The sequence below is a fragment of the Janthinobacterium sp. SUN120 genome (genome assembly GCF_030397735.1).
Taxonomy (GTDB): domain Bacteria; phylum Pseudomonadota; class Gammaproteobacteria; order Burkholderiales; family Burkholderiaceae_D; genus Janthinobacterium; species Janthinobacterium kumbetense.
In genome coordinates, this window is record NZ_JAPUBW010000001.1 from 1 (window position 1) to 230,686 (window position 230,686).

The following is a 230,686-nucleotide window of genomic DNA, read 5'->3' on the forward strand; positions in this document are numbered from 1 at the left end:
TATCACGCCGAGCTACTTGAACGTATTAGCGTTAGGAAAGCGACACAGCTTGCCCCACCTGAGATTATTGATTGCAGGCGGCGAAGCAATGTCGATGGAACTTGCCGGTCGATGGGATTCGGATTGCGTGCTCATGAACGCCTATGGGCCAACCGAGGCAACGGTGACTGCGACAACGTTCCGCCTGCACGACCTGCCTTCAAACGGGTCGGGCTCCTTGCGCTATATTCCGATTGGACGATCAACCGGCGACACGCAAATTTACGTACTCGACACGCGATTGCAGCCTGTGCCACCGGGTGTCATCGGAGAGATTTATATCGGTGGTGCCAGTGTGGCGCGCGGTTATCTAAACCTACCGGCTTTGACAGCTGAGCGGTTTTTACAAGATCCGTTTCGATCGAAACAGGGTAGCCGCTTGTACAAGACTGGTGACTTGGGACGCTGGCTGGTGTGCGGCAACGTGGAGTTCCTTGGGCGCAACGATCATCAGGTGAAGATTCGTGGCTTCCGAATTGAATTGGGCGAGGTCGAGAATGCATTGCGGACGCATGAAGATGTGAAGGATGCCGTTGTCATTGCGCGTGAAGCGCCCGAGGGCGGAAAGCGCCTCCTAGCCTACGTGGTGAGCAATGGAGCAGCATTGGAGCAAACCTTGGACGTTCGCAACCAATTAACTGCGCAACTGCGCCAGCACCTAATGTGCAATTTACCAGATTACATGGTGCCGCAAGCTGTCATGGTTCTCGACCAGTTTCCACTCACTCTCAATGGAAAGATCGACCAAAAGGCGTTGCCGGAATATGATCAGGCAGCGCTGGAACGGGAATATGTTGAAGCACGGACGGCAGTTGAGCGTGCGCTGTGCGAAAGCTGGCAGGAGGTGTTGCGCATACCACGGGTCGGCATCACTGACAATTTTTTCCAGTTGGGTGGGCACTCCCTGCTGGCGATCCAGCTGATGTCTACCGTCCGGCGGCGTCTGGACGTAGAGATGCCGTTAAGGTCTCTCTTTATTGCGCCCGATCCGGAGTCTTTTGCTCGCGCTATAGCCAATCAGGCAACGGTTATACCTTTCCAAAATTTGGTCAGCATTCGTTCGGGGAGCACAGCAAATACCCCTCCCCTCTTTCTGTTGCATTCTGGCGAGGGTGAAATCGCGTATGCAATCAAACTGGCTCAATCGTTGCATGGCGACCTGCCCGTGTATGGGTTGGCCGCGATTGGGTTCCTCGATGGCGAGGAGGTTATGTCCAGCGTGTCCACGATGGCATCGATGCAAATGAAGGCAATCCGGCACATCCAACCCGAGGGACCATACCGCCTTGCCGGCTGGTCGGCCGGCGGGACAATTGCCTATGAAATTGCTCGACAATTACTGGATGACGGGGAGGAAGTCGATTTTCTTGGCTTGATCGACACGACGAGCAATTACGGTGGTGGATCTTTATCTACAGGATATGTGGACGTGGATGATGCTGCTTTTTGGCTAGCCAACCTTTGCGAGCTTCCTAAAGGGGTTGCTACCCAATTGCAGGCACTGGCGTCATGCGGGGACTTAGCACTCATGTTCGACGTGTGCCGACGTGAAGACCTCATCCCTCCACAGCTTGATTTTGCGGCATTCCGGCGTCATCTCGCTGTCAGAGCATCGATTGCCCGTGCTTTGTATGCATACAAACTGGTTCCGATACCAATTAACATCTCCTTGTTTTGCGCGGTGGATGAGATGCGGTCCGAACCCGATTTGGGCTGGAAGCAGGTGATGGGTGGCAGGGTTAGCATAACTTCGATAGGCGGTGGACACTATACAATCATGGATGAGCCGAATATCAAGGCACTCGGCGAGGCGATCTCGGCCAAGCTGCGTCTTTAAGGTTACCTCTAAAAACCCTCCGCTGGCCGGCCTACCTGGGTAAAAGGGTTCTAATGGAATGGACGCCCTCTTTCAAACGGCATCGAGGTGCCCAAATAGGGGGGTATCCCCCCTTAAACGAAAGGAGCGTCCACTATGAAGATTACTAATGCTGGGATTGATTTGGCAAAGAACGTTTTTCAGGGTAAGCATTCAGCCGTCCCATCTATGAATACCCCTAACGCCTCGCCATACTCCGATTTTTTATGGAGATTAGGATGAATTCAGATTTACGCAGGGCCTTATGGAAAGTGCGGGTGTAGCAATGGCGTGACAGTGGTTTGTAGTGGTTTAATGTACCCGGACACTGATTTAGGCGAGAATGCTCGCCATGGAGAGGTGTTTGATGAGCAAGCAAAGACGTACGTTTTCCCCTGAGTTCAAACAGCAGGCAGCATGCTTGGTGCTGGATCAAGGATACAGCCACGTGGAGGCAAGCCGGTCGGTCGGCATCGGCGAATCGGTGCTGCGCCGCTGGGTGCAGCAGCTGCAGTTGGAGCGGCAAGGCATCACGCCGCAGAGCAAGGCAATGACGCCAGATCAGCAGCGAATACAGGAACTCGAAGCACGTATTGAGCGTCTCGAGCGGGAGAAGTCCATTTTAAAAAAGGCTACCGCGCTCTTGATGTCGGAAGGGATAGAACGTACGAGGTAATCGATCAGATTTGTGGTGACGAATCAATCGAGTTGATCTGCGCGGTGTTCGACGTAGCGCGGTCATGCCTGTATGCGCATCGGGAGCGCGCCCGGAACATTGATGTTGAGCGCATGGCATTGCGTGGCCGTGTGCACGAGCTGTTCGTCGAGAGTCGCAGTTTGGCGGGAAGCCGCAGCATCATGGGCATGATGCGCGAGGAAGGCACGGCAATTGGCCGCTTCAAAGTCAGTCGTTTGATGGAAGAGCTAGGGCTGGTCTGCAAACAGCCTGGCAGCCATGCCTATAAGCAGGCTACGGTGGAACGGGTCGATATTCCGAACCACCTCAACCGTGAATTCACAGTGGAGGCGCCAAATCAGGTCTGGTGCGGGGACATCACCTATGTCTGGGCGCAAGGCCGATGGTATTACCTGGCTGTGGTGTTGGACTTATTTGCTCGCCGAGCGGTGGGCTGGGCATTCTCGCTACGACCCGATGCCGACCTTGTTGTGCAAGCGCTGGAAATGGCTTACGAGCAGCGAGGTCGACCGCAGAGGCTGCTGTTTCATTCGGATCAAGGTAGCCAGTACGCCAGTCGAAAATTCCGTCAGCGCTTGTGGCGCTATCGGATACGACAGAGTATGAGCCGTCGGGGAAATTGTTGGGATAACTCCCCGATGGAACGGCTGTTCCGCAGCTTCAAAACTGAATGGCTGCCGTCAACTGGTTACATGACGGCACAGGAAGCACAACGGGACATCAGCCACTACCTGATGCACCGGTATAACTGGATACGACCACATCAGTTCAATCAGGGACTGGCACCGGCCGTCGCCGAAGAAAAACTTAACGTAGTGTCCGGGATGGGTTGACCACTACAATTATGACGAAGCGGGGGGCATACTAGAACGCCCAACTAGGAGTGTGTGATCTAGGGCGATCGACTGAAATATATTGTCTAGGTAATTTATTTTGTGGGTGTTATGACGAAGTACTGCCTGGATTGAGAGGCATGTTGGCGCCAACTGCCTTGACGCGTACCGCCATCCTGGCAGGCTTGCTCAATATCGGCGACCAACTCCTGGCGCTGCGGCAACGCAATCATGCGTCCTCGCCGTCGGTCCACAGCGCTTCGTACTTTCGGGACAGCACCAGCAGCGCCGCCGTCTCGGCCAATGCCTTCTCCTTGCGGCGCAAATCCCTTTCCAGTTCCCGGATGCGCTTTTTGTCCGTCGCGCGTTCGGTCGCGCCAGCTCGGTTCTGTCCAGGCGACAAGGCCGTGTGGACTTCAGTGCGCCAGCGTTCCAGCTGTTCCACCAGCAATCCCTTGCGACGGCAGTACGCCGCCAATTCTGCCGCGTTCAGAGGCGCCGCCTCCAGCACCACCGCAAACTTGTCGGCGGAACTCCATTGCTCGGGATTTTGCCCATCGCCGGGCACCGCGCGACCTTGCTCGCGTGCCTGCTTGCGCCACAGGTACAGCGTGGCCTCCGGTACTCCGGTTAGCTGAGCCACTGCTGCCACAGGCTTGTTATGCGGCGCGCTCATTTGGCTGAGCGGGTGCTCTTTCTTCTCATTGGTGTATTTCGTCATCGTCAAATCCATCGCCCCAGGGCTGATTAGAACTCCAAATGCTGGAGACGACAACTATTTTGACAGAGGGGGCTTGCGCCACAGGTACAGCGTGGCTTCCGGCGCGCCGGTGAGTTGTGCCACTTCGGGCGCGGGCTTGTTATGCGGCGCGCTCATCTGGCTGAGAGCGTACTCTTTCTTCTCGTTCGTGTATTTCGTCATTGTCAAATCCATCACCCCAGGGTTGATTAGAACTCCAATTGCTGGAGGCGACAACTATTTTGATCGAGAGGGCTCGCGGCACAATTCAGGAACGGGAGAGCCTCCTTCGGCTGGCTTGAGGATGACGATGATCTAGCTATAGGTAAAACGGGATGCCTTCATTCAGCACCTTCAAAAATCTGAGCTTGGAAAATTCTATTTTTAAACGCGGTCGTATTTTTGGGGATTGCTGTCATTAAATTCGTTTGCCTACTCGAATTTAATGGCTTGCTATTTAATTTTACTGAGAAAAGAAATTTCATTCCATAAAACTTCAAAAGCTGACTATTCATGCACGAAGATTGCTGTGTAAATAGATAAGAATTTCGTTTTTGTTCTGAAATTTTATGTGGAACTTGGATTTTTTATATTTCCCATCACCGAATGATTTTTTCAACGGCCTGCCAGTGTCCCAGATTAAAAATCCGTTGAGTGAGTGTGCCGAGAATCACACCGATACAGCGTCACCCATGCTCGACAGGACTGGCTGTGTTGTATTCCTTGTTTCTGCGCACTTTCGTCACATCTTATCGTCAATGAAATTAAAAATTATAACATTAAGGAAATACTGATCAATTCGCTTTTCGGCTAGGTCTTGCGCGCTGAACTGCAGCACGACGAGTCGAACAGGTGCATTTTCGGTCGACTTGAGGGGATGCTTCACGCGTTTCTGCAATCAGGACGGACTACGGAATTCAATGATCGTAAAGCAACTGCTGGCCAACCGACGCCAGGTTGGCGAAAGCGAACGACGTGAACAGCTACGCATGTCACGTCGTCAAACTCGGCAAGGACAAGGCCGCACTGAGTCAGCTTCTTTTTGGCGGTGTATTCAAGGGCGGAAAAGCACCTTTGTATGTCGATGGCATGTGAAAGGGGACTGCTATTGCTATAGGTTAGCGAACCGCCGGGAGCCGTGCCCATTGAGTAAATCAGTTCTTCCCTAGAGGAATGGTAGCGAGTGAAAGAATGTTTAGCAAGCAAAAGAATGAATGCTTAGTATCAAATCTGCATGGGTGGATAATTCGGCCGCATCGTGCATCAGGGCGGCCAGGCGCAAGGGGGGCGGCACCAGTTCGGCGACGATCAGGCTGTGCTGGGCGACCGAGTAGAACACTTGCGTCTGTCCATTGAAGCGGCACTGGTAAGCGAGGCCGTGGGCGATGTCTTCGATGGCGACCTTGTCGATATGCGGGCGCAAGGGATAAAAACGGTTGCCTGAATAAGTGGATACGTAGTCGGTAGTAATCATTTCTGGATCAGCTCGCCTGCTTTGCACGGATGATCCATCCTACACCGGATGGCCGCCGCTTGCCTTCCGCCTGTCCTGCCTCCTCCCGACCGAGCCTATGCATCTTGGCAAATCCTTTAATTTATTTCATATCATTCATTGATATTTCTCAAATACACTGTGGAAATCTTGTTTGAATGAAACTTAAGGGGGGCAGGGCAATGACGGCGATACCTTCGGCAAGACCTTCGTATATCTATCAGGGCGGTTCGGTGATGATGCACTCGCCGCTGCAATTGAAACAGTCGGAAATGTACGGTTATTTCGTCCGGGGCGACCTGGCGAAGCTGCAGGCGACCGTGAATACCACCCTGAACCAGGTGGCGGGCAGCAAGATGACACTGAAAGCCCTGTCGCCGTATGTGATGCTGACGTTTACGCGCGTCAACCATGCGGATTCCGCCAACCCCGTTGACCAGGCCAAGGGCTGGATCACGGAAGTCGATATCGTCACCTGGATCATGGTCGGCCAGATGGACGCCGCCGGCAAGCTCGCGCATATCTACTGGTATCCGTGCCATATCTTCGTCGATGACGCCATGGCCCTGATCAACGGGCGCGAACTGTTCGGCTATCCGAAATACCTGTGCGACTACGAGATCCCCGCCGCCGGCAGCGAGCCGCTGCGCTGCTCCGTGGCCGCCAAGGGTTTCCAGCATTTTTCGCCGGAAACAAAACTGGCCCTGCATCCATTGCTGGAGGTTAATGCCACCGTGCAGATGGGGCAGCACAAGCCCATCAACAGTTTCCTGGAACTCATCGAGCAGGCGTTCCAGATTTTCCTGTCCATCCCCGATTTCTTTGACATGGATCAGGCCGGCTGGGCCGATGTTTTGTCGCTGCTGCGCAATCCCCGCATCGACCAGATTTTCCTCAAGCAATTCCCCGACAGTGCGGGCGTGAAAGCCGTGTATCAGGCCCTGGTGGCCGCGCCGGCCGAGATCAACCGCCTGCACGGTGCGCGCCTGCTTGGCTACGAATACGAATGCACGCTGCACGCCTTCGACAGCTTCCCGCTGGACCAGACCCTGGGCCTGAAACTGGGGCCGCAGGCGGCGATCTTGCCGTTCCAGGTGAATTTCGACTTCACGGCCATGCCGGGCGAGGAACTGGTCGACAATTCCCGCATCGCGCCGGAAAAGATCGCCATCCTCGGCGGCGGCGTGGCGGCCATGACCACGGCGTACTATCTGACGAACCAGCCGGGCTGGCAAAACCGGCACGCCATCACCGTGTACCAGCTGGGCTGGCGCCTGGGCGGCAAGGGCGCCAGCGGACGCAATGCGCAAGCGGGCCAGCGCATCGAGGAACACGGCCTGCACATCTGGTTCGGCTTTTACGCGAACGCCTTCAAGATGATCAAGGAAGCGTATGCAAGCCTGGACCGTCCGCCCGGCGCGCCGCTGGCCACCTGGCGCGACGCTTTCAAGCAGCACGATTACGTGGCCCTGTCGGAAGACGTCAAGGGCAAGTGGCGCAACTGGTCCATCGTCTTTCCCACCTTGCCGGGCGAGCCGGGCGAGGGCGGCGAAGACATCACCCTGTGGCAGATGGCCGTCGCCATGGTGGGCTGGATCGAGCAGTGGATACGCCAGATCCGGCAAGTGGCGGACGCCGATGCGCGCATCGTGCGCGCCAGCGCATCGCAAGGCGAGGGCGTGTGGCCGGGCTGGCTGCGCCGCCTGGCCGATGAAGTGGTGGGGCAGGCCGATGAACTGGGGCTGGACGTGGGCCTGTCCGTGGGCGCGCTGGCGGCACTGGTGGCCGACCTGGCGCCGGACTCCACGCGCCATGACCAGGCCCGCCACCAGCTGCTGGCCAGCACCCTGAACGGCATCCGTGCCTGGCTGCGCCTGCGCTACCGGGCCCTGATCGATGGCGACGATGAATTGCGCCGCCTGTTCATTTGCCTGGACCTGGGCATCACGGTCATGAAGGGCATGTTCCAGGATGGCGTGTTCAAGAACGGCTTCGACGTCATCAACGATATCGACTTGCGCGACTGGCTGCGCAAGCATGGCGGCGACGAGCAGTTCAGCGTCAACTCGGCGCCCGTGCGCGGCTTCTATGACCTGGTGTTCGCCTACGAGGGCGGCGATTTTGCGAAACCGAACATCGAGGCTGGGACGCTGTTGCGGGCGATGGCGCGCATCGGCCTGGCCTACAAGGGCGGCATCATGTTCAAGATGCAGGCCGGCATGGGCGACACGATCTTCACGCCGCTGTACCAAGTGTTGAAAAAAAGGGGCGTGGAATTCAAGTTCTTCCAGCGTGTGGAAGAACTGGTGCCGGGCGCGGGCGACATCGACAGCATCCGCATCACCGAGCAGGTGCAATTGAAGGACCCCGCCGCCGGCTATGCGCCGCTGGTCGACGTGAAAGGCCTGGCGTGCTGGCCCAGCGCGCCCGATTATGCGCAGATCGAAGCGGCGCAGGCGGCGCTGCTGCAGGAGAAAGAGGTCAACCTGGAATCGTACTGGAGCGACTGGCCGCAGCAGTACCGGCAAGCGTTCGGCCGCGCGCTGCCCGCCACGGTATTGAAGAAGGGCGTCGATTTCGACAAGGTGGTGTTCGGCATTTCCATCGGCTCGCTGCCCGCCTTGTGCCCGCAACTGCTGGCGCAAAGCCCGGCCCTGCAACTGGCGGCCGACAAGGTGAAAACCGTGGCCACGCAAGCCTACCAGGTGTGGCTCAACAAGGACTTGCGTCAGATGGGCTGGACCACGCAACCGAAGGGCCAGCAGCCCGTGCTGTCGGCCTTCACGGAGCCGTACGACACGTGGGCGCCGATGGATCAATTGTTGGCGCACGAGGATTGGCCGGCGGGACTGGCGCCGAAAAACGTCTCGTACTTTTGCAGCGCCTTCCCCGTCGACAGCTATCCGCCCGTCACCGATACGGATTTCCCGGCCCGCTGCGCGGCCAGGGCGAAGCAGGGTGCGCTGCACCAGCTGGAGCACGAGATCGGCGCCCTGTGGCCGGAGGCGGGCGGGCCGGGCGCGTTTCCATGGCAATGGCTGGTCGACGCCAAGGCGGCCACGGGCGCGGCCCGTTTCGACAGCCAGTACTGGCGCGCCAACGTCGACCCGTCCGAGCGCTATGTGATGTCGGTGGTGAACAGCACGCAGTACCGGCTGGCCGCCGACCAGTCAGGCTTTTCCAATTTGTTCCTCACGGGCGACTGGATCAAGACGGGCATCAACGCGGGCTGCGTGGAAGCGGCCGTGATGGCGGGCATGCAGACGTCGCGCGCCATGACGGGGTATCCGGCCGTGATCCAGGGCGAGACGGATTTTTAGTTATTTCGCTATGATGGCGTTTCATTGTTCCCTGCGCGAGCGAATCATGCAACGCCTGCTGCTGTTGTTTCTGATCTGTATCAACCTGCACGCGGTCGCCGCGCCGCCCGGCGCGATCGTGCTGTGGCCCGGCGCGCCGCCCGGTGGCGCGGCGCCGGGCCCGCAGCGCGACAGCGCCAAGGGATCCATCACGCAGGTCGAACAACCGTATCTGATCGCCCACCGCCCGGCGCAGCCGAACGGCATCGCCATGCTCCTGGTCAGCGGCGGCGGCTATGCGCATATCGAGGCGGGCAAGGAGAGCGGCCCCACCGCCCGCTGGCTGCAGGCGCAAGGTATCACGGCGTTTGAACTCGTGTACCGCCTGCCGCAGGAGGGCGGAGGCGTCAGCGCGCCGTTCCAGGATGGCCAGCGCGCCATGCGCGTGATCCGTGCGCGCGCGGCCGAGTGGGGCATCGACCCGGCGCGCATCGGCATGCTGGGATTTTCTGCCGGCGCGCACCTGACCGGCATGACGGCCGTGCAGGCCGACGCGGCCCGCTACGCGCCCGTCGATGCGGTCGATGCCGTCTCTGCGCGCCCCGACTTTGCCGTGCTGCTGTACCCCGTGCTGACCATGCAAGCGCCATTCGACACGACGCATGCGAAAAAGCAGTTGCTGGGACGTCGCCCCGCGCAGGCGGCGCGCGACGCGCTGTCGGTGGAATTGCACGTCGATGCGCGCACGCCGCCCATGTTCATTGCGCAGGCGCTCGATGACCCGATTGCGCCGCCCGAGAACAGCCGGCTGATGGCGGCCGCCCTGCGCCGCGCGGGCGTGCCCGTCGAAGTGCATTTGTTCCAGCACGGCGGCCATGGCTGGGGCCTGGGCAAGCCGGGCAGCGAGCCGGCCGCATGGCCACGGCTGTTGCTGGCGTGGCTGCAAGCGCACGGCTGGATGGCTCAGCCGGCGGGCTGAGTTTCCAGGTCGCGCCGCGCCACGCTCAGCGCCTCCTGCAACTGCGGCAGGAACTGTTCCACGTTATCGAGCTGGCCGTTCGAGGCCAGGGTTTCCATCTGGTGGCACAGGCCGTGCAGGGTGGGGCGGCTCAGGTAGCCGGCGCTGCCCTTCAGGGCGTGGAAGGCGGCGGCGGCGGCGCTGGCGTTGCCATCGCGCACGGCGTGGCAAGCCAGGTCCAGGCGCCGCGGCGCTTCCGTCAGGAACGCTTGCGCGATGCGCTGCAAATGCTGCGGCGACAGGCCGGCCAGCGGCAAAATGTGCACGGGCGCCGTCATGGGGTCGGCCGGCGTCTCCGCCTGCGCCGTGTTGGCCTCGTCCAGGCCGAACTGGCGCGCCAGGCTGTCGTCCTCGATGGGCGCGGCAGGCGGCAGCGCGTGGCCGCGCGCCAGCAGCAGGTCGATGAGGGCGTCGATTTTCTCGAACAGCAGCGCTTCGTCGACGGGCTTGCTGAGGAAGTCGTCCATGCCGGCGGCCAGATAGCGTTGCCGGTCATGTTCGCTGGCGTTGGCCGTCAGCGCGAGGATGGGGATCTGCGCGTCGGGAATGGGGAATTCGGCGTTGCCGCCGTCGCGGATCAGGCGCGCCGCCTGTTCGCCATCCATCAGCGGCATGCGGCCATCCATCAGCACGCAATCGTAGGCGCCCGCACCCAGTGCGCGCAGCGCCTGCTCGCCGTTTTCCACGATGGTGACCTCATGCCCCATGCTTTCGAGCAGGGTGCCGATGATGATCTGGTTGGTGCGCACGTCTTCGGCGCACAGGATGCGCAGGCGGCAGGCGTGGCGCGCGTGGCGTGGCGGCCGGCGCGCGTCGGCCGCCGGCGCGCTGCCTGGTGTCAGCGGCAAGGTGAAATGGAAGCGCGAGCCGATGCCGATGCGGCTTTCCACGCCGATCGTGCCGTTCATCAGTTCGACCAGCTCCTTGCAGATGGCCAGGCCCAGGCCCGTGCCGCCGTAGCGCCGCGTGGTGGAGTGGTCGGCTTGCTCGAATTTCTGGAACAGGCGCGGCAAGGTGTCCGCGTCGATGCCGGGGCCCGTGTCGCTGATGATGAATTCGATCTCGCTGCGGCCGTCGCGGCGCGGCGGCGTGCGGGCGCGCCTCACTTCCAGCAGCACTTCGCCATTCGCCGTGAATTTCAGCGCATTGCCCAGCAGGTTGATGAGGATTTGCCGCAGGCGCGTGGGGTCGGCGCGCACGTAGCGCGGCAAGTCCAGCGCCAGTTCGCGGCGCAGCAGCAGGCTCTTGGCGTCGGCCTGGCCCTGCACGATGCCGGCAGCGTCGCCGATCAGCGCCAGCAAGTCGAAGTCCACGGTTTCCAGGGTCAGCTTGCCGGCGTCGATCTTCGAGAAATCGAGGATGTCATTGAGAATGGTCAACAGCGACACGCCATTGTGCAAGCCGATGCGCAGGTATTCCTGCGTGCGGCCTTTGACGGACTGGTCGCGCAGGGCGAATTTCAGCATGCCGATCACGCCGGCCAGCGGCGTGCGGATGTCGTGGCTCATGGCGGATAGAAAATCGATGCGGTGGCGGCTGACCACTTCCGCGTGCTCCTTGGCTTTCAGCAGGGCGTCGTTGCTGAGGGTGAGCGCCAGGGTGCGCTCCTGCACCCGCTGTTCCAGGTTGTTGCGCAGCAGGCGGATCTGGTCGGCCAGGGCAAAGGCCAGCAGCAAGCCGTCGAGCGTGCCGCCGAGCAGGGTCACCAGCTGGGCGTTGGCCACCATGGCCGGCATCAGGCCCAGGTTGGCCGGCAGGATCAGGAAGCCGGGCAGCATCAGGGCGACGAAGGCCAGCACGAAGAAGCGCGCCGGCTGGTAACCGCGGCACCAGACGACGATGCCGCAGACGAGCGCCAGCAGCATCCAGATGCTGATGACGATGGTGGCCAGCGTGTGCGCATACGACAGGGCGAAGAAGCAGCTGGGCAGCAGCAGCAGGGGCAGTACCAGGTTGACCTTGCTGATGCGGTGCAGCAGGGGCGAGTAATCGCGCAGGCGCAGGAAATGCGTGTAGAACAGGGTGCTGAAGACGGGCAGCAGGAAAAACGGCACGTAATGCAGCTGCAGCAGGCGCCAGTCGAACAGGTCGGCAAAGACGTGGAAGGTCATGGCCCAGGCCAGGCCATAGGTCAGCACGTACAGCGCGTAATAGGCCGAGGCTTTTTCCAGGGTGATGGAAAAGATGAAGAAATTGAACAGGCCCAGCGCCAGCAGGGCGCCGATGGACGCCACCATCAGGAAGTTTTCCTTGCCCACCAGCTTGCGGTAATCCTGCTGCGTCTGCACGCCGAACAGCGGCGCGCGCGCGTAATAGGGACTGGAAAAGCGGATCAGGATGTCATACGTGGCGCCGGGCGCCAGTTGCACGTTCCTGCCGTAGTGCAACAAATACTCGTGCGGACGCTGGTAGCCCGTCAGCAAGGTCTGCGGCGCCGCCTGCAGTCCGGGGCCATACACGTACACGTCGACCAGGTCGATCAGGGTGTCGTTCGGGTCGATGACCCAGGCCGTTTCGCCGCTGTCGTTGCGCACCTGCGCGTGCAGCCAGTAGGCGCCGCCGAACAGGTCCACCTGGCTGGCCGGGCGCTGGTGCGCCAGCCAGGCGGGCAGGGCGGCCGCATCGGCGGGCGCGGCGTCATTTCCGGCGAGAAACAGTTGTCCACCGTTGCCCAGGTGCTGGATGCCTTGCTTGCTCAGGGGCAAGGGCGCCGCCTGCGCCCCACCCGCCAGGCCCAGCAGGCCGATCAGCAGGCCGAACAGGAGCGGCCAGCCGCATAGCCAGGCGCAGACGCGGGAGCTGGAAGCGCGGTGGCGGGAAAGGGGCGGGTGGGCTGGCATCGATGGGTTTGGTGATGGTCGCGCGGGAAGCGGCGGCAACGCCGTTTGCTGTGGAGTGCCCATTTTAATCGACTCTTGCTGGCATACGGGCAATTTCATGTCCTGTTGGCATGACGCCCGCTCCGGTATCATGGCGCCTTTGCCCGCGAGATATTCATGCTCAGTCCCGACCAGTTCCTGGCCTTCCTGGCCGCCGCCGTCCTCATTACCGCCAGTCCCGGCCCCGACAACCTGATGGTGCTGGGCGTGGGCATGTCGCGCGGGCGCCGCCAGGGCATGGCGTTCGGCCTGGGCTGCGCCCTTGGCTGCCTCACGCACACCGTGCTGGCGACCATCGGCGTATCGGCCCTGCTGGCCGCCTCGCCCACGGCATTTACCGCGCTGAAAGTGGCCGGCGGGCTATACCTGGTGTGGCTGGGCATCGGCGCCTTGCGCAGCCGCGGCGGCGCCAAAGTCGATGGCGCGGCGGCCTTGCCGGACGAATCGCTGCTGCGCCTGTTCGGCAAGGGCTTGTTTGCCAACAGTATCAATCCGAAAGTCGTGCTGTTTTTCCTGTCGTTCCTGCCGCAGTTCATCGTCGCGGGCCAGGGCAATGCCAGCTGGCAGACGGCGCAGCTGGGCCTCGTCTTCACGGCGCAGGCTTGCGTGCTGTTCGGCCTGCTCGGCTATTTTTCCGGCGCCGTCGGACACTGGCTGAACCGCCGCCCGCGCGCCGGCCTGTGGCTCGACCGCGTGGCCGGCACCATCTTCATCGGCCTGGGCTTGCGCCTGATCCTGGCGCGTTGAACTCTTGCCTGGCGGTAATGCGAAACGCCAGTTCCATCTGATCCTGCACGGCCATGGCGCCGCCCAGGACGGCGAAGGGCACGATGCCGAAGTCGCTCTGTTTCAAGAGCAGGCTGCCGCTGGCCTGCAGTTGGCGGCCATCGGCCGATTCCTCAATCCGCACCGGCAGCTGCAGCGTGCGCGTCACGCCATGCAGGGTGATGTCCGCCTCGAGCACTTCCTTGTCGCCCGTGCGGCGCGCCTCGATGTTTACCCACGGATAGCGTTCCGCCTCGAGCACGCGCACCAGCATGTTGTGGCGCGTGCCGGCAATGGCGTCGGCCGACGGCGTCGTCGTCAAGCCGGCCGCCTGGCGCAGGCCGGCTTCATCCACACTCATCTCGTCGAGCCGGAAGCGAAACTGCGCGCGTCCCGGCGCGGGCGCCACCACGCCCTGCAGGCTGCGGCTGGCCACCACGTGGTCATGCCCGAGCCGCGCCAGCGCGCCGCCGCGGCGCACGGTGATGGTCAGCAGGGATTCCTGCGGGGCGATGTGCAAGATGCGCACGCCCGGCTGTTGCCAGGGCGGCGCCTGCATGGCTGGCGTCGCTACCGGCGCGGCCGGGAGCGAGGCGGGCGGCGGCGGGGTGAACGGGCTGCAGGCCGCGAGCAGGGCGCAGGCGCAGGCCAGCAGCAGGCGGCGAGGGGCGTGGGGCATCAATGAGGACTCCTGGCAAAGGGATGGCGGTGGCGCAGGGCGCGATGGGGCGATAGTAAGCGATCCGGGCACCGGTGCGATAGCCGCGACGCATGCGCGGCCGTTTTGCAAGACCAATTCCTTCCGCCGCATGCCCTGTCTTGCAGGGAAATGGACGTGAATGCCGCGGAATTGGTATTAACAGCAGGCGCCAGAAAATGAATGTGCGGCGGTGAAAAATCGAATGGTGGGATTGCCACGCATGCCGGGAAAAGGCGTATTCGAATTAATGCTGTTAATTAGCATTAATAGTTTCTTTTGAAAAACAAACTACGCGTTTGATAGTTTCGCATGATTATGCAAATGATAATTTAAATATAATGTCGAGCTAATCAGTATGCGGTAAAAATAGAATGTCGGCGTGACTACACGATGAATTCGATGAATGTGTTGTGAAATATCAACGAGATAATTTAATTTCATTGTTGGAAACAAAAAAACCACTGTTGTCGTACGCTTGAAGTGTTACTTGTTCATATAATCATGACAAATAAATGTCATTTTTATATTTGTCTGCATCTTGCAGCGGTACATTTCTTAGCGAACAACATGATCAAAACACACCAGGAAACGGCAGGCCGTTCCGGCCGCCACGCAGCTTTTTCGTCCGCCGGGCGCTATCTGGGGATGCTGGCCGCGCTTGTCGGCCGCGCCCGCCTGCCTCATCTTTCCAAGTGTCATGTTGCGCCGCTGGCGCTCGCTTCCCTGCTGCTGGGCGCCGCCGCGCCCGCCGCCGCACAGGTGCTGTGGGAGGATTACCGCGGCATCGAGCGGGTGCCGGCCAATCCGCCCGCGCCCAATTACAACAACGGTTTCAACGCGGGCAGCACGGGCCGGCTCGCCAGCCTGGCGGCACTGGCCGCCAATCCCGCCGCCAACGCGGCGCGCACGGGGACGTCGGCGCAGCTGGACTGGGCCAATGGCACCACCGCCAATCCCGGGCAGTTATGCAACTTCGATACGCAGCAAACGTCGGCCGCCTGCCGGGCCTGGATCATGGGCCGCGTGATGTACACGCTGGTGGTATTTCCCCAGGCGGGCAATTACAAATTCAGCGTCGCGCACGATGACGATGTGAAGGTGGATTTCTCGACCCAATATTCGACCAATTACCGCAATACCGTGTACAACGTGGCCGTGGGCAGCGTGGCCGAATATTCGAATAATGAAACGGATTTCCAGAATTTGGCCGGCAATTTCAATAGCGCCACGCCCGGCGGCTGTTATCTGGCCCGCGTCCTGTGGAATAACGTGGGCGGCATCAATTATTTGCACATGCGCTGGACGCGTCCTGACAATGTGACGGAAATTATTCCCGCTGCGCAATTGCGCGATCCCGGCCTGGCCAGTTCCTATGCCGACTGTACCAATAGCAAGACGGACCTGGCCGTCAGCAAGGTGGGACCGGCGCAGTTTTCCGTCGGCAAGCCCCTGAGCTACACCATGAAGGTGTGGAACCGCGGCCCGGCCCTCAGCACGGGGGCCACCTTCAGCGACGTGCTGCCGGCCAGCCTGAGCAATGTCAGCTGGACCTGCGCCGCCAGCGGCAGCGCTTCCTGCGGCACGAAAACCTCGGGTTCGGGCAGCAACAACGTGAGCATTACCATGGGCAACCTGCCCGTGAATGGCGCCGTCAGCGACCCTACCGCGGGTGCCTATCTGACGGTGACGGTCACGGCCACGCCGGGCGACGCCGCCAGCATCGTGAATACGGCCAATGTGACCGTTTCGCCCAACGAAACGGATAGCGATCTGAGCAACAACAGCAGCAGCACCACGGCCACGGTCAGGACGAATACCTTGACGGTGCTCAAGGTGCTGGCGCCGGTCGGCGACAGCGGCCTGTTCATCATGAATGCCAACGGCACGGCCGGCGTGCAGGGCGGCAACGGCGCCACGGCCAGCGCCGTGGTGCGCGTGGGCAACCTCGTCACGTTTGCGGAAACCGCGGGCACGGCCACCGTGCTGGCCCAGTACCAGAGCAGCTACAGCTGCGTGCGCACGGATACGGCCGCCGTCATTTCCAGCGGCGCGGCCAACGCGGGCAACTTCACCATGCCCGAGGCGCCCGTCACCTGTACCATCAGCAACCGCCGCCTGCAGGCGGACATGCAAGCCGTCACGACGGTGCCGGCCGGTCCCTACAATGCCGGTTCGCCCGTGACGGTGACGGGCGTGTGCACGAACAACGGCCCCGACAGCGCGGCCGCGCCCACCTGCGTGATGAGCGGCTTGCCCGCCGGCGCCACGGCCAGCTGCAGCGCGCCCGTGTCGCCGTTCATTCCCGGCTCGCGCATCAATTGCAGTTCCACTTTTAACCTGCCCGCCAGCGGCAGCCTGACGATCACCACCACGGCCGGCGCGAGCACGCTGGACCCGATTCCCGCGAACAACGTCGACAGCGACAGCCTGGGCATCGTCAGCCCGCTCGTGCGCGTGCAAAAAAGCGTCGACAAGACCAGCGCCTTCATCGGTGACACGGTGCAGTGGACCTTGACGGCGAACAATACCGGCACGGGCGCCACCACGGCCATCCTGACCCTGACCGATACCTTGCCGGCCAACCTGGCCGGCATCGTCGTCACGCCCACGGCGCCGGCCACCTGCGCGCCGCTGGCCGGCAATACGCTCACTTGCACGGTGCCGGCCGGCCTGGCGCCGGGCGCCAGCGCCCTGGTCAGCCTCACTGGCGTGCCGACGGCGGCGGGCAGTTTCATCAACAGCGTGGCGCCGTCCGGCGGCAATGGCGCCAGCTGCGCCACGGCGGGCGCCTGCCAGACCACCACCGTGGTCAGCAAGGCGCTGGTGGACGTCACCACCACCCTGAACGGCTTTCCCGGCTCGACGAATGCGGGCGATGCCATCAGCGGCACGGTTACCTACCGCAACATGGGACCGGGCGCGGCGGAAAACGTCACATACACGCTGCAATTGCCGCCTGGCTTGACGGGCGTGTCCGTCGGCGGCGTGACGGGTGTGTACAACGCGGGCACGGGTTTCATCGTCCTGTCGGGCCTGCCGCCGAACCTGGCGGCCGGGCAGGGCGTCACCTTCAATCTCAGCTATACGCAGCCGCCCACGAACACCTCGTTTGTCACCAGCGTGGTCGCAACCACCTCCGTCGAAGTGGCCAACGACTTGCCGAATACGGCCACCGTGATGGTGCCGGGGCCGAACGTGCGCGTCACCAAGGTGGCCGACAAGCTGACGGCCAACGTGGGTGAAAACATCACGTGGACGATTACGGCCAGCAATACGGGCAATATCGCCAACCAGGGCGTCGTGAGCCTGGCCGATCTGCTGCCGCCCAACCTGGTGGTGACGAACGTGGTGGCGGCGCCCGGGGTGACCTGCCCGCCGCTGGCGGCCTGGGTGGCGTCGAGCACCCAGACGTGCACCATCGCCGCCGGCCAGCTGGCGGCCCTGAACGGCAGCCGTAGCGTCAGCATCACGGCGCATGCGACGGCGGGCGGCAGCCTGGCCAACCGCATCATGCCGGCCGGCCCCGATAATCCATCCTGCGCCACGGCGGAAAATTGCAGTACGGTCACTGCGATCACCAGCCCCAAGGTGGCGGTGACGAAAACCGTCGACCACGCCAGCATCAATATCGGCGCCACCCTGACCTGGAGCGTCACGGCGACCAATAGCGGCGATGGCGTGAGCACCGCGCCCATCACCCTGACCGACACCTTGCCGGCCAACCTGACGGGCGTGAACGTGGCGCTGGTCGGCAGCGCCACCTGCGCCGCGCCGGTGGGCAATATCCTCACGTGCACGGTACCGGCCGGCCTGGCCGCGAATGGCGGCGTGGCCGGTTTCACCGTCACGGCCCAGCCTGCTGCAGCGGGCACCTACAACAACAGCGTCGTGCCGTCCGGCGCCGACAACCCGGCCTGCGCCACGCCTGCCGCCTGCGCCACCACCAGCACGGTGACCAGCCCCAGCGTGGCCGTGACGAAAGGCGTCGACAGGACCACCGTCAACCTCGGCGACACCATCACGTGGACCCTGAAAGCCATCAACAGCGGCAGCGGCCCCACGAATGGCCCGATCACCCTGACCGATACTTTGCCCGCCAATGTGGGCGCGCTGCAGATCCTGCCCGTGGCGCCCGCCAGTTGCGGCGTGCCCGCCGGCACCACGCTGACGTGCACGGTGCCGCCTGGCCTGGCCAGCGGCATGCAGGCAACGGTGACCATCAAGGCCGTGGCGAATGCGGCCGGCACGGTGGCCAACAGCCTCGTGCCGGGCGGCGTCGACAATCCCGCCTGCGCCACTCCGGGCGATTGCCAGACCACCACCACCGTCACCAGGCCGAACGTGGCCGTGAAGAAAACCGTCGACAAGGCCAGCGTCAACGTGGGCGACACGCTCACGTGGACCTTGACGGTGAGCAATAGCGGCACGGGCGCCAGCACGGGCGCCGTCACCTTGGCCGACACCTTGCCGGCAGGGCTGTCGAACGTCGTCGTCAGCCCGCAGGCGCCCGCCACCTGCGCGCCCGTGGCGGGCCAGAACCTCGCATGCAGCGTGCCGGCCGGCCTGGCCCCCGGCGCCTCGGCGAAAATCGTCGTCAGCGCCACGGTCACCGTGGCTGGCGCCGCCGTCAACAACGTGCTGCCATCGGGTCCCGATACTCCCGCCTGCGTGCTGCCCGGCGATTGCGGCACCACCACCACGGTGGTCAAGCTGCTCGTCGACGTCACCACCACCCTGAATAATTTCCCGCCGAATACCCTGGCGGGCGACATGATTTCCGGCACCGTCACCTACGCCAACGTGGGACCGGGCCCGGCCGAAGGCGTCACGTACACCCTGCAACTGACGCCCGGCTTGAGCAATGTCACCCTGACGGGCGCCGTGGGCAGCTACAATTCCGCCACGGGCGTCGTCACCCTCAGCGGCTTGCCCGCGGGCCTGGCGAATGGCCAGAGCACCAGTTTCAATGTCAGCTACACGCAGCCGGCCGACAACCTGTCGATGGTGACGTCGAGCATCGCCACCACCTCGGTGGAAGTGCCGAACCACTTGCCGAACACGGCCACGGCAACCGTGCCCGGCCCCATCATCCGCGTGACGAAACTGGCCGACAAGACGACGGCCAACGTGGGCGAGACGATCACCTGGACCATCACGGCCACGAACACGGGCAGCCTGGCCAACCTGGGCGTGCTGACCCTGACCGATATCCTGCCCGCCAACGTGGCGGTGCTGTCCGTCACGCCGGGCGCGGGCGTCAGCTGTCCGCCGCTGGCCAGCTGGCTGGCCAACAGCGCGCAAGCGTGTACCGTCGCGCCAGGCCAGCTGGCCGCCGTGAATGGCAGCCGCAGCATCACCATCACGGCCAGGGGCACGGCCGGAGGCAGCCTGGGCAATAAAGTGCTGCCGAGCGGGCCAGACAATCCCGCCTGCGCCCAGGCCGCTTCGTGCCAGACGACGACCACCATCCTCAGCCCGCAAGTGGCCGTGCGTAAAACCGTCGACAAGAGCAATATCAACGTGGGCGAGGCGCTGACGTGGACGATAGCCGTGGCCAATACGGGCACGGGCGCGACCATGGGCATCGTCACCCTGACGGACACCTTGCCGGCCAACCTGACCCTGTGGCAAGTGTTGCCCGCGTCGCCCGCCACGTGCGCGGTGCCGAACGGCAACCAGCTCGTGTGTTCCATTCCCGCCGGCATGGCGGCGGGCGCCACGCTCAATATCGTCGTCAAGGGCGTGGCCAATGCGGCCGGCGCCTATGTCAATACGGTGGTGCCGAGCGGTCTTGATAATCCCGTCTGCCCGCAGCCCGGCGATTGCAGCACCACCAGCACGGCCGTGAAACTGCTGGTCGACGTGACCACCACCCTGAACGGCTTTCCTGGCAGCACGCATGCGGGCGACACGATTGCCGGCACCGTCAATTTCAGCAATATCGGCCCCGGCCCGGCCGAAGGCGTGACGTACAGCCTGCAACTGGCGCCCGGCCTGGCCGGCGTCAACCTCGGCGGCGTGACGGGCAGCTACAACGGCGGCTCCGGCCTGGTGACCTTCAGCGGCGTGCCCGCCACCCTGGCGGCAGGGCAGGGCTTCAGCTTCCAGCTCAGCTACATCCAGCCGGCCAGCAACCTGTCGACCGTGGTCAGCCGCATCGCCACGACGTCGACGGAAGTGCCGAACGACCAGCCCAACGTGGCCACCGTCACCATGCCTGGCTCTATCATTCGCGTCAGCAAGACGGCCAACAAGGCCGTGGCGAATGTCGGCGAGGAAATTATCTGGACGATTACGGCCAGCAACACGGGCAGCCTCGCCAACCAGGGCGCCGTGATCCTGACGGACTTGCTGCCAGCCAATATCGTCGTGACGAATGTTTCGCCCGACAGCGGCGTCACCTGTCCGCCGCTGGCCAGCTGGGTGGCCAACAGCAGCCAGAGCTGCAGCGTGGCCATCGGCCAGTTGGCGGCCGGCAACGGCCAGCGCCAGATCGTGCTGACCGGCAAGGCCAGCGCGGGCGGCAACCTGGCCAACCAGGTCATGCCGAGCGGTCCGGACAATCCAGCCTGCTTCCAGGCCAACAGCTGCCAGACGCAGACCACCATCACCAGCCCCAGCCTCGCGCTGAGCAAGAGCGTCGACAAGCTGGCCCTGAATATCGGCGACAGCCTGACGTGGACGGTCACGCTGGCCAATAGCGGCACGGGGGCCAGCACGGCCGTCGTCACCCTCACCGACACCTTGCCGGCCGGCCTGGCGAATATCGTCGTCACGCCCGCCGCGCCCGTCACCTGCGCGCCGCTGGCCGGCAATGTGCTCACGTGCAGCGTGCCGGCCGGCCTGGCCGCCGGCGGCAATGCCACGCTGCAAGTGACGGCGCGGGCCGCCGCCGCTGGCAGCCTGGTGAATGGCGTCAGCGCCAGCGGCACGGATAACCCCGTCTGCCTGCAGGCGGGCGATTGCAGCACCACCAGCACCGTCAGTTCGCCGCTGCTGCACGCCAGCAAGACGGTCGACAAGACGGCGGCCAACGTGGGCGATACCCTGACGTGGACCTTGACCTTGCGCAATACCGGCACGGGACCGAGCACGGCCATCGCCACCCTGGCCGATACCCTGCCTGCGGGCCTGGCGAACGTGCTGGTGACGCCGGTGACGCCCGTCACCTGCGCCGCACCGGCGGGCAATGTCGTCAACTGCAGCGTGCCGGCCGGCCTGGCCGCCGGCAGCGCCGCCACCGTCAAGCTGAGCGCCACGGCGACCCTGTCGGGCAGCCTCGTCAATGCGCTGCTGCCGGGCGGGCCGGACAATCCCGTCTGCGCCGTGCCCGGCGATTGCCAGACCACCACGGTGGTGTCGAAACTGCTGGTCGACGTGACCACCACCCTGAACGGTTTTCCCGCCAGCAGCAACGCGGGCGACGCCATCCGCGGCGTGGTGACGTTTGCCAACGTGGGGCCGGGCGTAGCGGAAACGGTGACTTACAGCCTGCAACTGGAAGCGGGCTTGAGCGGCGTCTCGCTCAGCCCCGTCAGCGGCGCGCCCGGCATCAGCGGCGTCTACAACAGCGCCACGGGCTTGTACGTGCTGAGCGGCTTGCCGGCCACCCTGATCGCGGGGCAGAGCGCCAGTTTCAACCTGTTCTACACCCAGCCAGCCAGCAACAGCTCGCGCATCACCAGCGTGGTGGGGACCAGTTCCACGGAAATCGTCAACGACTTGCCGAATACGGCGACGACGAACTTGCCCGGTCCCGTGATTCGCGCCAGCAAGACGGTCGACAAGGTGAACGCGGCCGTCGGTGATATCCTGACCTGGAGCATCACGGCCACGAACACGGGCAACTTGCCGAATCAAAACGCCGTCGTCATCGCCGACGTGCTGCCCGCCAATATCGTCGTGCTCGGCGTGACGCCCGATGGGGGCGTGAGCTGTCCGCCAGCCGCCAGCTGGACGGCAGGCAGCGTGCAGTCATGCACGATTGCGGCAGGTCAATTGGCAGCCGGCAATGGCAGCCGCAAGGTCGTCATCACGGGACGCGGCACTGCGGGCGGCAGCCTGTCGAACCGCGTCGTGCCCAGCGGCGGCGACAACCCTGCCTGCGATACGGCCAGCGCCTGCCAAGCCACGACGACCCTCGTCGCGCCGCAAGTGACGGTGCGCAAGAGCGTCGACAAGAGCAGTGTCAGCGTGGGCGACTTGCTGACCTGGACCATCACCGCCAGCAATGGCGGCACGGGCGCGACCAAGTCCGCCATCGTGCTGACCGACAACCTGCCAGCGGGCGTCAGCGGCGTGCAAGTGCTGTCCACGCAACTGGCCACCTGCGCGCCCGTGGCAGGCAATATCGTCACGTGCAGCGTGACGGCCGGCCTGGCGCCGGGCGGACAGGCGCAAGTGGTGCTGCGCGCCACGGCCAGCGCGGCCGGCGTGCTGCAGAACACGGTCTTGCCAAGCGGCCCGGACAATCCTGTCTGCGCGCAGGCGGCGGACTGCACCACCACCACCACGGCCATCAAGCTGCTGGTCGACGTGACCACCACCCTGAACGGTTTCCCCGGCACCACCAGCGCCGGCGACCAGATCAACGGCATCGTCAGCTACAGCAATGTGGGTCCCGGCACGGCCGAGAACGTGACGTACAGCCTGAAACTGGCACAAGGCCTGATGGGCGTGACCCTGAACGGCGCGGCCGGCAGCTATGACGCCGTCAGCGGCATGCTGACGGTGACGGGCTTGCCCGCCAGCCTGGCGGCCAACGAACTGCACAGCTTTGGCCTGTCGTATATCCAGCCGGCCAGCAATGTGTCGACCATCGTCAGCATCATCGCTACCAGCTCGACGGAGGTGCAGTACGACTTGCCGAACACGGCCACGGTGACCATGCCTGGTCCCGTGATTCGCGTCAGCAAGACGGCCCACGTCGGCAATGCCAACGTGGGCGACAGCATCATCTGGACCATTACCGCCATCAACAGCGGCGGCGTGGCCAACCTGGGCGTGGTGACCCTGGCGGACATCCTGCCGCCGAACCTGACGGTGCTGGCGGTCAACGCCGATGCGGGCGTGACGTGCCCGCCGCTGGCGAACTGGGTGGCGAACAGCGTGCAAAGCTGCAGCATTGCTGCTGGTCAATTGGCTATCGGCAATGGCACGCGCAGCGTGCGCGTGACGGCCACGGGCACGCTGGAAGGCGTGCTGTCGAACCGCGTCATGCCGAGCGGACCCGACAACCCGGCTTGCGCGCAGGCGAACAGCTGCGAATCGAGCGTCGTGCTGACGGGACCCAAGGTAGCGGTGCGGAAAAGCGTCAACCGCGCCAGCGCCAATGTGGGCGATACCGTCGTGTGGACCATCACGGCCAGCAATACGGGCACCGGCCCCACGCGCGCCGTCATGACCCTGGTCGACACCTTGCCGGCCGGCCTGGCGAATGTGGTGCTCACGCCCGTGCGCACCACTTGCGCGCCCGTGGCGGGCAATGTGCTCACTTGCAGCGTGCCTGCCGGCCTGATCGGCAATGGCGGCGAAGCCAGCGTGGAAGTGTCGGCGACCGTCACCCAGGCGGGCGCGGCGCTCAACCGCGTCGTGCCGTCCGGGCCCGATGCGCCGCTGTGCTTGTCTCCGGCCGATTGCCAGACCACCACCAACGTCACCAGCCCCAGCGTGATGGTCAAGAAAGTGGCGGACAAGGCCAATGCCAGCATCGGCGACACCATCAGCTGGACCATCACGGCCACCAACAGCGGCAGCGGCGCCACCACGGCGGCCATCACCTTGACGGATGACCTGGCCGCCAGCCTGGCGGAGATCGTTGTCACGCCTGCCGCACCGACCACGTGCGCGCCGCTGGCGGCGAATAAACTCGTCTGCATGGTGCCGGCCGGCCTGGCGCCGAATGCCGTGGCCGCCGTCACGGTGAGCGCGAAAGTGGCGGCCAGCGGCACCCTGAGCAATACCATCGTGCCGACAGGTCCCGACTTGCCGCGTTGCGCGCAGGCATCCGATTGCACGGCCGTCACGGAAGTGGCGAATCCCGCCATCGGCGCGGCGCTGGGCGTGGGCAAGGTGACCCAGCTGTCGGCCAAGGTCTTCAACGTGCCGTACACGGTGGTGATCCGCAACGTGGGCAAGGGCGCGGCGCAGAATGTGCAGGCGCTCGACAGCCTGCGCGCCGCCTTCCCCGAACCGGTCGCGTGCCGCATCGTCGCGCCGCCTGCCGCGCCCGCCATTGGCGGCAGCCGGCAGCTGGCCGTCAATCCGGGCTTTACGGGCGGTTGCGGCGGCAGCGACTTGCGTTTGCTCAATGGTGATGCGGCCTTGGGCGAGGGCGAGTTGAGCGTCATTACTTTCACCGTGGAAATCACGGTGCAGGAGACGACCTTGCCGCAGTACAACAACAGCGTGTTTGCCAGCGCGCTGGGCGGCAATGTCGCCAACGGAGGCGGCGCCATCAGTGTGCCGCCCGCCCCGGCGGCAGGCGTGATCGCCGCCAACCCCACGTACACGCCGCCCGTGGGCAGCCTCGTGTTCGATGCGTCCAACAATGGCGGCAGCCATGCGGGCGCCGCGGCGACGGCGGCGGAGGTGGCCGCGCTGGCGGACAAGGTCGATCCTAACCGCAACGGCAATGCGTCGGATACCGTGGGCGGCGTCGCCTTCACGGGCGAAGACACGCCCACGCCCGTGGTCTTGCTGCGGCAAGTGGTCGATGTCATCAAGGCCGTGTCGGCGCAGCAGCAGGTCGATGCCAGCAAGTTCGAGATCAGCTACACGGTGCAGGTGGCCAACCGCTATCCTGCCGGCTACCCGACCTCGACCATGGTGCAGGTGGCGGAAAACCTGAAGGCCGTCTTCCCCACGGCCACCAGCGTCACCTTCAAGCCGGGCAGCCTGGCCGTCACGGCGCGGCCCGCCGGCGCCACGGCTTGCGTGGCGAATGCCGACTTCAACGGCGTCACCGTGTTTGGCTTGCTGAGCGGCCAGGGCGACTTGCAGCCGCAGGAAAGCTGCAACATCGTCTTCACGGTGCTGGTCGACTTCGGCAGCGTGGCGGCGATTCCCACCGTGCCGCAATTGAACCAGGTGTATGCGAGCACCATGCTGGGCACGGATGGAAGCGGGCGCAACATCGGCCACAGCTACAGCGCCGCCGGCGGGATCAGCACGCCGGTGGCGCCGGCCAGCGTGCTGGCCCTGGCCAGTTCGGCCGACACCTTGCTGCTGCCGGCCACGCCAGGCGCCACGCCGCCCAGCTTTACGCCCGTCGTGTTCAACACGAAGGACAAGCCGATGTTGTTGATCAGCAAGAGCGTCAACAAGGCGCAAGCCGAGATCGGCGACAGCCTGCAATACACGATCGAGGTGAAGAACACGGGCCTGGCGACGGCGTTCGGCGTCAGCGTGCTCGATAAACTGCCGGCCGGCTTCCGCTACATCGACGGCACCACCACGCGCAACAATGTGCTGCAGCCCGATCCTTCCGGCAAGCCTGGTCCCCAGCTGAGCTTCAAGCTGGAATCGCTGGCCCCGAACGCCAGCGCCAGCTTCCGCTACCGCCTGCGCGTGGGCGTCGGTTCGCTGCAGGGCGACGGCATCAACCGCGCCCAGGCAACGACCACCAACGGCCCGCCCTCGAACGAGGCGCGCGCGAAAGTGAAAGTGACGGGCGGCGTGTTCACGACGGATGCCTGTATCGCCGGCAAGGTGTTTGTGGACTGCAACAACAACCACGTGCAGGATGGCGAGGAACTGGGCATCCCGGGCGTGCGGCTGTACATGGAGGATGGCACGAACTTCACCACGGACGTGGAAGGCAAGTACAGCTATTGCGGCATCACGCCGAACAGCCACGTGATCAAGGTCGATGGTTCGACCCTGCCGCGCGCCAGCCGCATGATGGAAGCGTCGAACCGCAACCTGGGCGATCCGCACAGCCTGTTCCTCGATACCAAGAACGGCGAGCTGCTGCGCGCCGACTTCATCGAAGGTTCGTGCTCGAATCCCGTGCTCGAGCAAGTCAAGGCGCGCCGCGCGCAGGGCGAGGTGCGCAGTGTGGAAAGGGAGGGCGGCAAGGGAGGGGGCTTGAGCTTCAGCAGCCAGCCGGCCGCCGCGCCGGCCCAGGCAACGGACAGCGCCAACCAGCCTGTCGTCGCACCGCGCGTACCCGCCGCCGCGCCAGCCGCAGGAGGCAGCCATGCGCAATAAGCTCCTGTCACCTTACTTGCCGCTTGCCAATGCTGCTAAAGAGAAACAAGCCATGAAGAGAACTCTCCCCGCGCCCCGGCGCATGGCGGCCGCGCTGGCCCTGCTGGCCTTGCCGGCGGCCAGCCTGGCGCAACTGCCCTTGCCGGACCATGCGGCAAGCTCCGCCGTGGCGGCGCCATCCTTCCTTGCCGGCAAGGTGGGCGCCACCGATTACGCCATCAACCGGGGCGTGGCGCGCATCGCCGTCGAGACGGACGGAAACGGCGTGCCGGCCGATGGCCAGAGCCCCGTCAAGGTGACGGTGAGCCTGTTTGACGAGCAGGGCCAGCCCCTGGCGGGCAAGGCTTTGCTGACCATCGAAGCCAGCGGCGGGCGCATCCTGCTGCCCGGCGCCCGCACCGATGAACTGGGTCCGGAACGGCGCGACGCCGACAAGGTCACGCCCGGCACGCAGCTGGCGGTGGAAAACGGCGTGGCGACGTTCAGCCTGCTGGCTCCCGCCACGCCGCAGGACGTGCTGCTGCGCGTGTCGGCCGGCAGTGTGGCGGCGCAGGGCACGATCAGTTTCTTGCCGGAATTGCGCGACATGCTGGCCGTGGGCTTGATCGACGGCATCATCAGCAAGCGCAGCCTGTCGAGCAGCGACATTGCGCCGTCGCGCTTCAATGACGGTTTCGAGCGCGACATCCAGCGCTGGAGCCGGGCGTTCAACAATGGCAAGGCCAACGTGGCGGGCCGGGCGGCGATGTTTTTGAAGGGAACTATCCGAGGCGACGCCTTGCTGACGGCCGCCTACGATTCGGACAAGGATACGCGCGCGCGCCTCTTGCGCGATGTCAATCCGGAAGAGTTCTATCCCGTGTACGGTGACAGTTCCGTGCGCAATTTCGACGCCCGCTCCAGCGACCGTTTATATGTGCGCATCGACCGGCAAAAAAGCTATGTGCTGTACGGCGACTTTGCCACGGGAGACGGCTTCAGCCAGATGACGGGCGGCGGCGCCGTGGCGAACTTGCAGCAGAGAAAACTGGGCCAGTACAACCGCACGGCCACGGGCGGCCGCGGCCATTATGAACAGGATGGCATCGTCGCGAATGCGTTTGCCATCAACGATAGCCTGAAGCAGGTGGTCGAGGAATACCGGGCGAACGGCACCTCGGGGCCGTTCGCCGTGCGCAACAACAACGCCATCGAAAACTCGGAAAAGATCGAGATCGTGGTGCGCGACAAGAATCAGAACGGCAATATCGTGCAGGCGACGCCGCTGCGCCGCTTCGAGGATTACAGCTTCGAGCCGTTCAGCGGGCGCATCCTGTTCAAGCAGGCGATTCCCGCGCTGACGCCGAATGGCGACCCGCAATCGATACGCATCAGCTACGAGGTGGACCAGGGCGGCGAGAAATTCTGGACCGTGGGCGTGGATGGGCAAGTGCAGCTGGGCAAGATGGTCTCGCTCGGCGGCTCGGCCGTGGAAGACAGGAATCCCTTGTCGCCGTACAAATTGCATAGTGTCAACGCGGGTGTACGCCTCGGCGAGCACAGCCTGCTGGTGGTCGAGGTGGCGCGCACCACGTCCACCAGCTACAGCGTGGGCGGCAGCATCTACACGACGCCGTCGGGCCAGGCGGGCGAGTTGCGCGATGAAGTCAGCGGCAATGCGGCGCGGATCGAGTTGCAGCACAAGGATGACAAGCTGGAAGCGAAAGCGTTCTGGAACCGTTCCGACCAGGATTTCAACAACACGGCGGCCGGCATCACGGGCGGGCGGGGCGAGGCGGGCCTGAAAGCGGGCTACAAGCTCAGTCCCGCCGTCACCGTGTATGGCGAGGCCATCCGCAGCGACGAGCGCAGCACGGATGCCCGCCGCGATGCGCAGCGCCTGGGCGTGGCGTGGAATGCCAGCGAGCGCTGGCTGCTCGATGTGTCCGTGCAGCACATGAAGGAGAGCGGCGGCATGCCGTCGACGGCCGGCATCGCGCCGAACACGTCGCCGCTGGGCACGGGCTTGAATCCCACGGGCGGCTTCTTCGGCAACGGCACGGCGAACACGGCCATCGACCCCGTCACGGGCGGCAGCATCACCACGTTTGCGCCGATCAATCCCGGCGTGGGCGCGGGCGCGACGGTGCCGCTGGATGCCACCACCGTGCGCCTGGGCGCGCAATACAAGGCCACGGACCGCTGGACCCTGAATGGCGACGTGGAAAAAAGCATAGCCGACGCGGACCAGCACCGCTACGGCCTGGGTGCGCAATACCAGCTGGCCGAACGCAGCCGGCTGTATGCGCGCTATGAAAACCAGACGGGGCTGGCGTCCGCGTATTCGCTCAATCCGGCCGACCGCAGCACCAGCTTTGTCGCCGGCGCGGATACGGGCTACATGCCGGGCGGCACCGTGTTCGGCGAGTACCGCATGCGCGACGCCATGGATTACAGCCTCAGCAACCAGCGCGACTTGCAGCTGGCATCCGGCTTGCGCAACACGTGGAACCTGGGCGAAGGGCTGGCGGCGAACACGAATGTGGAATACCTGAAAGTCATGAACGGCCAGCAACAGCAAGCCGTGGCCGTGGCGGCAGGCTTCGACTATGCGGTCAATCCCCTGTGGCGCGGCTCCGTCAAGCTCGAGTACCGGCGCCTGTTCGACAGCGACATCGCGCCGGGCAACCAGCGCCAGGATCAATGGCTCAATACTATCGCCTGGGCGCGCAAGCTGAGCCGCGACTGGACTTTGCTTGCACGCAACTATCTGCTGTACACGCGCAACAACGACGACGCCAGCGGCGCGCCCGTGGGCAATGTGCTGCAGGACCGGGCGCAACTGGGCTTTGCGTGGCGTCCCGTCGACGACAACCGTTTCAACGGCCTGGCCCGCTATGAGTACAAGACGGTGCGCGACCAGTCGCAGATCGATGGCGACAATTACCGCGCGCATATCGTTTCCACGCACCTCGATTACCACCCCAGCCGTCCCTGGTGGTTCACGGGCAGGGTTGCCGCCAAGCACAATAACGACAAGAACCTGCCCGCCGGGCAAGAGAAGTACACGGCGTGGCTGTTTTCCGGGCGCACCGTGTACGACATCAGCAAGAACTGGGACATCGGCGTGCTGGCGGCCGTGATGGGCAGCCCGCAAGGGGGCAGCCGCCAGTGGGCCAACGGCGTCGAAGTGGGCTATCTGCTGGCGCAAAACCTGTGGCTGTCGGCCGGCCACAACTGGTCGGGCTTTTCCGACCGCGACCTGACGGGCGCCGACTACACGGCCCGCGGCCCCTATTTGCGCCTGCGCTTCAAATTCGATGAAAACTTGTTCAAAGGCAAAGACGCCACCATCAACCGTACCCTGGCCCGGCCATGAAAGCTACCATGACTTCCTCACTGATACCGACGATGACACCGATGATGACCACGACGATGAAACTGCTGCCGCTGGCCGGCCTGCTGGCCATGGGCCTGGCCCAGGCGGCTACGCCGACCCTGCCGGCGGCGCCGCTGGCCATGCCCCAGCTGCGCATCAGCGACCAGGCCGTCTCTGCCGACCAGCAGGCGTACCGGCTGCTGCAGGAGCGCATCAAGAAGCTCAACGACGGCGGCGTGCGCGTGGGCGACTATTACCTGTCCAAGGCGCAATGCTGGCTGGACGTATCGTTCCACGAATACACGCGCAACGACCGCTCGGCCTTTCCCCTGCAGGCGCTGCAGGAATCGGCGAAGATTGTTGCCGCGCTGGAAGACGGCAGCACGCCCAATCCCGGCGATGCGACACCGCTGGTGAACGACGCCACGCGCTTGCGCGACGACCTGTGGGCCGGCTTCGGCAAGTTGCGCGCCTCGCCCGGCTTCGCCTGTGCGGCGCAAAAGGTGGCGTGCGGCGAAGTGGAACTGGCGCATGCGGGCAACGAATACAAGCAGCAGGGCTGGCGCCACGCGAACCCGTACGTGCAACTGGCCGAGGATGCGCAGGCGGCCGCCCAGTCCGCCGCGGCATCCTGTCCTGCCGACCAGCCGAAGCGGGTAACGCCGTCGGACATCTTGCCGCCGCGTATCGAGCATGAACGCATCACCCTGGACATGGACGCCCTGTTCCGCTTCGACAAGGCGGGCGCGGCCGACGTGCTGCCGCAGGGCATCGAGAAAATCCGCGACCTGGCGGCGCGCCTGAAGCAGGGCTATGTGCAGATCGATACGCTGTCCGTGACAGGACACACGGACCGCCTGGGTTCGGACAGCTATAACCAGGCCTTGTCCGAGCGGCGCGCCTTGACGGTGAAACAGTTGCTGCGTGAACAGGGCATCGCCAATGTCATCAGCGCGTATGGCAAGGGCAAGGCGGAACCCGTCGCCGCCTGCGAGAAGGTGGCGCCGGGCGCGGCCCTGATCGCCTGTCTGCAGCCGAACCGCCGCGTGGAGATCGAGTTGACGGGTATCAAGAGTTCCGCAAAGGAGGGCGGCGCACCTTAGCGCTACGTCATAAGGCGGTCATATGCCGCTGTTATGATGCTTTTGTTGGCACACAGCATGCGGTGCGCAAATCACTACGTTCCGGGAGCGATAGGATGCAGGCATGACTCAACAGCTTAGCCGGTGAGCTCAACCATCGGCACCAGACAGGCCGGCGCAGCGTGAAATTGCTGCGATGGCAAGGCATGCAGGGTGAAAGCGGGAAAATGAAGAGGCTTTAATGAAGTCCTAAGCCTGTTTAAGTGAAGGGCTGGCATAGTGGATACATGGCGCACGGAAACCCCGGGCGCAAGGTTGCCGGACACCTCAATGACCGGCACGATTTCCACTTTTTCATGTGTTTTCCGTTTTATCCCTGCGCTCTGAAACAGCGTTTCAACCGGCTGCCGCGACTTGCGAAGCCGGTTTTTTTTGCCCGGATTTTCGTGCAGGGCCGGAAAATGCCCGGCGCCGCCATACTGCGGCGCCGGGCGCGGGCGCTTAACCCGTTTGCTTGGCCAGCCATGTGTCGACGGCCGGCAGGCGCTCGGTGCGCACCTTGATGCGGTACTTGATGCCGGCCACGGAACTGTCGGCGTCGCCGCGCGCGCTGGCCGGCAGGTTGGCCTGCGCATACGCTTCCAGCTTGGCGATCATTTCCGGCTGCGCCGAGCCGGCGGCCAGGCGCGGGAAGTAGCGGCTGCGCGAACTGGCGTCGATGCGCGCATTGACTTGCTCCAGGTGGGCCAGCGCGAAGTCGAAGGCCAGTTCCGGATGCCTGCGCGACACGCGCGAAATCATGGCCGGGCTGTTGGTCACGCTAGGTTCATCCGTCAGCGCCAGCGCCAGCGCGCGCTGCGCCAGGGCCGCGTCGTCGGTCGAGGCCAGCAAGTCGTACAGCTGGTTCTTGACCAGCGGCGTCTTTTCCTGCTGCGCCCTGGCGTGCAGCTGTTCCCAGGTGGCGGCGTCCGCATGCTGTGCCACGACGCCCAGGATGGTGCGGCGCAGCGGCGCGGGCATGGCGGACGGATCCTGCTCGCTGGCCGCGTAGCGGCGGCGCGCTTCCGCGATCACGCCGGGCTCTCCCATGTCGCCGAGGATGGCAATCAGGCGGCCGCGCAGGGTCGCCACGCTCGATGCTTCTCCCGCGCGCGCTTCCCAGCCCGTCTGCGCCATCATCGGCGCCAGGCGCGCCATGGCAAAGCGGGCGAAAGCCTGCTGGCGCGCCGTGTCGCCCGCATACTGTTCATACAGGCCGTTCAGCGAGCCGGCCACGCGACCCAGCACTTGCGGGTCGGCCGACAGGGGCGTGGCCTTCACCAGTTCCAGGAAAGCGGCCGGGTCTTGCAAGCCCGCCATGCCCAGCGACTGGCTGTCCGCTAGCAAGCCCAGCTGGTCGATCGGCGCCAGGCGCGCGAAGCTGCCCGCCAGCGCGTGCGTGCCGGCCGGCGCGTACAGGGTGCGGTAGTAGCCGCTCTGGCCCGCGTTCACCAGCAGGGCGCCGCAACCGGGCACGTTCAGGGTGGCCTTGCCATTCTTGACCAGCACGCGGGCCAGCTTGCCGTTGCCGACCGTCGACGCGATGACGGGCACTTTCCACGACAGCGGTTTCTTGTCCGGCTGGTCCTTGGAAAATTCCGTCTGCGTCAGGGTCACGCGCGTATTGCCCTTCCTGCACACGGCGTCGCCCACGGTGATCATGGGCACGCCCGGCTGCAGGGTGAAATCATGGGCGATGGCGCTGACAGGCTTGCCCGCGGCCGCGTCGACTTCGCGCCACAGGTCGTCGGATACCGTATTGCCATACGCATGCTTGCGCATGTAGCTGCGCACGGCCGTGCGCCACGTGTCGGCGCCCACGTACGCTTCGAGCATGCTGATCACGGCCTTGCCCTTCTGGTAGGTGATGCCGTCGAAGGCCTGGCTGGCCTGTTCCACGGTGGCGATGCGCTGCACCACCGGATGCGTGGTGCGCAGCGCATCCTGGCTCATGGCCGATTCGCGCCCGCCCACCTTGGACAGGGTCGTGTTCCATTCCGGGTGCAAACGCTCCGTGGTGCGGCTTTCCATCCACGAGGCAAAGCCTTCGTTGAGCCACAGGTCGTCCCACCAGCGCATGGTGACCAGGTCGCCGAACCACTGGTGCGCCATTTCATGCGACAGGGTGGTGTAGATGTTTTCCTTGTCCGACTGGGTCGAGATGGCCGGGTCGAGCAGCAAGCCGTATTCGAAGGTGAACACGGCGCCCCAGTTTTCCATGGCGCCGAAGAACTGGCTGCGGCCCGGCGCGGCGATGTTGTCGAGCTTGGGCAGCGGGTAGCGCACGCCGAAATAATCGTTGTATTCGCGCAGCAGGGCGGCCGACTCGTCGAGCGCGAAGCGGCTTTGCGCCAGCGCGCCCTTCTTCGTGATGACGCCCAGTTCCGTGCCGTCGGCCATCTTTGTCGCCCGCTCGAAGTCGCCCAGGCCGAAGAACAGCAAATACGTCGACATGCGCGGCGTGGTGGCGAAATACACGTGTTTCATGCCATTGCCCAGTTCTTCGCTGCTGGCGATCGGCATGTTGCCGACGGCCATCTGGCTGCTCGGGACGACCACGTCCAGCGCGAAGGTGGCCTTGTAGTCCGGTTCATCCCACGACGGCAGCATGCTGCGCGCGTCCGAATTCTCGAACTGCGTGTACAGCGCGCGCTGGCGTCCTTGCGGCGTGTCGTAGTCGAGCGAGAACAGTCCCGTGGCCTGCGTGCCGATCTTGCCGGTGTAGTCGATGCGCAACAGGTACTCGCCCTTGGCCAGCGGCTCGGCGAAATGCACGGTGGCCGTCTGCTTGTCCGCGTCGATATCGATCTTGCGCGTCACCTGCTTGCTGCCGCCCGCGCCTTCGATTGCGGCGGCGGAAAACGCCAGGTTCAGGGCATTGAAAGTGATGCTGGCCGTCGGCGTGTCGACGGCCACCTTGATGGCGGCTGCGCCCTTGAAGGTGGAGGCGGCGGCGTCCGGCGTGATCGACAGGATGTAGTGCAGGGGCGTGACGCCGCGCGGCAGCTGCGTGGTGGTGCCAGGGGAGTGGCTGGTCGAGGCGTATTTGGCGGCCGGTGCGGCGTGGCCCGGGGTAAAGGCGGCGACGGCGGCCAGGGCCAGGACGGCGGCGGCCAGTTGGCTGCGGCGGAAACGCGGAGTCGGTGTGCGATGCATGGTATGCCCTTCGTTCATGGGTAAAACGCCCGCCGGCCGGGTAGGCTGCGAGCGTTGATGGCGGTTGGGGGACATCGCTGGAACTGGAAGCCAGCGTTCCCGTACAGCAATCTAAGTGGAAACGGGGGCAAAGTCAACGCGCCGGGAGCGCCGCACCATCACGGTGCGCTGGTATGATGGGCGCCTGACCGCCTTGCCACAGGCCGGTGCCGCACCTGATTGTCAACCACCCTAACGAGACGAGACTTGCACATGAAACTGTATATCAGCCCCCGCACGCCGAATCCACGCCGTGTCACCATGTTCATCGCCGAAAAAGGCATCGCCGGCATCGAGGAAGTGGCGCTCGACCTGATGGCGGGCCAGCACCGCGATCCCGCCTTCCTGGCGAAAAACCCGCTGGGCCGCGTGCCCGTGCTGGAATTGGCAGACGGGCGCGTGCTGACCGAGACGCGCGCCATCTGCACTTACCTGGAAGGCTTGCAGCCGCAGCCGAACCTGATGGGCGAAGGTTTCGAGGAGCGCGCGTTCATCGAAATGGCCGACCGTCGCGTGGAACTGCATTTGTTCAGCGCCGCCGCCAACTGGGTGCGCCACGGCCATCCGGCCCTGGTGGCGCTGGAAAACCCGCAGTTTCCCGATTTCGCCACGGCGCAGGCGGGCAAGCTGCGCGAGATGGCGCAATGGCTGGACCAGGTGCTGGCGCAGCAGCCGTACATCGCCGGCGAGCGCTTCACCATTGCCGACATCACGGCCTTCTGCGCGCTGGAGTTTGCGCGCGGCCTGATGAAATACCGCCCCGGCGCGGAAGGTTTGCAGCACCTGCAGGCCTACCGCGACCGCATCGCCGAACGCCCCAGCGCGCAGGCGAAGTAAGCACCAAAAGCAGAACGCCTGCGCCGGAATCCGGTGCAGGCGTTCTGTCTTGCGGGGGGCCATCAGGCCGGGTTTACTTCGACTTCCTTACTTCAGCTGCTCCAGCAGGAAGGTGTAGGTCAGCGCCCACATCAGCGCCTGCTGGTCGTTATTGGCGGCGCCCGCATGGCCGCCTTCCGTGTTTTCCCAGTACAGCACGTCGTGGCCTTGCTCTTCCATCTTGGCCACCATCTTGCGCGCATGGCCAGGGTGGACCCGGTCGTCGCGCGTCGAGGTGGTAAACAGCACGCGCGGATATTTCTTGTCCTTGAAGACGTTCTGGTACGGCGAGTACTTGCTGATGTACGCCCATTGTTCCGGCACGTCCGGGTCGCCATACTCTCCCATCCACGAGGCGCCCGCCAGCATCTTGTTATAGCGGCGCATGTCGAGCAGCGGCACCTGGCTGACGACGGCGTTGAACAGGTCGGGACGCTGCACCAGCACGGCGCCCGTCAGCAGGCCGCCATTGCTGCCGCCCATGATGCCCAGGCGGCGCGGACTGGTGATCTTGCGCTGGATCAAATCCTGCGCCACCGAGATGAAATCGTCATACGCGCGCTGGCGGTTTTCCTTCAGCGCCGCCTGGTGCCAGCGGGGGCCGAATTCGCCGCCGCCGCGGATATTCGCCAGCACATACACGCCGCCTTTTTCCAGCCACGCCACGCCCGTGGTGCCGCTGTAGCTCGGTTTTAGCGACACTTCGAAGCCGCCGTAGCCATACAGCACGGTGGGGTTGCTGCCGTCGAATTTCGTCTTCTTGCCCATGATGGCGAAATACGGCACCTTCGTGCCATCCTTCGACGTCGATTCGAACTGCTCCACCTTGTACGGCGCCGCGTCGTAGTAGGCGGGCAGCGACTTGATCTTTGTGCGCTTGTCGCTTTGCGCCGTGGCCAGGTACAGGGTGGTGGGGTTGAGGAAGTCGGTCACCGTCAGGAAGTACTGGTCCGAGTCGACGGGATCGAGCGCGCTGACGGCCAGGGTGCCCAGCTTGGGCGCATCGACGGCGCGGCGCTGCCACTTGCCGTTCACGTGGCGCAGTTCCGTCAGGCGGTTCTTGACCTTGTCCAGGGTAGTGACGAGGATGGCCGATTTCGTCGCCGTGACATTGTCCAGCGAAGACGTGGCCGTGGGCGCGTACAGCACTTCCAGCACCTGCTTGCCCTGCATGAAGGACTTGAAGTCGGTCGCCAGCAATGAGCCTTGCGCATAGGTCTTGCCATTGACTTTCCAGTCCGAGCGCAGGGTGATGACCAGCTGGTCGCGCACGGTGAAGGCCGTCGCGTCGTCCGGTTTCGGCACTTTCTTCAGCTCGGCGCCGTCGCGCAGGAACATTTCGCCGCTGTAGAAATCGATTTGCCGCTCGATGAACTGGTGTTCGTGGCCGGGCGTGAAATCCTTGTAGGCGCCCGCGCTCAGGTCGTCGGCTTTGGCTTCATACAGCGTTTGCGCCTGCGCCAGCGGCGTGCCGCGCTGCCACTCTTTGATGATGCGCGGGTAGCCGGAGCTGGTCATCGAGCCGGGGCCGAAATCCGTGGAGACGAACAGGGTGTCCTGGTCGATCCAGCTGGCGCTGCCCTTCGCTTCGGGCAGGGTGAAGCCGCCCTCGACGAAGGCGCGCTTGGCCACGTCGTATTCGCGCACCACCTTGGCGTCGCCGCCGCCGCGCGACAGGGAAATGAGGCAGCGTTCGCCCTTCGGATACAGGCAGGAAGCGCCGCCCCAGACCCAGTTTTCACTCTCGCCGGCGGCCAGCTGGTCGAGGTCGATCACGGTTTCCCACGCGGGTTCGGCCTGCTGGTACTGCGCCAGCGTGGTACGGCGCCAGATGCCGCGCACGTGCTGGGCGTCGCGCCAGAAGTTGTAGTAATACTCGCCTTCCTTGCTGACGTAGGGAATGCGTTCCTTGGAATTGAGGATGGTTTTCAGGCGCGCCTGCAGGGCGGAAAAGCCGGGCTGGGCTTCCAGCTCCTTGGTGGTGACGGCATTGTGCTGCTTGACCCAGGCCAGCGGCTTGTCGCCGAGGACGTCTTCCAGCCACAGGTGGGGATCGGTGTTGGCGGCGGCGGGCGCGGGGGCTTGTGCATGGGCAATGCCCGCTGCGGCCAGGCCGAGCAGCATGCTGCTGGCGAGAATGCGATATGACGACATGTAGGGTTCCTGGTTGGTCCGATGGAGGCCGCGTTGCAGGCAAAACGGCACATCCATGGTGCCATGGATTGCTGTAAGGAACCAGTGTCTATGGGCGACTACTTAAAAAATAGCATGCTTTTCCAATATTGTTTGCTGGAATGGACGCAGGCCGCAGAATCTGCGGCGTGTCGTGCCTTTCAGCATATGCCAGGCCCGATCAGCGAGGTCAAGGTGAGCTGCGTCTGTTCAACATCGCCGCCGTCGCAGTGATAGATCCACAATGCCTCGTTGTCGCGGCTGTCGATGAACAGGATGCGCGTGTTTTCCTCGCCGATGGCCAGGCAATCCGCCAGTTCGGCAAGGCTGAACGGTGCTGCCTGCTTCGCCCCCATTCCCGCCGCTTGCGCCAGGGCCTGGGCAAAGCCGGCCAGTTGCCTGACTGCCAGGTCCCTGGTTCCATCCACATCGACGTCCTGGCACAGCGCGTCCAGGCTGTACAGCGTGAAGGGCTCTTCGTCCTTGAAAATCGCCACGCCGGGTAGTGACTTTGCGCTGCGGAGGTGCGCGAGATAGGCCTGGGGCACGATTACTTGTTCCCTGGCCAGCAATTTTTCCAGCTGCTTGCCGTTTTTCTTCGCGACCCTGGCGGCCCTGGGCGCGGCCGTCTCGCTAGCCTGTGCCGTCCAGGCGACCGGATTGAACTGGAACATCCTTGAGCATGCGGGACAGTGCAGGAACATGAACGTCATTTTCTTGCCGATGGCCGTGTTTAAGAACGCAGCATCGGGGGCATCCATGGCGCTGCTGTCGAAGCTGCGCCCGCAGTCGCCGTCGTAGGGGCAAGTAATCTCGGTCATGGCGTAGCGTGTTTAGGCATTGAAGTATTTCTCCATCCGTAAAGCGATTGCTTCTTTTTCTTCGGGAAAAGAGGCGCCGGGATTTTTCTTCCAATAGGCAAGGCCCTCGTTCAGTGCCCACAGGGCTTTTTCCTGCTGGCCCGCCATCAGATAAAAATCGCAGGCCCTGGCATGCGCGTCTTGCGCTTCGACCAGGCTCAGGGCGGCATTTTCCCAATTGGACAGGCGCTCAAGCCAGGGCAGGGCAAATGCTTGCAGATTATGCCGCAGGCAGTGCATGACTGTCGCACTCTGGGCCGGATCGACGAGCTGGTGATGCGCTTCGCCGTCCACGTTCGCGCATTGCCAGTTCGGGATACTGCAGTCCGCCACGGCGCCAATGATGGGATTGGCAGGTTCATGACCGTAGCGCGCCTAGTGCCATGAGGTGTAGGATCTGGATGAAACCTGATAGTGGCTCCAGAATGCCACACAGACATGCTCTTCGTTATGGCGGTTGGCCTGGAAATGGATGGTCTGGACGAATTCGTTCCGCGCGCGCTTGAAGGTCAGCTGGCCTGGCGAGAACTTGAAGCCCGCTGCCGTCAGCGGTTCCAGCAAGAACGCTTCAATATTGGCGATGATCAGCGCTTTTGGCTTCATTCCGTTTCCTGGCATTCGTCGGTTGCGCCGCCTTGCTGTCAACATGCTGTCCAAACGGCGCTGCCATGTTGCCATAGATCAGCGCCAGCGCACCTTGCGGCGGGCAATCGTGCGAGGGGAAAACCTGCCGCTATTTTTCCTGCGCGCTTCCGGGGGCTGTGTGCTGGCCAGGCAGCCTGGCCACTACCTTGATCTCGAACTGGAAACCATACAGCCACGTCACGCCAACGGCCGTGACGGTGGGGTGGGGAGCTTCGCCCCAGTAACCGGCTTGCACGATATCCCAGATGCGCTGGAAGTTGGCCTGCGGGTCGACGATAAAGATGGTCACGTCCTGCACGTCGTCGAACGAGCAGCCGGCCGCTTGCAAGATGGCATTCAGGTTGTCGAAGGCGCGCCGGACCTGGGCTTCGAGCCCGGATTCGGGCGAACCGTCTTCGCGGCTGCCGACCTGTCCCGACACGAACAGCAGGCCGTTGGCGCGCACGGCGGGCGAATAGCGGTTCTGCTCATACAGGGCTTGGCGGCCCGGAGGGAATACGACGTCGCGTTTCATCAGCTTTCCTTTGTCGATGCAGCGAAGTTGCTGCCTGGAGAACACTTTATCTGCTGCCAGCCTGCTGATAAAGCGGCCAGAATCGCCTGCACTGTTTGTATAATCCAAACAATCGGGTGGCGGAGGTGTGGATGGACAAGTTGGATACGATGCGGGCATTCGTGCGGGTGGTCGAGACGGGCAGTTTTACGCGGGCGGCCGCGACCTTGCATATGAGCCGCACCACGGTGACGCAGCTGGTGCAGCAGCTCGAGGCGCGGCTGCGCCTGAAGTTGCTGAACCGCACCACGCGCAAAGTCAATGTGACGGCCGATGGCGCCGTCTACTACGAGCGCATCGTGCAGGTGCTCGACACCCTGGAAGAAATCGAAACGAGCTTGCCGCATGCCGCTGCCTTGCCGCGTGGCCAGTTGCGCGTGGACGTGCCCAGTCCGCTCGCCGCTTTGCTGCTGGTGCCGGCGCTGCCCGGGTTTCATGCGCGGTATCCCGATATTGTGCTCGACATGGGCGCCAGCGACCGCATGGTCGACGTGATCGGCGACAATGTCGATTGCGTGATACGTGGCGGTGACATCACCGACCAGTCGCTGATGGCGCGCAAGCTCGCCGACTTGCCGCTGGGCGTGTATGCGGCGCCTGCCTACCTGCAACGGGTGGGCACGCCCTTGCATCCGCTGGACTTGCAGGACAGCGCGCACCGCATCGTGCGCTTTCGCTGGGGACGCAGCGGCAACGGCTTTCCGTACGTGATGCACCGCGAGGGCAAGAGCGTGAAGATCCATGGCCAGTACGTGCTGTCGATCGACGATGGCAATGCCTACCTGGCGGCCGGGGTGGCGGGGCTGGGCGTGCTGTGGCTGCCCGAGTATATGGCGCAGCCGCACGTGGCCAGGGGCGAGCTGCTGCCGCTGTTCCCCGCATGGACGGTCGACGCCATGCCGCTCCATCTCGCCTATCCGCCGAACCGCCATGTCAGCAAGAAACTGCGCGTCTTCATCGACTGGGTCGCCGAACTGATGGCCCGGCATTCCGCCCCCGCTGTCACCGTCACGGCAACTGATTGACCCACACGGGCGCCGACCAGACGATATTGCCGTCGTCCTGCGTCAGCCGCGCGTAATAGAAATGGGGGCCGGGCGCGGGCGTGAGGGTGAGTTCGGCCTGGTCCGATACCTGTGTGACGGAGCCATTGCTTCCCGGCACGCCGTGGAAGATGGCGACGGCGGCCGCTTGCCGCCCGGCGCTGTTGCTGAAGCTGATGGCCAGGTGCAAGGGACCGTGGTTGTCGAAGCGCTCGCCCATCAGCTTGCCGTTGGCCGTGAACAGCAGTTGCGCGTGCTTGTCCATGGTGGCAAACACGCGGCGCGCGCGCAGCGCTTCGAGGAAGCCGTCGCGTGACACGGGCGTGCCAGCGGCCGGGCTGGCCACCAGCACGGCCGTGCGGTTGCCGTAAGCCGCTCCCCAGTTGGCGCAGTGGTTGTCCTGGTTGCTGCTGAAGGCCACGTGATAGCCGGCCGCCAGGGCTCGGTTGCAGGCCGCCTCGTAATTGCTGCGCCGCGTTTCCGTTTCCTCGTCGTTGGTGGAAAAAGCGGACGTGTTCATGACTTCGCACAACACCATGGCCGCGTCGCCATCCGGCGTGTAGCCCAGCGGCTGCCCATCGACGAGAAACTGTCCCGCATAGGCTGGGTGGTTGAACTGCCCGATCCAGCCCCGTTCGCGCATCAGCGCGTACAGGCCAGCGTAATCGCTTTTCGGCGTTTCCACGTCGGCCAGCAGCTCGCCCAGGGCATTCCTTTCCCAGCCCAGCAGCTGGTCGCTATTGAAGATGTTCAGGTGGCCGCCCTTGTTGATGACGCCCCATTCCATGCCGTACAGGGCCAGGAAGCCGGGATGGGCGGCCGTATACGCGGCCGCTTCGGCCAGTCCCGTCTGGTACAGGGCTGTCGCTTCGGCCGGGATGGCAGCGGCGTTGGTGCCATCGGAACCGTCATACATATGGTTGTGCTCGGATGTCAGCAGGGCGTCGAGTCCATGTTGCTGCGCATACTTGTAGGCATCGATGGGGCCGAAGGGCGCCGTTTGCGGTTCCTGCGCGCCATGACAGGCATCGAGCGCCGCGCCGCCGTCGCTGTGGCGCGTCTGGCTGTGCAGGTTGGCGTAGACGATGCGGTACGCTAGCTGGCCATCCAGGCTGGGCAGTTGCTGCAAGCCCGCCTGGAAGGCGGGTACCCTGGGCGGCGCGCCGGCCCCCCGCTGCACCTGGATGTGCCATTGCTGTTCCACCTGCGCTTCCTGCGGCGTGCCGGCATCGGCCACGGCCAGCAGGCGCAGTTCATACAAACCGTCCGGGACCGGCACGCGCCGTGCGCGCGCATCGGCGTCGGCGCGGCCATCCCAGGGCAAGGCGACGCTCTTGCCGCCGGCCCCCACCTGTTCCGTGCCCGACCAGCGCCGCAGCACGGCGCCTTGCGGCCCTGGGCCGGACAAGGTCAAGGTCCAGCGCACCGCATGCGCGCGCCCCGCGTCGGGATAGGCGAGGCGGACCAGAAAGGTGCGTGCCTGCGTTGTCCGTGCCCCGGGCGCGGCGCGGAAGGGCGCGACGACAGTGGCATCGAGTTCGCTGTGTTCCTTCGGATCTTGCGCGGCGGCACTGTTGCTCCACGTTATGAGCAACACGCCAGCACACGCGCAAGCGAGCCACGGCGGCCAAGGCGGCCGCCAGCGGCGCAGTGTCTTGAGCATCGTGGCCTCCCGCAACTGCTTCAGATGGTAAGTTAGACAAGAGTTGCCACGTGCCGGTTCCCGCATGCACCAGCAAGTGGCGTGCTTGCACCGTGATTGGCCATGATCTGGCGCAAAGCCAGTGCAAATGGCGCCGCGTACCCCTGCAAAAGCTGGCACGGCGCTTGCTACACAAGAGATACGGATCAACGGCGATCCCCTGAATAAACGCACAACGGTCCAACGACGGACCACATGGACAACGGCGTCCGCCCAGGCTGATTTTTCTCATCGGCGGGGCGGGCGCCGTTTTGTTTTATCAACGGGATACTTCGGGAACCATCATGGTCAGCCAAAAAGCAACGCGCATTGCGCTCTTCTCCCTCGCCACGCCGCCCATGCGCGCATTCCACCTGACGTGGATGGCATTTTTCGTGTGTTTCTTCGCCTGGTTCGCCTGCGCACCCCTGATGCCTGTCATCAAGGGCGAGTTCGGCCTTTCCTTGGCGCAAGTGGCAAATATCAATATCGCGGCCGTCGCCATCACCATCCTCGTGCGCCTGATCGTGGGGCCATTGTGCGACCGCTACGGCCCGCGCAAGACCTACACGGGTTTGCTGCTGCTGGGCGCCATACCCGTGCTGGGCGTGGCCGCGTCGCAAAGCTATGAAAGCTTTCTGTTCTTCCGCCTGGGCATCGGCGCCGTCGGCGCCAGCTTTGTCATTACGCAATATCACACCTCCGTGATGTTTGCGCCCCGCGTGGTGGGCACGGCGAATGCGGCCGCCGCCGGCTGGGGCAATGCGGGCGGCGGCGCGGCGCAGGCGCTGATGCCCTTGCTGCTGGGCGCCGTGCTGATGCTGGGCGTGTCCGAATCGCTGGGCTGGCGCATCGCGCTGCTGGTGCCGGGCGTGCTGATGCTGGTGATGGCTGCCCTCTACTGGTGCTATACGCAGGATTGCCCGGAAGGCAATTACGCGGACTTGCGCGCCGCTGGCGTGGCTATTGAGGGTGGAAAGGCCGGACATGCTCCGGCCGGTGGCTGGGACAGCTTCAAGGCCGCCAGCGCCAACTACCGCGTGTGGCTGCTGTTCGTCACCTACGGCGCCTGCTTCGGCATCGAAATCTTCATCCACAACATCGCCGCCGTGTACTACGTTGATCATTTCGGCCTGTCCTTGAAATCGGCGGGACTGGCCGCCGGCAGCTTCGGCTTGCTGGCCCTGTTTGCCCGCGCTTTGGGCGGCTGGATGTCGGATAAATTGGCCCTGCGCGGCAATTTGAACAGCCGCGTGACCCTGCTGTTCATACTGATGATAGGCGAAGGCGTGGGCTTGCTGTGGTTTGCCAAGGTCGACAGCGTCACGTATGCCGTCATCGCCATGCTGGTCTTCGGCCTGTTCACCCACATGGCGTGCGGCGCGACCTATGCGCTGGTGCCCTTCATCGACAGCCGCGCGCTGGGCGGCGTGGCCGGCATCATCGGCGCGGGCGGCAACGTGGGCGCCGTGGCGGCCGGTTTCCTGATGAAGGGCACGGGCGATATCCGCCAGACCTTGATCATCCTCAGCGCGCTGGTGGTGATCTCGGCCCTGTGCGCCATCGCCGTGCGCTTTACCCGCGAAGCGGCCGAACCGAACATGGCCGCGGCCTGAGGAGACAGCAATGAACCACCCCTTGAACATCGTCGTCCTTGGCCATGGCATGGTCGGGCATAAATTCCTCGAACGCCTGGCCTTGGAAAACGCGCCGCACCTGCACGTCACCGTGTTGTGCGAAGAGCCACGCCCCGCCTACGACAGGGTGCACCTGTCCGAATTTTTCAGCGGCAAATCGGCCGACGACCTGTCGCTGGTGGCGCCCGGCTTCTTCGACAAGGGCAACGTCGTCCTGAAGCTCAATGCGCGGGCCGTGTCCATCGACCGCGCCGCGAAAACCGTCACGGCCAGCACGGGCGAAGTCTTGATCTACGACAAACTCGTGTTCGCCACCGGTTCGACGCCGTTCGTGCCGCCGCTGCCGGGCAAGGAGCGCGACGGCTGCTTCGTCTACCGCACCATCGAAGACCTGGAAGCCATGCTGGCCTGGGGCGGAAAGTCAAAAACGGGCGTGGTGATCGGCGGCGGGCTCTTGGGCCTCGAATGCGCGAAAGCCCTGCGCGATCTGAAGCTGGACACCCACGTGGTGGAATTCGCGCCGCGCCTGATGGCCGTGCAGGTCGATGAAGGCGGCGCGCGCGTCCTGCGCCGCAAGATCGAGGAACTGGGCGTGACCGTGCACACGCAAAAGAATACCTTGGCCATCGTCGACGGCGAAGCGGCCACGCACCGCATGCAGTTCGCCGACGGCAGCCACCTGGAAGCGGACATGATCGTCTTCTCGGCCGGCATCCGCCCCCGCGACGAGCTGGCGCGCGCCTGCGGCCTGGACGTGGGGCCACGCGGCGGCATCGCCATCGACGACAGCTGCGTTACCTCCGACCCGGATATCTATGCGATCGGCGAATGCGCGCTGTGGGGCGGCCTGGTGTTCGGCCTGGTGGCGCCCGGCTATGAAATGGCGCGCATCGCGGCGCGCCATGTGCTGCAGGAGGAAGAAGGAGAAGCGGGCGAAGCATCGTTCAAGGGCGCCGACATGAGCACCAAGCTCAAATTGATGGGCGTGGACGTCGCCAGCCTGGGCGACCCGCACGGCAATGCGCCGGGCAGCCGCTCCTACCAGTTCATGGACGAGCGCAAGCAGATCTACAAGAAAATCGTCGTCTCCGATTGCGGCAAATACCTGCTGGGCGGCGTGATGGTGGGCGACGCCAGCGAATACGGCACCTTGCTGCAGATGATGCTCAACAAGATAGAGCTGCCGGCATCCCCCGAATTCCTGATCCTGCCGCAGGCGGACGGCCAGCAAAAGGTCGGCCTGGGCGTGGACGCCTTGCCCGAATCGGCGCAGATCTGCTCGTGCAACGACGTGTCGAAGGGCGCGCTGTGCGCGGCCGTCGCCGGGGGCGCCACCACCATCGGCGCTTTGAAAAGCTGCACGAAAGCGGGGACGGCTTGCGGCGGCTGCGTGCCGCTCGTGACGCAGATCATGAAGGCGGAAATGCAAAAGCAGGGTCTGGCAGTCAACAACCACGTGTGCGAACACTTTGCGTACTCGCGCCAGGAGCTGCACCACTTGGTGCGCGTGGGCAAGATCCGCAGCTTCGGCGCGCTCCTGGGCGCGCATGGCCAGGGTTTGGGGTGCGACGTGTGCAAGCCCGTGGCGGCGAATATCCTCGCCTCTTGCTGGAACGATTTCGTGCTCTCTCCCGTGCACGCCAGCTTGCAGGACAGTAACGATTATTTCCTTGGCAATATCCAGAAGGATGGCACGTATTCCGTCGTACCGCGCATGCCGGGCGGCGAAGTGACGGCCGACGGCTTGATCGCCGTGGGCATGGTGGCGAAAAAATACGGTCTCTACACGAAAATCACGGGTGGCCAGCGGGTCGACCTGTTCGGCGCACGCGTCGACCAGTTGCCTGCCATCTGGGAAGAGCTGATCGCGGCCGGCTTCGAGTCGGGCCACGCCTACGGCAAATCCTTGCGCACGGTCAAATCGTGCGTCGGCTCCACCTGGTGCCGCTACGGCGTGGCCGACAGCGTGGGCTTTGCCATCCAGCTGGAAAACCGCTACAAGGGCTTGCGCACGCCGCACAAGATCAAGTTCGGCGTTTCCGGCTGCACGCGCGAATGCGCCGAGGCGCAAGGCAAAGATATCGGCCTGATCGCCACGGAAAAGGGCTGGAATCTGTACGTGTGCGGCAATGGCGGCATGAAACCGCGCCATGCGGAATTGCTGGCGTCCGATCTCGACGAAGCCACCCTGGTGCGCTACGTCGACCGCTTCCTGATGTTTTACGTGCGCACGGCCGACCGCCTGCAGCGCACCAGCGTGTGGCGCGACAACCTGGAAGGGGGCCTCGATTATCTGAAGTCCGTCGTCGTGGCCGACCGCCTGGGCATCGCCCACGAACTGGAGGCGGACATGCAGCACGTGGTCGACACCTATGCGTGCGAATGGAAAGCGGCCGTCACGGACCCCGCCGTGCGCCAGCGTTTCCGCCATTTCGTCAACAGCGAAAAGAACGATGAAAACGTGGTGTTCGTCGAAGCGCGGGGCCAGATCCGGCCCGCCACGCTTGACGAACGCCGCGGCACCGTGATCCCCATCCTTGCCGTGGAGGCTTGAGCCATGAATGCGATGAATGAACTTTCCGGCGCCACCGCCGACAACTGGGTGGCCATCTGCCCCTTGACCGACATCGTGCCCGACACTGGCGTGTGCGCCTTGCTCAATGGGCGCCACGTGGCCGTGTTCCGCGTCGGCGATGCCGCGCCGCGCGTGTACGCCATCGACAATATCGACCCGAACGCGGGCGCTTCCGTGCTGTCGCGGGGCCTCGTGGGCAGTATCGGCGAGCGCGTCGTCGTCGCCTCGCCCATCTACAAGCAGCATTTCGACCTGGCCAGCGGCGAGTGCATCGAAGCGCCGGAACACTCGGTCGCCGCCTGGCCGGCGCGCGTGTTTGCGGACATGGTGTGGGTGGCCCTGTGAATCCGCCAGTCAGGGCCACTGCGCGTCCCTCGCTGGTCGTCGTCGGCAACGGCATGGCCGGCATGCGCACGGTCGAGGAACTCTTGAAACTCGCGCCGGACCTGTACGACATCACCGTGTTCGGCGCCGAACCGCACGGCAATTACAACCGCATTCTGCTCTCGCCCGTGCTGGCCGGCGAAAAGTCGGTGGACGACATCATGCTGCATACGCGCGACTGGTATGCGCACAACGGCATCACCCTGCACGCGGGCGACCCCGTCGTGCGCATCGACCGCCAGGCGCGCACCGTGCAGTCGCTGTCCGGCATCACGGTTGCGTATGACCGCCTGCTGCTGGCCACCGGTTCCACGCCCTTCATCGTGCCCGTGCCGGGCCACGCGCTGCCCGGCGTGATCGGCTTTCGCGATATCAGCGACGTCGACACCATGCTGCAGGCGGCGCGCCAGCACCGCCACGCGGTGGTCATCGGCGGCGGCTTGCTGGGGCTGGAAGCGGCCAACGGCTTGCAGCGCCAGGGCATGGACGTCACGGTGGTGCACATGAGCGGCGCCCTGATGAACCAGCAGCTGGACGCGCCCGCCTCGATGCTGCTGAAAACGGCGCTGGAAGCGCGCGGCCTGCGTTTCCTGATGCAGGCGCAAACATCCTCCATCCTGGGCAGCACCCGCGTGGAAGGCGTGCAGTTTGCGGACGGCAGCAGCATTCCCGCCGACCTGGTGGTGATGACGGCCGGCGTGCGCCCTAACATCGCGCTGGCGCAGGCGGCCGGCCTGCACTGCGAACGGGCCATCGTCGTCGACGACTGCCTACAAAGCTATGACCCGCGCGTGTACGCCGTGGGCGAATGCGTGCAGCACCGGCGCGCCACCTTCGGCCTGGTGGCGCCCATCTGGGAGCAGGCGCGCGTGTGCGGCGCGCACCTGGCCGGCGCGGGCCACCGCCGCTACGTGCAGCAGGCCAGCGCCACCAAATTGAAAGTGACGGGCATCGACCTGTATTCGGCCGGCGACATCATCGGCGGCGAAGGCAGCGAAGACCTGGTGCTGCGCGATCCGCGCCGCGGCGTCTACAAGCGCCTGGTGGTGCAGGGCAGCCGCCTGGCCGGCGCCGTGCTGTATGGCGACGTGCAGGACGGTCCCTGGTATTTCGACCTGATCCAGCAGCGCCGCGACATCAGCAAGCTGCGCGCCCATTTATTGTTTGGCCAGGCGCTGTGCGCCCTGGCCGCCTGACAGCGACCAACAGGATACTTTCATGACTAGCTGCACGCCCGTGAAAACCACTTGCCCGTACTGCGGCGTCGGCTGCGGCGTGGAAGCGACACGCCTGCCCGACGGCGCCATCCGCATCGCCGGCGATACGGCCCACCCGGCCAACCAGGGCCGCCTGTGCGTGAAAGGCTCGGCGCTGGGCGACACCCTGGACCTGGAGAACCGTTTGCTGCAGCCGCAGGTGCGCGTCGACGGCGTGCTGCAGCGCGCCTCCTGGGACGCCGCGCTGGACCAGGTGGCCGGCGGCCTGCGCGCCATCATCGCCGAGCACGGCCCCGACGCGGTGGCCCTGTATGTCTCGGGCCAGCTGCTGACGGAAGATTATTATGTTGCCAATAAATTCATGAAGGGCTATGTGGGCAGCGCGAATATCGACACCAATTCGCGCCTGTGCATGTCGTCGGCCGTGGCGGGCCACAAGCGCGCGTTCGGCGAGGATATCGTACCGGGCTGCTATGACGACCTGGAACTGGCCGACATGGTGGTGCTGGTGGGCTCGAACACGGCCTGGTGCCACCCGATCCTGTTCCAGCGCATCGCCCGCATCCGCGAAACCCGGCCGCACATGAAACTGGTGGTGATCGACCCGCGCCGCACGGCCACCTGCGAGCTGGCCGACTTGCACCTGCCCGTGAAACCGGGCACCGACGTGTGGCTGTTCAACGGCTTGCTGTGCTATCTGGCGCGGGAAGGTGCGATCGACGACGCTTTCGTCACGCAGCACAGTGCGGGCCTCGACGACGCGCTGGCGGCCGCCCACGTGGATTGCGGCGACCCCTTGCAGGTGGCGGCCATCTGCAAGGTCGACCCGCACGCCTTGCTGGCGTTTTACCAGGCGTTTGCCACCACGCGCAAGGTCGTCACCGCGTTTTCCCAGGGCGTGAACCAGTCATCGAGCGGCACGGACAAGGTCAACAGCATCATCAACTGCCATCTGGCGACGGGACGCATCGGCCAGCCCGGCATGGGGCCGTTTTCCCTCACGGGCCAGCCGAACGCCATGGGCGGGCGCGAAGTGGGCGGCCTAGCCAACATGCTGGCCGCGCACCTGGAGCTGGACAAGCCGCTGCACCGCGAGGCCGTACAAACCTTCTGGGACTCGCCGCGCATGGCAAGCAAGCCTGGCCTGAAGGCCGTGGAACTGTTCCACGCGATCGAGGCGGGTAAAGTGAAAGCCGTGTGGATCATCGCCACCAATCCGCTGGTCAGCATGCCGGACGCGGACCAGGTGCGCCGCGCGCTGGCCAAGTGCGAACTGGTGGTGGTGTCGGACATCAGCGCAGGCTCGGATACGAACGTCCATGCCGACGTGCTGCTGCCAGCCCTGGGCTGGGGCGAAAAGGATGGCACGGTGACCAATTCGGAGCGCCGCATCTCGCGCCAGCGGGCGTTTCTGCCGGCGCCCGGCGAAGCGCGCGCCGACTGGGACGTGCTGTGTGACGTGGCGCGGCGCATGGGCCATGCCGGCTTCGATTTCGCGTCGCCGCAGGCCATTTTCGACGAACACGCGCGCCTGTCCGCCTTCCGCAACGCGGGAGAAACGGCGCGCCTGTTCAACCTGGGCCACCTGGCCGGCCTGGATGCGGCGCGCTATGACGCCCTGGCGCCGCAGCAGTGGCCGCAGGGCCAGGCGCGCCTGTTCGGCGACGGCCGTTTCGCGCATGCGGACGGGCGCGCGCGTTTCGTGCCCACGGTGCCGCGCGCGCCGCGTAACATGCCCGACGAAGACTATCCGCTCATCCTGAACACGGGCCGGGTGCGCGACCAGTGGCATACGATGACGCGCACGGGCAAGGCAGCGAAACTGTCGGGGCATATCGCCGAAGCCTTCATCGACCTCCACCCGCAGGATGCGCTGCTGTACAGCGTGCGCGAAGGCGAACTGGCGCGCGTCTCCAGCGCCTGGGGCGCGATGGTGGCGCGCGTCGTGCATGGCGGCGGCATCGCGCGCGGCCAGGTCTTCGTGCCCATCCACTGGAGCGACGCGAATGCGTCCGACGCGCGCGTGGGCGCCGTCGTCAATCCCGTCGTCGATCCCGTCTCGGGCGAACCGGAATTCAAGCACACGCCCGTGCGCATCGAGCAATTCCGCGTGCACTGGCATGCGTTTGTCCTGAGCCGCACGCCCTTGAACCTGGGCGGCGTGGCGCACTGGACGCGCATCCAGGGCGAGCAATTCCTGCGCTACGAACTGGCCGGCCGCCAGCGCATCGACGACCTGGGCGCCTGGGCGCGCGCGCTGCTGGGCGTGACGGACGAGAATGCCGACTGGCTCGATTATGCGGATGCCAGCGCGGGCGTGTACCGCGCCGTGCACCTGGACGAGGGGCGCATCGCGCAATGCGTGTATGTCTCGCCGCGGCCCGACCTGCCGTCGCGCAGCTGGCTGGCTGGCCTGTTTGCGCACGCGCAGCTCGATGCGGCCGACCGCGCCGGCGTGCTGCTGGGCCAGCCCATCGGCAAGGGCATGGACGCCGGTCCCACCGTGTGTTCGTGCTTTGGCGTGGGGCGCAACACCATATGCGCGGCCATCGTGGAACAGAAGCTGACGACGACGGCGCAGGTGACGGCCTGCGTCAAGGCGGGCGGCAATTGCGGCTCCTGCGTACCGGAGATACGACAGTTGCTGCTTGAGGCGCGCAGCGCGGCCTGAAAATCTGTCCTTTCCGGCACGGCTTTGTTATATTGCCAGCTCTATAACAGAGAGGCAGTGTGATGACAGCAGTACAACACCCGACGGTCTGGCTGACGGGCTTGAGCGGCGCCGGCAAGACCAGTATCGCCCTGTCGCTGGCGCAGGCGCTGAAGGCGCAGGGCCGCGCCGTGACGGTGCTCGACGGCGACCAGCTGCGCCATGGCTTGAACCGCGATCTGGGTTTTACGCCCGAAGACCGGCATGAAAACATCCGCCGCGTGGCCGAAGTGGCGCGCCTGATGAACGGCGCGGACCTGACCGTCATCGCCGCCTTCATTTCCCCCAGCCGCGCCGACCGGGCCATGGCCGCCGCCATCATCGGCACGGCGCATTTCATCGAAGTCCACGTCAGCACCCCGCTGGCCGTGTGCGAGGCGCGCGACGTCAAGGGCCTGTACGCGAAGGCGCGCGCGGGGCAGATCGCCGAATTCACGGGCGTGTCCGCCCCCTATGAAGCGCCGCTGGCGGCCGCGCTGACCCTCGATACGGGCGCCCTGGCGCTGGAAGAGTCGGTCGGGCGTCTGTGCCGGCATTTGCAGCAGCGGCCGTGACGACCTGGCGCAAATGGCTGCGCCGGCACTTGCCCGCCAGCCTGAAGGCGCGCATGAGCGTGGTCGTCTTTCTGCTCGTGCTGGGCGCGGTCGCCTCGCTGGCGCTGGCCACCCTGGCCGTGGCCGAGCGCGGCATGCGCGACGTGACGGGGCGCCAGCAGTACGTATCGCTGTCCAGCGCCGCCGTCTTCATCGATGAAGAACTCGACGCGAAGCGCAATGTGCTGCGCGCGATGGCGGACAGCCTGGCAGCCGGCGGCGCGCACGACGGCGCCAGCCTGCAGCGCTTCCTGGCCGCGCAAACGGTGCTGGGCAAGGAGTTTTATTCGGCCGGCGTGGTCGGCACCGACGGTGTTGTCCTGGCCAGCGTGAGTCCCTTCAAGCCGCAGGCGGGGCTGAACGTCAAGGGGCGTCCATACTTCGAACAGACGCTGGCGACGCGGCGCTCGGTGATTTCCGCGCCGCTCAACGGCAGCATTTCCGGCATGCCCATCGTCGTGGTGACCCAGCCCGTGTTCGACGCGCAGGGCGGCGTGCGCTATGTGCTGGCGGCCAGCGTGAACCTGCGCCAGCCCGATTTCCTGGGCCGTCTCGGCGCGCTCAAGCCGGGTCCGGGCGGCTACCTGTACATCATGACCAGCGCAGGCGTGATCGTCGAGCATCCCGACAAGTCGCGCATCATGCAGCATATCGAAGCGCATGGCCCCATCAGCGTCCCGACGCGGCGCGCCATGCAGGGTTTCGAGGGCTGGCTGACGGGCACCACCTCGCAAGGCGTCGATGCCCTGTTTGCCTACCACCGCATCGCCTCGACGGACTGGATACTGGCTTCCGTCTATCCCATGAGCGACGCGTTCGCGCCGCTGCACGCCATCCGCAGCAAGATCCTGCTGGCCGCTGTGCTGCTGGCAGCGCTGGCGGGCCTGGCCGGCTGGCGCGTGGTGCTGCGCCTATTGCAGCCTTTGGCGCGCTTGCGCCACCAAGTGCATGAGATCCGCCGTCATCGCCTGGGCATCGATGTGCTGCAAATCGAGCGGCGCGACGAGATCGGCGACTTGAGCCGCGACTTTTACTCGCTGGTGGCCGAGCGCGAAATCGCCGAGGCGCAGACGCGCGGCAGCGAGCGGCGCCTGAAGCTGCTGACTGACCATGTGCCCGTGGTGATCGTCTATATCGACCGCGAGCATCGTTACCAGTTCATCAACGCCACGTTTGAAAAATGGTTCGGCAGGTCGCAGCGGGAAAGCCTGATGCAGTCGATCCGCGACGTGCTCGGCGAAGAGGCGTATCAATTGCGCGAAGCCTACCTGCGGCGCGCCTTCGCGGGCGAGGAGGTCGAATATGAATTTACCATCGGCGGCGAAGGGGAGGCCGGCCCGCGCGCCTTCCAGACCAGTTACGTGCCGGACGTGGGCGAGAGCGGCGCGGTGGAAGGCGTGTATGGCCTGATCCACGAAATCACCAAGACCAAGGCGGTGCACACGGCGCTGCAGTCTGCCGCCGCCACAGATACCCTGACGGGCATCGCCAACCGGCGCCGCTTCGACGAGCAGCTGGCGCAAAGCATGCAGCGCACGCGGGCCGCGCGCGCGCCGATGGCGCTGGCCTATCTCGATATCGACCGTTTCAAGGCCATCAACGACAGCCTGGGACACAAGGCGGGTGACGAAGTGCTGAAGGAATTCGCCGCGCGCCTGGTGCGCAGCGTGCGCGCCAGCGATCTGGTGGCGCGCCTGGCCGGCGATGAATTCGTGATCATTCTCGAAGGCGTGAACGGCGCGGCCGAAGTGCGCCAGGTCGGCGCCAAGATCATCGACGCCATCCGCCAGCCCTTCGCGCTGGCCAGCGGCCTGCTGCCGGTGACGACCAGCATCGGCATCGCCATCTTCCGCGAAGGCGCGCTGACGCCGGCGCAGTTGCTGGACCTGGCCGACCAGGCCCTGTATGCCGCCAAGGGGCAGGGCCGCGACGGCGTGGCGCTGCTCGAGGCGGCGCCGTAGGTTTTACTTACAGGGTGGCGCTCCAGTGGTCGAGCTGCTGCGTGGTGGCCGTCACGCCGCCGCAGACGATGACGAGCACCTTGCGGTAGGGCGCCAGTTCCGGCGCCTTGCCGTAGACGGCCGCCAGCGCCGCGCCGCAGGCCGGTTCCACCACCAGGCGCTGGTCGGTGATGAAGCGCTGGCAGGCGTCGACGGCGGCCCGGTCCGACACCACCACGCTGTGCAGCGGGCGCGTCTGGCTGATGGCAAACGCCTGCGCGCAGACCTGGCGCGCGGCCAGCGACGTGGCGATGCTGCTCACGGCCGGCAGGGCCACGTGTTCGCGCGCGGCCACGGCCGCCGCCAGCGAGGCCGCGCCTTGCGTTTCCACGGCCACCAGGGCCACGTCATCCCAGCCATTGCGCTGCAAGCCTTCGGCCACGCCGGCCAGCAAGCCGCCGCCGCCCACCGACAGCACCACGGCGTCCGGCTTCAGGCCCGCGCGGGCCACTTCATCGATCATGCTGGCGTGGCCCTGCCACAGCAGCGGGTCGTCGAATGGATGCAAAAAGGCGTCTTGCGGCGTGAGCATCGACTGCGCCAGCGCATTCGCTTCCTGCCACGCGGCGCCGTGCACGATGACTTCGGCGCCTTCCTGCGCGATCAGGGCCCTGGCCCGTTCGCTGGTCGTTTCCGGCACGACGACGATGACGGGGATGCCCAGCTGGCGTCCCGCATAGGCGACGGCGATGCCGGCATTGCCGCCGGAAGAGGAGATGAAACGGCTGGCGCCGCGCCGCGCGTATTCTTCGCAGGCGAGGCCGATGCCGCGGATCTTGAAGGAGCCGGGCGGCTGCAAGGCTTCGAGCTTGAGCCAGATGGCGCGTTCGCTGTGCAGGCTCAGGGCGCGCGAGTTGAGCAAGGGAGTTTCGATGTGCAGGGCCATGCGGGTTCCTGGTAAACGGTCAGGCCAGCATCATAGCCGAAGCGCCCGCGCCACCGCGTCACCCTTGCTGATACATGACTGCTGCTAGTTCAGCGGGGCGTTCTTGAGCTGGTGCGTGCGCGCCACTTCCTTCATCGCTTCGAGCAGGTCGTCGCGCAGCTGGCGCGGCAACTTGCCGAAGAATTCCTCGTCGTTCTGGTCGGCCATCCCGGCCAGCACGGGCACCAGCGCCTCGCCTTCCGTGGTCAGTTCGATCGAATGCTGGCGGCGGTCGGCCAGCAGGATCGATTTGCTGACCATGCCCTTGCTTTCCAGGCGGTCGATCAGTTTCGATACGGCGCCCTTGCTCATGCCGGACACTTGCGCCAGCACCGTGGGCGAGGTGCAGCCCAGGCGGAACATTTCGCGCAGCACCACCCATTCGGAGACCGTCACGCCATTGGCCTCGGCTTTTTTCTGGAAGCTGTGGGAAACGTGGTTGGAGACGAAACGCAGCCAGTAACCGAGATGGGCTTCCAGCTCGCTGACGGGGACGCTGTTGGGATGGGCGGCTTGCGGCATGGCGGCCGTTTCAAAATTATGGCTCATTTCTTTTCCTTCACTGGGCGGCGTTGCCGGCATGGTTAAGGCCTTCACGCTTGCTGTCGAGTGGTTTGTTTGGGAATAATCATCGTGCTTGAGGTATTTCTAACACTGTTTTCACAGGAAATCACTTACCGGCAAAGAGTTTTTCCTTTTTTCTTGCTCTGGATAGATAAAAAACAATATCAAGCGAATAATCGTATTGCCAGAGAGGAAGATTAAAAAAATAACTCATGTTGCATCAATGGTAACAGGATTTTTGCCGAATTGATAAATATTTCATATCATTCCGTGTGCTTGCCCACATACGACGTATTGCCCACGCGACAGTGCGAGGTTTTGATGCAGAAATGCGGCCCGCTCAGGCCAGCACCACCTTCACGCCCGCTTCGCGCAGTACTTCGGCAAAGCGGGGGGGCGGCGGCGCATCCGTAAACAGGATATCGACTTGCGCCAGGTCGGCCAGCCGCACCAGCGCCTTGCGGCCGAATTTGTGCTGGTCGGCCACCAGCCACACTTCGCGCGACTGCTCGATGATGGCTTGCGCCACCTTCACTTCGCGCGCGTCGAAGTCGCGCAGGCTGCCATCCTCGTCGATGCTGGAAATGCCGATGATGCCGATGTCGACCTTGAACTGGCGGATGAAATCGATGGTGGCTTCGCCGACGATGCCGCGGTCGCGCCCGCGCACCACGCCGCCGGCCACGATGACTTCGCAGGCGGCGTTGTCGGCCAGGATGGCGGCCACGTTCAGGTTGTTCGTCACCACGTGCAAGCCCGTGTGCCGGCCCAGCGCGCGCGCCACTTCCTCGGTCGTCGTGCCGATATTGATCAGGAGCGAGCAGCCGTGCGGCACTTGCGCGGCGACGGCGGCGGCGATGCGCCGCTTGGCCTCGCTGTTGAACACTTGCCGCTGGCTGTAATCGATGTTTTCCACGGACGAGGGCAAGCCGACCCCGCCGTGGTAGCGGGCCAGCAGGCGCGCTTCTTCCATCTGCTTGACGTCGCGGCGCACGGTTTGCGGCGTCACGCCCAATTGCTGGGCCAGCTCTTCGACGGACATGGTGACCTTCTGGCGCACCACTTCGAGCAGGCGGCGCTGGCGGGGATTCAAAATCATGGGCTTGTCTCTTTAAAAATCAAAAACGAACAGAAACGAACAAATAGTGATCAAAATATGTTGCTATGAGTTCGCATTCTGGCGTATCTTATTCATATTGCATGCGTATTACTAGATGGTGATCTTAACGACAGTCGCCGGCGATGCCTAGTCTTTCCTCGCCGCCCTTTCCCCGACAGACACGGAGTCCCGATGGCCGCAGCACAGCAAGGTATGGAGACAGCGATGGCATACGACGTGCTGGTGGTGGGCGGCGGCATCAATGGCGCCGGCATCGCGCGCGACGCGGCCGGGCGGGGCCTGTCCGTGCTGCTGTGCGAAAAGGACGACCTGGCCGCGCACACCTCGTCCGCCTCCACCAAGCTGATACACGGCGGCCTGCGCTACCTCGAATACTATGAATTCGGCCTCGTGCGCAAGGCGCTGATCGAGCGCGAAGTGCTGCTGCGCTCGGCGCCGCACATCATGTGGCCGCTGCGCTTCGTCATGCCGCACGCCAAGGGCCAGCGCCCGGCCTGGCTGATACGCGCCGGCCTGTTTCTCTATGACATGCTGGCGAAGCGGGAAATCCTGCCCGCTTCCAGCGGCATCGACTTGACCCGTCACGCGGCCGGCACACCGTTGAAACCCGAGTTCAAGCGGGGCTTCGTGTATTCCGACGGCTGGGTCGACGATGCGCGCCTGGTGGTCTTGAACGCCATCGACGCGGCGGACAAGGGCGCGCAGGTGCTGACGCAGACGCGCTGCATGGCCCTGTCACGCGACGGTGCGCGCGGGGACGCTGCCTGGCTGGCCACCTTGCAGCACGCCAGCGGGCGGCAGAGCACGGTGCGCGCGCGCAGCATCGTCAACGCGGCCGGGCCGTGGACGGCCGAGTTCCTGCAGCAGGCCGCGCCCGGTGGACAGGGCCGGCATTTGCGCCTGATCAAGGGGAGCCATATCGTCGTCAAGCGCCTGTTCGAGCATGATCATGCCTACATCTTCCAGCATCCGGACGGGCGCATCGTGTTTGCCATTCCGTATGAGCACGATTTCACCCTGATCGGCACTACCGACCTAGACTATCACGGCGACACCGGCAAGGTGGAAATCGATGACGAGGAAATTCGTTACTTATGCGAGCTTTCCAGTTACTATTTCAGCAAGCCAATCTCGCCGGCCGACGTGGTCTGGACGTATGCGGGCGTGCGCCCGCTGGTGGAAGACGCGGCGGCCGACGCCAAGGCCGTCACGCGCGATTACCGCTTCGAGCTGGACCAGGAAGGTGCGCCGCTGCTCAGCGTTTTCGGCGGCAAGATCACCACCTTCCGCAAGCTGGCCGAGGAAGCCATGGACATGCTGGCACCCTTGCTGGGCAATACGCTGCCGGCCTGGACAGCCAGCGCCTGCCTGCCCGGCGGCGACGTGTTCGGCAGCACGCCGCAGAACCGGTCCGTGCGCGAGTTCGGCCAGTTCGTGCAAGGCTTGCAGCGCGAGTACGCGTGGCTGCCGGCGGCGCTGGTGGCGCGCTATGCACGCGCCTACGGCACGCGCATCCACGCGCTGCTCGCCGGGCGCAGGGACGTGGCGGCCATGGGCGAGGAAATCGCCGCCGGCCTGTACGCGGCGGAGGTCGATTATGTGCGGCGCCATGAATGGGCCGTCAGCGCGGCCGACATCCTGTGGCGGCGCTCCAAGCTGGGCCTGCACCTGCCGCGCGACACAGCGGACACGCTCGACGCCTGGCTGTTGCAGCATCCTTTGTCATAAGCAGCACCTTTTGCCGTAAGCCGCAGCCGTAAGCAGCACACGTTGGCGACCGCGCCCCGCAGAGGGTGCGGCGAAGAATAAGAAACCATCACTGGAGGAGAAGCGCGTGCAACTGGTACTGGACAAGATCAGCAGGAAGCAGGGGGCTGACGACTTTTTATATCCGATGTCGCTGGCATTGGTGCCGGGCGCCATCAACGTCTTGCTGGGCACCACGCGTGCCGGCAAGACGACCCTGATGCGCGTGATGGCGGGCCTGGACAAGCCCAGCGGGGGCACCGTCACGGCCGATGGCGTCGACGTGACGGGCGTGCCCGTCAGCAAACGCAACCTGGCCATGGTGTACCAGCAATTCATCAACTATCCGGCCTTCACCGTCTACGACAATATCGCTTCGCCTTTGCGCTTGCGCAAGGAACCCGAGGAACAGATCCGCACGAAAGTGCTCGCGCTGGCCGAGCGCCTGCACATCACGCCGTATCTGCAGCGCACGCCCGGAGAATTGTCCGGCGGCCAGCAGCAGCGCACGGCGCTGGGGCGCGCGCTGATCAAGGATGCGTCGCTGCTGCTGCTCGACGAACCGCTCGTCAACCTCGACTATAAATTGCGCGAGGAATTGCGCCGCGAATTGACGGAACTGTTTTCCGGCGGCAGCACGACGGTCGTGTACGCCACCACGGAACCGCTGGAAGCGCTGCAGCTGGGCGGCCACGTGGCCGTGCTGCACGAGGGCCGCCTGCTGCAGCAGGGACCGACCCTGGACGTGTTCAACGCCCCCAATTCCATCGATGTGGCGCGCACCTTCAGCGATCCGCCCATCAACCTGATCCCCGCGCGCGTGGATGCGCACGGCGTGGCGCAGGCGGCCGACGGCCTGGCCATCCACTTGAGCGGCGCGCAGCGCGCCCGCCTGGGCGACAGCACGGAGGTGATCCTCGGCGTGCGCGCGCACAGCCTGCATCTGTCGCCCCAGTCCGATGGCGACGTGCCCATCGCGGCGCAGGTGGACCTGGCGGAAATCAGCGGCTCGGAAACCTATGTGCATGCGCGCCGCGGCGAGCTGGCCCTGGTGGCGCAGCTGGGCGGCGTGCACAACCTGGAGATCGGCAGCGCCTGCACCGTGTATTGCCAGCCGCACGCCTTGCTGATCTTCGCGCAAGACGGCGGGCTGCTGTTTGCTCCAGAACAAGGAGGAGCTTGACATGGCGCGCATCGAACTGGTCGACCTGGCCCACGCCTATAAACCGAACCCGACGGCGCCAAGCGACTATGCGCTGCGGCCCATGAGCATGGAGTGGCATGACGGCGGCGCGTATGCCTTGCTGGGGCCGTCCGGCTGCGGCAAGACGACCTTGCTCAATATCATCTCCGGCCTCGTGAAACCGTCGCATGGCAAGGTGCTGTTCGACGGCAAGGATGTGACGCAGCTGCCGACCGAGGCGCGGAATATCGCGCAAGTGTTCCAGTTTCCCGTCATCTACGACACCATGACCGTGCACGACAATCTGGCGTTTCCGCTGCGTAATCGCGGCTGGAAAGAAAGCGAGGTGAAAAAGCGCGTGCAGCAAGTGGCGCAGATGCTGGAATTGACGGGCGACTTGAAACTGCGCGCCAGCGGCTTGTCCGTAGACGCCAAGCAAAAGATTTCGCTAGGGCGCGGTCTCGTGCGCCCGGACGTGGCGGCCGTGCTGTTCGACGAACCGCTGACGGTGATCGATCCGCACCTGAAATGGCTGCTGCGCCGAAAACTCAAGGAAATCCACCACGAACTGAAGTTATCCTTGATCTACGTCACGCACGACCAGGTGGAAGCCTTGACCTTTGCCGACCAGGTGGTCGTCATGACGCAAGGCGAAGTGGTACAGACGGGCAGCGCGCAAGCGCTGTTCGAGGAGCCGGAACACACGTTTGTCGGCTATTTCATCGGCAATCCGGGCATGAACTTGCTCGATTGCACCCTGGACGATGGCGGCTTGCGCGTGGCGGGACAGGTGCTGGCCGTGTCCGCCGCCGCGCGCGCGGCGCTGTCGGGGGCGCAAGGGAAAATCACGGTGGGCGTGCGGCCCGAATTCGTCGAGTGCGTCAAGGCGTATCCGGGAGAAGAGGGGGGCGACCATTGCCTCGACGCCACGGTGACAGCCGTGCGCAACATGGGTACGCATTACCTGGCGGAATTCCAGCTGGGCGGAGCGACGGTGGCGGCCAAGCTGCGCGCCATCGACGCGGTGGCCGGGAATGCCGTGCGGCTGCGCTTCCCGCCGCAACGTACCTTGTTCTATGTCAACGATAAGCGGGTGGCCTGATGATACATAACGGTAAAACCGATAACAACCGCCGCGCCTGGCTTTTGATCTTGCCCGTGCTGCTGTGCGTGGCCTTTTCCGCCATCCTGCCGCTGATGACGGTGGTCAACTATTCCGTGCAGGATATTCTGAGTCCCACGCAAAAAGTGTTCGTGGGCACGGAGTGGTTCCGCATGGTCATGCTGGACGGCGACTTGCACAGCGCCTTGCTGCGCCAGCTGCTGTTTTCCGGCTCCGTGCTGGCGATCCAGATTCCGCTGGGCATTTTGATCGCCCTGTGCATGCCGGCCGATGGCTGGAAGGCGTCGCTGGCGCTGGTGCTGATCGCGCTGCCCTTGCTGATTCCCTGGAACGTGGTGGGCACCATCTGGCAAATCTTCGGTCGCGGCGACATCGGCCTGATGGGCTACAGCCTGAACCAGCTGGGCTTTGACTACAATTACAACGGCAATTCGCTCGACGCGTGGCTGACGGTGATGGTGATGGATATCTGGCACTGGACGCCGCTGGTGGTGCTGCTGTGCTATGCGGGCTTGCGCGCCATTCCCGACGCGTATTACCAGGCGGCGCGCATCGACGGCGCTTCGCGCCTGGCCGTGTTCCGCTACATCCAGCTGCCGAAACTGCGCAATGTGCTGATGATCGCCGTGTTGCTGCGCTTCATGGACAGTTTCATGATCTACACGGAACCGTTCGTGCTGACGGGCGGCGGTCCCGGCAATGCGACCACCTTTTTGTCGCAATACCTGACGCAGAAGGCCGTGGGCCAGTTCGACCTGGGGCCGGCGTCCGCGTTTTCCCTGATCTATTTCCTCATCATCCTGCTGTTCTGCTTTGTGCTGTACACGTGGATGCAGAGAGTCGGCACGGGAGACCAGAAATGATGCACAAGAAAATGAGCAGCGCCATCCTGACCGTCTTCCTGCTGGGCTCCTTGCTGCCCATCTACTGGATGCTCAATATGTCGCTCAAGACCAACGAGGAAATCGTCGGCGTGCTGAGCCTGTGGCCCCAGCAATTGACGTTTGCCAACTACCACACGATTTTTACGGACCGTTCCTGGTACAGCGGCTATATCAATTCCATGATTTACGTGGCCTTGAACATGGTGATGTCCGTCACGGTGGCCCTGCCGGCCGCGTATGCGTTCTCGCGCTACAACTTCGTGGGCGACAAGCATCTGTTCTTCTGGCTCTTGACCAACCGCATGACGCCGCCCGCCGTCTTCCTCGTGCCGTTCTTCCAGCTGTATTCGACGGTGGGGCTGATGGATACGCATCTGGCCGTGGCGCTGGCGCACATGGTCTTCAACGTGCCGCTGGCCGTGTGGATTTTGGAAGGCTTCATGTCCGGCGTGCCGAAGGAAATCGACGAGACGGCGTATATCGACGGCTACAGCTTTCCCCGCTTCTTCATCCGCATCTTCTTGCCGATGATCAAGTCTGGCGTGGGCGTGACGGCGTTCTTCTGTTTTATGTTCAGCTGGGTGGAACTGTTATTGGCGCGCACCTTGACGTCCGTCAATGCCAAGCCCATCGCCGCCACCATGACGCGCACCGTGTCGGCGGCGGGCATGGACTGGGGCGTGCTGGCGGCGGCGGGCGTGCTGACCATCGTGCCCGGCGCGCTGGTGATCTGGTTCGTGCGGCATTACATAGCCAAGGGTTTTGCGATGGGGAGGGTGTGACATGGAAAATACCGATAGCACAGCCAGCCTGTTCGGCTGGATGGCGTGGACGCCAGAAGTGGCCATCTTCTTCATTTGCATCGGCTTGATGCTGGCCGGCATGACGGTGTGGCAAATCCGTTCGCCCAGCATCGAACGAAAAGGTTTCCTGCCGATGCCGACCACGCGCGGCGACCGTTTGTTCATCGGGCTGTTGACGGCCGCGTATGTCAATCTGGCGTGGGCGGGGTTCACGGAAATGCAGCAGGCCATCGGGGCTGGCATCAGTTTTGTAGTGTTGTTGGTGGTAATGCGTTGGGGATAAGTCGTAGATGAGAATACCGGCCCGCCACCGCAGGCCGGATGACAACTAAAAAGGAGATTCACGATGAAATTGAAGTTCACGGTCTTCGCGGCTGCGGCCATGCTCGTGTCGAATGCGGCCCTGGCGGACGCCAAGCAGGCGCAAACCTGGATCGACAAGGAATTCCAGCCATCCAGCCTGAGCAAGCAGCAACAGCTTGCTGAAATGAAATGGTTCATCGATGCGGCGGCCAAGCTGAAAGCCAAGGGCATCAAGGAAATTTCCGTGGTCTCGGAAACCATCGACACCCACGTCTACGAATCGAAGACCCTGGCCAAGGCTTTCGAGGAAATCACGGGCATCAAGGTGCGCCACGACATCATCCAGGAAGGCGACGTGGTGGAAAAGCTGCAAACGTCCATGCAGTCCGGCAAGAGCATCTATGACGGCTGGATTTCCGATTCCGACCTGATCGGCACGCACTACCGCTATGGCGCCGTGGAACCCCTGTCCGACTACATGGCGGCCAAGGGCAAGGAATTCACGAATCCCGGCCTGGACTTGAAGGATTTTATCGGCATCAGCTTTACGACGGCGCCGGATGGCAAGGTGTACCAGTTGCCCGACCAGCAATTCGCCAACCTGTACTGGTTCCGCGCCGACTGGTTCGCGCGCAAGGATTTGCAAGCCAAGTTCAAGGCCAAGTATGGCTACGAGCTGGGCGTGCCGCAAAACTGGTCCGCGTATGAAGACATCGCCGATTTCTTCACGAATGACGTGAAGGAATTGGACGGCAAGAAAGTCTATGGCCACATGGATTACGGCAAGAAAGACCCTTCGCTGGGCTGGCGCTTCACGGATGCGTGGCTGTCGATGGCTGGCGCGGCCGACAAGGGTATTCCGAACGGCATGCCGGTCGACGAGTGGGGTATCAAGGTGGCGGCCGACAAGTGCACGCCCGTGGGCGCGTCGATGTCGCGCGGCGGCGCCACCAATTCGCCGGCGGCCGTGTTTGCGCTGACGAAATACATCGACTGGATGAAGAAATACGCGCCGCCGCAAGCGAACGGCATGAATTTCTCGGAATCGGGCCCCGTGCCGGCGCAGGGTGAAATCGCCCAGCAAATCTTCTGGTACACGGCGTTTACGGCCGGCATGACGAAACCGGGCTTGCCGGTGGTGAACAAGGACGGCACGCCGAAATGGCGCATGGCGCCGTCGCCGCACGGCCCGTACTGGAAAGAGGGCATGCAGAACGGCTACCAGGACGTCGGTTCCTGGTTCCTGTTCAAGTCCACGCCGGACGACCGCAAGGCCGCCGCCTGGCTGTACGCGCAATTCGTCACCTCGAAAACCGTGTCGCTGAAGAAATCCATCGTCGGCCTGACGTTTATTCGCGATTCCGACATCCGCCACGATTATTTTACGAAGCACGCGAACGAGTACGGCGGCTTGATCGAGTTCTACCGCAGCCCCGCCCGCGTGGCGTGGACGCCGACCGGCAACAACGTGCCCGACTATCCGAAGCTGGCGCAGCTGTGGTGGAAGAACGTGGCCACGGCGATTACGGCGGAAAAAACGCCGCAAGCCGCCATGGATAACCTGGCCGAGGAAATGGACCAGGTCATGGCGCGATTGCAGCGGGCCGGGATGAAGGCGTGCGCACCCAAGCTCAATCCGAAGGTTGATCCGAACCAGTATCTGTCGGACCAGCATGCCCCATGGAAAAAGCTGGCGAATGAAAAGCCGAAGGGTGAAACGATTGCCTACGATAAATTATTGCAGGCTTGGAAAGAAGGCAAGGTAAGGTAGTCGTGTAAGCTTCTGCCGGGGCTGTCCCGAGGGCACGGAGCGAATCGGCTCCGTGCCTGTTTTTACCCGATTTTCGCACCACCAGACAATGACCAAATACATACTTGCTTTAGATCAGGGCACCACCAGTTCGCGCGCCATCCTGTTCGACCATGCGGGCCGGCCGCACGCCAGCGCGCAGCGCGAGTTTCGCCAGATTTTTCCCCAGCCGGGCTGGGTCGAGCATGACGCGAACGACATCTGGGCCTCGCAAGAGGCCGTGCTGCAGCAGGTGTTGCGCGACAGCGGCGTGGCCGCATCCGACGTGGCCGCCATCGGCGTGACCAACCAGCGCGAAACGACGGTGCTGTGGGACCGCGCCACGGGCGCGCCCGTCGCCAACGCCATCGTCTGGCAAGACCGCAGAAACGCCGCTTACTGCGAGCAACTGGTCGAGCAGGGCAAGGCGGACGTGATCCAGCGCAAGACGGGACTCGTGCTGGACGCCTACTTTTCCGCCACCAAGTTGAAATGGCTGCTCGACAACGTTCCCGGCGCCCGCGCGCGCGCTGAACGGGGAGAGCTGGCCTTCGGCACCGTCGACAGCTGGCTGATCTACAAGATGAGCGGCGCCCACTTGACGGACACGAGCAATGCGGCGCGCACCATGCTGTTCAATATCCATACCTTGCAGTGGGACACGGACTTGCTGGCGCTGCTGGACATTCCCGCCTCCCTGCTACCCGACGTCGTGCCATCGAGCGGCGTGGCGGCGCACACGCATGCCAACTTGCTGGGCGTGTCCGTGCCTATCGCCGGCATCGCTGGCGACCAGCAGGCCGCCACGTTCGGCCAGGCGTGTTTGAAACCGGGCATGGCGAAGAATACCTACGGCACGGGTTGCTTCATGCTGATGAACGTGGGCAAGCGCCCCTTGCCTTCGAAAAATCGGTTGTTGACGACGGTGGGCTGGAGCCTGGGCCCAGGATCGGATAGAACTGACTATTTGCTCGAAGGCAGCGCCTTTATCGCGGGCGCGGCCGTGCAATGGATGCGCGACGGCATCGGCATCATCCGCGACTCGTCCGAAGTGGAAGCCTTGGCCACCAGCGTGCCCGATTCGGGCGGCCTCGTCTTCGTGCCCGCGTTCGCGGGCCTGGGCGCGCCATACTGGGACCCGTATGCGCGCGGCACCCTGATCGGCATCACGCGCGGCACGGGCAAGGCGCACATCGCGCGCGCGGCGCTCGAAGGCGTGGCGTACCAGAACGTGGATGTGCTGTCCGCCATGCAGGACGATGCGGGCATCGCGCTATCCGAGCTGCGTGTGGACGGCGGCGCGGCCCGCAACGACATGCTGATGCAGTTCCAGGCCGACATCTTGAATGTGCCCGTGGTGCGTCCTGTAGTGACGGAAACGACGGCCCTGGGCGCCGCCTACCTGGCGGGCCTGGCCGTGGGTTTCTGGGACTCGCAGGAAGAAATCGCCGCCCAGTGGCAGGTGGGACGCCGCTTCGAACCGGCCATGGCGGCCGACGAGCGCCTGACGCGGCTGCACAAGTGGCAGCGCGCCGTGGAACGGTCGCGCGACTGGAGCGAGTGAAAACTCGTGCTCAGTGGCGCATGAAATACACGGTATAGCCCACCGTTTCGCGCGGCACCGAATACAGGTCGCGCAGCTCGAAATAGGACGCATGCACGTTGGCGCTGACGGCGATGCCGCTGCGCTCCAAAGCCAGGCGGAAGCGGGGCACGTGGAAATATTGCGTGGCCACCATGGCCGTGCTCCAGCCGTGCTCGCGCATTAGCGTAGCCGTATTGCGTGCCGTGGCCTCCGTGGTCCAGCCTTGATTATCCTCAATGATGGCGCTGGCTGGCACGCCGCGCGACTGCAGGTAGCGGGCCATCGATGCTGCTTCATCAAAACCTTCCTTGCCCGTTGCCCCGCTGACGAGGATGCGGGGCGCCCGGTGTGCCTGGAATTGCTGGAGCGCCACGTCGAGCCGTGCCTGCAGGCGGGGGCTGGGCGTGCCGTCAGGCAGGATCGTATTGCCGGGCACGACGATCACGTCGGCGGGCGCCAGCTTGTCGTTGAGTCCGGCCAGCACCAGGGCGGCGGTGGCCAGCAGGAAAGTGATCAGCGCCAGCAGGGCGGTCCATCGTATTGTTCGCATCGCTATGCATCCAGCAGGTTTTTCGTGAGCGCGACTGTAGCAGATGGCGGATGACTTGCGCGTTCTCAAGCCGGCGCAGGGGGATATTCGTCTATGCTAAGCTTGGTTATATGGCAACCCTGTGTGCCACCCCTCTGCATTGGAGAACCGCATGACAGCCGTATCCAGCATCCTGATCGCCATGGCCTTCGCCGCGCAGGCGGGCCAGTCCGACCCGTCGAACCAGTATGACCGCTCCGGGTCCGCCGGGCGCGGCGACGATATCCAGCTCGTTTGCTATGGCGAGGCGGAAAAGATCACCATGGAAAACCGTTCCGGCATGGAGTGGGACAACGACAGGCACAAGTATGTGCAGAAATCCACGCTGGAGACGGGCAAGAGCAATTTCGATACGGCCGTGAATGTTTCCATTCACGGCAGCGCGGCGCAAATCCGCTTGCCGAAGCAGCTGATTCCACCGATTCATGCCGACAGCAACGATGGCTGGTGGGACGTGATGGATCTGGTCGTCGGTCACGATGAAATCCGCGGTCGTTTCCAGCTGAACGCCTTGAATCGTCCTACCCTCGTGATCAACCGCCGCAGCGGCGTGATCACGGTCGATGGCTTGATCAAGTTCAGCGGCCGCTGCGACGCCGATGACGGGCACCGGCGCTTTTGATCTCCGTACTTAGGCGGCGCTGGCCGCTTTCCGCGCGCGCTGGTTCGACAGATAAATATTGTCCTTTTCCAGCGGCTTGCCTTCGCGCACGGCAGCGAGCCAGTCCTGTGTGCTGACGACGGCGGCGAAATTCGAGTGGAACACGGCGCTGAACACGCGGTGGATTTCCTCGGCGCTGGCCGTGCCGCCCGCGTTGCTGTAGGGCAGGGTGCCCGTGGCGTCCTGCAGGAATTCGACTTGCAAGCCGTCGTGGGCGGCGTGGAAGATCGTGGCGGCGTCGCAATTGTGCGTCATGTAGCCGACCACCGTCAGGGTGTCGATGCCGTGGCTGCCCAGCCAGGCCTGCAAGTCCGTGCCCGCGAAGGCGCTGCCCGTGACCTTGTTGATGCGGTGGTCGGCGGCAAAGGCGGCCACTTGCGGATGCAGCTGCCAGCCGTCGCTGCCCTTGGCAAAGATGGGAGAGGCTTCCGGCGCATCGTGCTGGACGACGATGACGGGCACGCCGGCGGCGCGCGCGGCAGCCATGGCCGTGACGATATTGGGCAGGGAAATATCGACGGATGGATATTCGATGGGCATGTCGCCCGTAAAGTATTCATTTTGCACGTCGATGACGAGCAGGGCGCGGCGCGGGGTGGTGGAAGCGTGGGTGGACATGGTTTCTCCTGGAACGGTTGAAAGAGGATGGACTTCCTCGATAGCGCCATTTTCAAGCCGCGCGCCGCAAATAAAAAGTGGCCCGAAGGCCTATGTGCGATAAAATCGGGCCATGCCTACCGTTCCTGCACCTTCCTCCCCCTTGAGCGTGGCCGTGATCGCCTTCGACGGCATGACGCCCTTCCACTTGTCCGTGCCTTGCCTCGTGTTTGGCGCCCAGACGGACGAGACCGACTTGCCGCCTTTCCACGTGCGCGTGTGCGCCGCCGATCCCGTGCCCTTGCGCACGGCGGCCGGCTTCGGCATCACGCCCGAGTTCGGTCTGGAAGGGCTGGAAGGGGCCGATATCGTCATCATGCCGGCCTGGCACGACGATTGCCGCGATGCGCCGCCGCCCCTGGTCGCGGCGTTGCAGGTCGCCAGCCGGCGCGGCGCGCGCATGGTGGGGCTGTGCCTGGGCGCGTTTCCCCTGGCGCAGGCGGGCTTGTTGGATGGCAAGAGCGCAGCCACGCACTGGGGCATGGCGGAGCGGCTGGCAGCCCGCTATCCCAGAGTCAGGGTGGACCGGGAAGTGCTGTACGTGGACGATGGCGGCGTGCTGACGTCGGCCGGCGTGGCGGCCGGCCTCGATTGCTGCCTGTATCTGCTGCGCCAGCTGGCGGGCGCCGAGGTGGCCAACCGGGTGGCGCGCCGGCTGCTGGTGGCGCCGCACCGCCAGGGCGGGCAGGCGCAATTCATCGAGCGCCCGCTGCCCGTGTCCGGCAGCGAAGGGCGCTTTGCCGAGGTGCTGGCTTGCGTGACGGCCAATCTGGGCATACCCCACAGCATCGACGCGCTGGCCGAACGGGCCGCCATGAGCCGGCGCAACTTCACGCGCCATTTCCGCCAGGCGACGGGCACGTCGTTCAAGCAGTGGCTGCTGAACCAGCGTCTTGCGCATGCGCAAGGCTTGCTGGAAAAGAGCGGGGCCTCGATCGACGTCGTGGCGCAGGAGGCCGGCTTCGGCACGGCCCTGTCCTTGCGCCAGCACTTTCGGGCGAACCTGCAGACGTCGCCTTCGGCGTACCGCAAGCTGTTCCGGCAGCAGCTAGGCCAGCTCGCTTGACCAGAGCAGCGCCGGGTCCCGGCTGTCCTGCGGCAGCATTGCGCTGACGGCGATTTGCCGCGCGATGAAGGCGGCCGGCTCGAAGGCATGGCGCTCCTGGAAGGACACGGTTTCCGCGCTCATCAGTTCCGAATAGGTTTGCATCAAGGTCGAGGCGCAGCGGTAATTGCCTTGCTCAAGATACGTGTCGATGGCGGCCAGCAGCATGGGGTAATCCGCATTGTCCTTGCTGCCGCCGAAGTTGAACGACAGCTGTCCGCAGGCACGCCAGATGGGGTCGATTTCCCCTTCCGGCACCGGCTGCGTGCGCAGCCATTGCAAGGCTTTCAAGGGCGGGCCGCCGAACGAGGGGGGCGAAATGATGGCCTGGATCGCCACCTTGACGGCCTCATCGATTCTTCCCGCGCGCACATACTGGCCGTGCAGCAGCGCCAGCGCATCCGTGTATTCGGGCAGGAGGGCGAGCGCCGCTTCCAGCAGCGCGATGGCCGCGTCCGGGTTGCGCTGGGCAATCAATTCCTTGGCTGCCAGAAAGGCGGCGCGTGGCGAAGCGGGGTCGTCGTCCAGCGTGGGCAGCGCCACGTAGCCGTCTTCGTCTTCGTCTTCCGCGTCGCCGGCTGCCGCATGGGCGCGCAGGAAAGCGGCCAGGCTGGAAAAATTCGGCTGCAAGCGCCATTCGTCATGCCACGTTTCGACGACGATCGGTTCGGATGCTTCGCGGCCGATGGGCCAGTACAGGCCGAACGTGTCGCCATTGCCCAGCGCGCCTTCGAAGAAGGGATTGAAGCCGAGCGGCGGGTAGGGTGCGCTGTGTTGCCAGTCTTGTTCCACCGAGATGTGGGCGAGTTGTGCAGGTAGTAGCATGGAAGTGGCAGAGGAAAAAACGCCAGTGTAGAGCAAGCGGGCGCCACTGGCACGCACAGTCGGAGCGTGTGGCGGCACGCCAGGCCTGGGGCATTGCCGTGCTGATAATCGCCGTGCTGATAAAATAATTGCTTCTTCGCCCAGGCCGGCACCCCATGTCCAGCACCCCCCATCCTGCCATCGACCTCAGCTTTCGTAGCTACGCGGAAATCGGCGCGCCGAACCGGCATGACTTCGTGCAGCTGGTGCTGCCCCTGCACGGCCAGTTGCTGCTGGATATCGACGGCAAGCAGGGCAAGGTGGATGCGCAGCAGGGCGTGGTGATCCCGGCCAATACCTGGCACGCGCAGCATAGCCGGGTTGCCAACCACTCGATCATTCTCGACGTGGATGCGGCGGCCGTGGAGCAGGGCAGCTGGGGCCGCCTGCTGGAGCGGCCGTATGCGGCGCTGGGGCCGGGTGCCCGCAAGCTGATCGAATACCTGGGCATCATGGCCGGGCAGCAGGCGCTGACGCCGGCCGTCATCCAGGGCTGGACACCGCTGCTGCTGGATACCTTGCTGCAGACCGCGCCGCAGGCCCGCTCGCGGCTGGCCGCGCTGCTGGCGCGCGTGCAGGCCGAGCCTGGCTTGCCCTGGTCGACGGCATCGATGGCGCGCTTTGCCAACCTCAGCGTCAGTCGCCTGCATGCACTGTTCCGCGAAGAAATGGATACCAGTCCGCATGCCTGGCTACAGCAGCAGCGGATAGGGCGGGCCTGCGACTTGCTCACCGCCAGCGACGCCAGCATTGCCGAGATCGCGCTGGCGGCCGGCTTTTCCGAGCAGAGCGCGCTGACGCGGGCCATGCGCGACAGCATCGACGCCACGCCAGCCGCTTACCGGCGACAACGTCGCGAGAACCGGTCAAAAACGCAGTAGATTACGCCAAGAACGGGCGCGCCGCAGCGGCCACAATCTCCTTTTCGGGAGATTGAATATGTTGCAAAAGAATAAGACCCGCCTGGGCATGCTGGCCGGTATCGCTGCGGGCGCGCTGTGGGGCCTGGTGTTCCTGGCGCCGGCGCTGCTGCCCGCGTTCCAGCCGCTGGAATTGTCGGTGGGCCGCTACCTGGCCTACGGCCTGATCGCGGCCGTGCTGGTCGCGCCGTCGTGGCGGCGCCTGCTGCGCAGCCTGGGCTGGCGCGAATGGCGGGGCTTGATCTGGCTCAGCCTGACCGGCAACATCATCTATTACGTGCTGCTGGCCAGCGCCGTGCAGACGGGCGGGGTGGCCATGACGTCGATGGTGATCGGCCTGCTGCCGCTGGTCGTCACCGTGGTCGGCAGCCGCGACCACGATGCCGTGCCGCTGCGCAAGCTGCTCCCTTCGTTGCTGCTCAGCGGTGCCGGCTTGTTGTGCATCAGCTGGCAGTCGCTCGCGCATCCCGGCCATGCATCGCTGCTGGGACTGTTGTGCGCGCTGGCGGCGTTGCTGTCGTGGACGGTGTATGCCGTCGGCAACAGCCGCTGGCTGGGGCGCTTGCGCGCGGTGTCGGCGCAGGAGTGGAATCTGCTGACGGGCGTGGTGACGGGCGCCGCTGCATTGCTGCTGGCGATTCCCGTCGCGCTTGCGGCACCGGCCGCGCATGGCGGCACCGCATGGCTGCAGTTCGCCGGCCTCGTCACGGGTGTGGCGCTGCTGTGTTCAGTCGTCGGCAACGGCTTGTGGAATTACGCCAGCCGCGTGCTGCCGCTGACCTTGATGGGGCAGATGATCGTCTTTGAATTCCTGTTTGCCCTGTTGTACGGCTATGCGTGGGAGCGGCGCTGGCCCACCGCGGCGGAATCTGCGGCGACGGCGCTGCTGCTGGCGGGCGTGCTGGCTTGCGCGGTGGCGCACCGGCCGCAGCGGGCGGCCAGCGCGGCGACGGCCCGGGCGGCATAAGGCGCGGCGCTGGCCAGGCCCTTCAGTCGCGTTCCGGCACCGGCACGTTGAAGCCGTTCAAGGTGGTCGATACCAGTGCGTACAGGCCCACGAGGTAGATCAGCTCGTTGATGCCATGCTGGCCGAAGGTGGCCAGCGCCAGGCGGTACAGCGGCTCCGGCAGCGTGCCGCCACGGCTGAGCGCGTAGGCCAGGTCGTAGGCCACGCTTTCCTGCTTGTCCAGGTCGAGCGGCTTGACGTCCGCTACCAGCGTGGCGAGGCGCTCGGCAGGCATGCCTTCGCGCTCCGCGACGGCGATGTGGGCGTAGATTTCATAGGCGGCGTTGTAGCGCGCGCCGACCACCAGGATGGCAATCTGGCGCACCTTGTCGGGCAGCGTGGCGTTGGCCGTCATGGCCAGGGTCAGGTTCCAGATCGCCTTGCCGATGGCCGGTTCGTGCAGCCATGGATTCCACGGCCCCATCAGGGCACCATCTTCGCGCACGGCGATGAAATCGTTGAAATTGCTGGTGATGCCTTTGCGCATATCGTCGTACAGCGGCTGTTGTTCTTGTGTCAGGTCTTTCGGAGCGATCAGGGGCAGGCGCATGGAAACTCCTTGCAGGGTAGGTGGGCGGTGGGCGGCGGGAGCCAGCAGCCAGTATAGCCATCTGGCTGGCGGCTGCCTTACGCTGTCGCACACGTGCGCGGCCTGCGCCTACCTGCGCGGCTCGTGGATGCGGAACTTCTTGACGATGCCCGCCTGGTCGAACATGACGGCCACTTCGCGCGTGCCTTTTTCGCCCAGCAGGGGGATCAGCCGCGTCACGCTGGGCGTTTTCAGCTGGTTCTTGTAGACCCAGACTTCATAGCCGGGATCGAAGCTGACGACGGTGGCGTTGCCCAGGGCCGCGTCGAGGTCGAGGCGGGTGGTCTTGCCGACCTTGATGTTTTGATAGATGGCGCCATTGTCCGGCGCACGGTTGACCTTGTATTCACTGGCGGTGCACATGGCCACGGCCAAGCCCGCGAGGCAGGAAGCTGCCAGTTTTATCAATGTGTTCATATGGACTCCCAGTGTGCATCACTGCTTCCAATCTCAGAGGGGACGGGCGTGATGTCAGGAGGGAGTGTGCTTGTGTCGCCGCGAATGTGCTACAAGATTATACAAAGGTGCAAAATTTGATGCTGTCGGTACCGGCAGGCGGTACCTTCAGCGATTTTGCAGCACGTCGGTCGACAGCGCCAGGGTTTCCTTGATTTCTTCCATCACCACATAGCTCTTCGATTGCGCGGCGCCCGGCAACTGCAGCAGCATGTCGCCCAGCAACTTGCGGTACTCGGCCATTTCATGGATGCGCGCCTTGATCAGGTAATCGAAGTCGCCCGACACCAGGTGGCATTCCTGCACTTCGGGAATCTGCAGCACTTCGCGGCGGAATTGCTCGAAGGCGGACGCGGATTTTTGATTCAGCGTAATCTCTACAAAGACGAGCAGCTTGGCGCCCAGCGCGGCCGGGTTCACCTTGGCGTGGTAGCCCGTGATGACGCCGTCGCGTTCCATGCGCTTGACCCGCTCGATGCAGGGCGTGATGGACAATCCCACCTGTTCGCCCAGGTCTTTCATCGAGATGCGGCCATCCTGTTGCAGGATGCGCAGGATGTGGCGATCCAGCTTGTCGAGGCCACGTGCCGATTCTTTAAGGATTCTCATGATTTATTGCTGAATATCTCGATTTATACGTGAACAAATACTGGCTCTTTCCCAATATGATAGCGGTTAATCTGGCGTCAGCCTAAAAAAATATAATGAGGAAACTATGCGTATTGTGATTCTGGGTAGCGGCGTCATCGGCGTCACCAGTGCTTACTATCTGGCCAAGGCAGGACATGAGGTGACCGTCATCGACCGCCAGCCGGGCCCGGCACTGGAAACCAGCTTCGCGAATGCGGGGCAAATCTCGCCCGGCTACGCTTCGCCATGGGCTGCGCCCGGCATTCCCCTGAAGGCCGTGAAGTGGATGATGCAGCGCCACGCGCCCCTGGCCATCTCGCTCGACGGCAGCGCCGCCCAGCTCAAATGGATGTGGCAGATGTTGCGTAATTGCACACCGGAAGCGTATGCCGTAAACAAGGAACGCATGGTGCGCCTGGCTGAATACAGCCGCGACTGCTTCAAGGTGCTGCGCGCCGAGGCCGGCATCACGTATGAAGGCCGCCAGCAAGGCACGATGCAATTGTTCCGCACCGAAAAACAATACAACGACGCCGCCAAGGATATCGAAGTATTGAAAGACGCGGGCGTGCCGTACGAAGTGCTGCAGCGCAACGAACTGTCGCGCGCCGAGCCGGCCCTGGAAGCGGTCAAGGATAAACTGTTCGGCGGCTTGCGCCTGCCCAACGATGAAACGGGCGATTGCCAGCTGTTTACCACCCGCCTGTCCGAGATGGCCGAGGCGCTGGGCGTGAAGTTCCGTTATGGCGTGTCCATCGATGCCTTGCTGACACAGGGCGACGAAATTGCTGGCGTGCAATGTGGCGCGGAAATCGTCAAGGCCGATTCCTATGTCGTGGCGCTCGGTTCCTACTCGACGGGCTTCATGAAGCCGCTGCTGGACATTCCCGTGTATCCATTGAAGGGCTATTCGATCACCGTGCCTATCGTTAACGCGGCCAAGGCGCCCGTGTCGACCATCCTCGATGAAACCTACAAGATCGCCGTCACGCGTTTCGACGACCGCATCCGCGTGGGCGGCATGGCGGAAATCGCCGGCTACAACCTGAACCTGAACCCGCGCCGCCGCGAAACCCTGGAAATGGTCGTCAACGACCTGTTCCCCGGCGGCGGCAACACGGCCGAGGCTACCTTCTGGACGGGCTTGCGCCCGATGACGCCGGACGGCACGCCGATCGTCGGCCGCACGCCGCTGCGCAACCTGTTCCTGAACACGGGCCACGGCACCCTGGGCTGGACCATGTCCTGCGGTTCCGCGCAATTGCTGGCCGACCTGATGTCGTCGAAAAAGCCGGCCATCCTGGCCGACGACCTGTCCGTCAGCCGCTACAGCGGCGCGCAGGGCAATGGCAAACTGCAACACGCGGTGGCTTGAGATGGGGGCCAGCATGCCTCCGAAAGAGCGTAGCGGCGCCATCCTGACGGTGGACCTCGATGCCGTGCGCGCCAACTACCGCTTGCTGCGCGACAAGGCGCACCCGGCCGCCTGTTCGGCCGTCGTCAAATCCGACGCGTATGGCCTGGGCGCCGCGCAAGTGGGCGCGGCCCTGTATGAAGAAGGTTGCCGCCATTTCTTCGTGGCCCACCTGGAAGAGGGCATCAGCCTGCGCCCGCACGTGGCGCCGGACGCGTCCATCTTCGTGCTGCACGGCCCGCCCGTCGGCACGGAAGGCGAATTCACGGCCCATGGCTTGACGCCCGTGCTCAACAGCGAGCCGCAGGTGGCGGGCTGGCGCGCGCATGCAAAAGCGCTGGGCAGCACCCTGGACGCCATCGTGCAGGTGGATACGGGCATGTCGCGCATGGGCTTGTCGCCGCAGGAAATCGACGCCTGGCTGCTGGATCCGCACTTTCTTGACGGCATCAAGGTGCGTTACCTGATGAGCCACCTGGCGTGCGCCGACGAGCGGAGCAACCCCATGAATGGCGAGCAGCTGGCCCGTTTCATCGCCATCCGCGCCCGTTTGCCGCAGTACCGCGCCAGCCTGGCCAATTCCTCGGGCATCTTTTTGTCGCCCGATTATCACTTCGACCTGGTGCGCCCGGGCGCGGCCCTGTACGGCATCGGGCCACAGGGCGGCGAACCGAATCTCCTGCGCTCGGTCGTGCGCCTGCAAGGCAAGGTCTTGCAGACGCGCACGATTGCCGCCGGCGACCACGTGGGCTACAGCCGCCGCTACACGGCCAGCGAGCCGCGCCAGGTGGCGACGGTGTCCGTCGGCTACGCCGATGGCTGGCTGCGCAGCATGAGCAACCAGGGCCTGGCCATCGTCGACGGCGTGAAAGTGCCGCAGATCGGCGCCATCTCGATGGATTCCATCACCCTCGACGTGAGCGCCATCGCCGGCGACCGCGTCGCGCCGGGCAGCCTGGTCGACCTGATCTGCGCCGAACACCCGGTCGACGCCGTGGCGGCCATGGCCAATACCATCGGCTACGAGGTGCTGACCAACCTGGGCGGGCGCTATTACCGCGAGTACCAGGGCCTGGCTGGCGGCGCACGCTAAACAGCGCAAACCCCATGATTGTGTGGCAAGATAGTCCTGCAGTGAAGTTCACTCCAGGGCTATTTTTTCACCATCATCGGGGATATATATGAGTCAATATAACGTTGCTATCATCGTCGGCAGCCTGCGCAAGGATTCCTTCAACCGCAAGCTGGCCGACGCCATCATCAAGCTGGCGCCGCCCGAGTTTTCCTTCAAGCACATCGAAATCGGCGATTTGCCGCTGTACGACCAGGATGACGATGGCGCGCAGTCCGAGCAAGTGCTGCGCCTGAAATCGGAAATTTCCGCATCGCAAGCCTTACTGTTTCTCACCCCCGAATACAACCGCTCGATTCCCGGCGTGCTGAAAAACGCCCTCGACCAGGGCTCGCGCCCGTACGGCCAGAGCGTGTGGGGCGGCAAGCCGGGCGCCGTGCTCGGCGTTTCCGTCGGCGCCACGGGCACGGCCCTGGCGCAGCAGCATTTGCGCAATGTGCTCGCTTACCTGGACGTGCCGCTGCTGGGGCAGCCAGAAATGTTTATCCAGGCCAAGGAAGGCCTGTTCGACGAGCATGGCGGCATCGGCCCGGCCAGCCTGGGTTTCTTCCAGGGCTGGATGCAGCGCTACGTGGACTGGGTCCGCAAACACGCCATCCACGCTTGATGCATGTCAAGGCGGCAACGCTCGGCGTTGCCGCTTGTACACATTCTTTGACCATTGATGCCAAGATTTCAATATTGGCACGGGTGTCTCGGTATAATGCGCCCTTTCTTTAGCGCAATACTTTCCCGACCATCCCATTTCTTGTCGACCCCATGTGGACTAAACCTGTTCTGCGCATGAATTTGCGCCGCTTGATCGTGCTCGTGGCCTTTACCAGCGCCCTGGTGTCCCTGGCCAATACCTTCTACGCCAGCTACAGCGTGCAGCGCCAGCTGCTGATCGATACCACCCTGGAAGCGAATCACGCCTACGCCAGCAAGCTGGCCAGCACGGCCGAGGATTTCCTGCAATCGGCGCGCCAGCAGCTGGCCTACAGCGCGGGCGGCCTGCCTTCGCGCATGGGCGACGAGCAATGGCTGACGGACGAGGCGCAACGCCTGCGCCTGCAAACGAACAGTTTCAATTCCGTGCTCATCGTCGATGCCCAGGGCAAGGTGCTGGGCGTGTCGCCGGAAACCCTGGCCCTGAAAAACCGCACGCTCGATTCGGTCGGCGCCATCCAGGCGCTGCGCGAGCGGCGCCCGCTGGTGACGCAGCCGTATGTGTCGTCGGCCGGCAACCTGGTCGTGTTCATTTCGCATCCCATCCTGGGCAAGGATGGCCGCTACCTGGGCTACGTGGGCGGCAGCATTTACCTGAAACAGAAAAACATCCTGTACACCATGCTGGGCCAGCATTACTACCGCGACGGCTCCTACCTGTACGTGGTCGACCAGAACCGGCGCCTGCTGTACCATCCGGACCCCGACCGCCTGGGCGACGTGGCCGGCAGCAATGACGTCATCGATGCCATCATCGCGCAGCAGGGCGGCGGCAACCGGCGCATGAACAACAGCCTGGGCGTGGATATGCTGGCCGGCTACGCCATCATGCCGTCGACGGGCTGGGGCATCGTGGCGCAGCGCCCGACGGCCATGACCCTGGCCCCGCTGAACCAGCTGATGGCCAACACGGTATGGCACTCGCTGCCCATCGCCTTGCTGAGCCTGCCATTCATCTGGTGGCTGGCCAGCCTGATTTCACGGCCCCTGGTGCAGCTGGCCGAAGGCGCGCGGCGCATGGATGCGCCCGGAACGGCCGAGCACATCGCCGCCATCCGCTCGTGGTATGTGGAGGCGGCGCAAATCAAGAAAGCCTTGCTGAAAGGCTTGGCATTGTTGCAGAACAAGATCGGCAAGTTGAAGACCGACGTGCAGACGGACCCGCTGACGGGCCTGTCGAACCGGCGCGGCATGGCGGCGGCGCTGGAAGCGTGGCAGGCGCAGGCGCGGCCGTTTTCCGTCATCGCCATCGACATCGACCATTTCAAGCAAGTCAACGACCGCTGGGGCCATGCCGTGGGCGACGAAGTCATCCTGCGACTGGCGCAGCTGATGCGCGCCTGTTCGCGCGATGCCGACGTGCTGTGCCGCAATGGCGGCGATGAATTCATCATGCTGCTGCCCGATGCCGACCTCGACGTGGCCATGCAGGTGGCCGAGCGCTTGCGCGCCAAGGTGGCCGCCGCCGTGATTCCCGGCGCGGGCCTGGTCACGATATCGCTGGGCGTCGTGTCGTCGGAACAGGAAGCGGGCAGCACGGACGCCGTGCTGCGCGCCGCCGATGCGGCCCTGTACGTGGCCAAGGAAAACGGCCGCAATTGCGTGGGCATCACGGAGCCCGCCTGACGCGGTTTTCCGTTGGAGCGGTTTGATCTTGTCATTCGGCAAACGTCAAACTGATCCTATGTTTTCTCCCGTTTCTGAGTCTGTTATGTTTTACCCGGAAAGCCTAGAGTGGAGGCCTGGGTAAAACAGACGTCACACGTCGGGAAGGCAACACATGTTAGGGCTTACGGCACTGGAACTGGCGCGCGTCCAGTTCGGCTTCACCATCTCGTTCCACATCATTTTTCCTGCAATCACGATCGGCCTGGCCAGTTACCTGACGGTGCTGGAAGCGGCGTGGCTGCGCACGCAGGACGGCGTGTACCGCGACCTGTACCATTTCTGGTCGAAGATCTTCGCCGTCAACTTCGGCATGGGCGTCGTTTCCGGCCTCGTCATGGCGTACCAGTTCGGCACCAACTGGAGTTTCTTTTCCGATTACGCGGGCAGCATCACGGGGCCGCTGCTGGCCTATGAAGTGCTGACGGCCTTCTTCCTGGAAGCGGGCTTCCTCGGCGTGATGCTGTTCGGCTGGCACCGCGTGGGGCCCGGCCTGCACATGTTCGCCACGGCCATGGTGGCGCTGGGCACCCTGATCTCGGCCACGTGGATCATCGCGTCGAACAGCTGGATGCAGACGCCGCAGGGCCATGAAATCATCGATGGGCGGGTCGTGCCCGTGGACTGGCTGGCCGTCATCTTCAATCCCTCGTTCCCGTACCGGCTGCTGCACATGAGCGTGGCCGCCTTCCTCGCCACGGCCTTGCTGGTGGTGGCGTCGGCCGCCTGGCATTTGCTGCGCGGCAACGACAATGCGGCCATCCGCAAGATGATGACCATGGGCTTGTCCATGCTGCTGGTCGTCGCGCCCATCCAGGCCGTCATCGGCGACGTGCACGGCTTGAATACCCTCGAGCACCAGCCGGCCAAGCTGGCCGCCATGGAAGGCCACTGGGAAAACACGGGCAACGAAGGCACGCCGCTGATCCTGTTCGGCTGGCCGGACATGGCGCGCGAAGAAACCCTGTACAAGGTGGAAATTCCCCGCTTGGGCGGCCTGATCCTCGCGCACGACTGGAATGGCACGATTCCCGCCCTGAAGGAATTTGCGCCGCGCGACCGGCCCCCTTCCGCCGTCGTATTCTGGTCGTTCCGCCTGATGGCTGGGCTGGGCATGCTGATGATCGCGCTGGGCATCTGGAGCGCGTGGTTGCGCTGGCGCAATACCTTGTGGCGCTCGCGCCTGTTCCTGCGCTGCGCCCTGTGGATGGGACCGAGCGGACTGGTGGCCATGCTGGCCGGCTGGTACACGACGGAAATCGGCCGCCAGCCGTGGACCGTGTACGGCTTGCTGCGCACGGAGGATGCCGTCTCGGCCCACGGCGCCACGCAGCTGGGCATCACTTTGCTGTTGTTCATCGTCATCTATTTTGCCGTGTTCGGCACGGGCATCGGTTACCTGCTGCGCCTGATCCGGGTGGGGCCGCAGCCGCACGAAGGGGAGAGCGTCGAGCATGGCGGCCCCGGCCAGGAACGTACGCCTGCACGGCCGATGTCGGCCGCGCATCTGGAAGAGCAAGCGCAAGGAGGACATTCGCATGGGCATTGATCTACCGCTACTGTGGGCCATTATTATCCTGTTCAGCATCATGATGTACGTGGTGATGGACGGTTTCGACCTGGGCATCGGCATCCTGTATCCGTTTTTCCAGGACAAGAGCGAGCGCGACGTGATGATGAATACGGTGGCGCCCGTCTGGGATGGCAATGAAACCTGGCTGGTGCTGGGCGGCGCCGGCATGCTGGCGGCCTTTCCGCTCGCGTATTCCGTCGTGCTCAGCGCCTGCTATCTGCCGCTCAGCTTCATGCTGATGGGCCTGATCTTCCGCGGCGTGGCCTTCGAATTCCGCTTCAAGGCGCGCGAGCACGAGCGCCACGTGTGGGACAAGGCCTTCATCGCCGGCTCTGTGGCGGCCGCCTTCTTCCAGGGCGTGACCCTGGGCGCCTACATCCAGGGCATGCCGGTGGTCAACCGCAGCTATGCGGGCGGCGCGCTGGACTGGCTCACGCCGTTTTCCCTGTTCACGGGCGCCGGGCTGGTGGCGGCGTATGCCTTGCTGGGCAGCACCTGGCTGATCATGAAGACGCAGGGCCGCCTGCAGGCGCGCGCCGTGCGCCTCACGCGCGTGCTCGTCTGGCTGCTGCTGGGCGTGATCGCCGTCATCAGCGTCTGGACGCCGCTGGTCGATCCGGCCATCGCCGCGCGCTGGTTTGCGCTGCCGCAATTGTTCTGGTTTTTGCCCGTGCCGCTGCTGGTACTGGGCGCGGGCTGGCTGCTGCTGCGCTCCCTGCGGCAGGGGCGGCAGGCGGCGCCGTTCCTGTGCACGCTGGCGCTCGTCTTCCTCGGCTACACGGGCCTGGGCATCAGCGTGTGGCCGCACATCATCCCGCCATCGGTCTCGATCTGGGAAGCGTCGTCGCCGCCGCAAAGCCAGGGCTTTACGCTGGTGGGCGCGCTGTTCATCATTCCCGTGATCCTGATGTATACGGTGTGGTCATATTATGTGTTTCGTGGCAAAGTCCTGCCGGAAGATGGGTATCACTGATGCAAGGACAACAGACATGGTGGAAACGACTGGCCTGGATGGCCGGCCTCTGGCTGGCCAGCGTGGCGACCCTGGGCTTGGCGGCCTGGGCGATGCGCCTGCTGATGCGGGCGGCGGGGATGGGCAGCTGATGGCGGACGGACAAGCATCCGGCATCCGCTGCGAGGTCGGCGGCCGGCGCCATCCGCTGGCCTTCCTCGGCTGCCGCGGACTCAATTACGGCCAGCACAGCGCGCTGCCGCTGCATCCGTTCCGCCTGAGCGTGCCGGAAACGGCGCTGGCCGGCTTGCTCGACGAGCCGTTCAACAGTTTTCTCCAGACTTGCCGCGAAGACGATTTGCAGTACGAGGAAAGCGACTTGCCCGAGCTGATGCATGCCGGCTATCCCGACATCACGGCCATGCTGGCGGGCCACCGGCCGCTGCTGGCCGGGATGCTGCTCGACTTCATGATCGGCGATGTGATGGATGCGATCGGGCGCGCCAGCGGCTACCGGCCCCTGCACGCGCGCTACTGGGGCGATGTCGAGGCGGCGGACGGCCGCGCGTACTTCACCGTCAATCAAGTGCAGACTGTGTCGTTTGCCGATGGCCAGGTCATCTTCGAAGGGCAGGGCTATTACGGCGTGTACGTGATCTGGCTGACGCATGGCCGGCGAGCGTGAATAGGGACTTGACCTTCCTCATGTGGGAAGGTTTATAGTGGTGTCATGAACCGTGCCTTTTCCCGCTTTCTCGCCCGCTCGCTGCTCTGGCTGCTGGCCGTCACGCTGCCCATGCAGGGCTTTGCGTCGGCCATGCGCAGCTGCTGCGTGGACGAGCTGGCGGCGGTGGTCACGGTTGCCGTCGAGGCGCTGCCAACGCCCCAGTGCCACAGTATGGCCGACATGGCCGACATGGCCGACATGGCCGACATGCGGATGGCGGACCAGCCGATGAAAATGGCCATGGACGATGGCGCCGCCATGCACCATGGCCACGATTGCAGCAACCATGGCGCTTGCACCGTGGGCGCTGCGGCGCCGCCCGGCATGCCGCGCCTGCATGCCCTGACCCTGCGCGCGCCGCCCCCGGCGCTGGCGCCCGATTCCCTGTTCGCCGGGCATATCCCGTCCGGTCCCGAACGTCCCCCGAGAAGCACGCGCTCCGCCTGACCGCCCGTTGAACCTGGCGGTGCCGCCGTCGCACGTCCCTGCAGCTTGTATCGTGCACCGTGTTCCGGCCGCGCCAGCGTTCCAGTCGCGCGCCCGCCGCGCCATACCCTGTTCTTCAAGGAATACCATGAAATACCTGTTCAGCTTTGCGCTGGCTGTGCTGCCGCTGGCCGCCGCAGCGCAGTCACAGCCCGCCCCGCAAGAGGCGCAAGCCTCCGTGCCGGCCACCACTTACCGCTCCGCCTTCGCCGGCTACCGTCCCGCCGCCGAGGAAGATGCCACGCCCGACCAGGCCTGGCGCGCCGTCAACGACAAGGTCGGCAAGGCCGGCGGCCACATGGGCATGATGAAGATGGACGGCCACAAGATGGAAGGCCATGCCATGAAAGGCCACACGATGCCGATGGATAAGCCCAGCCCCAAGCCCGATGCCCAGCCGGCCCCGCAACATCAGCACGAAGGACACTGACATGCCACGTTTCACCAAATCAACTTGCCTCACGCCGCTGGCGCTGGCGGCCGTCCTGCTGCTCAGCGGCTGCGCCAGCTTCAGCGCCGATGGCGGCATGCAGGCCGTGTCCGCGCTGGCCGACGCCCGCACGGGCGCGCCCGACGCGCTGGCCGACAAGGGCGGCGAGGAAAAACTGGCGGCCTTGCTGGCCCAGCCCCTGGACGCGGACGGCGCCGTGCGCATCGCCCTGATGAACAACCACGGCATGAAAGTGGCGCTGGCCGAACTGGGCGCGTCCGAGGCGGACCTGGTGCAGGCGGGGCGCTTGCGCAATCCCGGCCTGTCGTTCGGCCGTTCGCATGGCAGTCACGGCAATGAAATCGACCGCGGCGTCAGCTTCGACCTGGCCGGCTTGCTGACCATGCCGATGCGCGTGAACATCGAACGGGGCCGTTTTGAACAGGCCAAGCTGCAAGCGGCCGGCAGCGCCGTGCAACTGGCGTCGGATACGCGCCGCGCCTACTTCAATGCGGTGGCCGCCGTGCAGACGGAACAGTTCATGCAGCGGGCGCTGCTGTCGGCCGAGGCGGGCGCCGAACTGGCCACGCGCTTGCAGCAGGCGGGCAACTGGAGCCGCCTCGACCAGGCGCGCCAGCAAGTGTTTTACGCGGACGCCGTCGGCGACCTGGCCCGCGCGCGCCACCAGGCCACGGCCACGCGCGAGCACCTGACGCGCTTGCTGGGCCTGTGGGGCAAGCAGACGACGTTCACTTTGCCGTCGCGCTTGCCCGATTTGCCGGCCAAGCCAGCCGAGGCGGGCAATATCGAGGCGCAAGCCATGGAGCAGCGCCTCGACGTGCAGATGAGTAAACTCGACGCGCATGCGACGGCCAGCGCGCTGGGCCTGTCCAAGGTGACGGGTTTCATCAACGTGCTCGACGTGGGCTACACCAACAAGAGCACGAGCGAGGCGCCCCGTGAAAACGGCTACGAAGTGTCGCTGGAGCTGCCCCTGTTCGACTGGGGTTCGGCGCGCAATGCGAAGGCGCAAGCCTTGTATGAGCAGTCGCTGCAGCGCACGGCGGGCACGGCCGTACGGGCCCGCTCGGAAGTGCGCGAGGCGTATTCCAGCTACCGCACGGCCTACGACCTGGCGCGCCACTACCGCGATGAAGTCGTGCCGCTGCGCAAGACGATTTCGCATGAAGTATTGCTGCGCTACAACGGCATGCTGGCCAGCGTCTTCGAACTGCTGGCCGATGCGCGCGAGCAAGTTGCCAGCGTCAACGGCGCCATCGACACCCAGCGCGATTTCTGGATTGCGCAAACTGAACTGCAAGGCGCCATCAATGGCAGCGGCCCTGCCAACAAGGAATAATGATGATTACACGTAGAAACTTTTTCATGAATGCGGGCGCGGTCGCCCTGAGTGCGGCAGCGGTGAGCCGCGTGGGCGCGGCATCGCTGCCGGAAGCCGTCAGCATGGCCGGCGCGGAGACGAAGGCGCCGCCACCGCCGCCGAACGGGCGGCCGTACAACCCCGTCGTCACCCTGAATGGCTGGTCCTTGCCCTGGCGCATGAATAACAACGTCAAGGAATTCCACCTCGTTGCCGAACCCGTCGTGCGCGAACTGGCGCCCGGCATGATGGCCAATCTATGGGGCTACAACGGCCAGTCGCCCGGTCCCACCATCGAAGTGGTGGAGGGCGACCGCGTGCGCATTTTCGTCACCAACAAGTTACCGGAACACACGAGCGTGCACTGGCATGGCCAGCGCTTGCCCAACGGCATGGACGGCGTCACGGGCCTGACCCAGCCGGGCATTCCTCCTGGCAAGACCTTCGTCTATGAATTCGTCGCCAAGCGGCCCGGCACCTTCATGTACCACCCGCACGCGGATGAAATGACGCAGATGGCCATGGGTATGATGGGTTTCTGGGTGACGCACCCGAAAGACCCGAATTTCATGAAGGTGGACCGCGACTTCGTCTTCTTGCTGAGCAACTACGACATCGACCCCGGCAGCTACACGCCGAAGATCATGACCATGACGGATTTCAATCTGTTCACCTTCAATAGCCGCGTCTTCCCCGGCATCGACCCCATGGTCGTGCGCCAGGGCGACAAGGTGCGCGTGCGCGTGGGCAATCTGACCATGACGAACCACCCGATCCACATGCATGGCCATGAATTCGAGGTGACGGGCACGGATGGTGGCTGGACGCGCCCCGAATCGCGCTGGCCCGAAGTGACGACCGATATTGCCGTCGGTCAGATGCGCGCCGTCGAGTTTACTGCCACGGACCTCGGCGACTGGGCTTTCCACTGCCACAAGTCGCACCACACGATGAATGCTATGGGACACGACGTGCCCACCATGATCGGCGTCGACCACCAGGGCGTGGCGGCGAAGATCAACCAGCTCGTGCCCGGCTACATGGTGATGGGCGAACGGGGCATGGCCGATATGGGCGAGATGCAGATGCCGATTCCCGACAATACCTTGCCGATGATGGCGGGCGACGGCCCCTTCGGCGCCATCGGCATGGGCGGCATGTTTACCACGGTCAAGGTGCGCAAGGATCAAAAAACCGGCGACTACCGCGATCCGGGCTGGTACAAGCACCCGGCCGGCAGCGTGGCCTATGAATGGACGGGCGCCTTGCCGGAACCCGTGCGCGGCCAGGGTACGGGCAAGCTGCCGGCCAAGGGGAGCGTCGAGATGACTGTGCGCAAACCTGGCGCACACGCGGGCCATTAACGCGGGCCATTAACGGAGGGGCGCCAAGCCCATGCCCGAACGGCTTGCCTAGCATGGCAAGCCGTTTTGCATGTTGCTATAAATCAAGGAATTGTTGTTTGGTGACAATCCGAGCATTTTTTTCCGTGTTTTTTCTTTATATTCAAGCCAGTACGCTCCAGTTGCATCGAGTATCGGCCAGTCTATGGGAGAAATCATGTTGAACCGGATGAAGGTGGGAACGCGCTTGCTGGCGGCATTCTTTTGCGTCGCGCTGATGGGGGCCATCGTGGCCGGCATCGGCATCTTCAACATGGGCAAGATCGATACCATGGCGGGGCAGATGTACAACCATGAACTGTTGGGCTTGTCGTACATCAAGGAAGCCAACATCGCCTTGATCAAGGTGGGCCGCGCGCGCAGCAACTTCTTGCTGGCCACGACCGCCGAGGAGCGCGCCACGCGCCAGGCCGACATCGCCAAATTCCTCGACTTGAATAAAAGTTACCTTGCCAAGGCGGAGCCGCTGTTCGTCACGCCGGCCGCCAAGGAACTGTTTGCGCGCTTCGCCGCCGTCGAAGCGGAATATATCGCCACCATGCAGCAGGCGCTGACCCTGGCGGCAGCCGAACCGCTGGCCCAGCGCAGCGCGCAACTGACCGAACTGCTCAACAAGACGCGCCAGCATGCCGATGAACTCGACGGCGTGCTGGACAAGCTGTCGCAGCAGAAGGAAGAGCGCGCCAAGGCCGCTTCCGAGCAGGCGTCCGGCGTGTACCAGGCCAGCCGCAGCTTCATGATCGCGCTGGTGCTGGGCAGCGTGGCGGCGGGCCTGGCGCTGGGGGCGCTGATCACGCGCGGACTGACGCGCCAGCTCGGTGGCGAACCGGCGTATGCCGTCAAGATCGCCGGCGCCATCGCCGAGGGCGACCTCACCGTCGATATCCGCACGGCCAGCCACGACAGCGCCAGCCTGCTGTTTGCCATGAAAACCATGCGCGACAAGCTGGTGGGCATCGTCAGCCAGGTGCGCTCGGGTACGGACACCATCAACACGGCCTCGGGCGAAATTGCCCAGGGTAACCTCGACTTGTCGTCCCGCACGGAAGAGCAGGCCAGTTCGCTGGAAGAAACGGCGTCGTCGATGGAAGAGCTGACGTCGGCCGTGCGGCAGAATGCGGACAATGCGCGCCAGGCCAATGCGCTGGCCGGCGCCGCGTCCGACGTGGCGGGCAAGGGCGGCGCCGTGGTGGGGCAGGTGGTGCAGACGATGGAATCGATCAACGCGTCGTCGCGCAAGATCGTCGACATCATCAGCGTCATCGACAGCATCGCCTTCCAGACGAACATCCTGGCCTTGAACGCGGCCGTGGAAGCGGCCAGGGCGGGCGAGGAGGGGCGCGGTTTTGCCGTCGTCGCGTCCGAAGTGCGCAACCTGGCACAACGCTCGGCCAGTGCCGCCAAGGAAATCAAGATTCTGATCGGCGACTCCGTCGAGCAGGTGGAAATCGGCTCCAGACTCGTGCATGACGCGGGCAAGACGATGGATGAAGTGGTCACCAGCGTGCGCCAGGTGGCCGACATCATGCAGGAAATCACGGCCGCCAGCGCCGAGCAAAGCGCCGGCATCGAGCAAGTCAACCAGGCCGTGCTGCAGATGGACCAGGTGACGCAGCAAAACGCGGCCCTGGTGGAAGAGGCGGCGGCCGCCGCCGAATCGCTGCAGGACCAGGCGCAGACCCTGACGGAACTGGTGGGCGTGTTCCGCCTGCATGCCCAGGCGCAACAGATGGCCGTGCCGGCGTCCAGCAATGTCACGCCGCTGCGCCGGCCGGTGCCGGCCGCCAGGCAGGGCGTGCGGCGCCTGGCCTGAAATGGGGCGGGTCCGGGCGCAATCGGCGCGGCGGTGGTAGGCTGTCGTTATTGCGCGTTTGCCACTTCCGGGTTTCCCATGCCGTCTTCTTCCCTGCCGCTGTTGTGTTTCTCCGTGTTATTGCTCTCCCTGCCGCCGCTGGCGCAGGCGCAGGAGGGCGATCCCGTGCTGCCGTACCGGCCTTCCGTGGCCAGTCCCGCCCAGCTGCCCGTGCCGGGCCAGCTGGAATTCGAGGCGGGCGGCCTGCTGTCGAAAACGGACGACACGCGCCGCGCCAGCCTGCCGTACACGTTCAAACTGGCGTTCAGCCCGGAATGGGGCGTATTGCTCGAAGGCGAGGGCTTCGTGCGTGCGCGCGACGACACGGGGCGCCGCGAAACGGGCGTGGGCGACACGACGGTCGTGCTCAAGCGCGCCTTTTTGCTCGACAGCGCCACGGCGCTGGGCCTGGAGTTGGGCTGGAAGTTGCCCACGGCCAAGGACAGCATCGGCAGCGGCAAGAGCGACGTGTCGCTGAACGGCATTTTCAGCCGCGACCTGGGCGCCGTGCACATGGACGCCAACCTGAACGCCACGCGCCTGGGCGCAGCCGACCCGCATACCGGCAGGGTGCAAACGGGCTGGGCGACCTCCTTTTCCACGCCCGTCAGCGAGCGCTGGGGCGCCACGGCGGAAGTGTCGGGCACGCGCTTGCGCGGCGCGCCGGCCACGGCGCAGCTCTTGCTGGCCGCCACCTACAGTCCCACGCCGCGGCTGGCCATCGATATCGGCATGGCGCGCGGCTTGACGGCGGCGTCGCCGGACTGGTCGCTGTTCAGCGGCGTGGTCGTGCCTTTAGGCAAGCTGTGGTGAGATTGCCACGGCAATCCTTATGTGTCCTTGCGAACAAACAGTTGGTTGCACAAGGTCTACAATTGCGGCATAACTGATAAAAGGAGTGTCCCCATGAAAACCCTGATTCTTGCCGCCGTCTTGCTGTCGGCCGCTACCGCTGCCGTCGCCCAGGTGGGCGTCTCCGTCACCGTCGGCCAGCCGGGCTTTTACGGACGCATCGACATAGGCGACTATCCAGCGCCGCAATTGATCTATGCCCAGCCCGTCATCGTGCAGCGCCCGCAATACTATTCGGCGCGCCCCATCTATTTGCGCGTGCCACCCGGCCATGCGAAACACTGGTCCAAGCACTGCCGCAAGTATAATGCCTGTAACCAAGAGGTATATTTCGTCCAAGATAGTTGGTATAACAACCAATATGTGCCCCGTTACCGCCAGCAGCATGGCGACCATGGCCGTCCCGACTACCGGGATCATGACCGTGATCGCGGCCACTATGACAAGCATGATGACAAGCGCGATAAACATGAAGGCAAGCGCGACAAGCATGATGACAAGCCAGGCAAGGGCCATGGCAACGGTCATGGCAACGGCAACGGCAACGGGCACAGGGATTAACAAGCAGGAGGATCTTTGCATAGTAAAATCGTTATCGTAGGGGGAGGTGCAGGCGGCTTGGAGCTGGCCTGTAAACTCAGCCGCAAGCTCGGCGCCGGCCAGGTCACCCTGGTCGACAGCCGCCTGTACCATATCTGGAAGCCGTCGCTGCATGAAGTGGCGGCCGGCACCCTGGACATTCATCAAGAGGGCCTGTCATACCAGATGCTGGCGCATGACAACGGTTTCACCTATGTCTATGGCCCCCTGATCGCACTCGACGCCGCGTCGAACAGCCTTACCGTGGGCGCCATCGCCACGGACAAGGATGAGCAACTCTTGCCGCAGCGCACTGTCAGCTACGACCAGCTGGTGCTGGCCGTGGGCAGCACCTCGAATTACTTCGGCGTGCCCGGCGCCCAGGAAAACACGATTTCCCTGAATGCCACGGAAGACGCCGAACGTTTCCGTCTGACCCTGCTGAAACTGCTGGCCATGGCCGAGCAGCGCCAGGGCGACGCGGGCCATCCCGGCGTCGACATCGTCATCATCGGCGGCGGCGCCACGGGCGTGGAACTGGCGGCCGAATTGCGCGAAGCGAGCGGCGTGTATGCCGCGTATGGTTTCCAGAATCTCAACGCCATCAAGGATGTGCGCATCACCCTGCTGGAAGGGGCGCCGCGCATCCTGGCGCCGCTGCCCGAGCGCGTTTCCATCGCCGCCTCGAAACTGCTGCACCAGCACGGCATCACCGTGGTGACCGATACGCGCGTCACCACCATCGAAGCCGACAAGGTAACGGTGGCCAGCGGCACCAGTTATGCAGCCGACATCTGCGTGTGGGCGGCCGGCATCCGCGCGCCGGAATTCCTGTCCACGCTGGGGTTGCCGACCAACCGCGCCGGCCAGCTGGAAGTGACGGGCATGCTCAACGTGCAGGGCCATGCGAATATCTTTGCGCTGGGCGACTGCGCCGCCTGCATGGGGCCGGACGGCAAGCTGGTGCCGCCGCGCGCCCAGGCTGCCCACCAGCAAGCCGATTACCTGCTGAAAACGTTCCTGCTGCAAGCGAAGGGCAAGCCGCCGCAAACCAAACCGTATGAGTACCTGGACTACGGTTCGCTCGTGTCGTTCGGCCGCACCACCTCGGTTGGCACCCTGATGGGTTCGCTGAAGGGCTTGAGCTGGTTCGTCGAAGGCTTTGTTGCGCGCATGATGTATGTGAGCCTGCACCTGATGCACCACAATGCCGTGCTGGGCAGCGTGCGCACGGCCGTCATGGCCATGGGCCGCTTCCTGATCAAGCGCAGCACGCCGCAAGTCAAGCTGCACTGATCGCGCTGCAGTAAACGGTTTGCGCCGGATCAAACAAGGGGCCTTGCGGCCCCTTTTTATTTGCCGCGCGCGACAGGCGCCGCTTCGCAACGGCCCCGCGTCATGGGAAAGTCGATGGTGGTGAATTTGCCCTTCAAGGTGCCAACGATGCTGGCATGCAAGATGCGCTCGCTGTCGCGGCGGTAGATGATGCGGCTCGGAAAGTCGTTGTCCAGGTTGGCGAAGATGAATTCATTCGGCTTGTCCTGGCGCAGCAGGTTGAAGATGACGGGCGGCTGTCCCGACGGCTGCACGATGTAGGCCAGCTGGCCCGGTTCCGTGAGGCGGATCTGCACGAATTCAAAGGCCGTCGTCTTGCCGCCCTTGACGGTGCGGCTGGTGCCGAGGATGGTGCCGCCGGCGGCCGTGCTCCATTGTTCGCCGGAACCGGGTTCGGCGCCGTCGACGTTCCAGCAGCCGGCCAGCCAGGCCAGCTTGTCCACGGTTTCCGGCGGCGGCACGGTATTGTCGGCGGCCTGGGCGGCGCCCATGGCCAGCAGCGCTGCCAGCAAGGTCGTTGCGAGTCGTTGCATGCCATCTCCTGTCGTTGCGATGTTAGCGGTCACTGGGGCACGCCCGCGGCGCGCCTGCCCAGTGTAGCCGATGCTGGGCCGTACACGGCAAACACTTTATACTCGGGAAAGATGCCGACCGTCACCACCATCACGCCAAGGACAATCATGCACGATACTTCCACGCAGCCGCGCGGCGCCGCCAGGCCGGGCCAGTTCGACGACCGCTACATCAGCTTGAAAAGCCTGGGCCTGGACCCGGAGCAGCTCGATTTCTACCAGCTGCTGCTGGCCTGCAGGGCCAGGGGGGAAGCCGGGGAAAGCCTGCGGCAGGTCGTGCGTTTCCGCACGGATGGCTATGGCAAGTCCCGCTTCATCAGCAGCCTGGACGCGTTGCCGGCGCCGCTGGCCACGTTTCCCCTGTGGCGTGCCGAGCTTGACGGCTGGCCCGGCGAACTGGCGCGCGAGGACTTGCTGGCGCGGGCGAGTGCAGCGCTGGAGCAGCCGGTCGGCGTCTTTCTCGCCTCGGCCGGCTGGCGCACGGCATTGCCCGACATTTGGCAAACCCTGCTGGTGCTGGGATGGCGGCAGGCGGGTTCCCCGGCCGATGCCGCCCTGGCGGCGCAATTGACGGATGTGTTGCGTGTTGGACATTTCTTGCAGGTGCTGGAAGGCGATCGCACCAGCCTGGCCGGGCATGGCGCGCGCCGCGATGTGCTGGGGGCGCAACTGCTGTTGCCGGAAGAGGGGATGCCGCTGCCCCGTTGAGGCGGGCAGGGCGCCCACTGCGGGAAATTATTCTTTTGGCGTAATGCGCGGCAAGACGACGGTCAGGGCCGTGCCGCCTTGCGGATTGGCCGTCAGGCTCAGGGTGCCGCCCAGGTAATGCACGCGCTCGCGCACGGAGCGCAGGCCGTGCTTGCTCATTTCGACGGGTTCGTTGGCCGGCAAGCCGCTGCCGTTATCCTTGACCGTCATCATCAGCGCCTCGTCATTGTCGTCGATGATGATGTCCACCTGCGTGGCGTGGGCGTGCGCGGCGATGTTGCCGAGCGCTTCTTCCAGGGTGCGCAGCAGGGCCACGCCCACGTTGCGCGGGCAAATCAATTCATCTTCGGGCAGGCTGCAGCGCACGGTGATCTTGTGCTGTTCGGCAAATTGCGCGGCCAGCTCACCGAGCGCGACATTTACGCCGAGAAACTCGAGCTTGTCGTTCCACAGCTTCATCTGCATCTGGCGGTTGGTCTCGATCACATTCAGCAGCAATTGCTTCATCGTTGCCGCGCGGTCGAGCAAGGCGGCTTCCTGCGGCATCTTTTGCGTCAGCAGCGACAGGTGCATGGTGAGCGCCGTCAGCGAGGAGCCGAGGCTGTCGTGCAGCTGGCGCGACAGGGCGCGCCGTTCATTGTCCCAGCTGGTGTTGACATGGCCGAGCAATTCGCTGAGGTCGGCGGCGCGTTCCGCATCGGCCTGGGACGCTTCCTTGTTCGGATCTGTTTGTGCGGACATAGCGCCCCGTGAATGGTGAAAGGTGAGGACCAAATTCAAGTTGTGGATCATACATGAGGATTTCATCGCGGGGCGCATGGATGAAAAATTTCTGTCTTTTCGGCAATTTTAATCTCCTTCCATCATTTTTATGTGATAGACAATATTATCGTTTGCGCCAGCATGCATGTTCCTGCCGTTACGTACGGCTGCGCACATACCGGGGCGCGGCACGCTGCCATAGTGGGGCTGTCATTACCCCCTGCGGCCTGGCGCCAGTATGGCGCGGGGCGCAGCACTGGCCCGCTTACCGAAACGAAAGGACATGCCATGAATATCGATACCATCGTCGACAAGGAATACCTCGACAAAAGCTTCCGCGACATCGTCAATGCGCCCATCAGCGCCCTGCGCGGCGTCAGCGCAAAAGACGCCAAGGCCTTGCAGCAGGCGTTTGGCGTGACCACCGTGCGCGAATTGTCCAACCTCAACTTCGTCAAATGGGCCAGCGCGCTGGCCATCCTGGCCGATGAGGAGGGCATGAGCGGCGAAGAGCGGGCCAAGGAAGAATTGCTCGACGACGCCGTGGAAATGACCTTCCCCGCCAGCGACCCGATTTCCGTCGATGCGGGCATCACGCGCATCGAAGTGTCGCCCGACACCGTCAATGCGCAAACGGACCACCAGCATGCGGGCCAGCATGAAGTGACGGCTGGCAAGAAATAAAGCCTGCAGGACATGAAAAAACCGGCTGGCCGCGAGGCTCGCCGGTTTTTTTACGCGCCTTTACGCGCCGCGCCGCGTCACGGTCAGGCGATCGACGGGATGCTGCTTTTCTGCATGTTGACCTGCGCCGCGATCACTTCGTGCGGCGTGCAGCAAAAGCGGTTCTTGCCGGCGCGCTTGGCTTCATACAGGGCCGTGTCGGCCGCGCCGAGCAGGGATTCGACGGTGCTGGCGTCGTCCGGGTAGATGGCGATGCCGATGCTGGTCGACAGGCGCAGGGTCAGGTCGTTGATGAAATACGGCTCGGAAATGACTTCGATCAGCTTGGCGGCCGGTTCGCGCGCGTCGCCCTTGCCGGCCAGGTTGCCCAGCACGATGACGAATTCATCGCCGCCGATGCGCGCCACCGTGTCTTCCTTGCGCGACGCGCCCACCAGGCGGGCCGCCACCATTTTCAGGATCTCGTCGCCATAGCCGTGGCCGTAACTGTCGTTGATGGCCTTGAAGCCGTCCAGGTCCAGGTACAGGATGGCCGACTTGCCGCGGTTGCGGGCCGATTGCTGCAGCGTATGCTCGATGCGGTCTTCCAGCAGGCGCCGGTTCGGCAAGCCCGTCAGCGGATCGTGCAGCGCCAGTTCCTGCTGCTGCTTGCTGTATTGCGCCAGTTCCTTGTACAGCAGGCGCACTTCCAGCATGTTGTGGATGCGCTTGTGCACTTCCATCAGGTCGAAGGGCTTGCTGATGAAGTCGCGCGCGCCCGCTTCCAGGGCGGCGATCTTGAAACTCGGTTGCGCCGTGAGGGCCAGCACGGGCAGGTAGCCGCCATGTTCGATTTCTTTCAAGCCTTTCATGACCTGGAAACCATTGAGTTCCGGCATTTGCAGGTCGAGCAAGATCAGGTCGTAGCAATGCTCCCGGTGCAGGGGGCAAACCTGTGCCGGACGCATGGTGGCCGTGACGTTGGTATAGCCGGCATCGCGCAGGATTTCCAGCATCAGGTCGACATTGTCGGGTGAATCGTCGACGACCAAAATTTTGGCTTTCAAAATCTCATCTTGGCTGGGCATGTAAGGTCTCGGTTATACGGTCTATGCAACGCTGGCTTCTACCGCAGATGATGGGCTGACGGCGGTGGAAAAGATAGTAGCGCCTTGCAACAAGATAGGGCGCACAACTGCGCATGAACTCGCTTCTGCCGTTCTCCCCGGCCAAGGTCGCCGCTTCCAGCCTGCCGTGCAGGTGTGCTTCTGCATTTCAGTGTAGCAAACTTCAGCTTAGTTGCTTGTAGGACAGTGCCGCGTCTGAAAGTAGGAAGGCTGACCCATGAAAATAGTCATTTTGTACTGCACTATTTATTTCTTTGCATCATCTTTTTAAGATGGTGTTTTGCGCTCCCGTCCAGGGCGCGCAGCGGCCAGCTGCGCCACGGCCGCCACCAGTCCGGCCGGGTCGAGCGGCTTCGAGATCCAGGCCTGGAAGCCGCTGTCGAGCGCCCGCTGGCGATCTTGCGGTTGCGCAAACGCCGTCAGCGCCAGCGCGGGCAGCCGGGCCAACTCCGGGGCGGCGTGCGCGCGCACTTGCGCCAGCAAGTCGAAACCGTCGGCCTCGGGCATGCCGATGTCGCTGACCAGCACATCCGGGCGCACCTGCTCCAGCAGTTGCAGCGCTTGCGCCACGCCGCCGGCGCCGTGCACTTCGGCATTGTTGTCGCGCAAGATGCGTTCCGTCAGTTCGCGCGCATCGGCGTCGTCATCGACCAGCAGCACCTTGACGCCGCGCAAGTCATGGCTGGAGGGTAGGGCGCTGCCCGCCTGGCGCGCGGCGGCCGGCGTGCCCAGCGGCAGGCGCACGGTAAAGCTGGCGCCCTGCATGTCGCCGGCGCTGCTGACGGTGACCGTGCCGCCATGCTGCTCCACCAGGTGCTTGACGATCGCCAATCCCAGCCCCAGGCCGCCGTGCCGGCGCGTGGTGGAGGCATCGGCCTGGCGGAAGCGGTCGAACACGTGCGGCAGGAAATCCTTCTTGATGCCGACGCCGTTGTCGGCCACCGTGATGGACAGGCGCGACGTCTCGCGGCGCACGCCGATATCGACCCGCCCCCCTTGCGGCGTGAACTTCAGCGCATTCGACAGCAGGTTCCAGATCACTTGCTGGATACGGCTGGGGTCGCCCGTGATGGTGCCCGCATCGCTGGCGATGTTGCAGTGGATGGCGATGTGCTTGGCGTCGGCCGCCGGGCGCAGGGTTTCGATGGCCGAGGCGATGATGCTGGCGGGCGCCAGGGTTTGCAGGTCGAGCAATACCTTGTCGGAAGTGATGCGGCTCATGTCGAGCAAGTCCTCGATCAGCTGCGCCTGCGCGCGCGCATTGCGTTCGATGCTTTGCAGGCCGCGGTGCAGGTCGGCCTGGTCGCGCGTGCCGCGCCGCAGCACCTGGGCCCAGCCGAGGATGGCCGACAGGGGGGTGCGCAGTTCATGCGACAGGGTGGCGAGAAAATCGTCTTTCAGCTGGTTCGTGCGCTCGGCTTCGGCGCGCGCCTCGCGTTCGCTGTCGAGCAGTACCTTGCGCTCTTCGGCGGCGCGCGTGGCGGCCGCGTACAGGCGCGTATTGTCGAGCGCGACGGCGGCCTGGGCCGCGATGGCCGAGACGATGCGTTCGCTGCGCGCGCTGAACATGCCCGCTTGCGGATGGCCGAGCAGCAAGCGCCCCAGCAACAGGCCCGAGCGGGAGCTGACGGGCAGGCTCAGGCAGCTGCGCAGCGGCGGCGCGCCGTCGGCGCTGGCATCGGGCGCGGCCAGCAAGTCGTTCTGGCGCATGGCCGGCCCCTGGCGCAGTTCGGTGGCGATGGCTTCGGCCTGGCGCAGGCTGATGCCGTTGACGGCGCGCGCCGAGGGCAGAGGCGCGGCGCTGTCGGGGATCTCGCCCGCATCGTCATAATAGAAGGCGCCGAAGCGCGCGCCGCTGATGCGCGTGGCCGCATCGACGGTTTCCTGCAGCAGGGCGGGCAAGTCGAGGGTGCCGGCCAGGGCCGCCCCTGTATTGTTGAGCAATTCGAGCACGCGCGTTTCATCGCGCAAGGCTTCCTGCGCGCGCTTGACCTGGTCGACGTCGGTGCTCGTGCCAAACCAGCGCAGCAGCTGGCCGCCCCGGTCGCGCACGGGATTGGCGCGCGTCAGGAACCAGCGGTACTGGCCGTCGGCGCCGCGGATGGGAAATTCCATTTCGAAGGGCGTGCCGTCGCGCAAGGCGGCCTTCCACGCGTGCAGCATGGGCGGCAAATGCTGCGCGTGATAGGCGATGCTCCAGCCGTCGCCCGCCATCTGTTCGGCGCTGGTGCCCGTGTAGTCGTGCCAGCGCTGGTTGTACCAGGCAATGGTGCCGTCGAAGCTGGCGATCCAGGCCAGTTGCGGGATGGAATTGGCCAGCGCGCGCAAGTCTTCCTCGCTGTGGCGCAAGCTTTCCTCGGCCGCCTTGCGCTGGCTGATATCCTGGATGTACGTGGTCAAGCCATCGCTGGAAGGGAAGATGCGCACTTCCAGCCAGCGCCCTAGCGGCCGGTACAGCAGTTCGAAGCTGCTGCTGTGCTGCTGCGCCATGGCGCGCCGGTATTGCACTTCCAGTTCCGTCCCCTGCAGGGCGGGGCAGGCTTGCCACAGGCTGCTGCCTGCCAGGCTGGCGCCGGGCGGACGCTGCGGTGCGAGCATGTCGGCGCCGCGCGTATTGATATAGCGGATGGTCCAGTCGCGGTCGAGCAGGCAAAAGCCATCGGTGATGCTTTCCATTAAGTTTGCCAGGCGCTCGCCGGAGAGGCTCAGCGGCGCTGATGGGGGCAGCAGATCTTGCGTGCGGTCAGGCTTGGCCATCGGAAATCCTGCAACAGTGAGTCTGCCGCACGGGCTCTTGCCCCGCCGGGCCGCCGCCGCTAAGCTCAGTTAAATGGGTCATGATGGTCAATGCCCGCGCCATGAATGAGGGGAGGCACAAGCGCCCCTGTCTGGCTGGTATTGTAGCCCCAAGCGGCGCAGCGCCACCGCACGCTTGCGCGTTGCCTGCAGATAGCACTGGACAGGCTGGAAAGCAGTCCCTATAATCCCGCTTCTTTCGAGACAGCAACTTCTCGATTCGCTGGAAGCTCCTGTGAAAGCAGAAGTGTCCATCGATAAAAAGGCGTCAGCTTTTTAGCAGTGAAAAGGTAGTCGATCACGCGGGGCGGTATTCTGCAAAATCAGCTAAGCGATTGAAAAATCGAACTTTTCAAAGCGAAATGAATACGCTATAATGTTTGCCTGCGCGGCTGTAGCTCAGCTGGATAGAGTACTTGGCTACGAACCAAGGGGTCGTGGGTTCAATTCCTGCCAGCCGCACCAGAATACTGAAAATCAGACTTTGCCTGGTTTTGTTGTAACAAGTTTCACCTCCATGTTGTTAATGGAATGTTGTAGAAGTTTTGCGGCTGTAGCTCAGCTGGATAGAGTACTTGGCTACGAACCAAGGGGTCGTGGGTTCAATTCCTGCCAGCCGCACCAGTATTGCCAGCATCGGGTTTTCCCGTGTTGATGAAAGTTTCAAGCTTCGCGCCGTCCGGCGAAGTGTGTCAGAGTTTGCGGCTGTAGCTCAGCTGGATAGAGTACTTGGCTACGAACCAAGGGGTCGTGGGTTCAATTCCTGCCAGCCGCACCAGTATTTGCAGTAGTGAAAAAAACCCGGAAAGTTCGCTTTCCGGGTTTTTTTTCGTCCGGCGCAACTGCAGCGGGCCGCCGACGGCGCGGCCTGCCGCAGTTGCGCCAATGTCCCATCAATTCGGATACGGCTGGCCCGAGGATGCCTGGTTGCCCAGGACGATGGTGGTCACCCACAGCCCGCCATTCGTCACGGGGCCGGTGAACTTGAACAGCGAACCGCCCGACTGCGCCGGGTCCGCCACATTCGACGCCAGGCTATTCAATCCCGAGGTCGTGAAGGTGCACGCGGTTTCTTGCCCAACAGCATTTTGTTCCGCGTTCAGCACGGGTGTGGCGCCATTGAACAGGTACAGGCCGCAATTGTCCATTTTCGATCCGTAGGTGGCGGACTGCGTGTAATTGAAGGTCACCGCGCCATCGAGCAGGACGGCGGCCGGGATGGACGACAGTTTCGCCGGCGTGATGCTGGTGATCGTGGCGAACAGGCTGGCCTGGTTTGCCCGGGCAAACGCTTTCGACAGCGGCACGGCATTGATCTGGAAGGGGAAGGCGCTGACGGGGCCGTTCGCTGTCTTCAGGGTCCAGACATACACCTTGCCAGGCGCCACTTTCGTCTCGTCGATGCAGGCGGTGCCGGCGCCCAGGCCCGGCGTGCCGGCGGGCAAGCTGGCCAGGTCCTGGCAGCTCTGGATCGCTTCCGCGTTATTGTAGAAGGCGCTGGCAGCGCCATTGCTGTCGGCAATCCGCATGTGGGTGTAGCCCGTGGCTGGCAGGATTAGCTGCAATTTGCTGCCGGCCGTGCCCGGTGTCTGGAAGTCGCCGAATGTCGTCAGGCCCGGTCCCCGCACGTCGATCTTGTTGATGGCCGGATTGTCCTGCAGCACGGTGTCGAGCTCGACGTGCGCGGCCCATTCGCGCGCAAAGGTGGCCGCGCCCGCACTGTCGAGGCTGCGCTGGATGCGCGCATTCATGTGCATGTCCAGGTGGCCGCTGCCGGCCAGCTTCCAGCCGCCGGCACAGGCGCTGGTATCGCTCGTCTTGACCAGCTTCCAGTTGAGCATGCCCGCATCTGTTCCTATGCGCAACTGTACCCAAGCGCTGCTCGGCTTGCCTGCGGTGAAGCCGATGGCCGTCGCCCCGGCGCCAAGGCGATTGTTGATGAAGTCGGCGACGCGCGATGTCGAGGTGCTGCTCGAGGACGTCAGCGTGGCGATTTCATCCGTGCTCAACGGTTGCATGTTGACGCTGGCCAAGCCCAGCGCTTCGATGGTCAGTCCGGCATGGGCGGCCTGGTCCGTGCTGGTCAGGGCCGACACGATTTCCGCCTGGCCCACCCCCGTCCCCATATTGAAGGAGCTGTCGATGAACGGCGACACGGCTGCCGTCGACGGCGCGACAAAGCCCGTCTTCGGATACAGGGCGCTGAGCGAAGCCATGCAGGCGCGGATTTCCGGCAAGACGCTGGCCGCGGCGTTCGCCTTGAGCAAGTCGGCATCCGATGGCGGCGTCGCTGCTGGGATGGTGGCGGCGCCGCCGGCGGCGGCAGGCAAGGTCACGCTGCCCAGCGTGCTGTTGGTGGCAATCAGGGTGACCGTCGCCATGGCGCCTTGCGCTTCCGCGGGCGCGACGAGGATCTGGTCCAGCACGGCATCCATGCCCGTGCCGTTGGCAACAAAGGCGCCCGTCAGCGGATTGGTGTTGCTGGTGTTAATCGGTTTGATCATGGCGACGACAGCGGCGATGGCCGCGTCGAGCCGTTGCTGGGTCGCGGCACTGGCCAGCGCCGAGGTGCAGGCGGCCGGGACGGCATTGGCGACGGGCGCGCAGGCGCTTGCCAGGGCGGCGCCGCCAGGCTGGCCTGACGCCGTGGAAACGATCAGGTCGGTCAGCGGCGTGATATTGACGGTTTGTCCCGCTGCCGTGGCGATGGAATTCATGGTCACTTGCTTGCCGCCGGCCGTGCCGGTGATGCTGAGGAGAAAGGGCGCCGTCATGCCGCCCACGTCGAGCGTGTATGCCCCGCCGGCGCCGGTACTGACCGCCACGGATACTTTGCCCTTGCTATCGATGGCAATCACGCTGCCCGCGACGGGTGCGCCGACGGCGGCGGTGCCGCTGAGCGTCGTGGCTGGCGGCGGTACAACGGGCACAACGGGCACGACGGGAGGGATGGGCGCAACGGGTGCGACCGGGTCGGCGGGGGTGCTGCTGCCGCCGCCGCACGCGGCCAGCATGAGGGCGGCGGCGCAGGCGGCAGCCAGAGGCAATAATTTGTGCAAGTTCTTCTTCATGGTATCCCCTTAGTATTTTTATTAAAATTACTGCTAGTAAACATTCTCAAAGTTTTCCATGAATTGCAATTTATTTTTCTTGGATGCATTAATAATGAGCAACAAGTAACAAAGCTGTCGGTTTCGCGCCGCAGTCTGAAAAGAAATGTGATGAAATGAGCAAGTATGCGGCGTGCGTGTGCCGCCACAAGACAGGAGTGGCCGCCAATTGTGAAATATCGCCGCCACGGCTTTGCCATTCTGCAAAGCCCTGCTATAATCTTGTCTTAGGCGGCTGTAGCTCAGCTGGATAGAGTACTTGGCTACGAACCAAGGGGTCGTGGGTTCAATTCCTGCCAGCCGCACCAGAATATTGGGGGTCAGATTGTAAAATCTGATCCCCTTTTTCGTTTCCGAATGGATTTATGCTGCGCCCGTGGCACCGCGCCGGTATTGCTGGCGAAACGCGCGCGGCGTCACCTGCCTGGCGGCGCGGAACTGGCGGTTGAAATGCGCGAGGTTGCGGTAGCCCGCCTCTTGCGCGATGACGGCGATGGCCAGATTGCTTTCGATCAGCTGTTGGCAGGCCCGGCCGATGCGCAGCCGCGCCAGGTACTCGCCGGGCGTGCAATGCGCATGGCGCTTGAAACAGCGGTGGAAGGCGCCCAGCGACAGGGCCGCCCGCTGCGCCAGCGTTTCCAGTGCAATCTCTTCCCGGAAATGCGCGTGCATGAAGTCAAACACGATTGCCATGCGCTTTTGCTGTCCATCGGCATGCACCGGCGCCAGCGCTTCCGAGGCCAGCGGCTGCGCACCGCCATCGCCAGCCAGGTCCAGCAGCACGTCGAGCAACAGCGGCAGGCGCTGCGGCACGGGCAGTGCATTCAATTGCAGCAGTTTCTCTGCGCTGCGCGCGCTCGTTGCCGGCGAAAAATGCAGGGCAGGGCCGGCGCGGCGCGCCAGTTGCCGCACGCCGTGCAACTCCGGAAAACAGGCCGCCAGCTGTTCCACCCATTCCAGCGAAAACCACACGACGACGGCCAGCATCGGCTGCGCGCTGTCGATGCGCTCGCTGGCCGACCATGTGTGCGGCAAATTCGGCCCCAGCAGCACCAGGTCGCCCGGTTCGAAATCGCCCAGGTGGTCGCCGATATAGCGTTGCCCCCGCGCATTGACCGTCAGGGTCAGCTCGAATTGCGGGTGGTAATGCCAGAGGAAGGGAATCGCATCGAGTTCGCGCCACAGCAAGCCCCAGGAGTGGCCCGTCGGAATCGTGACTTGTTCAAATAAAGGCGTCATTGTGACGTTTTAAAGAGGGTGATGGTCAGGATAGTATCAGTTTTGGTTGCTGCGCACGCATTTTATGCGGCACTGCCGGAGCACAATCTGTCCACACCAACACAGGAGACAGCGATGCAAAACCGATATCAGTACGGCGAAGACCGTCCCGGCAATCCGTCCGTGGCTTACACGGAACAGACCCAGTTGCGCGACATACAAAAACAGTTGCCCCTGCGTGTGCTGTCCGACAGCGATTTCCTGCACTGGCAAACCTACGGTTACGTCATCGTCAAGGATGCCGTGACGCCGGAACAGGTGCGCCGCACGACGGATTTCCTGTGGGAATTCCAGGGACTCGACCAGCACGACCCCTCCACCTGGAACCGGGACCAGCTGCGCGACCACGCGATGAAAGAGCTCAACGGTTCAGGCATGGTCGAGGCCTATCACAACCAGACCCTGTGGGATAACCGCCAGACCCAGCGCGTGTATGACGCCTTTGTCGACATCTGGGACCGTCAGGATTTGTGGGTGACCATCGACCGCGCCAACCTGAACACGCCGAACAATGGCAAGCGCAAGTTCGGCGGCTTCATCCACTGGGATGCCGACACCACGCTCGACCCGCTGCCCGTCAACGTGCAAGGCGTGCTGGCCCTGTCCGACACCTCGCCCGACAGCGGCGGCTTTCAATGCTATCCGGAATTGTTCAGCAACTTGTTGGCGTGGCGCAAGACCGTGCCGCAAGACCGCAACCCGTGGCAGCCTGACCTGACGACGGTGCCGTATCCGATGGAATTCATCGCCATGAAGAAAGGGGAGTTGTTGATCTTCAACAGCCTGCTGGCGCACGGCATCCGCCCGAACACGTCGACGGACCAGGTGCGCCTGGCGCAATACATTTCCTTCACGCCAGCCCAGGAAGACAATCAAGCCTTGCGCGACTGGCGCGTGCAAAGCTGGCGCGAGCGCAGCGCGCCGCAAGGCTATGCGTTTCCTGGCGACCCCGAGGAAAAGGAACAGCTGCGCTATCCGCAGGCGCAGCTGACTGCACTGGGCGAGAAGATCCTCGGCGCGCGCGGCTGGTAAGCGTGGCGCGACGTCCGATGGCATTGCCTGCCGGATAGACAATTGCCGGCAAATGCACGATCATGGCTTGACTTGCCATCGACCGAGGAAACGCATGAGTATCATCACCTGCATCGAAGACTTGCGCGTGCTGGCCCAGAAACGGGTGCCGCGCATGTTTTACGACTACGCCGATTCCGGTTCCTGGACGGAATCGACGTACCGCGCCAACAACAGCGATTTCGCCAAGATCAAGTTCCGCCAGCGCGTGGCCGTCAACCTGGAAAACCGCAGCCTGGCTTCGACCATGGTGGGCCAGCACGTGTCGATGCCGGTAGCCCTGTCGCCCACGGGCTTGACGGGCATGCAGCATGCGGATGGCGAAATTCTCGCGGCCCAGGCGGCCGAGCAATTCGGCGTGCCGTTCACCCTGTCGACCATGAGCATTTGTTCGATCGAGGACGTGGCGGCGAACACGACGAAACCGTTCTGGTTCCAGCTGTACGTGATGAAAGACCGCGAATTCATCAACCGCCTGATCGACCGCGCCAAGGCCGCCAAGTGCGGCGCGCTGGTATTGACGCTGGACTTGCAGGTGCTGGGCCAGCGCCACAAGGACTTGCGCAACGGCCTGTCGGCGCCGCCGAAACTCACCATTCCGAATATCCTCAACATGGCCACCAAGCCGCGCTGGGTGGCGGGCATGCTGGGCACGAAACGGCGCGGCTTCGGCAACATCGTCGGCCACGCCACGTCCGTGTCGGACATGTCGTCCCTGTCGGCCTGGACGCAGCAGCAGTTCGACCTGAGCCTGTCGTGGGCGGACGTGGAATGGATCAAGCAGCGCTGGGGTGGAAAACTCATCATCAAGGGCATCATGGACCCGGAAGATGCGCGCCTGGCCGTGGAAAGCGGCGCTGACGCGCTGATCGTCTCGAACCACGGCGGACGCCAGCTCGATGGCGCGCAATCGTCGATCGAAGCCTTGCCCGCCATCGTCGACGCCGTCGGCAGCCAGATCGAAGTGCACATGGACGGCGGCATCCGCTCCGGCCAGGACGTGATCAAGGCCGTGGCCCTGGGCGCCAGGGGCGTGTACATCGGCCGCCCGTTCCTGTACGGCCTGGGCGCCATGGGCGGGCCGGGCGTCACCAAATGCCTGGACATCATCCGCAACGAACTGGACTTGACCATGGCGTTCTGCGGCTTGCGCGACCTGCAGCAGGTGGACAAGAAAATCCTGCTGCCGGGAACGTTTTAAGCGGCAATCCGCACGATTTCAAAACCTTCCGATGCCTGGGGCGGCACGAAGTGGCGCGTGATGTCATCAAATTGCGCGTCGCTGGTGGAAAACGGGTGCAGCCCGCTGGCATTGCGCTGGCGCAAGCGCGCCTTGCATTCCTCATCCGTCACGTCGAGGTAATGCAGCACGTGCGGCGTGCCCGCCTGCTGGAACAGGTCGCGCATCCAGGCGCGGCTGGCCGGCGTATTCGCGGGGAAATCGAGGACGACGGACACGCCCGCCTGCAGCATCTGCAGGCACAAGGGGGCGATGGCCGCGCGCAGCCGCGCCGCGCAAGCCGCGTAGTCGGCCAGGCTGGCGATCTGGCCCGGATACAGTTGCGCCAGCAAGCTGTCTTCGCTGATGCGCACGGTGTGCGGCGCCGCCGCAAGGCGGGCGGTCAGGGTGGATTTGCCCGAGGCAATCTTGCCGCACACGAGGTGCAGGGTGGGCGTGGTGGGAACGGTGGTACCGGAAGTGGTTTGCATGGTCGCTCGCTGAAAGTGAAAAATAGTCTGCGAGACGTCTTGACCAGTTGCTGCAAATCAAAGCCGCCTCTCAGGCGGCTTGGTCAATGTCATTCCTGTCCAGCCACCATGTGTGAAATGGCGGCAATAATCGATGGCAGGGGCGGGAATGGCGATTGCATGGTGCAACGATGCCATGCAACGGTTGACGTTGTCAATTGTCCTGTTCGAATAACTGCCGGTACTGTGCATAGGGTTCCATGCCCATGCTGGCGCGGCGCTGCTCCAGGCGCTGCGGATCGTCGATGGGGCAGGGGAACGTCTTGCCGGTGCTATCCGTGCGGAACTGGCTGCCGTACAGCTGCGGCTGATTGTTGCTGCACAGGTCGCGGTCGATCGCCAGTGCCAGCTTCGAAGGCGTGATCTCTCCCCGTGCCGCTGCTGCGCGCATCAGGACCAGGCTGCTTTTGAGGAAGGCACTTGATCCATGCTGGGCGATCAGCCAGGCGCTGCCCGCCGCCTTGTAGCCGACCATTGTTTGCGTGGGCCAGCCTTTGCTGGCGATGATTTGCCGCAAGCGTTGCTCACGTGCTTCATCCGTGGCCAGCATGCGCTGGCGTGTGGCCAGGTCCGGCCCCGTTGGCGGGAATCCCGCGCGCAGGGCCTGGTCTTCCTGTTCCATGGTCCGCAATTCGGCTGCCAGCGCCGCTTCGGGCAGCGCGGCCGGATACAGCAGGAAGTCCAGCGCGCCCGCCGTGGCCGCGCTGAAGATGAGCTTGGGCTCCGCTTCCCAGCCCGGCGATTGCAGGAGCAGTGCCAGTGTGCTGTCTGCTGGCACATCAATGCGGTAGCGGCCATTTTCTACCGTGCCATGTATCTGCGGCTCGCCGTGCATGCGCTCGGCAACGATGCTGATGGCTTGCGGCAGCGGCGGGCCGTTGCTGCGGATGGTGCCGCTCAGTTCGAAGGCGCCCGCATGGACGCTGCAGCACAGCAGGATGGAGAAGGTCAGGCGTGGCATGGGAGTCCGTTCATAAATGGGGGAGGTCGAGCAAGGTCCACTTTTCGCGGAACGTGGCGTCATCGAGCGGCTGCACATGCGGGTCGTCTTGTCGGAACAGGCCGCCGATCAGCATATCCTGGATGGCGTCCGTGAAACCGCCGTATGGCGAGGCGCTACCCCACTGGCGTCGCGTGTGGGCGAAGACGACGGCGTCTTGCTGCGCCGCCAGCTGCGTCAAGGCGTGCCGCAAGGCGGCGGCCGCTTCCGGACCCATGTCCGTGGCGATGGCACACACCAGGCGCTGGCCAAATTGCAAGGGTTTGTCTGCCAGTCCCAGCAGCGACTCATTGGCCAGGGCGAGGAACACATCGGGCGCCTGGTCGTCCTTTTCGCAAATGGTCCAGGTGGGCGCCCACGCTTCCAGGCTCATGAAGCGGGCGTCGCGTGTTTCCGGCGTATGCGTCCACTTCGCGTGCGATTTGTCGTCCCAGCCCAGGCGGCCAAAGGAAATCGGCTTGCCCTTGGGATTGTATTGATGGCTGCGCACGCCGGGCTTACCCCTCGTCCGCGCTTGCTCCATGAGGCCATCGAGGCTGGCGGCGAACGGTGTCCATTGCGCCGCATCCCATAGCGGCGCCGCAGCGGGCGCGGCCAGCAGCAGGAATACTTCGTAATCACGTGAAAAAAACGCCATTCAGCTTTCTCGGCAAGTGGGTGGAAAATTGTGTCGCAATATTATAGTTGCGCTTGCGATAGGACGGCGCGCTGGCTGGGGCGCAGCAGGTAGACGCCGTACAGGCACAGGGGCAGCACGGCCAACAGGGCGATATACGGCAGGATAGACGCGCCGTCTTCGGCCGGGTTGGGCAAGGTGGCCGTCACCAGCGCGTAGTCCCACAAGCCATGCACGAGCACCATGGGCCAGATGGAGCGGGTGCGCAGGCGGATGGCCGCGTAGCCGACGCCCTGCAAGGTGGCGGCCACGGCTTGCCACAGGGCGCCGCTGACGTCGCCCGTGGCCAGGCCGTTGGCCGTATGGGCCAGGCCGAACAGTGCCGAGGACATCAGGACGGCGGGCCAGATGGCGTAGCGCTCCAGCATGCCTTGCAGCAAGATGGCGCGGAACATCAGCTCTTCCGAGACGGCCACCAGCGCCGCATTGCAAGCGACGATCAGCAGCACGCGCGGCTGCGGCCAGCCGCCGGCCCAGGCCAGCAACAGCATCAGCAGCGCATACAGCAGGGGCGGCGAGACGAGCCACAGCGTTTTCCATGGCTGCGGCGCGCACAGGCCCGCGGCGCGGCGCCGGCTTGAGGCCAGCAGCAGCGCCAGCGCAAATAGGGCGGCCAGCGCCCACGACAGGCCGATGCGGCCGGTGACGGCGGCGCCCGGCAAGGCGTAGCCGGCCGCTTCCAGCCAGCGGCCGCCCAGGCTCAAGCCCAGCCAGATGGCCAGTGCGATGAGGGTGACCGGCATGGTGAGGGCGATTCTTTTCCCTGACATGGGCGGCGTCATGCTGCTGGTCCGCCGCTGCTGACGCTGACGCGGTTGCGGCCCGTATTTTTCGACTGGTACAGCAAGGCGTCGGCCTGGCGTATCAGCTCGCTGCTGTCGCTGCAGCGCTCCCGTGCGGGCTGCAGCGTGGCCGCGCCCAGGCTGACGGTCACGACGCCGTTCGCGCTGGCCGCATGGGCAATCTGCAAGGCTTCCACGCCCGAGCGGATGGCTTCCGCCACGTCCAGCGCGCCCGCAGCGTTGGTGTCGGGCATGATCACGGCGAACTCTTCGCCGCCATAGCGTGCCGCCAGGTCTTCGGTCCGGCCGACGCTGAGGGCCACGGCGCCGGCAACTGCCTGCAGGCACTCGTCGCCCGCCACGTGGCCATACTGGTCGTTGAATTTCTTGAAGAAATCCACATCGAGCATGATCAGCGACACTTCATGGCCGCTGCGCTGGGCGCGCTTCAATTCCTGTGCCAGCGTCTCGTCGAAACAGCGGCGGTTGGCCAGTCCCGTCAAGCCGTCTTGCGACGCCCGCGCCGCCAGGTCCGCATTCGCGTGCCGCAGCTCCGCCGTGGCCAGGCGCAGGCTGGCTTCGATGCGGTCGCGTACGGCAATCTGCCGCATCAGCTTGCGGAACAGGTAGATCAGCGCCGCTCCCGCCGTCAGCGACGCCAGCACGATTTGCATGCTCAGCTTTTGCCACTCGGCGAAGACGTCTTCCTTCGAGAGCCCCGCCGCCACGATGACGGGAAAGCGTTCCAGGTGGCGATAGCTGTACAGCCGTTCGATTTCGTCCACCTTCGCCGTCATCATGGCCGTGCCGACAGGTCCTTTTTCGCGGTAGGCGCGCAAGAGTGCGCCCGACGAAATATCCATGCCGATGACATTGGGCTGGAACGGCCGCCGGTAAATCAGCGTGCCGTCGTCGAGGGCAAAGAATGCCGTGCCCGTGTTGCCAAGGTTGAGGCTATCGTAGATGCGTTCGAAGGAGGCGAGCCCCAGGGTGACCAGCACCACGCCGGCAAAGGAACCGTCCGCCAATTCCACCCGGCGCGACACGGGCAAGACCCATTGCCCGCTGGATTTGCTGCGCACGGGTGCACTGATGCGGCTGCCCAGCTGCGCATGCGTCTTGTGATAGGTGAAATAATCGCGGTCGGCGTTGTTGCCGTCCTGCCTGGCGCCGGACGAGGTGGCCAGCCAGTCCCCCTGGCTGTCAAAAATGAAGACGCCGGCAATTTCCACGATATTCCTCGACAGCTGCTGCAGGTGCGATTGCAAGCGCTCGCCCGTGGCGTCATTATTGCCTTCGTTGCGGACGTGTTCGACGATATCTTCCAGCATGACATCGGCGACTTCCAGTTCCATGTAGGCTTGCGTGGCAAGGGCGCGCGCCATGTTTTCCGTCGCCGCGCTGCTCTCGCGCAGGCGGACTTCGCGCGAAGACCAGACGATCCAGATGGTCATGCCCAGCAGCATGGCGCACATGCAGAAGAAGGCGATGCTGGCCCAGACGATCACTGGCCGCTTGTGCCTGCTCAAGACCTCGGGCTGCGCCGGCAGGGTGCCCGCCGCGTCCTTGTTTGTTGCATCCTTTACTGCATCCATAGGCGAATCATGAAGTTGCATCAATGATATGGTGGAAATATTGCCATACTACATTAAAAGCAGGCGCACAAAATTGCCACATCGTTATAGTTGCATGGAATAATAAGCCTTCGTCCGTTTGCAGCCAGACTGGAGAGCCATGACCTACAGCAAGACCATCACTACTGAACGATTGATCCTGCGCAAGCCGCAACCGTCCGATGAGGCGGCGCAGTTCGCCATGCATTCCGATCCCGAAGTGATGCGCTATTTCAGCGAACCACCCTGGGAAGACACGGGCCGCGCCGCGCGCCAGATTGCCGAGGACATCGCCGCTTTCGAGAAAGAGGAATTCTTCCGCTTCGCCGTCGAGCTGAAGGCGACGGGCGAATACCTGGGCAGCTGCAGCCTGTTTTCCGAGCACCGCCAGAACCGCCGCGCCGAGATCGGCTACGCGCTGGGCCGCCCGTACTGGGGCAAGGGCTATATGCACGAAGCGCTGTCGGCGCTGCTGGAATTCGCCTTCATCGACCGCGACCTGAACCGCCTGGAAGCCGATATCGACCCGCACAACGCCGGTTCGGCCAGCGCCCTGGAACGCCAGGGTTTCAACAAGGAAGGTTTTCTGCCCGAACGCTGGATCGTCGGTGGCCAGGTCAGCGACTCGGCGCTGTATGGCTTGCTGCGCCGCGAGTGGGAAGCGCGGCGCAAGGGCGCCGCGTGAGCGGACAGGTTGGCGACGCGTTCCAGCAAACGCCAAGCCGCAGCTGAGGAGGATGCCGGGCGATGATCGCTGTCGATCTACCCGCTTCAGGCCACCCGCTGGTGACCTTGCGCCCGCTGGAATGCAGCGACGCGCCCGCCTGGTATGCCTACCTGGCCGACCCTGTCGTCGTGGAGCACACGAGCTGGAACTTGCAGTGCGCCGACGATCTGCAGGCCAATTTCGATGACTATGCATCGGCCCAGCCATCGTCGTCCCTTCGGCTGGCTGTCGTGCTGCACGACGGGGGCCGGCTGGTGGGCACGGTCGGCTTCAATGCCATTTCCCCGCAGCACGGCACGGCTGAAATCGCCTACGATCTTGCTCCTGCCGTGTGGGGACAGGGCGTGGCCACGTCCGTCGTGAACGCTGTCGTGGATTGGGGTTTCCAGCGCCTCGGCTTCCTGCGCATCCAGGCAACCGTGCTGGAAAGCAATGAACGGTCGATGCGTGTGCTCGAACGCTGCGCTTTCGAGCGGGAAGGCTATCTGCGCTGCTACCGGCAAATTCGCGGAAGATCCGGCAATTTCTGGCTGTATGCGCGCATTGCCGGCATGCGATGAATAAACTTCCCCTGAGTATCCTGCTGGTGGAAGACCACCTGGCCATCGCGCGCCAGGTGCTCGATTTCCTCGACGGCTTGCGCTGGCAGACGGACCATGCGGGCACGGGTACGCTGGCCGTGCAATTGGCCACGCGCAACAGCTATGACGTGGTGCTGCTGGACCTGAACCTGCCCGACATGGATGGTTTGCAAGTGTGCCGCGCCATCAAGGCGGCCGCGCCCAGCAATGTGCCGATTTTGATGCTGACGGCGCGCGATGCGTACGAAGACAAGGCGCGCGGCTTTCGCGATGGCGCCGATGATTACCAGACCAAGCCGTTCGACTTGCGCGAAGTGGCCTTGCGCTGCGAAGCGCTGGCGCGCCGGCAGCAGTTGCACGTGCACCAGGAAATGCGCGTGGGACCGTTCACCTTGCAGACGCGCGCAGGGCGCGCCCTGTATGGCGACGCACCGCTGCCATTGACGCAGACGGGTTTCAAGATATTGCTGCTGCTGTGCCGCGAATACCCGCACGCCGTCTCGCGCTCGGCCTTGCTGCAGCAGCTGTGGGGCAGCCAGCCGCCCGACAGCGATGCGCTCAAATCGCACATCTATGCGCTGCGCAAGCAGCTGGAGTTGCTTGGCGGGGCTGGCGCGGCTAGCATGCTGGTGACCATACCGCAGCTGGGCTACCGCCTGGCCTTCGACGCTGCGGCATCGTCATGAGCAAGTCGATCCGGCAGCGCCTGTTTGCCGCCCTGGCCGGCTTCACCATCCTGCTGTGCCTATGCTACACGGGCCTGGCGCTGGTGATTGCCTACGTCACGGAAGACATGCTGGTGCAGCGCCTGCTCGAGCGCGAAGCGGCGGCCGTCAGCATGCGCTGGCAGCAGCATGGCAAGCTTACGCCTTCTGGCAGCGACCTCATCACGGTTTATGGCAGTTACCTTGACTTGCCTCAAGCGGTGCGTGCGCACGTGCCGCCGTCCGCCCCGCGCGGCGAAGTGTTTACGACGACGGGCCAGCATTATCACGTGCTGGCGCTCGATATCGTTGCCGGCGGCCAGCCGCAGCGCGCGTACCTGCTGGCCGACGTGGCGCCCGTGCTGGTGGTCTCGCGCCTGGCGCGGGAAGTGGGCGGCGTCGTGGCTGGCGTGGCGCTGGCGCTGATCGGCCTGGCCCTGCTGCTGGCGTACTGGCTGGCGCGGCGCCTCGTGCTGCCCTTGCAGAGATTGGCTCAGGAAGCGCGCCGGCTGGCGCCCGGCGGCGCCGTCCATTTCAGCGAGCGCGACCGCCCCGATGAGATCGGTTTCCTGGCGCGCCGCCTGGAAACCACCTTTGCCGAACTGCAGGCGGTGTTGCGGCGCGAACAGGCTTTTACCCGCGACGTCAGCCATGAATTGCGCACGCCGCTGACCCTCATGCACAACACCCTGGCGCTGGACTATGTGCAGCCGCTGGGCAAGCAGGAGCAGGCGCAGCTGCGGCAATCCACGGACGAGATGCGCGCCACCATCGACGCGCTGTTCGCGCTGGCGCGGGCCGAGCAATTGCCGGGCGACGTGGTCGAATTGCGCGGCTGCATCGAGCAATGCCTGCTGCGCCTGCTTGACGAACACCCTTGGGATGCCAGCCTGCTGACCCTGGACTTGCCCGAGCGGCTGGAGGTGGTCGGCAATCCGCAACTGGTCATGTTGCTCCTGAATAATTGCCTGGCGAATGCGTTGTTCCATGGCGGCCCCGATAGCCGCATCGGTATTGCGTTTGCACAAGGTTGCCTGAGCATCCAGAATACCGTGCAGCCGGGGCAAGCGCCACGCATCCACGGTTTCGCGCATGGTCAGGACCTGCTGCTGCGCCTGGCAAAAGCCATGCACTGGGACATTGTTTTCCATCCGGGCGCGACGCAGTTCCGTGTCGCCATCGTTCTGGCCCGGGCGCAATAAAGTCGGTGGATTTCACCGCGATTTCACCGGTGCCTGCGTAAGCTGCAAGCTCTTGATTAACGGAGGAAACCGCATGAAATTTCTGATCAGCCTGCTTGTGCTGGCCTGCACCAGCATCCCTGCGCTGGCGCAAGTGACCAGCATTGTCCACAAGGATGAAAAACGCCGCTACATCGTCTACACGCCGGCTGCGTATCAAAGCCAACCTCAGAAGACCTTTCCCGTCGTCTTCAATTTCCATGGCGGCGGCATGAGCATGGCGGAACAAATGCTGTACACGCAGATGAACAAGACGGCCGAGCGGCACCAGTTCATCGTTGTGTATCCGCAAGGCATCAAGCAGGATTGGAACGTGGGCTTCGGCATGGATTACCTTGCGGGCACGGACGACGTCGGCTTTACGCAAGCGATGTTGAGCAAACTCAAGCAGGATTACCGCATCGACGAGCAGCGCGTGTATGCCACGGGCCTGTCGCGCGGCGGTTTCTTTGCCCTGCGCCTGGCAGCCGAACTGCCGCAACAGTTCGCCGCCGTCGCCTCGGTGGGGGCGCCCATGCCGGAACCGGTACGGCAGCATCACAGGAAGGCGGACAAGGTCGGCATGCTGCTGATACAGGGCACGGCCGACAAGGTGGTCGCGTATGGGGGCAAGGATGGCGGCTATCTCTCCGCCGAGGATACGTTCGACTACTGGCGCCAGCACAACGGCATCGAAGGTGCCAGGCCGCAGCCGCGCCTGCTCCCTGGCCCCGCAGGCGACGCCACGCAAGTGAGCTGGCTGGAGCAGGGCGCCGCTGGCGCCAGCGTGGCCTTGATCACCGTCAAGGAAGGCGGCCACACGTGGCCGGGCGCCGATGCTTTCAACGTCGGCCTGCCCATCGGCAAGACCACGCGCGCCATCGATGCGAATGAGGTCATGTGGGAGTTTTTCAGCCGCCATCGCCGTTGACGCCATGCTAGGATGGCGGCGCATGGCGTAACCATCAGGCAACAGGAAAGGCAGGGACAGTGGCATTATCAACAGCAGGCATCGCGGCCATGGCCGCGGCAATCTTTGCCAAGCCCGGCGCGGCCGTGGCGCAGGCGTATTCGCAGATGGAACGGGAAACGCTGTATTTCCACTCGCCTGCCGAGCTGTGCGCGTATGCGGCCAGGCTGGAGGCCGAAGGGGCCGGCGAGGTGTTCCTTGCCGTGCATTACCCGGACATGGCCGGGCACTTTGCCCCGCGCCGTATCGCCCTCGACCCGGCCAAGTGCGGCGGCCTTACCTACCGTTACGTGTGCGAAGGCTGGGGCGTCATCCGCGTCTACCTGCGCCTGTCCAGCGGCAAGGGACTGGCCTCGCATGTGAGCGCCAATTCGCAGAAGCGCGCGGAAAAATGGCAGCCCCTTTACCCGGACTTGGGCCAGACCGATGCGTGGGACTGGGTCGCCGTGGGCCGCCATGAACGCCGCCTGATCCGCGTGCTGAAGCAGGCCGTGGCGCACGATGCGGCGGCAGGAGGCTCGGCATGACAGGCGTGATACCCATCCACCCGGCCGCCATCTTTTGCCGTTCCCTGGCGCAGCTTTCCGCCATGCTCGACAAGACCGGCACCGCGCCGCACATGCTGGCGGCGCGCCTGCACCCCGACATGCTGCCATTCGCCCAGCAAGTGCGCGCGGCCGTGAGCTTTTCCCTGCGCGGCTGCTGCCCGCTGGCGGGGCTGGCCGTGGCCGATTTCAGCGCCGCCGCCAGCCTGCAGGAACAGATCGCACACACCATGCGCTACCTCAAGGACATTCCCGTGGAGCGCTTCGACGGGCCGCCGGAGCGCATCTGCCGCGACCGCGCCGGCTTCGCCGACATCGCGCTGCCGGCCGATGAATTCTTGCAGCTGTACATCCTGCCGAATTTCTACTTTCACTTCAGCATGGCGTATGCGATTGCGCGCAGCGCCGGCGCGGCCATCGGCAAGGGCGATTTCGATGGCTATCACGCGTATGCGCCGGGGTTTTCCTTCGAGCGGCCTGCCGCGCCGTAGTTCCTACAAGCCCGCGTCTTTCCACGACGCCAGTCCCAGCCGCTTCAACAGCCGGCCCGACAGTCCGCAGCTCCAGCAACTGATCTGGATTTGCCGCTGCCGCGCCGGTTCCGCATGCCAGGCTTGCTCGGCGTAGTCGAGCAGGGCGTCGCTGAGGGCGGAGTCGTCGGCGACGGGCGGCAGGCGCGACATCAATTCAAGCACGCCGTGGGCGGGCTCCTTGATCTGCAGCAAACCGGCCAGCAGGGCGCGCAGGACGGCGCCGTCGATGTTGCTGCTTGCTTGCGTGAAACGCTGCTGCCAGCACGGGCCGCGCGCCTGCCACAGGGCCAGCAGCGCGGGCACGTCGGAGGACTGCAGTTGCCGGATCAGCTCGTCCGCCTCGAGAAACAGATCGAGGCGGTCGTATTCATCGTCGTCGCTGCACAGCAGTTCATCCAGCTCGTTTAACAGGCTCATGCCACCACGTTCGTCGGTGTACCCCGTTCGAACGCTTCCACGTTGCCGATCAAAATGTCGGCCAGCTTTTGCATGGCTTCGCCGCTGGCCCAGGCCGTGTGCGGCGTGAGGATGAAGTTGGGCAGGCGCAAATTGAGCAGCGGGTTGTCGGGCGGGGGCGGCTCCTTGGACAGCACGTCGAAACCGGCGCCGGCGATCACGCCGTTTTTCAAGGCCTCGGCCAGTGCCGCTTCATCGACGAGGCCGCCCCTCGCCGTGTTGATCAATAGCGAGGTCGGCTGCATGCGCGCCAGTTCCTTTGCCCCGATGATGTTGCGCGTGGTGTCCGTCAGCGGCAGGTGCAGGCTCAGCACGTCGGAACTGGCCAGCAATTCGTCGAAGCCCACTTCCTTCACGCCATCTTCATTGATGGGCGAACGGTTGTGCACGATCACCTGCATGCCGAAGGCGCGGCCCAGCTGGGCCACGGACTTGCCCAGCGCGCCATAGCCCAGCAAACCCAGGCGGCTGCCGGCCAGGTCGCGGATCGGGTGGCCGAACAGGCAGAAGCGGTCGGACGCCTGCCACAGGCCCGCTTCCACGTCCGCGCGGTAGGCGACCAGCTGGCGGCGCAGGGCCAGCATCAGGGCCAGCGTGTGTTCGGGCACGGTGGCGCGCGCATAGTCGCGGATATTCGCCACGACGATGCCCCGTTCGCGGCAGGCAGCCAGGTCGAGGATATCCGTGCCCGTGGCGGCCACGGCGATCATTTGCAGGTCCGGCAACTGCGCCAGCTCGGCCGCGCGCAGTGGCACCTTGTTCGTGATGGCGATGGTGGCGCCTTGCAAACGGGAAACGGTCTCTTCGCTGCCCCGCGTGTGCGGGTATTCCTGCCAGCGGTGCGCGAAGGCGGGCGGGCGCACGGTGGCGATCAGGCTGTCGCGGTCGAGAAAGACGATGCGGTGCGGGTGCGGCGATGTGCTTGCTGCGGTCATGGCTGGGCCTCGGTCTGGGTGGCGCGCGCGCTGGGAAGGCTGCTCTTGCCCTTGAGCTGCGTGGCCGGGTGGTTGGTAAACATGTCGGCGACCCATTCGACAAACACGCGCACCTTGGCGGACAGATGGCGGTTGGGCGGATAGATCACGTGGATGGGCAGCGGGTCGGATTCCCATTCGCTGAGCAATTCCACCATTTTGCCTTGTTCTATCAGGGGCGCAAGCATGAAATGCGTCATTTGCACGATGCCCAGGCCCGCCAGGCCGGCGGCCGTGTAGGCATTCGAATCGTTCAGGGCGATATGGCTGGGCATGGCGATCTGGATGCGGTCGCCGGCGCGCGTGAAATCCCAATCGAAGGTTTTACCGGTCTTGGCGGAGAAAAAATTCACGCCCCGGTGCTGCGCCAGGTCGTCCGGATGCAGCGGCGTGCCGTACCGCGCCAGGTAGCCGGGCGAGGCGCAGGTCATGAAGTGCAGCACGCCGACCCGGCGCGCGATCAGGTTCAGGTCGCCCAATTCGCCGCCGCGCACGGCGCAATCGACGCCTTCCTCGATCAGGTCGACGGGGCGGTCGCTGCAGCCCAGTTCCAGCGAGATGTCCGGGTAGCGGGCAAAGAAGTCGGGCAGGGCGGGGATGATCAGTTCGCTGGCCAGGGCCGTGGGCGCATCCACGCGCAGCCGCCCGCTGGGGCTCAAACGCGTGCGCGACAGCGATTCCTCCGCCTCGCGCACATCCGACAGGATGCGCACGCAGCGTTCGTAATAGGCGGCGCCATCGGACGTGATGCTGACGTGGCGCGTGGTGCGGTTGAGCAACTTAACCGACAGGCTCGCTTCCAGCGACTGGATCAGGGTCGAGACGGTGGCTTTCGGCAGCTGCATGTTTTCCGCCGCGCGCGTAAAGCCGCCCGCATCGACGACTTGGATGAAAACTTCCATGGCTTGCAGCTTGTTCACTTGATTCCTTATCACTTTATGCTTGATTATTCATAATCCTGAACAATCAATTCGTCATTGCACTCTTTATCAGATTGTAGATCAAGTCTATAGTTGTTGTACTGCAGCATAAATGTAGATGCCGCAGGAAGTTCACAGGAGAAAAATCATGGGTCATCGGAATGGAATCTTTGCAGTGCTTGCTCTCGCTATGAGCTCGCTCGCTCTGGCCGCGATGGTATCGACGGATGCATACTCGATGGCGGCGCAAAGCGAAGCCAGCGGTTATAGCGCCCTGACCCATGAAGTGGGCGGCGTCGCCCTGTTGTGCCTGAACGACACGGTGCTCGATGCTGCGGTGCAGCCGGTGGTGGCGCAATGAGCTTTGCCGACACCGCGGCCGAACTGGCACCTGGCCAGGCGCTGAAGATACGCGACATCCAGGTGCAGGGCGCGCAGGATGCCCTCGGCGCGCGCGTCTACACGGCCGGCGTGCCGGGCGCCAAGCAGCCGAACCTGATGGTCTTCTTCCATGGCGGCGGCTTTGTCGACGGCGACCTGGACGATGCAGACGACTTCCTGCGCTGCCTCGTGCTGAGCAATCCCGACCACGTGGTGCTGGCCGCGAACTACACCTTGGCCCGCGTGCGGCCATTTCCCGCCGCCGTGGAAGACGCGCATGCCGTGCTGCTGTGGGCAAAAAAGAACAAGTCCAAGCTGGGCTGGACGGGCAAGCAGATGGTCGTGTCGGGCATCGAGGCGGGCGCCAACCTGGCCGCCGTATGCGCGATGATGTCGCGCGACCGGGGCGGACCGCCCCTCGCGGGCCAGGTGCTGATCATGCCGATGCTCGACCCCGGCCTGTCGACCTGCTCGATGCGCTCCTTGCCGACCTGTCCCGACCTGGCCGAAGTGGCGGACCAGTGCGCCGCCGCCTACCGCGGCTACCTGCCGAATGCCGCTGACCGTACCCACCCGTACGCGTCGCCATTGCAGTCGAGCCGCCTGAAGAACCTGCCGCCAGCCTTGATCTTGTCCAGCGAAGACGACCCATTGCGCGACGAGGCTGAACAATACGGCAGCAAATTGATCGCCTGCGGCATCAAGACGACCGTGCGGCGCATGGCCGCCGCGCCGCTGCAAGACGCCACCGCCCGCAATGAGTGCGCGTGCAAGGTACAGGTATTGAGCGAAATTAGCAGTTTCGTCGCCGGACTGGGGCAGGAGCCCGAGTCATGACGCCGCCATCCGCGGCACCGCAAAAAAACTTACACTAATCAGTTTACTTTTTGAGTTTTGGTTGCTACACTACGCAGTGTAGTTCCCTTCCTGCCTGAGTTGTGCGTTCGCACAGCCAGCTTCGTCGTCCCCGTCCGCTTTTAAGCAGCTGGCGGCCTGTTTACCTTTGATCGAGCGCCGTCGGGCGCCATGGCACCACCATTCACTTTTTCAGTTGGGTTGCTTCCTGCCGCCCATACCATTAGAAATTTTCATAAAACAGGGAAATAAAATGAAAAACGTTCAACAATTTTCCACTCTGCTCAAGCCCCTGGCTGCCTCGCTCGCGCTGGCAGGTCTGGTGGCCGTGAGCCTGGCCGGCTGCGATTCGGCCAACAGCAAGGTGCCCGACGCGCCAGCGGCCGGCGGCCCGCCCATCTCGGCCGCCGCCGTGGTGGAAAAACAGATCACGGAAACGCAGGAATTCTCGGGCCGCCTGGAAGCGATCGAGCGCGTGGAAATCCGTTCGCGAGTCGGCGGCTTCATCACGGCCGTCAACTTCAAGCCGGGCAGCGAAGTCAAAAAAGGCGATGTCCTGTTCGTCATCGATCCGCGCCCATTCCAGGCCGAAGTGTCGCGCGCCGAAGGCACGGCTGCCTCGGCCCGCGCCAAGGCGGAACTGGCCAAGCTGGAACTGTCGCGCGCTGAAAAGCTGCTGGCGGAAAAAGCCATCGCCCAGCGCGAATTCGATGAAAAAGCGTCGGGCTTGAAAGAGCTGGACGCGAACGCCCGCTCGGCGCAAGCCGCCTATGAAGCGGCCAAGCTGAACCTGTCGTACACGCAGGTGCAGGCGCCGATCAGCGGCCGCGTCAGCAAGGCGGAAATCACCGTCGGCAACCTGATCGACGCTTCCGCCATCCTCACCTCCGTGGTGTCGACGGACCGCATCTACGCCAGCTTCGACGGCGATGAAGATACGTACCTGCGCGTGGCCGGCACGGCGCAAAAGGGTACGCCCGTCACCGTCAAGGTGGGCCTGGCCAACGAAACGGGCTTCCCGCATGAAGGCAAGCTGGAATTCGTCGACAACCAGCTCGATCCGGCCACGGGCAGCGTGCGTATGCGCGCCACCTTCGCCAACGCCGAGCGCCAGCTGGTGCCGGGCCTGTTCGCGCGCATCCAGCTCGACGGCGGCAACGGCCCGCAGGCGCAAAGCACGGCGCTGTTGATCAGCGACCGCGCCGTCGGCACGGATCAAAGCCGCAAATACGTGTACGTGGTGGGCGCCGACAACAAGGCCGAATACCGCGCCGTGAAGCTGGGCCCGAATTCGGACGGCTTGCGGGTGGTGCGCGAAGGCTTGAAGGCGGGCGAAAAGATCGTCGTCAACGGCTTGCAGCGGGTGCGTCCAGGCGCCCCGGTGACGCCGCAGATGGTGGCCATGGATTTCGACCCGACCGCGCCTGTCGCTCCCGCAAAACCTGAAGTAAAAGACGCCAAGATCGCCGCGAAAGCAGCATCGACTTCCAAGGAATAAACATGAATTTTTCCCGCTTTTTCATCGACAAGCCGATTTTCGCGGCGGTGCTGTCGATTGTCATATTCGTGGCCGGGCTGCTGTCGATTTTCGGCCTGCCCATCTCCGAATATCCCGACGTCGTGCCGCCATCCGTGGTGGTGCGCGCGCAATACCCGGGCGCCAACCCGAAAGTGATCGCCGAAACCGTGGCTGCGCCGCTCGAAGAGCAGATCAACGGCGTCGAGAACATGCTCTACATGTCCTCGCAAAACACGTCCGATGGCGCGATGATGCTGACCGTGACCTTCAAGATCGGCACCAACGTCGAGCAGGCCGAGACGCAGGTGCAGAACCGCGTGCAGCGCGCCTTGCCGCGCCTGCCCGAGGAAGTGCGCCAGATCGGCGTGACGACCGTCAAGTCGTCGCCCAACCTGACCATGGTGGTGCACCTGGTCTCGCCCAACAAGCGCTATGACGATATGTACCTGCGTAACTACGCGGTGCTGAACGTCAAGGATCAATTGGCCCGTTTGCCCGGCATGGGCGACATCCAGATCTTCGGCGCCGGCGACTACGCGATGCGCATCTGGCTCGACCCGCAAAAGGTAGCGGCGCGCGGCATGACGGCCAATGACGTCGTCGACGCGATCCGCGAGCAGAACGTGCAGGTGGCCGCCGGCGTGATCGGCGCCTCGCCAGCAAAGAACTCGGACTTCCAGCTGACCGTCAATACCCAGGGCCGTCTGCAGACGCCAGAGGAATTCGGCGCCATCATCGTGCGCACCAATGCCGACGGCGCCGTGACGCACCTGAAGGACGTGGCGCGCGTGGAAATGGGCGCCAACAGCTACTCGCTGCGTTCGCTGCTGAACAATAATCCTGCCGTCGGCATGGGTATTTTCGAAGCGCCGAATGCCAACGCGCTGCAACTGTCTTCCGACGTGCGCGCCAAGATGGACGAGCTGAAAAAAGACTTCCCGCAAGGCGTGGAATACCGCATCGAGTACGACCCGACGCAATTCGTGCGCTCGTCCATCGAAGCCGTGATCCATACCTTGCTGGAAGCCATCGCCCTGGTGGTGCTGGTGGTGATCATCTTCCTGCAAACCTGGCGCGCATCGATCATTCCGCTGCTGGCCGTTCCCGTGTCGATCGTCGGTACCTTTGCCGTGATGCTGGGCTTCGGCTTCTCGATCAATACCTTGTCGCTGTTCGGCCTCGTGCTGGCCATCGGTATCGTCGTCGATGACGCCATCGTGGTGGTGGAAAACGTCGAACGCAACATCGAGGAAGGGCTGTCGCCGCGCGACGCCACCATCCAGGCCATGAAAGAGGTCAGCGGTCCCATCGTCGCCATCGCCCTGGTGCTGTGCGCCGTGTTCGTGCCGATCGCCTTCGTGCCCGGTTTGTCCGGCGAGTTTTACCGTCAGTTCGCGCTGACGATCGCCATTTCGACCGTGATTTCCGCTTTCAGCTCGCTGACCCTGGCGCCAGCCCTGTCGGCAGCGTTGCTGAAACCGCACGATGCGCCGAAAGACGCGCTGACGCGCGGCATGGACATGGTCTTCGGGCGCTTCTTCGCTTGGTTCAACCGCTTCTTCGGCCGCGCTTCGCACCGCTATGAAGCGGGCGTGAAGGGCGTGTTGGGCCGCAAGAGCGCGTCGCTGGGCGTGTATGCGCTGCTGGTCGTTGCCGCCATCTTCACCTTCAAGTCCGTGCCGGCCGGCTTCGTGCCAGCGCAGGACAAGCAATACCTGGTGGGCTTTGCGCAATTGCCTGACGCCGCTTCGCTGGACCGCACGGAAGATGTCGTGCGCCGCATGTCCGACGTCATCAAGTCGGTGCCTGGCGTCGAATCGACCATCGCCTTCCCCGGCCTGTCGATCAACGACTTTACCAACGCGCCGAACGCCGGCATCGTGTTCGCCACCCTGAAGCCGTTCGATGAGCGCAGCAGCAAGGAATTGTCGGGCGGCGCCATCGCGGCCGAGATCAACAAGCGCCTGGGCGGTATCCAGGATGCCTTCATCATGGTCTTCCCGCCGCCGCCCGTCAACGGCCTGGGCACCATCGGCGGCTTCAAGATGATGATCGAAGACCGCGGCAACCTCGGTTACGACGCGCTGTACAACGCCACCCAGTCGCTGGCCGCGAAAGCGTACCAGACGCCGGAACTGGCGGGCGTGTTCTCGGGCTACCAGATCAACGTGCCGCAGCTGTTCGCCGACGTCGACCGCGTGAAAGCCAAGCAGATGGGCGTGCAGCTGCAAACGATTTACCAGACCTTGCAGATCAACCTCGGTTCGCTGTACGTGAACGACTTCAACCAGTTTGGCCGCACCTACCAGGTGCGCGTGCAAGCCGATGCCGCGTTCCGTTCACATGCACAGGATATCGCGCAGCTGAAGGTACGCAATGACAAAGGCGAAATGATCCCGCTGTCGTCGTTGATGCGCGTCAAGGATAGCTATGGTCCGGACCGCGTGCAGCGCTACAACGCGTATGCCGCAGCCGATTTCAACGGAGGCGCCGCGCCTGGCGTGTCGAGCGGCCAGGCGCAAGCCGCGCTGGAACGCATCGCCAAGGAAGTGCTGCCGCAGGGGATTTCGTATGAGTGGACGGAGCTGACCTACCAGGACATTTTGTCCGGCAATACGATGATCTATGTCTTCCCGCTGTGCGTGCTGCTGGTATTCCTGGTGCTCGCTGCCCAGTACGAAAGCTGGACCCTGCCGCTGGCCGTGATCCTGATCGTGCCGATGTCGATCCTGTGCGCGCTGTTGGGCGTCAAATTGACCGGTGGTGACAACAACGTGTTCACCCAGATCGCGCTGTTCGTGCTGGTGGGGCTGGCATCAAAAAATGCCATCCTGATCGTGGAATTTGCCCGCGAACTGGAAGAGCATGGCCGCACCGTCGTGCAAGCGGCGCTGGAAGCGTGCCGTCTGCGTCTGCGTCCGATCCTGATGACGTCGATCGCTTTCATCATGGGCGTGGTGCCCCTGGTGTTCTCGCACGGCGCCGGTTCGGAAATGCGCCATGCCATGGGCGTCGCGGTCTTCGCCGGCATGCTGGGCGTGACCTTCTTCGGCCTGTTCCTGACGCCCGTGTTCTACGTACTGCTGCGCACCCTGGCGCAGCGTTTTGAGAAAAAACCAGCCGCCGCTGTCGCCAAGCCAACTGCTGCGCCAGCGCTGGACCTGGAAGGAGATATATATTGAAAACCAAGGAAATCATCCGGCGCGCGGCGCCCGTCTTGAGCGCCATGGCCGCCGCAGTTTTGCTGGCCGCCTGCGCGGCGCCCGAGTTCAAGCAGCCGCAGATCGAGACGCCGGCGGCGTTCAAGGAAGCGCAGGCGCCCGCCGTGCAGACGGCGGCCGACGGCACGCGCTGGAAGCAGGGCGTGCCGGCCGAGCGCCAGGCGCGCGGGGAATGGTGGCTGGCGTTCAATGATCCGGCTTTGACTGGCCTGATCAACGAGGCAACGCAGGCGAACGCCAACCTGGCCGTCGCCGCCGCCCGCGTCAAGCAGGCGAGGGCGATTGCCGGCATCGCCGAAGCGGACCGCATCCCGCAAGTGGGCGTGAACGTGGGCGGCCAGCGCAACCGCGCTTCCGCCGTGTCGCTCGGCTTGCCGAACGGCGCGCCGGTGGCGGCCACCAACGTCTACCAGGCCAACCTGACGGCCAGCTACGAAGTCGATCTGTTCGGCAGGGTGGCATCGAACGTCAGCGCCTCGCGCAGCGATGCGCTGGCCGTGGAAGCGACTTACCGCTCCGTGCTGCTGTCCTTGCAGGCCGACGTGGCGCAAACCTACTTCCAGCTGCGCGCCACGGATGCGGAACTGGCGACATTGGCCCAGACGGTGCGCCTGCGCGAAGAGAGCGTGCATGTGAACCAGCGCCGCTATGACCTGGGCGACATCGGCGAATTCGATCTGTCCCGTGCCCGCACGGAGCTGTCGACCACGCGCGCCGAAGCCATCGGCCTGCAGCGCCAGCGCGCGACCAGCGAACATGCGCTGGCCGTCCTGCTGGGTAAACCGGCCGCCAGCTTCACGGCGACCGTCAACCCGCTGCAGGACAGCGGCTTCCTGCCCGTGATCCCGGCCGGCATGCCGTCGTCCCTGCTGGAACGCCGTCCCGACATCGCATCGGCGCAGCGCACCATGGAAGCGTCGAATGCCCGCATCGGCGTGGCGAAATCGGCCATGTTCCCCGCGTTGACCTTGAACGCTTCCGGTGGCGGCGCGTCCGATACGTTCTCGGACATCTTCAAGTGGAGCAGCCGCTCCTGGCTGCTGGGCGCCCTGATGTCGATGCCGATCATCGACGGCGGACGCAATAAAGCTGCCGTGAGCCGCAGCGAAGCGCAGCTGGAAGAGTCGGTGGCGACGTATCGCCAGAGCGTGCTGGTGGCGTTCGCCGAGGTGGAAGACAACCTGGCCGGCCTGCGCATCCTGTCGGGCCAGACGCAGCAGATCGACGAAGCCGTCGTCTCGGCGCGCCGCTCGGCCGACCTGGCGCAAAAGCTGTATGACGCGGGCCGTTCCAGCTACCTCGATCTGCTGGACGCGCAGCGCAACCTGGCGGCCATCGAGCGCAATGCCGTGCAATTGCGCGGCAACCGCGCCGTCACCACGGTGGCGCTGATCCGCGCCCTGGGCGGCGGCTGGGGCGAGACGGAACCGCAGGTGGCGGCCAACTGATTTCCGGCACCGCGGGCTGGCATGTCCGGCCCGCGGCAAGGAAAACATCGTCAAAACGGCGTCGTGCGCTTGCACGGCGCCGTTTTTTTTGTTTTCAGCGAGTTGAATCCGTTTGCGGCAAGGCCGCGTAAGTACTCCTGCAATCACGCAAATGCAGTCATCCAGGAGATACCATCATGCGCACCTTTATTCCCGCAGCACTGTTTGTCACCGCCTTTACTTCCCTGCTGGCCGCCAGCGCCCCGTTTGCCGCCGACATGACGACCATGGTGGGCGGCCAGAGCATGTATCCGAGCAAGGACATCGTCGACAACGCCGTCAATTCGGCCGACCACACGACCCTGGTGGCTGCCGTCAAGGCGGCCGGCCTGGTCGATACCTTGAAAGGCAAGGGCCCGTTCACCGTGTTCGCGCCGACGAACGCGGCGTTTGGCAAGCTGCCGGCCGGTACCGTCGACACTCTGGTGAAACCGGAAAACAAGGCGACCCTGACGAAAATCCTCACCTACCACGTGGTACCGGGCAAATACGACTTCAAGGCGCTGGCGAAGGAGATCAAGATACATGACGGTAAGGCGACCCTGCCCACGGCCAGCGGGGGCAAGCTGATGTTCGCCATGAACGGCATGCACAACATCGTCGTGATGGACGAGGGCGGCAATAGCGCCAACATCAGCACCTATGATGTGTATCAATCGAATGGCGTGATCAATGTCATTGACACGGTCTTGATGCCGAAATAAGCGGACGAAAGAGAGTACGAAATAGCGGACGAAAAAAAAAGACAGGGAAAACCCTGTCTTTTTTGCCTGCATGGCGCCGATTACTTGGCTGGCGCTGCTGCTGGTGCGGAAGCTGCCGCTGCGGCCGGAGCTGCTGGCGTTGCCGGTGCTGCCTTCTTCGCCTTGTGATGCTTGGCTTTCTTGTGCGCGGCCGGTTTGACGGCGGCTGGCGCTTCAGCCTTGGCTGCCGGTGCGACGGCTGCGGCGGAAGCTGCTGGAGCGGCCGGTGCTGCAGGTGCGGCTGGCGTCTGGGCGAAAGCGGCGGTGGCGAACAGGCTGGCGATCAGGGTGGCGATAACTTTTTTCATGATGAAATCCTATAAGGTAATGGTGCGAATGAAAATCGGGTGCTGATGGACTGAATTACTTGCTTGCTGCAGGCGCTGCTTCAGCGGTGGCCGACGCCAGTTTGGCATCTGCCTTGGCCTTGGTTTTTTTCGCAGTGTGATGCGCCTTGGCCTTGGTGGTGGCAGCTTCCGTTTTTGCGCTGGCGACTTCCGTTTTGGCGGCGACGACAGCTTTCGCTTCCTTGGCGTCCGCTTTCACGACGGCTTGCGCTTCCTTGGCGTCAGCCTTGACGACGGCCTTGGTGTGGGCTGCTTCCACTTTGGCGGGAACCGAGGCTGCGGGAGCTGCTGGCGTTTGAGCAAAGGCAGCGGTTGCGAACAGGCCGGCGATCAGGGTAGCAATTACTTTTTTCATGGTGCAGTCCTCAGTGGTGGTTTGTCTGGTATGTCTGTTGGTGCCGGGATGATTCCCGTGTCACTGAGCATAAAACGCGCCCCCGGACGCTTGCGTTGACGGCCATTACAAACGCTTACATCTGCGTGGCATCCGCGGCCAAAATGGCTTTCAGGATGTCTTCCGAACGGCGCTGCCCGTAGCCCTTGCCGTACGCGCTCGATGCGATGCTCACCACCATGCGGCGCGCCGGTATCACGTAGATCTTGTTGCCGCCATTGCCCGAGGCGAAATGCACGGCGATCTTTTTCCCGGCCACGTCCTGCGTCTTCGCGTACCAGAAATAGCCGTAGCTGTCGGCATAGCGGTCGACGGCGCCAATGGCCACGCGCGGCGCCAGCGCTGCCTTGAGCCAGGCGGCGTCGATCACTCTTTTGCCGTCAAATACGCCGTCGTCCAGCACCATCTGGCCGATTTTTGCCGTGTCGCGCGCGCGCAGCGACAGGTTGCCCTGGCCTTTAGGGTGGCGTGCCACGTCGCGGCCCCAGCTCCAGCGCGTGATGCCCAGCGGCGCGAACAGCGCCTTGGCGGCGTAGTCTTCCAGGTCGGCGCCGCTGGCGTTTTCCACCACGCGCCCGGCAATGTACGAACCCAGCGAGTTGTAGCGGTAGATGCTGCCCGGCTTTGTTGCGGCCGGCACGCCGCGCACGAAGGCGGCGGGGTCGGGCGCTTCATCGAGCTTGTCTTCATTGCCGGGCGAGTGTTCGTCTTCATCGAAGGCGGCCAGGCCCGAACGCATGGTCAGCAAGTCGTCGAGGACGACCTTGCCCGCCGGGCTGGCGGCGACTTCGGGCCAGTAGCCGCCCACCGTTTTTGTTGTCGCCAGCTGGCCGCGCGCCACGGCTGCACCCACCAGCAGCGCGGTGATGCTCTTGCCGGCCGAGCGGATGTCGTGCAGGGTGTCGGCCGTCTCGCCGTTGTAATAGCGCTCGGCGACGATGGCCCCGTCGCGCAGCACGACGACGGCGCGCAAGTCGCCATGGCTGTCGCGGTCCTGGGCTTGCAGGACTTGATCGAGGGTGGCGGGTGCGCTGTCCTGCGCCAGGACAGGGCATGACAGGAGGAGGGCACTCAATAGTGAAAACGGCAGGCGGCGCATGGACAGCTTTCGTGGCGATGGTCGGATTGCCAGTGTCGCCCAATTGCGCCGTTTTGTCGCGCGCAAGCTGGCCTGTTCGATGAAGTTTGCGTGAAGGCGCGCCGCACGAGCGCCAAGCAAAAAGGACAGCCGAAGCTGTCCCTGGTACGCGAAGTGGCCACGCAAGCGCAGACCCGGCGGATGCGCTCCCGTGGCTACATCTGGCTTACTTTGCCGGTGTGGCAGCAACTGCGGCGTCCGCTTTTGCCGCATCCGCTTTTACCTTGGCTTTAGCGGCCTTGTGATGGGCCTTGGCCTTGGTGGCTTTGGCGTCGGCCTTGGCGCTGGCGACATCGGCTTTCGCATCGGCTGCGACGACCGCTTCCTTGGCGTCCGCTTTCACGACAGCCTTGGTTTCCTTGGCTTCTGCCTTGGCGACGGCTTTCGTGTGGGCCGCTTCCGCCTTGGCGGGAACCGACGCTGCCGGGGCGGCAGGGGTTTGGGCAAAGGCTGCGGTAGCGAACAGGCCGGCGATGAGGGTAGCGATAACTTTTTTCATTTTATTTTCCTGGCAAGTGGTAAGTGATGGTGTGTCGATGATTACTTGGCGGCTGCTGGCGCTGGTACAGATGCTGGCGCTGCAGCGGTGGCCGAAGCCAGTTTTGCGTCGGCCTTGGCCTTGGTTTTCTTGGCTTTGTGGTGGGCCTTGGCCTTGGTGGCAGTTGCTTCCGTTTTTGCGCTGGCCACTTCCGTTTTCGCGGCGACGACGGCTTTCGCTTCTTTTGCATCCGCTTTCACGACGGCTTGCGCTTCCTTGGCGTCGGCTTTGACGACAGCCTTGGTGTGCGCCGCTTCCACTTTGGCGGGGACCGACGCTGCCGGGGCGGCAGGGGTTTGGGCAAAGGCTGCGGTAGCGAACAGGCCGGCGATCAGGGTAACAATTGCTTTTTTCATGGTGCAGTCCTCTGTGGTGGTTTGTCTGGTATGTCTGTTGGTGCCGGGATGATTCCCGTGTCACTGAGCAGAAAACGCGCCCCGAAAGGTTATGGTTGACCTTGTTTACACTTTCTTACAATCAGGTGATTTAAGCGACGTTCGTTGAGGAAGGCGGCATGAAAATGCAAAAAAGACAGCCGAAGCTGTCTTTTTGTGTGGCGCTGAAAATGCGCGGAGGGAATTATTTGGCTGCTGCTGCGGTTGCTTCAGTCTTGGCTTCGTCAGCCTTGGCTTTGGCTTTTTTCGCTTTGTGATGGGCTTTTGCCTTGGTGGCGGCTGCGTCGGCCTTGGCGCTGGCGACATCGGCCTTGGCATCGGCGGCGACGACTGCTTCTTTAGCATCGGCTTTGACTACGGCTTTGGTTTCCTTGGCTTCTGCTTTTGCCACTTCCTTGGTGTGCTTGGCTTCGGCCTTGGCAGGCACGGCTGGCGTTTGAGCAAAGGCTGCGGTAGCGAACAAGCCGGCGATCAGAGTAGCGATTACTTTTTTCATGGTGCAGTTCCTCGAGAAGTGGGGTTGTAGTTCAGGAGATGCATTTCCCCTGTCACTGAGCCAAAAACGCGCCGCACGGCAATCGCGTTGACAACGATTTGATCTAATTACAAACACTTACATTTGCCGGGGCGGGCGCTCTGTTAGCTGGCGTACCGCGCCAGGTGCCGCGGCGGCCCAGACTCAAGGCCACGCGCCGTTCCGGGGACGGTGTCAAGCTCAAATGCGGGCTGCGCCAGGAATTCGACACCGGCGGCGGCCCGATCGACAGGGAGAAGACGATGCAGAACACCTCCACGCCGGACGGCGCCTTGCCGGCCAGTTTCAGGGTCAGCCATGCGGACCGGGTGATCGACAGGGACAGCGGCGCCAGGAAGATCGATCTGGTGCGCTATTACGCGCTGGTGGGCAGGCTGATGCTCGTGCACCTGCGCAGCCGGCCCGTGTCGCTCGTGCGCGCGCCGGCCGGCGTGGGCGGCGAGTTGTTCTTCCAGAAACATGCGGAGTCGTCGGCCATGCCCGGCGTCAAACAGCTCGATGCCCGGCTGGACCCCGGGCACCCGCCCATGCTGGCCGTGGCCAGCCTGCAAGGCTTGCTGGCGGCGGCGCAGTGGAATGTGGTGGAATTTCACACGCAAAATGCGCTGGCAAGCGCCTACGACACGCCGAACCGCCTGGTGTTCGACCTGGACCCGGGCAAGGGCGTGGCCTGGCCCGCCATCCGGGAAGCGGCCGTGCTGCTGCGGGCCTTTTTGACGCAACTTGGCTTGCCCGCGTTCCTGAAAACCAGCGGCGGCAAGGGCTTGCACGTGGTCGTGCCGATCCGTCCGCAACACGACTGGGAGACGGTGAAGGCGTTTTCGCAAGCCATCGTGGCGCACATGGCGCAGCACATCCCGGCGCGTTTTGTCGTCAAGAGCGGTCCCGCCAACCGGGTCGGCAAGATTTTCATCGATTATCTGCGCAATGGCCGGGGCGCCACCACCGTGTGCGCCTGGTCGGCCCGCACGCGTTCCGGGCTGGGCATTTCCGTGCCGCTGGCCTGGGAGGAACTCGACCAGCTGAAGGCGGGCGACCAATGGAACGTGGGCAATGTCCACAGCCGCCTCGACGTGGGCAACGCGCCGTGGAATGGCTATGCGCGCAGCGCGAAGGGACTCGATGCGGCGATGAAAAAGCTGGCCTTCAGTCCTCTTGCCTGAACGGCAGGACGGCGCGCGCCAGCTGCAGCGCTTCCTCGATGGCCGCGTTGAGCAGGGTGATTTCGACGGGCTTGGTCAGGTAGCGGAAAAACCCCGCGGCCAGGCCATGCCGGATATCGCCCTTCATGGCATTCGCCGTCAGGGCGATGACGGGGATGTGCGCCGTGCGCGTATCGTTGCGCAGGATGCGCTGCGCCTGGTTGCCATTCATGCCGGGCAGGTTGATATCCATCAAGATCACGTCGGGGCGGCGTTCCAGCGCCAGCGCGATGCCCTGGCGCGCGTCGGTGGCCGAAATCAAGCGCAGGTGGGGCAGGAAGCTGACGATGTCTTCCACCAGGCGCAGGCTGGCCGGATTGTCTTCCACGTACAGCAGCAGCGCCTGGCCGCCGGCATCGTCCCCGGCGTCGACGGCATCGCCGGCGGCTACGGGCAGGCATTCCGTTTCCGCCTGCCCGGCGGGCGGCGCAGCCATCGTATCGAGTTCGATCCAGAACACGCTGCCCACGCCGAGGCAGCTGTGCACGCCCATGTTGCCGCCCATCAGCTCGACCAGGCGCTTGGTGACGACCAGGCCGATGCCCGTGCCTTCCTCGCTGCCCGCCTCCTGTCCCAGGCGGTTAAACGGCTGGAACAGCTCGGCCATCTGCGCATCGTCCAGTCCCTTGCCCGTGTCGCGGATGGCGATGCGCACGCGTTGCGCCTCGGGCTGCGAGACTTCCAGCTCCACCTTGCCGGCCGGACGGTTGTACTTGATGGCGTTTGACAGCAGGTTCAGCAGCACTTGCTTGAGGCGCGTATGGTCGGCCCTGAGCGTCAGCGCCTCGCAGGCTGGAAACACCAGGTGAATCTGGCGCTGCTGCGCCTGTTCTTCCACCATCACGCGCACTTCCTCGATCAGCGCGGGCAGCGTCACCGCTTCCATCGACAGGCTCAGGCTGCCCGATTCGATCTTCGCCAGGTCGAGGATTTCATTGATCAGGGTGAGCAGGTGGCGGCCCGAGGTGACGATGTTTTGCACGAAGGTGCGCTTTTGCAGCGCGGTCGCGGGCAGGGCTTCATTGGCCAGCAGCTGGGCGAAGCCGAGGATGGCGTTCAGCGGCGTCCGCAGTTCGTGCGACATGCTGGTGAGAAAGCGGTCCTTCGCCTGGCTGGCCCGTTCCAGCTCGATTTTCTGTTCGTTCAGCGTGCGCTCGATGCGCTTGCGTTCCGTGATGTCGCGGATGGCCGACGAGACCAGCATGCCTTCCTCCGTTTCCAGGGGCGACAGGCTGATTTCGACGGGAAACTCGGTGCCGTCGCGGCGCAAGCCGTACAGTTCCAGGCCCGCACCCATGGAGCGGGCGCGCGGCGCCGTGGAAAAGGCCTGGCGGTGGCGCGGATGGTCGGTCGCGTAGCGGGCCGGGATCAGCACTTCCACATTGCGCCCAAGCAACTCCGCGCGCGAGTAGCCGAACAGGCGTTCCGTTTGCGAGTTGACGAGCACGATCTCGCCATCGCCGTTGACGATGACGATGGCGTCCGGCGCCGATTCGAGCAAGCCGCGGAACTTTTGCTCGGCCCGGCGGCGGTCGCTGACATCGCGGATGGCGCTGATGACGAAGGTGCCGATTTCCGTCTGGATGGGCGAGAGGCTGATTTCCACGGGGAATTCGACGTTGTCCTTGCGCAAGCCCAGCAATTCCAGGTCGGCGCCCATGGTGCGCGTGCGCGGCTGGTCGAAATAGCGCGCGCGGTGCCCCACGTGGGCATGGCGCAGGCGCTGCGGCAGCAGGCTATCGATTTGCCTGCCGCTCAATTCGCCTTCTTCATAGCCGAACAGGTGTTGCGCCTGCTGGTTGGCCAGCACGATGGCGCCCGTCGCATTGACCATGATGACGCTGTCCGGCGTCGATTCGAACAGCACGCGGTAGCGCACGTCGACGAACTGGGCGTCGCGCGCCGCCTTCAGCAAGGTCGTGTCCTTCATGGTGGAAATCAGGTAGCGGGGGCCGTCCGGCGCGGCTTGTGCGGCCTGGCAAGCCACGTCGACGTAGATGAGTTCGCCATCCTTGCGCCGCCGCCGCGATTCGCGGTCGTAGCTGCCGTGCAGGGCCAGCTGCTCGGCGATCAGCGGGCCAGCCTCGGCCTGTCCCGGCAGCGAGATCAGTTCCCACAGCGTGCGGCCCAGCGTTTCGTCGCTGGCATAGCCGAAAATGCGCTGCGCCCCGGCCGTCCAGCGCACGACGACATGGTCTTCGTTCGTGATGACAACGCCGCCAGGGGCGCCGCTGAGGATAAGCTGATCTAACTCGGCATCCATTTTTCCGTACGCATGACAGGGCTTGCCGGGTGGCAGGCTGTGTGCATAACGTAGCGAGAAGCTTGATCAAAGTCAATGCATTTATCTTCCTGGCGATGCGCCCGCAGCGGGTGCTTGGTTCAGGCCGTCTTGCGCAAGTTCCCGTGCGCCATCGCTCAATCCCCTGCGTTGCCGGTGACGGGCAGGACGATGCCGCTGATATAGCTGGAACAGGCGGGCGAGGCCAGGAAGACGTAGGCGGGCGACAGTTCCTCGGGCTGGGCCGGGCGGCGCATGTCCGTGTCCGCGCCGAATTGCCGGATGTCCTCGGGCGACTTGTCGGCCGGGTTGAGCGGCGTCCACACGGGGCCGGGTGCGATGGCGTTGACGCGGATGCCCTTGTCCAGCAAATTGCCGGCCAGCGCCATGGTAAATGCGTGGATGGCGCCCTTGGTGGTGGAATAGTCGAGCAAGTGCTTCGAGCCGCGCAAGCCCGTCACGGAGCCCGTGTTGATGATGGACGCGCCGCGCTGCAAGTGGGGCAGCACGGCCTTGGTCATGTGAAAGTAGCCGTAGACATTGGTTTTCATGGTGAGGTCGAAGCGTTCCTCGCTCAGCTCCAGCAGCGATTCGGCGTGTTCCTGGAAGGCGGCGTTGTTGACCAGCACGTCGATATGGCTGAACTTGTCCAATACCTGGCTGACGGCTTGCTGGCAAAAGCCCTGGTCGCGCACGTCGCCGGCAATCAACAGGCAGCTCTGGCCTTCCGCTTCCACGTAGCGCTTCGTTTCGTGGGCGTCCGCGTGCTCGTTCAGGTAAATGATGGCGACGTCGGCCCCTTCGCGCGCATACAGCACGGCGACGGCGCGGCCGATGCCCGAATCGCCGCCCGTGACGATGGCCACCATGCCGGCCAGCTTGCCGCTGCCGCAGTAGTCGGGTGCCAGGAAACGGGGTTGCAGCTGCATCTGCCCTTCGACGCCCGGCTTGTCCAGGTGCTGGGCGGGCAGGGGAGGCGCCGGCTGACTGCGGCTCCCCGTCTGCACGGGGGATTTGCTGTCGCGTTTGTCTTGCCTGGCGGCATCTCGGCCGTCCTGCTCCTGCTGGATGCTGCGCTGCAAATTGCCGGCGGACTGGTCCTTGTTCTCGTTCATGCTGGCCTCCCTGGAAACGACTATCCAGTATCGGCGCGGCACCCGCATCGCACGGTGCGCTTGCTAACAGAGTGGCGCAAACGGGCGCAAAGTTATATGATGGTTGACATAAATGTGGGAGGGCAGCATGAAAGTGAGCAGGGAGCAGGCGGCGCTGAATCGCGAGCGCATCGTGGAGGTGGCGGCAAGGTTGTTCCGCGAAAAGGGCTATGACGGCATCGGCGTGGCCGACCTGATGAAGAACGCGGGCCTCACGCATGGCGGCTTCTATGGCCATTTCGCGTCCAAGGAAGACTTGATGATCGAGGCGTGCCAGCATGCCTTGAATAAGTCGCTGGAAGGCTGGCGGGCCAAGGTCGCCAGCGACCCGCAGCGGGCGCTGCCGGCGATTATCGACAACTACCTCACCCCGAAACACCGCGACCAGCCCGGCGGCGGCTGCCCGGCGGCAGCCATGGGCGTCGACGTGGCGCGCATGTCGCCCGGCGCGCGTCCCGCGTTTACCCAGGCTACGCAGCAGCAGTTCGCCTTGCTGCAGGGCTTGCTGCCCGACGGCGCGCCGGATTGCACGCAGGAGCGGCGACGCCAGCAGGCCATCGCCACGTTTGCCGCCATGGTGGGCGCCATGGTGCTGGCCCGTTCCGTCGATGACGAGTCCCTGTCGGGGGAAATCCTCGACGCCGTGAAGGCGCAATTGCTGCAAGACTGATCCCGTGCCCCCTGTCAGCCGGCCTCGTCGCATGATAGGCTTCGGTTTTCAGATTTCGGGATCATTCATGCTGCTCTGGCTCAGGCAATACCGGCGTCCTCTGTTGGCCGGAGACATCACCGCCGGTATCGTGGTCGCCATGATGATGGTGCCGCAAGGCATGGCTTACGCGCTGGTGGCCGGCTTGCCGCCCGTGGTGGGCATCTACGCCAGCATTTTGCCGCCCGTGCTGTACGCCCTGTTCGGCAGCAGCATGACGCAATCGGTGGGCCCCATGGCCATCGTTTCCCTGATGACGGCCGCCGCCCTGGCGCCGCTGGCCGACCCCGGTTCCTCCCTGTATATCGTGCTGGCCGCCCAGCTGGCCTTCATCAGCGGCCTCGTCCTGCTGCTGTGCGGCGTGCTGCGCCTGGGCTTCATGGCCAGTTTCCTGTCGCGCCCCGTGATCAGCGGTTTCAGCAATGGCGCCGCGATATTGATCATCTGGGGGCAGATCACGCCCTTGCTGGGGGCGACGCTTCCCCACTGGCATGCGCCGAGCCTCGTGCTTGGGCTGTCCGGCCTGCTGTTCCTGTGGCTGGCCAAGCGGTACGCGTCGCGCCTGCTGCGGCGCTGCGGCCTGAACCAGGTGGCGGCCGACGTGGGCGCGCGCCTGGCGCCGATGGCGCTGGTGCTGGCCGGCATCGCGCTCGTCGCCTATGGCGGCCTGGAAGCGATGGGCGTGCAGACGACGGGCCACGTGCCCAGCGGCTTGCCGGGCCTGAACCTGGCCACCTCCGGCGCGCATTGGCGCACCTTGCTGTCGCCCGCGCTGCTGATCGCCTTCATCATCTTCCTGATGAGCATGTCCGCCGCCCAGACCCTGGCGCAAAAACGGGGCGAAAAGCTGCATACCAACCGCGAACTGCTGGGCCTGGGAGCGGCCAACGTGGCCAGCGCGCTGTCGGGCGGCTTTCCCGTCACGGGGTCGATTTCGCGCTCGGCCGTCAATTTCCAGGCGGGCGCCAACACGCCGCTGGCCAGCATCATCACGGCCGGCTTGCTGGCGCTGGCGCTGGTGGCGCCCACGGGTTGGCTGGCCCTGCTGCCGCTGCCCGTGCTGGCGGCCACTATCATCTTTGCCGTGTCCAGCCTGCTGGACTGGGATACATTGAAACTGTCGTGGCGCTACGACCGCAGCGATGCGGTGGCCCTGTTGGCGACGACGGCCGGCGTGCTGGTGCTGGGCGTGGAAGCAGGCGTGGTGATCGGCGTGCTGTTGTCGATGGGCACCCTGATCTGGCGCGCCAGCCGCCCGCACATCGCCGTCCTGGGGCGTATCCCGAACAGTGAGCACTTCCGCAACGTGGAGCGCTATGAAGCGCAAACCTTGCCGGACGTCTTGCTGTTGCGCATAGATGCGGGCTTGTTCTTCGGCAATGTCGAGGCGGTGACGGAGAGGGTGGAAGACGAATTGCGCGGCCACCCGACGGCGCGCCACCTGGTGCTAGTGCTGTCAGCCGTCAACCAGATCGACAGCACGGCCTTGCTGGGCTTGATCGAACTCAATAGCGCGCTGGCCAAGCGCGGCATCAGCCTGAACCTGGCCGAAGTGAAGGGCCCTGTGATGGACCGCCTGCGCCAGAGCAGTTTATTGAAAGACTTGAGCGGCAAGCTGTACCTGAGCACGGCGCTGGCGACAAACGATTTGAGCGGGAAAAAGAGTGGAGAACCGGCATGACGATGGAACTGAATCTGCATGGCGAACCGCGCGCCGTTGACACCATTGCTGCGCTGGAGCAGGCGCTGCAGGAGGCGCGCGCGCTGGCCCAGTGCGAACTGTGGCTGACCCTGGCCACGGATGCGGAACAGGGCCCGGCCCTGTGCATGCTGCGCAATGGCGGCAATGCCTGGCTGATGTATCTGTCGGGACAGGACGACCTGAGCTTTCACTCGCTGGGTGACGAAGAGGCGGACGGCGCCTGCAGCTACCTGCTGGCCAATGGCCAGGTGGACGAGTATCCGGAAGCGTGGTGCGTGGAGGTGGAAGAATGCCAGCACGCCTTCGCTGCGTTTTTCAGGACAGGCGGGGCGCGGCCGGCCGCCATCGCGTGGGAGGCGGATTGACATGCCGCAAACCATCATCGCCGACATCGACAAGGACTTGCTGGCCGCGCTGGACGCCAGGGCAGGGTTATTGACGCTGCACGCCATCCTGCTGCGCTACACGGCCGGCGGCGTGACGGCGCAGCAAGTGGCTGCCTTGCTGCAGGAATTGCGCGCGTCTACGCAGAACGGCGCGCAGGAGGGGCCGCTGGAAGACGTGATACTGGACGCCCTCGACATGGTGACTGGCTGGTGCACGCCGCAGCTGCGGGTATGGGACGAGGCAGGAGACGAGCATGCATCCTGACAAGTTCAAGCAGGTGGCGGGGCTGCCGTCCGCCGAGCGCCATGCCTACTTTGTGCGCAAGGTAGCCGATACGCAAGAAGTGTGGGGCTTGCACCATGACGGCTGGGCCACGGCGCAGCTTGACGGCAAGGTGGCGATACCGTTCTGGCCGGAAGCGGCATTCGCGCAAGCGTGCGCCAGCGGCGACTGGGAACATTTCCAGCCGCGCGCCATCGGGCTCGATGATTTTCTGGCTAAATGGCTGCCCGGCATGGCGAACAATAAGCAGCTGGCTTTCGTGTTTCCCGTGCCGCAAGGCAGCGCCAGCATCGCGGCGCCTGCCGATTTGCTGAGCGATGTGCAACATGAATCAGAGCAATATGAATGAGGAACGCCTGGACGCCTGGTATGACGGCTCGGCCATCTGCCTGATCGCCGTCGGCGCGCAAGGCGACCCGCTGGACCTGGGCGGCGACGAGGTGCGCGCCCTGATCGCGAAACTGCAGCAATGCCTGGCCGAGTCCGAAGCCGGCCAGGACTGAAGGCTCAGGCGGCCGCCAGCGCCTTTTCCATCGCCACGCTGGCCAGGCTGATGCCGCTGGGGTGCGCATACGCTTCCTCGCGCAAGGAAATAAACCCTGCGGCCCGGTAAAACGGCACGGCATTGAGCGATGCGGACAGGTGCAGACGCGCAATGCCGTGTCCGCGCGCCAATTGCTCCAGCGCCGCCAGCAGCCGCTTGCCGATGCCGAGTCCCGCGCGCGCCGGATCGACGAACACGGCCTCCACTTCCTGTTTGTCCGCATCGAGCATGGCGTAGCCGGCAATGGCCTCGCCCTGCATCGCCACGACGCCGCCACCCGCGGCCAGCATGGCGGCATACGCCGGCGGCACAGGTGTAGCCGTCCACGCAGTAATTTGCTCCGGCGCATAATGCATGGCGCAACTGACGCGCACGGCTACCGTGCGCAGGGCCCACAGGGCGTCGATATCGGAATCAAGGGCGGGGCGCAGGGTGATGGTCATGGACGCTTTCCGGGCAAAAGGTCATGCTAGCGCAATGGCTGGCAGCACGCCAGCAAGAGTTCATGCCGCGCTCAGCCAGCAGATGACTGGCGGCGCCTGGGTCATATAGAAAGACATGGCAATCGCCAAAAGATTGCCCTAAGGAATAGACTTGCCCCTGCAGTTGACGTTATCATGTTTTTGTAAGTGTCGGTGGCTGAGCAGTCAGCGCATAGTTGAAACATGGTGACAGGCGGGGGTGAGCATGGGCATGGCGAAGGATGCGTGAGGTGCCTGGCGGCGGGCTGGGCAGGGCAGCGGTGCGCCGCTGTGGCTGCGCATTGCTGCTGGTATGCTGTGTTGCCGCGGCCCCTGCCGCCGTGCCGGCCGCGACGCCGGCCTCGGCGGCGCCGCACCAAGGGCAGCGCGTGCTGTTCCTCAACGCTTACGATTACGGCCGCGCCGGCGTGGAATCGTACACGCGCACCTATGTGGCCGCCATGGCCGCCGCGGGCCTGGCCAGTGAAGACATCATGGTCGAGCACCTGAACCTGAATACCCAGGGCGACCCGGCGCTGCGCAATGAGATGCGCGATTTGTTGCTTTTAAGGTACACCAAGATGATGGGCCGCAAGGCCGACCTGATCATCGCCATGCAGCAGCCGGCGCTCGATTTGTTGCTGTCGGACCTGGCGCCGCTGGCGCGCGGCGTGCCCGTGCTGGCGATCAATACCTCGGGCAAGGCCTTGCCGGCCGGCAGTCCGTCTTCCATCTGGCAGCAAAAGGCGAACGTCGATTTTGCCGGCACGCTGGCGCAAGCCATGGCGCTGTTCCCGGAGACCAAGACCATCGTCATGGCCGTCGGCGCCAGCGAGGCCGACCAGGCCCTGAAGCGCAACATGCAGCAGGCGGCGCAGGCGTGGCAGGGCAAGGTGACCATGCGCTACCTCGATGACCTGACCCTGGAACAGATGCGCGCGGCCGTGGCGCGCTTGCCCGCCGATACGCTGCTGGTGGCGGGCAATGTCAACCGCGACGTGGACGGCAATATCGCCACGCCGTTGCAGTTTGCCGCCCAGCTGGCGCGGCTGGCCAATGTCCCCGCCTTTGGCATGTATAACGCGACGGTCGGCAAGGGCATCCTGGGCGGCTCCATCCTGCACATCGAGCGGGCCGCGCAGCAGGTGGCGCAGATGTCGCTGGCCGTGTTGGCCGGCAAGGCGCCTGCCGCGCCGGGCGCCCTGCTGCCGCCGGCGCACCCGGTGCCCATGTATGACTGGGAACAGCTGCAGCGCTGGGATGCGGATATCAGCCGGCTGCCGCCGCACACCCTGTTCTTCAACCGCCCGCCGCAGCTGTGGCACGAGCACCGCGTCGCCGTGCTGTCGGCCGGCGCCGTATTTCTCGCCATGGCGTGCATGCTGAGCGCCTTGCTGCTGCAGCGCCGCCGCCTGCGCCGCGCCGAGAGCGATGCGCGCGAAAGCGAGCAGCGTTTCCGCATCCTCGTCGAGCATGCGCCCGAAGCCATCGTCGTGTATGACCTGGACCTGGACCGCTTCATCGACGCCAACAGCAGCGCGCAGCGCATGCTGGGGATGTCGCGCGAAGCGCTGCTGGCGCGCGGGCCGTTCGACCTGTACACGGGCGAGCAGCCCGATGGCCTGCCGCTGGGACTGATGATGGAAGAGCATCTGCGCCGCGCCATGCTGGGCGAACCCATCCTGGTCGAGCGCAATGTGCGGCGCGCCGACGGCAGCATCTTTCCCTGCGAAGTGCGGCTGGTGCGCTTGCCGATGGAAGGGCGGCGCCTGGTGCGCAGCGGCATCGTCGACATTTCCGAGCGCAAGCACAGCGAGCAGGAATTGCTCGGCTACCGCGACCACCTGGAAGAGCTGGTGCAGCAGCGCACGGCGGCACTGTCGGTGGCCGTCACCGAGGCCGAATCGGCGAACCGCGCGAAAAGCGTCTTCCTGGCCAACATGAGCCACGAATTGCGCACGCCCTTGAATTCCGTGATCGGCTTTTCGCAGATGATGGCCGATTCGAGCAGCATGTTCGAGGAAGAAAAGCATAACCTGGCCATCATCAACCGCGCCGGCCATCATTTGTTGACCTTGATCAACGATATCCTCGAATTGTCGAAGATCGAGGCGGGCCGCATGCAGCTGCAAGCGGGGCCCGTGGACTTGAACGGCTTGCTCGACGAGGTGCTCGAGATGGTGCGCATGCGCTCCGGCGACCAGGGCATCGCGCTGCGGCTGGAGCGTTCCGGCGTGCCGCCTCTGGTGCGCCTCGACGGCGCCAAGCTGCGCCAGGTGCTGCTCAATTTGCTGTCGAATGCGCTCAAGTTCATCGAGCAGGGCAGCGTGACCCTGTCGCTGGCCTGCCAGGCAGACGATGATGGGCAAGTGGCGCTGGCGTTTGCCGTGCGCGATACGGGCAGCGGCATCGCGCAAGAGGACCTGGAACGCATCTTCGAACCGTTCGTGCAGGCCGACAGCGCCGTGGCGCAGGCCGGCACGGGACTGGGGCTGACCATTTCACGCGAATTCGTGCGCCTGATGGGCGGCGAACTGCGCGTCGAGTCGACCTTGGGGGCCGGCTCCGTGTTCCACTTCGACTTGCGCGCGCCCTGCGTGCAGTGCCCTGCCGCCGCGCCGCTGGCGCCGGGCCGCGTGGCGCGCCTGCCGGCGGGCCAGCGCGGGCGCACGGTGCTGCTGGTCGACGATGACGACAACTGCCGCAAGCTGCTGGCCGGCTTGCTGGCGCCGCTGGGCTTCCAGTTGCAGGAGGCGGCGGGCGGCGTGCAGGCGCAAGCCATGCTGGCGGCGCAGCGCTACGACATGGTGCTCAGCGACTGGCGCATGCCGGACATGGATGGCCTGGCGCTGACGCGCTGGCTGCGCGCGCAGCCGGCGCTGGTGCAGCCGCGCCTGGTGATCATGACCGCTTCCGCCTTCGAGGAAGAAAAGCAGGAGGCGCTGGCCGCCGGCGCCGACGGCTTCCTGCGCAAGCCGATCGAACAGGAACACCTGTTCGCCATGCTGGAGCAGCAACTGGGCGTGCGCTTCCAGCGTACCGCCGCCGCGCCGCCGCGCGTGCCGGCGGCCGCCTTTGACCTGCAGCAGGCGCTGGGCCAGCTGGGCGCGGCCGAACGGCAGGCGCTGCTCGAATCCGTACGGGCCCTCGACTTGCGGCGCAGCGCCATCGTGCTGGCCGGCGTGGCGACCAGCCTGCCGCAGCTGGCCGCGCACATCGCCGCCATGCTGGAACAGCATCAGTACCAGCCGCTGTGCGCCTTGCTGGCGCAGCTGGCCAGCGAACCGCAGGGCGAAGACGCATGACGGTTCACGCATCCAAGGGCGCGCGCCTGGGCGGCGTCTCCATCGTGCTGGCCGTCAGCGTGGCGCTGACCTTTGTCGTCACCGCGCTGCTGCTGGTGTTTGCCGTGCTGTTTTACCAGTCCGAACGCGAGCAGCGCTGGCAGCAGCTGCACCGCAGCCTGGCCCTGAGCGCGGACCAGCTGGCCGTGGCCATCGAACTGCCCTTGTGGAATCTCGATGAAAAGCAGATGCAGGCCATCATGCGCAGCACGCTGGGCAAGCGCGACCTGGTGGCCAGCTCCCTGACGCCGGGCATCGGCAAGGAAGCGCTGGTGCTGCGCCGCACGGCGACCGGCGCCATCGGCAGTTTCTCCTCGCTGTCCGCGGAACCCGGCTGGCTGGTACAGCGGCGCCCCGTGACGATGGGCGGGCAAGTCATCGGCAACGTGGCCGTGTATGCGACGCCGGCCCTGCTGCACGCGCAGCTGCGGCAACGCGCGCTGGGCATCGGCGCCATGATCGTGGCGCTCGACGTGATCCTGGTGGCCAGCATCTGGCTGCTCATGTGGTGTCTGATGCTCAAGCCCCTGAAGGCGATCGGCCAGTATGCGGCCGGCGTCCAGGCAGGGCAGAGCGAAGCGGCCGGCACGCCGCCGAAAGCGTGGTTCCTGGGCGAGCTGCGCACGCTGTACCGTTCCATCCGCGACATGGTGGCGCTGCTCGACAGCCGCTACCGCGCCTTGCAGCGCAGCGAGGAGCGCGTGCAGATGGCCACCGGCGCGGCCAGCATCGGCATCTGGGACTGGAACGTCATCAACGATGCCTTGCAGTGGGATGAGCAGATGTATGCGCAGTTCAAGGCCGATGCGGACAGCGCCATGGCGCCGGCGGCGATCTGGCGCGCGGCGCTGATGCCTGACGACGTGCCGGCCGCCAAGGAGGCCCTGCGCGCCGCGCTGAGCGCCGGCCAGGCCTTCACGCACGAGTACCGCATCCTGTGGCCCGATGGCGCCATCCGCTACATCAAGGCCGATGCCGTGATCTTCCGCGACGGGCAGGGGCGGCCCATGCGCCTGGTGGGTTCGAACTACGACATCACGGCGCACCGCGAGGCCGAACTGGAATTGCTGCGCCACCGCCATCACCTGGAAGAACTGGTGGCCGAGCGCACGAGCGCCCTGTCGGTGGCCGTCAGCCAGGCGCAGGCGGCGAACCGCGCCAAGAGCACCTTCCTGGCGAACATGAGCCACGAACTGCGCACGCCCTTGAATTCCGTGATCGGCTTTTCGCGCCTGATGGCCGCCTCGCCGAACATGCAGGACGATGAAAAGCGCAACCTGGCCATCATCCACCGCTCCGGCAATCACTTATTGACGTTGATCAATGAAATCCTCGAACTGTCGAAGGGCGAGGCGGGGCGCCTGCACGCGCAGACGGCCGTGGTGGCGCTGGCGCCCCTGCTGCAGGAAGTGATGGACATGCTGGGCATGCGCGCCGAGCAGCAGGGGCTGGCCTTGCGCCTCGATTGCGCCGATGTGCCGGCGGCCGTGCTGCTTGACGCGACGCGTTTGCGCCAGGTGCTGCTGAACCTGATGTCGAACGCCGTCAAGTTTGCCGGCGGCGGCGAGGTCGCCTTGCGCGTGCGCGGCGAGCGGCGCGATGACGCCACGTGGCGCCTGTCGTTCGCCGTCAGCGACACGGGCATCGGCATCGCCCCGGAAGACCAGCAGCGCATCTTCGAGCCTTTCGTGCAGGCCGACAGCGCGGGACCGAAGGATGGCACGGGCCTGGGCCTGGCCATCTCGCGCGAATTCGTGCAATTGATGAAAGGCGAACTGACGGTGGAATCCATGCCGGGGCAGGGCGCCACCTTCCGTTTCAGCATACCCGCGCAGGCGGCCGAGGCACCCGTGGCGGCGCCCGTGCCGCTGCCCGTGGCGCCGGCGCCCGAGGCGCCGCCGGCATTGCGGGCGCAAGACTTGCTGCTGCTGGCCGGGGAAGAGCGCGCCGCCTTGCTGGTGGCGCTGCGCGAATTGAACCTGGCCAGGGTGGCCCTGCTGCTGGGCGCCTTGCCGCCGGCGGCCGCGCCCGTGCTGGCGCCGCTGCAGGCGATGCTTGACCAGCATCAATACCGTCAGCTGTGCGACTTGCTGGAGAATGAGGGCGCGCTGGCGCACGCTTGAAAAGTGTGGGCTGACAACATCGGATTCGCTGAAAAGACGGACTAAGTGCCGCCAATGGATGGTGCTAAATTGCAATAAAGATTATGATGATAGTACGTAGTTCATCGCAAAGAAATGTCTTGTCCAGCGCGGCAACGGATCGCCGCGCCTCATCCAAAGCTGAGAGAACTGCTACATGCACCGCGATTTTTCGGAAGTGAATTCGAAGGGCGAAGTACTGATCGTTGAAGATACGCCGGCTTCGCTGAAGCTGTTGAGCGATTTGCTGGGCGGCGCCGGCTATGCGGTGCGCCAGGCGCCGAACGGCGAACTGGCCCTGTGGACGGCCCAGGCGCGCCCGCCCGAGCTGATCCTGCTCGACGTGCGCATGCCCGGCCTCGACGGCTTTGAAGTGTGCCGCCGCCTGAAGGAGATACCGTCGCTGCGCCAGGTGCCGGTGATCTTCCTGTCGGCCCAGTACGACACGGACGACAAGGTGCGCGGCTTCGCGCTGGGTGCCGTCGATTTCATCGCCAAACCCTTCCAGGCCGAGGAAATCCTGGCCCGCACGGACGCCCACGTGCGCCTGGCGCGGGCGCAGCTGCAGCTGGCGCAGGAGCGCGCCAACCTGGAACGGCGCGTGGCCGAACGCACGGCCGAACTGGAGCAGGTGGCCAGCACCTTGGCGCGCGAAGTGCAGATCCGCCGCGCCAATGAAGAATTGCTGCGCCTGTCGGGCCAGGTCTTCGAAGCGACGCAGGACGCCATCCTGATCACCGATCCGGCCGGCGTCATCGTCACGGCCAATCCCGCCTTTACGCGCATCACCGGCTACGCGGCGCAGGAAGTGGTGGGCACGGACATTTTGCGCCTGCACGCCGAATACACGGGCGAGGCGGTGCTGCTGGCCCTGCGCCAGGGCTTGCGCAGCAGCGGCTGCTGGTCGGGCGAGGTGCAGACGCGGCGCAGGAGCGGCGACACCTATCCCTGCCTGCTCAGCGTCTCCACCGTGCACGGCCCCGACGGCGCCGTCGTCAACTACATCGGCGTCTTCCTCGACATCAGCGAGCGCAAGGCGGAGCAGCATCTGATCGATTTCCTCTCCTACCACGACGCGTTGACGGGCTTGCCGAACCGCGTTCTGCTGCGCGAGCGCTTCGAACAGGCGCGCGCGAACGCCCTGCGCGACGGCCAGCAGGTGGTGCTGATGTGCCTGGACCTGGACCGCTTCAAGAACATCAACGATTCGCACGGTCAGGCCGTGGGCGACAAGGCGCTGCAAGTGGTGGCGCGTTTCCTGTCCGGCTGCGTGCGCGAAGGCGACACGGTGGTGCGCCAGGGCGGCGACGAATTCCAGATCCTGCTGCAGGACGATGCCCTGCTGGGGCGCACGCTTGCGCTGGCGCAAACCATCCTGGCCGGCTTGCGCGAGGAACTCAGCGTCGATGGCGAGCGTCTGGCGCTGACGACCAGTATCGGCATCGCCATGTGTCCGGCCGACGGCGACAGCCTCGACGACGTGCTGCGCCACGCCGACACGGCCCTCGTGCGCGCCAAGGAAATGGGGCGCGACCATTACGCCTTCTTCACGGAGCGCATGGGCAGCGACATCCGCGCCCGCCTGGCGATGCAGCAGCAGCTGCGCGGCGCCATCGGCCGCGATGAATTCGAAGTGCACTACCAGCCGCAGATGTGCTTGCGCACGGGCGCCTTGCTGGGCGCGGAAGCCTTGCTGCGCTGGGATAACCCGGTGCTGGGCAAGGTGCCGCCCGGCCTCTTCATCGCGCTGGCCGAGGAATATGGCTCGATCACGGCCATCGGCGAATGGGTGCTCGAAAGCGTCTGCGCGCAAATCCGCGCCTGGCACGACGCGGGCCTGGGCAGCATCAAGGTGGCCGTCAACCTGTCCGGCAAGCAGTTCGCGCAAGACCGCACGGTGCCGTTCGTCGAGGCGGCCCTGCGCAAATACGCCATCGCGCCCGCCTGCCTGGGCATCGAAATCACGGAAAGCACCGTGATGGGCGACCCGGACAAGGCGGTGGCGGCCCTCACGCGCCTGAAGGATATCGGCGTGGGTATTTCGCTCGACGACTTCGGCACCGGCTATTCCAGCCTCGGCTACCTGAAACGCTTCCCCATCGACGTGCTGAAGATCGACAAATCGTTTGTCGACGACGTCACCACCAGCAGCAGCGATGCGGCCATCGCCCGTTCCGTCATTTCGCTGGCGCACAACCTGGACATGCGCGTCATCGCCGAAGGCGTGGAAACGCGCGCACAGGTGGATTTTTTGACGGAACACGGCTGCGACGAAATGCAGGGCTATTATTTCAGCCGCCCCCTGGCCGCGGAAGCCTTCACGGCCTTGCTGCGCGAACGGCGCGTGCTGACGGTGGCGCCGGCAGCCGTGTCGGCATAAGCACACCCCGCGCCGCGCCTGCACTGTAATTGCACTGATATGGTGCGGGCGCCGCAATGCGGTGCATGATTCTCACGTTTCTTCCCTCTGACGCTGGCATGCATCCTGCTTTGTAGATCGTTATTTACACGATTGCAGCGCATGCCAGACAGCCCACATTTCGCAACGCCTTCTGCCGCCAGCGCGCACAGCGCCTGGCAGGCGCATTTGCGCCTGGGCTTTGCGCTGCGCGATGGCGTCAGCCGCCTCGTCGAGCGTACGCACAGCGGCCCCCTGCGCGTGCAAAAGCCCCTGTATCCGGAAGGCGATGCCATTTGCCACGCCATCATCATCCATCCGCCTGGCGGCGTGGTGGGCGGCGACCAGCTGGCTGTCGACGCCACGGTGGGCGAGGGCGCGCACGCCTTGCTCACGTCGCCGGGCGCCGCCAAGTGGTACCGCGCGAACGGCCATGTCTCGGGCCAGCACCTCGTGCTGCGCGCCGGCAGCGGCGCCGCCATCGAGTGGCTGCCGCAGGAAAGCATTTTCTTCGACCAGGCTTGCGTGCGCCTGCGCCACGAGGTGGAACTGGCGCCGGACGCCGGCTATATCGGCTGCGACATCGTCTGCCTGGGCCGCAGCGCCTCGGGCGAAATGTTCAACATGGGCAGCATCAGCCAGCAGGTACAGATACGCCGCGGCGGCAAGCTGCTGTGGTGGGAGCAGGGCGTGCTGGCCGCCGGCGGCGCCCTGATGGCCAGCCCGCTGGGACTGGGGGGCCACACGGTGTGCGCCACCCTGATCGCCGTCGGCATGCCCGTTTCTCCCGCCGTGCTGGCGGCCGTGCGCGAGATCGCCGTGCCGGCCGGCGCCGCGTTTGGCGCCACGCACATGAAAGCGCTGGTGGTGGTGCGCCTGCTGTGTGGCGACAGCGAAGCGGCGCGCCGCATCATGCTGGCCGCCTGGCAGCTGCTGCGTCCCGCCATGCTGGGGCGCGACGCCGTCGTGCCCCGTATCTGGAACACTTAATCAGGAAAGAAGCGCAAGGAAAACCATGGACCTGACTCCCCGCGAAAAAGACAAGCTGCTCATTTTTACGGCCGCGCTGCTGGCCGAACGGCGCCTGGCGCGCGGCTTGAAGCTCAATTATCCGGAAGCGGTGGCCCTGATCAGCGCCGCCATCATGGAAGGGGCGCGCGATGGCAAGTCGGTGGCGCAGCTGATGTCGGACGGTACAAAGATTCTGTCGCGCGCCGACGTCATGGACGGCATCGCCGAGATGATCCCCGATATCCAGGTGGAAGCGACTTTCCCCGACGGCAGCAAGCTGGTGACCGTGCACCACCCGATACCGTAGTTTTGATTGCATGGCAGGGCGCCATCCGCGCCGTGCCTGTGTGGCGCCGGCGATCCGCCTGCCAGCGTAGAGCGCTTTGACGAAGGAAAACATTATGACCCCAGGCGAATACAAATTGGAAGAAGGCGAAATCAGCCTGAATGCGGGCCGCGCCACGGCTACCGTGGTGGTGGCCAACCGGGGCGACCGGCCGATCCAGGTGGGCTCGCATTTCCACTTTTTCGAAGTCAACCCGGCGCTGGCCTTCGAGCGCTGGCGCGCCTATGGCATGCGCCTCAATATCACGGCCGGCACGGCCGTGCGCTTCGAACCGGGCCAGCAGCGCACGGTGGAGCTGGTGGCGCTGGCGGGCGAGCGCAAGGTCTACGGCTTCAATGGGGCAGTGATGGGTGAACTGCAAGACACTCCACCGGGAAAGGATTGAGATGGCCAGCATTCCCCGCAGCGCGTATGCCGAAATGTTCGGCCCCACCAAGGGCGACCGCATCCGCCTGGCCGACACGGAACTGTTCATCGAGATCGAGCATGACTATGCGATCTACGGCGAAGAAGTGAAATTCGGCGGCGGCAAGGTGATCCGCGACGGCATGGGCCAGTCGCAGCGCTGCGCGGCCGAGGTAATGGACACCGTCATCACGAATGCCGTCATCCTCGACCACTGGGGCATCGTTAAAGCCGATATCGGCTTGAAAAACGGCCTGATTTTCGGCATCGGCAAGGCGGGCAACCCGGACATCCAGCCCGGCGTCACCCTCCCCATCGGCGGCGCGACGGAAATCATCGCAGGCGAAGGCATGATCGTCACGGCTGGCGGCGTCGACACACATATCCACTTCATCTGCCCGCAGCAGATCGAGGAAGCGCTGATGAGCGGCGTGACCACCATGCTGGGCGGCGGCACGGGACCGGCCGTGGGCACGGCCGCCACCACCTGCACGCCGGGGCCGTGGCATTTGCACGCCATGCTGGCCGCCAGCGACGCCTTCCCGATGAACCTGGGCTTCATGGGAAAAGGAAACGTCAGCTTGCCGCTGCCCCTGGAAGAGCAGGTGCGCGCGGGCGCCATCGGCTTGAAACTGCACGAAGACTGGGGCAGCACGCCGGCCGCCATCGATAATTGCCTGTCGGTGGCCGACCGCATGGATATCCAGGTGGCGCTGCACAGCGATACCCTCAACGAGGGCGGCTTCCTGGAACACACCTTGGCGGCCTTCAAGGACCGCACCATCCACACGTTTCACACGGAAGGGGCGGGCGGCGGCCATGCGCCCGACATCATCGCCGCCGTCGGGCAAGCCAACGTGCTGCCCTCGTCGACCAACCCCACGCGCCCGTTCACCGTCAACACGCTCGACGAGCACCTGGACATGCTGATGGTGTGCCACCACCTCGATCCGGCCATCGCCGAAGACGTGGCGTTCGCCGAGTCGCGCATCCGCCGCGAAACCATCGCCGCGGAAGACATCCTGCACGATATCGGCGCCATCTCGATGATGTCGTCCGACTCGCAGGCGATGGGCAGGGTGGGCGAAGTGATCATGCGCACCTGGCAGACGGCGCACAAGATGAAGGTGCAGCGGGGCGCGCTGGCGCCCGACACGGCGCGCAGCGACAATTTCCGCGCCAAGCGCTATATCGCCAAGTACACGATCAATCCGGCCATCACGCATGGCATCTCGCACGTGGTGGGCTCGATCGAGGCGGGCAAGATCGCCGACATCGTGCTGTGGAAGCCGGCCTTCTTCGGCGTCAAGCCATCGATGATCTTAAAAGGCGGCATGATCGCGGCCGCGCAGATGGGCGACCCGAACGCCTCGATTCCCACGCCCCAGCCCGTGCACTACCGCATGATGTTCGGCGCCTTCGGCGGCGGCCTGAAAAAGTCGTTTACGTTTGTCTCGCAGGCGGCCTACGAGCTCGATATCGGCCACCAGCTCAAACTCAATAAATCCGTCATCGCCGTGAAGAACATGCGCGGCTTGCGCAAGCACGACATGGTCCACAACAGCGCCACGCCGCACATGGAAGTGGACCCGGAAACCTACGCCGTGCGCGCCGACGGCCAGCTGCTCGTGTGCGAGGCGGCATCCGTGCTGCCGATGGCGCAGCGTTATTTTCTATTTTAGGCGGGAGACAAGCATGCTCACTTTGCATACCAAACTGACGGCTGACGACCATCGCGCCGCCGTCGCCCAACTGGTGCTGCCCTACGACCAGCGCGAAAAATGCCGGCTGCGCGCCGTGCTGTCGAATGGCGAGGATGTCGCCGTGTTCACCGTGCGCGGCACGGTGCTGCGCGACGGCGAACGCATGACGGGGCCGGAAGGAACGGTGGTGCAGATCGTCGCCGCGCGCGAACCGACCTATCTGGTGCAGTGTGCGGATGCGCATACCTTGCTGCGCTGCGCCTTCCACCTTGGGAACCGCCACACGCAGGCGCAGGTGGGCGACGGCTTTTTGCGCATCCGCAAGGACGTGGTGCTCAAGGAGATGCTGGAAGGCTTGCAAGCGACTGTGACGGAAGAAAGCGCGCCGTTCGAGCCGGAGGCGGGCGCGTATGGCGGCGGCCATGGCCACCACGACGGCCACGGCCAGCATTTGCTGGCACCCGTGCCGCTGCGGCAAAAGATCCACCGCCCCGGTGATACGCCGGGCGCGCCAGGCGCCGCATGATGCAGGCGTCGGCCCTGCTGCATTTGCTGCAGTTCGCCAGCCCGGCCTTGCCGATCGGCGCCTACAGCTATTCGCAGGGGCTGGAAGCGGCGCTGGAGTCAAACCTGGTGAAGGATGCGGCCACGGCGCGCGAATGGATCGCCCAGCATCTGGCGCAGGTGGTGGCGCGCTGGGAGGCGCCCCTGTGCTGGCGCTTGATGCAAGCCTTCGAAGCGCAGGATCTGCACGCCGTGCAGCGCTGGAGCGAGCGTTTCATCGCTTCGCGCGACACGGCGGAATTTCGCGCCGAAACCATCCAGATGGGATATTCGCTGACCAAATTGCTGGCCGAGCTGGGCGTGGCCGACGGCGTGCTGATCGACATGCTGCAGGGCCAGCCGGAAGTGGCCCTGCCCACCGCGTATGCGTGCGCCGTGGCGGCGCTGGCCATTCCGCGCGAGCAAGCGCTGCTGGCCATGCTGTTCGCGTGGGCGGAAAACCAGGTGCTTGTCTGCGTGAAATCCGTGCCGCTGGGGCAGGTGGCGGGCCAGCGGCTGCTGCTGTCGCTGCGGCCCGACCTGGAAGCGGCGGCCTTCACGGCGCAAACCTTGCAAGACGACGAGATGGGCAACTGGGCGCCCGGCCTGTCGCTGTTGTCGATGCGGCACGAAGTGCAGTACAGCCGGCTGTACCGCTCCTGAACACTACCACGAGAGACTACAACATGACATCGATTACCTCAAACCCCCTGCGCGTAGGCATCGGCGGCCCCGTCGGCTCGGGCAAGACGGCCCTGTGCGAAATGCTGTGCAAGGGCATGCGCGAGCGCTACGACATGGCCGTCATCACGAACGACATCTATACCAAGGAAGACATGGAAATCCTGCTGCGCGCGGATGCCTTGCCTGCCGAGCGCCTGATGGGCGTGGAAACGGGCGGCTGCCCGCACACGGCCATCCGCGAAGATGCGTCGATCAACCTGGAAGCCATCGCGCGCATGCAAGCAGACTTTCCGAATCTCGACTTGATCCTGGTCGAATCGGGCGGCGATAACCTGGCCGCCACCTTCAGCCCGGAATTGTCGGACTTGACGATTTACGTGATCGACGTGGCGGGCGGCGAAAAGATCCCGCGCAAGGGCGGGCCCGGCATCACGCGTTCCGCTTTGTTGATCATCAACAAGACGGATCTGGCGCCCTACGTGGGCGCCAACCTGGACATCATGGCGCAGGACGCCAGGCGCATGCGCGGCGAGCGTCCCTTCGTGTTTACCAACCTGCGCAGCGGCGACGGCGTGCAGGTCGTTATCGATTTTATCCGCGAGCAAGGTTTGCTCGATCAACCAGGCAAGGAGCTGCAATGAGCGCAAGATTGATGAAGAAAACGGCCGCCGTGGCGGCGCTGTGCCTGCTGGCCTTGCCCGCCATGGCCCATCCCGGTCATGGCGAGAACGCCGGCTTCCTGGCCGGTTTCGCCCATCCGTTCACGGGCATCGACCATTTGCTTGCCATGCTGGGTGTGGGCATCTGGGGCGGCCAGCAGCGCGGCGGCCTGGCCCAGCCCGCCACTTTTCTCGGCATGATGCTGCTGGGCGCGCTGGCCGGCATGGTGGGATTGACGGTGCCGGGGCTGGAAACGGGCATCGCCGCCACGGTGGCGCTGGTGGGGCTGGCCATCGCGCTGGCGCTGGCCTTGCCGAACTGGCTCGGCATGGGCCTGGTGGGCGTGTTTGCCTTGGCGCATGGCAATGCGCATGGCCAGGAATTGCCGGCCGCCTCGGCCGCGTGCGGCTTCATGCTGGCCTCGGCTGTCTTGCTGGGTACGGGACGTTTCCTGGGCCAGGTATTGGCCGAGCGCATGCTGCGCGTGGCCGGCGTGGCCTTGACGGCCGCCGGTGTGGTGTTGATGGGACTGAATTAAGAACCGGGACGGCGCTCCGACAGCACGATGGGCGCCGCCTTTTCCGGGTGCAAGCCCTGGTGGCCTGCATACACGGCGGCGATGGCGGCCATGTCGGCATCCTTGTCGCCCGTCAAATATAAATGGTCGACGACGCCCAGCACCTTGTTCGGGTAGTCGATGTACACCAGCAACAGCGGTACCTTGGCCGCCACGGCCAGGTGATAAAAGCCGCTTTTCCAGTTCGGACGGTAGCTGCGCGTCGCTTCCGGCGTGATGGCCAGCCAGTACCAGTCGGCGGCCAGCATGCGCTCGGCCTGGCGCTGAATGGTGCCGCTGGTGGTGCTGCGGTCGACGGGTTCGCCGCCCAAGTAGCGCAGCACCTTGCCCATGGGGCCGCGGAACAGGGAATCCTTGGCCAGCCAGCGGAAGGGCAAGGACAGCGCCCATTTGCCGAACAGGCCCACCATGAAATCCCAGTTGGACGTGTGCGGGTAGACGACGGCGATGCCGCGCGGCCCCGGCAGGGGACGGAAGCGCATGCGCCAGCCAAACAGGTGCAGCACGCGCAGCGCGCAACGCTGGTGCCAGGTCGGCAAGTCGCCCGCTTGTACAAATAAATCGTCCATTGATACCCTTCAGTGACACTGTTCTTAATGGGATGGCGCTGGTGGCCATTTTCCTTGAAGCAAAATTCTGCGCAGGCATTCTATACGGGGCTGGCGATGGCGACAAGCAGCCGAGGCCGCTATTCATGCGGTGTCGGGGCCGTTGCTGCTGCTATTTTAACGATGCTTGACCTCCGTGTCGGGCACTAAATGCGCACAATGTGGTCAAAACTTCATGCAGTGTTGATCCACCCGACAGGGAGCCATGGCATGAAAAACAGCATCGACGAGGTGAATGGGGAGAATGTGCGAACGGATAAGGTGATGGCCGAGCTCGTCGAGCGGGGCGTTGCTTTTCACCACGCACTGGGGCGGACGGTGGCGACAGCGTATTTGCGCGAGCACGCGGTACCGGTCGAGGTGATACGCCGCGTCTTCAGCAGCGTGCAGGCGCGCCGTCCGGCCCGGCCGGCACGGCGCCGATGGCGCTGAAGGTGAGGGAATGGCGCGGCGGCGTCAATAAAAAAGCGGCGGACGCGGCGATCGTCACGCAGTCAGTGCGTTGGTATCGTCGCGTCCGCCGCCAGGGGGCATGGGCGGCGCAGTGCCGCTCAGGGGGCTTTCAGGGTGCCGCTCAGCTTGCCGTTCAGGCTTGTGCCGCCAGCGCCGGGTAGTCCGTGTAGCCGGCAGCGTCCGGCGCGTACAGGGTGTCCGGGTTCAGCGGATTCAAGGGCGCGTCGCTGTGCAGGCGGGTGGGCAGGTCGGGGTTGGCGATGAACCACAGGCCAAAGGCGACGGCATCGGCTTCGCCCTTGGCCAGCAGGGCTTCGGCCGCCGCCTTGTCCATTTTTTCGTTGGCGATGTACACGCCGCCGAACTCCTGCTTCAGATACGGGCCCAGGCGGTCTTCGCCCAGCGCTTCGCGGGCGCAGATGAAAGCGATGCCGCGCTTGCCCAGCTCGCGTGCCACGTAGCCGAAGGTGGCGCGCGGGTCGGAATCTCCCATGTCGTGCGCGTCGCGGCGCGGCGCCAGGTGCATGCCCACCTTGTCGGCGCCCCAGACTTCGATGCACGCGTCCGTGACTTCCAGCATCAAACGGGCGCGGTTTTCAATCGAACCGCCGTAGTTGTCGGTGCGCAAGTTGGTGCTGTCTTGCAGGAACTGGTCGAGCAAATAACCATTGGCGCCATGGATTTCCACGCCATCGAAACCGGCTTTTTTCGCATTTTCGGCGCCCAGGCGGTAGGCTGCCACGATGCCGGGAATTTCTTCCGTATCGAGCGCGCGCGGCGTGACGAATTCCTGTTTCGGACGTACCAGGCTGACGTGGCCGGCCGGCTTGACGGCGCTGGGCGCCACGGGCAAGTCGCCATCGAGGAAGACTGGGGCGGAAATGCGGCCCACATGCCACAGCTGCAGCACGATCAGGCCGCCAGCGTCATGCACGGCCCGGGTGATGTGTTTCCAGCCTTCCACCTGTTCCTCGGACCAGATGCCCGGCGTGTCGGCGTAGCCCACGCCTTGCGGCGTGACGGCCGTCGCTTCCGAGATGATCATGCCGGCCGAGGCGCGCTGCGTGTAGTACTCGGCCATCAGGGCGTTGGGCACGCGGCCCGGATTGCCGGCGCGCGAACGCGTCAGCGGCGCCATGATGATGCGGTTTTTCAGTTGCAGACTGCCAATGGTGATGGGGTCGAATAAAGTTGCCATGATTATCATTTCCTTGTTGGGGCCGCTCGAGCGGCGTTGAGACAGAGTGATCGAGATGAAAGCTGTGCTTACAAACCTTGCTGCATGTGATCGAGAAAGGCCTGGATGGTGGCTTCGTTGCGGCTGAAGAAACTCCATTGGCCCACCTTGGTTGCGGAAATCAGGCCCGCTTTTTGCAAGCTGGCCAGGTGCGCCGAGACCGTCGATTGCGACAGGTTCAGGCGGCGGTCGATCAGGCCGGCGCACACGCCCAGGTGCAGCGGGTGGTCCTGCTCCTGGAAATACTGTTCCGGCTCCTTGAGCCATTGCAGAATCTGCCGGCGCACCGGATTGGCCAGCGCCTTGTGGATGGCGTCGATATCCATATTGTTTCTCCTGAACATACAATTCGCTTTTCAGCGATGTATATATCGTAGTTGTTCAATTCTAATATCGCTGTTTTACGATATATCTATCTTACGATATAAATGAAAAGCGTGCTGGCGGCGCGCGTTTTTGAATGGATTCAGGCGGGAAGGGGATTGCGCTGCAGCACGGCCGGGCCCGTCAGCACGATGCGCACCAGATCCACCTGGCGCTGGGCGCCGGCCTTGGCGGTGGCGCTCTTGATCTGCGTGCGCGCCGTGTGGATGGAAATGCACTGGCGTTCGGCGTATTCCTGCAGGGAATAGCCATTGACGAGCGCTTCCGTCAAGCGCGCCTCGGCCACCGTCATGCCATAGAAATTGCGCAGGGTGGCGGCCAGGGAGGTGATCAGGTCGCTGCTGTCGCTGAGAAAGACGGCGATGGCGCTGGCCGAGCCGAAAGGACTGTGCCAGGAGGGCAGGGGCGTGACGCGCAGGCGCAGCTGTTCTCCCGTCAAGCCGCTCAGGTTGAGCACGCCGCCGGGGCCGCCTGCCGCCGTCGTGCCCGTTTGCGCCGCCTCATGCAGCATGCGCCGCAGCGCGCCGTTGTCCGCTTCTCGCGGGCAATACAGGGGCGCGCCTTCACGCAACTGCAGCAGCCGCGTCGCAGCCGTCATGGCCAGCGCCCGCTCGTTGGCGTACAGCAATTGCGACGTGGCGTCGAGCAGCAGCACGCCAAACGGCAGCAATTCCAGCACCTGGGTGGAACTCCGGGACAGCACTTCCAGCCGGCGCAGCTTGCGCTGCAGGGCAAAGGCCGTCTGCAAATGCGGCATCAGGCTGCGGATCAGCGCCAGCTCGCCCGCCTCGTAGGCACCCGCCCGTTCGCGGCGCACCACGGTGACGTTGGTGGAACGCTCGGCGCGCAATTCGACGATGGCCGCCGCCGTATAAAAGATGTCTTGCGGGCGCAGCCAGTCCGTCCAGTATTCGGTTTTCTTCAGGCAATGGTCGGGAAACAGCATGGAGCCGGTGACGACGGCGCCTTCGTGGTGCAGGGTGGCGTCTTCCAGCCAGACATTGCGCGCGCCGTAATAGCTGGCAAAGCTGGCCATGGCATCCGACTCGAAGCCATAGGTGGCGGACAGGCCGCTGCCAGGCAGCTGGACGTCGACCGAGCGGTTGCTGAAATCATTGGCCCAGATCAAACCCGCGTGCGATTTCAGCTGGCGTGCAAAGGCGGCAAGGAAATCTTGCCATTGGATATGTTGTGTGGCCGCTTCATAGATCAGGGTAATCAGTGCCTGGCTGGCGACGGCGAGCGATGGCGTCATTGGCGATCCTCATGGCGGCAAGCGGTGGACAAGGCATGGCGCGGGCGGCCTTGGCAGCGGCCGCCCGGCTTCCCTAGCGCGATTCCAGCCAGCTTTTTCCGCCGGAAGTGCACGTGCTGAGGCTGGCGTACTGGCTCACATAGTTATAACCGCTGCCGCAGCCGCCTTCGCCCGATTTGACGGGGCCGTAGCAAGCGCCTTCATAGCTGAGCTTACCATTGACGGTGGTGCTTTTGACACAGAAATTGTAGTTGCTGGCCACGGTGTTGTTGGGCAAGGTGGTGCCGTTGTTTTGCCCGCAGCCGAGTTCCTTGCTCACGGAGCGCGCGTAGTCGACCATTTTCTGGTACGTGCCGCTGTAGTAGGTATCCGCCTTGGCCTTTTCGCCCTGCTTGCAGGCGGCGATCACGCTGTCGTAGCCGGAATCGGCCTGGGCGTAGTTGCCCGATACCTGGATGCCGCAGGCGCTGGCCTGCTTGCGTTCCGTATCGCTGATCAGATTGTTGTACTGGCAGGTGGACGAGGTGCCGCCGCTGGCGCTGGTGGAACCGCCGCCCGAGCCGCTGTCGGCGCTGCCGCCGCCACCGCAGGCGGACAGCATGAGGCAGCCGAGCAAAGTGACGGCAAAGGTGGTTGGATTTGCTTGCATGATTTTCCCTGTGGACGGTGACTTGCCACCATGTGTCTGGTGGTATCTTTGCTACAAGGAATTGTATCGGGCATGTTTTTTGGAAACATCACCCATTTGGGGTATGCGCCGGCGGCACGGAGTGGGGTAGGGCGGCCGGCTGGCCGCCCCGGCGGGGATCAGGCGAAGTGGAACAGCAGCAAGGCGATGACGGCAGGCACCGTCTGCAGGTAGAGGATGCGCGTCATGACGGTGGCCGCGCCCCATGCGCCGGCCACGGCGATGCACGCCAGGCCGAACACGGTAAACGCATGGGCGATGGCCGCGTCCGGGTGAAAAAAGCCCAGCGCCAGCGCCGCGACGAGAAAACCGTTGTAGCAACCCTGGTTCGACATGGCGGGACGCACGATCTCCGCTTTTTCCTTCGACAGGCCAAACACCTTGCGTCCGCGCGCATCGAACAGCACGGTTTCCAGCAGCACGATATACACGTGCAGCAGCAGGATGAGGGCGGTAAGAATCTGGGCCAGTAGCAGCATCATTGTTCCCGAAAGTGAATGGATGCGCCAATTATGCTGCCATCAGCATGTTTTTTGGCAACTTTCGATTGGAGCGGCCACACTAGAAAAATGTGCTGGCGGCAAGCCTTTTCACCCGATGGTATACTTTTCCTTTTGCTCCTGTGGGGACGACCCCGCTCGATGACGGGGCTGCATGGCGGGGACGACCCTGCCGCCTCAGGAGAGTACGATGGCGTGGATTATTTTGGTATTGGCTGGTTTGCTGGAAATCGGCTGGGCCATCGGCCTCAAATACAGTGCCGGCTTTACCCGCCTCGTGCCATCCGTGCTGACGGCTATTTCCATGCTGGGCAGCGTGGTGATGCTGGGCCTGGCCTTGCGCACCTTGCCGCTGGGCACGGCCTACGCCATCTGGACGGGCATCGGCACCGTCGGCACGGCCATCTTCGGCATCATGGTGCTGGGCGAGCCGGCCAGCGCCGCGCGCATCGCCTGCATCGCCCTGATCGTGTCGGGCATCCTGGGCTTGAAACTGCTCAGCCCCCAATAAAGGATGCCAGCATGAGTCTCGCCATGACGTATTTCTACCTTGCCATCGCCATCATCGCCGAAGTGATCGCCACCAGCGCTTTGAAGGCGTCCGAGGGCTTCAGCCGCTTGTGGCCCAGCGTCATCACCGTGCTTGGCTACAGCATCGCTTTCTGGTGCCTGTCCCTGACCTTGAAGGTCATTCCCACCGGCATCGTGTACGCGATCTGGTCGGGCGTGGGCATCGTGCTCATTTCCGCCGTCGGCTGGTTCTGGTTCAAGCAAAGCCTCGACACGCCGGCCCTGATCGGCCTGGGGCTGATCATTGCCGGCGTGCTCGTCATTAACTTGTTCTCCAAGTCGGTCGGGCACTAATCAAAAGCTGCTGGCAACCCGCGCCAGGTAATACCACTCCGCATTGGCCGCCGCATTGACGTCGGGGAACAGGATATAGGCGTCGAATTCGGCCGTCACGGGCGTGCTGTCCGCGCGCACGCCGATCTGCTCGCCCTGTTTGACCTTGTCAAAGCTGGACCAGGTCTTGATGAAGCGGTCGCTTGCATGCAGTTTGTCGTGCACGACGACCATGTTCAGCGCTTCCATGTCAGCGTCGGCGATGGCTTCCGGTTGCGGCGCGTCAATGAAACCGAGGAAAGCCAAGGTGTTCATGATGGCGCGGTAAGCCACGTCCGGCGCGGCCGGGTCCGCGTGCTGGCCGCATTCCAGGGTGAGGGCATAGCCGCCCGTCGAGCGCATGTATTCGGTGGTGCCCACGCCGTAGCGCAAGACCAGGCCCACCTGGTCACTATTGCCCAGGCGGCGCTGCACGCCCTGGCCATACGCATGCAGCCAGCCGTCGACGAAGCGGCGCACGCCCAGGCGGCGCGCCAGCGCGCGTTCCTTTTCTTCATGTTTAAAAGGTTGCAGCGGGCCGTCGTTGTTGCGCGGTCCCACCATGACGAAGGGTTGGCTGTCGGCATTGAACGAGTGCAAGTCGAGCAGCACGTCGTGCTGGCCCAGCAGCGGGCACAGCCAATTGGCGATGCGGTCTTCGAAATCTTGCGGATTGTCGTTCGGGAACAGGTTGCGGTTCAGGTTGCGGTCGCCGCTGCGCACTCCCTTGGCGTAAGCGAGCGGGTTGGTGATGGGCACGAAAGTGACGCTGCCGGCCACGATGGACAGGGCGCCGCTGTCGAGTTCAGCCATCACGCGGTGGATGCCCTTGGTGCCGCAGGTTTCATTGCCGTGCACGGCGCCGGTGACGATCAGGCGCGGGCCGCTGCCCTGGCCTGTGTAGTTGATGGACTTGAAGTGGAGTGCGCTGCTCATGCTGGACATATCCTATTGGTATCAGGGAAGGGAAAGCGGGGTCGGCATATTTTAGCGGGATTCGCGGCAGGCGCCCGTAAAAATGTCGCCAGGAATGTACCCATCGCCCACCCCGGCATGGCATGATCGGCGCCAATGTTGTTTTCCCTTGCCGATTCCATGACCAGTACGTCCCATCCTTCCCGCCTGTGCGGCCTCGACACCTTGCGCGCGCTGGCCATCGTGCTGGTCTTCATGAACCATTATTTGCTGTTCGTCAGCGAGGGCGGGGCGTTTGGTTTCTGGGGAGAAATCGGCTGGACGGGCGTGGACCTGTTCTTTGCCCTCAGCGGCTACCTGATCGGCAACCAGATCTTTGCGGCCTTGCGCAGCGAGCAAGGCTTTTCCTTGCCGCGTTTCTATGCGCGCCGTTTCCTGCGCACCTTGCCCAGTTTTTATGCCGTGCTGGCCCTGTATTATTTGTGGCCCGCGTTTCGCGGCGATAGCGCGCTACTTCCCTTGTGGAAATTCTTGACGTTTACGCAAAACATCAATCTGACGCCGGGCACGGCGTTTTCGCATGCGTGGTCGCTGTGCGTGGAAGAGCAGTTCTACCTGCTGCTGCCGGCCGTGGCGCTGGCGATTGCGGCTTGCCGCAAGTCCCTGCTGTGGGCGTGGGTGGCCGTGGCCGCCAGCTTTATCGTCGGCATGCTGCTGCGTGCATATCTGTGGGATGAATACGTGCACGTGCCGCGAGGCGGCCTCGGCTATTACAAATACATTTATTACGCGTCGTGGTGCCGTTTCGACGAGCTGGTGGCGGGCGTGGCGCTGGCGCTGCTGAAAAACTACCACCCTGGCGCCTGGCTGCGCCTGACATCCTATGGCAATCGCACCTTGCTGGCGGGAATCTTTGGCACGGCGCTGATGTTTTACGTGTTCGTCGCCGATCACTATGGTTATTGGGTGACGGTGTTCGGTTATCCGGCCCTGGCCGCCAGTTTTACCTTATTGCTGATCGCCGCGCTGAGTCCTGCCAGTGCTTTATATCAACTGCGCGTGCCGGGCGCGGCCAGCCTGGCCCTGTGGTCGTATGCGATTTATTTGCTGCACAAGCAGCTGTGCATTCTGCTGCGGCCCTTGTTGCAAGACTTTGGCTACGGGCCGGATGGCCTCACAGCCATACTGGTCAGTATCGTTGTCAGCATCGTCACGGGCTGGCTCTTATATAGATTGGTGGAAACGCCGTTCATGCGCTTGCGGGCGCGCTATGTTCCCGCGAATCATGCGTGATGATTACATGTCGATCACGTCCAGTCCCCGCGGCGTGCCCACCAGTAATTCCAGGATGGCATGCACGCGCAGATTCGTGTCTTCATGTGCCGTGTTGAAGATCAGGGCGCGCAGGCCGGGCACGGCTTCCATGATGTGCTCGCTGGCGTAGGCATTGATCAATAACAAGACCAGGTCGGTGGCGCCCGCGCCGGGCTGGCGCCGCAACCGGTCGTGGATCACGTTCAGCAGCGCGCGCTGCATGCGCGGCGTGGGATTGGTGATGTAGGCGAAGACGCTCGGCGTGTTGGCGATGGCTGCGCAGAGGCGCCGTTCCATCTCGTCGGGTTTTACGTCGGAGGCGATATCGAAATACGCGGCATCCCAGCGCGTGCGCGCATACGGGTGGCCGGGCGGGAAAGAGTCGGCCGTTTCAAAACCGCAGATGCGGCTCAGGGTTTTCAGCCAAGCGAATAGGGTGGAGTTCATGCCGCGATTCTAGCGGCATTCCGCGTGTGCCGGGCCCTCTCTATATAAAGGGGGCTGACGCCCCGAGAAATGATTAAAGTTTCCTGTAAAAGAGCCCTTGTCATTCTGGGAAAGCCTCTCTATAATGCTGGTCTTCGGGGCGGTTAGTTCAGCTGGTTAGAATACTTGGTCGACATCCAAGGGGTCGGGGATTCGAATTCCTCACCGCCCACCAGAATTTAGCAGTAGGCAGTTTTCAAGAGTTTTAAGCTGGCGCAAGCCGCAAGCGGTCATTTGAAATACAATGATCAACAAAAGTTTTACGGGCGGTTAGTTCAGCTGGTTAGAATACTTGGTCGACATCCAAGGGGTCGGGGATTCGAATTCCTCACCGCCCACCAGAATGCAGTTAGAGAGAAAGGTAAAACCGGTTATGACACCGCGAACTACTACCAAGCTTTGGGAGTGACGCTAGTCGAACGGGTTTCCTTTGTCTCAAGAAAGTGAAAAACGCGGCTAGTCCGCGTTTTTTTGCGTCTGCGTTTTCCTTTCAGTTATTTACCCATCACATTGCAGTTTTACCTGGCGCCAGCGCCGATATGGAGATCAATATGCTTACAATCCGACTTCCCGATGGTTCCGCCCGTCAATTTGACGGTCCGGTCACCGTGGCCCAGGTTGCGGCCAATATTGGTACCGGCCTGGCCAAGGCTGCCCTGGCCGGCAAGGTCGACGGCAAGCTGGTCGATACGTCCTATCTGATCGAGCAAGACGCGGAACTGGCGATCGTGACGGACAAGGACGCCGATGGCCTGGAAGTGATCCGCCACTCGACGGCCCACTTGCTGGCGTATGCCGTCAAGGAATTGTTCCCGGAAGCGCAAGTGACCATCGGTCCCGTGATCGACAACGGTTTTTACTATGACTTCGCCTACAAGCGCCCGTTCACGCCGGAAGACCTGGTCGCGATCGAAAAGAAAATGGCGGAACTGGCCAAGAAGGATGAGCAAGTCACGCGCAAGGTTGTCGCGCGCGACGAAGCCATCGAATACTTCAAGGGCATCGGCGAAGCCTACAAGGCTGAATTGATTGGTTCGATCCCGGCCGACCAGGAAGTGTCGCTGTATTCCGAAGGCAAGTTCACGGACTTGTGCCGCGGCCCCCACGTGCCATCGACGGGCAAGCTGAAAGTCTTCAAGCTGATGAAGCTGGCCGGCGCCTACTGGCGCGGCGACTCGAAAAACGAGATGCTGCAGCGTATCTACGGCACGGCCTGGGCCAAGAAGGAAGACCAGGAACTGTATCTGCACAACCTGGAAGAGGCGGAAAAGCGCGATCACCGCAAACTGGGCAAGCAGCTCGATTTCTTCCATTTCCAGGAAGAGGCGCCAGGTCTGATCTTCTGGCACCCGAAAGGCTGGTCGATCTGGCAGCAAGTCGAGCAATACATGCGCAATGTGTATCAGGTCAACGGTTATCAGGAAGTCAAGGCGCCGCAAATTCTCGACCGTGGCCTGTGGGAAAAAACTGGCCACTGGGATAATTACCGTGAAAACATGTTCATCACGGAATCGGAAAACCGCGCCTATGCGCTGAAGCCGATGAATTGCCCTGGCCATATCCAGATTTTCAACAATGGCATGCGCAGCTACCGTGACTTGCCATTGCGCTACGGCGAATTCGGCCAATGCCACCGCAACGAACCGTCGGGCGCCTTGCACGGCATGATGCGCGTGCGCGGCTTTACGCAGGACGATGGCCACATCTTCTGCCTGGAAGAGCAGATCGCCGGCGAAGTGACGGCGTTCCACCAGCAGGCGATGGATGTCTATACGGCTTTCGGCTTCACGAATATCGACGTGAAACTGGCGCTGCGCCCAGATAACCGCATCGGTACGGAAGAGTCGTGGGATTTCGCCGAGGAATCCCTGCGTTCGGCCCTGCGCGCCTGCGGCGTGGAGTGGACGGAATTGCCGGGTGAGGGCGCATTCTATGGTCCGAAGATCGAATACCACCTGAAAGACAGCCTGGGCCGCGCATGGCAAGTGGGTACCGTGCAGATCGATCCGTCGATGCCGGGCCGTCTGGGCGCGGAATATGTGGCCGTGGACAACACGCGCCAGGTGCCCATCATGCTGCACCGCGCGATCGTGGGTTCGCTGGAACGTTTCATCGGCATCCTGATCGAACACTATGCGGGCGCCATGCCGCTGTGGTTGTCGCCGGTGCAAGTGTCGGTGTTGAATATTTCCGACGCTCAAGCCGATTATGTACAGGAAGTTACAACAAAACTGCGCAAAGCGGGGCTGCGCGTACAGGCTGATTTGCGTAACGAGAAGATTACCTATAAAATACGTGAACATTCCGTACAAAAATTGCCTTACATCTTAGTAATTGGCGACAAAGAGCGGGATGCGAATACAGTGGCCGTGCGGGCGCGGGGCAATGTCGATCTGGGCGTCATGTCCGTCGATGCCCTGATTGAGCGACTCAAACATGAAGTCGACACCAAGGCCTGACGAGGAAACTCGCTGCACGACCGTCTTACAAGATTTTTAAAGGAAATTACAATAGCTACTGACAAGTCACATCGCATCAATGGCGAAATCACTGCCCCTGAAATGCGTTTAAGCGGGGTCGATAACGAGCCACTCGGTATCGTAAGTTTGGCTGAAGCCTTCCGCCTGGCGGAAGAGGCAAACGTCGACCTGGTGGAAATTGCGCCTACCGCGCAGCCACCGGTGTGCCGTTTGATGGACTACGGCAAATTTAAGTATTCGGAGCAAAAGAAAGCTCACGAAGCCAAATTGAAGCAAAAGATCATCCTCGTGAAGGAAGTCAAATTCCGTCCGGGGACTGATGATGGTGACTACAATATCAAGTTGCGTAATCTCATCAAGTTCCTCGAAGATGGCGATAAAACCAAGATCACCTTGCGTTTCCGCGGTCGTGAGATGGCGCATCAGGATATTGGCTTCCGCATGCTGGAACGTCTGAAAGCCGATCTGGAGCCGTACGGCCAGGTCGAGCAGTTCCCGAAGATGGAAGGCCGCCAAATGATCATGGTTCTTTCGCCTAAGAAGAAGAAGTAAGATACAATAGCGTTTTACTGTGGGTGGAAACTGCTCGCGCCGACATTGGCGCGGTGTCAAACCCCAGGCAGAATTTGCGCGGCCCGGTCAGCAATGTCCGGGCCGCGTGAACTGTAGTGGACTCGCATCCGCTGCACAACATGTGAAAGCAGGCATCTAAGCGCAGCGTCGTGTTGCCACCTGCAATCCTGTTATAAATGGAGCTGTCCGTAAGAGGACAGATTGCTATGCCTAAAATGAAGACCAAAAGCTCCGCGAAAAAACGTTTTCGCGTGCGTCCAGGTGGAACAGTCAAGTCGGGTCACGCGTTCAAACGCCACATCCTGACCAAGAAAACCACCAAAAACAAACGTCAGTTGCGCGGTACCCGTAACATCAACGCATCGGATGTCACATCCGTCATGCGCATGATGCCGACTGCTTAATCTCACACTCAATTTAAGGAGTTACTATGCCTAGAGTAAAACGTGGGGTTACAGCTCGTGCCCGTCATAAGAAGATTCTTGTTCAAGCTAAAGGCTACCGTGGTCGCCGCAGCCGTGTATACCGTGTTGCCAAGCAAGCAGTTATGCGCGCTGGCCAATACGCTTACCGCGATCGCCGCAACAAGAAACGCGTTTTCCGCCGCCTGTGGATCGCCCGTATCAACGCCGCTTCCCGTGAGCATGGCGTAACGTACAGCGTATTCATGAACGGCTTGAAAAAAGCAAATATCGAACTGGACCGTAAAGTCCTGGCCGATATGGCTGTGATGGACAAGCCAGCATTCGCTGCGATTGTCAACGCAGTTAAAGCAAAAATCGCTGCGTAAGCATCGGTCATTGCACAACGTCATCCGTAGGGTGACGTCATAAAGAGCGGGGCAGGGGTTTTAACACCTTATGCCCCGTTTCCGTTTTTGATTGTTGGATTTTAGATAACTGAGTCCAGAATTGATGTCCAAAACAGGAAATGCCGCATGAACTCCCTAGAAGAACTCGTCGTCTCGGCCCAGGCTGACTTTATCGCCGCCGCAGACGCTGCCGCACTTGAAAACGCCAAAGCCCGCTACCTGGGCAAGACTGGCCAGATTACCGAAATGATGAAGGGCCTGGGCAAGCTGGACCCGGACGCGCGCAAGGCGCAAGGCGCCTTGATCAACGCCGTCAAAGTGCAGATCGAGGACGCGCTGACGGCGCGCCGTGATGCGCTGGCCGATGCCCAGATGCAAGGCCGTCTGAACGCCGAAGCGATCGACGTGACCCTGCCAGGCCGTGGCCGCATGCCCGGCGGCATCCATCCCGTGATGCGCACGTGGGAGCGTGTCGAGGAAATCTTCCGCTCCATCGGTTTCGATGTGGCCGACGGCCCCGAAATCGAGAACGACTGGACCAACTTCACGGCGCTCAACAGCCCGGAAAACCATCCAGCCCGTTCCATGCAAGACACTTTCTACATCGACGGCAACGATACCGATGGCAAGCCCTTGCTGCTGCGCACGCACACGAGCCCGATGCAGGTGCGCTATGCGCGCACGCACACGCCGCCGATCAAGGTCATCGCGCCGGGCCGCACCTACCGCGTCGACAGCGACGCCACCCATTCGCCGATGTTCCACCAGGTCGAAGGCCTGTGGATCGCCGAAGACATCAGCTTTGCCGACCTGAAGGGCGTGTACCTGAACTTCGTCAAGGCATTCTTCGAGACGGACGATTTGCAAGTGCGCTTCCGCCCATCGTACTTCCCGTTTACGGAACCGTCGGCCGAGATCGACATCGCCTTCGGTTCGGGCCCGCTGAAAGGCCGCTGGCTGGAAGTATCGGGCGCCGGCCAGGTGCATCCGACCGTGGTGAAGAACTTCGGCCTCGATCCCGAGAAATTCATCGGTTTTGCTTTCGGCTCCGGCCTGGAACGCTTGACGATGTTGCGCTACGGCATCAACGACCTGCGCCTGTTTTATGAAGGCGACTTGCGTTTCCTGAAGCAGTTCAACTAAGCATTGTTCCGTTTGATTCATGGCGCTTGAGCGCCTGTGCGCTCGCGCTGTGAGCTTTGACCCTTTGAAGGCTTGATTATGCAATTTTCCGAAAACTGGCTCCGTACCATGGTCGATCCGAAGATGACTTCGGACGAACTGGCCCATCTGCTGACCATGTCCGGTCTCGAAGTCGAGGACGTCGATCCTGTCGCGCCCCCGTTCTCGAACGTGGTGGTGGGCCTGGTCCTGGAGATGGAAAAACATCCGAACGCGGACCGCCTGAATGTGTGCCAGGTCGATGTCGGCACGGGCACCATGCTCAACATCGTTTGCGGCGCGCCGAACGTGCGCCCTGGCTTGAAAGTCGTATGCGCCATGGCCGGCGCCGTGCTGCCGCCTGGCGCCGATGGCAAGCCGTTTGAAATCAAGGTGGGCCAGCTGCGCGGCGTCGAGTCGCAAGGCATGCTGTGCTCCGCGCGCGAATTGAAATTGTCGGAAGAAAACGCCGGCTTGCTGGAATTGCCGGACGACGCGCCGATCGGCCAGAATTTCCGCGATTACTTTGCGCTCAACGACTTGAAATTCACCATCAAGTTGACGCCGAACAAGGCGGACTGCCTGTCCGTGCTGGGCGTGGCGCGTGAAGTGTCGGCCTTGACGGGCGTGCCCCTGAATGCGCCGCAGTTCCGCACCGTGCCTGTCACCAGCGATGAAGTGTTGCCAGTGAAAGTCAGCGCGCCGGACCTGTGCGGCCGTTTCACGGGCCGCGTCATCCGCGGCTTGAACGCCCGTGCCGCTACGCCGGACTGGATGAAGCAGCGCCTCGAGCGCAGCGGCCAGCGTCCGCTGTCGGCCCTGGTCGACATTTCCAACTATGTCATGCTGGAACTGGGCCGTCCCAGCCACGTGTTCGATCTGGCAAAGATCCACGGCAGCCTCGACGTGCGTTGGGGCAAGGCGGGCGAATCCGTCAAGCTGTTGAACGGCAATACCATCGCCGTCGACGAGTGGCTCGGCGTCATTGCCGATGATCAGGAAATCGAATCCTTGGCCGGCATCATGGGCGGCGACGCTAGCTCCGTATCGGACGATACGGACAGCATTTACCTGGAAGCGGCTTTCTGGTGGCCGAACGCCATTCAAGGCCGCGCGCGCCGCTTGAATTTCTCGACCGATGCGGCGCACCGCTTCGAGCGCGGCGTCGATTTCGCCACCACCGTCGAGCACATCGAGCGCATCACGGCCCTGATCGTGGAAATCTGCGGCACGCCAGCCACGACCGTCGGCCCCGTCGACGACCACGTGGTGAACTTGCCGCAACGCCAGCCTGTGTCGATGCGCACGGCGCGCGCGCAAAAAGTCATCGGCGTGCCGCTCAACGATGAGCTGATCGCCGATATCTTCACGCGCCTGGCCCTGCCATTCACCCTGGCGGACGGCGTGTTTTCCGTGACCTCGCCCAGCTACCGTTTCGACATCGAGATCGAGGAAGACTTGATCGAGGAAGTGGCGCGCGTGTACGGCTTTGAAAACATCCCGACCTTGCCGCCCGTGGCAGCGAACGTGATGCAGATTGCACCAGAAAATACCCGCTCCTTGTTTGCGGTACGTCATGAGCTGGCCGACCTGGGCTTCCAGGAAGTGGTTAACATGAGCTTTGTCGATACGGCATGGGAGCGCGATTTCTCGGGCAACACGAATCCGATCAAATTGCAGAACCCGATCGCCAGCCAGATGAGCGTGATGCGCTCCTCGCTGATTGGCAGCCTGATCGCCAATGTGCGTTATAACCTGAACCGCAAGACGAACCGCGTGCGCATCTTCGAAGTGGGCGCCATCTACCAGCGCGACGACAGCGTGGAAAACGGTCCCCTGTCGGTGGCCGGTTACGCCCAGCCGAAGCGCGTGGCCGCCATGGCTTACGGCGCGGTGGCCGACGAGCAGTGGGGCCAGGCTGCGCGCACGGTCGACTTCTTCGACGTGAAGGCGGACCTGGAAGCGCTGTTCGCGCCGCTGGTCTTGCGTTTCAGCAAGGCGGAACATCCGGCCCTGCATCCGGGCCGTTCGGCCAACGTGGAGCTCGATGGCAAGGTCATCGGTTTCATCGGCGAACTGCACCCGCGCTGGATGCAAAAGTATGACTTGCCGCTGGCGCCCGTGCTGTTCGAAGTCGACGCCGCTGCCCTGACGCAACGAGTCGTGCCCGTGTACCAGGAAATCTCGAAATTCCCTGGCGCCAGCCGCGACCTGGCCGTGGTCGTCAAGCAATCGGTGGCCGTGCAGGATCTGCTCGACAGCTTCCACGCCGCCGCCAAGTCGAGCCCGGCAGCGCGTATCGTGCAAGCCATTGTTTTATTTGATGAATATCGTGGAAAAGGTCTGGAAGCGGATGAAAAAAGCCTTGCTTTCCGGATTAGCTTGCAAGATACTCAAAACACCCTGCAAGACGATGTCGTCGATGGCCTGATGGCTGTCCTGGTCGATGCGGCCAAGCAGGGCCACGACGCGAAACTGCGTTCGTAATTACCGGACTGGCCGTCGCCTTGCGTGACGGCCTTTCCGTCGTCAACCGTAGACGAGCTTGCCATGTGGCGGGCTCGGGCGCACAGAAAAGGCAGGGCAGGAAAATTAATAACAGCGACGTTGATTCCGCCGTACTGCAGTCCGCACTGGCCGCAGATCTGCATCGGGCCATGCTGGTTGCCAAAGTGCGCCAGGAAGCGGAAAAAGATTTACCCACCTTGACCAAGGCGGAACTGGCCGAACTGTTGTTCGAGCAGGTGGGCCTGAACAAGCGCGAAGCGAAGGATATGGTCGAGACCTTTTTCGACGAGATCCGCAATGCGCTCGAACGGGGCGAGGCCGTCAAGCTGTCCGGTTTCGGTAATTTCCAGTTGCGCGACAAGCCGCAGCGGCCGGGCCGCAATCCGAAGACGGGCGAAGAGATTCCCATCACGGCGCGCCGCGTCGTGACCTTCCATGCGAGCCAGAAGCTGAAAAGCATGGTCGAAGAGACCAGTCCGCTGGCACGTGCTGCCTGAGTGAGTGGCGATGAACGAGCGCATCAGTAAAACCGAGTTGATCGCCTTGCCGCCCATTCCGGCGAAACGCTATTTCACGATCGGCGAGGTGAGCGAGTTGTGCGGCGTCAAACCGCATGTATTGCGCTACTGGGAGCAGGAGTTTTCCCAGCTCAAGCCGGTCAAACGACGTGGTAACCGCCGTTATTATCAGCACCATGAGGTGCTGTTGATACGCCGCATCCGCGAATTGCTGTACGAGCAGGGCTTTACCATCAGCGGTGCCCGCAACAAGCTCGATAGTCGTGGCGCTTCGCATGCCATCGCCGACGAGCTGCCAGTGCTGCCGGCCGTGCCCGTCGCGCCGCAGGAAGCGCCGCTGGACCGCGTGTGGATACGCAATGAATTAATTGCGATTTTAAACTTGCTAAAATAAGATTTGTACCAATATAGGTGGGGTTGTCCGGTAGCAGTTGACTGAGTTGACTATACTGCATGGGCGCTCGGCCTTGGCGCTGACGCTACCGTACTGCGCGCCATATTTTGAATATAATGTTAATGTTGCGTTTTTGTTAGTGACGCTGAACCGGAGCAGCGTTCAGGTTCCGGTAGTCTTTCCCAGGCCAGGAAAATTTAAGGGGAAACAATGATACGCGTTGCCATTTGTGATGATCACCAAATAGTACGAGCTGGATTCAAACAGATTTTTTCGTCGTCGAGCGATTTCAGTGTGGTGGCGGAAGCCGGTACGGGGCGCGAAGCGCTCGATATCGCCCGCCGCGAAATTTGCGATGTATTGCTGCTCGATATAGCCATGCCCGATCAGAGCGGCATCGATACCTTGCGCACGATCCGCCAGGGCCAGCCGGAATTGCCCGTGCTGATACTCAGCGGCTATCCCGCGCAGCAATACGCGTTGAACCTGTTCAAGATGGGCGCGAATGGCTATCTGAACAAGGAATGCGAAGCCGACGAGCTGATGACGGCCGTGCGCACCGTGTTCCAGGGGCGACGCTATGTCAGCTCCACCGTCGGCGAGTTGCTGGCGCAATCGTTCGACCGCGATACGAATGCCGCTTTGCACACGGAATTGTCGGACCGCGAATTCCAGGTCTTCCTGCGCCTGGCGCGCGGCGCCACCGTGTCCGATATCGGTGTCGCCTTGTCGCTGAGCATCAAGACGGTGAGTACTTACCGTACGCGCATCATGGAAAAAATGGGCTTGCAATCCAACAGCGACTTGACCTATTACGCAATGAAAAACAATTTGCTTGACTAGCGCTGCGGTGCGATCATGGAAACATGATCGCTCAGCCAGCCAGCCGGCACGACTTGTGCAGTGCAGCAGTTTGTGGCGAGGACTATAATTGGCCGGCGCCGGCGCTTTTTCCCGCGCCGAACCTTGCTAAGGATGCACATCAGGATGTATTTCACCGCTGAACCGGCCCCGAATCACCGCCTGCCCCTCTACAAGACGATCCTGTGCGTGACTTGCGCCTTGCTGCTTGTACTCAATGGTTTCAGTCTCTATCATAATCTGCAATCGCTGAAGGGCACGAACGCCTTGCTCAGCCAGAGCGCCCGCGTGGCGGACCGCTTGCAGTATTTGAACGTGCTCGTGCTCGATGCGGAAAGCAGCTTGCGCGGCTATTTCATTTCCGGCTCCGAAACCTATCTGGGGCCGTCGAAGACGGCGACCACGGAAATCGAAAACGAATTCAACGAGCTGCAAACCTTGCTCGCGGGCAGTCCTACCCAGTTGAAAAACCTGGGCCAGCTGAAAAGCTTGATCCGTCGCAAGATGTCGATGTTGCAACAGTCGATCGATGTCTACAAGCAGGGTGGGCTGGCCGAGATCGTCAACATTTCCCGTGTGACCGATGACCGCGCCACCATGGACGAGATCCGCCTGCAAGTGGTGATCATGACGCGCGAACAGAATGAAGCGTTGTCTTCCGGCAGCGCCGCCTTTTACCATGAGTACCAGAAAGCCGTGCTGCTCGGCATCGGCATCAATGCCCTGGCCATTCTCGTGCTGATCATGTTTTACCAGCTGGTGCGGCGCAGTTTCCAGAATCGCGCGGCCGTCGAGTATGCGCTGCAAAATGCCAACGACACCCTGGAATCGACGGTCAGCAAGCGTACGGAGCAGTTATCCGTGCTGTCGCGCCATTTGATCAGCGTCAATGAAGTGGAAAAGGCGCGCCTGGCGCGCGAATTGCACGATGAGCTGGGCGCCAACCTGACGTCGATCAGCATGGACCTGGGCGCCGTCACGCAGCAACTGGCGCACACGCAGCCGGAACTGGCCGCGCAATTGCGCCGCGCCAAGGCCACCTTGCTGGAAACGGTGGAACTCAAGCGCCGCATCGTCGAAGACCTGCGCCCCAGCCTGCTGGACAACCTGGGCCTGTGCGCCGCCATCGAAAGCTATTGCGAGGATTTTGCGCGCATGAGTTCGGTGCGCTGCGAAACGGACGTGGCCATCAATATCGACAACCGCGAAGCCACCCTGACGATTGCCCTGTTCCGTATCGTGCAGGAATCGCTGACCAATATCCTGAAATATGCGCGCGCCGGCATGGTCAGCGTGACCTTGAAGCGCAATGAGCACGGCCTGGTGCTGCGCGTGATCGACGATGGCATCGGCATCACGGAAGATGCGCTGCAAAAACCCATGTCGCACGGCTTGCTGGGCATGCGCGAGCGGGCCTTGTTGCTGGGTGGCACCCTCACTGTGCGCCAGGGGCCGGAAGGCAAGGGCACGTGCGTGGAAGCCGTGATTCCGTTGCCGCTGACGCCGGAGCCGGAAGACATCGATGCGGATGCCGAAGCGTAATGGACGTTGATGCAAGAAAAATGGCCGGGCATGCAGCCCGGCCATTTTTTTATCTGTCTTGCCTGATCAGCAGCGCATCAGCAGCGGATCAGCAGCGTGATACGTCACGCAGCAAACGGTCGTATTCCGTCTTCGCTACCTTGTAGCACTCGCCCGCATAGCATTCCAGGCCGGCGCGGTCCAGCACCGTGATATTGCCGCGGCGATAATGGATCAAGCCTTCTTCCTGCAGCTTGCCGGCGGCCGCCGTGATGCTTTCGCGGCGCACGCCCAGCATGATCGAGATCAACTCTTGCGTCACCTTCAATTCGTTCGATGGCGAACGGTCCAGGCGGTCCAGCAGCCAGCGGCACAGCTTTTGCTCGATCGAGCTGTGACGGCCACCGACCGCGTTCTGCGCCATTTGCGCAAACAGGGCGTTGGTGTAGCGCATCAGCAGCTGGGGCAGGGCGCCGCCCTGGTTGAAGGCGTCGCGCAAGCTTTGCGTTTTCAGGCGGTAGCCGTAGCCGGCACTTTGCACGACGGCCGTGCACATGGCGCGTTCGCCTGCCAGCAGCGAGGCACCGGCCACGCCTTCATGGCCGACGACGGCGATTTCCGTCGTGGCGCCGTCTTCCATGACATACAGCAAGGAAATGATGGCGGTGGTGGGGAAGTAGCTGTATTCCAGGTTGTTACCGTAGGCATACAATTCCTTGCCGAAAGGCAGTTCCACCAGTTCCAGGTCTTCGAACAGCGATTCGAGCGCGGCGCGCGGCAGGGCGGCCAGCAATTCATTTTGTTGGGCACTGCTGAGGCTAACCCGCGACGCAAGCTTGATTTCCCGACCGGCCGCCGGCATGGCGCGCGGCAGCAACTGGTTCTTCTGGACCGGGGCGATAAGTTGAGTATGGCTCATAGTATTCCTCACAGGCTTTTTACATCGGAGTGCGACTGCCGCGTTGCTGGTCAAAAAAGTTGCCGCATCCATCTGAAAACAGCGTTTTTTTTCGACCGCGCGGTGCAGATCGCGATGTAGCTACTTTAAAAGCTTATGTAAGTGGCGAACATAAGATTAGCAGTCGCCACTTTGTAGTCTCTTTTGAGGCGAAATTGTAGTCCTTGTCCTACGTGCACACTTTAGCCTAGCTAGCCTTGCGCCGTTCTGCGCGATTTTGTGATATGACGCGCGGCTTGTTGGCGCTCCACAGACCGGCCGGCCGCACGCTGGGCAAGCCGTCGTGCACGGTTGCGGCGGGTGTCTGGCGCACGTTTGGCGCCTCGTGCTCCCCCAGGCGGAAGCGGCTGACGGCCTGCGTCAGCGCCTCGCCTTCCTGGTGCAGGCGCTGCGAACCGGCGCGCGCCTCGTCGACCAGGCTCGCATTCTGGCGCGTCATGTCGTCGATTTGCGCCAGCGCGCCGTTGATGCGGGCGATTTCGCCATTCTGCTCGGCACCGGCGCTGCTGATGCGACCGATGACGACGGATACTTGCTGCACCGCGTCGACGACTTGCCGCATGGTGCTGCCGGCCGCGTTGACCAGGTCGCCGCCCGCGTCCACGGTGGCCACGGAGTCGCCGATCAGGCGTTTGATCTGCTGCGCCGCCTCGCTGGAACGCTGCGCCAGGCTGCGCACTTCGGACGCCACGACGGCAAAGCCGCGCCCCTGTTCGCCCGCGCGCGCCGCTTCCACGGCCGCGTTCAGGGCGAGGATATTCGTCTGGAAGGCGATACCGTTGATCACGCCGATGATGTCGACGATCTTGTGCGAGCTGGCCTTGATCGAGGCCATGGTCTCGACCACGGCGCTGACGGTCTCGCCGCCGCGCTGGGCCACTTCGGCGGCTGACGCCACCAGGGTGCGTCCCTGTCCTACGTGGGCTTCGTTGCGGCTCACGGTGGCCGTCAGCTCGCGCATCGAGTCCACGGTGGCGCCCAGCGCGTCCGCTTGCGTGGCCGTGTGGCCGGACAGGGCGGCGTTGCCCTGGGCGATATCGGCGCCGGCCGCGGCGATGATGGCCGCGCCGCCGCGGATTTCCTGCACCAGGGTGGCCAGGCCATGCGTCATGGCGCCGAAGTCGCGCACCAGGTCGCCGATCTCGTCGTGCGCCTGCGAGGTGATGCGCTGCGACAGGTCGCCCGCCGCCGCGGCGCCCACGGCCACGCGCAGTTGCTGCACGTCGCGCGCGAACGCGGCATAAAAGCCCGCGCACAGGTAGGCGGCGGCCAGCAGCACCAGCAGCATGGCCGCCAGGATCAGGGCGCGGCGCGCCTCGTCGCGGGCGATGCGCTGCGCCAGCAAGCCGTCCAGCGCGGTGGCGGAGGCGCCGGACAGCGCGTGCAGGGCGTCGATGGCTTGCATGCCAGCCGCGTGGAATTGCGCGCCCGACGTCTGGTCGTAGGAATTCGTCACTTCATTCTTCGTGCGTTCGAGGAAGGCCAGCGCGGCCGGCACGGCTTTCAGGGCCGGCTGCAGGCTGGCGCGCAATTCCGGCTTGGCCGCGATGATTTCGTCGAAGCGGGCCGGCAGGCGTTCCAGTTCGTGGCGCGCGATCAGGGCGTTGGCGTTGACGAGTTGATCTTCATTTGCCTCGAACAGGCCCGTGTCGATGTAGGCGGCGCCGCGCCCGCCGATGTCGGACAGGCTCTCGGCCAGGTCGGGCAGGGTGGCGGTGAAGGCGGCGCTCAGGTGGTTGGCGCCCGCGTCCGGGTCCAGACTCAGGTGCGAGCGGTCGGCCACCAACTGGCCCAGCTTGGCCGCCTGGCGCAGCAGCGCCGTGTGCGCCGCGTAGCTGTCGCGCGCCGCGAGGCCCGCCTGGCGGCCCAGCAGGGCTTGCCACTGTTTCGTCAGTTCGGCCGCCTGGGGCAGGCCGGCGCCCGCCGGCAAGCGCGCCAGGGCGGCCAGCGCGGCCGTGATGCGCGCGTTCAGGGCCGTGTTGTCCATGCCCGCCTTGCCGCTCAGGCGCAAGTGCTCGAGGCCGCGCCGCTGTTGCAGCAGCCGCGTGCCTTCCTGCAACTGGCGCACATAGGCCACGCCCCGCTGCGCATCCTGCGCCTGGGCCAGCGACTTGCCCAGCTCCGAGATCAGCAGGGTGGTCGCCAGCGCCAGCGGCAGCAGGAAGACCAGGCAGACAAGCATGAATTTGGGCAGCAGGCGCAAGCGCTGCATGAGGCGGATGGCGGGGGTGAGGAGCATTTTCATCGGGTTTCCAGGGTAGGGTGACAACATTTCTGCAGTGCAATGTTGCCTGCGGATTGTGACCCCTTGATGAAGTGTGCCGCGATGCAGTCAGTTTTGCCGTTCGCCAGAGTGAAGCAGTTCACACGGAAGGCCGATCCTTCTGTAAAATCGAGGGTTTTTTGCGAGGGCCATATTATGGTCACCAATATGGCCAACGAGAACGACATCAACACCCCCGATTCCAGCGACAGCGCGGACAACGCCGCAGCGCCAGTAAGCAGCAAGGCGCCGGCCGTGATCGCGCGCGAAGTGCAGCGCCGCCGCACCTTCGGCATCATTTCCCACCCGGATGCCGGTAAAACCACCCTGACGGAAAAACTGCTGCTGTTCTCGGGCGCGATCCAGATGGCCGGTACCGTCAAGGCGCGTAAATCGGGCCGCCACGCGACGTCGGACTGGATGGAGATCGAGAAGCAGCGCGGCATTTCCGTCGCTTCCTCGGTGATGCAGTTCGAATTCCGCGACCACGTCGTCAACCTGCTCGACACCCCGGGTCACCAGGACTTCTCGGAAGATACCTACCGCGTGCTGACGGCGGTCGACTCGGCGCTGATGGTGATCGACGCGGCCAAGGGCGTGGAAGCGCAGACGATCAAGCTGCTGGCCGTGTGCCGCATGCGCAATACGCCGATCGTCACCTTCATGAACAAGATGGACCGCGAGACGCGCGATCCGCTGGACCTGCTCGACGAGCTGGAATCGGTGCTGAAGATCCAGTGCGCGCCCGTCACCTGGCCTATCGGCATGGGCAAGAACTTCCGCGGCGTGTACCACCTGCTGAACGACGAGATCATGCTGTTCAAGGCAGGTGAAGAGAAGGCCGACGGCGCCTTCGAAATCATCAAGGGCATCGACAATCCGCGCCTGCAGGAGATGTTCCCGCTTGAGATGGATCAATTGCGCATGGAAGTGGAACTGGTGCACGGCGCGTCGAACCCGTTCAACCTGGAAGAATTCCTCTCCGGCGTGCAGACGCCCGTGTTCTTCGGTTCGGCCATCAACAACTTCGGCGTGCGCGAGATCCTGTCCGCGCTGGTCGACTGGGCGCCGGCGCCGCGCGAGCGCGACGCGACCGTGCGCTCGGTGGCGCCGTCCGAGCAGCCATTTACCGGTTTCGTCTTCAAGATCCAGGCCAACATGGACCCGGCCCACCGCGACCGCATCGCCTTCCTGCGCGTGTGCTCGGGACGTTTCGAGCGCGGCATGAAGGTCAAGCATTTGCGCCTGGGGCGCGAGATCAAGGTGTCGAACGTGGTGACCTTCATGGCTTCCTCGCGCGAACAGGTGGAAGAGGCGTACGCGGGCGACATCATCGGCTTGCCGAACCACGGCAACATGCAGATCGGCGACAGCTTTTCCGAAGGCGAGATGCTGACGTTTACCGGCATCCCGTACTTCGCGCCGGACTTCTTCCGTTCGGTGCGCATCCGTAATCCCTTGAAAATCAAGCAGTTGCACAAGGGCTTGCAGCAGCTGGGCGAAGAGGGCGCGGTGCAGGTCTTCAAGCCGGTGCAGGGCGGCGAGCTGGTGCTGGGCGCCGTCGGCGTGCTGCAGTTCGAAGTGGTGGCCAGCCGTTTGCTCAACGAGTATGGCGTGGACGCCGTGTTTGAAGGCACCAGCATCAGCAGCGCCCGCTGGGTCAGCTGCGACGACAAGCGTATCCTGCAGGATTTCGAAAATGCGTTGGGCCACAACGTGGCCTACGATGCGGCCGGCAACATGGCGTATCTGGCGACATCCGGCGTGAACCTGCGCCTGACGGAAGAGCGCTGGCCGAAGCTGACATTCCACGCCACGCGCGAGCATTCGGCCAAGCTGGCCTGATGACTTTGAGGTAGCGATGAAGGGCAGAGCCAGTGGTTCTGCCCTTTTTTTACGCCGGCAGGATCGTGCGCGTACTCCAGTCGCGCCGTTCCAGCAGCAATGCCGTCAATTGTGCCGCCGTCATCGGGCGGGCAAAGAAAAAGCCCTGCACGTTGTCGCAGCCCGCTTTGCGCAAGAACTCCACCTGCTGCAGCGTTTCCACCCCTTCGGCCACCACTTTCAGGTGCAGGCTGTGCGCCATGGCGATGATGGCCGTGACGATGGCTTCGCCCTCGCCGGGCAGGTCGTGCACGAAGCTGCGGTCGATTTTCAGCTGGTCGATGGGCAGGCGTTTCAAGTACGACATCGAGGAATAGCCGGTGCCGAAATCGTCGATCGACAGGTGGATGCCCGTTTCCTGCAGGCGCCGCATCAATTCCACGTTGGCGTGGACATTGTCCATCAGGACGCCTTCCGTGATTTCCAGCTCCAGCAAGCCATGCGGCAGCTGCGTTTCGTCCAGGATGGCGCGGATATCGTCCATCAGGCCCGGATCGCGCGCCTGGCAGGCCGACAGGTTGACGGCCACGTGTTCGAGCGAATCGAGCAAGCCCGCCTTGCACCAGGCAGCCGCCTGGCGGCAGGCGCTTTGCAGCACCCAGCGTCCCAGGTCGACGATGATGCCGCTTTCCTCGGCCACGGGGATGAATTCGGCGGGACTCAGCTGGCCCATGTCGCGGCAATGCCAGCGTATCAGCGCTTCCACGCCGACGATGCGCCCGCTGCGCAAGTCGATCTGCGGCTGGTAGTGCAAATACAGTTCCTCGTTCTGCAGGGCGCGGCGCAGGTTCGCTTCCATGCGCAGGCGGCGCTGGGCGCGTAACTCCATTTCGGCCTTGAACACGGCGTAGCGGTTCTTGCCCTGGTGCTTGGCGTGGTACATGGCCGTATCGGCATTGCGCGTCAGGGTGGCCACGTCCTGCGCGTCGAACGGATACAGGCTCACGCCGATGCTGGCGCTGACGTACAGCTGGTGGCCTTCGAGGGCGAACGGCGCGGCCAGCACGGCGAGGATCTTGCGCGCCACGCTGGCCATCTCCGAGGCGTCGTCGGCCGGTTCCACGATGACGACGAATTCGTCGCCGCCGATGCGGCAGATGATGTCGGTGCCGCGCAGGATGGCCACCAGGCGCTCGGACACGAGCTTGAGCAGCTGGTCGCCGCAGTGGTGGCCCAGCGTATCGTTGACGATCTTGAAGTTGTCCAGGTCCAGCAGCAGCAGGCCCACGCTGCTGTCCTGGCGGTCGGCGCGCGCCAGCGCATAGGCCAGCGCATCGTTGAATTCATGGCGGTTCGGCAGCTGCGTGACCGGGTCGACGTGGGCCAGGTAGTGCAAATGGCGCTCCGCATGCAGGGCGGCGGTGCGCGTGCGGCGCACCATCAGGAAGGTCAGGCCGAACGCGCACAGGCAGACCAGCAGGGTGAAGGCGGCAAATTGCGCCAGGCTGGCGTACAGCGGCGCCAGGCTGGCGCGCAGGTACAGCGCGCCGCCGCCGGGCAAGGCCGTCAGGATGGCAGCGCTGCCGTCCAGGTAATCGATCTGCAGGCCGTTGCGCGGCGCCGTGGGAGCGGTATCGCTGCCGCTGCGCGCGTAGCGGGCAAACGGCGTGCCATAGGGGCTGTAAAGCAGTGCTTGCCGGATATGCGGGGCGGCGGCGAGGGGAGCGAGGAGTTGTTGCGCTGCAAGACGATTGTCCTGGCGCATGGCCTGCGTGGCGGCAGGCGCCAGCATGTCGGCCTGGATGCGCAGCGTGCGCTGGAAGGATGCCTGGAGGGAAAACAACTGGAAGAGGATCAACAGCAGGCTGGCCATGGCCAGCATGGCCGCCGCGGCCAGCAAGTTCAGCCTGGCAATGCGGTCGCCGCGCAATTGCGCCGACGGCAGCATCAATGGCGCCATCATGACGCTTTCTCCTGCCGGCCCCGCTTGCCGCCGCCCCGTGTGATCCCGCCTCGCCCTGCCATACTTTACGTTCCAGTCTGATGAAAACCGAAGTGAGCCGGAACTCTCGACGTGTTGTTAAGGCCGACATATTGTCATTTTGCAGCGTGAAAGTACAGGGCGCGCGGCAATTTTGTCTGCATGCCACAGGCCGGTGGCAGCAGGCTAAGTAGGTCGTAATAAATTATTGTGATTTCTGACTTCCATAACCGGCGTTCTGCGGCGTTACCCGCTGCTAGCAGTGCCTGCACTGCGTCGCAACGGGCGCCTTGCAGCGCATCCGGTTCTGTTCGTCATAACTTCACAATAATTTCCCACGACCTACTTAGGCGACAAGTCAGGCGGAAAAGGTGGGGCGTGTCTTTCTAATAATAATCCAAGCTGAATTTTAATCCTTTTTTTGCCGGCTGTTTTTTTCCTTTAAAAACATGCTGACAATAAACAAAATGCCATCAAGAATAACTTCAATGGCCCCGGCATCGCGGCGCGGATTAACTTTTTGCCTGCATAGGCCATTGCAAGTCATTGATTTTAATAAATTTTAATGAAGAATGCGAGAACGCTATGGCCTTGCTCCGCGAGTTCGTCCATAATCCGCAGATGATGGACGTCCTGATGCTGTTTGTTTTGTCTGCCGCGGCCAAGCAAGCTGCCGCCAGCAAACCCGGACGTCGCCCTAATGATCAATAGTGAGGATATCTTGGAAAAAAAACCAAAAATTATTTTGTCGTCACAAGACCTGGAACGACTGGAAGCGTTGTTGTATGCCTTGGGTAATAATCTGTCGCCGGACAAGGCTGCCTTGCTCGACGAACTGGGCCGCGCCGAGGTGCTCGAGCCGCAAGAGATTCCCCCGACCGTCGTGACGATGAATTCCACCGTGCGCTTCACGGTGGAAAACAAGGAGGAATTCTGCCTGACGCTCGTGTATCCGAAGGATGTGGAAGGCCAGGCCGACCGCATTTCCGTGCTGGCGCCCGTCGGCAGCGCGCTGCTGGGCCTATCCGTGGGCGACAGCATCGCCTGGCCCATGCCGGGCGGCGTGGTGAAGGTCAAGATCGAGGAAATCGTTTACCAGCCTGAACGGGCTGGCGAATACCACCGTTAAGCGTAGCCAGCAGTAACGGCGGACGGCGCCCGCCGTTCGCTTGCCAGGCCGTGCCGGGAGCGGATCTAGCTGTTCCTCTGCACGCGCACCACCAGCCATCCCGCCACCACCGTGAACGTGACGATGATGGCGACGATGATCCAGAAGCCCTGCGGATGCTGGGCCAGCGGAATTCCCCCCACATTCATGCCCAGCATGCCGGCGATGATATTGATCGGCAAGGCCAGCACGGTGACGATGGTCAGCACGAACAGGCTGCGGCTGTTTTCCTCGTTGACGCTGGCGGCAATCTCTTCCTGCAGCAGCTTGATGCGTTCCTGCAGGGACGACATATCGCTGAGGACCACCGAAAATTCCTCCGTCGACTGGCGCAATTCCAGGCTGTCCAGCTCCGACACCCATGCAGGCGGGCGTTGCAGCAGGCGGAACAGGGCGGCCGGTTCCGGCGCCAGTAGGCGCTGCAGCCGTACCAGCACGCGCCGCATGGCGCCCAGGTCTTCGCGTTTCGGCACTAGGCGCCCGGCTAGCAAGTGGTCTTCGATATCGTCGACCCGCGCCACGGCGTCGCGCACGATGTTGACCAGCACGTCCGCCTGATCGCGCAACAGGTGAATCAGCAGCTCCACCGACGAGCGGATCGGCTCGTGGTTCTTGATGACGGCCTGGCGCAAGCGCTCGATCGACTGCAGCGGCGCGCGGCGCGCCGTGATGACGAGGTTTTGCGCCACGCTGGCCCACATGGTGGAAATATCGGATGCCTCGAACGAAAAATTGTGCACCACATCGTTGACCACGGCGATCAGGGTGTTTTCCGCCTGTTCGATGCGCGTCGAGCGTGAGCCCTGGTGCAGGGTTTCATAGAATTCGTCGGCCAGCTGCGTGTGCGTCATCAGCCATTTTTCGCTGGCCGCATGCGACAGGTTGAAATGCAGCCAGACGAATTCCTGCGCCGGGCGCGCCGCGCCATCGGCCAGCCAGGCCAGGGCGGCCGTCGAGTCGAGCGCCAGCGGCTGCGCCTCGCGGCCAAACAGGAAGCCCCAGACCAGGCCCGAGGTGTCCGAGCCGTAGGTAAAACCGGCAGTTTCCATCGCCATCGTGAATCTTTCTCGTGCAGTGTGATTGATCGTCGCGCGATTTTAATACACGGATGTGTCGGGAAAATGACAAGGCCACCGCGAGCGGTGGCCTTGGTGCTACTGGGTGCTGACTACAGCCGAGTATTAGCTGCGGTTCGGGTTGTCCGGACGCCGGTCGTCGCGGTTCGGCACGCCGTCATGGTCGCGGTCGTGGCGGTTGCCATTGTCGCGGTCATAGCGGTTGGGGATGCCGTCGCGGTCGCGGTCGCCGTTCGGGCCCCGTGGCGACCAGCGGCCTTGCTCCATCTGCCAGCGGCCGTCGCGCTGGTTCCAGGCGGGCGGCGCATACGCATAGCCGGGGCGTTCGGCGATCCACACGCCTGGTGTCCAGGCGTAGCGCTGGCTGCGCCATTCCCAGTGGCCGGGCGCCCAGATGTAGCCGTGGCGCGCGCGCGGGATGGCTTCGCGGCGCGGTGGCGGCGGGGCGATGCGGATCTCGTCGTAGCGCACGGGCTGCACTTGCGCGGCGACCCAGCCGCCGCGGTCCAGGCGCCAGCGGTTGTTTTCCTGTATCCAGGCGGCGCGGCGGTACTGATTGCCGCCCCGTTCGCGCAGCCATTCGCCATTGTTCCAGACGTGGCGCTGGCCATCCCAGTTCCAGTAGCCGGGCGCCCACACATAGCCGGCGCGCGGCGCTGGCACGCTTTCAAACCGTGGCGGAGGCGGGGCGTTGCCGACGACAATGCTGACGCCGAGCTGATTCTGGGCCATGGCCTGCGCGGGCAGGAAGGCCGCGGCGCTGATGGCAAGCATGGCTGCTGCGTAGAGTGTGATGGGTTTCATGGGTTGCTCCATTTCGGTGATTGCGTGAAATGGACTATAGGCGCTTGCCGGCGATTTTTCGCCTTTGATTCAACTTATTACAATTGACACAATGCTGTGTGTCCGTGTATCCGTTGCGGATACAAATCAGATGCCTATGGCGGCCTGGCGCGGCGACTATCTGCAGTGCGCCAGGCGGCGTGGTGTCAGCATCGGCGGCTCACAGGGTGCTGGCGCTGGCGTTGCCCAGCAAGGCTTGCCGCTCCTCGATCAGCGAGATTTTCTTTTCCTGTTCCGTCAGGCGCTTGGCGCTGACCACCACCACGGGGATGGCGCCCGCTTGCGCCACATCGGCGGCCTTGGCGGCCGATGGCTGCATGAAGCTGGCATAGCTGGCACCGCAGGCGATGGCGACGGCGACGGTGAAGATGGCTTCCATGTTTTTCAAGGCTTTCATGATGTTTCCTTTCGGGTGGCGGGTGGGTATGCATGCACTGTAGCCAGGCGCGGGCCGCTGCGCCATGCGGATGCGACCAGCCGTGGTTTTGGCGGGATGGCCTGCAAAAAAACGGCGCTGAAATGCCTGCGCACGGGGCCGGCAAGCCGACCGCTTGAATTGAGGCCTAAATTGCCCTGTATCCGGGCATATGAATGTAATTGCCGCGTGGCATTATTTGACGCTGCACACTGCCGCGCGCGGCAAGTGCAGGGCCAGCTGTCCTGCTAGAATCGGCGTGGCGGCCCCGTCGCGTGGATAAAAATATCATCAGGAGTCACACATGTTCCAATTGTTTGGTTTTGGCGGCGCCCGCTGCCCGCGCTGCGAGCACAAGAACGGCGCTGCCGCCGGCTATTGCGCGCAATGCGGCTTGTCGCTGGGGGCACCCGACAGCGACGCGGTGCTGCATGCCAATCAATGGCATCTTGCTGATGGGCAACTGGCCCTGTTCTTCGGCGTGCGCGAACTGTCCTCGCTGTTCGGCAGCGCGGCGCGCCGCCTGCAGGTACCGGCCGAGTCGCGCGCCTGGATCGTGCAATCGGACGCTTTCACCTTGATACCGGCCGGCGACTACGACAGCGCCGCCTTCTTCGCGCGCCTGCCCGCGCTGCTGCCGGCGCGTCCGGCCGAAGTGCTGATCGCGCGTGCCGACGCCGTCAGCCTGGAATTCGACTTGCCCGGCCTGGCCAGTACGGAGTTGCTGAACGTCGCCGCATCCCTGCGCGTGGACATCGCCCTGGGCCAGCCCGACGCGTTCGCGCGCCAGTTCATGCGCGCGCCGGGCGCCGTCACGCGCGCCCACCTGCACGCCTTGCTGCTGCCATCCGTGCGCCAGATCGCGCTGGAATTCATCGGTAGCCGCGCGCTGGGCGAGATGGATGCGAATGCCGACCTGCACCCGGAATTGAACGAGCGCCTGCAATCGGCCCTGACGCAGCGCCTGGCGCCCAGCGGCCTGGCCGTGGCGCGCGTGGAAACCCTGGCGCTGCGCCACGACAAGCGCGAAGGCGACGCTGGCGCCAGCATCGGCACCCTGTGGCTGGGAGGCTTGCCGGCGCAGGAACTTGAGCAGCACAGCCTGGAACGCATGAAGCAGCTCGACCAGCTGTATGACGAGGAAGAGTGGCAGCGCATCCGCCGCGAGGAACTGGCGGCGCGCCATGCGCACCGCCGCGCCGAACTGACGCAGGATGCGACGGTGGAAAAGGCGGAGCTGAACCACCAGGAAGCGGAGCGCCTGCAGGCGCTGCGCGGGCGCCAGATCGACCTGTATGGCCGCATCCTGGAAGCGAAATCGCGCCGCCAGGCGCTCGACCATGGCGCCGCGCTGGCGCTGGGCGAGCTGGAACAGGAACTGGCGCAGAAGGGCGCGCAGCGCGCCGACGAAACGGCCAGCTGGGAACACGTGCGGGCGCTGGCCGCCATCAAGATGCGCAGCGAGCTGGAACTGTCGCAGCTGCATGGGCGCGAACAGATCCAGCTGGCGCAGCAGCGCTTTACGCATCAGGTGCATTTGCAGTCGATCGCGCAGCAAGTGGAAAGCGCGCTGCTGATCGATGACGAGACGGGCCGCCGCACCCAGCTGGCGCGCCTGCGCCAGGCGGAAGCGGATGCGGCCCAGCGCGAGGCGCAGCTGGAGGCGGAGCAGCACCAGGCCGCCTGGCAGGGCCTGATGCTGGCGAATGCGGCGCGCAAGCGCGAGGCGGAGCGGGTACAGGAGTGGGAAGAGCAGATGCAGCTGGCACGCCAGCGCGAATTGTTGCGCGCCGAGGCGCACAAGGATGAAGCGGCGCAGGTGCAGGCGGCGGAAATCGCGGAAAAAGTGGCAGCGCTGCGGCGCGGCGGCGCGCGCGAAGACGCCATCGCGCAGCAGGAAAAGCTGCTGCGCACCATCGAGGCCGACGGCGTGCACGCGCGCCAGCTGCAGCAGCAAGCGCAGCTGGCACAGCTCGACGCGCTGGCCATCGAGGAACAGCGCCAGCAACTGCGCCAGCTGGAACAGGAAGCGCAATGGCAGCGCGACTTGCTGGCCATGGCGCAGCAGCGCGAAAGCGATTATGCGCGCTGGAAGGGCGAGTACGAAGCCCTGCTGGCGCAGCAGGCGCATGCGGCCGAACTGGCGCGCATCGACATCGACCGCATCGAGAAAATCGGCTCCCTGAGCGACACGGGCAAGGTGGCCATGGCCGCCGGGCAGAACGCGGCCGCGCTGGCGCAAGTGCTGAAAGTGCAGCTGCAGGCGGGCATGAGCGCCGAACAGATCCACGCGCTGGCGGCGCTGGCGGCGGCCGAGAACAGCGTTTCTCCCGCCGAGGCGCTGCGCATGGCGCAGGACAGGGCGGCGCAGGAGCGCAGCTACCTGGAAGGCCAGGCGGAACGCGAACGGCGCCAGCAGCTGGACTTGATCAACCTGCAGAACGCGGCGCACGCGCATGGCCTGTCGGCGCAGGCGCAGCTGGGCGTGGCCGTGGCGCAGGCGCTGCAGCCAGGTGTCGGGCCGGGCGCCGCTGCGCCGCTGCGCTGCAAGAACGGCCATGCGCAGCGCGCAGGCCATCCGGAAGATAAATTCTGCGCCGCCTGCGGCGTCGCCTTGCAGCCTTGATGGAAGCGTTTCACCCCAGATGATGCAAAAAGCACGAGACAAACTGCGGGAACTGCGCGCCCTCCACGACGACGGGCTGCTCAGCGAGCAGGAATTTGAACGCCGCAAGAACGCCATCCTCGACGCCGAGTACGCGCCGCCCGGCGCCGCACCCGTGGCCGCGCCGCTGCCCGTGCGGCAGGGCACGGAGCTGGGTTTCATGACGGGCCAGGAAATCGGCCCGCAAAACCGCCGCTACCGGCTCGAACGCCTGATCGGCACGGGCGGCATGGGGCAGGTGTGGCAAGCCACCGACCTGGCCACGCACGCGGAGCTGGGCAGCAGCGAAATGGTGGCGCTGAAGATCTTGCCGCCGCAGCTGACGCAAAGCGCCACGCACGCGAAACTGCTGATCGAGGAAGCGACCCAGGCGAGAAAACTCGCGCATGAAAACATCGTGCGCGTCTACGAGTGGGCGCAGGACCCGGCCACGGCCAGCTATTTCATCATCATGGAATGCCTCGATGGCGAAGACCTCGAACACTATCTGGGCCGCCAGGGCGCGCTGCCGCTGGCCGCCGTGCAGCAGCTGCTGCACCCGGTGGCCGAAGCCCTGGCGTATGCGTGGGAGAAGCACAAGCTGGTGCACCGCGATATCAAGCCGGGCAATGTCTTCCTGACGGCGAAGGGCGACGTCAAATTGCTCGACTACGGCATCGCGTCGCGCGTGCGCAATGCGGACAGCAGCCTGGCGCTGGAGATGCCGAATGCGGGCACGCACGGCTACCGGGCGCCCGAGGCCGGCGCCAACCAGCGCCAGCCCAGCCCGCGCCTGGACGTGTATGCCGTGGCCGTGATGATCTATCAGATGCTGGAAGGGCGCATGCCGTTCGACGACACGCGCAGCGCCAGCCACCTGCCGTCCGCGCCGCAGGCGCTCAACGCGCAACAGTGGCAAGTGCTGCAGAACGGTTTTTCGCTGACGGCGGAATTGCGGCCGCTATCCGTGCAAGCCTTGCTCGAAGGGCTGGAGCGGGCTGCCGGGCCGTCGCCCGAAGAACTGGCGGAACAGGCGCGTCAGCAGCAGGCGCGCCTGGCAGAGCAACAGCAGCAGGCGGCGCTGGCGGCGGAACAGGCCCGCGAGGCGGCGCTCAAGGAGGCGCGTGCGCGCCAGGAAGAGCTGGATCAGCGCCGCAAGGCGGAAATCCAGGCGGCAGCGCTGGAAAAGCAGCGGCAGGATAAGCTGCGCCGCGAGCAGGAGGCGCAGCGCCATTTCGAAGCGGAAGAGGCGCGCAAGCTGCGCAAGGAAGCGCTGCGCGGCCAGCTGCGCGCGCGCCGCGAAGCCGATGCCGCCACGGCCTTGCAGGAACACCAGGAATTGCAGCGCAAGGCCATCGTCGCCAAGGCGGAGGCGGCGTATCGGGCCGAGCAGGAACGCGCGCGCCGCGAAGAGGCCAGCCGCGCCGCGACTGCCGCCGTCCCTTCGCCGGCATCCGCGCCGGCGCCGGAACCGGAGCCGGAACACGCGGAACCTGTGGCCAATGCCGAAGGCATCTTGCGCGATGATTGGCTCGATGGCTCGGGACAGGGGCCGGAACTGGTGCTCATTCCCAGCGGCCGCTTCCAGATGGGGGCGCACGAGACGGAGCACAAGGCGGCCATCCAGGCCGGTTCGCAGCAGTCATGGCTGGACCGAGAAACGCCGCAGCACTGGGTCGGCATCGAGCGCCCGTTCGCGCTGGCCCGGCACCCCGTCAGCGTGGGCGAGTGGCGCGCCTTCGTCAAGGCGACCGGATGGGCGGGCGGGTCGGAAACGGACTGGGATAATCCCGGCTTCGTGCAGAACGACCAGCATCCGGTGGTCGGCGTGAGCTGGAATGACGCGCAGCTGTACCTGGCGTGGCTGTGCGAGCGCACGGGCCGGCAGTACCGCCTGCCCAGCGAGGCGGAATGGGAATACGCGTGCCGCGCCGGCACGCGCACGGCGTTCAACGTGGGCGACACCATCAGCACCGAGCAAGCCAATTACGACGGCTTGTACGTGTACAACGGCGGCCCGCGCGGCGTGTACCGGGGCGGCACCACACCGCTGGGCACGTTCGCGCCGAATTCCTGGGGCCTGTTCGACATGCACGGCAATGTGTGGGAATGGGTGCAGGACGTGGTGCACGACAATTACGAGGGCGCGCCCGTCGACGGCAGCGCGTGGGAAGAGGGCAGCGACAGCAGCCGGCGTATCCTGCGCGGCGGCTCCTGGCTGTACCACCCGCGCTATTTGCGCTCGGCCCTGCGCAACGGCTTTTCCACCGTGCTGTCGAACGACATCGTGGGCTTCCGGGTGGCGCGCACGCTGGACCAGGCCGGGTAGGCGGGGATTGTCATATTGCTCATCTTGACGGATACTTCATGCACCTTAACCGTGCCGGAGTGTCCGTGTTCAAACGCCGCCTGCTGTCCATCGTGTTCGCCTGTCTGCCCATCGCCGCCCTGGCCGGCGATCTGCCATCCTATCCCTTCATCCATGCGACGGGCACGGCGTACAGCTTCGTCATACCGGACCTGGGCGAGATCGATTTCGACGTCAGCGTCTTCGACCCGGCGCCGGACGTGGCCACCGCGCTGGTCCAGACGCGCATCGCGGAAATCAGGGCGCTGCTGGTGGAGCAGGGCTTGCCCGAGGCGGCCGCCGGCATCGAGGTACGCGACGTGCGCAAGGAAATCCGCAAAGGCGCGGAGCAGGACCCGGCCAATCCGCAATACCTGATCAAGGCGAGCGTGCATGTCAACGTGGCGGATTTGTCGAAATGGCCCGCCGTCATGCGTCCGCTGCTGGCCATGCCCAACCTCGATGCGTTTGCCGTCACCTTCGGCGCCACGGAGCGCCTCCGCCTGGAAGAGGAACTGATGGGTGAAGCCGTCAAGGATGCGCAGCGCAAGGCCGATGCCATGGCGCGCGGCTTCGGCAAGCGCGCGGGCGCCGTGGCCGGCATCTCGTCTGACCAGCTGAAAAACCTGGGCAATGCGGTGGGCCTGGTGCCGTCCGACCGCTACAACCGCGCGAATAGCCGCCAGCGGCAAAATCCCGACGACATGCTGATGGTCACCAGCCTCAAAATGGCGCAGACGGTCGACGCCCTGTTCCGTATCAAATGACCAGGTAGCAGGGGCGCAGGCTGCGCAAAGCGGGCAAACGGTGTAAATTGTGGCTTTCCAAACGCACCAAGGAACGCCATGACCATCAAAGCCATCCGCGACCAGTCGCAACCCATGCGCCACATCGTGCACGTGCGCGACCACATCATTTCCGCCGACGCCTCGGTGGCGGAAGGGGGCGGCGATGCCGGCCCGTCGCCGCACGACCTGTACGACGCGGCCCTGTCGGCCTGCAAGGCGCTTACCGTCGTCTGGTACGCCAAACACAAGGGCATCCCGCTGGAACACGTGGAAGTGAGCACGGAGCGCGATGCCAGCGAAGAGCGCAAGGGCGTGTACCGCCTGGCCGCCACCCTGCACCTGACGGGCGAGCTGACGGATGCGCAGCGCGAGGAATTGCTGGCCGCGGCCGGCAAATGCCCGCTGCATAAATTGATGACGGCGGTCACCACCGAAGTGACGACGGTGCTGGCATGAGCGCGGCCATCCTGAAAAGCCACGAAAAAGACCTGGGCGGCGGCTTTGTCGTGCGGCGCCTGCTGCCTTCGGCCGTGAAACAGGCCGTCGGCCCCTTCATTTTCTTTGACCATTTCGGCCCCATCGACGTGGCGCCCGACGCCAACCACGACGTGCGTCCCCACCCGCACATCGGCCTGGCCACCGTCACCTACCTGTTCGAGGGCGCGATCGACCACCGCGACAGCATCGGTTCGTACCAGCGCATCGAGCCGGGCGCCATCAACTGGATGACGGCCGGGCGCGGCATCGTGCATTCGGAGCGCACGCCGCACGACCTGGCGGGCCAGCCGCACCGCACGCACGGCTTGCAGCTGTGGGCCGCGCTGCCGAAGGCGCACGAGGAAGACGAACCGAGTTTCACGCACACGCCGCAGGCCGACATTCCCGTCGTGCCGCTCGATGGCGCCGTGGTGAAGGTTTTGATCGGCACGGCGTTTGGCCGGACCTCGCCCGTGCGCACCTACATGCAGACGCTGTACCTGGACGTGGCGCTGGAGGCAGGCAAGGAGCTGCGGCTGGAAGGCTTGCCGGCGGAAGCGGCGATTTACCCGATCAGCGGGGAAGTGCTTGTCGATGGCGTGGCGCTGGTGCCGCACACCATGGCCTTGCTGGAAGCGGGCGCCGTGCAAGCGGGCGCCGTACCGGTGGTGACGGCGGGCAGCGGCCCGGTGCAGTTCGTCGTCATCGGCGGCGAGCCGCTGGACGGTCACCGCTTCCTGTTCTGGAATTTCGTCTCGTCGAGCAAGGAGCGCCTGTCGCAGGCGGCCGACGACTGGAGCGCCCAGCGCATGGGACAGGTGCCGGGCGAAACGGAATTCATCCCGTTGCCGAAGGCGCCATTGCGCCCGGCGACCTGAGTCCCCTTTAGAAACGCGCGCGCAAGGTCAGTTGCGACTTGCGCGGCTCGCCGTAGAAATTGCCCCACGCAGGTGCGCTCACCGTCTGGTAGTAGCGCTTGTCGAGCAAGTTCGTCACGGACAGCGACGCCGTCCAGTTGCGGTCGATCTGGTAGGCGGCGCGCGCGCTCCACAAGGCGTACGCGCCTTGCGCCACCTTCACGTCGCGCGTGGTGCGCGAGCTCTCCGTCTGGAAGTTCACGCCGCCGCCCACGCTCCACTTCTGCAAGGCGCCGGACAGGCGGTAGTCGCTCCACGCGCGCAGCATGTGGCGCGGCGAGTAGGTGCTGGCGAACATCACGCCCGCATTCGACGTCTGCTCCAGGTACTTGAAGTTGTTCAGGGTATAGCCGGCGAACAGTTGCCAGCCCGGCGCCACCTCGCCGCTGATTTCCGCATCGACGCCTTCGCTGCGCACCTTGCCTGCCGAGAAATAGCACTCCGTGCCGGACGAGCAGATATTCACCAGGTCGAGTTCCGCGCGGTTGCGCTGTTCGATGCGGAACAGCGCCAGCGAGGTATTCACCTTGCCGTCGAACAGTTCACCTTTCACGCCCACTTCCAGGTTGCGGCCTTTCAGCGGGTCGAGCAGGGCACCGTCGGCCGTGCGCTGGTTTTGCGGCTGGAAGATGTCGGAGATGCTGGCATAGCCTGACCAGCGCTTGTCGAACGCGTAAATGACGCCGCTATACGGCGTGACGACGCCGTTTTCGCGATACGGGTCGATATACACCTCGCCCGTGTCGCGGTACACGCTGCTCGATTTGTAGTTCGACACGCGGGCACCCGCCACCACGGTGAGCGGGTCGCTGACGCTGAAACGCGCCACGCCATACGCGCCCGTCTGCGTCATGCTCGTCAGGCTGTGGGCGCCGCCATACTTTTCCTTGCGTATCCAGGCATCGCTCGGTTCCGCCACGCCGTGATTGGGTTGCAGCGCGCTATTGGGCAGCTTCATCATGGCCAGGCTGTAATCGCTGTCGCTTTCCAGCCGGTTCGTGCTGATGCCGGCGCTGAAGCCGTGGCGGCGGCCGAAGGCGTTGAATTTGCCGTCGAGCGACAGGTCGATGCCCTTGTTGGTGGTGCCGTAGTCGAACACGCCGGTATACATCATCATGCCGGCCAGGGTGGCGGGATGGAGCGCGCCCAGGCTGAACATGTATTTCACGTCATGCTGCTCGCGCGTGTAGTTGGCGCTGGCCTTGAGCGACCAGTCGGCATCGAAGCGGTGTTCGAATTCGGCGAAGGCGGCCGTCTGGCGGCTGTCCCAGCGGTTCCAGTCCGCGCCCAGGAAGGTCGAGCGGGGCAGCTTCGGGTCGCTGCCATCGAGGTAGCGGGGCATGCCGGAGAAAAACGGCGTCGACTTCAGTTTTTCGTAGCTGGCACCCGTCGTCAGCTTGCTGCCCGGCGCCAGGTCGAATTCCAGCACGCCGTACAGTACGTCCGTGCGGCTGTCGGCCACGTCATAAAAATAATCGCGCTGGTCATGCGCGGCCACGGCGCGGCCGCGGATGCTGCCCGACTCGTTCAAGGGGCCGGTGACGTCGACTTCGCCGCGCACGTCATTCCAGCGTCCCGCGCTGAGCGCCAGCTGCACCTGCTTTTCCGCCAGCGGGCGCTTGCGCACCATGTTGATGGCGGCGCCCGGCGAACCCGTGCCCTGCAGCAGTCCCGTGGCGCCGCGCACGATTTCCACCCGGTCCAGCATGGCCGTATTGCTGGTAAAGCTGTTCGCCTGGGGGTAAAACATGGCGCGGTTGACGCCATCGAACTGGTACGTTTCGACCATGAAGCCGCGCGAATACACATAGCGCCCGCCCATGGGGCTGTCGTACATGGTGATGCCGGTGGTATTGGCTAGCACGGCGTCGATGGTGTTGAGGTTCTGGTCGTCCATCTTCTGGCGCGTGACGACGCTCACGGATTGGGGAATCTCGCGCAGGGTTTGCACGCCCTTGCCGACGGTGACGGCGCGCGCCGCGTACGAGTTGCTGTGTTCACTGACGGGATCGCGCTCCATGCTGGCGCTGACCGTCACGGGCGCCATGGTCTTTTCCGCGCCGGTCGCCGAGGCGGAAGGCACGGCCGCCAGGCGCAGCACATAGGCGCCGTTCGGCAGCTGCAGGGCTTCCATGCCGCTGCCGGCCAGCACCTGGGCAAACCCCTGCATGACGTTGAAGCTGCCGCGCACGCCGGGCGAGCGCAGGCCCCGCGTCTGCGCGGGATCCGTCGACAGGCTGACGCCTGCGGCGACGGCGAAGTCGTTCAGGGCAGTGGCCAGCGGGCCGGCTGGCACGGCGTAGGCTTGCGGCGCCGTGGCGGCGGCCTGGCCTTGCGCCAGGGCGGGCGCGGCGATGAAGGCGGCGGGGGCGGCGCAAGCCATGGCGAGGACGGCCAGGCGGATGGCGCGCGCGGCGGGATGGAGGACAGGGGTGGTCAGCTGCATGCTCGGTCTTTCTGCTCAGAGGGATAAGAAAATGGCCAATGAATCGGCTTCTTACTTGTCAAGCCGAAGCAGCGCATCGAAACACCAACCCCAAACGCAAAAAAACTGAAAATAGTTATGCCGGCCGGGCCGATACCGTGGCCCAGTAGCGCGTGAAGTACGTCACTTGCAGCCCGTGCGAGGCGCACAGGCTTTCCAGCACGGCGTCGATATCGTCGAGGCGGTAGGTGCCCGTGACGGGGCGCCGCGCCACGGCGGCGTCGCAGGCGAGACGCCCGCGCCGGTAGCGCGCCAGCTCCGCCACCAGCTGTTGCAGCGGCCAGTCGGCGGCTACCAGCATGCCGCGCAGCCAGCTGTCCTGGTGCGCGGGCATGCTCAATACCTCATCCGCGCCGGTGGCGCCGAAGCGCAGCTGCTGCCCCGCTTCCAGGCGGCGCACGGCGTCCGGGCGCGCCGCGCAGCGCACTTCCACGGCGTGCTCGAAGACGCTGACGGTGCTGCCATCGTCGTCGCAGCGTATGCCGAAGCGCGTGCCCAGCGCGCGGATCACGCCGTGCGGCGTGTCGACGAGGAAGGGGCGCGGGTCGGGCGCCGTCGTGATCATGATTTCGCCACGGTGCAGGCGGATGCGGCGGTGCGTGGCGCTGTAAGCGACATCCAGGGCGCTGGCCGTATTCATCTCCAGGCGCCCGCCATCGGCCAGCGTGACGTGGCGGCGCTGGCCCGGCGCCGTGCGCAGGGACGCCGTCAGGGCTTGCCATGGGCCGGATTGCCAGCCCGCCTGGCCCAGCGCGATGCCGCCGCCGGCCGCCACCAGCAGGGCGAGTATCTTGGCGGCCGCGCGCCGGCGCTGCTGCGCCGCCTGCAGCGCCGGCATCGCCAGCGCTGCAGGTATCGCGCCCAGCTGGCCGTCCATGCGCCGCAGCAGGTCCCAGGCCCGTTCATGCTCGGCGCTGGCGTCGCGCCATGCCTGCAGGGCGGCCGGGTCGGCGCTGCCGCACTGGAGTTCCACATGCCAGTGGGCGGCGGCGGCCAGCACCTTGCGGGCGATGGGGGCGGAAGGTGAGGTCGCGGGGCCGAACATCAGGCGGCCGCCAGCATCAGGCATTCCGTGTAGGCGCGTACCAGGTGCTTCTTCACGGTCGGCAGCGAGATGCCGAGGCGCCGGCTGATGTCCACGTAGCTGAGTTCTTCGATTTGCGCCAGCAGGAAGATGGTCCGCGTGCGCGCCCCCAGGCCGTCGAGCAGGCGGTCGACGGCGAGCAGGGTTTCGATGATGATGGCATGCGTTTCGGCGCACATCGATGCTGGCTCGGCTTGCTGCGCCAGCGCTTCCAGGTAGGCCTGCTCCAGCGCCTGGCGGCGGTAGCGGTCGATCAGCAAGCCGCGCGCGATCGTCGCCAGGTAGCCGCGCGGTTCGCGCAGGGGCGCCGGCGGTGCCACCTCGCGCTTGCCCAGCAGGCGCAAAAAGGTGTCCTGCGCCAGGTCGGCCGCTTCGGCGCGGTTGCCCAGCTTGCCGCGCAGCCAGCCATACAGCCAGCCGTGGTGCTCGCTGTACAGGGTGCTCAGGTGGTTGGCATGGACGGGACTGACGGTGCTCACTGCGTTCTCCAGGCAAGGGAAGGGCTGGGCTGACGGAACGCGGGGCGCCGGCTGGCTGGGCTGTTTGAGAATGATACTCATTATCACATTGCCACGCCGCCGGCGTCAATTGGCGTCGCCGCCCAGGCGCCAGCGCAGCTGCCATTGTTGCAGATTTGCCCAGGCCGTCTGCAGTGCCCCAGCGGACCAGTGCAGCAAGCCCTCAAGCGCCAGCATGGTGCGGCGCAGGTGGATGCCGTCAAAAAACACGTGGTCGGCCACGACGGTGGCGGCCAGCCAGGCGGCGATGATGACGATGATGTCGTGGCGGCCGCACTTCCACCAGCGCAGCGAGTGGCGGCGGAATATCCATGGCACGCCCAGCGGATTGGGCCAGTCGGCCAGCAAATGCATGATGCCGCCGGCCGCAAAGCCGAACAGGGGCGGCGCCCACAGGTGGTGCGGCAATTGCATCCAGGTATAGACGAGCAGGGCGATCCACGCCAGTCCCCAGTGCGTCCACGTGCGGTGCGTGATCCACAGCCGGTGCGTGCGCGCCCACCAGGCCACTTCCAGCCAGTCCGGCGCCGTGCCGCCCAGCGCGCCCATGACAAAGGCGAGCATGCTCAGCACTTGATACGGGCCGCCGGCGCCAGCGTGCGCGACCAGGGCTGCGGCGATCACGCCGGCAGCCCAACCGGTCGCATGATGCGCTTTGTTGGAAGCCATAGGAAATGTAAAACGCCGTGCGGGCGCTGTGTGAAGTGCAGGGAAATATTAACTGGATGAATATACAGTATGCAAGGGCGGGAAGGGGTGCTATTTGCAGAATATCGGCGATTGAATTGTTAAATTGTGTGTCGGAATAACCTGGCCAGCGAACTCGGCAACTCATGCCGGCCGGTCAAGTGTGTTGTGAGGCTGATAATGTAATCGGCGCCGGGCGCACTATGCTGAAAGCAGTGCTGCGTTTTTAAGAGGTTTCGCCATGAAAATCCCACGCGAATTACAGATTCCCGCCATCGTGTTCACGCTGGAAGCGGTGTTCATACTCGGCCTGTCGATGATTTTTCTCGTGCTGGTGCCACGCTAGCGTCCGAAAAAAGGCCATAGCTGCGTTGCACTGCCTTGCCGTACATTCGTACTGTCTTCGGCAGCGCGCCTTGCTCTGACCATTTTTCAGACGCTAGCGGTCAGGTGGCGGGAGGCGTTGTATCAGGCAGTTTGCATGGTGCTATCGCACAGGGCAGCACCTTCGGTGCGGATGATCCAGCATTCCGGATACGGTTCGCTGGCGAAGCGGTTGTGCCGCGCGAAGCCGCTGAGCTTGTCGAGCGCGGTGGCGGGCGCCAGCGCGGTTTCCTTGCCGCTGGCCGTGTCCAGGTGCCAGAAACCGCCATTGCGGTGGAATAGCACGGGCAGGCAGCTGGCTTGCGGCGTGGCAAGGTGGCTGGCCGGCGCAGGCTGGGCTTCCGGCAGCAGCAGGTAAAAACACTCGGCACGGGCGCCGTGGTCGATGCGGTGCAGGATCAAGCCGTGCGCGAGCAGGGCCGTGACGCTGAGTACGACGATGCCCTTGATGCTGGCAGATAATTCGATGCGCATGCCCAGGCGCAGGGCCACGGGCTTGTGCTTGCCGGGCCACACGCCATCGAGCAGCACGCCGTAGCGCGACACATCCTCGATTTCAAAGCCTTGCTGGCCGCGCCGGATGATGGCGTGGCGGCCAGACAGGCGGCGCGTCAAGCCATTGTTGTCCTGGCCGTCGGGGCTGAAATGGCTGAGCAGCACATCGGCTTCCGGATCCACCAGCTCAAAACGCCCCAGCATGCATTCTTCCAGCGCGAACAGGCGGATCTGGCGCTGTTCGCCCGCTTCCGGCGCCGCATTGACGAGGCAGGCGGCCTGGCTCGGGTGCGGATGGCAGTGGCTGGCGGCGGGCAGGTCGACTTCGATCAATTCCTCGTCCCAGGCGATGGTGGTAAAACCCATGTCGATCTTGCCCTGCGGCGCAGACAGATCCACGTGGGCGATGCCGGCATTGCGCGCCGTCACGTCGAGGTTGCAGCCGTCGCCGCCCGTCACGCGGGCGATCGAGGCGTCGTCGGCCATCACGCGCACGTTTTTGTGGGTGCTGAGGAAGATCTGGTGGATTTCCGTCAGGGTGGCGTCGCGGCGCGGCACGAGGATGACAAAGGTGCACACCCATTTCTGCGCCACGGCGCCATCGACGTGGCTGTGCACTTCGACTTCGATCTGGTATTGCCCGTGTTCCTTGTTGCGTGAGGAAAACTCGACAAACACGGGACGCCAGTCGCCGCGCGTGGCGCGCACGAAATCATGCTGCACCTGGCCGCGGGGGATCAGGTCCGAGCGCAGGCGCAAGGTCAGCTGCGGCGCGCAGGCGGCGCTCATGCCGCGCAATTCCATCTTCAGGGTTTGCCGTCCGCCTGCCGCGCGGGGATCGAAGCCGCTGATGTGCAGGTGGGCTTGCACGGGCTGGTAGGCGGCGTGGGCGGCAGCGGTGGCAGCAGGCGTGGAAGCCGGCATCGCCGCGGCAATGCGGGGCGGCAGCGCTGGCGCGGCTGCGCCCGTCAGCGGTTCGGTAACAGCGTCAGCAGCAGGGGCGTGCGGAAGCGCCGTTGCCGATGGCTCGGAACGGGCGCTGCGCAGTGCGGTCAACAGGTCGTAGCTGCTGGGGGCGGTCGTCGCTTGCGGGTGGTTGCCCGCGCAGACTGTTTCCCCAGGCAAGACCCAGAACGTACAGTGCGGGTGCTCCGGGTTGCTGCATTTTTTCATGACATTCTGACTCGAATCGAGCGGGGACATTTTGCCCTCTGTTATACATGAGAGCTTACGCGCTTTTGCGCTTGCTTGGCAACTTTCACGGCAGCGGAATGCGCTCTTTTTGTCCAAATTCATGTCCCTGGTCACACCTTGCAATACATGTCATGGAAACTATTGCTCAAAAACACATTTTATATCTTTCTGGATATGTTATTTTGATATTGTATGAAACAGGTTTTCCAGCCATGCGCGTGGACGCCGGTCGCGCATGGTGATGCCTGCGGCAAGAGCTGGAAGGCGTTTTGTATTATGCTGGCACAGCCGTTCCCCCGATGCCGCCCGACTTCGAAAGACGACCATGCCTGCCCAACGCCCGCTCCAGCTTGCCATAGCCTATGGCGCCACCTTGTGCGTATTCCTGGCCATCGATGCGCTGTGGCTGGCGGTGCTGATGAAACCGGTGTACGCCGCTGCGCTGGGGCCGCTGCTGGCGGAGTCTCCCCGCTGGGCGCCGGCGACGCTGTTTTATCTGCTGTACGTGGCGGGATTGCTGGTTTTCGCCATTTTGCCAGGCTTGCGTGCGCGCCGCGGGCGCACGGCGGCAGTGCTGGGCGCGCTGCTGGGCCTGCTGGCCTATGGTACCTATGATTTGAGCAACTATGCGACCTTGCGCGACTGGCCGCTGGCCTTGACGGCGATCGACATGGCCTGGGGCGCCGTGCTGTCGTCCGTGTCGGCGACGGCCGGCTACCTGGCAGCTAGCCGGCTGGGGCGGTGAATTCCGCATCGAAGCGCAGCGCCAGCACGGTAATGTTGTCGCTATGCAAGCCTTTGGGTGGATGCGAGAGAAAGTCGTCGAACAGGGCGCTGACGGCTTGTGCCGCAGTCTTGCCGGCGCACAAGGCGGGCCAGCGGGCCGTAAGGGCCAACGGGTCCTCGCAGGCCCAGAAGCCGTCGCTGGCCAGCAGATAGTGGGCGCCGGGGCGCACGCGCAGCACGCGGCGGTCGCCCAGGTGCGCGAGGAAGGGCGGCAAGATGGCCGCATTGAGGCCGCGCAAGGGCTTGTCGAGCTGCAAGCTGTCGCCGATGGCGTTGCCTAAAATGAATGCCTGCGAGATTTGCGGGTGGTGTTCGCCGTGCACGGCGGCCCGCCAGCGCGCCTCGTCGAGCGCGCCGCGCATGGCGTACACGGTGGCCGGCACGTGGTCCACGGTGAGGATGCTGGCAGCCCCGTCGGCAATTTCATACAGGCGCGAATCGCCCACGTGATACAGCAGCGGCGCTTCGCCGGGCGGCACTTCCAGCAGGGTCAGGGTGGTGCCGGGCGGACGCGCCTGGGCTGGCGCGGCCTGGGCGAAACTGTCCTGCAGCCGCGTGTGCAGCGCGTCGAGCCTGGCCGCCAGGCTGGCCGTGTCAAGACAGGCGGGCATGGCCAGCAAGCCTTGCACGGCCGCTTCCGCCGCTTCGCGTCCGTGGCCGTGGCCGCCCATGCCGTCGAGCACGGCTGCGCGCACGTGGCCGCGCGGCCAGCCCGGTACCTGGCAGTGGAACGGCGCCTGCCGCGACAGGCAGACGGCGTGGCCGCTGGCATCGATCAGCAGGAAATTGTCCTGGTTTTCGCGGCGCGGCAGGGGGCCGGCGCCCACGCTGGTGCCGGCGGCGGCGTCGAGCCAGGGGCCGAAGTCAAGTCCGTCTTTGATTAAATGCATCGGTTGGTGCGGTCCAGGCGGCCAGCAATGTTGATCATAGGACACAGCTTAGCCGATATTGGGCAGGGGCGATACCTTGCCTTTCACGCAAAAAAACCTGCGTCAGCAGGCTGGCGCAGGTTTTTCATGGAGCAAGTACAGGGCGCTGCTTAACGGCGATGGCCCCAGCCACGGCCATGGTCATGGTAGTCTCCGCGGTCATAGTAGTCGCGGCGGCCATGGTCGCGGTAGTAGCCGCGGCCCGGTTGCACGTAGACGACAGCCGGCGGGCCGTAGTAGCGCGGTGGCGGTGCGTAATACACGGGCTGCGGGGCAGGGGCGTAGTACACGGGCTGCGGCGCCGGCGCATAATAGGTTTCGCGGTAGCCGCCGCGATAGCCGCCACGGTCGTAATAACGGTCATTCGTGCTGATGCTGTTGCCGACGGCCGCGCCCAGCACGCCACCGACGATCGCGCCATTGCGGCCGCCGGTGCTGTTGCCAATGGCCGCTCCGACAACGGCGCCTGCAACGGTATTGAAGTCGCGGTCACCGGCGACTGCGGCCGAAGACACAGCCACTGCCGCTACCATTACCGCACCCAGGAGTTTCTTGTTCAACATGGCATTTCCTTCCATTCCGGCGAGATCACAATGATCTGCATGGACTGGACTATATCTGCTGTCGCAACCGTGTTCCATGTCTAATACAACTTATTACAATCCTGCCCCGGCCGTAACAAGTCAGCGCAGGCGCGCCTGCCATTCCGGACGCAGCAGGCTGTACATTTTGACATCGCGCATCACGCCGTTGATAAAGAAGGCCTGGCGCAGCAAGCCTTCTTGGGTAAAGCCGTTCTTTTGCGCGATGCGCTCGGAACCGATGTTCAGCGGATCCATCAGCAGCTCCAGCCGGTGATACGGATAGGCGTTGAACAGGTAGTCGACCAGCAGGCGCGTCGCTTCGCTGATGTAGCCGCGTCCGTCCCGCTGCCGGTCGAACAGGCGGTAGCCGATCTCGCGCGAGGCTGGCGTGCGGCTCTTGAAGTGCGTGATCGTGCCGATGATGTGCTGGGCGTGGTCTTCGATGAGGAACAATTCGCTGTCCTCGGTCACGAAGCCCGATTGCAGGAAGTCGCGCCGCATGGCTTCGGGCGACTTGAATTGCATCGAGAAAAACTCGCCGCGCGAGGGCAGGTCGTTGACGAGGGAAATATAGGTATTCAGGTCGGCGGCCTGCAAATGCCGGATGGTACAGAGTGTTCCCTTGAGCATGGCGGTTTCCGGTAGCGATCACGATTCTGATGGTAATCGACTCTGGGGGGCGAGGCAATCGATCCCGTAAAAGTTGCTGCAATGACAGAATAAATACGCTATCGTAGAAAAAGTTGCGCCTTGCCCATGGCCACGGCGTACCCGCTTCGACCTCGTTGACTGGATTTGAATACATGCATAGCATCCTGACTGGCGCGCCACTGCGCCGTTCCGCCGTATCCCTTGCCCTTGGCTGCATCGTCAGTGCCGGCGCCTTTGCCGCCGCGCCGGGCAATGCGCCGCAAGCGCTGGCGCAGGTGCGCGACACCGCGCTGCAAAGCGACTGGGCGTACGCCCGCCTGGCCGACATGACGGATCTGATTGGCCCGCGCCTGTCCGGTTCCGCCGGCGCGGCCGCCGCCGTGCAGCAGGTGGCCGACACCATGCGCCGGCTGGGCGCCACCGTCACCTTGCAGCCCGTGAAAGTGCCGCACTGGGTGCGCGGCGTGGAAACGGCGGAAATCGTCGATTACGCGGGGCGTCCGCAAGGCGTGTCGCAGCGCGTGGTGCTCACCGCCCTGGGCGGCTCCGGCGCCACGCCGGCCGCCGGCCTGACGGCGCCCGTGATCATCGTCAGGAGCCTGGATGAACTCAAGGCCCGCGCGGCGGAAGTGAAGGGCGCCATCGTCCTGATCGACACGCCGTTCGACCAGGAGATGGCCGAGCGCGGCCTGGCCGGCGTCACCTATGGCCAGGGTTCGCGCGCGCGCTTCCTCGGGCCGAAGGCTGCGGCCGACCTGGGCGCGGCTGCCGCGCTGGTGCGCTCGGTGGGCGGCGCCGATTTCCGCATCCCGCACGCGGGCGCCACGGGCCTGGACGAGAATAAACGCATTCCCGCCGCCGCCGTCACCGTGGAAGACGCCTTGCTGATGGGCCGCCTGGCCGCGCGCGGCCCCCTGAAAATGCACCTGACCCTGACGCCGCAAAACCTGCCGGAAGCGGACAGCTACAACGTCATCGCCGACTGGCCGGGCACGGACAAGGCCGACGAAGTGGTGGTGGTTTCGGGCCACCTCGATTCCTGGGACCTGGCGACGGGCGCGCACGACGACGGCGCCGGCGTCGTGGCAGCCATGGGCGTGGTGGAAACCCTGAAAAAGCTCGACTATCGTCCGCGCCGCACCATCCGCGTGATCGCCTGGATGAACGAGGAAAACGGCGGGCGCGGCGGCCAGGCCTATTTCGAGGCCCACAAGCAGGCGCTCGGTAAACAATACGCGGCCATCGAGATGGATAGCGGCGCCGGCCGCCCGTTCGGCATCCTCGCCAGCGTGGGGCCGAAGTCGGAAAAACTGTTCGCGCCCCTGCGCGCGGCCCTGTTGCCGATGGGCGCGCACGCCTTCACGCGCCGCGACGCGCTGGGCACGGGCGACTTGCACCGCCTGGAAACGGGCGGCGTACCGAGTTTCGAGCCGCTGGTGGACAGCCACAGTTACTTTCACTACCACCACACGGCGGCCGACACGCTGGACAAGGTCGACCCGGAAAACCTGAAGCGCAACGTGGCGCTGATGTCGTCGCTGGCCTGGTTCCTGGCCAATATCGACGGCGAGATCGGCCGCGCGCCGGAGCAGGGCGAGTAAGCGCCAGTGCTGGCGCCGGCAACTTGGCGCCAGCAATGCATGCCAAGGTAAACACCATGTCGCTACCCGATCTGAACCTGCTGATCACCCTCGATGTCCTGCTGGCCGAAGGCAGCGTCACGCGCGCGGCGCGGCGCTTGCGTTTGAGTCCATCGGCCATGAGCCGCGCCCTGGCGCGCCTGCGCGAGACGACGGGCGATCCGCTGCTGGTGCGCGCCGGCCGTGAACTGGTGCCCACGCCGCGTGCGCTGGAGCTGCGCGCAAGAGTCGCTCCCCTGCTGGGCGAAGTGCTGGCTGTGCTGGGACCGGCGCAGCAGCTGGATCCGCGCCAGCTGGCGCAAACGTTTACGCTGCGTTCGAGCGACGGTTTCGTGGAAAATTTCGGCCCGGCGCTGCTCGCGCATATCGGCGCGCAAGCGCCAGGCGTGCGTTTGCGCTTCGTGCAAAAGCCCGACCGCGAAAGCGTGCAGCTGCGCGAGGGCAGCATCGACCTGGAAACGGGCGTGATCGGCAGCCTCACCAGCCCGGAAGTGCGCACGCGCAGGCTGTTCGGCGACCGTTTCGTGGGCGTGGTGCGCAGCGGCCATCCGCTGGCGCAGGGCGACATCAGCGCCGAGCGCTATGCGGCCGGCCGGCATGTGCTGGTGGCGCGGCGCGACCAGGAGACGGGGCCGATGGACGACGCGCTGGCCGCGCTGGGATTGCAGCGCACGATCGCCAGCATCGTCGGCGGCTTCACGGCGGCGCTGGCGCTGGCCGCCGGCTCCGACCTGATCGCCACCGTGCCGGAACGGCATACGGGCAATCTGCGCGCCGGCATGTTCAGCTTTGCACTGCCGCTGCGCATGCCCGACCTGACCGTGTCGCTGATGTGGCATCCGCGCATGGATGCCGACCCCGCCCACCGCTGGCTGCGCGGCTGCGTGGTCGACGCTTGCGCGGCCCGGATCAACGCCGGCTGACGCCGCCGGCGCGCCAGCTCAGGGCCAGCAGCAGCCGGACAGGGTGGCGCCGCAGGCCAGGGCCAGCAGCAACAGAGGGACAGGCAGGGATGGGATTGCACGGGTGCGTATCATGCGGGGTCTCCAGTTTTGCTCAGGGTGCGGCCAAGCACGAAAATGACCAGCGCGGCGAGTATCAGCGCGCTGGCCACGCCAAAGGTGGCGTGCATGCCGCCGATCATGGCGGCTGGCCGGGCGCTGGCGATATCGCCGGCGCCGGCAGCGAAGACGGCGCCCATCACGGAGGCGCCCGTGACGAGTCCCAGATTGCGCGACAGATTGAGCATGCCGGAAATGACGCCGCGCTGCTCGGCAACGATATCGCCCATGACGGCCGTATTGTTGGCTGCCTGGAACAGCGCATAGCTGGCCGTGAGCAGCATGATCGGCGCGACGTAGCCGGGAATGCCCAGGCTGGCGGGCAGCAGGGCCAGCGCCAGGCAGGCGGCGGCCGCGCCGCACAGGCCCGCGCCGCCCATGCGCTGCGCGCCGTAGCGGTCCACCAGCCAGCCGGACGGCACGCCGCAGAACGCCGCCACCAGCGGCCCCGCCGCCAGCACCATGCCGGCGACGGCCGTGCCCAGGCCCAGGCCGCGCGCCAGGTAGAAGGGGCCGACTACCAGGGTGGACATCATCACCGTCGCCACCAGCATGCTGGTCGCCAGGCCGGCGCCGAGCATGGGCGCGCGCAGCATGGCCAGGCGTATTAGCGGCGCCGGCGCCTTCAGCTCGACCCGGACGAACAGGATGGCGCCGACGCAGGCGGCCAGCAGCAGCGCCGCGTTGCGCACGCCGAAATGGCCGCGGCCCAGGGTCATGGCCAGCGCATAGGCACCCAGGGTCAGCGCCAGCAGCGCAGTGCCGCGGTGGTCGAAGACGGGCCGTCTGGCGTGCGCGTCGCGCTGGTCCGCCGGCAGGTAGCGCCAGGCCAGCAGCAGCGCCAGGCCGGCCAGCGGCACGTTGACGAGGAAAATGGCTTGCCAGCCGAAGCGCGCGATCAGCAGGCCGCCCAGCGCGGGGCCCAGCGTGGTGCCGACGGCGGACATGGTGCCGAGCAGGCCCATGGCGCTGCCCGTCCTGGCCTTGGGGACGGTGCTGCCGACCAGGGCCATGGTCAGCGCCATCATGACGGACGCGCCCAGGCCTTGCACGGCGCGCGCGGCAACCAGCAGCCACAAGGTGGGCGCCAGCGCGCACAGGATGGAAGCTAGGGCAAACAGCGCGATGCCGGCCAGCAACAGGCGGCGCCGGCCGACCATGTCGCCGAGGCGGCCCACGCTGACGATCAGGGCGGTGATGGCCAGCAGATAGGCGAGCACGATCCATTGCACATCCTGGAACGGTGCCTGCAGGGCCCTGGCCATGTCGGGCAGGCCGACGTTGGCGATGCTGGTGCCCAGCGCGGGCAGCAGCATCGCCAGGGACAGGCTGGCCAGCGCGCCGCGCACGGGCATCGTGGCGTTGCCGGCCTGGGACGCCTGCTGGCTGGGTGGAGCGGGTTTTGACGGTGCATGCATGGCGTGGCTGATCCTCGAATGGGGTCATTACATGGTATCGAGGGATATGGCATGGCGGAAGGCGCATCATTTGCATTATGTTGTTGCGTTTGACGCCATGTATGCGGCGCGGCCGGGCCGCCGGGAAGGTCGCTGCGCGCCGGCGGCCAGTACTTCGGACCTTATTTCGAGTAACCCTGCAAACTGTCCGCCGTGTCATGCCGGATGCCCCACCACGGCAAATACGCATTGTTTTCGCCGCGCGCGCGGAACCACGGCTTGTCGTGGGCGATGGGCCGCACCGTCGCTGGCGGCAAGACCAGCACGCCCGTGACGCCGTCAGGATCGCTGGTGCCCGCCACCAGCACGGGCTTGCCGACGTGGTTCGCATGGGCGATACCCAGGGCGACATTGGTCAGTGCCGTACCGGCGCCCATTTCGCCCAGCAGGGCCGGCGTATTGAAGGTCTGCGGCAGGAAGTCGAACCCCGGTACTTCCAGGGTCAGCGCTTGCGCCAGCTGACCCAGACGGTCGGATGAAGAGGGCAGGTTCTTGCTGGCGTCGTGGATGACGTAGCCGATGTCTTCTTCCGTCTTGCCGCCATGGCGCGCCGCCTCGGCAAATACCGCCTGCCACGCCTGCACGGCGCGCGGCGGCTTGTCCTTGCCCGCTTCAAAATCGGCCACCTTGCGCGTGGCCGGATAGCCTATCCACGCCAGCGCCGCGCGCTCCGTCTTGTAATCGGGGCCGGCCAGCACCAGCAGCACCAGGTTTTCATTGATCTGCATGGTCTTCGGCCGGCTCGGCGCATCCCAGTTCATGACCCACACGGTTTCCTTCGGATGCGTTTCCAGGTAGGCCAGCGCGGCTTTCAGGGAGGTAAAACCCGCGTTGTTGCCGCCCAGGGTGATGCGCACGTCGGGCGGGGTGGCGCGGGTCCAGAGGGTGGGGAAGTGGGTGTTGCCGATGCTGAAGGTGTCGGTGATGGTTTGTTGCGTGAATTGGTGTACTTCTGCCGGATCGAATTTTCCGTCAGGCAGGGCATATTCCACGCGGATGCCTGCCAGTTCGCGCCAGTTCTGTTTTTGATCCTTGGGGTAGACGTGGTAGAAGTAGGTGGGGCTGGAAAAATAGATATCGTGAAAATTGGTCATCAGTTCGAGTAGATATTTATGGTGATAGCCCTTGAACGTTTCCCTTCCATTGATATCGTGGGCAATGGGGGCGACTGCCTGCAAGGTACTGAAACCCCTGGGATCCGTCCTGACCATATCGTCATTCTTGTTGGGTTTGGCCAGGCCAAGCGTCCAGAGCAGTTGCCACTCGGTGGGATAGTCGCGTCGTTGCAGAGGGTTGAGCCACTGCAGGCCCACGACCTGTGCCCGGAAGGGAGCTTGGACAGTGGTTGTTGGGAGACCGTCTTCTTTCTGCGCCGGCTTCATGGCGCAGGCCGTCAATAGCGCAAACATGGAGAAGGCGGCGAGCGTGGGCAGCGCGAGGAACTGTTTCATGAAGTCTCCAGGTGAATGGACATGCTGGTGATCGGCATAGCCCGACCAGATGGACCAACATGCCAGGAAAATGACGCAGAGAAACGTGGCGAAGGCCCAGGTCAGTCGCTGGCGCGGCGTGGCAATGAACTTATGCACCGTCAGTCCTCGGCGCAAAGTTGGTGGATGCAGGAAGGTGGTGGCGTTGCGCTTGGGATTGAGGAAACCGTCATCCGTCAATTCGCGCGCGTAGGTGGCGGCCTGCATCTGTCCGGCCGCCGGGCCCGGGATCGCCAGATCCTCGTCGCGTCGCTTCAGGCGCGCCTTCAGACCGGCGCACAGCCCTTGTTCGGCCTGCTCATACCATTCGCCGTCGGAATTGACGCCATGCACGAAGATGACGATGCTGGGACGGGGCAGGCGCGTGACGGCCTGGAGCAGCGCATGGCTGAACAAGGTTGTGCCTTCGGCTTCGGCGAGCAGGATGCAATTGCCAGCTAGCGTAGGGTCGGGCGACATGCGGGCGCTCCGTCAACGTTAAAGATGAAAAGCGGCGCCCAAGCGAACTCAGGCAATCTGCACTGTATGCGGATTGCCTGAGGTGGGAATTGCGTGGTGTCAAGAAAGGAAGCGCGGCGGGCGGGGAATGCCGGGGAAATCAGATCGCGTTCAGCGGTATTTTGAGGTAGCGCACGCCATTGTCTTCCGGCTCGGGCAGCTTGCCCGCGTTGATGTTGACCTGGATGGCGGGCAGGATCAATGTCGGCATGTCCAGGGTGGCGTCGCGGCTGGTGCGCATGGCCACGAATTGTTCTTCCGTGATGCCGTCGCGCAAGTGGATGTTGCCGGCGCGCTGTTCGGCCACCGTCACTTCCCAGCGCGGCGCGCGGCCGTTGGGCGGGTAGTCGTGGCACATGAACAGCCGCGTCTGCGGCGGCAGCGACAGCAAACGCTGCGCGGAACGGTACAGCAGCGCGGCGGAGCCGCCGGGAAAGTCGCAGCGGGCCGAGCCCACGTCCGGCATGAACAGGGTGTCGCCGACAAACACGGCGTCGCCGATCTGGTATGCCAGGTCGGCCGGCGTGTGGCCGGGCACGTGCAGGGCGCGTACTTCCAGCTCGCCGATATGGAATACCTGGTCGGGCGCGAACAGCTGGTCGAACTGCGAGCCGTCGGCCCTGGCGTCATCCTGGTGGTAGACGGCCGCGAATGCCTGCTGCACCGTCTGGATGGCGGCGCCGATGGCCACGTCGCCGCCCAGCTGCTGCTGCAGGTAGGGCGCGGCGGAAAGATGATCGGCGTGCGCGTGGGTTTCCAGCAGCCAGCGGCATTGCAAGCCGTGTTCGCGCACGAAGGCGATGACCTTGTCGGCCGAGGCGGTGGACGTGCGGCCCGCCTTGGGATCGTAGTCGAGCACGGAATCGATGATGGCGCAGTCCCGCCCATCGGCCTCGTACACAACATAGGTGACGGTGGCGGTGGCGGGGTCGAAGAAAGCTTGGATTTGTGGGGTCATCACGGCGGCAAAGGGCGGACAGGGAATGGCATTATATCGCCAGAGTTCGCTCAAAAAATGTTGAAAATTGGAATTTAACATGCGAAAAACAGATAAGCGGGCGCGCATGCGCCAGGCACAGTCGTGCGCACCCTGGCGCTAGCAGCATGGTAACCTCATTCTTCCAAGGAGGAATTCATGAACGATATCACTGCATGCAGCGAACAGTACCGCGGTTTTAGGATTTCCGTGACCCCGCAAAAGGATAACGACGATTTATGGGATTTCACCTACCGCCTGCAGCGCGAAGGCGAACCGGAAGCGCAGGCGATCACGCGCAGCCGCACCCTGGGCGGCTACGCGGCCCCCGAGACGGCTTGCACGGCGGGCCTGCAAGTGGCCAGGACGGAAGTCGATAATCTGCTGCGGCCTTGAGCCAGCGTAAATCGTTTAGCCTGAAAGTGAGCCTGACCACGGCTGGCGCGTGAAACACGTCGCTGCCAGCCGCGCTTCATGCTACGATTTCCACTATTGAGTCAGTCACGAAGGAGGCACCCATGGATAGCAGTTCTAAAATTCACTATAAAGGCTGGGAAATCGTTCCCTTGGCCGTGCCCACCACCGACGGCAAATGGTCGGCCAGTTGCGACATCGAGCGCGCCACGGCCGAAGGCCTGGAAGTATTCGAAGGCTCGACCATGCAATTCGTGCGCGACGACGAGGAGGGCGCCATTGCCGCCGCCTGCGAAGAAGCCGTGCGCCAGATCGACAACATCATCGCCAACCCGCTGGTACGGCTGGCCTAGTTCTCTACTCTTTCAGTCATCGTGTTCCCGCAGCCGGCATCCGCCGGCTGTTTTTTTTGCGCGCGACCGGCGGCGCGTGTGCCTGCCCCCATCTTTTCAGCCAGCGCTGTTGCATGTTTCAATATTGTGTTTCAAAATGAAATTATGAAACGATAATGAAACATCGCACAGGACAAACGTGACATCGTTGTTCCCTGGCGTGACAGTCCCGCAGCAGCGCTGGCTGGCACCTTGTCGCCTGTTTTCACTCTGCCGTCACGTGTTGTTCGCCGCGCCGCGCCGGCCTGGCACGGCATTTGCAATACTGATGTTCATAGCCACTCCGTGAAACATTCGGGACCATCCGAAACCCATAAGGTGAACACATGACTCAATACTCCGCAGGTGCCGCATTCCGCAAGGCCGTTCAGGAAGAATCCCCGTTGCAAGTCGTCGGCGCCATCAACGCCAACCACGCCTTGCTGGCCAAGCGCGCCGGCTATAAAGCCATCTATCTGTCCGGCGGCGGCGTCGCGGCCGGCTCGCTGGGCTTGCCCGACCTGGGTATTTCCAGCCTGGACGACGTGCTGACCGATATCCGCCGCATCACCGACGTGTGCGACCTGCCGCTGCTGGTCGACGCCGACACGGGCTTCGGTTCGTCCGCCTTCAACGTGGCGCGCACGGTGAAATCGATGATCAAGTTCGGCGCGGCCGGCCTGCACATCGAAGACCAGGTGGGCGCCAAGCGCTGCGGTCACCGTCCGGGCAAGGAAATCGTGAGCAAGGAAGAAATGGTCGACCGCATCAAGGCGGCCGTCGATGCGCGCACGGACCCGAACTTCGTCATCATGGCGCGCACCGATGCGCTGGCCGTCGATGGCCTGGAAGCGGCGCTGGAACGCGCCGTCGCCTGCGTCGAAGCGGGTGCCGACATGATCTTCCCGGAAGCCATCACGGACCTGGACATGTACGCTACGTTCGCCAAGGCCGTCAACGTGCCGATCCTGGCCAACATCACGGAATTCGGTTCCACGCCGCTGTTCACCCTGGACGAACTGCGCAGCGCCCACGTGGGCCTGGCGCTATATCCGCTGTCGGCCTTCCGCGCCATGAACAAGGCGGCGGAAAACGTCTATCAGGCGCTGCGCCGCGACGGCACGCAAAAGAACGTCGTCGACACCATGCAGACGCGCATGGAGCTGTATGAATCGATCAATTACCACGATTTCGAGCAAAAGCTCGATGCACTGTTCGCCGCGCAAAAGAAATAAGTAAAGAAAAGTAAAGAAGCAGGGGCCGCATGCAGGCCCCGCAGTGATGCAACCGAGACTAGTCAATTTTTGGAGAAATCAATGAACGCACCGCAAGCCGCCACTTTCAAGCCTAAAAAATCCGTCGCCTTGTCCGGCGTCACCGCCGGCAACACGGCGCTGTGCTCGGTCGGCAAGACCGGCAACGATTTGCACTACCGCGGCTATGACATCCTGGACGTGGCCGACAGCTGCGAGTTCGAGGAAATCGCCTACCTGCTGGTGCACGGCAAGCTGCCGACAGCCGCTGAACTGAAAGGCTACAAGGCCAAGTTGAAATCCCTGCGCGGCTTGCCGTCGGCAGTGAAACTGGCGCTGGAAGCGCTGCCGGCCGCCGCCCACCCGATGGACGTGATGCGCACGGGCGTGTCCGTGCTGGGCTGTACCCTGCCGGAGAAGGACGACCATAACGCGCCGGGCGCGCGCGACATCGCCGACCGCCTGATGGCGTCGTTCGGCTCCATGCTGCTGTACTGGTACCACTACAGCCATAACGGCAAGCGCATCGAAGTGGAAACGGACGACGACTCGATCGGCGGCCACTTCCTGCACCTGTTGCATGGCGAAAAACCGTCGGCGTCGTGGGAAAAAGCCATGCACACGTCGCTGATCCTGTACGCGGAACACGAATTCAATGCATCGACCTTCACCAGCCGGGTCATCGCCGGCACGGGTTCGGACATCCATTCCGCCATCACGGGCGCCATCGGCGCGCTGCGCGGCCCGAAACACGGCGGCGCGAACGAAGTGGCGCTGGATATCCAGAAACGCTACGACAACGCCGATGAAGCGGAAGCGGACATCCGCGAACGCGTGGCCAACAAGGAAGTGGTGATCGGCTTCGGCCACCCCGTCTACACGATTTCCGATCCGCGTAATAAAGTCATCAAGGAAGTGGCCCGTTCGCTGTCGCAGGAAGCCGGTTCCACGAAAATGTTCGACATCGCCGAGCGCCTGGAATCGGTCATGTGGGAAATCAAGAACATGTTCCCGAACCTGGACTGGTTCTCGGCCGTGTCGTACCACATGATGGGCGTGCCGACGGCGATGTTTACGCCGCTGTTCGTCATCTCGCGCACGTCGGGCTGGGCCGCCCACATCATCGAGCAGCGCATCGACAACAAGATCATCCGCCCGAGCGCCAACTACGTGGGTCCGGAAGACCTGGAATTCGTGCCGATCAAGGACCGTAAATAATGAGCACCAACATGAACACCTTGCACCGCAAATCCTTGCCGGGCACCCAACTAGACTACTTCGACACGCGTGCCGCCGTCGATGCGATCCAGCCAGGCGCCTACGCCACCTTGCCCTACACCTCGCGCGTGCTGGCGGAAAACCTCGTGCGCCGCTGCGACCCGGCGACCCTGAACGCTTCGCTGAGCCAATTCATCGAACGCCGCCGCGACCTGGACTTCCCATGGTTCCCCGCGCGCGTCGTCTGCCATGACATCCTGGGCCAGACGGCCCTGGTCGACCTGGCCGGCTTGCGCGACGCCATCGCGGCCCAGGGCGGCGATCCGGCCCTCGTCAACCCCGTCGTGCCGACGCAGCTGGTGGTCGACCACTCGCTGGCCGTCGAATGCGGCGGTTTCGACCCCGACGCCTTCGCCAAGAACCGCGCCATCGAAGACCGTCGCAACGAAGACCGTTTCGACTTCATCGACTGGACCAAGAAGGCCTTTAAAAACGTCGATGTGATTCCGCCGGGCAACGGCATCTTGCACCAGATCAATCTTGAGCGCATGTCGCCCGTGATCCAGGTGCAAAATGGTGTAGCCTATCCCGATACGCTGGTGGGCACGGATTCGCACACGCCGATGGTCGATGCGCTGGGCGTGATCGCCATCGGCGTGGGCGGCCTGGAAGCGGAAAGCGTGATGCTGGGCCGCGCCTCGTGGATGCGCCTGCCGGATATCATCGGCGTCAAGCTGACGGGCAAACCGCAGCCGGGCATCACGGCCACCGACACGGTGCTGGCGCTGACGGAGTTTCTGCGCAAGCAGAAGGTCGTTTCGTCCTACCTGGAATTCTTTGGCGAAGGCGCGTCGCACCTGACCTTGGGCGACCGTGCCACGATTTCCAACATGGCGCCGGAGTTCGGCGCCACGGCCGCCATGTTCTACATCGACGCGCAAACCATCAAGTACCTGAAATTGACGGGCCGCGACGACGAACTGGTGAAACTGGTGGAGCTGTACGCCAAAGAGACGGGCCTGTGGACCGACAGCCTGGTGGACGCGCAGTACGAGCGCGTCTTGAGCTTCGACCTGTCGTCCGTCGTGCGCAATATCGCCGGCCCGTCGAACCCGCACAACCGCGTGCCGACGTCGGAACTGGCCGCGCGCGGGATTTCCGGCGTAGTGGAAAACGAACCGGGCAAGATGCCGGACGGCGCCGTCATCATCGCGGCCATCACCAGTTGCACCAACACGAACAACCCGCGCAACATGATCGCCGCCGGTTTGATCGCGCGCAATGCGAACCGCCTCGGTTTGACCCGCAAGCCATGGGTGAAATCGTCGCTGGCGCCCGGCTCGAAAACCGTGGAACTGTATCTGCAGGAAGCGGGCCTGATGCCGGAGCTTGAAACATTGGGCTTCGGTGTGGTGGCATTCGCCTGTACCTCGTGCAACGGCATGTCGGGCGCGCTCGACCCCGTGATCCAGGATGAAGTGGTGTCGCGCGACCTGTACGCGACGGCCGTCTTGTCGGGCAACCGCAACTTCGACGGCCGCATCCATCCGTACGCGAAACAGGCGTTCCTTGCCTCGCCGCCGCTGGTGGTGGCATACGCGATCGCCGGCACCATCCGCTTCGACATCGAGAAGGATGTGCTGGGCCATGATGCGGATGGCAAGCCGATTCTGCTCAAGGATATCTGGCCGTCGGACGAGGAAATCGACGCCATCGTCGCTTCCAGCGTCAAGCCGGAGCAGTTCCGCAAGGTGTACATTCCGATGTTTGCCGCGCAGGCGGACGACGGCATCAAGGTCAGCCCCCTGTACGACTGGCGTCCGCAGACGACATACATCCGCCGTCCGCCGTACTGGGAAGGCGCGCTGGCTGGCGCGCGCCCCTTGAAAGGCATGCGTCCGCTGGCCGTCCTGGGCGACAACATCACCACCGACCACCTGTCGCCGTCGAACGCCATCATGCTCGATAGCGCGGCCGGTGAATACCTGGCGAAAATGGGCTTGCCCGAGGAAGACTTCAATTCCTATGCCACGCACCGGGGCGACCATCTGACGGCGCAGCGCGCCACGTTTGCCAACCCGACCCTGAAGAACGAGATGGTCATCGAGGACGGCAAAGTGAAAGCCGGTTCGCTCACGCGCATCGAGCCGGAAGGCAAAATCTCGCGCATGTGGGAAGCCATCGAGGTGTACATGGAGCGCAAGCAGCCATTGATCATCATCGCCGGCGCCGACTATGGCCAGGGTTCCTCGCGCGACTGGGCCGCCAAGGGCGTGCGCCTGGCCGGTGTGGAAGCCATCGTGGCCGAAGGTTTCGAACGCATCCACCGTACCAACCTGGTGGGCATGGGCGTCTTGCCGCTGGAATTTTTGGCTGGCGTGAACCGCAAGACCCTGGGCCTGGACGGCAGCGAAACCTATGACGTCGTCGGCGAGCGCACGCCGCGCTCCACCTTGACCTTGCTGATCCACCGCAAGAACGGCGAAACGGTTGAAGTGCCCGTCACCTGCCGCCTCGATACGGCGGAAGAGGTGTCGATCTACGAGGCGGGCGGCGTTCTTCAGCGCTTCGCGCAGGATTTCCTCGAGTCGTCCAAGGCAGCGTAAGCAGTTCGTCATTCACCGGGTGGCGCGCAGGCGCGCTGCCCGGCTTTTCAGGAAACCCTATGACCCACGTACCCCAAATCAAAATCCCCGCCACCTACATGCGCGGCGGCACCAGCAAGGGCGTGTTTTTCCGCCTGCAGGATTTGCCGGCCAGCGCGCAAGTGCCGGGCGCCGCGCGCGATGCGCTGCTGCTGCGCGTGATCGGCAGCCCCGACCCCTACGGCAAGCAGATCGACGGCATGGGCGGCGCTACCTCGAGCACCAGCAAGACGGTGATCCTGGCAAAAAGCGCCAAGCTTGACCACGACGTCGACTACCTGTTCGGCCAGGTCTCCATCGACAAGCCTTTCGTCGACTGGAGCGGCAATTGCGGCAACCTGTCGGCCGCCGTCGGCTCGTTCGCCATCGCCAGCGGCCTGGTGGACGCCGCCCGCGTGCCGCAAAACGGCATCGCCACGGTGCGCATCTGGCAAGCCAATATCGGCAAGACCATCATCGCCCACGTGCCCATGACGCATGGCGAAGTGCAGGAAACGGGCGGCTTCGAACTCGATGGCGTGACTTTCCCGGCCGCCGAAGTGAAACTGGAATTTCTCGATCCGGCGGCAGACGAGGAGGGCGGCGATGGGGCCAGCTCGGCTATGTTTCCTACCGGTAACCTTGTCGACGACCTGGACGTACCCGGCATCGGTGTTTTAAAGGTCACGATGATCAACGCCGGCATCCCGACGATTTTTGTCGATGCGGACGCCATCGGCTACACGGGCACGGAACTGCAGGACGCCATCAATGGCGATCCGGTGGCGCTGGCCCGCTTCGAAACCATCCGCGCGCATGGCGCCTTGCGCATGGGACTCATCGCGCATCTCGATGAAGCGGCGAAACGCCAGCACACGCCGAAGGTGGCCTTTGTCGCCAGGCCTGCCGGCTATGTCTCGTCCAGCGGCAAGCAGGTGGCAGCGGGCGAGATCGACTTGCTGGTGCGCGCCATGTCGATGGGTAAATTACATCACGCCATGATGGGCACGGCCGCTGTCGCCATCGGCACGGCGGCAGCCATTCCCGGCACCCTGGTCAACCTGGCGGCCGGTGGCGGTTTCCGCAACTCGGTGCGCTTCGGCCACCCGTCCGGCACCCTGATGGTGGGCGCGGAAGCGGCGCTGGCCGATGGCGTGTGGAGCGTCACCAAGGCCATCATGAGCCGCAGCGCGCGCGTGCTGATGGAAGGGGCCGTGCGCATTCCCGGCGACGCCTTTAGCGCATAACCCGCCCAGGCCGGACCGCAACAGGTCCGGCCGATACCTGCCCTGCAAGTGGCGGCACGGAGCGGAGGGCGCTTGCGCGAACAGATCAAGATCACCAGAACAGGAACGAGCAGCAACTACAACAGATTGCAAGCCTACCGGAGGAGACATGAATTTCGCAGCATTTTATCAACGCTCGATCGACACGCCTGACGCTTTCTGGCGCGAGGAAGCGGACAAGATAGCCTGGCATACCCCGTTTTCGCAAGTGCTCGATTATTCCCGCCCGCCGTTCGCCAAATGGTTCGTCGGCGGCACCACCAATTTGTGCCACAACGCCGTCGACCGCTGGGTCGATAGCCAGGGCGATGCACCCGCCCTGATCGCCATTTCCACCGAAACGAATACGGAACGCAGCTACAGCTTTCGCGAACTGCAGCGCGAAGTGGAGCGCTGCGCCGCCATGTTGCTGTCGCTGGGCGTGGTCAAGGGTGATCGCATCCTGATCTACATGCCGATGATCGCCGAGGCGGCGTTTGCCATGCTTGCCTGTGCGCGCATCGGCGCCGTGCATTCCGTGGTGTTCGGCGGCTTTGCCGCCAACAGCCTGGCCAGCCGCATCGACGATGCGCAGCCAAAACTGGTGTTTTCCGCCGATGCCGGTTCGCGCAATGGCAAGGCGATTGCCTACAAGCCGCTGCTCGACGAAGCCATCCGCATGGCCGCGCACAAGCCGCAGCGGGTGTTGCTGGTCGACCGCCAGCTGGTGCCGATGGAACTGACGCCGGGCCGGGACGTCGATTACGCTGCCCTGCGCGAGCAGCACCTGGATGCGCAGGTGCCCGTCACCTGGCTCGAGTCGAACGAACCGTCGTATGTGCTGTACACCTCGGGCACGACGGGCAAGCCGAAGGGCGTGCAGCGCGACGTGGGCGGCTATGCGGTGGCGCTGGCGTCGTCGATGCAGTACACATTTTGCGGCAAGCCCGGCGAAACCTTCTTTGCCACCTCGGATATCGGCTGGGTGGTGGGCCATTCCTACATCGTGTATGGCCCGCTGATCGCCGGCATGGCCACCATCCTGTACGAGGGATTGCCCATCTGTCCCGATGCGGGCATCTGGTGGAGCATCGTCGAAAAATACAAGGTCACGCGCATGTTCTCGGCGCCGACGGCCATCCGCGTGCTGCGCAAGCACCCGGTGGAACTGATGCGCAAATACGACCTGTCGTCATTGAAGGCGCTGTACCTGGCGGGCGAACCGCTCGATGAAACCACGTCGCAATGGATCGCCGATGAACTGAAAGTGGACATCATCGACAACTACTGGCAGACGGAGACGGGCTGGCCGATCCTCTCGGTGGCCAAGGGTGTTGCCAACACGCCGACGCGCCTGGGCAGCCCCGGCCTGGCCATGTACGGTTACCAGGTCAAGCTGCTCAACGAGGCGACGGGCGAGGAGTGCGGCGCCAACGAGAAGGGCGTGCTGGTACTGGAAGGCCCGCTGCCGCCCGGCTGCATGCAGACGGTGTACGGCGACGACGCGCGCTTCGTCGACACCTACTGGTCCACCTTCAGCGAACGGCAAGTGTATTCCACCTTCGACTGGGGCGTGCGCGACGCGGATGGCTATTACTTTATCCTGGGCCGCACCGATGACGTGATCAACGTGGCCGGCCACCGCCTGGGCACGCGCGAAATCGAGGAAAGCATCACCAGCCATCCGAACGTGTCGGAAGTGGCGGTGGTGGGCGTGGAAGACAAGCTCAAAGGCCAGGTGGCGATGGCTTTCGTGATCCTGAAGGACCCGCGGGGTTTCGACAGCGTCGAGGCGAAAGCGGTGCTGGAGCGCGAAGTGATGGCCGTCGTCGACCGCCAGCTGGGCGCCGTGGCGCGGCCGGCGCGCGTGCTGTTCGTGCAGCAGTTGCCGAAGACGCGCTCGGGCAAGCTGCTGCGCCGCTCGATCCAGGCCATCTGCGAAGGCCGCAGCCCGGGCGACCTGACGTCGATGGACGATCCGGCATCGCTGCAGCAGATCCAGGCGGCGCTGGCGTAAGCGCCATGCCGCGAGCGAAGTTTATCGTTTGATAAACTTCGCTTTCAAATCCGGTCGCTTTCCTTGCGCACGACCCTGCCGACGATCAGGCATTCATTGCCGCGGCACAGCTTGCGGTGGTATTTGCGCTGGTCCGGGTTGTCCGACGTCAGCCACCATTCGCCGATATCGCGCGCCATGCGCTTGACCACCGGTTCGCCTTCATAATTGATGGCAAATACGATGCCATCGGCCGGCCGGTTATCGGCCGTATTGATGATCACCACGTCGTCCTCGTACAGGGCCGGTTCCATGCTCTCGCCCTTGACCTTGATCGCCACCAGTTTTTCCGGGTGGTAGCCATTGCGCTCGACCCAGCTGCGCGGCACGCTGATGGTGCTGCCGTCGTGCGTTTCCGGTTCGATGGCAAAGCCCGTGATGCCGGCCGACAGGCGCAGTTTCACCTTGCGGATCGGGTAAAAGCGTTCATCTTCTCCATCTTCCACGACCACGGGCTGCACGCCGGCCAGCGCGCGTGCCGTCAGCGCCGCCTGGTCGGGTGCCGCGCCCTGGTCGAAATACATGCTGTCCAGTTGCAGGTCCGCTTCCAGCTTGCGCGCGATCTTTTCGCTGAAGGCGCGTCCCTCGCGATAGGTGGGCGAGAGGATTTGCGAGATGCGCGCCTCGCTCCAGCCGCTGACGTCGGAAATCTTCTTGCGCGTGTTGTCGTAGTGCTCGCGGATCAGGGCCAGCAGGCGGTCGCGTCTGTATTGATACATATTCATCTCCACATTAAACCTGAAATTTACCGTTTGATAAATTACCAAATGCTTGACTTTAACATTAGCGATTGATAAAGTCCACTCGTTGCCTGTCGCAAACGCACTACAGCGTTTGCCGGCGGGCAGCACCACGGGAGGTCAGGCAGATGTTGAACAGCAGTCAGTTGGTTGAAAGCAGGGCGGCGCCACGGCAGGGGCGCCAGTTACAGGGACGCAGCAAGAAGTCGCAGCTGCATATCGCCCGCATCGCGCAGTACATCCGCGAGCAGGGCCAGGCCAGCGCGGCGCAATTGTCCGCCTTGCTGGGACTCGATGCGGGCACCATGAGCCGCTATCTGCGCCACATGTGCGGCCTGGGACAGATCCACCTGGCGCAGCGCCATTGCACGGAGCCGGGGCGCCAGCGGCCCGCCCTGTACGCGCTGGGGGAACAGGACGACGACGTCGATGGCTGGGCCGAATTGCCGCCGCAAGTGCGCCGCACGGCCAGCTGGGCGCGCGGCGCGGCGCGCCGCGATCCGCTGGTGGCGGCCCTGTTTGGCCCGGCGGGTAACTGAAACAAGAATCAACGAGGAGAAATCATGGGGTTTGCAGAAAAATTCATCGCATCGCTGTCGTCGCAGAACCTGCGCGACGATGCCGTCCACCACGACCTGGACGTGATCGCGGCCGCCGCGCTGGCCGGCGACATGGGCGCCTTGCTGTGCCGCGTCAAATACGCGGACGGCACCGTCAGCCGCCTGTTCGAAGGCAATGCGGGCAACCTGGCCCAATTGCTGCGCGCCTGGACGGCGGCCGTGACGCAGAAGGGCCGCGCGCGGCGCTGGGTCAAGGCGCAGACGGCCTGGGATGCGCAGGCGGCCAACACCTTGTATCGCCGCGTGGCCGAAGCGTCGCTCGCGCATTGGCTCGACAGCAAATGCAAGGTCTGCCACGGCACGGGCGTCGTCGCTGCCATGCAGGCCGGCGCGCCGCTCGTCTGCCAGGCTTGCCGCGGTGCCGGCGAAGCGGCCATCAGCTGCTCCGGCGGCTTCGAGCTCGAACGCATCAAGGATATGGTCAGCGAACTGGAAGCCATCTTCCAGTCGCACGGTGCCCGCGCCATGCGCCGCCTCGGTCACTAAAAAGTTTTTGCAATATGCCTGGCGCTGAAAAAAACGCCCCTACAATAGAGTCTCGATCACGCAGCAACGGCAACACAGCTAACACCCGCAGTACACCACATGCTTCTCCACTCGTAATAGACGCGCTTTCGGCGCGACACCGATAGGGGAAATCAGCGCAGCGAACGGCCTTCACGGTCCTTACGCCCATTTTTCGTCCGGCATGGCCCCGCGCCGTCCGGACGCCAGCCCGCCGCCTCACCGCGTGCGGGCTTTTTATTTTCCTGGTTATCGGCAGTTCCCCCCCCCCCCTCAAGACCGCAGATGCGGTCTTTTTTTCATCCCACGAAAGGTATTACTTATGGCATCGACAGCAAACGGCATCGACAGCTTGATCGTTATCAGCAAACAAAGCGCCGAAGGCAGCAAGGCCGCCGCCGGCGGCGGCCAGATTTACCCCCGCGTCACGGCCACTTTCGACACGGAAGCGGACAAATACGCAAGCGCCGAAATCGACGCCAGCCAGCAGCAGGGCGATACCCGCCTGGGCAACTTCCGCACCACGGGCGCCATCAAGGCCGAAGCGGCGTGCGGCACGTATGCGCCGCTGATGGCTGCGCTGCTGCGCCGCGACTTCACGGCCGGTGGCGTGGCTGCCGCGCAAACCACCATCGCCGCCGCCGCCACCGGCCTGACACGCAGCGCCGGCTCCTGGCTGGCGGAAGGTTTCCGTGCCGGCAGCGTGGTGCGCATCACCGGCATGACGGCGCCCGCCGCTGCCAACAACGCGAAGAATTTCTTCGTCACGTCGGTGACGGCCACCAACCTGAATGGCCAGTTCATGGACGGCTCGGCGATGATCGTCAAGGCGGCCGGCGACTCGGTCGGCGTGGCGGCGGTCGGCAAGCGCAGTTTTACCCCGTTGACGGGCCACACCACCGACTGGTTCACGGCCGAAGTGCAGGATCCGAAGATCGGCGTGCACCGCAGCTTCGTCGACCAGCTGGTGAGCAAGATGGATATCGCCGTGCAGCCGAACGGCATCACCAGCCTGGACTTCACCCTGATGGGCAAGGCGGAAGGCCCAACCACGGCCGTGCCGTACTTCCCCACGCCGCTGGCCGCGCCGGGCACCGGCAAGTTTTCGGGCGCCACGGCGATGCTGTCCGTGAACGGCATCCCGTCGCAGATCTGCACCGGCATGTCCGTCTCGCTGGATGGCCAGGTCAAGGTCGACCCGGTGATCGGCTCGAAGTACGCCACGGCCGCCTCGCGCGGCAAGGTAATGGGTTCGGGCCAGTTCACGGTGCTGCTGCAGGATGCCACCTACCTCGACTACTTCAAGTCCGAGACGGAAATCCCGCTGGCCTACGCCATGGCGTCGGGCACGGCGCCGACGGCCGACGTGCTGGCGCTGGCCATGGGCCGCATCAAGATCACCTCGGCCAAGATCGACGACGGCGAGAAGAACAAGATCGTCACCTGCGCCTTCGACGTCCTGCGCTACAAGGGCGCCGACGCGCAGCACGAAGCGACCACCTTGAGCATCCAGGACAGCGCGCTGTAAGCGGCTGACGCTTGCACCGGGGCCGTCGTGATGGCGGCCTTTTTACTTTTCACCTTGATCAAGAAAGCAGCACACATGAACAACGCACAAAAAATCCAGGCAGGTTTCGACATCGGCAATATCCACGCGGCTGCCACTCCCGTCACCTTCGACGTGCCCGTCATCTTCGACGCGGATGGCGAAGCGGTGGCCGGCCTGACCATCGTCGGCAAGAACAGCGAGCAATATCGCCTGGCCAACAACGCCGTGCGCGCCGAAGGCTATAAAAAATCGGCGCGTCGCAAGACGGCCATCGACGCCTCCACCGACGAAGGCGCGGAACTGCTGGTGCAAGCCATCGATGGCAACCAGAAGCGCCTGGCCCTGGCCGTGGTTACGGGCTGGTACGGCTTCACCAGCAACGGTGCGCCCGTGCCGCTCGATGCTGCACTGCTGGAAGCGGCCTTTGAAAAATACCCGACCTGGCAGGAAAAGGTCACCACGGCGCTGGAAAACGAGTCGAATTTTTTGAAGCTCTGACGGCCAGCCTGCTGCGCTACGCCGGGCACCAGTTCGAGCGCGGCGCGAGGGCGGCCGATGGGCATGCCAAGGGCGAGCATATCGACGCGGCCCGGCGCCATCCGCTGTACCGCGCGCCGCCCGAGGAGGCGGTGCCACCCATGCCGTTCGAACTGACCCACGTGTGGGAGTGGTTCGCGCAATTGAACCGCAAGCGCCAGAACGGCATGGCCGTCAACCCCATCGCCAGCACGGAAATCCTCGCCTGGCAGGCGCGCCACGGCATCGCCATCGAACCGTTCGAGCACCAGCTGCTGGACCAGCTCGACGCGCTGTTCCTATCGCACCAGCATGCGGCGGGCTGACCCGCATTTTTCAACCCGGCCGCCATGCGCGGCTTTTTTTATGGGCCAATCATGCCAGAGATAACTGAGTTAAAGATTGCCGTCAATGCGGCAGAAATAAAGGAGGGGACGCAGGCGGTGAATGACCTGGCTGCCGCCAGTAAACAGACAGGGGATAAAGTCGAGGAAGCCAGTAGCAAGTTTCGCAACTTCGAACCACGGGTGCGTGCGCAGGCCGAAGCGGCCCGCATGGCGACCGATGTGAACATTGCCATGGGTAAAGGCGGCAGCGATGCCGCGGACGGTCTGCTCAAGGCGCTGGAGGCGGTCGATGGCTTTGCCAAGGCCTCGGCCAAGATCGGCGAAGGCGGCTTGAACGCCGACATTGGAAAGATCAAGGATGGCCTGGGCGAGATGGCCAATGCTACCGGCTTGACGGAACTCGCCATGAAGCGCCTGGGCGCTGGACCGTTGCTGGCGCTGCAGATGGCGGCCGACGTGGCGGCCTTTGTGGCTGAGGCCTTCGTACAGGGCCAGCTGGAATCGGATAAATTTTCCCGCGCCCTGGAATTGACCGGCAATGCCGCCGGCATCACGGAAGGGCAGTTCAATACCATGGTAGCGTCGGTATCCGATGCCAGCCAGGGCGGCCTGGGCGATACCCGCGCGGTCTTGCAGACCTTGGTGGAAACGGGCCAGTTCACCAGCGAAGCGCTCAATTCCGTGGGCGCGGCCGCCGTCACGATGGCGCAAATGAATGGCCAGTCGGCCGGTGCCGTGGCGGCTGACTTCGCGACGATGGCGGACGGCGTCACCAACTGGGTCGATACGCACGATAAGAATTACAACATCCTGACAGGTGCCCAGTACGCGCATATCGCCGCCCTGGAAAAGGAAGGCAAGACACAAGAGGCCATGGTGATGGCTAGCGACTTGATCAATGCGGGCCTGCAAAAACGGGCTGAAAAGCTCAGCATGATCGGCACCTTGCTGCAAGGTAGCAAGAATCTCTGGTCCAGCTTCATGGATGGCATGCGTTCCATCGGGCGCGAAGAGACGCCGGAAGACGAAATTGAAAAAATAAAGAAACGTACGGCCGATGTGCGCCGCACTGGCCAGCTGGTTCCCGGCACGCACCCGGCGGCGCGCCTGACAGGCGCCCAGATGGAACAGTTCGAGCAAGAACAGGCCAGAGCCCTGGAAGTGGCGACAAACAAAAAGACGCAGCTGGAAGCAAAGGCGAAGGCCGACCAGGCGGAATCGAAACGTAATGCCGATGGCAAGCAGGCGGTCAAGGACCTGGACGAAATGCAGAAGCGCTATGTCACCAAGGCGGAGCGCGAGATCGCGGAAATCAGGAAGCTCGAGGAAACCCTGGCCAATGCCAGGGCTGGCGGTGTCGCAGTTTCTCCTGAAAAGGAGAAAGAATTGCGGCAGAAAGTGCACGCCTCGTTTGCGGGGCCTGCCAAGGCCGCCGCGCTCCCGGCGGCTGGCTCGGATCCCCGCGACGCAGTACTGGCAGGCCAGTTGCAGGCGATTCAAAGCGCTTTGCGCATCAAGACCGAAGGTTATGACCAGCAGGCCAAGCTCGATGAAGCGCGCCGCAAGGGCGGCGCCTTGAGCGAGGACGAGTTTTTTGCGAATCGCCGCATGGCCATCAGCGCGCGTGGCGCCGCCGAGGTTGCAGCCTACCAGCAGCAAGCCGACGTATTAAAAGGTTTTCAGGCGAAAACGGCGCAAGGCCGTCAGGAAAACGTCAACAAGATCGCCGAGACGGGTGCGGCACAGCTGCGCGTACAGCAGCAAGTCAACGCCGATCTGGCGCAACTGGAGGAAACGGCGCGCCAGGAGAAGGAAGCTGCGGCGAAGAAACGCGAAGAGGAGGCCAAGGCAAAGGAGACCAAGAACCGCGCCGATGCCAAGGCGGCGGATGAAAAAACGTGGAAAGACACTGTCGATGGTGCCAAGGCCATGGGAGACGCGCTGGAAAAGGCGTTCGGCAAGGCGGGGGCAGCGGTCGGCAAGTTGGGCACGGCCTTCGCCGATTATCAGAAGGCACAGCGTGACATTCAACGTACCCTGAGCGAAGGACTCACGGACGCCGGAGAGGACAAACCCAAGAAAGAGGCCGCAGAAGCGAAGGCCCGCGAGGATGGCGCGAAGGCCCAGATCAAGGGTTACCGCGATATGGCTGGTGCGGCCAAGGGCTTCTTCAAGGAAAACAGCACGGGCTACAAGTTGATGGAGGGGGCCGAAAAGGCGTTTCGCGCGGTGGAGATGGCCGGCCAACTGCAAAAACTGGCCACCAGCCTGTTTGTATCTGGCTCGTCCGCCGCAGGCGTGGTCGTCGGTCAGGCAACGGAGACGGGCGCAGTAGCCGCCGGCCAGGCGGCGCAGAATGCGGCCAAGGTGCCGGGCGTGTTCATGTCCTTCATGAGTTCCATGGGACCGTGGGGCTATGCGGCGGCAGCGGCGGCGATTGCCGCCGTGCTGGGCGGCGCCTTCAGCGGCGGCGGTGGCGGCGTCGACACGACCGCCAAAGATCGCCAGGCCGCCAACGGCACCGGCACGGTGCTCGGCGATTCGTCCGCGAAATCGGAATCGATCGCCAAGAGTCTGGAAATCATGGAGAAAAACTCCGGTCTGGGTCTTGCGTATTCGTCGTCGATGGTGGTCTCGCTCAAGCAAATTGTGTCGGGTATCGGTGGCCTGGGCAGCTTGCTGGTGCGCTCGGATATCCTGACTTCCGCGCTGGGAACCAAAGGCAGCTCCAGCGGCGGCTTCATCGGCAATGTCGTCAGCAGCATTTTTGGCGGCAAGACCACGGTGCAGGATGTGGGCATCGTGACCAATTCGTCGAGCCTGGGCACGTTGGAAAAATCCGGCTTCAATGTGAATTCCTACGTCGATATCAAGAAGTCCGGCGGCTGGTTTTCCAGCGATAAAAAGTCCACGAACCTTACGGCCATGGGGCCTGAAACGAATGATCAGTTTACCAAGATCGTGCTGGGCCTGCGCACGAGTATCGTCGCGGCAGCCGATTCCCTTGGCGTGGGCGGCGATGCCTTCTCGGCGCGCTTGAACACCTTCGTCGTCAGCCTTGGCAAGATCAGCTTGAAGGACTTGAAGGGCGAGGAAATGCAAAAAGCCCTGGAAGCGGCCTTTTCGAAACTGGGTGACGACATGGCGAAGTTCGGCGTGGGCGGCCTGGAAAAATACCAGGCCGTGGGCGAGGGCTACCTGGAAACCTTGGCGCGTGTGGCGAACAATTACATGCAGGTGTCGGATGTGCTGGCCGTGCTGGGCAAGTCGTTCAACACCTCCGGTCTTGCCGCCGTGGCGCTGAGCGAAAGCCTGATACACGCGGCGGGCGACCTCGATACCCTGACCAGCGGTACGAGCTTCTTCGTGCAGAACTTCCTGACCGAGGCCGAGCAGATGGACCCCGTCACCAAGTCGGTGCGCAGTGCCATGGCGGCGATGGGGCAGTCCGGCGTGACAACCAGCGAGCAATTCAAGGCGCTGGTGCTGGCGCAGGACTTGAACACGGTCGCTGGCCAGAACATGTACGTGCAGCTGCTTGCCATCGCCGAGCCGTTCAAGAAGGCGGCCGACTATGCCGCCGACCTGTCCGCTGCCACTGGCGAGCTGGCTGCGGTCACCAGGACAGCCAGCGACATCGCCAGCGAACGCAAGGATATGCAGCAACAGCTGAACGAGCTGACGAAGACCGAAGCGCAATTACTGGCCGCCCAGCGCGCCAGCGTCGCTGAAGCGAATCGGGGGCTGTTCGACCAGATCCAGGCCGTGAAGGCGGTAACCAGCGCGAAGGATGCGCTGGCCAAGGCCTACGAGACGGAATCGGCGGCGGCCAAGTCGGCACTGGAGAAGTCGAAATCGTGGGTGACGACCTTGAACGGGCTCAATGCCAGCATGGCGTTGGGCGCCCAGTCGACGCTGACCCCGGAGCAGAAGTATGCGGAAGCACGGGCCCAGTTCGAGAAAACCCTGGCGGCTGCGAATGCGGGTGATTCGACGGCGCAATCGGGTTTGTCCGCCGCCGAACAGGCGTTTTTGACGGCATCGCAGGTGGTCAACGCCTCCGATGCCCGTTATGCGGCGGATTATGCCCGCGTGGTGGAAGCGAACAAGGAAGCGTTGAAATGGGCTGCCGAACAGGTCGATGTGCAGCAGGCCAGCCTCGATGCGCTCAATGCCCAGGTATCGGGATTGATCAAGATCAATGACAGCGTGCTGACGGTGGCGCAAGCCATTGCCGGCTTGCGGGCAGCGATGGGCGGTGCGGCAGATCTTGGCGTCAAGCTCAGCAATCCACCCGTGATCGCTGCACTGGCGGCGATGACAACCCCGGTCGCGGCGGCAGTCTTCGACCCCGTGCGCTACTCGTCGGCCGCGAACGTCGGTTCCGACGTACTGGTGGCCGAAATCCGCGGCCTGCGCGAGGACAACCAGGCCATGCGAGCCGAATTGGAAGGCTTGCGCGCCGACCAGCGGGCGCAGACGGGCGCCACCATCCAGGCCACCTTTGAATCGAACGCCAACGCCGCCAGGACGGTGGTCGATGGCGTGGACAAATCGTCCCGGGCATCCGCCTGGGCCAATGCAGTGAAAGGAGAATACGCATGACCGATGCGCAATTTCAGGAATGGCTGCAAAGCTCGTCGGCCATCCGCATGGTGCTGATCGAGGCGCAGGTGAATGTGGACGGCCGCGAGGTGACGCGGTATATCTCCTCCCGGCCCTACGTCACCGGGCCGGTTGAGGTGCCGGCGAATACCGCGTACCAGCCGCTGGCCAAGGGCGGCCTGGCCTTCACGGAACAGGTCAGCCTGTCCGGCGAGGCGGGGCTGTCGGGCGGCGATATCGAACTCGATAACGCCGATGGCGCGCTCGATGGCTGGCTGGACGACGTCTGGATGAACCGGCCGATCAAGGCCTGGGCCGGCGATGCATCGTGGCCGCGCGCCGACTTCCAGCTGGTCTTCGACGGCATCATCGCCGACGTGGCCAGTGCGGGGCGCGAGTCGGTCAACCTGGTACTGCGCGACAAGCTGCAGCGCCTGAATACGCCGATCACCGAGGCGAAGCTGGGCGGCACGACGCCCAACAAGGACGCCATCCTGCCGATGCCGTTTGGCGAGTGCCATAACGTGGCGCCCTTGCTGACCAATCCGGCCACCCTGGAGTACGGTTTTCTTGGCGCGGTCGAATCGACGTTCGAGGTGCGCACCAATGGCAAGCCGATCGCCGTGGCCTTGAATGACCAGGCGGGACGCTTCAACCTGACCACGGATCCGTTTTCCACCACGATCACGGCCAGCGTGCAGGGCGACAAGGGCGGTGGCTATGCGCCGCGCATCGCGCCGCTGGTGCAGCGCATCGCCACCGCCTACGGCAAGGCGGCCGACCGTTTTACCCCGGACGACCTGGATTTGGACAACCTGGCCGTCTTCGACGCCGCCCACCCGCAGCTGGTGGGCCTGTATGTTGCGGACCGGACGAACCAGGCGCAAGCCATCCAGCAACTGGCGGCCAGCGTGGGCGCCCAGGCGATCATGTCGCGCACCGGCCAGCTGCGCCTGGTGCAGATCGCGCTGCCGGCCGCCGGCGTGCCGGTGAAAATCGGTCCGGAGCAGATGCGCGAGCGCTCACTGCGTCCCGCGCAGCGCGTGCCCGTGACGGCCGCCGTGAAGATTGGCTTCGACCGCAACTACACGCTGCAGGCCGCGCTGACGACCAGCATTCCGCCCGCGCATGCGGATTTGTATGCCACGGAATGGCTGACGGAGACGGCCGTCGACGCGGCGGTGCGCGCACGCTATCGCTTGAGCGACGACCCGGTGCAGATCGATACGTGCCTGAAGACGCGGGCCGACGCCCGTGCGGAAGCGCAGCGGCGCCTGGCCTTGAACAAGGTGCCGCGCACCATTTACGAATTCGATGGAGAACCCGAGATGATGATGCTGGAACTGGGACAGCCCGTACAACTGCGCGCTGAACGCTTTGGCTTGCAGGATGGCGTACCGGGCGTGGTGGTGCTGCTGTCGCGCTTCTGGCTGACGGGCAGAGTGACGGTGGGGGTGCTGGCATGAGCGCGATTGTGGGGGAACGCGACAGACTGATTATGAATACCGTGCCGCGCTTCGCGCCGGCCAACGACCGCGTGCTGCTGCTGGCTGCTACGGCACAGGCGTTCAAGGTGGCGGCCACGACAATTGCCGCGCCTGCCAGCATCGATTTCACGGCGGGCCTGGTGAACATGCAGGGTCAGGTGACATTCACCGCCAGCAACGCCAGCGTGCTGACGCGCGTCGGTAATGTTGCCAGCATGGCGTATGCCGGTATGGTGGGCGACAGCGTGACGGTCACGGCCAGCATCGTGGTCGACGGCCTGACCTACACGGCCAGCCAGACGGTGAGCAAGATCTTCGACGGCGTGACGGGCAATTCGGCGCGCGTCTGCTACAGCAAAACCAGTCTGCTGTCCCTGGGAAGCACGCCGGCGACGCTCAGCACGGAGGGGGCAACATCCTATCCGCCAATTGATACCTGGGGCGCCGGCACCGTGTGGGAGGGTTCGCCGCCGCTGTTTGGCGCCGGCGAATCGCTGTACCGTTCGGATGGCATTTTTAATCCGGCCAGCGGCACCACCAAGTGGGCAGCACCGTACCTGAACGCACTTAAAGTAGGTCAGTTGAGTGCAATCAGTGCCGACCTTGGCAAGGTCACGGCGGGCGATATCTACAGCGCGACGCTGCATGGAGGCGCCGGGTATCCGAGCAATAACTACGGATGGCCCAGCAACGGCCGCAGCGGCTTTCATTTGAGCGACAAAGGATTGCTTATTGGCAATATTAATGTGCCAGGTGGTTTTTTTCAGCTGTCGAGTACGGGCTATTTTGAGATGCCAGGACTTACCGTGACGCCTGGATCTGCGGTAGCTCCCCCGGTTGCAAAGTTCTCCGGCGTACTGTCGGGCGTTGTCGGCTCCTTTCAGTTGATCCAGAGTCCCAATCGCGTTGCCGGTAACAATGAAGGGTACGACCAGACAGGAACTGGGCTGTATTTTTACAACTCCGATGGCAGCATCGCCATGGCTTGTGGGAAGTGGCCGCGATGATCGGCCTTTGGACCTTTAAAACCGACGGCACGCCGGTCATCACACCCACTGTTGCTGGCGGTGTCTTCCTGGGCATGCACGAGCAAAAGGTCGGCGATCCGCTGGTACGGACCTTCTACGGCGCTGCAGGCCTGGCGCTGCGTATCTACCAAGTACACGGCGGCAGCTTTACCTGGGTTGTTGGTCAGGACGGCGCTGGTAACCCCCAGCTTATTTTTACCGTTCAACCCGCAACTTTTAACGGCGGTCCCATTCTTTTATTGGTATTTGCCGTATGAGCCTCTTTTTCAACACGGATGCTGGCCATCGCTTGATCGACAACGTCAATCTGGTGCCCGAGTTTATTGGCAAGGTGACACTTAATCCGACGCCCATCATTTCGAATGACGGTGGCGAATCCGGCTTTCTTTCGCATGGGTATAGCGGTGTCTTACCGGCAACGAACGGTCGGGGATTCATGGTCTTCTGGACGCTGCCAGTCTCCGACGAAAATATCTGGTGGTGGCCGCAGAATCAGTATGGCTTTGCGGGAGTTACCTATGTCCACACGGGAGTTCATGCATTTTTTCCCCCCTCCGTTGCGTTGCCGCCCGTTCTTCCCGAGGCGTATGTATTCTCATTGAGCCCAGTCGAGATATCAACTGCCGGGATGGCTACTCGCCTGTGGGATACCTCCGGGCGCTTGCTATTCGACAGCGGAAAGGTGCATTTGGCGATACAGCAAATTGCGGCAGGAATCAACGTCAGCAGCACAGAATCAAGCCTGGCACTGCCATCGTTGCCGAGGAAGCCCGCTTTTCTAGTGCCGTCAATTATGCGTAACAGGGAGTCCTACAGTACTAGAGGCTCGTCTGCGCGCTTCACCGAGTGGCTTGCCTGTTATCGGCGAACTGACGGGAACGTCAAAGCGAGAATGGTCGAGACGAGTAATTCCAATGTTCCACCTAGAAACACCCATGGTTATTTTGAAGACCAGACCTACGGCAATACCAGCGGCCTGGTGTTGCCGGTCATAGATGCTTCACTTTACGAATAGGATTGACATGACCAACCTCCGCATCATCTACGACAACGCCGGCGACCGGGCTGTGCTGACCGCATCGAGCCAGGCCGACGCGCTGGGGCCGGCCAATCTGCAGCGCGAAGGCAAGTTTTCCGTGCTGCGCTCGCTCGGCCTGGCCCTGACCATCACCGCTACCTGGCCCACGCCCGAGATTATTGGGTGCGTGGCCCTGCCATTTTGCAACCTGACGCCGACGGCGACGATCCGTGTACGCGGCTACGTCGAGCCAGGTGACGCCGTGCCTGATTTCGATACGGGCATCGTATCGGCATGCGAATACGCTGTGCTGGGTATGTGGGATTGGGGCGCGCTGCCGCTCGGTGTGAACGCCTTCAGCTACGGCGGCGGCACGTATGCGCGCTGCTGGCTGCCGATGGTCAGCGTCAAGAAACTGGTGATCGAGCTTGCTGATCCGGACAATCCGGCAGGCTATATCGAGGCGGCGCGCTTGGTGGCCGGCCCCTACTGGAGCCCGGAGCAGAACGCGTCATATGGTGCCGGTGTCACGTCGGTCGACACCAGCACCCAGAACCGGGACGGCGCTGGCGGCCAGACTGTGGCGCGCGGCGCACTGTACCGCAAGTTGTCTTTGGCGCTCGACCATATGACGCCATTGGACCGGGCCGAGGTGTGGCGCATCGTGCGTGGTAACGGCTTGTCGCGCCCGCTGCTGGTCAGTCTCTATCCAGAGAGCGACGACGGCGAGCTCGAGCAGGCGCATCAGGTGTATGGTCGCATTGCCAGCAATTCCGCCATCACCACACCGTATTACCTGGCATATGCCACTAACATCGAAATCGAGGAAATGTAATGGGTGACTTTTTCTACTATGGCCAGAAGGATACGATCCAGCGCCTGAATGAGCTGGCCGGGCGCGGCGCCGTGGTGGCGTCGTATGCTGCAGCAGTGGGGCGGTCGCCACTGGGCGGGCCGAATGGCTATATGAGTCCGGCGTGGCTTGATCCGGGCATCCCAATTGCAACGGCCTTTCCTGTGGCGGTGGGCATAACCAATAAGTACGGTTATAGCTACGTTGGCCAAAATCCCCCGACGGGTATCTGGTATCGGATCGCTACATTTGCAGCTGACGGCGGCAGCAATGCACAGCACCTGCGAATTGATGGTGTAGTCAACAGCGATTGGGCTGCAAGCGCCAGTACCCCGTTCGTCCTCATGCTGGGTGTGCGGAACGGCTTTTATTACGATGCGACGTTTAATGGCGCCGTTTCGATAAACGCGCGAATACAGGTTTTTCAGCAAGTGAACGGAACTTTTGAGGTGTACTTGCATTTCCGAGCCGGGACGTTTGGTTCGGCATCATTTAGTCTGCTGGGCTATACCACTACGACATACGCACAGCCAGTATCAGTGACAGCAACTCCTGCTGGAGCAGTTGTCTATGACTCAGGAAATGCTGCTGTATATCCACCGCGCATGCGCGGTATATCCAATTCAGGCACGTACGCAGGCCTGCACAGTGCAGTACAGGTCAACAACGGGTTATTCTTCGGGGATTGGACTACGGGGGGCGGGTATATTAGACCCTGCTCTGCAGGGGCGGCAGCGGGCGTAGTAAATGACGTACTTTCACTGGGTGTAGGCGGGCTTGCCGGCAGCTACTCGACTGGACAGTTTGTCTGGTATGTTTCAGGCGGTGCAAACTCCCTGGCTGGGAAGGAGGGGTTCCGTCTTATTCTCCGGGCATACGACAAAAATTCCAATACAACTTCCGCAGATTTGGCGAGATTTCAGGGCAATGGCCAAGTGTATGTGCCCTTGCTGAAAGCAGGCAGCACCAATACTGGCCTTCAGCATAGCATCAGTCGCGGCGCTGCCGAGGGCGATCCGATTTTGTACGTTGGCACCGATGCCGCCGCCAATCCCTCTGTATGGGTGGTTGCGTCGAATGGCCAGGCGGGATGGTCGTTTTCGCCCGCAGTATTGACTGTTGGAAAGAACAGTACGACAAGCCGTAGTATTAATGTCACCGGCACGGTGAACACAAATGGCAATGATTATGCCGAGTATATTTTCAAAAGCTCGATGTGCGGCATCGTAGCTCCTGGCCAGATTGTCGGTATCACCGCTGAGAATAAGGTCACCGACATGTGGGCCGACGCCGTGATGTTTTCGATCAAATCAACGGCCCCGTCGTTCGTGGGCGGTGATACCTGGAGCCATGGGGTTGGGCCGCGCCCGTCGGCCCAGGCCGGGGTAGCGCCGACCCGGCCCGTGCGCCGTGCAGATGTAGTCACGTCGCAGGCAGTTCCAGGTATTGAGCCACCGGAATTCGAGGACGTCATAGCCGAACCCGGCGACACTGATGACGAGTGGGCAGCAAAGCAGGCCATCTACGCCGCCGCACTGGCCGCCCACAACACCGCCGTGCTGCAGGATGCCGAAGCCATGGCCGCCTTCGACGCGGCGCTGGAAGTCGAGCGCCAGAAGGTCGACCGCATCGCCATCGCCGGCCGCGTGCCGGTCAACGTGCTGGGTACCCAGCCTGGTGATTACATCGTGCCGGTGCAGGACGGCGCCGGCATCAAGGGCATCGCCGTGCATGAGGACGATCTCAGCATGAAGCAGTACCTCCATGCAGTCGGCCGCGTGATCTCGGCCGAGCCCGATGGCCGGGCTTATGTGATGGTCAAGGCCGTGTAGCAAATCAGTTGTCCACCTTAAACCCGCTTCGGCGGGTTTTTTCATTTCCACCACCTGAAAGGCAATCATGGCCCTCGGAACCACCGCCGCTGGCGGCGCATTGATCAAACTGTTTGGCGTGCCCGTGCTGGCCGGCGCCGCCGCCACGTCGCTGGGCTTCATGTTCATGTGGCCCCAGTCCACCAAGGAGGCATTCATTCGTTTTTGTTCCAGCATCATCATTTCCACCTTTCTCGGCCCCGTGCTCGTGGCCGCCGTGCTGTCGTGGTGGCCCAGCCTGTTTGACAGCGCGAAGACCGTGGCGGGGCTGTATGGCGGCGATCCGGCAACGGGTTTTTTGTTCATCGCCGCGCCGTTGATGGTGGCGGCCGGCTTGCCAGCCTGGTGGGTGCTGGGCGCCTGCGTGCGCTGGTTCGACAAGCGGCGTGGCAAGGATATCGGCGAACTGGCGGCCGATGCGGCCGCTGCCGTCAAGGATGTGCGGGGCATGTTGTGACAGGCGCCCAATTGATGCAGATCATGCCGTTGGCCGGCCGCCGCGCTATGCTGTTCCTGGCGCCCTTGAATGCGGCGATGGCCGAATTCGGTATTGATACGCCGCTGCGCCAGGCAGCGTTCCTGGCGCAGGTAGGCCACGAATCGGGACAGCTGCGCTATGTGCGTGAGCTGGCTAGTGGCGCGGCTTATGAGGGGAGGGCGGATCTGGGCAATGTGATTGCCGGCGACGGCGTGCGCTTCAAGGGGCGCGGCTTGCTGCAGGTGACGGGGCGCGCCAATTATGCGGCATGCGGCGTGTCGCTGGGCCTGGACTTGCTGGCGGCGCCGCAGTTGCTGGAGCAAACGATGTTCGCGTGTCGCTCGGCGGGCTGGTTCTGGCAATCGCGTGGCTTGAACCACCTGGCCGACGCGGGCGACCAGGAAAGGGTGACGCGCCGCATCAACGGCGGCGTGAACGGCCTGGCCGAACGCTTGGTCATGTACGCGGCAGCGCGCAAGGTGCTGACATGAAGCCGTCGTTGAGCATCCTGGCCATGTTGCTGTTGCTGGGGGCAGCCGTGTTTTGCGCGCAGCGCTGGGGACGCGAAGCTGGTCGCGCCGCGTGCGCGGCGCAAGTGCAGGAGGTGCAGGGCCTGTTGGGGCGCCAGACCCAGGCGCTGAATGCGATGCGGGAAGAGGGCGCACGCCGGTCGGCGCGGGTGCGGCAGGCGCTGGCCACGGCGCAGGCCGGGCAGGCAGATGCGCAAGCGGCAGCGGCGCGCATCCTGGCGCTGAAGCCCGAAGGTGACGCCTGCCGTGCCGCAGAGGCGTTGATCGCCAGCGAAATGCCATGAGGCCGCCGCGTGCGAGTGCGGGGTGGCGGGCCAGGAGGACGGCAGGGGGGCGGTGTGCCAGGTGCGCCGCCGCGCTGTTGCTGATGAGTATATTAACCGGCTGTGCGGCATGGGTGCCGGCATCAAAGCTGGAAACTTGGCCGGTCAGCGCGCCATGCATTGCCACGCGTCCCGCCGCTCCCGCCTTGCCGACGGTGCCATCCCACGGCATCTTCGAGCAAGTGCAAGCCTTGCTGGCGCGCGAGCAATTGCGTGCCGCCCATGTGCGCCAGCTGGAAACGCTGCTTGATGCCTGCTCTGGTGGCTAAGCGCCTACTATCCTGGCAGGGAGCGTCTTCTGCTGGCAGCGCATCAGGAGCGCGGACAAGGCTGAGGGGGACGCGTGGCGAGCCACGCGACGACGATCAATGCAGTCTTCACTTCCGAGAGGCACCAGCAGGGGATGTATGCCTCTACTGGGATAGGCTCTCAGCACCAATCGCCAGGTTCCAGTTTCAGACTCCAGTTCCCAACGCCAACGCCAACGCCAACGCCAACTCCAACTCCAACTCCAACTCCAACTCCAACTCCAACTCCAACTCCAACTCCAACTCCAACTCCAACTCCAACTCCAACTCCAACTCCAACTCCAACTCCAACTCCAACTCCAGCCATCCGCCATCCCCAATCCGCGGCCTGCCAGCCCCGCCGCCTTGTGCCGCCTTGTGGTGCAGGCGGGTGGCGGCATGCGAGAAAACGGTGCATCCATCGTCAAATTGCCTGATCTCTGGCGATTTTCGGCACGATTCTTGTATACAATCCACCTGGCACGATGCGTGCATGGCATACCTTGGTCGTCCCATCCAAGGAGCTTCGTATGCCTCGTCCGCCGCCAGTGTCTTCCTGTCGTCCCGTTTCTCTCTTGCTTTTCCCTTTCACCTGCGTCCATCCGGGCCGCGGTAACCCAGGAAATGGAGCGTAAATGGCCACTCCCCGTCTGAAATCCATCCACCGCAGCGTGCCCGGCACCGTGCCTGCCGCGCCATCGCCCGTCGATGAAATCCTGCCTGCCGGCAAACTGTTTACGCTGGGCTTGCAGCACGTGCTCGTCATGTATGCCGGCGCCATCGCCGTGCCGCTGATCGTCGGCCGCGCCCTCAAGCTGCCGCCCGAGCAGGTGGCGGCATTGATCAGTGCCGACCTGTTCTGCTGCGGCCTCGTCACCCTGATCCAGTCCCTGGGCATCGGCAAGTACTTCGGCATCCGCCTGCCCGTCATGATGGGCGTCACCTTTGCCGCCGTCAGTCCCATGCTGGCCATGGCCAACAATCCTGCCCTGGGCATCACGGGCATCTTTGGCGCCGTGATCGGCGCCGGCGTCGTTTCCATGCTGATCGCTCCCTTCATCAGCCGCCTGCTGGCCCTGTTTCCACCCGTGGTCACCGGCAGCATCATCGCCGTGATCGGCGTGTCGCTGATGCGCGTGGGCGTCAACTGGACCATGGGCGGGCCGCCCGCCATGGCGCAAATTGCCGATCCCGCCTTCCTCAAGATGGCCGCTGCCGCCACGGCGGCCGGCTTGCCCGCGCCAGCCGGTCCCGCACCCCTGATCGCCAATCCCGGCTACGGGGCGCTGGATAACATGGGCATCGCCTTCTTCGTGCTGGCCGTCATCTTACTGGTGGCCAAGTATGGCCGCGGTTTCCTGTCGAATATCGCGGTATTGATCGGCATCATTGCCGGCACGGCCCTGTCGTTTGCGCTGGGCAAGGCCGATTTCGCCAAAGTGGCCGGCGCCAAGGCCTTTGCCATCGTCACGCCGTTCCAGTTCGGCATGCCGACCTTCGACGTGGTCGCCATCGTCACCATGAGCCTGGTGATGATCGTCGTCATGATTGAGTCCTTGGGCATGTTTCTGGCGCTGGGAGAGATGACGGACAAGCGCATCACGCAGGACGACATCAGCCGCGGCTTGCGCGTCGATGGCCTGGGCACCCTGATCGGTGGCATCTTCAATACCTTTCCCTACACCTCGTTTTCGCAAAACGTGGGCCTGGTGGGGGTGACGGGCGTGCGCAGCCGCTGGGTCTGCGTGGCGGCCGGCCTTATCCTGCTCGTCATGGGGGTGATTCAGAAGATCGCGCAG

The 230,686-nt window shown here is 64.0% G+C and carries 196 protein-coding genes, 6 tRNA genes and 2 pseudogenes (1 of these 204 cut by a window edge); 134 read left to right on the forward strand and 70 right to left on the reverse strand.

Annotation, left to right across the window (positions count from 1 at the left end; genetic code table 11):
- Positions 1-1,876, forward strand: a 1,876-nt coding sequence (locus O0879_RS00005) for a non-ribosomal peptide synthetase (RefSeq protein WP_289914145.1), incomplete at its 5' end; no start/stop codon positions are given.
- Between the two features lie 385 nt (positions 1,877-2,261).
- Positions 2,262-3,424 (forward strand): IS3 family transposase gene (locus O0879_RS00010; RefSeq protein WP_289916118.1). Its coding sequence is split into 2 segments (ribosomal slippage): positions 2,262-2,517 and positions 2,517-3,424, totalling 1,164 coding nucleotides; the frame shifts between segments, so codons are not numbered across the junction.
- 229 nt (positions 3,425-3,653) lie between these two features.
- Here the strand turns inward: O0879_RS00010 and O0879_RS00015 are convergent.
- From O0879_RS00015 to O0879_RS00025, 3 genes are all read right to left on the reverse strand, one after another.
- Positions 3,654-4,145: a transposase gene (locus O0879_RS00015; protein ID WP_289914146.1), complete on the reverse strand. Its 492-nt coding sequence runs from the start codon at positions 4,143-4,145 to the stop codon at positions 3,654-3,656.
- Between the two features lie 54 nt (positions 4,146-4,199).
- Positions 4,200-4,346, reverse strand: coding sequence for a hypothetical protein (locus O0879_RS00020; protein WP_289914147.1), 147 nt, complete (start codon positions 4,344-4,346; stop codon positions 4,200-4,202).
- Between the two features lie 1,012 nt (positions 4,347-5,358).
- Positions 5,359-5,637 carry a hypothetical protein gene (locus tag O0879_RS00025; RefSeq protein WP_289914148.1) on the reverse strand — a complete coding sequence of 93 codons (279 nt, stop codon included), beginning with the start codon at positions 5,635-5,637 and terminating at the stop codon, positions 5,359-5,361.
- Positions 5,638-5,837: 200 nt separating this feature from the next.
- Between O0879_RS00025 and O0879_RS00030 the strand changes: the two genes are divergently transcribed.
- Complete coding sequence (locus tag O0879_RS00030) at positions 5,838-8,975, forward strand: NAD(P)-binding protein (RefSeq protein ID WP_289914149.1); 3,138 nt, start codon at positions 5,838-5,840, stop codon at positions 8,973-8,975.
- A gap of 178 nt (positions 8,976-9,153) precedes the next feature.
- Positions 9,154-9,933 (forward strand): annotated as a pseudogene (locus O0879_RS00035) (alpha/beta hydrolase); the annotation flags it as partial.
- Here O0879_RS00035 and O0879_RS00040 read toward each other — a convergent pair.
- On the reverse strand, positions 9,918-12,812 hold the full coding sequence (locus O0879_RS00040; RefSeq protein WP_289914151.1) for a hybrid sensor histidine kinase/response regulator: 2,895 nt from the start codon (positions 12,810-12,812) through the stop codon (positions 9,918-9,920). The pseudogene O0879_RS00035 and the gene O0879_RS00040 sit on opposite strands and share 16 nt — an antisense overlap.
- 156 nt (positions 12,813-12,968) lie before the next feature.
- On the opposite strand from O0879_RS00040, the gene O0879_RS00045 reads away from it, so the two are divergent.
- Positions 12,969-13,598 carry a LysE family translocator gene (locus O0879_RS00045; protein ID WP_251348108.1) on the forward strand — a complete coding sequence of 210 codons (630 nt, stop codon included), beginning with the start codon at positions 12,969-12,971 and terminating at the stop codon, positions 13,596-13,598.
- Here the strand turns inward: O0879_RS00045 and O0879_RS00050 are convergent.
- On the reverse strand, positions 13,561-14,295 hold the full coding sequence (locus tag O0879_RS00050) for a YceI family protein (protein WP_289914152.1): 735 nt from the start codon (positions 14,293-14,295) through the stop codon (positions 13,561-13,563). The two genes, O0879_RS00045 and O0879_RS00050, sit on opposite strands and share 38 nt — an antisense overlap.
- Positions 14,296-14,883: 588 nt before the next feature.
- On the opposite strand from O0879_RS00050, the gene O0879_RS00055 reads away from it, so the two are divergent.
- The 3 genes from O0879_RS00055 to O0879_RS00065 are packed head-to-tail and all read left to right on the forward strand — an operon-like array spanning position 14,884 to position 30,987.
- A complete protein-coding gene (locus O0879_RS00055) occupies positions 14,884-26,526 on the forward strand; it encodes a hypothetical protein (protein ID WP_289914153.1) in 11,643 nt (3,880 codons plus the stop codon).
- Between the two features lie 52 nt (positions 26,527-26,578).
- A complete protein-coding gene (locus tag O0879_RS00060; protein ID WP_289914154.1) occupies positions 26,579-29,884 on the forward strand; it encodes a hypothetical protein in 3,306 nt (1,101 codons plus the stop codon).
- An 8-nt stretch (positions 29,885-29,892) separates the two neighbouring features.
- Complete coding sequence (locus O0879_RS00065; RefSeq protein ID WP_289914155.1) at positions 29,893-30,987, forward strand: OmpA family protein; 1,095 nt, start codon at positions 29,893-29,895, stop codon at positions 30,985-30,987.
- Between the two features lie 480 nt (positions 30,988-31,467).
- Here the strand turns inward: O0879_RS00065 and O0879_RS00070 are convergent, their stop codons facing one another.
- On the reverse strand, positions 31,468-34,161 hold the full coding sequence (locus O0879_RS00070) for a M1 family metallopeptidase (RefSeq protein ID WP_289914156.1): 2,694 nt from the start codon (positions 34,159-34,161) through the stop codon (positions 31,468-31,470).
- 252 nt (positions 34,162-34,413) lie between these two features.
- Between O0879_RS00070 and O0879_RS00075 the strand changes: the two genes are divergently transcribed.
- Positions 34,414-35,037, forward strand: a complete 624-nt coding sequence (locus O0879_RS00075) for a glutathione S-transferase family protein (RefSeq protein ID WP_289914157.1) — start codon at positions 34,414-34,416, stop codon at positions 35,035-35,037.
- An 87-nt stretch (positions 35,038-35,124) separates the two neighbouring features.
- On the opposite strand, the gene O0879_RS00080 is transcribed toward O0879_RS00075, so the two are convergent.
- The 5 genes from O0879_RS00080 to O0879_RS00100 form a co-directional block, all read right to left on the reverse strand.
- Positions 35,125-37,230 (reverse strand): prolyl oligopeptidase family serine peptidase, encoded by a 2,106-nt coding sequence (locus O0879_RS00080; protein ID WP_289914158.1) that lies wholly within the window; start codon positions 37,228-37,230, stop codon positions 35,125-35,127.
- Positions 37,231-37,409: 179 nt separating this feature from the next.
- Positions 37,410-38,069, reverse strand: a complete 660-nt coding sequence (locus O0879_RS00085) for a hypothetical protein (protein ID WP_289914159.1) — start codon at positions 38,067-38,069, stop codon at positions 37,410-37,412.
- A 12-nt stretch (positions 38,070-38,081) separates the two neighbouring features.
- Positions 38,082-38,402, reverse strand: a complete 321-nt coding sequence (locus O0879_RS00090) for a hypothetical protein (RefSeq protein WP_289914160.1) — start codon at positions 38,400-38,402, stop codon at positions 38,082-38,084.
- An 81-nt stretch (positions 38,403-38,483) separates the two neighbouring features.
- Complete coding sequence (locus O0879_RS00095; RefSeq protein ID WP_289914161.1) at positions 38,484-38,711, reverse strand: DUF4304 domain-containing protein; 228 nt, start codon at positions 38,709-38,711, stop codon at positions 38,484-38,486.
- A gap of 130 nt (positions 38,712-38,841) precedes the next feature.
- The gene (locus O0879_RS00100; RefSeq protein WP_289916119.1) at positions 38,842-39,270 is read right to left on the reverse strand and encodes a RidA family protein; all 429 of its coding nucleotides are present in this window, start codon (positions 39,268-39,270) and stop codon (positions 38,842-38,844) included.
- Between the two features lie 128 nt (positions 39,271-39,398).
- Here O0879_RS00100 and O0879_RS00105 point away from each other — a divergent pair, with 128 nt between their 5' ends.
- Positions 39,399-40,331 carry a LysR family transcriptional regulator gene (locus O0879_RS00105; RefSeq protein WP_289914162.1) on the forward strand — a complete coding sequence of 311 codons (933 nt, stop codon included), beginning with the start codon at positions 39,399-39,401 and terminating at the stop codon, positions 40,329-40,331.
- On the opposite strand, the gene O0879_RS00110 is transcribed toward O0879_RS00105, so the two are convergent.
- A complete protein-coding gene (locus O0879_RS00110) occupies positions 40,315-41,946 on the reverse strand; it encodes a CehA/McbA family metallohydrolase (RefSeq protein ID WP_289914163.1) in 1,632 nt (543 codons plus the stop codon). The genes O0879_RS00105 and O0879_RS00110 overlap by 17 nt on opposite strands.
- A gap of 389 nt (positions 41,947-42,335) precedes the next feature.
- Here O0879_RS00110 and O0879_RS00115 point away from each other — a divergent pair, with 389 nt between their 5' ends.
- The 7 genes from O0879_RS00115 to O0879_RS00145 all read left to right on the forward strand — a co-directional run bounded on the left by O0879_RS00115 (position 42,336) and on the right by O0879_RS00145 (position 53,107).
- Positions 42,336-43,646, forward strand: a complete 1,311-nt coding sequence (locus O0879_RS00115) for an MFS transporter (RefSeq protein WP_289914164.1) — start codon at positions 42,336-42,338, stop codon at positions 43,644-43,646.
- Between the two features lie 10 nt (positions 43,647-43,656).
- On the forward strand, positions 43,657-46,221 hold the full coding sequence (gene nirB / locus O0879_RS00120; protein WP_289914165.1) for a nitrite reductase large subunit NirB: 2,565 nt from the start codon (positions 43,657-43,659) through the stop codon (positions 46,219-46,221).
- Between the two features lie 12 nt (positions 46,222-46,233).
- Positions 46,234-46,587 (forward strand): nitrite reductase small subunit NirD, encoded by a 354-nt coding sequence (gene nirD / locus O0879_RS00125; protein ID WP_099667321.1) that lies wholly within the window; start codon positions 46,234-46,236, stop codon positions 46,585-46,587.
- Positions 46,584-47,822 carry an FAD-dependent oxidoreductase gene (locus O0879_RS00130; protein ID WP_289914166.1) on the forward strand — a complete coding sequence of 413 codons (1,239 nt, stop codon included), beginning with the start codon at positions 46,584-46,586 and terminating at the stop codon, positions 47,820-47,822. Before nirD ends, O0879_RS00130 begins: the two co-directional genes overlap by 4 nt.
- A 22-nt stretch (positions 47,823-47,844) precedes the next feature.
- Positions 47,845-50,514, forward strand: coding sequence for a nitrate reductase (locus O0879_RS00135; RefSeq protein ID WP_289914167.1), 2,670 nt, complete (start codon positions 47,845-47,847; stop codon positions 50,512-50,514).
- Between the two features lie 62 nt (positions 50,515-50,576).
- Positions 50,577-51,107, forward strand: a complete 531-nt coding sequence (gene cysC, locus O0879_RS00140; RefSeq protein WP_289914168.1) for an adenylyl-sulfate kinase — start codon at positions 50,577-50,579, stop codon at positions 51,105-51,107.
- Positions 51,104-53,107, forward strand: a complete 2,004-nt coding sequence (locus O0879_RS00145) for a diguanylate cyclase (protein ID WP_289914169.1) — start codon at positions 51,104-51,106, stop codon at positions 53,105-53,107. The genes cysC and O0879_RS00145 overlap by 4 nt, the downstream gene beginning before the upstream one ends.
- A 7-nt stretch (positions 53,108-53,114) precedes the next feature.
- Here the strand turns inward: O0879_RS00145 and O0879_RS00150 are convergent, their stop codons facing one another.
- From O0879_RS00150 to O0879_RS00160, 3 genes are all read right to left on the reverse strand, one after another.
- The gene (locus tag O0879_RS00150) at positions 53,115-54,032 is read right to left on the reverse strand and encodes a pyridoxal-phosphate dependent enzyme (protein WP_289914170.1); all 918 of its coding nucleotides are present in this window, start codon (positions 54,030-54,032) and stop codon (positions 53,115-53,117) included.
- Positions 54,033-54,116: 84 nt separating this feature from the next.
- Positions 54,117-54,620 carry a MarR family transcriptional regulator gene (locus tag O0879_RS00155; protein ID WP_077406479.1) on the reverse strand — a complete coding sequence of 168 codons (504 nt, stop codon included), beginning with the start codon at positions 54,618-54,620 and terminating at the stop codon, positions 54,117-54,119.
- A gap of 355 nt (positions 54,621-54,975) precedes the next feature.
- The gene (locus O0879_RS00160) at positions 54,976-55,734 is read right to left on the reverse strand and encodes a DeoR/GlpR family DNA-binding transcription regulator (RefSeq protein ID WP_180278743.1); all 759 of its coding nucleotides are present in this window, start codon (positions 55,732-55,734) and stop codon (positions 54,976-54,978) included.
- Between the two features lie 225 nt (positions 55,735-55,959).
- Between O0879_RS00160 and glpD the strand changes: the two genes are divergently transcribed.
- The 8 genes from glpD to glpK all read left to right on the forward strand — a co-directional run bounded on the left by glpD (position 55,960) and on the right by glpK (position 65,150).
- The gene (gene glpD, locus O0879_RS00165; protein WP_289914171.1) at positions 55,960-57,483 is read left to right on the forward strand and encodes a glycerol-3-phosphate dehydrogenase; all 1,524 of its coding nucleotides are present in this window, start codon (positions 55,960-55,962) and stop codon (positions 57,481-57,483) included.
- 106 nt (positions 57,484-57,589) lie between these two features.
- The gene (locus tag O0879_RS00170; protein WP_099667328.1) at positions 57,590-58,684 is read left to right on the forward strand and encodes an ABC transporter ATP-binding protein; all 1,095 of its coding nucleotides are present in this window, start codon (positions 57,590-57,592) and stop codon (positions 58,682-58,684) included.
- A 1-nt stretch (position 58,685) separates the two neighbouring features.
- The gene (locus O0879_RS00175; protein WP_289914172.1) at positions 58,686-59,786 is read left to right on the forward strand and encodes an ABC transporter ATP-binding protein; all 1,101 of its coding nucleotides are present in this window, start codon (positions 58,686-58,688) and stop codon (positions 59,784-59,786) included.
- Positions 59,786-60,670 (forward strand): sugar ABC transporter permease, encoded by an 885-nt coding sequence (locus O0879_RS00180; protein WP_099667330.1) that lies wholly within the window; start codon positions 59,786-59,788, stop codon positions 60,668-60,670. Before O0879_RS00175 ends, O0879_RS00180 begins: the two co-directional genes overlap by 1 nt.
- Entirely contained in the window at positions 60,670-61,473 is an 804-nt protein-coding gene (locus O0879_RS00185; RefSeq protein ID WP_215409883.1) for a carbohydrate ABC transporter permease, read from the forward strand. Before O0879_RS00180 ends, O0879_RS00185 begins: the two co-directional genes overlap by 1 nt.
- A gap of 28 nt (positions 61,474-61,501) precedes the next feature.
- Entirely contained in the window at positions 61,502-61,777 is a 276-nt protein-coding gene (locus tag O0879_RS00190; protein WP_099378823.1) for a DUF2160 domain-containing protein, read from the forward strand.
- A 63-nt stretch (positions 61,778-61,840) separates the two neighbouring features.
- On the forward strand, positions 61,841-63,568 hold the full coding sequence (locus tag O0879_RS00195) for an extracellular solute-binding protein (RefSeq protein WP_034779106.1): 1,728 nt from the start codon (positions 61,841-61,843) through the stop codon (positions 63,566-63,568).
- An 88-nt stretch (positions 63,569-63,656) separates the two neighbouring features.
- Complete coding sequence (glpK, locus tag O0879_RS00200; RefSeq protein WP_289914173.1) at positions 63,657-65,150, forward strand: glycerol kinase GlpK; 1,494 nt, start codon at positions 63,657-63,659, stop codon at positions 65,148-65,150.
- Positions 65,151-65,160: 10 nt separating this feature from the next.
- On the opposite strand, the gene O0879_RS00205 is transcribed toward glpK, so the two are convergent.
- Positions 65,161-65,721, reverse strand: a complete 561-nt coding sequence (locus O0879_RS00205) for a YdcF family protein (protein ID WP_289914174.1) — start codon at positions 65,719-65,721, stop codon at positions 65,161-65,163.
- A 151-nt stretch (positions 65,722-65,872) separates the two neighbouring features.
- On the opposite strand from O0879_RS00205, the gene O0879_RS00210 reads away from it, so the two are divergent.
- Entirely contained in the window at positions 65,873-66,382 is a 510-nt protein-coding gene (locus O0879_RS00210; RefSeq protein ID WP_289914175.1) for a hypothetical protein, read from the forward strand.
- Positions 66,383-66,391: 9 nt separating this feature from the next.
- Here O0879_RS00210 and O0879_RS00215 read toward each other — a convergent pair whose 3' ends face one another.
- A complete protein-coding gene (locus O0879_RS00215; protein ID WP_289914176.1) occupies positions 66,392-67,039 on the reverse strand; it encodes a cysteine hydrolase family protein in 648 nt (215 codons plus the stop codon).
- 112 nt (positions 67,040-67,151) lie between these two features.
- On the opposite strand from O0879_RS00215, the gene O0879_RS00220 reads away from it, so the two are divergent.
- The gene (locus tag O0879_RS00220; protein ID WP_289914177.1) at positions 67,152-68,144 is read left to right on the forward strand and encodes a helix-turn-helix domain-containing protein; all 993 of its coding nucleotides are present in this window, start codon (positions 67,152-67,154) and stop codon (positions 68,142-68,144) included.
- On the opposite strand, the gene O0879_RS00225 is transcribed toward O0879_RS00220, so the two are convergent.
- A complete protein-coding gene (locus O0879_RS00225) occupies positions 68,127-69,008 on the reverse strand; it encodes a tetratricopeptide repeat protein (protein ID WP_289914178.1) in 882 nt (293 codons plus the stop codon). The two genes, O0879_RS00220 and O0879_RS00225, sit on opposite strands and share 18 nt — an antisense overlap.
- Positions 69,009-69,163: 155 nt before the next feature.
- Between O0879_RS00225 and O0879_RS00230 the strand changes: the two genes are divergently transcribed.
- Positions 69,164-69,928, forward strand: coding sequence for an AraC family transcriptional regulator (locus O0879_RS00230; protein WP_289914179.1), 765 nt, complete (start codon positions 69,164-69,166; stop codon positions 69,926-69,928).
- 58 nt (positions 69,929-69,986) lie between these two features.
- The gene (locus tag O0879_RS00235; protein WP_289914180.1) at positions 69,987-70,934 is read left to right on the forward strand and encodes a DMT family transporter; all 948 of its coding nucleotides are present in this window, start codon (positions 69,987-69,989) and stop codon (positions 70,932-70,934) included.
- 22 nt (positions 70,935-70,956) lie between these two features.
- On the opposite strand, the gene O0879_RS00240 is transcribed toward O0879_RS00235, so the two are convergent.
- The 3 genes from O0879_RS00240 to O0879_RS00250 all read right to left on the reverse strand — a co-directional run bounded on the left by O0879_RS00240 (position 70,957) and on the right by O0879_RS00250 (position 72,627).
- The gene (locus O0879_RS00240; RefSeq protein WP_289897335.1) at positions 70,957-71,523 is read right to left on the reverse strand and encodes a carboxymuconolactone decarboxylase family protein; all 567 of its coding nucleotides are present in this window, start codon (positions 71,521-71,523) and stop codon (positions 70,957-70,959) included.
- A gap of 108 nt (positions 71,524-71,631) precedes the next feature.
- The gene (locus O0879_RS00245) at positions 71,632-71,979 is read right to left on the reverse strand and encodes a hypothetical protein (RefSeq protein WP_099667338.1); all 348 of its coding nucleotides are present in this window, start codon (positions 71,977-71,979) and stop codon (positions 71,632-71,634) included.
- A gap of 147 nt (positions 71,980-72,126) precedes the next feature.
- Positions 72,127-72,627, reverse strand: a complete 501-nt coding sequence (locus O0879_RS00250; RefSeq protein ID WP_070222192.1) for an Lrp/AsnC ligand binding domain-containing protein — start codon at positions 72,625-72,627, stop codon at positions 72,127-72,129.
- Positions 72,628-72,733: 106 nt separating this feature from the next.
- On the opposite strand from O0879_RS00250, the gene O0879_RS00255 reads away from it, so the two are divergent.
- From O0879_RS00255 to O0879_RS00330, 16 genes are all read left to right on the forward strand, one after another.
- Positions 72,734-74,023, forward strand: coding sequence for a D-amino acid dehydrogenase (locus O0879_RS00255; protein WP_099667339.1), 1,290 nt, complete (start codon positions 72,734-72,736; stop codon positions 74,021-74,023).
- A 13-nt stretch (positions 74,024-74,036) separates the two neighbouring features.
- Entirely contained in the window at positions 74,037-75,155 is a 1,119-nt protein-coding gene (gene alr / locus O0879_RS00260; protein ID WP_289914181.1) for an alanine racemase, read from the forward strand.
- Positions 75,156-75,243: 88 nt separating this feature from the next.
- The gene (locus tag O0879_RS00265; RefSeq protein ID WP_099667341.1) at positions 75,244-75,801 is read left to right on the forward strand and encodes an NAD(P)H-dependent oxidoreductase; all 558 of its coding nucleotides are present in this window, start codon (positions 75,244-75,246) and stop codon (positions 75,799-75,801) included.
- Between the two features lie 176 nt (positions 75,802-75,977).
- Positions 75,978-77,528 (forward strand): sensor domain-containing diguanylate cyclase, encoded by a 1,551-nt coding sequence (locus O0879_RS00270; protein ID WP_289904446.1) that lies wholly within the window; start codon positions 75,978-75,980, stop codon positions 77,526-77,528.
- 154 nt (positions 77,529-77,682) lie between these two features.
- Entirely contained in the window at positions 77,683-79,116 is a 1,434-nt protein-coding gene (locus O0879_RS00275; RefSeq protein ID WP_099667343.1) for a cytochrome ubiquinol oxidase subunit I, read from the forward strand.
- Complete coding sequence (cydB, locus tag O0879_RS00280; protein WP_289914182.1) at positions 79,106-80,113, forward strand: cytochrome d ubiquinol oxidase subunit II; 1,008 nt, start codon at positions 79,106-79,108, stop codon at positions 80,111-80,113. Before O0879_RS00275 ends, cydB begins: the two co-directional genes overlap by 11 nt.
- A gap of 38 nt (positions 80,114-80,151) precedes the next feature.
- On the forward strand, positions 80,152-80,244 hold the full coding sequence (locus O0879_RS00285) for a DUF2474 family protein (protein WP_306558458.1): 93 nt from the start codon (positions 80,152-80,154) through the stop codon (positions 80,242-80,244).
- Complete coding sequence (locus tag O0879_RS00290; protein ID WP_251348143.1) at positions 80,244-80,777, forward strand: hypothetical protein; 534 nt, start codon at positions 80,244-80,246, stop codon at positions 80,775-80,777. The genes O0879_RS00285 and O0879_RS00290 overlap by 1 nt, the downstream gene beginning before the upstream one ends.
- A gap of 45 nt (positions 80,778-80,822) precedes the next feature.
- Positions 80,823-81,266: a hypothetical protein gene (locus O0879_RS00295; protein WP_289914183.1), complete on the forward strand. Its 444-nt coding sequence runs from the start codon at positions 80,823-80,825 to the stop codon at positions 81,264-81,266.
- Positions 81,267-81,393: 127 nt separating this feature from the next.
- Positions 81,394-81,735, forward strand: a complete 342-nt coding sequence (locus O0879_RS00300; protein ID WP_289914184.1) for a hypothetical protein — start codon at positions 81,394-81,396, stop codon at positions 81,733-81,735.
- Position 81,736: 1 nt separating this feature from the next.
- Positions 81,737-83,095: a TolC family protein gene (locus tag O0879_RS00305; RefSeq protein WP_289914185.1), complete on the forward strand. Its 1,359-nt coding sequence runs from the start codon at positions 81,737-81,739 to the stop codon at positions 83,093-83,095.
- Between the two features lie 2 nt (positions 83,096-83,097).
- Positions 83,098-84,480 carry a copper oxidase gene (locus O0879_RS00310; RefSeq protein ID WP_289916120.1) on the forward strand — a complete coding sequence of 461 codons (1,383 nt, stop codon included), beginning with the start codon at positions 83,098-83,100 and terminating at the stop codon, positions 84,478-84,480.
- Positions 84,481-84,676: 196 nt separating this feature from the next.
- Positions 84,677-86,332 (forward strand): methyl-accepting chemotaxis protein, encoded by a 1,656-nt coding sequence (locus O0879_RS00315; protein WP_289914186.1) that lies wholly within the window; start codon positions 84,677-84,679, stop codon positions 86,330-86,332.
- 78 nt (positions 86,333-86,410) lie between these two features.
- Positions 86,411-87,184, forward strand: a complete 774-nt coding sequence (locus O0879_RS00320; protein WP_289897345.1) for a transporter — start codon at positions 86,411-86,413, stop codon at positions 87,182-87,184.
- 93 nt (positions 87,185-87,277) lie between these two features.
- Entirely contained in the window at positions 87,278-87,784 is a 507-nt protein-coding gene (locus tag O0879_RS00325) for a hypothetical protein (protein WP_289914187.1), read from the forward strand.
- 15 nt (positions 87,785-87,799) lie between these two features.
- Positions 87,800-89,098, forward strand: a complete 1,299-nt coding sequence (locus O0879_RS00330; RefSeq protein ID WP_251348150.1) for an NAD(P)/FAD-dependent oxidoreductase — start codon at positions 87,800-87,802, stop codon at positions 89,096-89,098.
- A 56-nt stretch (positions 89,099-89,154) separates the two neighbouring features.
- On the opposite strand, the gene O0879_RS00335 is transcribed toward O0879_RS00330, so the two are convergent.
- Positions 89,155-89,670 carry a DUF6265 family protein gene (locus O0879_RS00335; protein ID WP_251348151.1) on the reverse strand — a complete coding sequence of 172 codons (516 nt, stop codon included), beginning with the start codon at positions 89,668-89,670 and terminating at the stop codon, positions 89,155-89,157.
- Positions 89,671-89,817: 147 nt separating this feature from the next.
- Between O0879_RS00335 and O0879_RS00340 the strand changes: the two genes are divergently transcribed.
- Positions 89,818-90,417 carry a hypothetical protein gene (locus tag O0879_RS00340; protein WP_289914188.1) on the forward strand — a complete coding sequence of 200 codons (600 nt, stop codon included), beginning with the start codon at positions 89,818-89,820 and terminating at the stop codon, positions 90,415-90,417.
- Positions 90,418-90,444: 27 nt separating this feature from the next.
- On the opposite strand, the gene O0879_RS00345 is transcribed toward O0879_RS00340, so the two are convergent.
- On the reverse strand, positions 90,445-91,158 hold the full coding sequence (locus O0879_RS00345) for an ATP-binding protein (RefSeq protein WP_099667356.1): 714 nt from the start codon (positions 91,156-91,158) through the stop codon (positions 90,445-90,447).
- A gap of 309 nt (positions 91,159-91,467) precedes the next feature.
- Here O0879_RS00345 and O0879_RS00350 point away from each other — a divergent pair, with 309 nt between their 5' ends.
- Positions 91,468-91,863, forward strand: a complete 396-nt coding sequence (locus O0879_RS00350) for a hypothetical protein (protein ID WP_077406391.1) — start codon at positions 91,468-91,470, stop codon at positions 91,861-91,863.
- An 83-nt stretch (positions 91,864-91,946) separates the two neighbouring features.
- Here O0879_RS00350 and O0879_RS00355 read toward each other — a convergent pair whose 3' ends face one another.
- Both O0879_RS00355 and O0879_RS00360 read right to left on the reverse strand, forming a co-directional pair.
- Entirely contained in the window at positions 91,947-92,930 is a 984-nt protein-coding gene (locus tag O0879_RS00355) for a diguanylate cyclase (protein WP_099667358.1), read from the reverse strand.
- A gap of 306 nt (positions 92,931-93,236) precedes the next feature.
- Positions 93,237-95,726 carry an ATP-binding protein gene (locus tag O0879_RS00360; protein WP_289914189.1) on the reverse strand — a complete coding sequence of 830 codons (2,490 nt, stop codon included), beginning with the start codon at positions 95,724-95,726 and terminating at the stop codon, positions 93,237-93,239.
- 427 nt (positions 95,727-96,153) lie between these two features.
- On the opposite strand from O0879_RS00360, the gene O0879_RS00365 reads away from it, so the two are divergent.
- From O0879_RS00365 to O0879_RS00375, 3 genes are all read left to right on the forward strand, one after another.
- A tRNA-Arg gene (locus tag O0879_RS00365) sits at positions 96,154-96,230 on the forward strand.
- Between the two features lie 82 nt (positions 96,231-96,312).
- Positions 96,313-96,389 (forward strand) — tRNA-Arg (locus O0879_RS00370).
- A gap of 77 nt (positions 96,390-96,466) precedes the next feature.
- Positions 96,467-96,543 (forward strand) — tRNA-Arg (locus tag O0879_RS00375).
- A 115-nt stretch (positions 96,544-96,658) separates the two neighbouring features.
- Here O0879_RS00375 and O0879_RS00380 read toward each other — a convergent pair.
- On the reverse strand, positions 96,659-98,836 hold the full coding sequence (locus O0879_RS00380; protein ID WP_289914190.1) for a hypothetical protein: 2,178 nt from the start codon (positions 98,834-98,836) through the stop codon (positions 96,659-96,661).
- Positions 98,837-99,106: 270 nt separating this feature from the next.
- On the opposite strand from O0879_RS00380, the gene O0879_RS00385 reads away from it, so the two are divergent.
- Positions 99,107-99,183, forward strand: a tRNA-Arg gene (locus tag O0879_RS00385).
- Positions 99,184-99,238: 55 nt separating this feature from the next.
- Here O0879_RS00385 and O0879_RS00390 read toward each other — a convergent pair.
- Complete coding sequence (locus O0879_RS00390; protein WP_099667361.1) at positions 99,239-100,114, reverse strand: AraC family transcriptional regulator; 876 nt, start codon at positions 100,112-100,114, stop codon at positions 99,239-99,241.
- A 114-nt stretch (positions 100,115-100,228) separates the two neighbouring features.
- Here O0879_RS00390 and O0879_RS00395 point away from each other — a divergent pair, with 114 nt between their 5' ends.
- Positions 100,229-101,185: a phytanoyl-CoA dioxygenase family protein gene (locus O0879_RS00395; protein WP_289914191.1), complete on the forward strand. Its 957-nt coding sequence runs from the start codon at positions 100,229-100,231 to the stop codon at positions 101,183-101,185.
- Positions 101,186-101,279: 94 nt separating this feature from the next.
- Positions 101,280-102,425, forward strand: coding sequence for an alpha-hydroxy acid oxidase (locus tag O0879_RS00400; protein WP_289914192.1), 1,146 nt, complete (start codon positions 101,280-101,282; stop codon positions 102,423-102,425).
- Here the strand turns inward: O0879_RS00400 and O0879_RS00405 are convergent.
- From O0879_RS00405 to O0879_RS00425, 5 genes are all read right to left on the reverse strand, one after another.
- Positions 102,422-102,934 carry an ATP-binding protein gene (locus O0879_RS00405; protein ID WP_289914193.1) on the reverse strand — a complete coding sequence of 171 codons (513 nt, stop codon included), beginning with the start codon at positions 102,932-102,934 and terminating at the stop codon, positions 102,422-102,424. The genes O0879_RS00400 and O0879_RS00405 overlap by 4 nt on opposite strands.
- 193 nt (positions 102,935-103,127) lie before the next feature.
- Positions 103,128-103,934: a DUF6624 domain-containing protein gene (locus O0879_RS00410; protein WP_289914194.1), complete on the reverse strand. Its 807-nt coding sequence runs from the start codon at positions 103,932-103,934 to the stop codon at positions 103,128-103,130.
- A gap of 10 nt (positions 103,935-103,944) precedes the next feature.
- The gene (locus O0879_RS00415; RefSeq protein ID WP_289914195.1) at positions 103,945-104,610 is read right to left on the reverse strand and encodes a hypothetical protein; all 666 of its coding nucleotides are present in this window, start codon (positions 104,608-104,610) and stop codon (positions 103,945-103,947) included.
- A gap of 41 nt (positions 104,611-104,651) precedes the next feature.
- The gene (locus O0879_RS00420; RefSeq protein WP_289914196.1) at positions 104,652-105,419 is read right to left on the reverse strand and encodes a CPBP family intramembrane glutamic endopeptidase; all 768 of its coding nucleotides are present in this window, start codon (positions 105,417-105,419) and stop codon (positions 104,652-104,654) included.
- 8 nt (positions 105,420-105,427) lie between these two features.
- Positions 105,428-107,026, reverse strand: coding sequence for a sensor domain-containing diguanylate cyclase (locus tag O0879_RS00425; RefSeq protein ID WP_289914197.1), 1,599 nt, complete (start codon positions 107,024-107,026; stop codon positions 105,428-105,430).
- A 139-nt stretch (positions 107,027-107,165) separates the two neighbouring features.
- On the opposite strand from O0879_RS00425, the gene O0879_RS00430 reads away from it, so the two are divergent.
- From O0879_RS00430 to O0879_RS00460, 7 genes are all read left to right on the forward strand, one after another.
- Complete coding sequence (locus O0879_RS00430) at positions 107,166-107,729, forward strand: GNAT family N-acetyltransferase (protein ID WP_289914198.1); 564 nt, start codon at positions 107,166-107,168, stop codon at positions 107,727-107,729.
- A gap of 62 nt (positions 107,730-107,791) precedes the next feature.
- On the forward strand, positions 107,792-108,331 hold the full coding sequence (locus O0879_RS00435; protein WP_289914199.1) for a GNAT family protein: 540 nt from the start codon (positions 107,792-107,794) through the stop codon (positions 108,329-108,331).
- Complete coding sequence (locus tag O0879_RS00440) at positions 108,328-109,038, forward strand: response regulator transcription factor (RefSeq protein ID WP_289914200.1); 711 nt, start codon at positions 108,328-108,330, stop codon at positions 109,036-109,038. The genes O0879_RS00435 and O0879_RS00440 overlap by 4 nt, the downstream gene beginning before the upstream one ends.
- On the forward strand, positions 109,035-110,258 hold the full coding sequence (locus O0879_RS00445; protein WP_289914201.1) for a HAMP domain-containing sensor histidine kinase: 1,224 nt from the start codon (positions 109,035-109,037) through the stop codon (positions 110,256-110,258). The genes O0879_RS00440 and O0879_RS00445 overlap by 4 nt, the downstream gene beginning before the upstream one ends.
- A 73-nt stretch (positions 110,259-110,331) precedes the next feature.
- Entirely contained in the window at positions 110,332-111,207 is an 876-nt protein-coding gene (locus O0879_RS00450) for an alpha/beta hydrolase-fold protein (RefSeq protein WP_289914202.1), read from the forward strand.
- An 89-nt stretch (positions 111,208-111,296) separates the two neighbouring features.
- Complete coding sequence (locus O0879_RS00455) at positions 111,297-111,773, forward strand: hypothetical protein (RefSeq protein ID WP_289914203.1); 477 nt, start codon at positions 111,297-111,299, stop codon at positions 111,771-111,773.
- Positions 111,770-112,282, forward strand: coding sequence for a DUF1993 domain-containing protein (locus tag O0879_RS00460; RefSeq protein ID WP_289914204.1), 513 nt, complete (start codon positions 111,770-111,772; stop codon positions 112,280-112,282). The genes O0879_RS00455 and O0879_RS00460 overlap by 4 nt, the downstream gene beginning before the upstream one ends.
- A gap of 3 nt (positions 112,283-112,285) precedes the next feature.
- Here the strand turns inward: O0879_RS00460 and O0879_RS00465 are convergent, their stop codons facing one another.
- Genes O0879_RS00465 through O0879_RS00475 form a run of 3 tightly spaced genes read right to left on the reverse strand, consistent with a single transcriptional unit; the run spans position 112,286 to position 114,674 of the window.
- Complete coding sequence (locus tag O0879_RS00465) at positions 112,286-112,741, reverse strand: hypothetical protein (RefSeq protein WP_289914205.1); 456 nt, start codon at positions 112,739-112,741, stop codon at positions 112,286-112,288.
- Positions 112,738-113,715: a D-2-hydroxyacid dehydrogenase gene (locus tag O0879_RS00470; protein ID WP_289914206.1), complete on the reverse strand. Its 978-nt coding sequence runs from the start codon at positions 113,713-113,715 to the stop codon at positions 112,738-112,740. Before O0879_RS00470 ends, O0879_RS00465 begins: the two co-directional genes overlap by 4 nt.
- Positions 113,712-114,674, reverse strand: a complete 963-nt coding sequence (locus tag O0879_RS00475) for a LysR family transcriptional regulator (protein ID WP_289914207.1) — start codon at positions 114,672-114,674, stop codon at positions 113,712-113,714. Before O0879_RS00475 ends, O0879_RS00470 begins: the two co-directional genes overlap by 4 nt.
- Positions 114,675-114,864: 190 nt before the next feature.
- On the opposite strand from O0879_RS00475, the gene O0879_RS00480 reads away from it, so the two are divergent.
- The 6 genes from O0879_RS00480 (at position 114,865) to O0879_RS00505 (ending at position 122,841) form a co-directional block, all read left to right on the forward strand.
- Positions 114,865-115,035, forward strand: a complete 171-nt coding sequence (locus O0879_RS00480) for a hypothetical protein (RefSeq protein ID WP_156894740.1) — start codon at positions 114,865-114,867, stop codon at positions 115,033-115,035.
- Positions 115,032-115,892 carry an alpha/beta hydrolase gene (locus O0879_RS00485; RefSeq protein WP_251348172.1) on the forward strand — a complete coding sequence of 287 codons (861 nt, stop codon included), beginning with the start codon at positions 115,032-115,034 and terminating at the stop codon, positions 115,890-115,892. Before O0879_RS00480 ends, O0879_RS00485 begins: the two co-directional genes overlap by 4 nt.
- Before the next feature lie 271 nt (positions 115,893-116,163).
- Positions 116,164-117,408: an efflux RND transporter periplasmic adaptor subunit gene (locus O0879_RS00490; RefSeq protein ID WP_099667377.1), complete on the forward strand. Its 1,245-nt coding sequence runs from the start codon at positions 116,164-116,166 to the stop codon at positions 117,406-117,408.
- A gap of 2 nt (positions 117,409-117,410) precedes the next feature.
- Entirely contained in the window at positions 117,411-120,611 is a 3,201-nt protein-coding gene (locus O0879_RS00495; RefSeq protein ID WP_289914208.1) for an efflux RND transporter permease subunit, read from the forward strand.
- Positions 120,612-120,655: 44 nt separating this feature from the next.
- Complete coding sequence (locus tag O0879_RS00500; RefSeq protein ID WP_289916121.1) at positions 120,656-122,098, forward strand: efflux transporter outer membrane subunit; 1,443 nt, start codon at positions 120,656-120,658, stop codon at positions 122,096-122,098.
- Between the two features lie 266 nt (positions 122,099-122,364).
- Positions 122,365-122,841, forward strand: coding sequence for a fasciclin domain-containing protein (locus O0879_RS00505; protein WP_289916122.1), 477 nt, complete (start codon positions 122,365-122,367; stop codon positions 122,839-122,841).
- A gap of 80 nt (positions 122,842-122,921) precedes the next feature.
- Here O0879_RS00505 and O0879_RS00510 read toward each other — a convergent pair whose 3' ends face one another.
- The 6 genes from O0879_RS00510 to O0879_RS00535 all read right to left on the reverse strand — a co-directional run bounded on the left by O0879_RS00510 (position 122,922) and on the right by O0879_RS00535 (position 126,188).
- Positions 122,922-123,188, reverse strand: a complete 267-nt coding sequence (locus O0879_RS00510) for a hypothetical protein (protein ID WP_152257397.1) — start codon at positions 123,186-123,188, stop codon at positions 122,922-122,924.
- A gap of 55 nt (positions 123,189-123,243) precedes the next feature.
- Positions 123,244-123,582 (reverse strand): hypothetical protein, encoded by a 339-nt coding sequence (locus O0879_RS00515; RefSeq protein WP_099667380.1) that lies wholly within the window; start codon positions 123,580-123,582, stop codon positions 123,244-123,246.
- A gap of 115 nt (positions 123,583-123,697) precedes the next feature.
- Positions 123,698-124,696 (reverse strand): serine hydrolase, encoded by a 999-nt coding sequence (locus O0879_RS00520; RefSeq protein WP_289914209.1) that lies wholly within the window; start codon positions 124,694-124,696, stop codon positions 123,698-123,700.
- Between the two features lie 229 nt (positions 124,697-124,925).
- Positions 124,926-125,258, reverse strand: coding sequence for a hypothetical protein (locus tag O0879_RS00525; protein ID WP_289897371.1), 333 nt, complete (start codon positions 125,256-125,258; stop codon positions 124,926-124,928).
- A 41-nt stretch (positions 125,259-125,299) separates the two neighbouring features.
- Positions 125,300-125,653, reverse strand: coding sequence for a hypothetical protein (locus O0879_RS00530; RefSeq protein ID WP_289897372.1), 354 nt, complete (start codon positions 125,651-125,653; stop codon positions 125,300-125,302).
- 223 nt (positions 125,654-125,876) lie between these two features.
- Positions 125,877-126,188: a hypothetical protein gene (locus O0879_RS00535; RefSeq protein ID WP_099667384.1), complete on the reverse strand. Its 312-nt coding sequence runs from the start codon at positions 126,186-126,188 to the stop codon at positions 125,877-125,879.
- Between the two features lie 305 nt (positions 126,189-126,493).
- On the opposite strand from O0879_RS00535, the pseudogene ligD reads away from it, so the two are divergent.
- Positions 126,494-127,390: pseudogene (gene ligD, locus O0879_RS00540) on the forward strand (non-homologous end-joining DNA ligase); the annotation flags it as partial.
- Here ligD and O0879_RS00545 read toward each other — a convergent pair.
- Together O0879_RS00545 and O0879_RS00550 are read right to left on the reverse strand one after the other, a co-directional pair.
- Positions 127,374-129,692: a PAS domain S-box protein gene (locus O0879_RS00545; protein WP_289914210.1), complete on the reverse strand. Its 2,319-nt coding sequence runs from the start codon at positions 129,690-129,692 to the stop codon at positions 127,374-127,376. The pseudogene ligD and the gene O0879_RS00545 sit on opposite strands and share 17 nt — an antisense overlap.
- A 155-nt stretch (positions 129,693-129,847) precedes the next feature.
- Positions 129,848-130,825 (reverse strand): SDR family oxidoreductase, encoded by a 978-nt coding sequence (locus tag O0879_RS00550; protein WP_289914211.1) that lies wholly within the window; start codon positions 130,823-130,825, stop codon positions 129,848-129,850.
- A gap of 127 nt (positions 130,826-130,952) precedes the next feature.
- Here O0879_RS00550 and O0879_RS00555 point away from each other — a divergent pair, with 127 nt between their 5' ends.
- The 6 genes from O0879_RS00555 to O0879_RS00580 all read left to right on the forward strand — a co-directional run bounded on the left by O0879_RS00555 (position 130,953) and on the right by O0879_RS00580 (position 134,447).
- Entirely contained in the window at positions 130,953-131,534 is a 582-nt protein-coding gene (locus tag O0879_RS00555; protein WP_289910601.1) for a TetR/AcrR family transcriptional regulator, read from the forward strand.
- Positions 131,535-131,601: 67 nt separating this feature from the next.
- Positions 131,602-133,254, forward strand: a complete 1,653-nt coding sequence (gene sulP / locus O0879_RS00560; RefSeq protein ID WP_289914212.1) for a sulfate permease — start codon at positions 131,602-131,604, stop codon at positions 133,252-133,254.
- Entirely contained in the window at positions 133,251-133,640 is a 390-nt protein-coding gene (locus tag O0879_RS00565) for an Imm1 family immunity protein (RefSeq protein WP_289910598.1), read from the forward strand. Before sulP ends, O0879_RS00565 begins: the two co-directional genes overlap by 4 nt.
- A 1-nt stretch (position 133,641) precedes the next feature.
- Positions 133,642-133,926, forward strand: coding sequence for a hypothetical protein (locus O0879_RS00570; protein WP_289914213.1), 285 nt, complete (start codon positions 133,642-133,644; stop codon positions 133,924-133,926).
- The gene (locus O0879_RS00575) at positions 133,916-134,293 is read left to right on the forward strand and encodes a DUF2750 domain-containing protein (protein ID WP_289914214.1); all 378 of its coding nucleotides are present in this window, start codon (positions 133,916-133,918) and stop codon (positions 134,291-134,293) included. Before O0879_RS00570 ends, O0879_RS00575 begins: the two co-directional genes overlap by 11 nt.
- Positions 134,271-134,447, forward strand: a complete 177-nt coding sequence (locus O0879_RS00580; RefSeq protein ID WP_289914215.1) for a hypothetical protein — start codon at positions 134,271-134,273, stop codon at positions 134,445-134,447. Before O0879_RS00575 ends, O0879_RS00580 begins: the two co-directional genes overlap by 23 nt.
- Before the next feature lie 4 nt (positions 134,448-134,451).
- Here the strand turns inward: O0879_RS00580 and O0879_RS00585 are convergent, their stop codons facing one another.
- A complete protein-coding gene (locus O0879_RS00585; protein ID WP_289914216.1) occupies positions 134,452-134,931 on the reverse strand; it encodes a GNAT family N-acetyltransferase in 480 nt (159 codons plus the stop codon).
- 260 nt (positions 134,932-135,191) lie between these two features.
- On the opposite strand from O0879_RS00585, the gene O0879_RS00590 reads away from it, so the two are divergent.
- The 11 genes from O0879_RS00590 (at position 135,192) to O0879_RS00640 (ending at position 148,722) form a co-directional block, all read left to right on the forward strand.
- Entirely contained in the window at positions 135,192-138,254 is a 3,063-nt protein-coding gene (locus O0879_RS00590) for a PAS domain-containing hybrid sensor histidine kinase/response regulator (RefSeq protein ID WP_289914217.1), read from the forward strand.
- The gene (locus O0879_RS00595) at positions 138,251-140,416 is read left to right on the forward strand and encodes an ATP-binding protein (RefSeq protein WP_289914218.1); all 2,166 of its coding nucleotides are present in this window, start codon (positions 138,251-138,253) and stop codon (positions 140,414-140,416) included. The genes O0879_RS00590 and O0879_RS00595 overlap by 4 nt, the downstream gene beginning before the upstream one ends.
- A 175-nt stretch (positions 140,417-140,591) precedes the next feature.
- On the forward strand, positions 140,592-142,814 hold the full coding sequence (locus O0879_RS00600; RefSeq protein ID WP_289914219.1) for an EAL domain-containing protein: 2,223 nt from the start codon (positions 140,592-140,594) through the stop codon (positions 142,812-142,814).
- 141 nt (positions 142,815-142,955) lie between these two features.
- Positions 142,956-143,822 carry an urease accessory protein UreD gene (locus O0879_RS00605; RefSeq protein WP_289914220.1) on the forward strand — a complete coding sequence of 289 codons (867 nt, stop codon included), beginning with the start codon at positions 142,956-142,958 and terminating at the stop codon, positions 143,820-143,822.
- Positions 143,823-143,847: 25 nt separating this feature from the next.
- The gene (locus O0879_RS00610; protein ID WP_034751936.1) at positions 143,848-144,150 is read left to right on the forward strand and encodes an urease subunit gamma; all 303 of its coding nucleotides are present in this window, start codon (positions 143,848-143,850) and stop codon (positions 144,148-144,150) included.
- A 94-nt stretch (positions 144,151-144,244) separates the two neighbouring features.
- Positions 144,245-144,574 carry an urease subunit beta gene (locus O0879_RS00615; protein WP_251348197.1) on the forward strand — a complete coding sequence of 110 codons (330 nt, stop codon included), beginning with the start codon at positions 144,245-144,247 and terminating at the stop codon, positions 144,572-144,574.
- Position 144,575: 1 nt separating this feature from the next.
- Positions 144,576-146,276 carry an urease subunit alpha gene (gene ureC, locus O0879_RS00620; protein WP_289914221.1) on the forward strand — a complete coding sequence of 567 codons (1,701 nt, stop codon included), beginning with the start codon at positions 144,576-144,578 and terminating at the stop codon, positions 146,274-146,276.
- Positions 146,277-146,289: 13 nt separating this feature from the next.
- Positions 146,290-146,823: an urease accessory protein UreE gene (ureE, locus tag O0879_RS00625; RefSeq protein ID WP_289904505.1), complete on the forward strand. Its 534-nt coding sequence runs from the start codon at positions 146,290-146,292 to the stop codon at positions 146,821-146,823.
- Positions 146,823-147,503 (forward strand): urease accessory protein UreF, encoded by a 681-nt coding sequence (locus O0879_RS00630; RefSeq protein WP_289916123.1) that lies wholly within the window; start codon positions 146,823-146,825, stop codon positions 147,501-147,503. Before ureE ends, O0879_RS00630 begins: the two co-directional genes overlap by 1 nt.
- A 23-nt stretch (positions 147,504-147,526) precedes the next feature.
- A complete protein-coding gene (ureG, locus tag O0879_RS00635; RefSeq protein ID WP_289914222.1) occupies positions 147,527-148,165 on the forward strand; it encodes an urease accessory protein UreG in 639 nt (212 codons plus the stop codon).
- Positions 148,162-148,722, forward strand: a complete 561-nt coding sequence (locus O0879_RS00640) for a HupE/UreJ family protein (protein WP_289914223.1) — start codon at positions 148,162-148,164, stop codon at positions 148,720-148,722. Before ureG ends, O0879_RS00640 begins: the two co-directional genes overlap by 4 nt.
- On the opposite strand, the gene O0879_RS00645 is transcribed toward O0879_RS00640, so the two are convergent.
- Positions 148,719-149,330: a 1-acyl-sn-glycerol-3-phosphate acyltransferase gene (locus O0879_RS00645; protein ID WP_099667400.1), complete on the reverse strand. Its 612-nt coding sequence runs from the start codon at positions 149,328-149,330 to the stop codon at positions 148,719-148,721. The two genes, O0879_RS00640 and O0879_RS00645, sit on opposite strands and share 4 nt — an antisense overlap.
- Before the next feature lie 249 nt (positions 149,331-149,579).
- Here O0879_RS00645 and O0879_RS00650 point away from each other — a divergent pair, with 249 nt between their 5' ends.
- Positions 149,580-149,801 (forward strand): hypothetical protein, encoded by a 222-nt coding sequence (locus O0879_RS00650; RefSeq protein WP_077406246.1) that lies wholly within the window; start codon positions 149,580-149,582, stop codon positions 149,799-149,801.
- A gap of 154 nt (positions 149,802-149,955) precedes the next feature.
- Here the strand turns inward: O0879_RS00650 and O0879_RS00655 are convergent, their stop codons facing one another.
- The 5 genes from O0879_RS00655 to O0879_RS00675 all read right to left on the reverse strand — a co-directional run bounded on the left by O0879_RS00655 (position 149,956) and on the right by O0879_RS00675 (position 153,865).
- The gene (locus O0879_RS00655; RefSeq protein ID WP_099667401.1) at positions 149,956-151,020 is read right to left on the reverse strand and encodes an alkene reductase; all 1,065 of its coding nucleotides are present in this window, start codon (positions 151,018-151,020) and stop codon (positions 149,956-149,958) included.
- Positions 151,021-151,088: 68 nt separating this feature from the next.
- The gene (locus tag O0879_RS00660) at positions 151,089-151,385 is read right to left on the reverse strand and encodes a helix-turn-helix transcriptional regulator (protein ID WP_034751927.1); all 297 of its coding nucleotides are present in this window, start codon (positions 151,383-151,385) and stop codon (positions 151,089-151,091) included.
- Positions 151,386-151,525: 140 nt separating this feature from the next.
- Positions 151,526-152,698, reverse strand: coding sequence for a helix-turn-helix transcriptional regulator (locus O0879_RS00665; protein ID WP_289914224.1), 1,173 nt, complete (start codon positions 152,696-152,698; stop codon positions 151,526-151,528).
- A gap of 73 nt (positions 152,699-152,771) precedes the next feature.
- Complete coding sequence (locus O0879_RS00670; RefSeq protein ID WP_289914225.1) at positions 152,772-153,347, reverse strand: hypothetical protein; 576 nt, start codon at positions 153,345-153,347, stop codon at positions 152,772-152,774.
- A gap of 158 nt (positions 153,348-153,505) precedes the next feature.
- On the reverse strand, positions 153,506-153,865 hold the full coding sequence (locus O0879_RS00675) for a DUF1304 domain-containing protein (protein ID WP_150131136.1): 360 nt from the start codon (positions 153,863-153,865) through the stop codon (positions 153,506-153,508).
- A gap of 211 nt (positions 153,866-154,076) precedes the next feature.
- Between O0879_RS00675 and sugE the strand changes: the two genes are divergently transcribed.
- Complete coding sequence (gene sugE, locus O0879_RS00680) at positions 154,077-154,397, forward strand: quaternary ammonium compound efflux SMR transporter SugE (RefSeq protein WP_034783172.1); 321 nt, start codon at positions 154,077-154,079, stop codon at positions 154,395-154,397.
- Positions 154,398-154,420: 23 nt separating this feature from the next.
- A complete protein-coding gene (locus tag O0879_RS00685; RefSeq protein WP_289898402.1) occupies positions 154,421-154,750 on the forward strand; it encodes an SMR family transporter in 330 nt (109 codons plus the stop codon).
- Here the strand turns inward: O0879_RS00685 and O0879_RS00690 are convergent, their stop codons facing one another.
- Positions 154,751-155,704 (reverse strand): succinylglutamate desuccinylase/aspartoacylase family protein, encoded by a 954-nt coding sequence (locus O0879_RS00690; RefSeq protein ID WP_289914226.1) that lies wholly within the window; start codon positions 155,702-155,704, stop codon positions 154,751-154,753. It abuts the gene before it with no gap.
- Between the two features lie 159 nt (positions 155,705-155,863).
- Between O0879_RS00690 and O0879_RS00695 the strand changes: the two genes are divergently transcribed.
- Positions 155,864-156,976 (forward strand): acyltransferase, encoded by a 1,113-nt coding sequence (locus O0879_RS00695; protein WP_289914227.1) that lies wholly within the window; start codon positions 155,864-155,866, stop codon positions 156,974-156,976.
- A gap of 3 nt (positions 156,977-156,979) precedes the next feature.
- Here the strand turns inward: O0879_RS00695 and O0879_RS00700 are convergent, their stop codons facing one another.
- Entirely contained in the window at positions 156,980-157,444 is a 465-nt protein-coding gene (locus O0879_RS00700) for a hypothetical protein (protein WP_289914228.1), read from the reverse strand.
- 137 nt (positions 157,445-157,581) lie between these two features.
- Here O0879_RS00700 and O0879_RS00705 point away from each other — a divergent pair.
- The 12 genes from O0879_RS00705 (at position 157,582) to O0879_RS00760 (ending at position 168,331) form a co-directional block, all read left to right on the forward strand.
- A tRNA-Val gene (locus O0879_RS00705) sits at positions 157,582-157,658 on the forward strand.
- 89 nt (positions 157,659-157,747) lie between these two features.
- Positions 157,748-157,824: transfer RNA gene (locus O0879_RS00710), tRNA-Val, on the forward strand.
- A 210-nt stretch (positions 157,825-158,034) separates the two neighbouring features.
- On the forward strand, positions 158,035-159,942 hold the full coding sequence (thrS, locus tag O0879_RS00715; RefSeq protein WP_102294334.1) for a threonine--tRNA ligase: 1,908 nt from the start codon (positions 158,035-158,037) through the stop codon (positions 159,940-159,942).
- A 51-nt stretch (positions 159,943-159,993) separates the two neighbouring features.
- Positions 159,994-160,515: a translation initiation factor IF-3 gene (gene infC, locus O0879_RS00720; protein ID WP_071650129.1), complete on the forward strand. Its 522-nt coding sequence runs from the start codon at positions 159,994-159,996 to the stop codon at positions 160,513-160,515.
- A gap of 227 nt (positions 160,516-160,742) precedes the next feature.
- Positions 160,743-160,940 (forward strand): 50S ribosomal protein L35, encoded by a 198-nt coding sequence (rpmI, locus tag O0879_RS00725; RefSeq protein WP_038493025.1) that lies wholly within the window; start codon positions 160,743-160,745, stop codon positions 160,938-160,940.
- 26 nt (positions 160,941-160,966) lie between these two features.
- Positions 160,967-161,326 (forward strand): 50S ribosomal protein L20, encoded by a 360-nt coding sequence (gene rplT, locus O0879_RS00730; protein ID WP_010399214.1) that lies wholly within the window; start codon positions 160,967-160,969, stop codon positions 161,324-161,326.
- Between the two features lie 147 nt (positions 161,327-161,473).
- A complete protein-coding gene (pheS, locus tag O0879_RS00735; protein ID WP_034751917.1) occupies positions 161,474-162,490 on the forward strand; it encodes a phenylalanine--tRNA ligase subunit alpha in 1,017 nt (338 codons plus the stop codon).
- A 78-nt stretch (positions 162,491-162,568) separates the two neighbouring features.
- Positions 162,569-164,995 carry a phenylalanine--tRNA ligase subunit beta gene (gene pheT / locus O0879_RS00740; protein WP_289914229.1) on the forward strand — a complete coding sequence of 809 codons (2,427 nt, stop codon included), beginning with the start codon at positions 162,569-162,571 and terminating at the stop codon, positions 164,993-164,995.
- A 170-nt stretch (positions 164,996-165,165) separates the two neighbouring features.
- The gene (locus O0879_RS00745; RefSeq protein ID WP_010399205.1) at positions 165,166-165,513 is read left to right on the forward strand and encodes an integration host factor subunit alpha; all 348 of its coding nucleotides are present in this window, start codon (positions 165,166-165,168) and stop codon (positions 165,511-165,513) included.
- Between the two features lie 10 nt (positions 165,514-165,523).
- Complete coding sequence (locus O0879_RS00750) at positions 165,524-165,928, forward strand: MerR family transcriptional regulator (RefSeq protein ID WP_099667408.1); 405 nt, start codon at positions 165,524-165,526, stop codon at positions 165,926-165,928.
- A gap of 210 nt (positions 165,929-166,138) precedes the next feature.
- Positions 166,139-166,771 carry a response regulator transcription factor gene (locus tag O0879_RS00755; RefSeq protein ID WP_034783185.1) on the forward strand — a complete coding sequence of 211 codons (633 nt, stop codon included), beginning with the start codon at positions 166,139-166,141 and terminating at the stop codon, positions 166,769-166,771.
- A gap of 144 nt (positions 166,772-166,915) precedes the next feature.
- Positions 166,916-168,331: a CHASE3 domain-containing protein gene (locus tag O0879_RS00760; RefSeq protein WP_077406205.1), complete on the forward strand. Its 1,416-nt coding sequence runs from the start codon at positions 166,916-166,918 to the stop codon at positions 168,329-168,331.
- A gap of 88 nt (positions 168,332-168,419) precedes the next feature.
- Here O0879_RS00760 and O0879_RS00765 read toward each other — a convergent pair whose 3' ends face one another.
- Both O0879_RS00765 and O0879_RS00770 read right to left on the reverse strand, forming a co-directional pair.
- Entirely contained in the window at positions 168,420-169,229 is an 810-nt protein-coding gene (locus O0879_RS00765; protein ID WP_034783188.1) for a Crp/Fnr family transcriptional regulator, read from the reverse strand.
- Between the two features lie 226 nt (positions 169,230-169,455).
- A complete protein-coding gene (locus tag O0879_RS00770; protein WP_289914230.1) occupies positions 169,456-171,513 on the reverse strand; it encodes a methyl-accepting chemotaxis protein in 2,058 nt (685 codons plus the stop codon).
- A 186-nt stretch (positions 171,514-171,699) separates the two neighbouring features.
- On the opposite strand from O0879_RS00770, the gene O0879_RS00775 reads away from it, so the two are divergent.
- The gene (locus O0879_RS00775; protein ID WP_077409182.1) at positions 171,700-173,376 is read left to right on the forward strand and encodes a peptide chain release factor 3; all 1,677 of its coding nucleotides are present in this window, start codon (positions 171,700-171,702) and stop codon (positions 173,374-173,376) included.
- A gap of 49 nt (positions 173,377-173,425) precedes the next feature.
- Here O0879_RS00775 and O0879_RS00780 read toward each other — a convergent pair whose 3' ends face one another.
- A complete protein-coding gene (locus O0879_RS00780; RefSeq protein WP_289914231.1) occupies positions 173,426-175,318 on the reverse strand; it encodes an EAL domain-containing protein in 1,893 nt (630 codons plus the stop codon).
- Positions 175,319-176,057: 739 nt separating this feature from the next.
- On the opposite strand from O0879_RS00780, the gene rnk reads away from it, so the two are divergent.
- Positions 176,058-176,465, forward strand: a complete 408-nt coding sequence (gene rnk, locus O0879_RS00785) for a nucleoside diphosphate kinase regulator (RefSeq protein ID WP_162835757.1) — start codon at positions 176,058-176,060, stop codon at positions 176,463-176,465.
- Between the two features lie 65 nt (positions 176,466-176,530).
- Here the strand turns inward: rnk and O0879_RS00790 are convergent, their stop codons facing one another.
- The 3 genes from O0879_RS00790 to O0879_RS00800 form a co-directional block, all read right to left on the reverse strand.
- Positions 176,531-177,559 carry a transporter gene (locus O0879_RS00790; protein WP_175444840.1) on the reverse strand — a complete coding sequence of 343 codons (1,029 nt, stop codon included), beginning with the start codon at positions 177,557-177,559 and terminating at the stop codon, positions 176,531-176,533.
- Between the two features lie 126 nt (positions 177,560-177,685).
- The gene (locus tag O0879_RS00795) at positions 177,686-178,384 is read right to left on the reverse strand and encodes a YXWGXW repeat-containing protein (RefSeq protein ID WP_251348214.1); all 699 of its coding nucleotides are present in this window, start codon (positions 178,382-178,384) and stop codon (positions 177,686-177,688) included.
- A 199-nt stretch (positions 178,385-178,583) separates the two neighbouring features.
- Entirely contained in the window at positions 178,584-178,820 is a 237-nt protein-coding gene (locus O0879_RS00800; protein WP_099667411.1) for a hypothetical protein, read from the reverse strand.
- 322 nt (positions 178,821-179,142) lie between these two features.
- Here O0879_RS00800 and O0879_RS00805 point away from each other — a divergent pair, with 322 nt between their 5' ends.
- The 5 genes from O0879_RS00805 (at position 179,143) to O0879_RS00825 (ending at position 185,972) form a co-directional block, all read left to right on the forward strand.
- Entirely contained in the window at positions 179,143-181,464 is a 2,322-nt protein-coding gene (locus tag O0879_RS00805; protein WP_289914232.1) for a hypothetical protein, read from the forward strand.
- Positions 181,465-181,483: 19 nt separating this feature from the next.
- Positions 181,484-183,811, forward strand: a complete 2,328-nt coding sequence (locus tag O0879_RS00810; RefSeq protein ID WP_289914233.1) for an SUMF1/EgtB/PvdO family nonheme iron enzyme — start codon at positions 181,484-181,486, stop codon at positions 183,809-183,811.
- Positions 183,812-183,849: 38 nt separating this feature from the next.
- A complete protein-coding gene (locus O0879_RS00815; protein ID WP_289914234.1) occupies positions 183,850-184,596 on the forward strand; it encodes an SIMPL domain-containing protein in 747 nt (248 codons plus the stop codon).
- Positions 184,597-184,674: 78 nt separating this feature from the next.
- Positions 184,675-185,073 (forward strand): OsmC family protein, encoded by a 399-nt coding sequence (locus O0879_RS00820; protein WP_034783198.1) that lies wholly within the window; start codon positions 184,675-184,677, stop codon positions 185,071-185,073.
- Positions 185,070-185,972 carry a pirin family protein gene (locus O0879_RS00825; RefSeq protein ID WP_289914235.1) on the forward strand — a complete coding sequence of 301 codons (903 nt, stop codon included), beginning with the start codon at positions 185,070-185,072 and terminating at the stop codon, positions 185,970-185,972. The genes O0879_RS00820 and O0879_RS00825 overlap by 4 nt, the downstream gene beginning before the upstream one ends.
- 7 nt (positions 185,973-185,979) lie before the next feature.
- On the opposite strand, the gene O0879_RS00830 is transcribed toward O0879_RS00825, so the two are convergent.
- The 5 genes from O0879_RS00830 to O0879_RS00850 form a co-directional block, all read right to left on the reverse strand.
- Positions 185,980-188,457, reverse strand: coding sequence for a TonB-dependent receptor (locus tag O0879_RS00830; RefSeq protein ID WP_289914236.1), 2,478 nt, complete (start codon positions 188,455-188,457; stop codon positions 185,980-185,982).
- Positions 188,458-188,572: 115 nt separating this feature from the next.
- Positions 188,573-189,541, reverse strand: a complete 969-nt coding sequence (locus tag O0879_RS00835; RefSeq protein ID WP_289914237.1) for a FecR domain-containing protein — start codon at positions 189,539-189,541, stop codon at positions 188,573-188,575.
- Positions 189,541-190,059 (reverse strand): sigma-70 family RNA polymerase sigma factor, encoded by a 519-nt coding sequence (locus tag O0879_RS00840; protein WP_289914238.1) that lies wholly within the window; start codon positions 190,057-190,059, stop codon positions 189,541-189,543. The genes O0879_RS00835 and O0879_RS00840 overlap by 1 nt, the downstream gene beginning before the upstream one ends.
- 105 nt (positions 190,060-190,164) lie before the next feature.
- Positions 190,165-190,767 (reverse strand): metal-dependent hydrolase, encoded by a 603-nt coding sequence (locus tag O0879_RS00845; protein WP_289914239.1) that lies wholly within the window; start codon positions 190,765-190,767, stop codon positions 190,165-190,167.
- Positions 190,768-191,253: 486 nt separating this feature from the next.
- Complete coding sequence (locus tag O0879_RS00850; RefSeq protein ID WP_289914240.1) at positions 191,254-192,837, reverse strand: FHA domain-containing protein; 1,584 nt, start codon at positions 192,835-192,837, stop codon at positions 191,254-191,256.
- Between the two features lie 346 nt (positions 192,838-193,183).
- Between O0879_RS00850 and O0879_RS00855 the strand changes: the two genes are divergently transcribed.
- Positions 193,184-193,603 carry a DUF2177 family protein gene (locus O0879_RS00855; RefSeq protein ID WP_099667419.1) on the forward strand — a complete coding sequence of 140 codons (420 nt, stop codon included), beginning with the start codon at positions 193,184-193,186 and terminating at the stop codon, positions 193,601-193,603.
- On the opposite strand, the gene O0879_RS00860 is transcribed toward O0879_RS00855, so the two are convergent.
- The 3 genes from O0879_RS00860 to O0879_RS00870 all read right to left on the reverse strand — a co-directional run bounded on the left by O0879_RS00860 (position 193,584) and on the right by O0879_RS00870 (position 195,787).
- Positions 193,584-194,534, reverse strand: coding sequence for a protein phosphatase 2C domain-containing protein (locus tag O0879_RS00860; protein WP_289914241.1), 951 nt, complete (start codon positions 194,532-194,534; stop codon positions 193,584-193,586). The genes O0879_RS00855 and O0879_RS00860 overlap by 20 nt on opposite strands.
- Before the next feature lie 149 nt (positions 194,535-194,683).
- Positions 194,684-195,136: a glycine zipper domain-containing protein gene (locus O0879_RS00865; RefSeq protein ID WP_099667421.1), complete on the reverse strand. Its 453-nt coding sequence runs from the start codon at positions 195,134-195,136 to the stop codon at positions 194,684-194,686.
- Between the two features lie 120 nt (positions 195,137-195,256).
- On the reverse strand, positions 195,257-195,787 hold the full coding sequence (locus O0879_RS00870) for a GNAT family protein (RefSeq protein WP_289914242.1): 531 nt from the start codon (positions 195,785-195,787) through the stop codon (positions 195,257-195,259).
- A gap of 173 nt (positions 195,788-195,960) precedes the next feature.
- On the opposite strand from O0879_RS00870, the gene O0879_RS00875 reads away from it, so the two are divergent.
- Both O0879_RS00875 and O0879_RS00880 read left to right on the forward strand, forming a co-directional pair.
- Complete coding sequence (locus O0879_RS00875; protein WP_289914243.1) at positions 195,961-197,409, forward strand: M20/M25/M40 family metallo-hydrolase; 1,449 nt, start codon at positions 195,961-195,963, stop codon at positions 197,407-197,409.
- Between the two features lie 56 nt (positions 197,410-197,465).
- Positions 197,466-198,371, forward strand: coding sequence for a LysR family transcriptional regulator (locus O0879_RS00880; RefSeq protein ID WP_289914244.1), 906 nt, complete (start codon positions 197,466-197,468; stop codon positions 198,369-198,371).
- Between the two features lie 110 nt (positions 198,372-198,481).
- Here the strand turns inward: O0879_RS00880 and O0879_RS00885 are convergent, their stop codons facing one another.
- The 3 genes from O0879_RS00885 to O0879_RS00895 all read right to left on the reverse strand — a co-directional run bounded on the left by O0879_RS00885 (position 198,482) and on the right by O0879_RS00895 (position 202,912).
- Entirely contained in the window at positions 198,482-199,927 is a 1,446-nt protein-coding gene (locus tag O0879_RS00885) for an MFS transporter (RefSeq protein ID WP_289914245.1), read from the reverse strand.
- A 161-nt stretch (positions 199,928-200,088) separates the two neighbouring features.
- Positions 200,089-201,915 carry a virulence factor gene (locus tag O0879_RS00890; protein ID WP_289914246.1) on the reverse strand — a complete coding sequence of 609 codons (1,827 nt, stop codon included), beginning with the start codon at positions 201,913-201,915 and terminating at the stop codon, positions 200,089-200,091.
- 139 nt (positions 201,916-202,054) lie between these two features.
- Positions 202,055-202,912 (reverse strand): MBL fold metallo-hydrolase, encoded by an 858-nt coding sequence (locus O0879_RS00895; RefSeq protein ID WP_289914247.1) that lies wholly within the window; start codon positions 202,910-202,912, stop codon positions 202,055-202,057.
- Between the two features lie 177 nt (positions 202,913-203,089).
- On the opposite strand from O0879_RS00895, the gene O0879_RS00900 reads away from it, so the two are divergent.
- The 7 genes from O0879_RS00900 (at position 203,090) to O0879_RS00930 (ending at position 212,092) form a co-directional block, all read left to right on the forward strand.
- Positions 203,090-203,326 carry a hypothetical protein gene (locus O0879_RS00900; RefSeq protein ID WP_289914248.1) on the forward strand — a complete coding sequence of 79 codons (237 nt, stop codon included), beginning with the start codon at positions 203,090-203,092 and terminating at the stop codon, positions 203,324-203,326.
- Positions 203,327-203,448: 122 nt separating this feature from the next.
- A complete protein-coding gene (locus tag O0879_RS00905; RefSeq protein WP_034783948.1) occupies positions 203,449-203,697 on the forward strand; it encodes a hypothetical protein in 249 nt (82 codons plus the stop codon).
- Positions 203,698-204,062: 365 nt separating this feature from the next.
- Positions 204,063-204,950, forward strand: a complete 888-nt coding sequence (prpB, locus tag O0879_RS00910) for a methylisocitrate lyase (RefSeq protein WP_034783951.1) — start codon at positions 204,063-204,065, stop codon at positions 204,948-204,950.
- A gap of 81 nt (positions 204,951-205,031) precedes the next feature.
- A complete protein-coding gene (gene prpC / locus O0879_RS00915; protein WP_289914249.1) occupies positions 205,032-206,186 on the forward strand; it encodes a 2-methylcitrate synthase in 1,155 nt (384 codons plus the stop codon).
- An 11-nt stretch (positions 206,187-206,197) separates the two neighbouring features.
- On the forward strand, positions 206,198-208,792 hold the full coding sequence (gene acnD, locus O0879_RS00920; protein WP_289916124.1) for a Fe/S-dependent 2-methylisocitrate dehydratase AcnD: 2,595 nt from the start codon (positions 206,198-206,200) through the stop codon (positions 208,790-208,792).
- Between the two features lie 59 nt (positions 208,793-208,851).
- Entirely contained in the window at positions 208,852-210,057 is a 1,206-nt protein-coding gene (prpF, locus tag O0879_RS00925; protein WP_289914250.1) for a 2-methylaconitate cis-trans isomerase PrpF, read from the forward strand.
- A 148-nt stretch (positions 210,058-210,205) separates the two neighbouring features.
- Complete coding sequence (locus tag O0879_RS00930) at positions 210,206-212,092, forward strand: propionate--CoA ligase (protein ID WP_289914251.1); 1,887 nt, start codon at positions 210,206-210,208, stop codon at positions 212,090-212,092.
- Positions 212,093-212,136: 44 nt separating this feature from the next.
- On the opposite strand, the gene O0879_RS00935 is transcribed toward O0879_RS00930, so the two are convergent.
- On the reverse strand, positions 212,137-212,850 hold the full coding sequence (locus tag O0879_RS00935; RefSeq protein ID WP_289910559.1) for a S24 family peptidase: 714 nt from the start codon (positions 212,848-212,850) through the stop codon (positions 212,137-212,139).
- A gap of 149 nt (positions 212,851-212,999) precedes the next feature.
- Here O0879_RS00935 and O0879_RS00940 point away from each other — a divergent pair, with 149 nt between their 5' ends.
- From O0879_RS00940 to O0879_RS01020, 17 genes are all read left to right on the forward strand, one after another.
- On the forward strand, positions 213,000-213,410 hold the full coding sequence (locus O0879_RS00940) for a hypothetical protein (protein ID WP_289897414.1): 411 nt from the start codon (positions 213,000-213,002) through the stop codon (positions 213,408-213,410).
- Between the two features lie 24 nt (positions 213,411-213,434).
- Entirely contained in the window at positions 213,435-213,977 is a 543-nt protein-coding gene (locus tag O0879_RS00945) for a hypothetical protein (protein WP_289897415.1), read from the forward strand.
- Between the two features lie 340 nt (positions 213,978-214,317).
- The gene (locus tag O0879_RS00950; RefSeq protein WP_099667434.1) at positions 214,318-215,523 is read left to right on the forward strand and encodes a phage tail tube protein; all 1,206 of its coding nucleotides are present in this window, start codon (positions 214,318-214,320) and stop codon (positions 215,521-215,523) included.
- A gap of 75 nt (positions 215,524-215,598) precedes the next feature.
- The gene (locus O0879_RS00955) at positions 215,599-216,042 is read left to right on the forward strand and encodes a hypothetical protein (protein ID WP_070289666.1); all 444 of its coding nucleotides are present in this window, start codon (positions 215,599-215,601) and stop codon (positions 216,040-216,042) included.
- A gap of 140 nt (positions 216,043-216,182) precedes the next feature.
- Positions 216,183-216,386: a hypothetical protein gene (locus O0879_RS00960; RefSeq protein WP_289904549.1), complete on the forward strand. Its 204-nt coding sequence runs from the start codon at positions 216,183-216,185 to the stop codon at positions 216,384-216,386.
- 51 nt (positions 216,387-216,437) lie between these two features.
- The gene (locus tag O0879_RS00965; protein WP_289914252.1) at positions 216,438-221,012 is read left to right on the forward strand and encodes a phage tail length tape measure family protein; all 4,575 of its coding nucleotides are present in this window, start codon (positions 216,438-216,440) and stop codon (positions 221,010-221,012) included.
- Positions 221,009-222,478 (forward strand): hypothetical protein, encoded by a 1,470-nt coding sequence (locus tag O0879_RS00970; RefSeq protein WP_289914253.1) that lies wholly within the window; start codon positions 221,009-221,011, stop codon positions 222,476-222,478. The genes O0879_RS00965 and O0879_RS00970 overlap by 4 nt, the downstream gene beginning before the upstream one ends.
- On the forward strand, positions 222,475-223,506 hold the full coding sequence (locus O0879_RS00975) for a hypothetical protein (RefSeq protein WP_289914254.1): 1,032 nt from the start codon (positions 222,475-222,477) through the stop codon (positions 223,504-223,506). Before O0879_RS00970 ends, O0879_RS00975 begins: the two co-directional genes overlap by 4 nt.
- Positions 223,494-223,784: a hypothetical protein gene (locus O0879_RS00980; protein WP_289910553.1), complete on the forward strand. Its 291-nt coding sequence runs from the start codon at positions 223,494-223,496 to the stop codon at positions 223,782-223,784. Before O0879_RS00975 ends, O0879_RS00980 begins: the two co-directional genes overlap by 13 nt.
- The gene (locus O0879_RS00985; RefSeq protein ID WP_289914255.1) at positions 223,781-224,542 is read left to right on the forward strand and encodes a hypothetical protein; all 762 of its coding nucleotides are present in this window, start codon (positions 223,781-223,783) and stop codon (positions 224,540-224,542) included. Before O0879_RS00980 ends, O0879_RS00985 begins: the two co-directional genes overlap by 4 nt.
- Positions 224,543-224,549: 7 nt before the next feature.
- Entirely contained in the window at positions 224,550-225,380 is an 831-nt protein-coding gene (locus O0879_RS00990) for a hypothetical protein (protein ID WP_289914257.1), read from the forward strand.
- Positions 225,380-227,230 (forward strand): hypothetical protein, encoded by a 1,851-nt coding sequence (locus tag O0879_RS00995; RefSeq protein ID WP_289914258.1) that lies wholly within the window; start codon positions 225,380-225,382, stop codon positions 227,228-227,230. Before O0879_RS00990 ends, O0879_RS00995 begins: the two co-directional genes overlap by 1 nt.
- A 67-nt stretch (positions 227,231-227,297) precedes the next feature.
- Positions 227,298-227,726, forward strand: coding sequence for a hypothetical protein (locus O0879_RS01000; protein ID WP_289914259.1), 429 nt, complete (start codon positions 227,298-227,300; stop codon positions 227,724-227,726).
- 14 nt (positions 227,727-227,740) lie between these two features.
- The gene (locus O0879_RS01005) at positions 227,741-228,238 is read left to right on the forward strand and encodes a glycoside hydrolase family 19 protein (protein WP_289914260.1); all 498 of its coding nucleotides are present in this window, start codon (positions 227,741-227,743) and stop codon (positions 228,236-228,238) included.
- Positions 228,235-228,561, forward strand: a complete 327-nt coding sequence (locus O0879_RS01010; protein ID WP_289914261.1) for a hypothetical protein — start codon at positions 228,235-228,237, stop codon at positions 228,559-228,561. The genes O0879_RS01005 and O0879_RS01010 overlap by 4 nt, the downstream gene beginning before the upstream one ends.
- Before the next feature lie 83 nt (positions 228,562-228,644).
- A complete protein-coding gene (locus O0879_RS01015) occupies positions 228,645-228,869 on the forward strand; it encodes a hypothetical protein (RefSeq protein WP_289914262.1) in 225 nt (74 codons plus the stop codon).
- Between the two features lie 653 nt (positions 228,870-229,522).
- Positions 229,523-230,686, forward strand: partial view of a nucleobase:cation symporter-2 family protein gene (locus tag O0879_RS01020; RefSeq protein ID WP_289914263.1) — the 5' portion only. Its footprint extends 336 nt past the window's final position; the window shows 1,164 of its 1,500 coding nt (coding positions 1-1,164); the start codon lies at positions 229,523-229,525; its stop codon lies beyond the right edge, outside the window.

Coding starts and splice junctions, on each gene's coding strand:
- O0879_RS00655 (WP_099667401.1), bottom strand. CDS start 151,020: ATGGCAACTTTATTCGACCCCATCACCATTGGCAGTCTGCAACTGAAA.
- O0879_RS00975 (WP_289914254.1), top strand. CDS start 222,475: ATGAGCGCGATTGTGGGGGAACGCGACAGACTGATTATGAATACCGTG.
- O0879_RS00205 (WP_289914174.1), bottom strand. CDS start 65,721: ATGCGAACAATACGATGGACCGCCCTGCTGGCGCTGATCACTTTCCTG.
- rplT (WP_010399214.1), top strand. CDS start 160,967: ATGCCTAGAGTAAAACGTGGGGTTACAGCTCGTGCCCGTCATAAGAAG.
- O0879_RS00930 (WP_289914251.1), top strand. CDS start 210,206: ATGAATTTCGCAGCATTTTATCAACGCTCGATCGACACGCCTGACGCT.
- sugE (WP_034783172.1), top strand. CDS start 154,077: ATGGCGTGGATTATTTTGGTATTGGCTGGTTTGCTGGAAATCGGCTGG.
- O0879_RS01005 (WP_289914260.1), top strand. CDS start 227,741: ATGCAGATCATGCCGTTGGCCGGCCGCCGCGCTATGCTGTTCCTGGCG.
- O0879_RS00505 (WP_289916122.1), top strand. CDS start 122,365: ATGGTGGGCGGCCAGAGCATGTATCCGAGCAAGGACATCGTCGACAAC.
- O0879_RS00630 (WP_289916123.1), top strand. CDS start 146,823: ATGCAGGCGTCGGCCCTGCTGCATTTGCTGCAGTTCGCCAGCCCGGCC.
- O0879_RS00180 (WP_099667330.1), top strand. CDS start 59,786: ATGATACATAACGGTAAAACCGATAACAACCGCCGCGCCTGGCTTTTG.
- O0879_RS00270 (WP_289904446.1), top strand. CDS start 75,978: ATGAATTTGCGCCGCTTGATCGTGCTCGTGGCCTTTACCAGCGCCCTG.
- O0879_RS00245 (WP_099667338.1), bottom strand. CDS start 71,979: ATGAACACATTGATAAAACTGGCAGCTTCCTGCCTCGCGGGCTTGGCC.
- O0879_RS00195 (WP_034779106.1), top strand. CDS start 61,841: ATGAAATTGAAGTTCACGGTCTTCGCGGCTGCGGCCATGCTCGTGTCG.
- prpB (WP_034783951.1), top strand. CDS start 204,063: ATGACTCAATACTCCGCAGGTGCCGCATTCCGCAAGGCCGTTCAGGAA.
- O0879_RS00340 (WP_289914188.1), top strand. CDS start 89,818: ATGCACGATACTTCCACGCAGCCGCGCGGCGCCGCCAGGCCGGGCCAG.
- O0879_RS00765 (WP_034783188.1), bottom strand. CDS start 169,229: ATGAGCCATACTCAACTTATCGCCCCGGTCCAGAAGAACCAGTTGCTG.
- O0879_RS00185 (WP_215409883.1), top strand. CDS start 60,670: ATGCACAAGAAAATGAGCAGCGCCATCCTGACCGTCTTCCTGCTGGGC.
- O0879_RS00860 (WP_289914241.1), bottom strand. CDS start 194,534: ATGCATTTAATCAAAGACGGACTTGACTTCGGCCCCTGGCTCGACGCC.
- O0879_RS00440 (WP_289914200.1), top strand. CDS start 108,328: ATGAATAAACTTCCCCTGAGTATCCTGCTGGTGGAAGACCACCTGGCC.
- O0879_RS00935 (WP_289910559.1), bottom strand. CDS start 212,850: ATGTATCAATACAGACGCGACCGCCTGCTGGCCCTGATCCGCGAGCAC.
- glpK (WP_289914173.1), top strand. CDS start 63,657: ATGACCAAATACATACTTGCTTTAGATCAGGGCACCACCAGTTCGCGC.
- O0879_RS00450 (WP_289914202.1), top strand. CDS start 110,332: ATGAAATTTCTGATCAGCCTGCTTGTGCTGGCCTGCACCAGCATCCCT.
- O0879_RS00895 (WP_289914247.1), bottom strand. CDS start 202,912: ATGACCCCACAAATCCAAGCTTTCTTCGACCCCGCCACCGCCACCGTC.
- O0879_RS00295 (WP_289914183.1), top strand. CDS start 80,823: ATGAACCGTGCCTTTTCCCGCTTTCTCGCCCGCTCGCTGCTCTGGCTG.
- O0879_RS00025 (WP_289914148.1), bottom strand. CDS start 5,637: ATGATTACTACCGACTACGTATCCACTTATTCAGGCAACCGTTTTTAT.
- O0879_RS00995 (WP_289914258.1), top strand. CDS start 225,380: ATGGGTGACTTTTTCTACTATGGCCAGAAGGATACGATCCAGCGCCTG.
- O0879_RS00255 (WP_099667339.1), top strand. CDS start 72,734: ATGCGTATTGTGATTCTGGGTAGCGGCGTCATCGGCGTCACCAGTGCT.
- cysC (WP_289914168.1), top strand. CDS start 50,577: ATGACAGCAGTACAACACCCGACGGTCTGGCTGACGGGCTTGAGCGGC.
- O0879_RS00325 (WP_289914187.1), top strand. CDS start 87,278: ATGAAAACCCTGATTCTTGCCGCCGTCTTGCTGTCGGCCGCTACCGCT.
- O0879_RS00845 (WP_289914239.1), bottom strand. CDS start 190,767: ATGGCTTCCAACAAAGCGCATCATGCGACCGGTTGGGCTGCCGGCGTG.
- O0879_RS00250 (WP_070222192.1), bottom strand. CDS start 72,627: ATGAGAATCCTTAAAGAATCGGCACGTGGCCTCGACAAGCTGGATCGC.
- O0879_RS00095 (WP_289914161.1), bottom strand. CDS start 38,711: ATGAAGCCAAAAGCGCTGATCATCGCCAATATTGAAGCGTTCTTGCTG.
- O0879_RS00055 (WP_289914153.1), top strand. CDS start 14,884: ATGATCAAAACACACCAGGAAACGGCAGGCCGTTCCGGCCGCCACGCA.
- glpD (WP_289914171.1), top strand. CDS start 55,960: ATGGCATACGACGTGCTGGTGGTGGGCGGCGGCATCAATGGCGCCGGC.
- O0879_RS00795 (WP_251348214.1), bottom strand. CDS start 178,384: ATGAAACCCATCACACTCTACGCAGCAGCCATGCTTGCCATCAGCGCC.
- O0879_RS00495 (WP_289914208.1), top strand. CDS start 117,411: ATGAATTTTTCCCGCTTTTTCATCGACAAGCCGATTTTCGCGGCGGTG.
- O0879_RS00420 (WP_289914196.1), bottom strand. CDS start 105,419: ATGTCAGGGAAAAGAATCGCCCTCACCATGCCGGTCACCCTCATCGCA.
- O0879_RS00970 (WP_289914253.1), top strand. CDS start 221,009: ATGACCGATGCGCAATTTCAGGAATGGCTGCAAAGCTCGTCGGCCATC.
- O0879_RS00380 (WP_289914190.1), bottom strand. CDS start 98,836: ATGAAGAAGAACTTGCACAAATTATTGCCTCTGGCTGCCGCCTGCGCC.
- O0879_RS00070 (WP_289914156.1), bottom strand. CDS start 34,161: ATGCATCGCACACCGACTCCGCGTTTCCGCCGCAGCCAACTGGCCGCC.
- O0879_RS00685 (WP_289898402.1), top strand. CDS start 154,421: ATGACGTATTTCTACCTTGCCATCGCCATCATCGCCGAAGTGATCGCC.
- O0879_RS00285 (WP_306558458.1), top strand. CDS start 80,152: ATGGCCGGCCTCTGGCTGGCCAGCGTGGCGACCCTGGGCTTGGCGGCC.
- O0879_RS00030 (WP_289914149.1), top strand. CDS start 5,838: ATGACGGCGATACCTTCGGCAAGACCTTCGTATATCTATCAGGGCGGT.
- O0879_RS00115 (WP_289914164.1), top strand. CDS start 42,336: ATGGTCAGCCAAAAAGCAACGCGCATTGCGCTCTTCTCCCTCGCCACG.
- O0879_RS00865 (WP_099667421.1), bottom strand. CDS start 195,136: ATGTTGAACAAGAAACTCCTGGGTGCGGTAATGGTAGCGGCAGTGGCT.
- O0879_RS00610 (WP_034751936.1), top strand. CDS start 143,848: ATGGACCTGACTCCCCGCGAAAAAGACAAGCTGCTCATTTTTACGGCC.
- O0879_RS00835 (WP_289914237.1), bottom strand. CDS start 189,541: ATGTTCGGCCCCGCGACCTCACCTTCCGCCCCCATCGCCCGCAAGGTG.
- nirD (WP_099667321.1), top strand. CDS start 46,234: ATGAATGAACTTTCCGGCGCCACCGCCGACAACTGGGTGGCCATCTGC.
- O0879_RS00470 (WP_289914206.1), bottom strand. CDS start 113,715: ATGACCGCAGCAAGCACATCGCCGCACCCGCACCGCATCGTCTTTCTC.
- O0879_RS00240 (WP_289897335.1), bottom strand. CDS start 71,523: ATGCGCCTGCCCCTGATCGCTCCGAAAGACCTGACACAAGAACAACAG.
- O0879_RS00775 (WP_077409182.1), top strand. CDS start 171,700: ATGGCCAACGAGAACGACATCAACACCCCCGATTCCAGCGACAGCGCG.
- O0879_RS00225 (WP_289914178.1), bottom strand. CDS start 69,008: ATGCTACTACCTGCACAACTCGCCCACATCTCGGTGGAACAAGACTGG.
- O0879_RS01015 (WP_289914262.1), top strand. CDS start 228,645: ATGAGTATATTAACCGGCTGTGCGGCATGGGTGCCGGCATCAAAGCTG.
- O0879_RS00810 (WP_289914233.1), top strand. CDS start 181,484: ATGATGCAAAAAGCACGAGACAAACTGCGGGAACTGCGCGCCCTCCAC.
- O0879_RS00815 (WP_289914234.1), top strand. CDS start 183,850: ATGCACCTTAACCGTGCCGGAGTGTCCGTGTTCAAACGCCGCCTGCTG.
- O0879_RS00480 (WP_156894740.1), top strand. CDS start 114,865: ATGAGCTCGCTCGCTCTGGCCGCGATGGTATCGACGGATGCATACTCG.
- O0879_RS00045 (WP_251348108.1), top strand. CDS start 12,969: ATGCTCAGTCCCGACCAGTTCCTGGCCTTCCTGGCCGCCGCCGTCCTC.
- O0879_RS00870 (WP_289914242.1), bottom strand. CDS start 195,787: ATGCTCAAGGGAACACTCTGTACCATCCGGCATTTGCAGGCCGCCGAC.
- O0879_RS00510 (WP_152257397.1), bottom strand. CDS start 123,188: ATGAAAAAAGTTATCGCCACCCTGATCGCCAGCCTGTTCGCCACCGCC.
- O0879_RS00790 (WP_175444840.1), bottom strand. CDS start 177,559: ATGGCGATGGAAACTGCCGGTTTTACCTACGGCTCGGACACCTCGGGC.
- O0879_RS00105 (WP_289914162.1), top strand. CDS start 39,399: ATGGACAAGTTGGATACGATGCGGGCATTCGTGCGGGTGGTCGAGACG.
- O0879_RS00445 (WP_289914201.1), top strand. CDS start 109,035: ATGAGCAAGTCGATCCGGCAGCGCCTGTTTGCCGCCCTGGCCGGCTTC.
- rpmI (WP_038493025.1), top strand. CDS start 160,743: ATGCCTAAAATGAAGACCAAAAGCTCCGCGAAAAAACGTTTTCGCGTG.
- O0879_RS00645 (WP_099667400.1), bottom strand. CDS start 149,330: ATGGACGATTTATTTGTACAAGCGGGCGACTTGCCGACCTGGCACCAG.
- ureG (WP_289914222.1), top strand. CDS start 147,527: ATGACATCGATTACCTCAAACCCCCTGCGCGTAGGCATCGGCGGCCCC.
- O0879_RS00770 (WP_289914230.1), bottom strand. CDS start 171,513: ATGAAAATGCTCCTCACCCCCGCCATCCGCCTCATGCAGCGCTTGCGC.
- O0879_RS00490 (WP_099667377.1), top strand. CDS start 116,164: ATGAAAAACGTTCAACAATTTTCCACTCTGCTCAAGCCCCTGGCTGCC.
- O0879_RS00465 (WP_289914205.1), bottom strand. CDS start 112,741: ATGAGCCTGTTAAACGAGCTGGATGAACTGCTGTGCAGCGACGACGAT.
- O0879_RS00135 (WP_289914167.1), top strand. CDS start 47,845: ATGACTAGCTGCACGCCCGTGAAAACCACTTGCCCGTACTGCGGCGTC.
- O0879_RS00335 (WP_251348151.1), bottom strand. CDS start 89,670: ATGCAACGACTCGCAACGACCTTGCTGGCAGCGCTGCTGGCCATGGGC.
- O0879_RS00750 (WP_099667408.1), top strand. CDS start 165,524: ATGAACGAGCGCATCAGTAAAACCGAGTTGATCGCCTTGCCGCCCATT.
- O0879_RS00400 (WP_289914192.1), top strand. CDS start 101,280: ATGAGTATCATCACCTGCATCGAAGACTTGCGCGTGCTGGCCCAGAAA.
- O0879_RS00755 (WP_034783185.1), top strand. CDS start 166,139: ATGATACGCGTTGCCATTTGTGATGATCACCAAATAGTACGAGCTGGA.
- ureC (WP_289914221.1), top strand. CDS start 144,576: ATGGCCAGCATTCCCCGCAGCGCGTATGCCGAAATGTTCGGCCCCACC.
- O0879_RS00150 (WP_289914170.1), bottom strand. CDS start 54,032: ATGGCCCTGCACATCGAAACTCCCTTGCTCAACTCGCGCGCCCTGAGC.
- O0879_RS00950 (WP_099667434.1), top strand. CDS start 214,318: ATGGCATCGACAGCAAACGGCATCGACAGCTTGATCGTTATCAGCAAA.
- O0879_RS00665 (WP_289914224.1), bottom strand. CDS start 152,698: ATGACGCCATCGCTCGCCGTCGCCAGCCAGGCACTGATTACCCTGATC.
- O0879_RS00575 (WP_289914214.1), top strand. CDS start 133,916: ATGCATCCTGACAAGTTCAAGCAGGTGGCGGGGCTGCCGTCCGCCGAG.
- O0879_RS00320 (WP_289897345.1), top strand. CDS start 86,411: ATGCCGTCTTCTTCCCTGCCGCTGTTGTGTTTCTCCGTGTTATTGCTC.
- O0879_RS00220 (WP_289914177.1), top strand. CDS start 67,152: ATGCCTACCGTTCCTGCACCTTCCTCCCCCTTGAGCGTGGCCGTGATC.
- O0879_RS00350 (WP_077406391.1), top strand. CDS start 91,468: ATGAATATCGATACCATCGTCGACAAGGAATACCTCGACAAAAGCTTC.
- O0879_RS00275 (WP_099667343.1), top strand. CDS start 77,683: ATGTTAGGGCTTACGGCACTGGAACTGGCGCGCGTCCAGTTCGGCTTC.
- O0879_RS00535 (WP_099667384.1), bottom strand. CDS start 126,188: ATGAAAAAAGTAATCGCTACTCTGATCGCCGGCTTGTTCGCTACCGCA.
- O0879_RS00460 (WP_289914204.1), top strand. CDS start 111,770: ATGACAGGCGTGATACCCATCCACCCGGCCGCCATCTTTTGCCGTTCC.
- O0879_RS00425 (WP_289914197.1), bottom strand. CDS start 107,026: ATGGATGCAGTAAAGGATGCAACAAACAAGGACGCGGCGGGCACCCTG.
- O0879_RS00670 (WP_289914225.1), bottom strand. CDS start 153,347: ATGCAAGCAAATCCAACCACCTTTGCCGTCACTTTGCTCGGCTGCCTC.
- O0879_RS00235 (WP_289914180.1), top strand. CDS start 69,987: ATGTTGCAAAAGAATAAGACCCGCCTGGGCATGCTGGCCGGTATCGCT.
- O0879_RS00900 (WP_289914248.1), top strand. CDS start 203,090: ATGAACGATATCACTGCATGCAGCGAACAGTACCGCGGTTTTAGGATT.
- O0879_RS00940 (WP_289897414.1), top strand. CDS start 213,000: ATGTTGAACAGCAGTCAGTTGGTTGAAAGCAGGGCGGCGCCACGGCAG.
- O0879_RS00780 (WP_289914231.1), bottom strand. CDS start 175,318: ATGATGGCGCCATTGATGCTGCCGTCGGCGCAATTGCGCGGCGACCGC.
- O0879_RS00650 (WP_077406246.1), top strand. CDS start 149,580: ATGAAAAACAGCATCGACGAGGTGAATGGGGAGAATGTGCGAACGGAT.
- O0879_RS00430 (WP_289914198.1), top strand. CDS start 107,166: ATGACCTACAGCAAGACCATCACTACTGAACGATTGATCCTGCGCAAG.
- ureE (WP_289904505.1), top strand. CDS start 146,290: ATGCTCACTTTGCATACCAAACTGACGGCTGACGACCATCGCGCCGCC.
- thrS (WP_102294334.1), top strand. CDS start 158,035: ATGCTTACAATCCGACTTCCCGATGGTTCCGCCCGTCAATTTGACGGT.
- O0879_RS00605 (WP_289914220.1), top strand. CDS start 142,956: ATGCCAGACAGCCCACATTTCGCAACGCCTTCTGCCGCCAGCGCGCAC.
- sulP (WP_289914212.1), top strand. CDS start 131,602: ATGCTGCTCTGGCTCAGGCAATACCGGCGTCCTCTGTTGGCCGGAGAC.
- O0879_RS00905 (WP_034783948.1), top strand. CDS start 203,449: ATGGATAGCAGTTCTAAAATTCACTATAAAGGCTGGGAAATCGTTCCC.
- prpF (WP_289914250.1), top strand. CDS start 208,852: ATGACCCACGTACCCCAAATCAAAATCCCCGCCACCTACATGCGCGGC.
- O0879_RS00745 (WP_010399205.1), top strand. CDS start 165,166: ATGCTGGTTGCCAAAGTGCGCCAGGAAGCGGAAAAAGATTTACCCACC.
- O0879_RS00570 (WP_289914213.1), top strand. CDS start 133,642: ATGCCGCAAACCATCATCGCCGACATCGACAAGGACTTGCTGGCCGCG.
- O0879_RS00065 (WP_289914155.1), top strand. CDS start 29,893: ATGACTTCCTCACTGATACCGACGATGACACCGATGATGACCACGACG.
- O0879_RS00390 (WP_099667361.1), bottom strand. CDS start 100,114: ATGACGCCTTTATTTGAACAAGTCACGATTCCGACGGGCCACTCCTGG.
- O0879_RS00675 (WP_150131136.1), bottom strand. CDS start 153,865: ATGCTGCTACTGGCCCAGATTCTTACCGCCCTCATCCTGCTGCTGCAC.
- O0879_RS00595 (WP_289914218.1), top strand. CDS start 138,251: ATGACGGTTCACGCATCCAAGGGCGCGCGCCTGGGCGGCGTCTCCATC.
- O0879_RS00300 (WP_289914184.1), top strand. CDS start 81,394: ATGAAATACCTGTTCAGCTTTGCGCTGGCTGTGCTGCCGCTGGCCGCC.
- O0879_RS00290 (WP_251348143.1), top strand. CDS start 80,244: ATGGCGGACGGACAAGCATCCGGCATCCGCTGCGAGGTCGGCGGCCGG.
- pheS (WP_034751917.1), top strand. CDS start 161,474: ATGAACTCCCTAGAAGAACTCGTCGTCTCGGCCCAGGCTGACTTTATC.
- O0879_RS00600 (WP_289914219.1), top strand. CDS start 140,592: ATGCACCGCGATTTTTCGGAAGTGAATTCGAAGGGCGAAGTACTGATC.
- O0879_RS00265 (WP_099667341.1), top strand. CDS start 75,244: ATGAGTCAATATAACGTTGCTATCATCGTCGGCAGCCTGCGCAAGGAT.
- O0879_RS00695 (WP_289914227.1), top strand. CDS start 155,864: ATGACCAGTACGTCCCATCCTTCCCGCCTGTGCGGCCTCGACACCTTG.
- O0879_RS00880 (WP_289914244.1), top strand. CDS start 197,466: ATGTCGCTACCCGATCTGAACCTGCTGATCACCCTCGATGTCCTGCTG.
- O0879_RS00050 (WP_289914152.1), bottom strand. CDS start 14,295: ATGCCCCACGCCCCTCGCCGCCTGCTGCTGGCCTGCGCCTGCGCCCTG.
- O0879_RS00215 (WP_289914176.1), bottom strand. CDS start 67,039: ATGTCCACCCACGCTTCCACCACCCCGCGCCGCGCCCTGCTCGTCATC.
- O0879_RS00760 (WP_077406205.1), top strand. CDS start 166,916: ATGTATTTCACCGCTGAACCGGCCCCGAATCACCGCCTGCCCCTCTAC.
- nirB (WP_289914165.1), top strand. CDS start 43,657: ATGAACCACCCCTTGAACATCGTCGTCCTTGGCCATGGCATGGTCGGG.
- O0879_RS00800 (WP_099667411.1), bottom strand. CDS start 178,820: ATGAAAGCCTTGAAAAACATGGAAGCCATCTTCACCGTCGCCGTCGCC.
- O0879_RS00310 (WP_289916120.1), top strand. CDS start 83,098: ATGATTACACGTAGAAACTTTTTCATGAATGCGGGCGCGGTCGCCCTG.
- O0879_RS00825 (WP_289914235.1), top strand. CDS start 185,070: ATGAGCGCGGCCATCCTGAAAAGCCACGAAAAAGACCTGGGCGGCGGC.
- O0879_RS00945 (WP_289897415.1), top strand. CDS start 213,435: ATGGGGTTTGCAGAAAAATTCATCGCATCGCTGTCGTCGCAGAACCTG.
- O0879_RS00955 (WP_070289666.1), top strand. CDS start 215,599: ATGAACAACGCACAAAAAATCCAGGCAGGTTTCGACATCGGCAATATC.
- O0879_RS00640 (WP_289914223.1), top strand. CDS start 148,162: ATGAGCGCAAGATTGATGAAGAAAACGGCCGCCGTGGCGGCGCTGTGC.
- O0879_RS00960 (WP_289904549.1), top strand. CDS start 216,183: ATGCCGTTCGAACTGACCCACGTGTGGGAGTGGTTCGCGCAATTGAAC.
- O0879_RS00530 (WP_289897372.1), bottom strand. CDS start 125,653: ATGAAAAAAGCAATTGTTACCCTGATCGCCGGCCTGTTCGCTACCGCA.
- O0879_RS01010 (WP_289914261.1), top strand. CDS start 228,235: ATGAAGCCGTCGTTGAGCATCCTGGCCATGTTGCTGTTGCTGGGGGCA.
- O0879_RS00410 (WP_289914194.1), bottom strand. CDS start 103,934: ATGCCACGCCTGACCTTCTCCATCCTGCTGTGCTGCAGCGTCCATGCG.
- O0879_RS00355 (WP_099667358.1), bottom strand. CDS start 92,930: ATGCCCAGCCAAGATGAGATTTTGAAAGCCAAAATTTTGGTCGTCGAC.
- O0879_RS00020 (WP_289914147.1), bottom strand. CDS start 4,346: ATGACGAAATACACGAACGAGAAGAAAGAGTACGCTCTCAGCCAGATG.
- O0879_RS00155 (WP_077406479.1), bottom strand. CDS start 54,620: ATGAGCCATAATTTTGAAACGGCCGCCATGCCGCAAGCCGCCCATCCC.
- O0879_RS00175 (WP_289914172.1), top strand. CDS start 58,686: ATGGCGCGCATCGAACTGGTCGACCTGGCCCACGCCTATAAACCGAAC.
- O0879_RS00315 (WP_289914186.1), top strand. CDS start 84,677: ATGTTGAACCGGATGAAGGTGGGAACGCGCTTGCTGGCGGCATTCTTT.
- O0879_RS00875 (WP_289914243.1), top strand. CDS start 195,961: ATGCATAGCATCCTGACTGGCGCGCCACTGCGCCGTTCCGCCGTATCC.
- O0879_RS00585 (WP_289914216.1), bottom strand. CDS start 134,931: ATGACCATCACCCTGCGCCCCGCCCTTGATTCCGATATCGACGCCCTG.
- O0879_RS00080 (WP_289914158.1), bottom strand. CDS start 37,230: ATGTCGTCATATCGCATTCTCGCCAGCAGCATGCTGCTCGGCCTGGCC.
- O0879_RS00525 (WP_289897371.1), bottom strand. CDS start 125,258: ATGAAAAAAGTTATCGCTACCCTCATCGCCGGCCTGTTCGCTACCGCA.
- O0879_RS00565 (WP_289910598.1), top strand. CDS start 133,251: ATGACGATGGAACTGAATCTGCATGGCGAACCGCGCGCCGTTGACACC.
- O0879_RS00580 (WP_289914215.1), top strand. CDS start 134,271: ATGAATCAGAGCAATATGAATGAGGAACGCCTGGACGCCTGGTATGAC.
- prpC (WP_289914249.1), top strand. CDS start 205,032: ATGAACGCACCGCAAGCCGCCACTTTCAAGCCTAAAAAATCCGTCGCC.
- O0879_RS00660 (WP_034751927.1), bottom strand. CDS start 151,385: ATGGATATCGACGCCATCCACAAGGCGCTGGCCAATCCGGTGCGCCGG.
- O0879_RS00965 (WP_289914252.1), top strand. CDS start 216,438: ATGCCAGAGATAACTGAGTTAAAGATTGCCGTCAATGCGGCAGAAATA.
- O0879_RS00500 (WP_289916121.1), top strand. CDS start 120,656: ATGGCCGCCGCAGTTTTGCTGGCCGCCTGCGCGGCGCCCGAGTTCAAG.
- O0879_RS00850 (WP_289914240.1), bottom strand. CDS start 192,837: ATGAAAAAATGCAGCAACCCGGAGCACCCGCACTGTACGTTCTGGGTC.
- O0879_RS00415 (WP_289914195.1), bottom strand. CDS start 104,610: ATGGCGTTTTTTTCACGTGATTACGAAGTATTCCTGCTGCTGGCCGCG.
- O0879_RS00395 (WP_289914191.1), top strand. CDS start 100,229: ATGCAAAACCGATATCAGTACGGCGAAGACCGTCCCGGCAATCCGTCC.
- O0879_RS00455 (WP_289914203.1), top strand. CDS start 111,297: ATGGCCGCGGCAATCTTTGCCAAGCCCGGCGCGGCCGTGGCGCAGGCG.
- O0879_RS00855 (WP_099667419.1), top strand. CDS start 193,184: ATGCCTGCCCAACGCCCGCTCCAGCTTGCCATAGCCTATGGCGCCACC.
- O0879_RS00690 (WP_289914226.1), bottom strand. CDS start 155,704: ATGAGCAGCGCACTCCACTTCAAGTCCATCAACTACACAGGCCAGGGC.
- O0879_RS00060 (WP_289914154.1), top strand. CDS start 26,579: ATGAAGAGAACTCTCCCCGCGCCCCGGCGCATGGCGGCCGCGCTGGCC.
- acnD (WP_289916124.1), top strand. CDS start 206,198: ATGAACACCTTGCACCGCAAATCCTTGCCGGGCACCCAACTAGACTAC.
- O0879_RS00405 (WP_289914193.1), bottom strand. CDS start 102,934: ATGCAAACCACTTCCGGTACCACCGTTCCCACCACGCCCACCCTGCAC.
- O0879_RS00820 (WP_034783198.1), top strand. CDS start 184,675: ATGACCATCAAAGCCATCCGCGACCAGTCGCAACCCATGCGCCACATC.
- alr (WP_289914181.1), top strand. CDS start 74,037: ATGCCTCCGAAAGAGCGTAGCGGCGCCATCCTGACGGTGGACCTCGAT.
- O0879_RS00435 (WP_289914199.1), top strand. CDS start 107,792: ATGATCGCTGTCGATCTACCCGCTTCAGGCCACCCGCTGGTGACCTTG.
- cydB (WP_289914182.1), top strand. CDS start 79,106: ATGGGCATTGATCTACCGCTACTGTGGGCCATTATTATCCTGTTCAGC.
- O0879_RS00555 (WP_289910601.1), top strand. CDS start 130,953: ATGAAAGTGAGCAGGGAGCAGGCGGCGCTGAATCGCGAGCGCATCGTG.
- O0879_RS00230 (WP_289914179.1), top strand. CDS start 69,164: ATGTCCAGCACCCCCCATCCTGCCATCGACCTCAGCTTTCGTAGCTAC.
- O0879_RS00985 (WP_289914255.1), top strand. CDS start 223,781: ATGAGCCTCTTTTTCAACACGGATGCTGGCCATCGCTTGATCGACAAC.
- O0879_RS00085 (WP_289914159.1), bottom strand. CDS start 38,069: ATGACCGAGATTACTTGCCCCTACGACGGCGACTGCGGGCGCAGCTTC.
- O0879_RS00305 (WP_289914185.1), top strand. CDS start 81,737: ATGCCACGTTTCACCAAATCAACTTGCCTCACGCCGCTGGCGCTGGCG.
- O0879_RS00830 (WP_289914236.1), bottom strand. CDS start 188,457: ATGCAGCTGACCACCCCTGTCCTCCATCCCGCCGCGCGCGCCATCCGC.
- O0879_RS00615 (WP_251348197.1), top strand. CDS start 144,245: ATGACCCCAGGCGAATACAAATTGGAAGAAGGCGAAATCAGCCTGAAT.
- O0879_RS00360 (WP_289914189.1), bottom strand. CDS start 95,726: ATGGCCAAGCCTGACCGCACGCAAGATCTGCTGCCCCCATCAGCGCCG.
- O0879_RS00485 (WP_251348172.1), top strand. CDS start 115,032: ATGAGCTTTGCCGACACCGCGGCCGAACTGGCACCTGGCCAGGCGCTG.
- O0879_RS00550 (WP_289914211.1), bottom strand. CDS start 130,825: ATGAACGAGAACAAGGACCAGTCCGCCGGCAATTTGCAGCGCAGCATC.
- pheT (WP_289914229.1), top strand. CDS start 162,569: ATGCAATTTTCCGAAAACTGGCTCCGTACCATGGTCGATCCGAAGATG.
- O0879_RS00805 (WP_289914232.1), top strand. CDS start 179,143: ATGTTCCAATTGTTTGGTTTTGGCGGCGCCCGCTGCCCGCGCTGCGAG.
- O0879_RS00700 (WP_289914228.1), bottom strand. CDS start 157,444: ATGAACTCCACCCTATTCGCTTGGCTGAAAACCCTGAGCCGCATCTGC.
- O0879_RS00890 (WP_289914246.1), bottom strand. CDS start 201,915: ATGTCGCCCGACCCTACGCTAGCTGGCAATTGCATCCTGCTCGCCGAA.
- O0879_RS00885 (WP_289914245.1), bottom strand. CDS start 199,927: ATGCATGCACCGTCAAAACCCGCTCCACCCAGCCAGCAGGCGTCCCAG.
- O0879_RS01000 (WP_289914259.1), top strand. CDS start 227,298: ATGGCCCTCGGAACCACCGCCGCTGGCGGCGCATTGATCAAACTGTTT.
- O0879_RS00545 (WP_289914210.1), bottom strand. CDS start 129,692: ATGGATGCCGAGTTAGATCAGCTTATCCTCAGCGGCGCCCCTGGCGGC.
- O0879_RS00345 (WP_099667356.1), bottom strand. CDS start 91,158: ATGTCCGCACAAACAGATCCGAACAAGGAAGCGTCCCAGGCCGATGCG.
- O0879_RS00015 (WP_289914146.1), bottom strand. CDS start 4,145: ATGACGAAATACACCAATGAGAAGAAAGAGCACCCGCTCAGCCAAATG.
- O0879_RS00990 (WP_289914257.1), top strand. CDS start 224,550: ATGACCAACCTCCGCATCATCTACGACAACGCCGGCGACCGGGCTGTG.
- O0879_RS00040 (WP_289914151.1), bottom strand. CDS start 12,812: ATGCCAGCCCACCCGCCCCTTTCCCGCCACCGCGCTTCCAGCTCCCGC.
- O0879_RS00210 (WP_289914175.1), top strand. CDS start 65,873: ATGACAGCCGTATCCAGCATCCTGATCGCCATGGCCTTCGCCGCGCAG.
- O0879_RS00515 (WP_099667380.1), bottom strand. CDS start 123,582: ATGAAAAAAGTAATTGCTACCCTGATCGCCGGCCTGTTCGCAACCGCT.
- O0879_RS00160 (WP_180278743.1), bottom strand. CDS start 55,734: ATGATTTTGAATCCCCGCCAGCGCCGCCTGCTCGAAGTGGTGCGCCAG.
- O0879_RS00075 (WP_289914157.1), top strand. CDS start 34,414: ATGAAACTGTATATCAGCCCCCGCACGCCGAATCCACGCCGTGTCACC.
- O0879_RS00590 (WP_289914217.1), top strand. CDS start 135,192: ATGCGTGAGGTGCCTGGCGGCGGGCTGGGCAGGGCAGCGGTGCGCCGC.